Origin of the sequence: Streptomyces sp. NBC_00249, assembly GCF_026342355.1 — a bacterium.
GTDB lineage: Bacteria > Actinomycetota > Actinomycetes > Streptomycetales > Streptomycetaceae > Streptomyces.
The window spans coordinates 735,114-965,799 of the sequence record NZ_JAPEMV010000001.1 but is presented as its reverse complement, the minus strand read 5'-3'; the positions used below and the strand labels follow the sequence as shown (position 1 = coordinate 965,799).

Genomic DNA, 230,686 nt, shown 5'->3' with positions numbered 1-230,686 from the left:
GTGGTCGTCACGCGCTACAAGGTCGCCGGGCCGAGCGAGGCGTTCATCATCACCGGCCGGCGCGGCAAGAAGTCCACCGACCCGACCACGGGTCAGACCACCACCGACAACAGCGGCCAGAAGGTCGTGGTGGGCGGTGGGGTGTTCGTGGTCCCGTTCGTCCAGCAGCGGTACACGCTCGACCTCTCCAGCCGGCACATCCCGATCGCCGTGCGCGGTGCGGTCACCCTGCGCGGTATCAAGGCGAACCTCGAAGGCGTCGCGATCGTCAAGGTCGGTGGCAACGAGGACGCCATCCGCGCGGCGGCCCAGCGCTTCCTCCAACAGCAGGACGGCATCGTCGGCTTCACCCAGGAAGTGCTCTCCGGAGCCCTGCGCGCCATCGTCGGCCGGATGTCGGTGGAAGACATCATCCGCGACCGCGCGGCCTTCGCCGGCCAGGTCGCGGAAGAGGCGGAGGCCAGCCTGTCCGGGCAGGGCCTGGTCCTGGATGCCTTCCAGATCCAGGACATCACCACCGAGGGCTCTTACCTCGAAGACCTCGGCCGGCCCGAAGCGGCCCGCGCCAAGCAGGAAGCTGATATCGCCGAGGCCAACTCCCGGCGGGCCTCGGAGCAGGCACGCCTGAAGGCCGAAGAAGAGATCGCGGTCGCCCAGCGGACCCTGTACTTGCGCCAGGCCGAGATCCAGGCCGAGACCGACGCGGCCGCCGCCCAGGCCAATGCCGCCGGCCCGCTGGCCGAGGCCGACCGGCAGCAGCAGATCCTGGCAGAGCAGGAGAAGGTCGCCGAGCGCCAGGCCGCTCTGACAGACCGCCAGCTCGACACGGAGGTCCGCAAGCCCGCCGACGCCCGCCGCTACCAGGCCGAGCAGGAGGCCGAGGCCAAGCGCGTGGCCCGAGTCAAGCAGGCCGAGGCCGAGCGTCTGGCCGCCATCGCGGCTGCCCAGGGCGAGGCCGAGCGGGCCCGTCTCACGGGTGAGGGCGAGAAGCAGCGCCGCTCCGCCCTCGCTGAGGCCGAGGCCATCGAGGGCGCCAAGCGAGGCGAAGCGGAACGCGCCCGCCGCGCCGCGATCGCGGAAGCCGTCCGCCTGGAAGGCGACGCGGAGGCCGCAGCGATCTTGGCCAGGGGATCGGCCGAGGCGGAGGCGATGCAGAAGAAGGCGGAGGCCTTCGAGACGTACGGCGACGCGGCGATGATCCAGATGATGGTCGAGGCGCTCCCGCAGGTCGTGGCCAAGGCCGCCGAGCCCCTGTCCGCCATCGACAAGATGACCGTCATCTCCACCGACGGCGCGAGCAAGCTCTCCCGTACGGTCACCGACAACGTCGCCCAGGGCATGGAGCTCCTGAGCTCCACCACCGGCGTCGACCTGGCCCACCTCCTGAAGGGCCTCACCGCCCCGACGGCCTCCGCCGTACCGGAGAAGCCCGCCCCCAATGGGAAGATCGAGATCGTCGGCTGACCGCATGGTGACACCGCCGCGAGGCCCGCTGCTGAGGAGCGGGCCTCGCGGCCCAAGCCGCAGCTGCCCGAGCGGACGGTCACTGGATGCCGCACAGCCTGGACAACGCCGACGGGCGTGAACAGCTCTGGCCGGCCGGACCACGGTCACCGGCCGCACGGTCACCCTCATCGCCCTCGGCGGCGCGACCACGGCAGCGCTCGCCCTCATCCCAGGTCCGCTGCCCCTGCTGGTTGTCCTCGCGGTCTTGGCAGGAGTCGTCCGCGGTAACCTCACCCTCCTGCAGGCCACCGCCGTCACCGACCGGTGGGGCACCACCCACTACGGCCGCCTCTCCGGACTCCTCGGCGCCCCGGCCCACATCGCCGCCGCCCTCGCCCCCTGGGCCGGCGCCGCCCTGGCCGGCCCCCTCGGCGGCTACCCCCAGCTCTTCGGGATGCTCGCGGTGCTCTCCGGTGTGGCCGCGTGCCTCGCGGTGCGGGGACGGACTGGCGCGACATCAGCTCCGCAAGTCAAGAGGGCATGGCGGGCCCGAGGGTCATGTGGTGCCCCTTGGGGACCAGTTGGGGACCAGCGTCCACGTCGATGGGCGCACAGCATGTACGGATGTGCACGCTGTGCGCCTTGAGATTATGCTTTATGTCAGGATTTTTCCTCCGACCCATCGATCTGGGGGTCAAGGGGTCGCAGGTTCAAATCCTGTCGTCCCGACTCGAGAGAGTCGTGGGTCAGGGGCCGTTTTGGAGCAATCCAAAACGGCCCCTTGATCGTTTTTGGGGACCAGGGCGGTCAGTGCGGGTGATCTGGCCGGCGTCGAGGTGAGGTAGCGCTGAGTGGTGGTCAGCGAGCCGTGCCCGGCGATCTTGCGTAGGACGTGAAGCGGCACGCCGGCGTCGGCGAACCAGGTCAGTCCGGTGTGGCGCAGGTCGTGCCGTCGGAGGTGTTCGAAGCCGAGTTCCGTGACGACGGCGTCCCAGTGAGTGGCGTCGCGCAGGACCGCAGTGGAGATGCGACCGCCACGCGGTCCGAAGAAGATCCGGGCATCGGGGTCATTGCCGACGGCCAGCAGCCGCTGGGCAACCATCGGCCGTACTTCCCCGATTAGGGGCACCTTGCGGACGCGCTTGCCCTTGGTGGCCTTGTCGACGAGCCCGCCTTGGGCGGGGGTGGTCTGCCGTCGTACGGTCCAGATCCAGTTGTCGGTGTCGATGTCCCTGACGCGGACTCCGGAGACCTCACCGATGCGGGCTGCCCCTGTTGTGAAAGTGCTGGTTACAGCCACTTGTTGATGGCTGCGACCAGCACTGTCGCTTCGTAGCGGACGGCGAATTTGTCGTACCTGGTGGTGACGGCCCGGTGGCGCTTGAGCCGGTTGATCCCGCACTCGACCGCGTGCCGCTGCTTGTAGTCGTCTCTGTCGAACTTCGGCGGCCGACCGCCGCGCGAACCGTGTCCCAGCCGGTTGCGGACCCGGTCCGCCGGGACCGGGATCGTGGCCTTGATCCCACGTCTGCGCAGGCAGGCGCGGTTACTGCGGGAGTCGTAGGCCTTGTCCGCCATCGTATGCCGTCCATCAGCTGCCGCCGCTTCCACACCTGCGGCCGGCCAGGCTTGATGCCCCGCGGCAGCAAAGGCTCAAGCCTGGCCCACTGGCCGTTCGTCAGATCTCCACGTTCCACGAGACGTGATCATGAACTAACAAGATCCACTTTCGCAACAGACCCTAGCCCGAGACGATTCCGCCCCGAGGCGGAGGCGCGTGGCATCCCGTTCGGGCTGTGGGGCGGTGGTTGGCTTCCAGAACGAGTCTTGGGCGCCGTGGCGCTCCCGGAGCAGGGCGGCGCTAGGGATTATGGGATCGAAGCTGTGCCATCGGACGACAGGTACCTTTCGACTCGGGGGCCATGGAACTCCCGGACCTCGCGTACGTCATCACCCGCATCGGCGAGTCCTTCGTACACGCGGATCTGATCACCGGCGACGAACCCGACGCGACCAAACCGGCGGCTGCCGTCGCCGCACTGCTGCGCTGAACTGCCCACCGGCACCCGGGACCTGGCCGCCGGCGTTCTTCGCGCCGGAGACCGTGGCCGCCATGCAGTTCCGTCCGGACATGCGAAGCCTCCGGCCGGATGCTCCAATGGCTCTGGAGGTCTGTCCGTCGCCGTGTGTCGTGGCGAGCGCCCCTGGACCACGGGCTGTGGGTACGGCCCAGACCGCAATCCGCTCGTGAGGAGTGGTCACGACCGCATCGGCGCCCAGTTGGCGGCGAACGGCCGCACCCCCGTCCGGGCCCTGCCGGCCTCGCCGGACGCGGCAGAGTCGACGACGGCTCCCGCCGAACCGGCCGTCGCCTGAAGACTCCAGCCGGGCGAACCCGGTCCGCTACGGTCCACCCGCACCCCCTGGGAGATGAGCGAACATGCCCGGACCCCCTCGTGGCATCGCCCGCACAGCCGTGATGACGTGCAGAACCGAGACGGGACACGTCGGATGACGGCGTCGGATCCGCGCCCCGCGGGGCCTGGCGGGGGGACACAACCCGAAGAGGCGGACCGGCTGCGTGAACTGCTGCGCAGCCCCGGCTATCTGAAGGCGCTCGTGTTCTGTGCCCTCATCGGTGTTCCGGTGTCGCTGGTGGCTTTCTGGTTCCTGGTCGCACTCCACAAGCTGGAACACCTGATGTGGGGCGATCTACCTGAGGCTCTGGGGTGGGGCGCCCCGCCGTGGTGGTGGCCGCTGCCGTTGCTGCTCGTGGCCGGCGCGGCCGTCGGGCTCGTGGTCACCCACCTGCCCGGCGCCGGAGGCCACATCCCCGCCTCGGGACTGCACACGGGCGGGATCACGCCGCGGGCCCTGCCCGGCGTGATCCTCGCCGCCGTGATCAGTCTTCCCCTGGGAGCCACGCTCGGACCGGAGGCGCCGTTGATCGCCCTCGGCGGCGGCCTGGCCCTGCTCTTCAGGGATCTGGCGCGGGTGCCGGCGACGGCCAAGAGCACGGCACTCCTGGGCGCGGCAGGAGCAGCGGCTGCAGTCGCGGTGATCTTCGGAAACCCGCTCATCGCGGGGGTGATGCTCATCGAGGTGGCCGGGGTGGGCGGGCCACAGCTGTTCGCGGTCATGCTGCCCGCGCTCTTGTCGAGCGGGGTGGGCTCACTCGTGTTCACCGGCTTCGGCCGCTGGACCGGACTCAGCGCGACCAGCCTCTCGGTGAAAGTGGGTGTGCCCGCTCCGCGGCTCGATGCCGGAGACGTGGTCTGGGCGGTCCTGATGGCAGTGGCCATTGGTGTCGTCGTTCATCTGATCATGGGAGGGGGCCGGATGACCGCGCGGTTCGTCGCGAAGCGTCCCGTCGTCCGTACGGCCCTGTCTGCCCTGGCAGCAGGCGCCTGCGCCGCTGTGTACGCGCTCACCACCGGCCGGTCGCCCGCGGACGTGGCGTCTTCCGGCCAGGCGACGCTGAGCCGGATGGCCGCCGATCCGCATTCCTGGGGGGTCGGGGCCCTGATCGCCGTACTGCTCTGCACGGGAGTGGCCTACTCCTTGTGCCTGGGCAGCCTGCGAGGCGGCCCGGTGTTTCCCTCGCTGTTCCTGGGCTGCGCCGTGGGCGTGCTGCTCGCGCCCCTGCCGGGCCTGGGGGTCGTACCGGGAATGGCCGCGGGCATGGCGGCCGCGACGACCAGTGCCTTGCGGCTGCCGGTCAGCAGCATCGTGCTCGTCGTCCTGGTGCTCGGCAGCGTGGCCATGGTTCCCGTGGTGATCCTGGCGGCCGTCGTGGCTTTTGTGACGACCCAGTTGCTGCCGCCCGGATCCGCCGTTCCACCGGTGGGCAAACCCGCGGAACCGCAGACCGTGCATCCCCCTGCCGCCGGCCTGTCCGGCTCCGCCTGAGGTCGCCCCCGCACGGTGGCCGAGGTGCGCCGCGGACTGCGCGTACCGAGAGTGGAAGTACCCGGCCGGAGACGGGACCGGCCGGTGGCACCGAACGAAGGAGGCCGCATGGCGCGTCACCACGTGCGCGAACCCATGCGGGGACCGCCGCACGAGCCGGAAGCCCTCGGCACGAAGGTGCCCGCAACCGTGGTGCTCGTGACAGGCGTGGCGGGGTCGGGGAAGTCCACGGTGGCGCTGCTGCTGGCCGACCGGCTCGGCTGGGCGCACAGGGACGCCGACGACTTCCACACCCCGGCGAACCGGGCCAGGATGGCGGCCGGCGAGGCCCTGACCGACGAGGACAGACGCCCGTGGCTGGCTGCCCTCGAGGCATGGATCGACCGGCGGATCGCAGCGCGGGAACCCGCTGTCGTGGCTTGTTCCGCGCTCAAGCGCGCCTACCGGGACCAACTGGCCGGGGGACGGCCCGAAGTACGTCTGGTCCATCTGCACGGTTCACGGCAACTCATCCGCTCCCGGCTGCTGTCCAGGCACGGCCACTTCTTCCCCGCACAGCTGCTGGACAGTCAGTTCGCTGACCTCCAGGAGCCGGAGCCCGACGAGTACGCCTGTGTGGTGGACGTCGACCAGCCCCCGGAAGCCGTTGTCGCAGCCGTCGTCGCCCAGCTCTACGCCGTACCGACCGAGGAGCCGCACATGCCCCCCACAGCATCAGGAGAACAGTGGAGGCTGCGCCACGGTGCGCAGGCGGCGGTGGTGGTCGAGCTGGGCGGCGCCCTGCGCCACTACGAGGTGGGCGGGCGGCCGCTTCTCGACGGATTCGCCGCCGACGAGAGGATCACCGGCGGACGGGGGCAGCTTCTCGTGCCCTGGCCGAACCGGGTGGGCGGCGGGCGCTATCGATTCGGGGCTGAAGACCTGCAACTCCCGCTGACCGAACCGGAGAACAACAATGCGATCCACGGGCTCCTGAGGTGGGTGGCGTGGCAGCTGCTCGCCCGCAGCGAGGACGCGGTCACGGTGGGCACCGTCCTCTTCCCGCAGCCTGGATACCCTTACCAGCTGGAGGTCGCCGCCGAGTACCGGCTTGGCGGGGAGGGGCTCGAGACCACCGTCACCACCACCAACGTGGGGGGCACGGCCGCACCCTACGGCGTGGGCCAGCACCCCTATCTGACCGTGGGCACCGAATTGGTGGACATCGCGCTGCTGACCGTGCCGGCCCGCCACCGGCTCAGTACCGACGAACACGGCCTGCCGACCGGTGAGGAGCCGGTCGACGGCACGGCGTACGACTTCCGCATCGCCCGGCCCATCGGCGAGCAACGACTGGACACCGCCTACACGGGGCTCGACCGGGACCCCGCCGGCCACTGCGTGGTTCGGCTGGCGCACCCTTCGGGGCTCCGCGGCATCGACGTACGGCTCCTCGAGGGCATCCGGTACGTGCAGGTCTACACCGGGGACACGCTGTCGGAGCCCGGGCGGCGTCGGCGCGGCGTCGCCATCGAGCCGATGTCCTGTCCGGCCGACGCCTTCCGCAGTGGCACGGCGCTCACCGTCCTGGAACCGGGCGGCAGCCACGTCTTCCGGTGGGGCCTGGCCCCGTGGGGGTCCTGGTGACCCCGGACACCGGGCCGTCAACGCCGAGGCCCATGACCGATGACGCCTTTCGTGCGTTGTACGAGGAGCTGCGCGACAGGAGCCCTCGTCCCCCGGGCGACCGGCGCGGTACCCTCGGCCACCTGACGTCCGAGCGGGTGGTGGCCGCCGCCGCCGAGGTCCGCTCCGGACTCACGGTGTCCCTGGCCGCGCCCATCGAAACCCTGCCCGGCCCGGACAATCCCGACCCCGCACACCACCGGATGATCACCCCCACCGCCGGTGAGACCGGTGCCGGCGGGCTGCACTTCGCCCGCGACCGGTTCGCGATGAACGTGCACGGGGACGCGGACAGTCATCTCGACGCGCTGTGCCACGTGCTGTTCGACGGGGAGCTCTACAACGGCGTGCCGGCGAGCACCGTGACGCCCGAGGGAGCCCGTGCGCTCTCCGTCGAGGTCGTCCGGGACGGCATCGTCGGCCGTGGCGTGCTCCTGGACGTTCCGCGGCTGCGGGGCGTGCCCTGGCTGGAGCCAGGGGATCACGTGACCGCCGATGACCTGACCGCGGCGGAGGCGGCCCAAGGGGTCCGGATCCGGCCGGGGGACATGCTGTTCGTACGAGTGGGGCATCGCCTACGGCGCCGGGAGCTCGGGGCGTGGAACGCCGCGCGGGCCCGGGCCGGCCTTCATCCCACGGCCGTGCGGTTCCTGGCCGAGCGGCAGGTCTCCGTGCTGGGCGCGGACGGCAACCACGACACCGCCCCCAGCGCGGTGGCCGGGATCGGCTTTCCCGTGCACGTGCTGGCCATGCACGCCATGGGACTGCATCTGATGGACTACCTGCAGTTCGAGGACTTGACCGAGGCGTGCGCACGCACGGGCCGGTGGTCGTTCCTGTGCGTGATCGCGCCGCTCCGGCTCCCGTCGGCCACCGGCTCGCCCGTGAACCCGATCGCCGTTCTGTGACGCCCATGGGCGTGAAACCCTCCCGGTCGCCGCACACGGGAAGGGGGGATACGTTCGAAGAGGTGGGGTGGCTGCCGTGTCCCGGCAGCGCGCGGAGTCAGGGCCCGGCGAAAGGGCGGGGCCCACGAGCGCAAGGACGGTGGTCGCCGTGGGCGACTCCCCGCACTACGACGTCGTCATCATCGGTTCGGGCGCCGGCGGCGGTACGCTCGCCCACCGGCTCGCCCCGTCCGGCAAACGGGTACTCATCCTCGAACGCGGTGACTACCTCCCCCGCGAGCGGGACAACTGGGACTCCACCGCCGTGTTCGTGAAGGGCAAGTACCGTGCCCCGGAGTTCTGGCTGGACAAGCACGGCGACGAATTCCCGCCCGAGGTCAACTACTACGTCGGGGGAAACACCAAGTTCTACGGCGCCGCCCTCTTCCGGCTGCGGCCCGAGGACTTCGGGGAACTCCGCCACCACGACGGGCTGTCGCCGGCCTGGCCGATCCGGTACGAGGACCTGGAGCCCTATTACACGGAGGCCGAGCACCTCTACCTGGTCCACGGACGCCACGGCGAGGACCCGTGGGAAGGGCCGTACAGCGCGCAGTACGCCTACCCGCCGGTCGAGCACGAGCCACGGATCCAGCAGCTGAGCGACGATCTGGAGAAGCGGGGCATGCACCCGTTCCACCTGCCCATCGGCGTCAACCTGAGCCAGGACGAGAACGGGCGGGCGACCGAGTCCAGCGTCTGCATCCGCTGCGACCGCGTGGACGGCTTCCCCTGCCTGGTACGCGGCAAGTCGGACGCCCAGGTCATCTGCGTGGAGCCTGCCCTGCGGCATCCGAACGTCGAAATGATCACCAATGCCCGGGTGGTCCGGCTGGAGACCGACCCGACCGGACGTAGCGTCAGCACAGTCCTGACGCGGAGCGAGGACGGGGTCGAGGTCTCCTACTCCGCGGACATCGTGGTCGTCGCCTGCGGGGCGGTCAACTCGGCGGTTCTCCTTCTGGCCTCGGCCAACGACCGCCACCCCCGGGGGCTGGCCAACAGTTCCGGCGTGGTCGGCCGGCACTACATGCGCCACAACAACCTTGCGTTGATGGCCATTTCGAAGGAGCCCAACGACACCAGGTTCCAGAAGACCCTGGCCCTGCACGACTGGTACCTCGGTGCCGACGACTGGGACTACCCCCTGGGCGGCATCCAGATGCTCGGCAAGTCGGACTCCGACCAGATCCACGGTGAGGCGCCCCGATGGGCGGGTGCCGTGACCCCCGACATGCCCTTCGAAGTCATGGCCCACCACGCGGTCGACTTCTGGCTGTGCGGCGAAGACCTTCCCCTCCCCGACAACCGGGTCACCGTCGACGGCGACGGCACCATCCGTCTCGTGCTCGACGAGAAGAACAACATGGAGGGGCTGAAGCGCCTGCGGCACAAACTCCAGGGCATGCTCGGCCATCTGGGGATGCACGAGCACCACCTCCTGTCGCGCAGCATCTACCTCCACAAGGGCATGCCGATCGGCGCCACGGCGCACCAGGCCGGCACCGTACGATTCGGCGACGACCCGGCCGCATCCGCGCTGGACGTGAACTGCAAGGCCCATGATCTCGACAACCTGTACGTGGTCGACACGAGCTTCTTCCCGAGCATCGGCGCGGTCAACCCGTCCCTCACGGCGATCGCGAACGCCCTGCGCGTGGGGGACCACCTCGTGGAACGGCTGAGCTGACCCCGGAGCTTGCTCCGACCGGGGGGTGATGCTCGGCCGCGTGGCCCAAGAGCGCCTCGCCCGGGCTGCCGATCTCTGAAGAGGGTGCTTCCGTGGCGGTCGGACTCTGTCGGGCAGCGGTCCGGCGGACCGGATCCGGACCGGGCAGTCGAGGAGGCAGTCGATCGTGAGTTCCACCGAGGGTGTACCGCAGGGAGTGATCCCGGCTCACCTGCTCAAGGGCCAGAAAGCGCTGGTCACCGGCGCCAACAGCGGAATCGGAAAGGCAACGGCAATCGGCCTGGGCCGGGCCGGCGCCGATGTGGTCGTGAACTACGTGGCCGGCGCGGAAGAGGCCGAGAAAGTGGTCGCGGAAATCGCCTCGTTCGGCGTGCGCGCCGCCGCGTACGAGGCGGACGTGTCCCGGGAAGACCAGGTCGTGGCCATGATGGACCGGATGGTCCAGGAGTTCGGCACGATCGACATCCTGGTCGCCAACGCCGGGCTGCAGCGCGACGCCCCGTTCGAGGAGATGACGCTCGCCCAGTGGCAGAAAGTGCTGGACGTGAACCTCACGGGCCAGTTCCTCTGCGCGCGCGAAGCGACGAAGGAGTTCCTGCGGCGCGGCGTCGTCCCGGAGGTGTCCCGCGCGGCCGGAAAGATCATCTGCATGAGCTCCGTCCACCAGGTCATTCCCTGGGCGGGGCACGCGAACTACGCCTCATCCAAGGGCGGTGTGCAGATGCTGATGGCGACCCTGGCCCAGGAACTCGCGCCCAAGAAGATCCGCGTGAACGCGATCGCTCCCGGAGCCATCAAGACACCGATCAACCGGGACGCGTGGGAGACGGAACAGGCTCGGGAGGATCTGCTCCGGCTGATCCCGTACGAGCGCATCGGCGAGCCCGAGGACATCGCCTACGCCGCCGTGGCGCTCGCCTCCGACCTCATGGACTACGTCGTGGGCACCACGCTCTACGTGGACGGCGGGATGACCCTCTTCCCCGGCTTCGCCACCGGCGGCTGACCCCCCCCGGCCGACCCGTCATCCCTAGCGCCGAAGGAACGTATGCACACCACGGTCCATCTGCTGGCGGCAGACGCCCCCGCCCAACTGCTCCCGGCCAGGGAGCTCATGGCGTTCACCCTCGCCTCCCACATCATCCTGGTGCCGATGGGAGTGGCACTGCCGCTCATCACCCTCGTCATGCACTACCGAGGCCTGCGTCGGAACGACGCCACAGCACTGCTGCTGGCCCGGCGCTGGTCGGCCGTGATGGCGGTGCAGTTCGCGATCGGCGTCGTCACCGGCACTGTGCTCTCGTTCGAGTTCGGCCTGCTCTGGCCGGGGCTGATGGGCAAGTGGGGCGATGTCTTCGGCATCGGGTTCGGCGTCGAGGCCTGGGCGTTCTTCCTCGAAGCGGTGCTCATCGCCATCTACCTGTACGGCTGGCGCAGGCTGAAGCCACGCACCCACTTCCTGCTCGGGCTGCCGCTGCCGGCCACAGCGCTGCTCGGGGCCTTCGGAATCCTGGCCGCCAACTCCTGGATGAACACCCCGCAGGGGTTCTCGCTCGACGCCCAGGGCAATCCGGTCGACGTGGACGTCTGGAAGGTCATCTTCACCCCGATGTTCGGGCCCCAGTACTGGCATTTCGTGGTGGCGATGCTGGTGACGGCGGGCTACGTCGTGGCAGGTGTCTACGCCGTCGGATGGCTTCGCGGCCGTCGGGACCGCTACCACCGGCTCGGCTTCGCGGTCCCCTTCACCATCGCCGCTGCGGCCACTCCGGTGCAGCTCGTGCTGGGCGACTCGATCGCCCGGGCGGTGTTCCACAAGCAGCCCGTGAAGTTCGCGGCGATGGAGATCGTCTGGGAGACCGACAGCCACGTTCCGGAGTACCTGTTCGGCCGCCTCCACCCGGACGGATCGATCTCCGGCGGTATCAAGATCCCCCAGCTCGACTCCATCCTGGCCGGGTTCAGCCCGGACACCACGGTGACCGGGCTGACCTCCGTACCGGCGAGCGACCGGCCGAACGCCACTCAGGCCACGATCGCCCACTGGGCCTTCGACATCATGGTCGGAATCGGCACCCTGCTGGTGATCCTCGCCCTCTGGTACGGCCTGGTCTGGCTGCGCCATCGCCGGCTGCCCGCCTCGAAATGGTTCTACCGCAGCGCCGCCTGCGCCGGTGTCGGCTCCGTCGTCGCCGTCGAATGCGGCTGGATCACGACGGAAGTGAGCCGCCAGCCCTGGATCGTCTACCAGAACATGCGCGTCGCCGAGGCCGTGACATCGACCCGTTCCACCACCCTCTGGATCATGTTCGGCCTGGTGATCGTGGTGTACGTGTTCATCTTCGGGGCGTTCCTCACCGTCCTGCTGAAGATGCGCGACCGCTGGCGACTGGCCGACGAGCAGACGGACGGGCGGCCGGCCGAGGCACCGGAGGCCGTCACCCCGTACGGCCCCCGCCCTCCTGTCCCGGCCGGCGACACCCGCTCCTCGGGAGACAGCGGGCCCACTGCGTCCGGGGGTGATGGGCCGTGATCGCCGACGTCGTCGCTTTCGCGATGCTGCTCGCCGTGACCGCCTACGCCTGCGCCGGCGGAACCGACTACGGGGCCGGCTTCTGGGACCTGGCGGCCGGCGGAGCCGAGCGCGGCAAGCGCCCCAGATGGCTGATCGATCACGCCATGGCCCCCGTGTGGGAGGTCAACAACGTCTGGCTGATCTTCGCCCTCATCATCATGTGGACCGGATTTCCCGTGCTGTTCCAGACCGTGTTCACCGCGATGTGGCTTCCCCTGGCGCTGGCTGCCCTCGGGATGGTCCTGCGCGGTGCCGGATTCGCGCTGCGCAAGCCCAGCCGCCGACTGGCCCGGCGGCGCCTCTACGGTGCCGCGTTCGCCATCGCCTCCGTGCTCACCCCGTTCTTCCTGGGGGTGGCCGTCGGCGCCATCGCCACCGGCCGGGTCGCACCGGGCACCGAAGCCTCGGCGGACGCCTGGGCCACCTCGGCGTCCCTCCTGTTCGGACTCTTCACCGTCGCCGCGACCGCGCTCCTCGGCGCCGTGTTCCTGACCGCCGACGCCGCCCGCTTCGACGCACCCGACCTCGTCGGCTACTTCCGGTTCCGCGCCCTCCTCAGTCTCGTCGCGGTGGCCCTGGTGGCGGTGGGCGTGCTCCTCGTCACCCGCGGCGACGCCCCCCACGTCTGGCACGGGCTCACCCACGGCGCGGGACTGGCGCTCGCGGTCGTGTCCGCCCTGTTCTTCGCCGCCACGGCGGTGCTCGTGCTGCGGAGGGAGGCCCGCTGGGCTCGCTTCAGCGCCGTAGGCCTCGTCGCCGCGGCCGTCTTCGCCTGGGGCCTCGCCCAGCGTCCCTACCTCATCCCCACGTCCCTGACCGTGGCGGACGCCGCGGGCGATTCCCAGACGCTGACCTGGCTGTCAGTGGTCAGCCTCGTCGCCCTGCTGCTCGTCGCCCCGGCAGTCTTCCTCCTCTACTGGATGGACACCCACGGCGAGCTGGAGCCCCTCACCGAGTCCGACCTGCGCCGGACCCGCCCCGCGCAGGGTGACGGAGCCGACGGCGACTGACCTTGCGGCGCCGCCCCGTTGGCCGCAGCCGAATCGGACGCCGACGGGGCAGCCGGCCTGCGGAACCCCGTCGAGTCCCCCATCGCGCCCGTGAGGCGAGAAAGGAAACCGCCGTGAGCGAGGACGACATCCTCCTCGGCATCGCCCTGGTCGTGGCCCTGGCCGCCGCCTGCCAGATCCTCGCCGGCAAACTGCGCGTCCCCGCGCTGATCCTGCTGCTGCCGGTCGGTTTCGCCGCGGGCGCCCTGACCGACGTCGTCCATCCGGACCAGCTGATCGGGGAGGAGTTCTCCGCCCTGGTGTCCCTGTCCGTGGCGGTGATCCTCTACGACGCCGGGCTCGGCCTGGACCTGCGCAACCTCACCGGCCACCCCCGCGCGATCGTGGGCAGGCTGCTGCTTTTCGGAGTCGCCCTTACCTTCCTCGGCGTCTGTGCCGTCGCCCCGGCCCTGTTCGGCATGTCGCTCAGGGTGTCCGCGATGGTAGGCATGATCCTCGTCGTGTCGGGGCCCACGGTCGTGGGGCCCCTGCTCCAGTACGTGCGGCCGACGGACAAGGTACGGCGCCTGCTGATCTGGGAAGGGACGCTGACCGACCCGATCGGCGCCATCCTCGGGGCACTCGTCTTCCACGCCATCGCCACGACGCACCATATCGACATCGGTCGCGGGTACCAGATCGGCCAGTTCCTCATCAGCATGGCAGTCGGCCTCGTGGGCGGAGCCGTCGGGGTCGCGCTGCTGTGGCTGACCCTGCGCGTGCTCCGGCTCGGTGAGACGCTCGGGACCCTGGCGCAACTGGCCACGGTGATCGCCGTTTCGGCAGGATGCGACATAGTCCGCGACGACACCGGGCTCATCGCCGCGATCGTCACCGGTATGGCCGCGGCCAACATCCGGGGCTTCGACATGCCCGCCCGCCGGCCCTTCTTCGAGACGCTGGTCCAGCTGATCATCGGGCTGCTGTTCATCTCCATCTCGGCCAGCGTCACCCCAGCCTCCCTGGTCCCTGTGCTCGTTCCCACGCTCGTCCTGGTCGCGTTCCTCGTCCTCGTGGTGCGGCCGCTTGTGGCATTCACCGCCACCATGGGCAAGGACATGACCCTGGGGGAACGGGCCTTCGCGGGATGGATGGCCCCGCGGGGCATCGTCGCGGCCTCCACCGCGGCGGCCTTCTCCGCGGCCCTCGTCCAACTGGGGCTGCGCGGCGCTTCCAAAATCCTTCCCATCACCTTCCTCGTGATCGTCTCGACGGTGGTGCTGTACGCCCTGACGGCCGGCCCCGTGGCCCGGCGGCTCGGCGTCGCCACGCCGAACCGCACACGGCCCCTCCTGGTGGGCGGCGCTCCGTGGGTGATTGCACTGGGAAGAACCCTGCAGTCGGCGGGGCTCGACGTGCAGATGTGGGCGGGACTGGACGAGGAGCGCGAACGGATCAAGGACGCCGGAATCAAACTGGCCAGAGGGGACCTGCTGGCGACGGCCACCAACCCCAGGGCGCGGCTGGAGGGAGTCAACGCCGTCTTCCTGCTCACCGATGACGACGACTTCAACGCGCTCGCCTCGGTGCTGGTCGAGGACAACGTCGAGGGACCCGTCTACCGGGTCGGACCGCCCCACCAGAGCCACGGTGTCGTCGCGCCCTACACGGGCGGCGCAGTCCTGTTCGGCGGTTCACTCGTCAGACACGTCCTGGCGGCACGGTACGAGCAGGGCGCCCGGTTCCTGGTGCAGCCCGCGTCCGATCAGCTCCCGCCGGGACATGAAACGCTGTTCGTGGTCCGCGACGACGGCCGGCTGGCGCCGGTGGACGAGACGCAGGCCGTCATTCCGCAAGAGGGCGACCTCGTCGTTCTCCTCGGCCCCGTACCGTCCCCTCCCGACTAGTGCCGTGACCCGGTGAACCTTTCCGGTCACGGCACTAGCTGCCGCCCTGCCGCATGCGGTTCAAGGTCTCATCCAAGGTGATGGCCGCATCGATGAGCGCCAGGTGGGTGAACGCCTGCGGGAAGTTGCCGAGCTGCCGGCCCGTCAGGGCGATCTCCTCGGAGTACAGGCCCAGGTGGTTGGCGTACGTCATCATCTTCTCGAGCACGAGCCTGGCCTGATCGGCCCGCCCGGCCCGTGCCAGGGCGTCGACGTACATGAAGGTGCACAGGGAGAAGGTTCCTTCGGAGCCGCGCAGACCGTCGGGCGACGCCTCGGGGTTGTAGCGGTAGACCAGGCTGTCGCTGACCAGCTCCCGGTCCATCGCGTCCAAGGTGGACGTCCACATCGGGTCGTCCGGCGTGATGAAACCCACCGTCGGCATCCGCAGCAGCGACGAGTCGAGCACATCGCTGCCGTAGTGCTGGACGAAGGCCTTGCGGTCGGGGTCCCAGCCCTTCGCCAGGATCTGCCCGTAGATGTTGTCGCGCTCGGCGGCCCAGCGGCCGCTCTCGGCCGGCCGCCCGTGGGCGACCGCCAGCCGCAGCGCGCGGTCGAACGCGACCCAGGACATCACCCGGCCGTAGGTGAAGTGCTGGCGCCCGCCGCGGGTCTCCCACAGCCCCTCACCGGCCTGGTCCCAGTGGTCCACGAGCCAGTCCAGCAGGGTGCGCAGCGATGTCCAGCCCTGGATGTCCAGGTGGATGCCGTGCTGGTGGGCGAAGGAGATGCTGTCGAGTGCCTCGCCGTAGATGTCCAGCTGCAACTGGGTCGCCGCGCCGTTGCCTATGCGCACCGGGGCGGATCCCTGGTATCCCTCCCAGTGATCCAGGGTCTCTTCGTAGAGATCGGAGGAACCGTCCACCCGGTACATGATGTTCAGCGGTCCGGTGTCGGTGTTGCTGCCGGCCTTCTCCTTCACCCGGTCGCCCAGCCAGCCGATGAATGCCCTCGCCTCCTCCGTGAACCCCAGTCCCAGCAGCGCGTACACGGAGAAGGACGCGTCACGGATCCAGGTGAACCGGTAGTCCCAGTTCCGTTCGCCGCCCAACTGTTCCGGCAGGCCCGCCGTGGGGGCGGCCACCAGGGCGCCGCTGGGTGCGTACGTCATCAACTTCAGCGTCACGGCGGAGCGTTCCACCATCTCGCGCCATCGGCCCGTGTACCGGGACTGGTGGAGCCACGACCGCCAGAACTGCCTGGTGTCGTCGAAGAGCTCCTGGAACTCGGCGACGCGGATCTCGCGCGGCGGCCCCTGCGCGGCCGACTCCATGACCAGACCCCGCTGTTGTCCGGCCTCGAGCGCGAGCGAGACCCGCAGGTCGTGCTCGCCGGTGAGCCTGTGCACCACCCGTTCGTCCTCCGGCTCCCGCACCACGCTGAGGGTGAGTTCCAGGTCGTCCGAGGCGAACACCGCTCCGTTCGTGGTGATGTGCAGTGTGTGGGGCTTGCGGCCGTAGTCGAACCGTGGGGCTATGTCGATCTGGAACGTCATGCTGCCGCGTACGCACCGGAGCATGCGGACCAGGCAGTGGCGGTCCGTGGCTGTCGTTCCGGTCACCGGCATGAAGTCGACCACCTCGCCGGCACCGGACTCGGTCATGAATCGCGTCACGAGAATCGCGGTGTCCGGCAGGTACAACTGCTTCGTGGTGTACGTCTCGTCCGCCGGTCTGACCGTGAAATGCCCGCCCTTCTCCCAGTCGAGAAGAGCCCCGAACACGCTGGGCGAATCGAATCGCGGGCAGCAGAACCAGTCGATCGTTCCGTCCGTGGTCACCAACGCCGCGGTCTGTAGATCACCGATCAGGCCATGATTTTCGATCAGCGGATAGTCAGCCATGGGAGAACCCCTTTCGACGCCACCCAGTCAGGTTAAGCGCGGAATTCACGGCGAGCCCGGCGAGCCGGCTGCCTCTGCATCTGCCGGGAATCGCCTTTAGCATGGGAACGCACGAACTGGATGTTCAGGCCGCGTTGCACCGCCGAATCCGGAGGCTGCCCGTGCTGTCGAACCTTGCGCCGCACGCGAGCCGGCGATGATGTCCTGGGCGGCGCGCTTCCGGCTGCGGCAGTACGCCAAGGCAAGCCTGTGGATCATCCCCCTGATCGGACTCCTGCTGGGGGCGGTGCTCGCCGAGTGGGTTGCCGGTGTGCACAGGGCGGGCTGGCTGCCGGACGACTGGCAGTACTCCGCGACGACTGCGAGCACTGTGCTCAGCTCGGTCGTCGGATCCATGGTCGCGCTGCTGGGGTTCGTCGTGACGATCGGGGTACTCGTCGTCCAGCAGGCCACCGGAACGCTGTCCCCGCGCTACATGCGCCTGTGGTACCGCGACCGGCTGCAGAAGGCCGTCCTGGCCACGTTCACCGGAACGTTCGCGTACGCCTTTTCCCTGTTGCGCAAAATCGAGTCGGACACCGTCCCCGACCTGGGGGTGACCCTGTCCGGCGTGGCCGTCTCCGTCAGCCTCATGCTTCTGCTGATCTACCTCAACCGGTTCACCCACAACCTCCGGCCCGTGGCCATCGCGGACCTGGTGGGGCGCTTGGGTGAGAAGGTGCTCATCCGTGCGACGGAACGCATCCACCGCTCCTCGGCACGCGACGAGGCTTCCCTGCCGCCTGCCGGTCCGGTGACCCACATCCGGTCCGAACGGGGCGGAGCCATCCAGGCGTTCGACGCGGCGGGGTTGATCGCCACCGCCGTCCGCCACGACTGCGTCCTCGTCCTGGCCCACCAGGTCGGCGACTTCGTACCGCCCGGCACCACCCTCGTCGAGGCCCACGGCTCCGCGCGGGCGCCCGACCCACGGCGGGTGACCGGGCTCGTCGCCCTCGGAACCGAGCGCACCATCGAGCAGGATCCCGCCTTCGCCCTGCGCATCCTCGTCGACATAGCCATCCGTGCCCTCTCTCCCGCCGTGAACGACCCCACGACCGCCGTGCAGGTGCTCAACCACATCGACACGTTCCTGCACGTGGTCGGCCGGGCCCGGCTCCGCGGCCGGTACGTGCTCGCCGACGACGAGGGCCGGCCCCGGCTGGTGGTGCCGGGCCGCGACTGGGAGGATTACCTGCTGCTCGGCGTCACCGAAATCCGTGAGTACGGGGCCACGTCCCTCCAGGTGTGCAGGCGGCTCCGCGCGCTGCTGGACGACCTGCTCGAAACCCAGCCGGCCGAGCGTCTGCCGGCGGTACGCGCGGAGCTTGCCCTCCTCGAGGAATCCGTCCGGCGGGCTTTCACCGACCCCGCCCGCCGCGCCAGCGCGCAGACGGCCGACCGGCAGGGTATCGGCGGTGGGCGGCGGCCCCGGAGCGAGCCCTCCCGATGAGCCGCTCACTCCTTCGCAAGCGCACCGCTCGCCTCGCTTCGCCGGCCATGCTCGATGCCCCCGCCGCGACGTGCCTCGTCGTGGACGAAGCCGCGTGGCGGCCCGGTCGGCGCGTTCGTCCGAACAAGACCGCTCCGCGCCGCGGAATGCCCGTGGTGTCCCCGCATCCGCCGCGCCCCTTGAGAGCGTCGTCATTGAGCCGGTGAGTCGTCATGGCCATGCCCGGTTTCATCCGATCAGCGCAGGTCCGAGCCGCGGAGCAGCTCCACCAGGCCGGTATGGGGGGCAGGTTCCAGCCAGGAGGGGCGGGCGCACGCCCGGCCAGGAGCGCCCCCAGTCCTCAGCCCGAGACGGCCTCGGCCCAGCCGCGGTTGACGGTCTCTCTCGCCTTCTCCCTCTGCGCCTCCGTCGGAAACGTCGGAGCGCCCTCGACCGTCGGCAGTTTCTCCGCGGCGGCCTTGTCGAGGGTGCCGTCCTTCTCCATGGCGTCCATGAGGACGGGGCGTGCATAGGCGCCGAGCCGGACGTTCTGGCCCTCCGGGCTGAAGACGTACTCCTGCCACAGACGTGCCGCCGCGGGGTGCGGGGCGTCTTTGTTCACCCCGTTCGCGTAATACTGGGCGAAGCTGCCGTCGAAGGGGATGGCGGTCCGCCAGTCGACGTCCGCGCCCTTCTCGCGGAATTCGTCGGCGTATCCGAGGTTGAGGAAGTCCCAGTCGATGCTGATGGGGGTCTGGCCCTTGGCGATCGTGTCCGGTGAGGATTCGGCCGGGTTGAAGTTGCCGTTCTTGCTGAGCTCGGCGAAGAAGTCGATGCCGGGCTGGATGTCGTCGAAGGAACCCCCGTTCGCCAGGGCTGCCGCATACACGCCGGCGAAGGCGGAGCCGGACTTGGTGGGGTCGCCGTTGAGCGCGACCTGGCCCTTGTACTCGGGCTTGCGCAGATCGGCGAAGGTCGAGGGGCAGGTCTTGACGCGCTTGGCGTCGCAGCCGATCGAGATGTAGCCGCCGTAGTTGTTGTACCAGCGGGCCCGCGGGTCCTTCTGTTTCTCGGGGATCTCGTCGTACGGGGCGACCTCGTACGGAGCGAGCAGGCCCTGCCGGGCCGCGGACTGCGCGAACGAGCCCCCCACGTCGATCACGTCGGGGGCGCGGCCTCCGCCCCTGTGCTCCTTCAGGGCGTTGATCTCGTCCTGGCTGGTACCTTCCGGGTTCTCCACCGTGACCTTGATCCCGTACTTCTTCTCGAAGCCGTCGATCAGTGCGCCGTAGTTGGCCCAGTCCCTCGGGAGCGCGATCGTGTTGAGCGCGCCCTCCTTCTTCGCCTCTGCCGTCAGTGCGGCCATGCCGCCGGCGTCCGGGGCGGAGGTGGCCACCGAGGGTGCTCTGGGCGCGGCGGCGGGCTTGTCCGCGCAGGCGCCGAGGGGCGCCGCCGCGAGGGTCAGGCAGATGGCGAGGGAGGCTGTCCGGACACGGGGTGCGGGCACAAAGGCTCCATAACGGGCGGTCGCGTACTGATCGAGGCCAGCGTACGTTCGGCGGCCTCGGCAGCGCAGTCCCGGACCGTGGTGTCCGCCGTCTTCCCTGCGGCTGCCGTACCGGCGCGTTCTCAGAACCCCTCGTCGTCCCACCCGGCCAAGAGCGCCTCCCCGAGATCCATTGCGGGCAGTGCAGCCCCGTCGTGGAGGGCCTGCTCGCTCCAGATGATCTTGCCGCGGGCGGTGTAGCGGGTGCCCCAGCGCTCGGCGAACTGCGCGACGAGGAACAGGCCGCGGCCGCCCTCGTCGGTGTCCGCGGCCCGGCGCATGTGCGGGGAGGTGCTGGACCCGTCGGAGACCTCGCAGACCAGGCTGCGGTCGTACAGCAGCCTCACCCGGATGGGCTCGGTGCCGTAGCGGATGGCGTTGGTCATCAGCTCGCTGAGGATGAGTTCCGTGGTGAAGGCGATGTCCTCCAGGCCCCAGTCCGCCAGTCGGCGGGAGCAGGCGTTGCGCACCGGGGACACCGCCGCAGGTTCGGGGGACACGTCCCACTCGGCGATCCGCGAGGGGTCCAGTCGGCGGGTGCGGGCCACCAGCAGCGCGACGTCGTCGCTGGGCCTGGTGGGCAGCATCGCGTCGATCACCGCGGTGCAGGTTTCCTCCGGGGTACGGGCGGGCCCGGCCAGGGCGGCACGCAGCGCTGCCAGGCCCGCGTCCGGATCGCGGTCGCGGCTCTCGATCAGCCCGTCGGTGAAGAGTGCCAGCCGGGAGCCCTCGGGCAGGGTGACCGTCATGGTCTCCATGGGCAGGCCCGCGCCCAGGCCCAGTGGCGGGGAGACCGGCACCTCGGGGAAGGACACGGTTCCGTCGGGGCGGACCAGAGCGGGGCCCGGATGCCCGGCGGTGGCGGCAGCCACCTGCCCCGAGACGGGATCGTAGATGGCGCACAGGCAGGTGGCTCCGGTGATCCCCTGCCACTCCTGCTCGTCGGTGTCGATGTGCGTGACCAGCTCGTCCAGGTGGCTCAGCAGCTCGTCCGGGGGCAGGTCGAGGGTGGAGAAGTTGTACACGGCGGTGCGCAGGCGGCCCATGGTGGCGGCGGCGTGCAGACCGTGGCCGACGACGTCGCCGACCACCAGGGCCACCCGGGTGCCGGGCAGCGGGATGACATCGAACCAGTCACCGCCCACCCCCGCCTGGGCGGCCAGATAGCGGTGAGCGACCTCGACGGCGGACTGCTCCGGTACACCCCGGGGCAACAGGCTGCGCTGCAGGGTGACGGCCATGTTGTGCTCGCGGGTGTAGCGGCGGGCATTGTCGACGGACAGTGCCGCCCGGGCGGTCAGCTCCTCGGCGAAGGACACGTCCTCCTCGTCGAACGGTGGGGAGTCCTGCCCCCGCCAGTAGCCGGCCATCCCCAGCACCACACCCCGGGCCCGCAGGGGCACGACGATCAGGGAGTGGAGGCCGTGGTCCAGGATCTGCAGGGCGTTGGCCTGGTTCTGGGCCCGCCAGTGATGGGTGGCGCGCAGGTCCGCCTCCAGGACCGCATGGCCGCCGGCCAGCCCGGCGGCCATGGGACCGGTGGGAGCGAACCGGATCAGCTCGCCGACGGGGGAGAGCGGGTGGTCGCCCCGAAGGCCGACGACGGCGGTGCGGCGCATCTCGGTGTTCACTTCGGGCGGCTCCTCGCCGCGCAGCACCGGGTCCAGCAGGTCGACCGTGACCACGTCGGCGAACCGAGGGACCGCCATCTCCGCCAGTTCCTCCGCGGTGCGGTCCACGTTCAGCGTCGTTCCGACCTGCACCCCCGCGTCGTAGAGCAGCTTCAGCCGCTCGCGGGCCACCTCGGCCCTGCCGGTGAGGGCCCGCAGCTCGGTGGTGTCCCGCAGCGTGACGACGGTCCCGGCCTGCCCGTAGGGGGCGGTGGGCCGGATGTTCACCGCCAGCAGCCGATCGGCTGCCATGTGGAGCTCGTCGGTCGCGGAAAGGCCCGATGCGATCGGCTCGGCGATCCCCTCCTCCAGGCCCAGCCCCGTGACGGGGAGTCCTTCCGCGTCCGCCGGCAGGTTCAGCAGCCGCCGCGCCTCGTCGTTGGCCAGCAGCAGCCGTCCACCGCCGCCGACGATCAGTACGCCCTCTCGCACCGCGTGCAGCACCGCGTCGTGGTGCTCGTACATCCTCGTCATCTCGGCGGGTCCCAGGCCGTGGGTCCGGCGCAGCAGCCGACGGCTCACCAGAGCCGTCCCGCCCGCGGACAGGGCGAGCACCGCGGCTGCGCTGCCGAGGACGACCGGCAGCTGCCGGTTCACCATGCTCTGGACGTTCTGGACCGTGACCGGGGAGGAGACGATGGCGATGACGCGGCCGGTGGCGTCCTTGACGGGGACCACCGAGACCACGGACTGCCCCAGGGACCCCTCGAACGTCTCGGTGAAGGATGTGCCGGCCGCCGCCTTGGAGAAGGGGCCGACGACGTGCTTCCCGATCTGTCGCGGGTCACTGTGGGTGAGGGTGCGCCCATCGAGCGTGTACACGTTGATGCCGTCGACCCCGGCGATCTCCCGGGCCGCCTCGGCGCTCGGCTGTAGCACCGCGCTCGGATGGGGGCTGCGCAGGGCCGCGATGATGCCCGGAGATTCGGCGAACGTTCCGGCGGCGGCGAGCGTACGGTGCCGGGCGTCCAGCATGGCGTCGCTCCGGGCCTGCACCACGAGCGCCACCACCGCGGCGGCGACGAGAAGCACCACGACGGCCAGTTGCAGGAGGAACACTTCGCCGGCCACGCTGCGCACGCTCAGCAGGGAGGACAGACCTTGCGGCCGCCGCGCCCTTCCCTTGGGGGGCTGGGCGTGCTCCTGCTGCTCCTGGTGGTGTCCTGAGCGGGGACGCCGAGGGAGAGAGGAAGAGCTCGTGGTCGAGCCGAGCAGCCGACGCCGGAAATATCCAAGGAGGTCGCTCACTACTCCAGTTTCCAACCTCTATGGGCCGTCGGCAGCGGGGAGCGACGGTCGCCGAGCAGTAGCGATCCGGGCCGCCGTCACGCCGGTGTGGATCCCACGCCCACGTGCGGTGCGGGAAGGCGTGCTGGTTCAGCGAAATGAGGGGTGGACGAGCTCAACCACGTGCCGGCCGGCCGCCTGGCAGGTCGGGGAGACAGTTACCAGTGAGTTTCCCCGAGGCGGTAACGGCGGGGGAAGACGATCCACTCGTCGTGGAATTCGACGAGGACGGCAGTGGCCAGACGACTGACGGCGGCGGTGTTGGGGAAGACCTGGACGACGTCGGACCGTCGCTTGATCTCCCGGTTCAGCCGTTCGAGGGGATTGGTGGACTGGATCTTCTTCCAGTGCTGGTGCGGGAAGTCCGCGAAGGCGGTCAGGTCCTCCTTCGCCTCGACGAGCACGCTTTGACCTTCGGAAACTGCCCGCCGGTCTGCGACGGTGTCGAGGTGGGCCCTGACCGTTTCGGCGGTGGGCTGGGCGAAGAGGGTGCGGATGGTCGCGGCGACCATCTCCGCGGAGCCTTTGGGGATCACGGAGAAGACGTTGCGGACGAAGTGGACGCGGCAGCGCTGCCAGGAGGCTCCGATCATGACCTTCCGGATGGCTTTGACCAGGCCGCTGTGACTGTCGGAGACCACGAGGCGGACGCCGGTCAGGCCACGTTCCCGCAAGTGACGCAGGAACTGGCTCCAGAAGGCCTCGGTCTCGCTGTCGCCGACCATCACGCCGACGACTTCGCGGCCGCCGTCTTCGGTGACGTCGGCCCTTGGGGACCAGTTGGGGACCAGCGCCCACGTCGATGGGCGCACAGCATGTACGTATGTGCACGCTGTGCACCCTGAGATTGTGGTGTATGTCAGGATTTTTCCTCCGACCCATCGATCTGGGGGTCAAGGGGTCGCAGGTTCAAATCCTGTCGTCCCGACTCGAAAGAGTCGTTGTATCGAGGGGCCGTTTCGGAGCAATCCGAAACGGCCCCTCGGTCGTTCCCGGGACGGGCACGCGCGCCCCGGTGGCCGGTGCGCGCGTGGGGGCGTGGGGGCGTCAGACGATGCCCTCGGCGATCTCCGCCTGTTCCCGGCTGTTCCCGTACGCGGACGGGGTTCCGTACGAGCGGCGGGCGGTGTACCACCAGGCGCTGGCCAGGACCAGGACCACCGCCAGGGCGATCACCGCGTAGTTCATGGAGTCGATGGTGACCGGCGACTTCTGCGGCAGGCAGAACAGCACGGTGACGACGGCCACCCAGACGACGGCGGTCCACCCGATCGGCTTGCTCCAGCGGCCCAGGCTCCAGGGGCCGGGCGTGAACCGGTCGCCGGCGCGCAGGCGCAGGTAGATCGGGATGGCGTAGGCCGGGGTGATGCCGATGACGTTGATGGCGGTCACGGCCCCGTAGGCGGTGGCGGACCACAGCGAGGGCAGGGCCAGGACGCCCGCGACGACCACCGACAGCCAGACGGCCGGGACGGGCGTCTGCGTACGGCTGCTGACCTTGCGCCACAGGGCCGATCCGGGGAGCGCGTTGTCGCGGCTGAAGGCGAAGACCATGCGGCTGGCGGCGGCCACCTCGGCGTTGCCGCAGAAGAGCTGCGCGACGATGACGACGAGCAGCAGGGCGGTGGCGCCGCCGGAGCCCAGGGCGTCGAGGAAGATCTGGGCCGGGGGGACACCGGTGCTGCTGCCCTGGACGGCCGCGTAGTCCTGGATGGCGAAGGTGAGGCCCGCGAGCAGCGCGAACCCGGCGATCCAGGAGACCCAGATGGCCCGGACGATGCCCTTCGCGGCGGAGACGGAGGCGTTGGAGGTCTCCTCCGAGAGGTGCGCGGAGGCGTCGTACCCGGAGAAGGTGTACTGGGCGAGCAGCAGGCCGACGGCCGCCACGTAGAACGGGTTGGCCCAGCCGGTGTCGTTGACGAACTCGGTGAAGACGAACGACGCCGACTGGTGGTGGTCGGGGACGAAGGCCAGCGCGCCGACGATCACGGCGACGCCGCCCAGGTGCCACCACACGCTGACGGAGTTGAGCACGCTGACGAGGCGGACGCCGAAGAGGTTGAGCACGGCGTGCAGCAGCAGGATGCACAGGAAGATCAGGAAGGTCGAGCCGGGGGTCGGCACGAAACCGAACTGGAGGTTGAGGAAGGCGCCGGTGAACAGGGCTGCGCCGTAGTCGATCCCGGCGATGGCGCCGAGCAGGCCGAGCAGGTTGAGCCAGCCCGTGTACCAGCCCCAGCGGCGTCCGCCGAGCCGGTCCGCCATGTAGTAGAGCGCCCCCGAGGTGGGGTAGGCGCTGGTCACCTCGGCCAGGGCGAGACCCACGCAGAGCACGAAGAGGCCTACGCCGACCCAGCCCCACAGCATCACGGCCGGACCGCCGGTGCCCAGGCCGAAGCCGTACAGGGTCATGCAGCCGGACAGGACGGATATGACCGAGAAGCTGATGGCGAAGTTGCCGAAGCCGCCCATCCGGCGGGCGAGGACGGGCTGGTAGCCGAGCTCCCTGAGTCTTTCCTCCTCGTCCTGCCGGGGCGGTGCCTTGCTGTCCTGGCGGGCGGTCGGCGCTGTTCGGGACATGGGGAGGTACCTCCGGGGGTTCGTGGAGCGCGGGGACGGGGGTGGGGGAGCGGGGGCGGGAAGCAGGGGCGGGGCGCCGGGGCCGCGGGGGAGCGGAGGTCAGCCCCGGCCGGCCAGGCTGCGGGACCTGGCCCGCAGGAAGACCTCCAGGGCCAGTTCCTGGTCGGCGGGGTCGCGGGTGCGGTAGGCCCACGGCAGGGTGGTCCAGTACCGGTCGACGGCGTCGAAGACCTGGGCCGCCTCACCGAACCGGTTGGCCCCCCACAGGGCGTGGGCGAGGTGGTTCAGGTCGAGCGGGGACGCGCGGCGCGGGTCGGCGTACCGGAACCAGGTGTCCAGGGCGCGGCCGGCGTCGCGGACGGATTCCTCGGCGACCCAGTGGAGGTCGAGGGCCCGCTCCTGGCCGCGTTCGCGGCGGTAGCGTTCGATGCTCAGGTAGAGCGGCAGGAGGTGGACGGCGGAGCCGGGCGGCGCCGAACCGGCTGCCCAGTGCACGAAGTTGGCGGCCTCCGTGAGCGGTCCCGGCGTGCCCGCGCACACGAACTGGAGCATCCGGTGGTACGCCTCGCGGTTGTGCGGGTCGCGCTTGTCGGCCTGCGCGAGGATGCCCCAGGGGCCGGGCGGCAGCATCAGGCCGGGCGGCGGGAGCCGGTGCTCGTCCATCGAGCGGTGTTCGTCGAGGAGGGCGAGGGCGAGGAGGCAGATCCAGGGCACGGGGTCGGCCGGGCTGAGCTCGGCGGCGTCCCGGCAGGCCGTCCACGCCTCCTGCCACAGCTCGTGCGTACGGGGGTGGCGCGCACGGTGGGCGCGGACGGCGCGTTCGACGGTGACGCGGGTGTGCATGACGGACGCGGTGACGCTGTGCGGCTCCTCGGTCCGCCAGGCCTGGACGACGTCCGATCCGGCGGCGACGGCGGCGAGGACCTGGGTGCGCTGGGTCCACAGCCCCCAGTCGTCCGTGCGGTCGAGTAGCCGCGCCATCGACAGCCAGCGGCCGGTGCGCAGGTCCTGCACGGCGACGCGCAGTTCGTTGTCGTGGCCGGCGGGGTGGTAGACGGGCCGGAAGTCGCCGCCCGCCATCACCTCGTCCTGGTCGGCGGGTGGCCGGGGCGGGCGCGTCTTGCGGTGGTCGTGGTCATCGGTCCTCGTATCGCATGGCTTCGCGCCTGGTGATCGGCGATCACTATAGAGCGAGTGCGACCGTTAGGGTCGTGGATCTTTCAAATGCAACTATCAAGCCACGTACGGCATATGAATTCACGTCAGAACGACGGTCGCCCGCGCGGACGGATCTTGACGGGCGACGCGTGCTGGTGGAGGCTTCCGAGCGACCTTCACGCATGCCGACACCAGGGACGGAGTGGTGATGACGGGCCCGGTGCTCGCTGTGGACCAGGGCACCTCGGGAACCAAGGCCCTCGTCGTCTGTCCCGTACGCGGGGTCATCGGCTCCGCCTCGGCCCCCGTACGGCCCCGCTACCTGCCGGGCGGCCGCGTGGAGGTGGACCCCCGCGAGCTGCTGGACTCGGTCGTCGACGCGGGGCGCGCCGCCCTGGCCGCGGCCGGCGAACCGGTGGTGGCCGTGGGCCTGGCCAACCAGGGCGAGACCGTACTCGCCTGGGACCCGGCGACCGGTGGGCCGCTGACCGACGCGATCGTCTGGCAGGACCGCCGCGCCGAGCAACTGTGCACGGAACTCGCCCCACGGGCCGAGGAGTTGAGGCAGCGGACCGGGCTGCCGCTCGACCCGTACTTCGCCGCGCCCAAGATGGCCTGGATACGCCGCAACCTGACCCGGCGGGGAGTCGTCACCACCAGCGACGTCTGGCTGGTGCACCGGCTCACCGGCGCCTTCGTCACCGACGCGGCCACCGCCGGCCGCACCCAGCTCCTCGACCTCGACACCGTCGACTGGTCACCGCAGGCGCTCGACGCCTTCGGCCTCACCGGCGAGCGGCTGCCGGACGTCGTCGACGCCGACACCCGCGTCGGGACCACCACCGCCTTCGGGCCGCCGCTGCCGCTGACGGGGCTGCTCGTCGACCAGCAGGCTGCGCTGCTCGCCCAGCGCGTCACCGAACCCGCCTCCGCCAAGTGCACCTACGGCACCGGGGCGTTCCTCCTCGCACAGACCGGCTCGGCCCCCCGGCGCAGCACCTCCGGGCTGGTCGGCTGCGTCGCCTGGCGGCTCGGCGGGCGGACCAGCTACTGCCTGGACGGGCAGGTGTACACGGCCGCCTCCGCCGTGCGCTGGCTCACCGACCTCGGCGTGCTCTCCGGCGCCGAGGACATCGACACCGTCGGAGGGAGCGCCCCGGACGCCGGCGGCGTCACCTTCGTCCCCGCGCTCGCCGGGCTCGCCGCCCCGTGGTGGCGGGGCGACCTGCGGGGTTCGGTCACCGGCCTCGGCCTCGACACCACCGCCGGACACCTGGTGCGCGCGCTGTGCGACGGCATAGCCGCCCAGGTGGCCGAGCTCGCCGACGCGGTCGCCGCCGACCTGGGCGCACCGCTGGCCGCCCTGCGCGTCGACGGCGGACTGACCCGGTCCGCGCTGCTCATGCAGGCCCAGGCCGACCTGCTGCAGGTCCCCGTCGAGGTCTCCGCCCTGCCCGACGCCACGGCGCTGGGCGTCGCGGCGGTCGCCCGGCTCGGCCTCGACCCCTCGCTCACCGTGCACGAGGCCGTCCCGGAGTGGAAGCCGTCCGCCGTCTACGAGCCGAGGGCCGCCTCCGGGGACGCGGCGGAGCGCCGCGCACGGTTCCGCACGGCCGTGTCGGCCCTGCTGGTGCTGTGACCGTCACCACCGGCGGCCCGCTGCCCGGCGGTGCGGGCGACCCGTACGACGTGACGGTCGTCGGGGCCGGTGTGGTGGGCACGGCCATCGCCCGCGAACTGGCCCGGCTCCCGCTGCGGACCGCCCTCCTCGACGCCTCCGACGACGTCGGCAACGGCACCTCCAAGGCCAACACCGCGATCCTGCACACCGGTTTCGACGCCGTGCCCGGCTCCCTGGAGTCCCGGCTCGTCCGGCAGGGGCAACGGCTGCTCGCCGCGTACGCCGCCGACAGCGGCATCCCGGTGGAACCGCTCGGGGCGCTGCTCGTCGCCTGGAACGAGGAACAGCACGCGGCGCTCCCGGGCCTCGCCGACAAGGCCGTCCGCAACGGCTACCGCTCCGCGCGGATCCTGGAGGCCGCGGAGGTACGGGCCCGCGAGCCGCAGCTCGGGCCCGGCGTGCTCGGGGCGCTCCACGTGCCGGACGAAGCGATCGTCTGCCCCTGGACGACCACCCTCGCCTACGCGACGCAGGCCGTACGGGCCGGCGTCGACCTGCACCTCAACTGCCCGGTGCGGTCGGTGGCCCCGGGCGGGCCGGGCGCTCCGCACGTCCTGGCCACCGGCCGCGGACCGCTGCGCACCCGCCACCTGGTCAACGCGGCGGGCCTGTACGCCGACGAGATCGACCGGCTGCTCGGGCACGCGGACTTCACCGTGACGCCCCGGCGCGGCCAGCTGATCGTCTTCGACGAACTCGCGCGCGGCCTCGTACGCCACGTCCTGCTGCCGGTGCCGGACGCGCGCGGCAAGGGCGTACTGGTGACACCCACCGTGTACGGGAACGTGATGCTCGGCCCGACCGCCGAGGACCTGAACGACAAGACGGCCACCGGCTCGACCGCCGAAGGACTCGCGCTGCTGCGGGACAAGGGCCGGCGGATCCTGCCCGCGCTCCTGGACGAGGAGGTCACCGCCGTCTACGCCGGGCTGCGGGCCGCCACCGGCCAGGAGGACTACGCGATCCGCGCACATCCCGCACAGCGGTACGTGAGCGTCGGCGGGATCCGCTCCACCGGGCTGACCGCCTCCATGGCGATCGCCGCGCACGTGCTGGAGCTGCTCGCCGACGGCGGCCTGCCGACGGCCGGCGCGCGGGAGCTGGAACCGGTGCGGATGCCGAACCTCGGCGAGGCCTTCCCCCGGCCGTACCGCGACGCGGCGCTGATCGCGGCGGACCCGGAGTACGGCCGGATCGTCTGCCACTGCGAGCGCGTGACCCGCGGGGAGATCCGCGACGCGCTCGCCGGGACCGTCCCGCCCGGATCCCTGGACGGCCTGCGGCGGCGCACGCGCGCCCGGGGCGGCCGCTGCCAGGGCTTCCACTGCGGGGCCGCCGTCCGCGCACTGTTCGAGGAGGTCCGCCGGTGACGCCCGCGCACCGTACGGACGCGCTGGTCGACGTACTGGTCGTCGGCGCCGGGCCCGCCGGACTGGCCCTGGCCGCCCGGCTGGCGCGGGCGGGCGCCGGGCGGGTCGAGGTACTGGAACGCGAGCAGGACGCGGGCGGGATGCCGCGCCACCTCCACCACGGCGGCTTCGGCAGGCCGCCGCGCCCCTGGCTCCGGGGCCCCGAGTACGCGCGGCGGTCGCTGCGGGCGGCCCTCGCCGCCGGGGCCGCGGTCCGTACCGGCGTCACCGCCACCGGCTGGGCCGGCCCGCTGTCCCTGGAGACCACGAGCCCGGCCGGCCTGGAGCGGATCACGGCCCGCGCCGTGGTCCTCGCCACGGGCGCCCGCGAACGCCCCCGCAGCGCCCGGCTGGTGCCCGGCTCCCGCCCGCAGGGCGTACTGACCACCGGGGAACTGTTCCGGTCGGTCCACGGGTACGGTCTGCCCGTCGGACGGCGGGCCGTGGTGGTGGGCGCCGAGCCGGTGGCCCGCCACGCCGTGGCCACGCTCCGGAGGGCGGGCACGGAGGTGGTGGCGGTGGTCACCGAACGCCCGCGCGCCGCCGCCGTGCCCGGGGTCCCGCTGCTCACGGCTACGACGGTCGGCGAACTGCGCGGCCGGGGCCGGCTGACGGGCGTGGCCGTACGCCACCGGGACGGCCGGTCCGGGGTACTCGCCTGCGACACGGTGGTGTTCACCGGCGACTGGATCCCCGATCACGAACTGGCCCGGCGCGGCGGCGTCCCCCTGGACCCCGGCACCCGGGGCCCGCGCGTGGACGCCTCCTTCCGTACGCCGGAGCCGGGCGTCTTCGCCGTCGGCAACGCCCTCCACGGCATCGAACGCGCCGCCACCGCCGCCGGGGAGGGCGCCGCCGCGGCGGCCCCGGTCCTGGAGCACCTGGCGGGCGCCCCCTGGCCGCGGCCCGGCCCGCCCCTGGAGGTCCGCTCCCCCCTGCTGTGGGTGACGCCGAACCGGCTCACGGGCACCGCCGGGCGGCCGCTGCTGCTGCGCTCCGGGGAGCCGTCGAGCGGCCCGGTGGTGCGGGTGGTCCAGGACGGCCGGCTCCTGTGGCGGCGCCGGGTCCTGGCCCCGGTGTCCCCGTCCCGGTCGCTGCGGCTGCCGCCGGGCTGGACGGCCCGCGTCGACCCGGACGGGGGCCCGGTCGTCCTGGACATCGGCTGACGCGGACACCCGCGGCGGCGTTCCCGTCAGCCGCCGGCGACCGAGGTCCGCCGCTCCTGCATCTCCCGGATCGGGTGCTCCTGCACGTCCCGCACCAGGTCGAGGAAGCGCGGGTCGCCCACGGCCCGCAGCAGTTCGGCGCCGCCCACCGGCGCGGCGGTCCCCGCGGCCTCGTCCGAGAACACCGTGAGGGTGACGGTGCCGCCCCGGTAGGAGAACCGTACGAGGGGGCTCGGCAACTGCGGAGAGCCGCTGTTCAAGACGATCGCCGGTGTGCCGTCCGGCAGCGCGGCCTGCTGGCAGTTCGCGAAGGCCGGCATGCCCGCGCAGGTCAGGGCGGTGTCGGCGTCCGGCGGCCGTACCGACAGGGCGACCGGGAAGACCTTGCCGTCCCGGGTCTCGCCCTGGAAGCGCAGCACGGTGTGCTCGACCGGCCGGACCAGCCCGACCGAGTCCGGCAGCAGGGCGTCCAGCAGGACCGCCGCCCGCTGCTGGTACTGCTCCCGGCGCTGCTGCTCGGCGGGCGCGAGCGGCGCCCTGGACGGCTCGTCGTCGCCGGTGGGTTCGACCCGCACCGGCGTGCGGTACGGCTCGGGGACCGGTGAGGGGGTGGTCGTCGCGGCCGGGCGCACCGTGGTGGCGCCCCCGGCGCCGCGCGGCAGCATCGAGGAGCCGAACAGGGCGGCGCCCGCGACGCAGGCCACCGCGGCGGCGACCGCGAGCCGGGTGCGGGCCCTGCGGCGCCGCCCCTGGGCGACGGCCCCCGGCAGGAGGTCGTGCGGGGGCGGCAGCTGCGCCACGGCGTGGTCCATCACGTCCCTGACGAGCAGGGCGCTCCGGCGGTCTTCGTCCTGGTGGTTCTGGTGGTCCTGGCGGTCCTGGTGGTTTCCCATGGCGGTTCCTCAGCTCCCCGTGGCGTAGATGTGGGCCTCGCCCAGTTCGCTGCGCAGCCGTGCCAAGGACCGCGAGCACTGGCTCTTGACCGTGGACTCGCTGCACCGGAGGAGTTCGGCGACGGACTCGACGCTCTGGTCCTCCCAGTACCGCAGCACGACCATGGCCCTGGCCCGCGGCGGCAGCCCGGCCAGCGCCGACAGCAGGGTCACCCGCAGGTCGGCGTTCTCCGGGGCGGGCCGGGGGTCGGGGCGGGCGTGCGCCAGCAGGTCTCGCAGCCGGCGCCGCCGCTCGGCCAGGTAGGTGCGGGTCAGCACGGTCCTGGCGTAGGCGTCCAGGTGGTCGGCGGCGCTCGCCCGCCGCCAGTGCTGGAACATCTTGGCGAGGGTGGTCTGCGTCAGGTCCCGGGCCGTGTCCGCGTCCCCGCACAGCAGGTAGGCGGTGCGGTACAGCCGTGTCTGACTCGCCCGGGCAAAGCTCTCGAAGCTGTCGGGCACGTGCGCGCCCTCCGGTGCTCCGGAGCCCCGGCCGTTCTCCGGCATCTGCTCTCCTTGTCCGCGGCCCCTTGCGCGGGGCCCTGTCCTTACACCCCACTTCAGAGCGCTGCCGCGCGGAAAAGGTTGAAAGCCTCTTTCGGTGGAGGTCCGCGGCGGTGGAGGTCCCCGGCTGTGGTGGCCCGCACCGGTGGAGGCCCGCACCGTACCCCGCTCGGCGTCCGGGCTCGAACCAGCCCATACCCGGTCGACGGGTGGAAGACGGACGAACGACGGACGCATGACGAAGAGGGGCGAAACCCTACGGTCCCACTCGAACTTCGGTCTCGGAGCGGTCAGTAGGCGGCAAGTCCCCCACCCCCCGCCCTGGTTGTGGCAGAGCGGCATTGACACGGTAGGGCTGCCGCGTGTCATCGTCGAAAAAGTTGCTGTTCAGCGACGTTGTACGGGTTCGCCCCAGCTGCCGGTCACGGTGCTCGCCAGGCCGGCCGGCATCCGCTCGCGGGGCGGGCCCGGGCACAGGGGGCGATGGAGGAACGCTCGATGAAGAAACTCGTCATGCCCGCGGAGCCGCTACGGGACGGGGCGCGCGCCCGGCGCCGCCCGGCCCGGCTGCCAGGAGACCGGTAGCGGCCCCCGATCCCTCCGCACGGCGGTCCCGTGCACACGTCGGCGCCCGCGCGCCCGCCGACGTACCGACAGCCGGACCCACGGCGCAGACCACGCCGTTCCGGCCCGTCCGATCCATCGGCCGTTCGACCCGCGGCCTTGAAACAGGGAGCAGTCATGAGCGTCACGGCAGAGCCGGTGACCGAACTCCACCACCTCACCCTTGACGCCCTGCGCGACCAGGCCCAGCAGCTCGCCGAGATGGCGGGCAGACTGTTCGAGCAGGAGCGCACCACCACGGTGGCGCCGTCCGGAACCGGCGAACACCAGGCGGCGACCACCGAATCGGTCGCTGCGCACATCGTCCACCAGGCAGGGCACCGGTCGGTCATTGCCCAGTCGAGCTACTCCGCAGGACCGTACGAGTACGGCGACCTCCTGCTCAACAAACTGCACGCCCAGCTGCTCGCCCGGGGCAGCGAGGTCCGCATGATCCTCCCGAGCCGGCTGCTCGGCGACGAAGAAGCCTTCGAGCAGCTCTGCGAACTCTCCCACCTCGGCGCCGAGATCCGCCTCTCGCCGCACGAACTGCCCACCGCCACCGTCTTCGACGGCCGGCTCGCCCTGCTCGACGGCGCCGGGGGGCGCTCCCAGGGCATGGCGGTGGTCCGCGACCTGGACACCGCCAAGGCGATGGCGGTCCTGCACAACGCCGTGTGGGACGCCGCCGTGGACCTCACCGCCGTGGGCGGCGGCTGGACCGAGGGGGAGAACGCGTTACGGGTCCTGCGGACGCTCAGCCAGGGCCACACCGACGAGGTCGCGGCCCGCGACCTCGGGCTGTCCGTGCGGACCTACCGCCGGCACATCGCCTCCCTGATGAACCGCCTGGAGGCGACGTCCCGCTTCCAGGCCGGGGTGCGCGCCGCGCAGCTCGGGCTCATCGACCCCGCCGAACAATGACCCGTGCGGCAGTGATTTCCCCCTGACCCGGCAGCACCCTGCCAGAGGGGTGAAAGGCCTCCTCCGATCCCGGAACTCCGGGCGGAGGGGGCCTTTTCGCCGTCCGGCCGGGTCGTCGGTCAGCGGTGGCACGGGGTGTCATGATGCTGCCAATGCGTCCCCGGAATGGCACGTTCATGATGAGGCGCCCAACACCCCCTTCCCTCCTGCCTATTCTCGAAGAGTGAACGGAGATCGCACCGGAGGAAACCCTCCCGGTAGCGGACCAGGACGCGGAGGAAGGCAGAGATGAAACTCGACGAAAAAGCGATGGGGTTATCCGATTCCGTGGCCAAGGAGGGCCTCCCGCAAGCGGGACGGCACAACATCGTCGGTTTCTTCCCGGGACTCGGCAGCCGCGCCGCATACCAGAACCTCGGCCGTTTCCTCCTCGACAGCGGAATGCCGGAAGTCGCCGGAATCTACGAGGACGGCGCCCGGGCACTCGGATTCCCCGGCCGGCCGGAGCGGCTCCTGACGGCCCCGGAGAACATGCCGGAGGGAAAGCTCGCACAGCAGGGCTTCATCGGGGCGGCGTTCCTGGTGCACAACCTGGCCCTGCACGCCTACCTGCGGGCCACGGCGGCCCGCGCCGGCCTCCCCCTGACCTTCTCCGCCTACACCGGCGAGAGCTTCGGCGTCCTGGCCTCCGCGGTGGCCAGCGGCTCCCTCTCCGTCGCGGACGGCGTCCGCATCGCCCGGGCCTTCACCCCGCTCATGCTGGTGGCCGCCCAGGGCGAGGGATCCGCCGAGCCCCTCGCGAGGGAACTGGCCGCCTACCTCCCCGACACCGCCCGGGGCGGGGCCCTGGTGCCGGAACCCTCCCACGTGGTCGCCCTGAAGGGCGGCCCCGAGGACCTCGCCGCCCTCCTGGCGGCCGTCGGGAGCACGTATCCCACCACCGACGTGGAAGTGCACAAGCTGTACTCCCCCCGGCAGGTGAACGTCTACGTCCGGCTCGGCGCCAAAACACGGTTCGACCTGTTCATGAAGGACTTCCCGGCCATCGAGACGGAAGAGCTCAAAGCTCCGACCACGTTTCTGGCCCATTCCGAGCGGATGCTGTCCGTCCGCCGCGCACTGGCACGTTTCATCGAGGAGAACGTCATCATTTTCAAGAACCCTCACACCCCGGTGGTCTCGAACAACGACGCGGGCCTGCTCGCCGTCGGATCGGACATCAGGAACGCGGTCCTGGCGATGACCGACGAAGTCATGGCCTCCCGGACCACCGCCGAGATCCTGAAAAGCCTCGACGCCGACATGATCCTGGAACTCGGACTGGGAAAGAAGTCCCTGCAATTGCTGGCCGACAACAACGTAGAGGCGCCCTCGATGTCGTACACCGGTGAATTCACGGAGACCGACCTGCTCCTCGGCTCCGTCCAGCTGATGAACGGCCTGACGCGGGAGATGGACCGGCTCCGCGAGGAGGGCGGAACCCTGGCGCAGCAGCACTACGACACCCTCCGCAGCCTCCTGCGCATGGCGGCGAAGAGCCCCTTCTTCGAGAAGTACCTCTACCGGACCATGAGCCGCGTCATCACCCGGGAGATGCTCCAGTCCGAGCGGGACGGATCACCGGCCTTCCACCGCTTCCTGGAGGTCTTCCAGCACACCTTCAACCACCGCGACGCCGTCGACGTCGACCGGGGCGAACTGGTCCTCCAGGCACGGCTGAAGAAGCGGATCGACGGAGATCCAGACACCCTCGGCCAGGCCTACACCGAGCTCAAGGTGCTCGACGTCGAGGGCCGCGTCTCCGAGCGAGCCTCCACCGACGTCAAGCAGCCCGAGGTGGTGGTCCTCCACTTCGCCCGGCCCTCCGGCCCGGGCCAGGAGGACCTGGCCCGCGAGGCGCGCCTGCTCCTGGACACCCACGCCCCGGCGTCCGGGATCCTCGACCGGCTGCCCGGGGGCCCGCCGGGCGAGGGGACCGCGGAGAGCGGGATCGCGTACCAGTACACGCTGTTCCAGCTGCTCCGCAAGCACCGGCCCGCCGTCTTCGCCCAGAGCGACTACTTCGTCGAGGGCGCCGACCCCACGGGCTGGCTGGTCGCCCTCGCCGCCGCCGAGGCCGTCCCCCTGGCCGACGCCATGGCCCTGGCCGGCGCGTACGAACGGGCGGGCGCGGGATCGCAGGAGGCACGGGCAGCCCTGGAGCGGTTCCTGACCTCGCTGCGCAAGTCCGAGGTCCCCGTCATCTCACCCGAAGGCATCCCCCTGCAGTCCCGCAAGGACCTGGAGGCCGGCACCCGCGCCGTCTTCACCGACGACGCCCTCGACACCCCCGTCCGCCGGATCCACCTCAACGGGCACACCCAGATCCTCTCCCTCGGATCACCCCTGGACCCCGCCGGCGTGGACACCGGGCCCTACCGCAAGGACGTCATCTCCCTGCTCGTCCCGGCCGAGATCCGGGAGCGGCGCGCCCACCCCGGCCTCGACGCCTTCGAGGACCGCTCCGTCCTCAGCCTGACCCCCGAGAACGAGAAGGTGCTGCGCTACGCCCAGGGCCGCCGGCTCCTGCGCAGCACCGTCTACTCCTACATCCACGCCGGGGAGCAGATCGTCGGCTTCGGCGCCGGCGGCAGCGAGTCCATGACCATCTTCATCAAGCGGGAGGGGGACGAGGAGGTAACCGTCCGCAAGATCCTCAGCGAGGCCCTGACCACCGCCAACTGGAACCCCGAGGGCGAGGGCGTGATGCTGCCGCCCTTCGCCAAGGCCCGCAAGCAGGCGGAGTACCTCCAGGCCCTGCCCGATTCGGTACGGCGCAACTTCCCCGAGGTCGGCGAGATCCTGGAGCGCGACATCCCCGTCCCGGAGCACCTGCGCAAGGACGGCAGGGCCACCGACCGGGAGGTGATCTACGAGATGAGCTACGTGAAGGGCGAGGAGGTCAGCCGGTTCGTCGAGAAGCACTCCCCGCCGCCGGCCGTGATCGCCCGGCTGTACGAGGAGATCTTCAAGGTCCTGAACGAGGAGGTGCACTCCGTCAACCGGGTCCCCGCACCCGGTGAGACCGTGGACGTCTCCTACTTCCAGAAGATCGAGGACCGGCTCGCGCTCAGCCGCCGCACCGCCCCCGTCACCTTCGGCCCGCAGCTCCTGGACACCCCGCAGATCGTCATCAACGGCGTCTCCTACCTCAACCACACGGCGCTGCTGGAGCGCTTCCGGGAGCACCCGGAGTACCTGGAGGTCCTGGAGCCGCGGTTCCACTCCCTGGTCATGGGCGACACCAACACCGAGAACATCAAGATGGCCGACCCCGAGCCGCTGCTCCGCGCCCAGCGGCTGATCGAGGAGGGTGCGCCGCAGACGTGGATCGACGCGGCGCTGGAGGCCGTCACCGCGGAATCCCTGGGCATCAAGTTCCTCGACCCGCGTTCCATCGGATTCAAGACCGACGGCCGCGACACCCGCGACGACCCGATGTACGACAACAAGCCCTGGCACAATTCCGTCGGCCACTACGACGAGATCCACTTCGAGCGGTTCAACCTGCGGGTCCTCACGGGCGAGGACACGACTCCGCACGTCGACATCGAATTCCACGAGGGGAATCCGTACCAGAAGGCCTACCAGGTCAGGGATGTGACGGCCGCCGGCGCCGAGGTCGACACCACGGCCGCCCCGCGCGGAATGGAGGACCATTTCGCTCCCGTCATGACCGCCGCGTACGGACTGGACGACCCGGAATCCCCGTACGTCAAGGACGACCCCTACTGGCTCATCCGCTTCGTCTTCATGATGGGCAGCCACTTCACCGCGATGCCGCCCTTCCACTTCCAGGCCGAGCTGGACGGGACGCTGACGGACACCTACCAGACGCAGCGCCGCCCCGTGGCGATCTACTGCGAGGGCATCAAGTGGCTCAACTGGGCCCTGGAGATGCTGGAGGGCGACCGGGACGAGTTCCTGGGCCTCACGGTCCCGCCGCTGCCCTACGTCACCCGCGGCCACGCCCTGATCAGCCTGCGGTTCGGCGACGCCGGCCGGGGCCGGCTCCGGAGCACGGCGGCGGCGTAGGGCGGTCCCCCGGTGGAGCCCCGCGGATCGCGGGGCTCCACCGGGGGTCAGGCGGAACCCCAGTTTCAGATGCGAGTGTTCCTAGTGGTTTCAGGTCGGCGCCCCCGCGGGCGCCACGTGCGGGCCGGGCGGATCCGCCGCTCAGGGCGCGGTGCGGCCCATGGATTTCGGCGGTCAGTGTCGACCCGCAGGAAGGATCAACTCATGGCGATTGCTTCGACCTCCTTGCCCGTGGCGGGCCTGAAGGATCTGCGCAACGAATCCCGCATGATCGCGACTCCGTGGAGCCGGATGGTGCGGGGAATCGGACTCGGCCAATACCCCATTGCCTACGATCCCGCTCTCGCCGCGCAGATCCGGCAGACGTTCGGCCTTCTGGAGCAGCGGGTTTCGGCCGCCAATACCTACACCCTCTTCTCCCGGCTCCTGGCGGATCTCGTCCTGGAGGTCGAGGACCCCGGGGGAATCGGCGAGGCGGCGGTCGGGCCGGCGCTCGGCCCGATCCTCGAAGCGGTGCGGTCGGAGAAGAACCACTACTACCGCCTGATGGCCGGCTGCATCCTGATGGACGCCTTCGCGAAACTGGGCCTCGACCGGGAATTCCTCGTCAACGACGACCTGGACTTCCCGGCGGAGATCCTCGCGGTGGCGGACGAGATCCAGCCGGACCGGATCGAGGACGAGAACAGCGGCCGGCACGGCGACTACGAGCGGCTCTCGGCCTACTCCGCCGTCTTCCTGGCGCTCGGTCAGCTGGGGCTCCAGGACCGGCTGGTCTCCGGTCCGCGTGACTACGTCACCGAGGCGCTGGACCTGCTGGAGCGGATCCCCGGTCCCTTCTTCCGGGGGCGCGGCGGATCCATGCTCCTGTCGGTGGTCTCGCTGCTGGGCCACGGCGCGCTGATCTCGGGCGGCGGGCGCGACTACATCGAAGAGGTCCTCGACTACCTGGACCGCGCCGACGAGCTGAACAACCCGCCGTCCTTCCCCAGCCCGATGACGGACAGCTTCTCGAAGGTCTATCCGCTCCTGACGATGCTGAACGCGATCGCGATGTCCGGCCGCGAGGAGTACCTGACCTACGGCAAGGACCGACTGGCCGAGGCCAAGGAGCTGATGGCCGGTCTCGCCCCGGTCGAGCGGACCCACATGGGCCTCTACTACCTGGTGGCCCTGCACAACCTGGGCCGCCTGGAGGAGCAGGTGCCGGACCTGGACGCCTTCGTGGAGGGCGTGGTCGGGCAGTGGAAGGAGGTGGATCCCGGTGCGAACTTCTTCCTCAACGGGATCGCCTACCCGTACATGATCTCGACGGCCATGGTCACCGGCCGCACCGACCTGCTGACCGACGAGACCGTCGAACGCCTCGTGGACTCGTACCCGGACCTGGACCGGACCGAGGAGGACCGCGACAACCGGCCCTACCCGCTGAGCTACGTCCTCAACATGCTCGGGGAGATAGGCGTCTCGCACCGCCTCTTCGAGCCGCGCGCCCGCTACGGAGGCAGCTCCGCGATGGCCTGGTCCATCGAGCAGCTCTCCGAGGACGGCGTCGCCGAGGGCAACCGGCTCTACATGCTCGACCACGCCCTGGTCGGCTACGCGCTGCGCCTGAGGGGCGCCGGGCGGGCCGAGACCGAGCTGTTCTCGAACTTCCGCTTCCGCCTCGCGGTCCCCGAGTAGGGCCCGCCCGGCACCTGGCACGCACGCAACAGGCACGTGACAGGCGCGCTATGGCGCTTGCGCTGATAGCCCGCGCAGACAATACTTGCAGACGCCGCATAATGGCGCCTGCACCGTAATGAAAGGTTTGGACATGCCTATCGGGCTTATCGCCTTAGCACTCGGGGGCTTCGGTATCGGGCTCACCGAGTTCGGGATCGTCGGTCTGATGCCCGAGGTGGCGGCGGACTTCGGGGTCACCGAGTCGGTGGCCGGGTACCTGGTCTCGGGCTACGCGCTCAGCGTGGCGGTCGGCGCGGTCGCGCTGACCGCGGCGATCGCCCGGTTCGACCGCAAGAAGGTGCTCCTCTGGCTGATGGTGCTGTTCATCGTCGGCAACCTGCTCTCCGCCGTCGCCCCGACGTACTCCCTGCTGATGGTCGGCCGCGTCGTCGCCGCCCTGTGCCACGGAGCCTTCTTCGGTGTCGGCGCCGTCGTCGCCGCCGACATGGTCGCCCCCAACCGGCGGGCCGGAGCCATCTCGCTGATGTTCGCCGGCCTCACCGCCGCCAACGTCCTCGGCGTGCCGCTCGGCACCTTCCTCGGCCAGCAGGCCGGCTGGCGCTCGACGTTCTGGGCGATCACCGTCATCGGCGTCGTCGCGCTCATCGGCATCAAGGCCCTCGTCCCGCAGACGGCGGCCCCCTCGCAGCTCAGCCTGCGCGGCGAGTTCGGGGCCTTCCGCCGGGGCCAGGTCTGGGTCTCCATCCTGCTCAGCGTCCTGTCCTTCGGCGGCGTCGTCGGCGGCTTCACCTACATCGCCTTCACCCTCACCGAGGTCAGCGGCTTCGCCACCAGCACCGTGCCGTGGCTCCTCGTGCTCTTCGGGATCGGCACCTTCGCCGGCAACTTCATCGGCGGCAAGGCCGCCGACAAGTCGCTCAACGCCTCGCTGACCGCGATCCTGTCGGTCCTCGCCGTGGTGCTCGCGGTGTTCGCCCTGACCGCCGAGAGCCAGGTCATGACGATCATCTCGCTGCTGCTCATGGGCACGGTCGGCCTCGCCACCGCCCCCGGCCTCCAGCTGCGCACCATGAAGTACGCCCAGGACGCCCCCACCATGGCCTCCGGCGCCAACATCGCGGCGTTCAACGTCGGCAACGCGCTCGGCGCCTGGCTCGGCGGCCTCGCGATCGGCGCCGGATACGGCTTCGTCTCGCCGCTGTGGGTCGGCGCCGGAGTCACCGTCGCCGCGGTCGTGGTCGTGGTGGCCGGGTCGGTCAAGCCCCGCGCCGCAGCGCAGCCGGCCGTCGCCCCGGTGCAGGACGCCCCGGTCGAGCAGGCCCGGCCGGTCGCCCGCGAGGCGCAGGAGGCCAAGGCCGCCTGAGGCTTCTCCCCGCCGCGGGCAGGGCGCCCGGATCCGTTCCCCACGGAACGGTCCGGGCGCCCTGCCCGTGCGTGCGGGGCCTCAGGAGAGGGCGTCGAGTGCCGCGATGACCTCGGCGGTGGAGCTGACCCGGCCGATGCGCGGGAAGATCTTGCCGAAGCTGTGGGCGTGCGAGTCGGCGTCCAGGTCGGTGGTGGCGTCCTCCGCGAAGACCAGCCCGTAGCTGTGCTCCCAGGCGGTACGCGCGGTGGACTCCACGCCGATGCTCGTCGAGATGCCCGCCAGCACGATGCGGTGGATCCCGCGCCGGCGCAGCTGGAGGTCGAGCTCCGTGCCGGTGAAGGCCCCCCAGTGCCGCTTGGTGACCGTCACGTCTCCCAGGGCCGCCAGCTCGGCGGGGATGACGGAGAACGCGGCGGGCGGGGCGGTGGCCGGGCCGGGCCTGTCCACGTCGGTGGTGGGCAGGTCCCCGCCGTCGGGCGACCAGGCGACGTTGACCAGGACCACCGGCAGCCTGTGGGCGCGGAAGGCCTCCGCGAGCGCGATGCCGTTCTTCAGGATCCCGGCACTGGGGCGGGCGGTGGGCAGGGCCAGGATGCCCTGCTGGAGGTCGATCAGCACCAGCGCCGTGGCGGCGTCCAGCGACAGTGCGGCGGGGGAGACGGGGGTGGTCATGACGGGACTCCTCTGTTCGCGGCCGGGGGGAGTGCGCGGGGCGCGGGGCGGCTCAGCCCTCGGAGAGCCGTCGCGGCAGCGGGACGGAGTCGGCCGGCAGCCGCTGCTCCTCGGGCGTGAGCCGCTCCGCCGTCAGCTCGGCCATCCAGCGCTCCGCGGTGTGGCGGGTGGGGGTGGCCGGGTCCATGGGGCGAACCGTAGAGAAGGTCAGCCGGACTTGCAAAGCGGCCCGGAAGTGTCGGCCACCGCATAGAATACGAACATGAGTACGAATGACGGGGGTGCGGTGGAGACCCGGCCCGAGCCGACCCCGGCGCTCACCGGGGCCGAGTTGCTGCGCTGGTACTGGACCCTCACCGAACTGACCGCCCTGGCCGGCGCGTTGGGAGTCCCCGCCGCCGGCGGCAAGGCCGCCCTCACGGCCCGGCTCGCCGCCACCCTCGACGGCCGGCCCGCCCCGCACAGGGAACCCCCGGCCCGTCGGCGCGCCGGACGGCAGCTCACCGCGCCCGTCGACGGCCGCACCGTCATCCCCGAAGGGCAGCGGTGCAGCCAGGTCCTGCGGGAGTTCTTCGTCCGGGAGACCGGCCCCGGATTCCACTTCGACGCCTTCATGCGCGCCTACGTCGCCCAGGGCGCGGGCCGCACCCTCGCCGAAGCCGTCGCCCACTGGCACGCCACCCGCCAGGACGCCGCCCAACCCCAGGACATCGGCGCCCAGTTCGAATTCAACCGGTTCCTGCGCACCTGGCACACCCGCCACCCGGACGGCACCCGCACCGAAGCCCTGACCGCCTGGCACGAACACCGCGCCCGGCCGCGCGACTAGGGTCTGTGCCCTCAGCCCGCCGGGGCCGGCTCCGGGAGTCGGCGGGCCAACGCCCAGGCCAGCAGCGGCAGTACGGCCAGCGGCAGCAGTGCGGTACGCACCGAGAAGGCGTCGGCAGCCGCGCCGATCAGCGGGCTCGCGAGACCGCCGACGCTCACCGTCAGCCCCAGGGTCACCCCGCTGGCCGTGCCCATCCGCGTCGGCAGGTAGTCCTGCCCCAGGGTGACCTGGAGCGAGAACGGCACGTACAGCGCGGCCGCGGCCAGCGCCGCGCACCCGTACGCCAGCGGCAGCGGGAGGAACAGGATCCCCGCGACGGCGGGCCCGGACGCCGCGTAGGCCCGGCGCACGGTGGTCACCCGGCCCCAGCGCGCGGCGAGCCTGCCGCCCAGCAGGGTGCCACCCGCGCTCCCCGCGAACAGCGCGGACAGCGCCACCGCCCCGGCCGTCCCGCCCCCGCCGCGCTCGCGCACGTAGAGGGCGATGAAGGTGCTGAGGCCGATGAACACCACCGACCGGACCACGACCACCAGCGACAGCCGCAGGAACGCCCGCCGGTCCTCCGCCGCCGGGACCCCGCGCCCCGCCCCGCCGCCCGACGCGTCCGCGCCGGCCCGACGCCGGGCGGACGGCGGCCGGTTGAGGAACACGCCCAGCAGCGCCGGCAACGCCAGCAGCCACCACCCCGTCGCCCCGGACACCGACAGCGCCCCGACGACCAGCAGCGGCGCGCACGCGAAACCGATGTTGCCGCCCAGGGCGAACCAGCTCATCGCGGTGTGCCCGTCACCGAGGCTGGTGCGGACCAGCCGGGCGGCCGCCGGGTGGTAGGCGGCCACCCCGAGCCCCGACAGCGCGACGGCGGCCAGCGTGGCCGGATACCCGGCGTCGGCCCCGACGGCCGCGATCCCCAGCCCGGCGGCGGCCGTGCCCGCCGGTATCAGCCACGGCACGGACCACCGGTCGGTGAGGGCCCCGAACAGCGGCTGCACCACGGAGGACAGCAGCGAGGCCGCGAGGACCACGCCCGACGCCGCGGCGTACCCGTACGCCCGCTCGGAGACGAGGTAGGGGACGAGCGCGGCGACGGCGCCCTGGTAGACGTCCACACAGGCGTGACCGGCCGAAAAGGCCGCCGTACGCCGCCGTAGACGGCCCGGACGGCCCGGACCCGCGGGGCGGTCCGGGACGGGGGGAGGGGGTGCGTTCGTAGCATCGACTGACTTCACCGCTCGAGAATCGCCCTCGCCACGACCGTCGCGCTTCCGATAAATTGCCGGGTGATGCAGAAAAACCGCCAGCGCGACGTCCGGTACGCCCAGCGCGCCCCGACCAACGTCAACCACCTCGACACGCACATCGGCATCGACGCCCACCACCACGACGACCACCAGATCGCCTACGCGGGCTCCGGCGTCCTCTCCATCACCACCGACTCCGGCACCTGGGTCGCGCCCCCGACCCGCGCCCTGTGGATCCCGGCCGGAACGGTGCACGAACACCGCGCGTACGGGCGCACCGACCTGCACTGCGTGGGCCTGCCGACCCGCTGCAACCCGCTCTCCCTCGACGGCCCGGCCGTCATCGCCGTCGGACCGCTGCTGCGCGAGCTGATCCTCGCCTACACCCGCGACCCCGGCCCCGACAGCCCCGCACGCCGCCGGATGCTGGGGGTCCTCCTCGACCAACTGCGCGCCTCCCCGCTCCAGCCCGTGCACCTGCCGACGCCGACGGACCCCCGGCTGGCGGCCGTCTGCGCACTGCTGCACGCCGACCCGGCGGATCCGCGCGGCCTGGCCGCGCTCGCCGCCCAGGCCGGAGCGGGCGCCGGGGAACGGACCCTGAGCCGGCTGTTCCGCGCCGAACTCGGCATGACCTTCCCGCAGTGGCGGACCCAGCTCCGCCTGCACCAGGCGCTGCGCCTGCTGGCCGTGGACACCCCGGTGACGGCGGTGGCCCACCAGTGCGGCTGGTCCTCGGCGAGCGCCTTCATCGACGTCTTCCGCCGCGCCTTCGGCCATACCCCGGGCACCCACCGCCCTCGACCGGTCACGGACCCCGGTTCGGCCGCCGCCCCCCTCAACCCTGAGCTAGTGTGATCAACTGGTTTGCTGAGGTGGGGATGGGGAGCATGGACGCGATGAACACGGGCGGCGGCGCCGGCTGGGCGGCATCAGGAGCGGTGGGCCCGAACGCCTCGTACCGCAACCAGACGCTCAAGTACGAGAACGTCGAGATGAACTTCGACGAGTCGGTCGGACTCCGTGCCGTCGTACAACTCTGGTTCCAGGCGACCGCGGTGTCCTTCCTGGTCTTCCTGATCTTCGGCCTGCTGCCCGCGCTCTTCTCGGACTCCAGCAGCTTCGAATCGGACAACGGCCTCGGCTTCGCCTGGATCCTGTCCATCATCGCCTTCTGGGTCGTCCTCCTCGCCTCGCGCACCAACGAGCCGGTCTCGGAGTGGAAGACCCTGCTGGAGGACAAGTACGCCGCCTCGTCCTCCGCGTACGCGGCGATCTACAGCGCGCTCGCCCGCCGGCAGATCCCCGTGTCGGCGGTGCCGGTCCGGATCCGCAGTGACATCACGCCGGAAGTCGTCAACAACCGGCTCGTGATCAGGACCGGCCGGTACGTCGCCTACGTCACCGTCTTCGGGTACGGCACCAGCCTGTACGTGGGCTGGACGATGTGGCGCAGCCGCTCCGGCGCGGTGATCATCGGCCAGTTCCTCAAGGACCTGGTCGGCGGCATGCTGAACCGTACGGGCAACATCAACCAGATGCTCCGCACCGAGACCGCGCGCGCCATGCGCGAGGCCGTTCACTCCGCCGCCCGCGAGGGCGTGGAGGCGGCGGTCCAGGGCATCGAGGTCCCCATGGCCACCGCCTTCGGGCAGGAGCCCCCCATCCAGTCGGCCGCGTCCGCCCCCGCCCCCGGACCCCGGCCCGCCCCCGTCCCCGGCCAGGGCTTCGGAGCCGCGCCCGCGCCCGGTCCCGGTCCCGCCGCCCCGCCGATGCCGCCGGCACCCGCCGCGCCGGCGCAGCCCTACGCGCCCTCGGACCCGCGGACCGGGAGCATGCCGGCCGCGGCCCCGCAGCCCTACAGCCCGCAGGCCCCGTACTCCGCCCCGCAGGCCCCGCCCTCCCCGCCCGCACCGCCGTACACCGGGCACCAGCAGCCGACCGGGGACGGGAACTGAGCGCAGCCGGGCCGGCCGGCGTCCTCACGGTCACCGACGGAACGACCGTCTGGGCATGGACGGCCGTACGCATCGACGCCGCCGCCGACCTCACCGAGACCCAGGAGTACGCGGACCTGCCCGAAGCGGAGCGCAGGACCAAGGCGGTCGCCGCCGAGGCCGCCTGGCTCGCCGGCCAGTGGGACACCGGCCACGACGCCCGCATCGAACTGCGTTACCTCAGCGACCCCGTCGGACGCCGGATCTCCTGCGCCCTGCTCGGCAGGGTCGCGGCCCCCACGGCGGAGGCCGCGATGGCCGCCGCCCGCGTGCTCCGCGACCGGATGGCCGCGCTGCCCCGCCACGTCCACGCCACGCCGGTCGAGGACGCCGACGAGACGGCACGGCTGCTGACCCCCTTCGCGCCCGCCGCGGCGGCCGGGGTGGCGGAGATCCGCAAGCGCTACCACAGCGGACTGCCCAACCGGCCCGACGCCGGCGTCCACTACTACCTCGCGCCGCAGCCGCTCACCGCGGCCGCCCCGCCCTGGGACACCCTCTGGCAGGCCCTGGCCGCGCATCCGCACCCCGTGATGCTCACCGTCGGCCTGGAACCGTACGTCGTACCACCCGACTTCGGCCCGCTCCTGCACCGCATCGCCACCCAGTACGGACGCCTCGGCACCCCGGGGCAACTCCCCGACGGGCTCTGGTCCCCGGGCACCCAACTGGCCGCCGACGCCTTCGCGGTGGACGCCCACCGGGTCTATACGGACGCCGCCCGCCGCTACACCGACCGCGTGTTCCGCATCCGCGTCGCGCTCGCCTCGCCCGCACCCCTGCCGGACTCCCTGGCCGAGCTGGTCGGCGCCACGGTGTCCCCGCAGGAGCGGGCCCGGGAGAGCGGCGTCCTCACCGAGACCATCACCGGCCCCGCCCACACCGTGGCCTGGCCCGTCCCCGGTGAACTGCCCGCGGCCTGGCAGGGACTGACCACCCTGGAGCACGCGCGCTGGGGCGGCGACCACTGCTGGCGACTGCCCGAACCCCTCTCCCCGCAGCTGCGGCTGCTCGCGGAACTCGTCGACGCGCGCGAGGCCGGAGCGGCCTTCCGGCTGCCGCTGGCCGTCAGCGGACACATGACGGGCTTCCCCGTGCGCCGCCCCGGCATGGCGGGCGAGACCGAGTACCGCACCGACGGCCCCGCCGTCACCCTCGGACGCCAGCTCGTCCACGACACCCCGGCCGGCCCCCTCGGCGTCGGCCTCGACGACCTCACCCGGCACGCCCTCATCGTGGGCACGACCGGATCCGGCAAGACCAACACCACCCTCGCCTTCTGCGAACAGCTGTGGCGCGACCACCGCACGCCCTTCCTCGTCATCGAACCCGTCAACTCCACCCTCGACGACTACCGCTGGCTCGCCACCCGGCCCGGGTTCGAGGACCTCCTCGTCCTCACCGTCGGCGACGAGAGCACCGCACCGCTGCGCCTCAACCCCTTCGAAGTGCCGTCCGGGGTACGCGTCAGTACCCATGTCGCGGGACTCATGGCCTGCTTCGACGCCGCCTTCGGCCTCTGGGACCCCCTGCCCAGCATCTACAACCGGGCACTGCGCGCGACGTACGCCCGCAAGGGCATCGTCCCCACCGACCTCGCCGGCCCCGCCCACACCGGGAACTGGCCCACCCTGCGCGAGTTCATCGCCGAGATGCGCAAGCAGTGCGAGCAGCTCGACTACTCGGGAGAGGTACGGGACAACATCGTCGCCGCCTCCCGACTGCGCGCCGAGTCCCTGGCGGAGGGAGCCTGCGGCACCACCCTGGACGTCGCACGTTCCTACCCGGTCGAGGAACTGCTGCGCCGGCCGGTGGTCGTCGAACTCGCCGGCGTGGGCGACAACGAGAAGGAGCAGTCGCTCATCACCGCCCTGCTCCTCCAGATGATGACGGAGCACTACAAGGCGAACCGCGCGGGCGGCTCCCTCGCCCACGTCACGGTCATCGAGGAGGCGCACCGCCTGCTCGGGCAGCCCATCGCCCAGGGCGGCGACGCGAAGGAGGGCAACGCCCAGGCGCGGGCCGCCCAGGCCTTCGCCAACACCCTCGCGGAGAACCGCAAGTACGGCGAGGGCATCGTCATCGTCGAGCAGGTTCCCGGCAAGCTGGTCGAGGACGCGTACAAGAACACCAACCTCAAGGTCATGCACCGGCTGCCGTCCGCGGAGGACCGCGTACTCATCGGCGGCACGATGCGTTTCTCACCCGACCAGGAGCGCTACGCCGCGTCGTTGGAGCCCTTCCAGGCGTTCGCCCACCACGACCGGATCGACCGGCCGGCGCTGCTGAGGGTCCCCGACGTCCGGGCGCGGGCGGCGGCCGAGGCGGGCATCAGCCGGGCGCCGCTGGCCACGGACGCGGAACTCGCCACCCGCTTCCGGGACTTCGCCGCCACGACGGAGGCGGTCGACGCCGCGCTGGCCCCCTTCCCCGACTGCGAAGGCTGCCGCCACCGATGCGAGTTCCGCACCCGGGCCGCCACGGCGGTATGGCCCGAGCACGGCACGGAACTGAAGAAGCGGGTCGCCGACTACCCGAAGGCGCGGCCGGAACAGGCCGACTGGTGGCGGGACACCGCCACCTGGGTCGCCACCCTCGCCGACCAGGTCCCCCTGCCCCCGGACCCGTCCCGGGCCGCCACCGCCGAGCCGGACTACCGGGCCTGCGTCTTCGTCCACGCGGCCCGCGCCGCCTGGCAACGCAACACCCTCCCCTGGGTCCGCCTCTACCGCACCCACACCCTCCCGGGAGCCACGAGTGACTGACCGCCCCACAGAACAACCCCCGCCCCCCGGAACCCCGGACGAGGTTCAGCAGGCAATTCAGGCCAGCGCCGACGAAACCGCCGGAGGACATCACCAGAATTGAACGAGAAGGGTAGTGGCATGACCCAGTTCGAGGCTCTCCTCGGGACCGACTTCGAGGGAAACCGTACCGATGACGTCGACGACGTCATCTACGGGGGCTATGACCACTTTGAGCACCGTGATCGTGTTCCCGGGCTTGTCGCGCTGCTCGGTGACATCTCGGCGCCTGACCGCGAAAGGTATCTCGCATGCCTGGCTCTCGTGGCGTGGGGTGAGCCCGTGGGGTATCAGGCGATCCGTGAGGCAACCCGCGATCCACGGGCCGCTCCTTGGTACGACCTCGTCATGGACCGCAAGTTTTCGGTCGACAGCAGCTACGGAAAATTCTCCGAGGCTACGGCGGACAGTCGAGAACTTGCGGAGGAGAAGAATTCATCGGCTCTCCGTCTGGAAACCTTCCGGTCCCTTATTGGGGTCGCGGACCGCGAATATTTCGAAGAGAAGCTGGGGGACTATCTGGAAGAGCCGGTAGTGCGTGCTTGCCTCCCCGATATTCGTGAAGTCATCGCGCGCGGACTGGAGTCCATCGAATCCGGCGTCCGCTGTCGATTCGACCTACCGACCCAACTCGTGGACCTGGCGAACTCGATCGTCAGCGTAGACGAGGAGCTGGGTGTGGACCTGATCATGCAGATCCTCCACGCAGCACCCGCTGACCGGACCATGATCCATGCCGTCACCGGGGTCTACCGGGCGACAGGTCCGGCGGGGCGCAGTCTGGCGGAATACCTTGCCCTCACGGGAAACGAGAGGGTCCGTTCACTGCTTGCCGAAAAATCCTGATTCGTGGGCGTGCGGGCGTGCGCGGCTGTTTCATCTGTCCCATGTCGGGCAGATGCCCTGTGGAGGCCCGTGCTTGAGGGGGCGGGGGTATGGCTGTGGGAGGGGCGACCGGTGAACCGGGCCGAAGTTACGGATGTTTTTATCTTAGGGAAGGAGGGGGTTGCGGTTTATGTTGATCCCCTCAGTGGGGATTTTAGAGGCGGAGATCGCGTAAGGATTGTTCGAGAGGGAATGGAACCTGTCGAAGCGGTCATCTTCCCGCGCGATGGCAGTGTGAGTGGTGCGGGTCGAATCGGTCGTCGCCCGCATGCCCTGGTGAAGGGATTTACTTGCGCCGTCGGCGACATCATCGAAGCTGAATGATTCCGCGTCGGCCGGACGGGGATGCGCCGCTGAAGACGGGTCGCCGGCTACCCGAAGCCCAGCGATGAGCAGGTCAACTGGTGGCGGGACACCGCAGACGGGAGCGTACGTCGCGTTCCGCTAGGGAGTGAAATGCCTGACGTCAGTCACGAGTTCACCGTACGGAGAGGTCAGCTGTTTCGGCTGACCTTCGGCACCGTCGGTGGCGTGGCGGCTATTCCGGCGAAGGACGGTGAGCCTGCCCAGGCGAAGCTGTAAATCTCCTTTCCGGGCAGTGCGAGCGAGGTGAAGAGGCTGCCGCTGGGTGCCACGTTCGTTCTGGCCAGCGGCACCTGGACCATTACCGAGATCAACAACGTCGGAACCAGCCACTGGTCCGTGTTGCTCGGCCGGGTCGACTGACGGCTCGGCGGCACCCAGGGCTCGGGCCTGTCACCGGAGGGGTGGTCGGTTCGAGCCCTGTTGGTCGCGCGCCGCCATACTGGCCCCGTGGAGATCGAAAACGAGGCTGTGGTGGTCCGGCGGGTGGGGCGGGCGGGGTTGTTGACCCTGAACCGGCCGAGGGCGTTGAACGCGTTGACGCATGCGATGGTGCTGCGGATGGCGCAGGCCCTGGAGGTGTGGGTGGCCGATCCGTCCGTCGAGGTGGTGGTGGTGCGGGGTGCGGGTGAGCGGGGGTTGTGCGCGGGGGGTGACATCCGGGCCATCCATGACGACGCGAAGGCCGGCGGGGGTGCTTCAGCGGCGTTCTGGCGGGACGAGTACCTGTTGAACGCCCGGATCGCCCGGTATTCGAAGCCGTATGTGGCGTTGATGGACGGGATCGTGATGGGCGGCGGGGTCGGGGTCTCCGCGCACGGGAGCGTGCGGGTCGTCACCGAGCGGTCCCGGGTCGCGATGCCGGAGACCGGGATCGGGTTCGTTCCCGATGTCGGTGGGACGTATCTGCTGGCTCGGGCGCCGGGGGAGCTGGGGACCCACCTGGCGCTGACCGGTACGGCGGTCGGTGCGGGTGACGCCCTGCTGTGCGGGCTCGCCGACCATTACGTGCCCTCCGACCGCCTCGACGCCTTCACCGACGACCTCACCCGTGAGCCCGTGGCCGAGGTCCTGGCCCGCTACGTGCAGGACCCGCCCGCTGGTGAGCTGGCGGAGGCCCGGGCCTGGATCGACCCCTGCTATCGGGCAGGGACCGTGGAGGAGATCGTCGACCGGCTTCAGGGCACCGGGATCCCCGCCGCGAAGGAGACCGCCGAGGTACTCCTCGGCAAGTCGCCGACCGCGCTCAAGGTCACTCTCGCCGCTCTGCGCCGGGCCCGGGAACTCGGGCCGCTGGAGAGGGTTCTGGAGCAGGAGTACCGGGTTTCCTGCAACGCCTTGGCCCATCCTGATCTCGTCGAGGGCATCCGTGCCCAGGTCATCGACAAGGACCGCAACCCCGCCTGGACCCCGCCCACCCTCCCAGAGGTCCGTGACGCCGACGTGGAACGCTACTTCGCACCGCTCGGGGAGGGGCGCGAGCTCAGGCTGTGATCCGGGTCGCCAGGCCGTCCAGGACTCGCTGGAGGCCGTAGTCGAAGGTTTCCTCGCGCAGCCGTGCCGGGTCCAGGCCCTGGCGGGAGGCGGCGCGTTCCTTCGTCAGGGGGTGGTCCTCCAGGGCTTCCTGGGCGGCGGGGCGCAGGGACTCCAGCCATTCGGGCTCGCTCTTGCCGCTGCGGGCGAGGAGGGAGAGGTAGGAGGCCTCGCTGGTCGTGGCGCCGATGACGTAGGAGACGACCGCCTTGATGGCCAGGTCGGCCTCACCCGGCGGGAAGCCGGCCGTCTGGGCCAGTCCCAGCATGCGCTCCGACATGCTCATCAGGTTCGGGCCGAGGTGGGCCAGGCCGACCTGGCCGAGGACCGAAGCCATCCACGGGTGGCGCAGCACCATGTCGCGCAGGCTGTGCCCGCAGTGCGACAGGGCCGCCCGCCAGCCCTGCGGGCCGATGGCCTCGGGGAGTTCGAGTTCGCCGAAGACCTCGTCCACGACCAGCTCGATCAGTTCGTCCTTGTTGGCGACGTGCCGGTAGAGCGAGGTGGCGGCGGTGCCCATCCCGGCGCCGAGCTTGCGCATGCTCAGCGCCTCGAGGCCCTCGGCGTCGAGGAGGCGCACCGCCGCCGCTACGATCTGCTCCCGGCTCAGCGCGGGCTGTTCCTTCCGCCGGCGCGGCCGGGTCCAGACGGAGGGGACGGGCACGGGGACGGGCGTGGCGGGGGTCTGCTGCGCTTCGGAGGCCATGCCCCCACCCTAACCGCCTGCGGACAGCGTACGCGTCCTGCGTACACCCGACACGCGTTACGAGCCCACGTACTCCCGCAGATGCCGCGCCGTCAGGGTGTCCGCCTCGGCGACCAGTCGGGCCGGTGTGCCCTCGAAGACCACCTGCCCGCCGTCGTGACCGCCGCCGGGGCCGATGTCGATCAGCCAGTCGGCGTGGGCCATGACCGCCTGGTGGTGTTCGATGACGATCACCGAGTTCCCGTCGTCGACCAGCCTGTCCAGCAGGGCGAGCAGTTTGTCCACGTCGGCCAGGTGCAGCCCGGTCGTCGGCTCGTCCAGGATGTACGTCGAGGACTTCTCCGCCATGCTGATGGCCAGTTTGAGCCGCTGCCGCTCACCGCCGGAGAGAGTGTTCAGCGGCTGCCCCAGCCGTACGTAGCCCAGCCCCACGTCCGCCAGCCGGCCCAGGACCGCCCTGGCCTGGCCGGTGGTGAAGAACTCGTACGCCTCGGCCACCGGCATGTCGAGGACCTCGCTGATGTTCTTGCCGCGCAGCCGGTACGTGAGCACCTCCGGCGTGAAACGCCGGCCCTCGCACTGTTCGCAGACCGAGGCCACCCCCGCCATCATCGCCAGATCCGTGTACACCAGCCCGAGGCCGTTGCACTTGGGGCAGGCGCCCTCCGAATTGGCGCTGAACAGGGCCGCCTTGACCCCGTTGGCCTTGGCGAAGGCCGTCCGTACCGGGTTCAGCAGCCCGGTGTACGTCGCCGGGTTGGACCGGCGGGAGCCGCGGATCGGCGACTGGTCGGCGACCACCACCCCGTCGCGTCCGGCCAGGTAGCCGTGGATCAGCGAGCTCTTCCCGGAACCCGCCACACCGGTGACCACCGCCAGGACGCCCAGAGGAACATCGACGTTGACCTCCTTCAGGTTGTGCAGGTCCGCGTCCTTGACCGACAGGTGCCCGCGCGGGGTGCGCACGGTCTCCCGCAGCCGTGCCCGGTGGCCAAGGTGGCGGCCGGTGAGGGTGCCCGAGGTGCGCAGCCCGGCCACGTCCCCGGCGTAGCAGAGCCGGCCGCCGGCGGTGCCCGCGCCGGGTCCGAGGTCCACGACGTGGTCGGCGATGGCGATGACCTCCGGCTTGTGCTCCACGACCAGCACCGTGTTGCCCTTGTCGCGCAGCCGCAGCAGGAGGTCGTTCATCCGCCGGATGTCGTGCGGGTGCAGGCCGGTGGTCGGCTCGTCGAAGACGTACGTGATGTCCGTGAGGGAGGAGCCGAGGTGGCGGACCATCTTGACCCGCTGGGCCTCGCCGCCCGACAGGGTGCCGGAGGGGCGGTCCAGGCTCAGGTAGCCGAGCCCGATCTCGACGAGGGAGCGCAGCAGGTCGCGCAGGTTCGCCAGGAGCGGTGCGACGCCCGGGTCGTCGATCCGGTCCAGGAAGGAGGCCAGGTCGCTGAGCTGCATCGCGGAGCAGTCGGCGATGTTCAGCCCGTCGATCCGCGAGGACAGGGCGGCGGCGGAGAGCCGGGTGCCGTCGCAGTCCGGGCAGTCGGTGAAGACCACGGCCCGGTCCACGAAGGCCCTCATGTGGGGCTGGAGGGACTCGCGGTCCTTGGCGAGCAGGGTACGGGTGATGCGGGTGATCAGGCCCTCGTAGGTGAAGTTGTTGGAGCCGACCTTCACCTTGACCGGTTCCTTGTGCAGGAAGTCGGCCCACTCCCGCTCGGTGAAGTCCTTCAGCTTCTTGTCGCGGGCGTAGAAGCCGGAGTTGGCCATGATCTGCCAGGGCCAGGAGTCCACGGGGAAACCCGGGACGGTGATGGCGCCCTCGTCGAGGGAGAGTTCGCGGTCGACGAGCTGGTCCACGGCGACGTCCGACACCTGGCCTATGCCCTCGCAGCGCGGGCACATGCCTTCGGGCGTGTTGAAGCTGAAGGCGGAGTGGGTGCCGATGTGCGGGGCGCCGAGCCGGGCGAAGACGATGCGCAGCATGGTCGAGGCGTCGGTGGCGGTGCCCACGGTGGAGCGTGAGCCGGCGCCCATGCGTTCCTGGTCGACGACGATGGCGGCGCTGAGGTTGTGCAGCGCGTCCACGTCGGGGCGGCCCAGGCTCGGCATGAACGACTGGACGAAGGCCGTGTACGTCTCGTTGATCATGCGCTGCGATTCGGCGGCGATGGTGCCGAACACGAGCGAGGACTTGCCGGAGCCGGAGACCCCGGTGAAGACGGTGAGGCGGCGCTTGGGGATGTCGAGGGAGACGTCCGCGAGGTTGTTCTCCCGTGCGCCCCGGACCTGGATGACCTGATGGCGGTCGGCGGGACTGCCGGAGGTCGTCGGGTCGTGCTGCATGCCGGGGATCTCCCTAGTTCTCGTCGCCGGTGGCGGCGACCCAGTCGACGAGCTGGACGAGGACACCGTTGGGGTCGGCGACCTGGAACAGGCGCTCGCCCCAGGGCTCCTCGCGGAGCTCCATGGCGATGGGGGCGCCCTCGGCGCGCAGCCGCTCGTACTCGCCGGGGAGGTCGGCCACGGTGAAGACGAGGATCAGCCCGGCGGCGTGCTCGTCGCGGAACCCCTCGGGCAGGACCTCCAGGCCGCGCCGCAGGAAGACCACCTGGGGGCCGTCGGGGTGGGCGAGCGAGACGAAGCCGTCGGCGGCCATGCTCTCGGTGTAGCCGAAGTGCCTGGACAGGAAGGCGGCGGAGGCGGGTACGTCGTCGACGGTCAGGGATATGGCGGCGGCGGTGATCTGCACGGAACTCCTCGCGATGGGGGTGTCTCGGGCTTACTTTATACATTGTACTCTATACGGTGTAGCTAGTTGTTTTCGTGAGCGGGAGGAACGGACATGGCGAAGGACCGGAGCGGTGCGGGCGACCCCGTCCGCACCCTGGAGCTGCTGTGGCGCGAGCCCGGACAGGAGCCGCCGTCCCGGCGGCGCGGCCCGAAGCAGGGGCTGAGCGTGGACGCCGTGGTCGACGCCGCGACCGCACTGGCCGACGCCGAGGGACTGGCCGCGCTGACCATGCGGGCCCTCGCTCAACGGCTCGGCGTCACCCCCATGACCGTGTACACGTACGTCCCCGGCAAGGCCGAGCTGCTCGACCTGATGCTCGACCAGGCCTACGGGCGCATGGCCCGCCGGGAGCCGGTCGCGGGGGAGCCCTGGCAGGCGGGCGTCACCCGGATCGCCGACGACAACCGGGACCTGCTCGTACGCCATCCCTGGATCGCGGACCTCGCCGTCACCCGCCCCCCGCTCGGCCCCGGGGTCATCGCGAAGTACGAGCACGAACTGGCGGCCTTCGAGGGCATCGGCCTCACGGACGCCGAGATGGACGCCGCCCTGACGCACCTCCTCGGCTTCGTCCACGCCAACGCCCTGGCCGCCGCCGACGCCGCCGCGCACAACAGCCGGCTCAGCGACGACGAGTGGTGGGCGGTCAGCGCGCCCCTGCTGGAACGAGCCATGGACCCCGAGCGCTACCCGCTCGCCGGCCGGGTCGGCAGCACGGTCGGCGCCTACGACCCGCAAGCCGTCTGGTCCTTCGGCCTGCGCTGCGTCCTGGACGGCCTGGCCCGGCTCCTCGAACCCCGACAGCTCTAGGCCCCCGGAAACTCGACGGCCCCTACGACCTGATCTACGACTCCGGCTGCTTCCACCACCTGCCGCCCCACCGCCGCGTCAGCTATCTCGCCCTGCTGGAGCGCGTCCTCGCCCCCGGCGGCCACCTCGCCCTCACCTGCTTCGCCGCGGGCGCCATGGGCTCCGAACTGTCCGACGCCGATCTCTACCGGCAGGGCGGCCTCGGCGGCGGGCTCGCCTACACACCCGAGTCCCTGCGCTGGATCTTCTCCGGGCTGGAGGAGGTCGAACTGCGCCGCATGCGCGACGAACCCGCCGACTCCCCCCACTTCGGCGAGCCCTTCCTCTGGACGGCCCTCTTCCGCCGCCCGGAGCGGGCGGACGGTCAGCGGTAGCCGGTGGTGTCCGCCGGGTGGCCGGGGTCCTGGACCTCGACCATGTACCGCCAGGCGTCCGGGCGGCTGCCGTCGAGGTCCGTGAAGCCGTAGACCCGGGCCAGCTGCCCGCTGGACAGCGACTGCCCGTTCCAGCGGGACACCTCCGGGTCGGCGGCGAGCGCCGCGACCGCGCGCCCGACGTAGGACGGGGTCTCGGAGATCGCGAAGTGCGGGACCTTCTCCAGGGCGTCCCGCCAGTTCGCCTCCGTCACCCCGAAGGCGTCGAGCATCATCTCCGAGCGCAGCCAGCCCGGCGTCAGCGCCACCGCCGTCGCCCCGCGCGGCCCCAGCTCGTGCCCGAGCGCGAACGCCATGCGCAGCACCGCCGACTTCGCGATGTCGTAGAAGAAGGAGACCCGGTAGCGGCTCGCGTTGTACTCGGCCGTCCCGTCCGTCATCTCCACCACGAGACCACCCGGCGTGCGCAGCAGCAGCGGCACCGCGAAATGGCTCGTGACGGCATGGGTGTCCACCGCGAGCCGCAGCAGCCGCAACCCCTTGTCCAGGTCGTGCTCCCAGACCGTGCTCTCCCACTCGAAGAGCCGCTCCCCGCCCCAGATGTCGTTCACCAGGACGTCGAGCCGGCCCTGCTCGGCGTCGATCCGCCCGACCAGTGCCTCCACCTGCTCGGGCACCAGATGGTCGGCGACCACCGCGATGCCCCGGCCGCCGGCCGCGGTGACCAGCTCGGCCGTCTCCTCGACCGTCTCCGGCCGGGCGTACTCCGAGGGCCGCCCGGCCGTGCTGCGCCCCGACACGTAGACCGTCGCGCCCCGGGCGCCCAACTGGACCGCGATGCCCCGGCCCGCACCCCGCGTGCCACCCGCCACCAGGGCGACCCTGCCTTCGAGGTCCCGCTCTGTTTCCGGCATGCCCCCGACCCTACGCCGGGCACGGCGGCGCGGGCCGGGGGACACGGAAGGGCGGCCCGGGTCAGAACCAGTTGACGGTGAGCGGGAAGGCGGCCGTGACGGTGGTGCCCGTGGCGTCGGTCGCGGTCGCGGTGATCTGGACCGTGCCGACGCTCCACGGCTTGCCGCTGATCCGGCCGGAGCCGGCGTCCACGGTCAGGCCGAAGGGCAGGCCGGTGGCTCCGTAGCGGACCGGGGCCGTTCCGCCGGTGGCGGTGAGCTGGACGGTGCAGGACTGGTTGAACTTGCAGGTCTGCGGTCCGGGGTCGGCCAGCTTCAGCCCACCCGGAGTGGGAGTGGGAGTGGGGGTCGGGGTGGGTGTCGGCGTCGGGGTCGGGGTCGGCGTGGGTGTCGGTGTCGGTGTCGGGGTCGGCGTGGTGGAGGTGGCGAAGACCTCGGTGATCGGCTGGACGTTCGCCGCGTTGCCCGCGTGCGTGGCCGTGCCGAACAGGTCCTCGAAGGTCCGCAGCAGGTGGTGGTGGTTGAAGGCCGTCGCGTACGTGCCCGTCTTCACGTTCGCCCCGTAGAAGACCGTGGCGATCTGGTTCGAGCCCAGGTAGTTGTCCTCGTCCCAGGTCAGCACCAGGAGGCTGTTGTTGGCCTTCGCCCACTGCGCGTACGCGTCGATGTTGTTCTTCGTCCAGGTGTCGCCCGTAGCCACCGAGCAGGAGTGCATGTCGTTGCACTGGTTGGGCACCACGAAGGACAGGCTGGGCAGCGCCGCGAAGTCGTTCTTCGGGAACTGCGCCCAGGTCTTGCCGGTGTTCAGCGGCACGTTCTTGAAGGCGAACCACGGATTGTGCTTCTGCGCGTACTGGCCGTTGGTGCAGGCCGTGGACCCCTCGGCGGGCAGGTCCTCGTTGTACGTCGCGAAGGTGCGGCCGGCCGCGATGAGTTCCTGCCCGAGGTTCGGGGCCGTCATCGACTGCGGGGTGTAGCAGCCGTCGCCCGTGATGCCCTGCGTGGCGCCCGAGAAGAGGTTGAAGTAGTTCGGCTGGCTGGGATGGGTCAGCGCCTTCATGCCGGTCAGGCTGGCCCCGCCCCGCGCCAGCTGGTTCACGTACGGGGCGTTCGCGCTGCCGATGATCTCGCCGTACTGCTTGTTCTCGTACACGACCACCACCACGTGGTCGTACGAGGGCAGGGCCGCGGCCGTCGCCGCCACTGCCGAAGGCGCCGCCGAACCACTGTCGGCGGCCTGGGAGTTGGCGACGGTGAAGGCGCCGAGCAGGCCGAGCGTGCCGAGCGCGGCCGCGAGCGCGGAGCGCCGCCTCCCGCCTCTGCCGCGGGGCCTCGGTGGTGATGTGGGCATGGCTGGTTCCTCCTTGGTGAACGGCGGCCCCGGTGGGCCGCCGACGTCATTCCTCGCGCCGGGCCGCACCGGCCACGGCGATGTTCAGGAACCGCGGCACGGGCCGCCCCCGGCCGCGGAAGTCCTCCGCGACCGCGGCCCGCACCGCCGTCAGCCGGGCCGCGGGCAGCAGCACCAGCACGCCCGGCCCCGGCAGCCGCCCCGGCTGCCAGGCGTTCAGGGCCCCCGCCCGGCGGGCCCGGTCCACGGCCCGGGCCACCTCGGCCGCCAGGCCCGGGTTCCCGGACGCCGCACCGGGCCCCGGGGCGCCGCGTACGGCCATGAGCACCAGCCGCGTTCCCGACGCCGCCGGGTCGAAGGGCACGTACCGCGGCTGCCCGGGGGCCGGGGCGGGCGCCGTCCGCAGGGCCTGCCCGGGCCGGGCGAAGAGCACCGCCCGGCGCAGCGCGTCGTCCCCGTCCGGCAGCGCCCCGGCCAGCAGCCGGGCCAGCCGCGCGCGGTCCGGCTCCCGCCCCGGCCCGCCGTGCGCGTCGGCCACGGCGAGGGCCGTCGCACAGTCGGCCGGCTCCGCCGTGGCCAGCCCGGCCGCCGCCGTGAGCGAGCCCTGCACGTGCAGGTCCGTCCCGCCGGAGCCGACCCCGGCCCGCGCGAGGGCCCGCAGCAGCGCGTACGGCCGTACGGCCCACGCGGGCGCGGCCGGCGGCGGCCCCGACGGGGTGAGCGGCAGGTCGCAGCTGTCCGCCGGGTGACCCAGGGAGCTGAGCCGCACGATGCCGTCGTCGCGCGGGGCCGCCGCCGCGGCCGTGGGCCAGCCGGCCGCCGCGACCAGCCCGGGGGAGTCCAGGCGGAAGGCGTACGGGGCACTCCACACGGCGGCGGGCGGCCGGCCGTGCGCGGCCTCCAGCGCGTGCGCGACGAGACGCACCAGCGGGTCGGCGGTGGCCCGCCCCGCGAGGTCCCGGCCGCCGCCGGCCGGCGCCGGCGCGGCGCCCGTCACGGGGCGTCCTTGCGGGCCAGCACCCGGTAGGCGTTCCCGCCGTCCGTACGCCGCGCCGCGACCGTACGCAGGGCGTCGAGCACCGCCGCGCCCGCGAAGCAGGGCAGCGCCGCCACCCGTACCACCGCCGCGAAGGCCCGCGCCCGGGCCGGGGCCGGGAGCCGGGGCGCCCAGGGCCGGCCGGGATCCGGAGCCAGCCGGGCCGCCGTGAGGGCGACCGCGCCGAAGAAGTCGTTGCCCTGGTGGGCCGGCCCGTGCTCCTCCGCGAGGACGGTGAACCCCCGGTCGGCCAGCGCCTCGCGCAGGTTCGCCGCGGGCACCAGGTGCTGGTGCTGCGGCTGGAACCAGGGCAGCCACGCCGGGCCGAGCAGCCGGGCCATCCGCGACTCCGGATCGGGCACCTCGACCGTCAGGTACCCGCCCGGGGCGAGGACGGCCGCCGCCGCGTCCAGTTCGGCCAGGGGGTCCCGGGTGTGCTCCAGGTAGTGGTACATGCTGACCACCTCGTACTGGCCCGCCAGCTTCGACGCCAGCTCCGGGAACTGACCCTGGTACCCGGTCTCCACCCAGCCCCGCCGCTCGGCGTCCCGGACCCCGTCGCCCATGTCCAGCCCGTCGAAGCGGGTCAGGGGCCACACGTCGCGGGCGGCGTTGCAGAAGTGGCCGTGCCCGGTGCCGACGTCCAGCCACGAGCGCGGCTCGCCGTACGGCGACAGCATCGCGGCGCGCGCCCGGTACGAGGCACCGAGCCGGCCGAACACCGTGCCCGCGCCCTCACCGCCCCGGCCGTCGTAGAAGTCGCGGTAGTAGAACTCCAGCCCCTCCGGGCTGAGGCGCGGGTTCTGGAAGACGTGCCCGCAGTCCCCGCACCGGTCCAGGGTGAAACGGCCCGGCTTGCCCTGGAGCAGGTCGGGAACCCGCACCCGGACGGCGAGGTGGCCGGAGCCGCACCAGGGGCAGTCCGGGCGGCGCGCCTCGAAGAACCGGTCCGTCCCGGCCGCCAGATCCTCCCGGTACGCGGCGACGCGGGCCGCGTCCGGCCCGGCCCGCCGGTCGCGGGCGGCCGCCGCGGCCGTACGCACGGCGGCGGCCAGGGCCAGCCCCGGCCGGGCGGCGGTGTCCCGGACCAGACCGGCCGGGCGCAGCGGGGAGCCCGGCCCGCGCAGGGCCAGCGCCGGCTGGAGCCAGTACAGCCCCGCCGCCGCGACCCCCCACCGGCCCTGGCGCAGCGCGACCCCGGCCAGCAGGGCCAGCCCGGCGAGCTGCGCGGCGGCCAGCGGCCCGGGCGGCAGCCCGTACGCCCGCAACTCGGCGACCCTCGCCTGCCCGGCACCTCGCGACCCCGGGCCGGGGGCTGCGGCCGTCCCGCAGCTCAAGCCGGGGGCGACGGCCAGACCGGTGGCCCCGGGGGCGTACTCCTTCAACCGCCGGGTGAGCGCGATCAGTTCCCCGGGCCCGGGCCGCCCCACCCGGCCGGGGTCCGTCCAGCGGGACTCCACCCGGTCGGCTTCTGCCCAGTCGGGCTCCGCCCGCCCCGGTCCGGCCGGCTCCCGTTCTCCCCGTTCCGGGTCCCAGGGGTCCCAGGGGGGTTCGAGGCCGGCCCGTGCGAGGACGTCCTCGGCCACCAGGACCGCGAAGCCGGCGCCGCGGCCCTCGCCCAGCCGGTCCTGCCGGTAGCGGGTGGGGTCGACCAGGCGCAGCAGGCCCAGGGCCCGTTCGGCGGGCAGGTCCCCCGGCAGCAGGTCCAGCACCCGCAGGCCCTCGCGGTCGGCGTGCGCGCAGGCGGCGAGGAAGGTGGCCGCGTCGGGTTCGACGCCCCGAGCGGTGAGCAGTCGCCAGCCGGCGGCGCGCGGGACGGTGCCGGGGGCGGCCCCGGCCAGGGGCAGCACCGGGATCGCCCGCAGCCGGCGCCCGGCGCGTACGGTGCCGGCGCCGAGCGCGGCCAGCAGCAGCGCGGAGGTCCAGCGGCCCCGGGGGAGCGGGAGCGGCGTACTGGGCGTCATGACAGCTTCTCCAACCGGTCGGCCGCGGCGGCGGCCCCGCCCGCCGCGGCGAACGATGCCTGTATGCGACGGGCGGCCCGGCGGGGGCCGGGCTCGTCCAGTACGGCGGTGAGCGCGTCGCGCAGCTCCTCCGCCCGGGTCCTGCCGAACCGCACCCGTACCCCGGCCCCGGCCTCGACGACCTGCCGGGCCACGATCGGCTGGTCGTCCCGGATCGGGGCGAGGACCAGCGGCAGCCCGTAGGCGAGGGCCTCGCAGACGGTGTTGTGGCCGGCGTGGCAGACCACCGCGTCCAGGTGCGGGAGCAACTCCAGCTGCGGGACCCGCTCCTGGAGCAGGACGTGCCCCGGTACGGTCCCGACCAGCGCGGCGGGCGCGGCGAGCACCAGCTGCACCTGCCCGGCGAGCCGTTCGGCGGCGCCCAGCACGGCGGCGTAGAAGCGGCCCCCGGCCTCCTGGTTGAGGGTGCCGAGCGACACCAGGACCCGCCGCCGGTCCGGGTCGAGCCGCTGCCAGGGGAACCCGGGCGTGGCCGGGCGGGCCCCGAAGGCCGGTCCGACGAACGCGTGGTGCGGCGGGAACGCGCCCTCCCCGCCCACGAGTTCGGGGGTGGAGAAGACGAGGACGAGCCGCTCCGAGAACCGCGGGTCCCAGCCGGTCCCCTCCGCCCCGGCCCCCGTCTCCCCGGCCCCCGTCTCCCCGAATTCCGCGAGCAGGCCGCCGATCTGCTGCGCCACCCACGCGCCGACCTTCGGGAAGTCCCCGAAGGGACGGGTCAGTTCGGCCGAGGTGCTGGCGGAGGTGGCCCACGGGATGCCCAGCCGCCGGGCGGCCAGCGGCCCGGCCAGGGCCTGCTGGTCGGCGACGAGCACGTCCGGCCCGAAGTCCCGTACGGCCCGTGTCACCCCCGGCACCATCGCCCGGGCCAGCGGGACCAGGGCTTCCTCCCACAGGAACCGCAGCGCCGCGACCCCGCGCAGGTCGCGCCAGCGGTCGTGCAGCGCCGTGTACCCGCCGCCGGGGCCGCCCTCCTCGCCGGCCGGCAGGATCCGGGAGTGCGCGGGCAGCAGCCGGGCGAGCGCTGAGGGGGGCCCGGTCCAGGCCACCTCGTGCCCCCGGGCGGCCAGTTCGGCGCCGACGGCCACCGTCGGATTGACGTGCCCGGCCAGCGGCGGCACCACGAACAGCACCCTCACCGGACCAGAGCTCCCGCCCGCGGCCGCGCCGCCTCCGGGACCGGGGCCGGGGTGGCGGCCGTCGCCTCCAGATGGGCGAGCACGGTCTCCCGTAGGACGCCGCTGTTCTCCTTCAGGACGTCGTGGCCCAGACCCGGCAGGATCCGCAGGGTGCCGTGCGGGGCGTGGCGTACCAGTTCCCGTGCCCCCGGCACGAGTTCGGAGTGTTCGCCGCAGACGGCCAGGACCGGGCAGCGCAGCCGGGCGTAGTCCGCGGGGGTGAAGGTGCGGCTCCCCGCGATGTCGTCGATGAGGCTGGTGCGGTTGAGGAGTTCGTCGGCGATGGAGGTGAGGTGGGCGGCCTTGCGCAGGCGCAGGGTGAGCAGCTCGGCCGGTACCGCGCTGTCCTCCAGGCTGAGGGCGGCCGCCGACAGGGTGTCCACCATGTTCTCCACCCAGGCCCCGCCCAGCGGCGGTTCGAGCAGGGTGAGCCCGGTGACGGCGTCGGGCCGGGCCAGGGCGGCGTGCAGGGCGAGCGTGCCGCCGTAACTGTTGCCGACCAGGTGGACCGGGCGCCCGCCCAGGTCCAGGGAGTCGAGCAGGGCGAACAGGTCGCGTACGGCGCTGCGGCTGTCGTAGCCGTCGGCCGGGCGCTGCGAACGGCCGTGCCCGCGCAGGTCGTAGAGCACGGCCTCGTGGCCGGCGCGGGCGACCGGAACGGCCAGGGGGCAGTAGAAGGAGGACAGGTTGTCGACGACCAGCCCGTGCAGGAACACGACGACGGGACGGTCGGGGCCGCAGGCCCCGGCGGTGGCCGGGAGCCGCTGGACGTGGAGGCGCAGGGAGCCCGCGAGGACGAAGGCCATGACGGGCTCAGCCGGCGGAGGCGGTCGAGGTGGCCGATGCCGGGGACGCCGCCGTGGCGGCGAGGGAGGCGTGCGTGACCCGGCCGATGTGGGTGACGAGTTCACCCACCGACATCGCCAGGATGGCGTCCATGTCCTTCTCCGCGAGGAACCCCATGAGGTCCACGCGGGCGCCGTAGCGGTGGTGGAGCAGCTCGGCGAGGGCGACGAACTCGATGCTCTCCAGCGCGAGGTCCTCGTTGAAGGTCGTCCTCATCGTGACCTCCTCCGCGAGGAGTTGGTCGTCTCCGACGACCTCCACGAGCATGCCGGTGATCTCCGCGAGGATGTCAGTTGCCATGACGGGTCTCCAGAAGGGGGAAGGAAGGGGAGGATGGTGTGCCGTCGGCGGTCCACGCCACGACGTGGTCGGCCGGGGCGGTGGTGAGCAGGCTCGTACGGACCGGGTACGGGCGGCCGTCGGGGGAGTGCACCACCAGCCCGGCGGCGTCCGGGCCGTCGGCGGACACCCGCCAGTCGCGCGGCCGGCCGCCGAGCCCCTGGCCCGCCGCCTTCGCGGCGGCCTCCTTGGCGCACCACAGGGCGGTGAGCGCGGCCGGGAGTACGGTGCCCTCGCGGGCGGCCAGTTCCTCGGCGAGCCGCAGCTCGCCCGGGCCGAGGGCGACACGGATCAGGGCGTCCGGGTCGGCGGTCACCGGCTCCACGTCGATGCCGACCGCGTGGACGGGGTGGGCGAGGGCGACCGCGATGCGGTCCTTGTGGGCGATCGTCAGCCGGAAGCCCCCGGCGAGCGGGCCCCCGGGGACGGGCCGGCCCGCCGCGTCGTTGCCGACCGGCACCTCCACCGGGAACACCGGGCCCGCGCCGCCGTCCCACAGCAGTTGCCGCAGCGCGTCCTTGGCCGCGATCCGGCCGAGCAGCCAGGGTGCGCGGGCGCGCGGCGACAGCCGTTCGTACACGGCCCGTTCGGGGGCGCCCAGGTAGCGGCGCATCACCAGCTCCTGGGAGGCGGGGTCGCTCCAGCGGCGTCGGGCCAACACCCAGCCCTCGGGGCGGGGTTCACCGATACCGCACACCTCCGGGGTGAACTTCATCGGCCAGACCCGCTCGTCGGCGCCGAACCGGCGGTACGTCCACCCCTCGATCCGGGCCCACACCTCCCCGCCGGCGCGCCGCAGTTCGAGGTCGCCGCGGACGGTGACCTCCTTCACCTCCCGGATCCGGGCAGCGGCGGAGACCAGTTCCCGCGGGGCGGGCGGGTGGCCGTAGAAGCGGACGCGGTCGACGGTGGCGGGGAACACCAGCCGGTCCACGGGCAGCCGCAGCTGCATCCAGTGCCCGAACAGCTGTCCGGCGGCGTCGAGCAGGGCCCCCGGGTCGGGCAGGGCCCGCAGTACCCCGTCGATGCCGTCGGAGCCGACCGTCCGCACCTCGTGGACCCCGGCGAAACGCGGGCCGTGGAACATCCACCGGTCCCGGTAGAGCGCCTCCGCGCTGACGGGGGCCGGCTCCGGATCGCGCAGTGCGGCGGCGGCGGGCGCGGGCGCGGCCCCGTACGCCTCCCCGAGCAGCACGACCACCGAGGCGTACTCCCCGAGCCCGACCCGGACCCGGCCGGGCCCCTCGGCACGCACGGTGAACCCGACCTCGACGGGCGGCTCGACGGCCAGCCAGCGCAGGGCCCGCACGTCCTCGTACCCGACGACGACGAGCCCGGGCGCGGCGCCGCGCAGCGCCGTCTCGGCGGCCAGCTCCAGCATGGTGGTCATGGGCACGACGGGGAACCGGTCGGAGTCCTCGGCCCAGCCGTCGGGCTGCAGGTACACGCAGTGGTCCCGTACGTAGGGCAGCGCGGCCAACGAAACCCGCCGGAGCCCCGCCCCCGCGCCGCTCCCTTCGGAACCGGCCCTGGTGGCGCTTCCCGGGCTCGTTCCGGGCCCTGCTGCGGCGAGGGCCGGTCCGGCGGCGGGACCGGGCGTCGGGGCCGGCACGCTCGGCGGGTGTACGGACGACCAGGCGGCGGTGATGCTCCGGGCGGCCGCGTCGGTGTCCGCGAGGACCGTGTCCAGGGCGGACAGCAGGACCGGCCGGGCGCCGGCTGCCGGCGGCCGCGTCGGTGCCGGAGCCAGGAGACCGCCGAGGGCGGCCCGGGCCCGCACCCCCAGGCTGACCAGCGGGGAACCCAGGTCGAGGGGCACGCCGGGCCGGGCGCCGGAGCCCCGGGCGCCGTCGCGGGCGGCGACCGGCGGCCGTACGCCGTGCCCCGGGTCCGCACCGGGGGGCTGCGGTGTCGGCGGGGTGGTCAGGAGGTGCCAGTGGGGGGTGTGGCCCTCCGTCCAGAGGGCGGCGCAGGTGCGGGTCAGGGCCGCCAGGCCCGTGAGGCGGGGGGAGGAGGTGGACACCGCCAGGTGCGGGCGGTCGCGCAAGGTGTCCTCGACGAACCCCGGCAGGCTGCCGGGGCCCAGCGTCACGAAGCCGCGTACGCCCTCGTCCTCGTACAGCCGCAGGACCAGCTCGCGGAACCGGACCGGTTCCAGGAGGTGACGGACCACCAGGTCACGTACCTCCTGCGGTTCGGACGGGAACGGCGCACACGTCGTCGCCGACCAGACGGGCACGGCGCCGGCCTGCGGCGGCAGCCGGTCGAAGGCGGCCCGGACCTGCCCGAGGTACGGCTCCCACATCGGGGTGTGGAACCCCGAACGGAACGGCAGCTCCCGCCCGATGATCCCCTCGCCGCGCAACCGCGCGACCACGGTGGCCACTTGCTGCGGCTCACCGCACACCACCGACTGGTGGGGGCAGTTGTCGTGGCTGACGACCACCCGGTCCAGGCCGTGCAGCGCGGCCTCGGCCCGCGCCGCCCCGCAGCCCAGCGCCGCGTACACGAGGTCGGGGACCCGCAGGGTGCCCGGCCGCAGCGAGCCGAGGAACGCGTCGGCCGCCTCCTGCGGATACATTCCGGCGGCCACCATCGCCGCCCACTCGCCGAGGCTGTGCCCCGCCAGTACGTCGGCCCCGATGCCGAGCGCGGGCAGCGCCCGCGCGAAGAACCGGCCCGTCGCGACGGCGTCCAGCGCCCGCTCCACCAGCGACCCGCCCCCCGTCAGCCGGGGCGCCTCCAGCGCGAGCTGCCGCGCCACGTCGTCCACCACCGGAGCGAACTCCGGCTCCAGGCCCGGGAAGAGGAACGCCAGGCGGCCGCCCGGCGGGCGCGGCGCGAACCACACGTCCCCGCGCCCGCGCCAGGCCCGCCCCCGCCCCACCACCTTCGCGGCCAGCGCGAGGCGCTGCGGCGTCGGCCCGACCACTGCGACCCGGCAGGGCCCGTCGCCTCCGGAGGCCGGGGATCCGGCCGCCAGCCGGGCCGACAGCTCCGCCACGCTGTCCGCCGCCAGCAGCAGGACCTCCTCCCGCGCCCCGCCCGCCCCCGGCTCCGGCGTCGGCCCGACCGCTACGGCCGTCGCCCCCAGCGGCAGGAACCGCCGGACCGGGGCCGTGGGGCGGGCGGCCGCCGGCGCCTCCTCCAGCACCACGTGCGCGTTGATCCCGCCGAAGCCGAACGCGTTCACCCCGGCCCGGCGGGGCGCGGGCCCCCGCTCCCAGGGCCGCGCCGCCGTCACGGGCCGCATCCGGGTCCTGGCCAGGTCCGGGTGCGGCTCCTCCAGGTGCAGGGTGGGCGGCAGCACCCCCTCGTAGACGGCGAGGGCGGCCTTGATCAGCCCCGCCATCCCGGACGCCTGCATGGTGTGCCCCAGCATCGACTTCACGGAGCCGAACCCGATCCCGCCGGATCCCGCCCCTGGCGGCCCGAACACCTGGGCCAGGGTGTCCAGTTCGGCGACGTCCCCGACCGGTGTTCCCGTACCGTGCGCCTCCAGAAGCCCCAGCGCGCCCGGCTCGCGCGGATCCAGCCCCGACTCGCGCCAGGCCCGTTCGAGGGCCCGTACCTGCCCGGCGACGAGCGGGCTCATCAGGCTCGCCGCGCGGCCGTCCCCGGCGACACCCGTCCCGCGGATCACCGCGTAGATCCGGTCGCCGTCGCGTTCCGCGTCAGCCAGCCGCTTCAGCAGCACCACACCGGTGCCCTCGGACAGCAGGGTGCCGTCGGCGCGCCGGTCGAAGGGCCGGATCCGCTCGGTCGGGCTCAGCGCCCGCAGCTGCGTGAACACGCTCCACAGCGTCGCGATGTGGCAGTGGTGCACCGCCCCCGCGACCACCGCGTCGCAGCGGCCGCCCGCCAGCAGCCCCACCGCCTGGTCCACCGCCAGCAGGGAGGAGGCGCACGCGGCGTCCAGGGTGTAGGCCGGGCCGCGGAAGTCGAGCCGGTTCGCGGTCCGGGCAGCCGTGAAACTCGGCACCAGCCCGATCGAGGCGTCCGGCCGCTCCGGGCCCAGCGCCTCCTGGAACGCCGAACGCACCTCCGCGATCCGCCGCTCACCCAACTCCGGCGCCAGCTCCCGCAGGGTCTGCGCCAACTGATGGGCCGTACGCACCCGTTGGTCCAGCCGGGCGGTGGCCACCCCCATGAACCCGCCGCGCCCCAGCACCACCCCGATCCGGGAACGGTCGGCCGGCAGCCGGTCCTCACCGCCCGCGTCCGCCACCGCCTCGGCCGTCGCGTGCAGAGCCAGCATCTGGTCCGGTTCGGCACCCTCCACCGCGGCCGGCATGATCCCGAACCGGGTCGGGTCGAAGGCCGTCAGCCCGTCGACGAAGCCACCGCGCCGGCAGTAGAAACGGTCGCCCGCGGCGGGACCAGTCGCGGCGTCCGGGTCGTAGTACACCTCGGGATCCCAGCGCCCCGGCGGCACGTCACCGATCGAGTCCGTGCCGGCCAGCAGGTTGCGCCGGTAGGCGGCCAGATCGGCGGCCCCCGGGAACACCGCGCCCATGCCCACGATCGCCGCGTCCGTCGGGCGCGGTCCGCGCCGCGCGCGCCCGCGGCGCGGTCCGGGTTCACTCATCGCCGGTGCCTTCCCCTGCCATCACGACCACCTGTACGTCGTCCCCGTACGCCAGTTCGTCCAGGAAGGCGGCTGTGCCCGCCTCCGGTGCGATGAGCGGGATCCCGCGCCGCGCGTACGCCCGCTCCAGCTCGGGGGTGACCATCCCGCCCGACTCCGCCGCCCAGGGACCCCAGTCGACGGCCAGCACCCGGCCCGGGAAGGACTCCGCCCAGGCGTGCGCGAGAGTGTCGAGGGCGTCGTTGGCGGCCGCGTAGTCGCTCTGGCCGCGGTTGCCGTACACCCCGGCGACACTGCCGAACAGGGCCAGGAAGCGGGGCGCGGGCCCCGCCCCGTGCTCGGCCGCCGCCGCGGCCAGGTGCCGGGCCCCGGCCACCTTGGTGGTGAACACCTCGGCGAAGTCCGCCGGTTGCTTGTCGCGCAGCAGCCCGTCACGCAGCACGCCCGCGCCGTGCACGATGCCGTCCAGCCGGCCGTGCCGGGTCCGTACGTCGGCCACCAGGGCCCGCACGGCCCGCTCGTCGGTGACGTCCGCGCAGTGGTAGCGGACCGAGGCCGCCGCCGCGGTGAGGGCCCCCAGTGTGGCCCGCACCTCCCGCCCGGCGAGGATCCGCGAAGCGGCCGCCTCGATCTCGGCGGGGGTGCGCAGCCCGGCCCCGATCAGCGCGGCACGCAGCGCGACCCGGTCCTGGGCCTGCCCGAACTCGTCGGCCCCGGACGGAGGTTGCGGCGTACGGCCGACCAGCTCGATATGGCAGCCGGTGGCGCGGGCGAGCGCGAGCGCGGTCCGGGCGGTGATACCGCGGGCCCCGCCCGTCAACAGCACCACCGAGCCCGCGTCGAGCGGCAGTCCTCCGCCCGAGCCGGTCAGGGCGGCGGGCACCGCCTGCCGGGAGACCCGGACGCCCTCAGCGGTGTACGCAACGGAGGCGAACTCCTGCGCGGTCTCGGCCGGTTGGCAGCACAGCTCGGACAGGAGCTGCGCCGCGATCCGCTCGGGGTCTTCCTTGGGGTGGACGCCGACCGCACGGATCAGCGCCCCCGGGAACTCGAGGGCCGCGCTGCGCGCGAAGCCGTGCAGGCCGGCACCGGGGATGCCGGGCGCGGTGACCAGCAGGAGACGGCGCGTCCCGCCGGACAGGGCGCGGCGCAGCCCGGGGAACGCCTCGGGCAGCACCGGGTCGGCCTCGGCCGCCGCCCGCAGCGCGGACAGGTCGACGATCCCGTCGAAGCCGTCCCGCGCCGCGGGGAGGACCTCCGCCTCGGCCCCCAGGCCGCGCAGGGCCCCGCCGAGGGCCGGGGCGACACCCTGACCGTCCTCGACGATCCCGATCCGCAAGCCCCGCAGCACGCCCGGATCCCCGTCGGCGGGCCCCACGGGCAACGTCTCCACCCGCAGCCGCGCGAGCGGTCGCGGCGCGGCGCCCGTCACGTCCGGCCGCGCCGGCACCGTCGCCAGGTCCGGCCGCGCCGGCCCGGCCGGCACCGTGGCGACGTCCGGCTGCGCCGGCCCGGCAGGCGCGCGGGACGTCACCCAGTCCACGATCCCGCGCAGGGTCTTGATCCGGGACAGCTCCTCCACCGCGGACTCGGTGGACCCGTCCGCGCCCTGGGGGAGCCCGATCCGGTCGGCCAGCGCCCCGATGATCTCGACGCGCTTGATGGAGTCGATCGACAGGTCCGCCTCCAGGTCCAGGGCGGGGTCGAGCATGTCGAGCGGATACCCGGTCCGGGTGTGCACGATCTCCAGCACCGCGTCCATCACGGCCTCGGCGGACAGCACGGCGACACCTGCGTCGCCGGAAGCTGCGGTACCGGAGCCCGGAGCCCGGGAGGCGGCGCCGGTGAAGGCGCCCGCACCCGGATCCGAGGGCCCGCCACCCGCGCCCGCAGCCCCCGGCCCGGTGCCCGTGCCCCGGGCCGAGGCAGAGGACCACGGATCGGCGCCCGTCCGGGAGCCCTCACCCGCAGCCCAGGCGGCGGCGCCTGCGTAGGCATCCGCGCCCGCAGCCGTTCCCGGCACGGACGGGGCACCTTCCGGACCTGGCCCCCCGCCCGCCACTGCCCAGCCACTCCGGCCGGCGCCCGCCCCCAGCGCCCCGGCCCCCGTACCGTCAGGCCCGGAAGCCCAGGCGACGTCGACGGCCTGCCGGGCCCGCCCTGCGGCCCACGCCGCATCCGGCGTCCCGGCGGGGGCCGTCCAGCGGCCCAGGTAGCCGAGCAGTACGTCCCGCTGCGCCTGTACGAGTTCACGGGCGCCCCGGAGGTACTCGAGCACCACCTCCTCCCGCCCATCACCCCCCACGAGGAACGCGGGCACCCCGTCGCCACCGAACCTCGCGCCCGCACCTGTGGCGGCACCGGCTGCCGGTGGACCGCTGAAGGGGGTGCCCGGCCCGGAGGGCGCACCGCCACCGAAGCCGCCGCCTGCACCCGCGGCCGTACCGGCCGTCGGCATGCCGGCGAAGGCTGCGCCCGGGCCCGCGGCCCAACCGTCGTCGGGTGCGCCTCCGGACACGGCGCCTGCGGCGGCGGCTCCGGTTGCCGGTGGGCCGTTGAACGGTGTGTCCGGTCCGGCAGGCGTACCGCCACCCCCCGCACCGCCGAAGGCGCGGCCCGGCCCGGCATGCGCACTGCCCGCCGGCACGCTGCCGGTGCCCGCGACCGCCCCCCGGTCCGGGGTGGAAGGTGACGGCAGGGCGATCCGGCGGGGCGGGTGGAGGCCGCCCGGGAGGGGGGTGCCGTCGGCGGTGCGGACCAGGTGGCCGTCCACCAGCCAGCCCGGCCGGCGGGGCGCGCGGTCCGGGAGGCGGGAGGTACGGCCCCGGAACAGGGCCTCCGGCTCCAACGGCACGCCCGCCGCCGCCAGTTCCGCGAGCGCCGTCACCAGCCGGACGAGCCCGTGCTCGCCCGGCACGTCCAGCGGGACCACCGTGTGCGGCCGGCCGTGCAGGATCCGGCCGACCAGCCCGCTCAGCACCCGGCCCGGCCCGGCCTCCACGAAGGTACGCACCCCGGCCGCGTACATGGCCTCCACCTGCTCCACGAACCGTACGGGCTGCGCGAGCTGACGGGCCAGCAGGTCCCGTACCTCCCCCGCGTCCCCCGGGTACGGCGCGGCCGTCGTGTTCGACCAGACCGGGACGGCGGCGTCGGCCAGCGCCGTCCCGGCCAGCTCCTCGGCGAGCGCGTCGGCCGCCCCCGCCACCACCCCGCTGTGGAACGCGCAGGCGACGGGGATCGGCTCCGCCGACAGGCCCGCCTCCCGCAGCGCGGCCACCGCCGAGGCCACCGCGGCGTCCGGGCCCGAGATCACGCACTGCCGGGGCGCGTTGTGGTTGGCGACCACGCACCCGGCCCGCTCCGCGATCTCCCGTACCTCCTCCGGCGGCGCGGACACCGCCGCCATCGTCCCCGGCTCCGCCCCGGCGGCGGCCACGATCGCCGCGGCGCGGCGCGCGCTCAGCCGCAGCAGGCTCCCGGTGCCGTACACCCCGGCCGCCCACAGCGCGGTGAGCTCCCCGTACGAGTGCCCGGCGACGCAGTCCGGCCGTACCCCGACCCGGCCCAGCAGCAGGTGCGCCGCGGCCCCCGCCAGCCCCAGGGCGGGCTGGGCGACCCGGGTGTCGGTGACCGCCGCCCGCTGCGCCGCCCGCGCCCCCGCGGTGAAGGCCGCGGGCGGGAACACCGCCCGGACCACCGCCCGCGGCGCCGTGTCCAGGAGCTCCCGCAGCGCGGGGAACGCCGTGAACAACTCACCCAGCATTCCCGTACGTTGGCTGCCCTGCCCCGGGAACAGGAACGCCACCCGCCCCGGATCGGCCGCCTCGTCCCGTACGTGGACCCCCGCGCCGGGCGTGAAGGCCCGGGCCTGCTCCAGCCGGGCCGCCAGCTCGTCCAGGCCGCGGGCCACCACCGCCACCCGGACCGGGCCGCCGCCGGCGGCCGTCTCCGCCGCGAGGTCGCGCAGGGTCCACGGCCGTCCGGCGGTGTCGTTCTCCTCCAGTCGCGCCGCGAGCCGCGCCATCGCCCGGCCCGCCGCGCGCCGGTCCTCACCGCGGAAGCAGAACAGTTCGGCGGGCCACTCCTCCAGGCCGTGCCGTGGCTCCTCGGAGCCTCCGTAACCGGCCAGCACCGCGTGGTAGTTGGTGCCGCCGAAGCCGAACGCGCTCACCCCGGCGACGCGCCGCGCGGCGGGCACCGCCCACGGCCGGGCCTCGGCGTCGAAGGAGAAGGGGCTGCTCTCCTCCTCCCAGACCGGGTTCGGCGTGTCGATGTGCAGGGTCGGCGGCCGCACCCCCGCGTGCACCGCCCGGGCGGCCTTGATCAGCCCGGCCAGGCCGGCCGCGCACTTGGTGTGCCCGAGCTGCGATTTCACCGAGCCCAGTGCGCACGAGCCCGGGGCCGCTCCGGCCTCCGTGAACAGCTCGCTCAGGACGGCCAGTTCGGTGCCGTCGCCGACGGCCGTGCCCGTCCCGTGGGCCTCGACGAGTCCGACGTCGGCGGGGGAGATCCCGGCCCGCGCGTACGCCCGGTCCAGCGCCCGGCGCTGTCCTTCGGGCCGGGGCGCGGTCAGGCCGAGCGAGCGGCCGTCGCTGGCCGCGCCGACCGCCTTGACCACGGCGTACACGCGGTCGCCGGCGCGCTCCGCGTCCGCGAGCCGCTTCAGTACGAGTACGCCCACGCCCTCGCCGAGCGCGATCCCGTCGGCGGCCGCGTCGAAGGGCCGGCAGCGCCCCCCGGGCGACAGGGCGCGCACCGAGGAGAACATCAGGTAGTCGTTGATCCCGTTGTGCACGTCGGCGCCCCCGCACAGCACCATGTCACTGTCGCCGTCGCGCAGTTGACGGCAGGCCAGGTCCAGCGCGGCGAGGGAGGAGGCGCAGGCGGCGTCGACCGTGCAGTTCGCACCGCCCAGGTCGAGCCGGTTGGCGACGCGGCCGGCGATGACGTTGGCGAGGATGCCGGGGAAGGAGTCCTCGGTGAGCCGGGGCAGTTGCTCGTCCAGGGCGGCCGGGAGGGCGCCCAGGTAGGACGGGAGCAGCGCCCGCAGCCCGTACGCGCCCGCCAGCTCGGTACCGGCCTCCGCGCCGAAGACCACCGAGGTGCGGGAGCGGTCGAAGGTCCGGTCGCTGTCGTAGCCCGCGTCCGCGAGGGCCCGCGCGGAGATCTCCAGGGCCAGCAGCTGCACCGGTTCGATCCCGGCCAGCGAGGTGGGCGGGATGCCGTGCGCGAGGGCGTCGAAGGGAACGGGCGGCAGGAACCCGCCCCAGCGGGAGGGGGTGCGCTCCCCGGCGCGGGCCGGGTCGGGGTCGTAGTAGAGGTCCGGGTCCCAGCGTTCGGCCGGTACCTCGGTCACGGCGTCGGCACCGGCCAGGATCCGCGCCCAGTAGGAGGCGAGGTCGGGGGCGCCGGGGTAGGCGCAGGCCATGCCGACGACGGCGACGTCGAGCGGGTCGGCCACTTCCCCGCCGGCGCCCGCAGCCGCGTCCACAGCGGCGTCCACAGTCGGCTCCGCCCCCGCGAACTCCGCCGCCCGCCGCTCCAGCCGGTCCGCGGCCCCCGCCGTGACCTCGGTGTGCAGCTCCGCGACCGTCGTGGTGCCGGACCGCAGCGTCGCGGCCTGCCCCAGCATGAACAGCCCCTCCGCGTACTGCTGTTCCTCGGCCACCGCCTCGAGTCCGGCGTCGCCGGAACCCCGCCGCAGACCCTTGCTGGCGATCCGCAGCCGCCCCAGGTTGAGCAGCTCCAGCTCCTCCCACACGGCGCGCGGCTCGGCGCCGCTGTCCGTCAGCCGGCGCCGGGTCTCCTCGAAGGCCCGCGCGTACGGGGTGGCGGCGCAGCGGGTGGCGTGCCCGGGAGCGGTGTGCAGCAGCACCGTGTCCGAGCACTCCACGGCCGCCCGCTGGAAGCGCGGCAGCACCGCGCCCGCCGCCACAGCCTCCTGCGTGAACAGGTAGGCGGTGCCCATCAGTACGCCGATCCGGGCGCCCTTCGCGGCCAGCGGCGCGGCGGCCGCCACCGCCATCGCGGCGGACCGGCCGTCGTGGATGCCGCCCGCGAACAGCACGTCCAGTGCCTCCGGTTCGGGGCAGGACAGCAGCCGCTCGATCTGTTCCTCCCACAGCGGGAAGGAGGCGCGGGGCCCGACGTGCCCGCCGCACTCGTGGCCCTCGAACACGAACCGCCGTGCCCCCTCGGCGAGATACCGCTCCAGCAGCCCCGGCGAGGGCACGTGCAGATGGGTCCGGGTCCCGGCGGCCTCCAGCGGGGCCGCCTGCGCCGGGGTCCCGCCCGCCACGATCGCGTGGGGCGGCCGGAACTCGGCCACGGCCGCGAGCTGTTCGCGGCGCAGCTCGGGCGGGGCGAAGCCGAGCAGGCCCACGCCCCAGGGCCGTTCCCCGAGCCGTTCGGCGGTCTCCGCGAGGAGCGTGCGTACGTCCGGGCCGGCCATCACGGCGAGCGCCAGGTACGGCACCCCGCCCTCGGCGGCGACCGCTTCGGCGAAGGCCGCCTGGTCGCTGACCCGGGTCATGGGACCCTGGGCGACGGCGAGCGGCCGCCCGAGCGGCCGGTCCCGTACGGCGGCCGCGAGGTGCCCGGCCACGGCCTCCCGTACGGCCTGGAGCACCCCGCCCGTGGTCCGGTACCGGGCGGCGAGCCGGGCCGCCGAGGCCCCGTCCTGGCCGACGGGCAGCAGCTGCGTGTGCAGGTCGCGGGCGCCGAGCAGGCCCGCGACCGGCCCCTCGGGTCCCTTCGCGCCGGGCCGGGCGTACACCCGGTGGCCGTCGAGCAGCCGGGTCTCGGAGCCGTCCATCGCCCGTAGTGCCGTGACGACTTCGGCGGGCAGGTCCGGCTCCCCCTCGCGGGTCAGGGCGAGTTGGGCGTCGAGGACCACCCCGGCGGCCCCGCCCGCGACGGCCGCGGCCGCCGTGTGGAGCCCGATCCCGCCGCAGGCCCGTACGGGCACCCCCGCGCCGGGGCCGGCGAGGAGCTGCTGGAGCAGGACGAAGGTGGTGGCCCCGCCCACCCGGCCGGCTCCCTCGTGCCCCTTGGCCACCAGCGCCCCCGCCCCGGCGTCCACGGCCGCCCGGGCCTCCGCCGGGCTGGTCACCTCGGCCCACACCCGGGGCCGCCCGGCCGCCCCGGCCCAGGCGGCCACCGCCCCCGCGGTGTGCGCGGCCGGGTCCGCGAGCAGCACCGTGTCCACCTCGGCCGGCAGTTCCTGCGGCCCCACCGGGCAGCCGGCGGGGACGCGCACCCCGTACGGGCGCCCGTCCAGCCGGCGGACCAGCTCCGCGAGCCCGCGCCGGGCGGCGTCCGGATCCCGGCCGAGGTCGAGCAGCCCGAGGGCCCCGGCGCGCTCGGCGGCGGCCACGATGCCCGGGTTCGGCTCCTCGAACGGGCTGACGGCGACGACCAGTTCGCGGGTTCCGGCGGACCGGGAGGGCCGTGCGGTCACGGTCAGGGTCGCGGTCGCGGGCGGGGGCACGGGCCGGGGCAGGGGCGGGGTCACCGACGGGTCCACGGACGGGGTCACGGACAGGGTCACGGACGCTCCTCTTCCAGTGCTGTGTGACATGGCGCAGTACGGGGCGGAAGAACGGGGGAGTACGGCGGGCAGGGGGCCCGCGGTACGGGGAGAGCGGGGCGTGCGGCGGTGCGCGCACCGGCCGGGCGGACCGCCGGAGGTGACGGTCTGATTGAACAGTGATCAAACTCACTGGCGCCGCGATGCATCGTGCGGTGGCCGCCCCGCACTGTCAACAGGCATGCGGAGTACGTCAGTCAGCCCGCCCGTCCCTCCCGGTGGCCCGAAATCCGCCCACCTGCAGGCCCGCAGCACGCGCCGCCCGGGCCGTCGGCCTGCGGCGATGCCCGCCCGGACGGGCGGGGAACGGCGCCCCGGCCCGCCGGCCGGACCCGCGGGGGCGCATGCCGTACCGGCATGTCTCGTCGCCCAAGCGGTATGAACGCCGCTCCAGATGGGCACGGTTGTTCACCTGACGACCCTTACAGGAACAACCTTGTCCGGTTACCGTCCGTTCATGACCCCCACACTCGCCCAGCTCCGCTACCTCGTCGCCGTCGCCGACTGCCGGTCCATCACCGGCGCCGCCGCCTCGGTGTTCGTCGCCCAGTCCGCCCTGTCGAGGGCCGTCCAGGCCATGGAACGCGACCTCGGCGTCGAACTCCTCGCACGCCGGGGAAGGGGGGTGGACCTCACACCCGAAGGGGCCCGGGTCGTCCGGCTGGCCCGCACCGTGCTCAACGCGGTGGAGGCCATCGACGACATCGGAATCCCGCACGGCAAGGACGCCCACACCACACTGTCCGTCGTCACCACCCCCACCCTCGCCCTCGACCTGGCCACCGACCTCGTCGCGGACTTCACCGAGCGCTACCCCGGCATCGAGGTCAGACTCCAGCAGTACGACAGCCGCGAGACCCTCGTCCAGGAACTCATGCAGGCACGCGCCGAGTTGGCGCTCGTCGACCTGCCGGTCGACAAGGAGCTCTCCACCCACCACATCCAGGAGCGTGAAGTGGTGCTGATCTCACCCATCGGCTCCCGGCTGCCGCACCCGGTGCCGTTCCGCATGCTCGACGGGCTGCCGATGGTGCTGCCCACCCCGGGCACCGGACGCCGTACCGAGATGGAGGCCATGTTCAGCTGCCTCGGCGTACGCCCCGTCCCCTCCCTGGAGGTCGACGAACGCCTCGCCTGGGTGACCGGCGTGACCGACGGCCGCGGCTCCCTCATCTGGTACCGCGACGTGGTCGCCAGGGCCTTCGGCAGCCGCGCCGAGATCCGCTCCTTCACCCCGCCCCTGCTGCGCCCGGTGGGCATCGCGCACGCCCGCAGGCCGCTCAGCCGCGCCGCCCGCGCGTTCATCGCGCACGCCGGACGCAAGGCACCCGTACGCGAACCGTTGCGCTGAGCGGGGCGCCCGTACGGCCCGGCGCCGGATCCGGGGCGGGGCGGGGCGGGCGGGCGGGCGAGCGTGCGTGCGGTGCATGCCGCCCCGGCATCGAACCATGCCGGAGCGGGCCGCGGCGGGGCCTGGTGTCATCGGCCGACGCCACCTCACATGGTGCGCATGCCCCGACTCCTCACACCCCCACGGGCCGCCGCCCTCGCGACCGCGGCCCTCGCCACCGTCCTGCCCGCCCTCGCCTGGACGGTCACCGCCACCGCCTCGCCGGCCGCCACGGCCACCCCCGCGGCCCCCGCCGCCCAGGTGGGGGCCCTCGCCCCGGAGAAGAAGTGCACCCTCCCCGGCGGCCTGGCCGAACAGAGCGGCCTCGCCATGAGCCGCAGACACCCCGGCGTCTTCTACGCCGTCAACGACAGCGGCAACACCAACCAGGTCTTCGCCATCGACTGCACGACCGCCACCGGCCGGCTCGTGGCCACCTTCACCGTCTCCGGCGTCGGCAACACCGACTGGGAGGGCCTGGCGATCGGCAAGGACGCCTCGGGCGGCCCGGCCGTCCTCGTCGGCGACATCGGGGACAATTTCAGCGGCCGCGCCGAGATCACCGTGCACAGCTTCCCCGAGCCCGAACAGCTCACCAACGCCTCCGTGACCCCGGTGACCTACCGCTTCGCCTACGCCGACGGCAGGCACGACGCCGAGTCCCTGCTCGCCGACCCCCTCACGGGCCGGATCCACGTCGCCAGCAAGCTCATCGGCGCCCCCGGCCAGCTGTACCAGGCCCCGCCGGCGCCCGTGACCGGACAGGTCAACACCCTCACCGCCGTCCGGCCCGGCCCCGTCTTCGCCACCGACGGAGCCTTCTCGCCGACCGGGGCCTCCTACACCCTGCGCAGCGGCGGGCCGCTGGGCGCCAACACCGCCTCCGTGTACGACACTTCGGGCACCAAGCTCGCCGACGTCGCGCTGCCCGCCCAGTCCCAGGGCGAGACGGTGACGTACGCCGACTGCGCGAACCTGCTCGTCGGCTCGGAGAACGACACCCAGATCTGGCGGGTCCCGCTGCCCCCGGAGGCCGCCCCGGGCTGCGGCACCACCCCGACGCCCACCCCGACGCCCACCCCGACCCCGACCCCGACGCCGACGCCCACCCCGACCCCGACGCCCACCCCGACCCCCACGCCCACTCCCACCCCCGGCGGGCTGCAGTTCACCGGCCCCGGCCCCCAGACGTGCCGGATCGGCCAGTCCTGCACCGTCCAGCTCACCACCACCGGCGGCCGGGCCCCCGTCCGCTTCGCCGCCACCGGACTGCCCTTCGGCCTGACCCTCGACAACTCCTCCGGACGGATCACCGGCAAACCCTGGGGCAGCGGAACGGTACAGGTCACCGCCACCGCCACCGACTCCACCGGAGCCACCGCCGGCACCCTCTTCCCCCTGACTCTCAACTGGTTCTGAGACGGGCACGGGGCGGGCTTGTACAAGCCGCCCCCGAAGCCGCACTGTTGACCGAAATCCGTCCATCAGGTCAGGAGAGCCGGCTTGTCGTCCCACATCTCACCCGCCCCGTCCGCTCCGGACGCCCCGCACGTGATCGACCCGGCCGGCGGCTGCCCGCACGCCCTCAACGCCCGGCTGCGCGCGCGGGGCGCCGTGGCCGAGGTCGTCCTCCCGGGCGGGGTGCCCGGCGCGGTCGTGCTGGGGCACGACGCGCTCAAGGAGTTCCTCTCCCACCCCGAAGTCGGCAAGGACGCCCGCCACTTCCCGGCCCTGCACGACGGCACCATCCCCGCCGACTGGCCGCTGCGCGTCTTCGCCAACGCCCAGGGCATGCACACGGCCGACGACGCCGACCACCGGCGCCTGCGCTCCCTTGTCGGCAAGGCCTTCACCGCCCGGCAGGTGGAGCGACTGCGGCCCCGCGTCGAGGAGTTGACCGGGCAGCTCCTCGACGACCTCGACCGCGCCGCCGCCGAGTCCCCCGACGGGGTCGCCGACCTGTACGAGCACGTCGCGCTGCCGCTCCCCATGAACGTCATCTGCGAGCTGCTCGGCGTGGACCCCGAGCACCGGGGCCGGCTGCACCACCTCACCAACACGGTGATCATCGCCACGGACGTCACCCCGGCCGAGAAGACGGCCGCCCTCCAGGAACTCGTCGCCCTCATCGGCGCGATCGCCGCCGCCCGCCGCCAGGCCCCGGGGGACGACCTCACCAGCGCCCTGATAGCCGCCCGCGAGGGCGACGGCGACCGCCTCAGCGAGGTCGAACTCATCGGGACCATGCGGCTGATGCTGGTGGCGGGCCACGAGACCACCCTCAACCTCGTCGTCAACGCCGTCCGCGCGCTGTGCGCCCACCGGGACCAGCTCGCCCTCGTCCTGGAGGGGAAGGCGACCTGGTCGGACGTGGTCGACGAGACCCTGCGCTGGGACACCCCCGTCAGCTGGTTCCCCTTCCGTTACCCGACCCGCGACCTGACCGTCGAAGGCACCGTGATCCCGCAGGGCACCCCGGTGCTCGCCGGATACACCGCGGCCGGCCGCGACGAGGCCTTCCACGGCCCCGACGCCGACCGCTTCGACATCACCCGCCCCACCGCCGCCCGCCACCTCGCCTTCGGCCACGGAGCCCACTACTGCATGGGCGCCCCGCTGGCCCGCCTGGAGGCCACGATCGCGCTGGAGGGGCTCTTCACCCGCTTCCCCGGCCTCGACCTGGCGGTCCCGGACGCCGAACTCCCGTACCAGCGCAGCTTCATCAGCAACAACGTCCAGACCCTCCCCGTCCGCCTCACCCCGGACCACCCCGCCCGCTGACCCGCGGCCGCCGCCGGGCGGGCGGCTCAGCCGCCGCCCGCCGGAGCGGGTGGGGAGACCTCGGTGCTGAGCCAGCCGAGCGCGTCGGGGTACATGCCGCTCCAGGTCTGGAAGTTGTGGCCCCCGGCCGGGCGGACGAGGGTCTTGACCCGCACCCCGGTGCCCCGGGCCGCCTCCGTGAAGGCCGACAGCTGCTGCGGCGGGCTGTCCTTGTCCTGCGCCGAGGTCGCCAGGAACAGCCCGACGTCCGCCCGCTTCGCGTGGCGGACCAGCCACAGCGGGCTGTTGCGTTCCCGCAGCGCCGGATCGGGCAGCACCTCGGGGTCCCCCGTCAGCGGATCCGGGTCGAGCGCCGCACCCGCGCGGAACACCTTGGGGTACTGGAGCGGCAGCTTCGCCGCGCAGTAGGCGCCGGTCGAAATGCCCATCAGCCCCCACCCCTCGGGCTCGGGCAGCGTCCGGAAGTTCTTCGCCACCAGGGCGGGGACGTCGTCCGCGAGCCAGGTGGCGACCTTGCGCGCCGGGGTGTCGCTGCAGTCGGTGTTCACCCCGCCCGGATAGATCTCCGGGATCACCAGGACGAACGGATGCGCCGCGCCCAGCCGTACGAGCTGGTCCAGCCCGCCCGGCATGGATCCCAGGTCGAGCCAGGAGCGCGGCGTGCCCGGATAGCCGTGCAGCAGCATCAGCACCGGGAACCGGGTCCGGTCCGCGCCCGGCGCGTCGTACTCCGGCGGGGTCCACACGATCACCTGGCCCGCCAGCTTGGAGTGGCTGCCCCGGAAGTAGGTGCTCAGGGTGCCGTCCGCGGCCCGCGTGAACGTGGCGCGGCCGACGGGCGGGCCCGTCATCGACGAGGCGTCCGCCCCGTTCCCGGTGCCCAGCAGGTCGTCCCAGGAGGCGTAGAGCCCGTAGCTCCCGTTGATCCAGGTCGCGACGACGCAGATCGCCGTCAGCTGGCACAGCCCGATCATCAGCACCCGCGCCGCCCACCGCACCGGCCCGGGCCCGGGGACGCGGTTCCACAGGAGCAGCGCGAGGAGCACGGCGAGCGCCGTGACGGCGATCAGCGTGACGAGGAACGACGTACTGGTCAGCTCCACGGCGTCGGCTCCTGACGTACGGAGAGCGGGTGATGTCCTTATATCCCCTCCCCGTGCCCCGCGCCCGCCAGCCCGCGGGCCGGGCGCGGCGCGTGTCGCGGCGGAGCCGGGCCGGCCGCGTCGGTTCCGCGTCACCGCGGCCGTACGCGCACCGTGACGGTGTGCAGGCCCGTGGCGCCGTCGGGAAGGACCGGCGTACGGGTCTCGGGCTGGACCGCGCCCCGGCCGTCCGTGGCACGGGCCTGCAGGACGTGCCGGCCCGGGGGCGCCTCCCAGACCCACACCCACTGCCGCCAGGTGTCGTTCCCGTCCTCCGCGCCGAGCCGCGCCTGCTGCCACGGGCCGCCGTCCACCCGTACCTCGACCCGGGAGATCCCACGATGCTGCGCCCACGCCACCCCGGCCACCGCCACCCGGCCCGCCGCAGGCTCGGCGAGGGGGCGCGGGGTGTCGATCCGGGACTGCGTCTTCACCGGTGCCCGCGCGGCCCAGGACCGCCGCACCCAGTACGCGTCGTACGCGGAGAAGGTGGTCAGGCGCAGCTCGCGCAGCCACTTGCAGGCGGACACGTACCCGTACAGGCCCGGTACGACCATCCGGACGGGGAAACCGTGCGCGAAGGGCAGCGGTTCGCCGTTCATGCCGACGGCCAGCAGTGCCTCCCGCCCGTCCATCACCGTCTCGACGGGCGTGCCCAGCGTCATCCCGTCCACCGACCGGGCCACCAGCTGGTCGGCCGGTCCGCCCCGCGACGGCGGCCGCACCCCCGCCTCGCGCAGCAGGTCGGCGAGGCGTACGCCGAGCCAGCGGGCGTTGCCGACGTACGGGCCGCCGACCTCGTTCGAGACGCAGGCCAGGGTGACGTCGTGCTCGACCAGCGGCCGGGCGAGCAGCTCCGGCAGGGTCAGGGTGAGGGGCTGGGTGACGCCCTCGCCGTGGATGCTCAGCCGCCACGTGTCCGCGTCCACGCGCGGGACGACCAGGGCGGTGTCGACGCGGTAGAAGTCCCGGTTCGGGGTGAGGAAGCGGGCGGTGCCCGGCACCCGCAGGTCAGCGCCGACGGGCACCGGCGGCGCCGGCACGGCCGGGGGCGGCAGGACCAGGTCCGCCCGGGAGGCGGTGGCCCCGGCCGCGCCGTGGGCGCCGAGCCGCCGCCCCGCCAGGCCGGCCACCGCCGACACGGCCACGGTGGCGGCCACCAGCCGGCCGAAGCCCCGCCGGTCCATCGGCCAGGTCCCGGCCGGCCCGCCGCCGGCCGGGCGGCGCCGGTTCAGGGCCGTGACCAGCAGGTACAGCACCGCCGCCGAGACCGCCCCGCCGAGCAGCGAGGGCAGCGCGTCCGTCCAGCCGGCCTCCGGCCGGCTGAGCGCGGCCACCGCCCCGAGGACCCCCACCGACCCGGCGAGCGCGATGCCCGCGCGGGGGCGGCGTACGGCGAGCAGCCCGGCGGCGACGGCGAGCGCCGCCAGGACGGCCACGATGCCGAGGGTGAGGACCAGCTTGTCGGAGGTACCGAAGGAGCGGACGGCCCACTCCTTGACGGCGGTCGGCGTACGGTCGACCACCGCCCCGCCGACGGCGGTGAGAGGGGCCGCCTCCGGCCGTACGACGGCCGCCGCCAGCTCGGCGGCCGCCAGCCCGGCGAACGCGGCAGCCAGCCCGCTCAGGGCCGCGGCTGCCCTGCGGGGCTTCGGGTCTGCCTTCGTACGGGTCACGCGGAGCCGCCCTTCCGGAATCCCGCCCTCCCCCAAGGGTCCGCCGCCCGGCCCCCCACGGCCAGCACACCCACACCGCTGCGCGGGGCCCCTCCCCGCCCCGCCCTTCCACCGTTCCCGCCTCCATCGCCGGCGCGGCTCCAAAACCCTGGGGCTCCGCCCCGGACCCCGCGCCTCAATCGCCGGCGGGGCTGGATGTGGCCGACGCGGCCGTTCGGGTGCAGCTCCGTTGCCGGGCCGGGCCAGGCCCGCCGAGGGGGAGTGCCCGGAGGGCACTTCCAGCCCCGCCGGCGTTCGAGGCGCGGGCGCGGAGCGCCGTGTGGTGAGGTGCGCCTGGCGCGAAGGCGGGAGCGCCCACGGGGTCGGGCGTGGCCCGGCTGCCGGTTCGCGGCGGCGGGCCACGCTTCGGCCGGGGAGACGGGAGCGTTACGCCGGCCGTGGCGCCGGAAGGGGGAGGAGGAGCAGCGGCTTCGTCGTCGGGGTGGGGGAGCCGCCCGACGGTTCCACGGTGACGCCGACGGCGGTGGCTCCGCTCACCGGGCCCGTCAGGGGCGCAACGGCGCCGGGGCGGGTCGGGTCCATCAGGCCGGCCGGGCGCATGCCCCCGCCCGGGTCGGCGAGCCACAGCTGGTACACCCGCCCCGCCGGGGGCGGCGCCATGCCGGACGGGACGAACACCGCCCGGTCCAGAGCCCGGGACACCACCACCGAGCCCGTACCGCCGACGGCCAGCCGCGCGTCGGGCGCCGCGAGCAGTTCCGTCAGCGCGGCCGACCCGGCCCGCGCCTGCCGCGCGTCCTGCCGGGCGGTGTCCGCCAGCCGGTACTGCCAGGCCGCGACCCCGCCGAGCCCGACCGCCGCCGCGACGCACGCGGCCAGCGCCCACCGCAGCCGCGGCCGGCCGCCCGCGCCCGCGGAGGCGTGCCGTCGCCGACCGGCCGGTACCTCGCGGATCCGCCGCAGCACGGCCTCCCGCAGCTCCGGCGGCGGCGGGACGGACACGGCCGCGCCCAGCAGGGCCGCCGTCTCCGCGAGTTCCCGTACCTCCCGGGCACATTCCGCGCAGGTCGCCAGGTGTGCTTCGAAGGCGGCCCGCTCCGGCTCCGGCAGGGCGTCCAGGACGTAGGCCCCCGTCGCCTCGTGCACGCTCTGCGCACTCATCGTCCGCTCACCCCGAGACAGTCGCGCAGCCGCAGCATCCCGTCCCGCAGCCGCGTCTTCACGGTACCCAGCGGCACCGACAGCGCCTCGGACACCTCGCGGCAGGTCAGGCCCCGGTAGTAGGCCAGGGCCACCGACCGGCGCTGGATCTCCGTCAGCGAGCCCAGGCAGCGCCGTACCCGCTCGCGCACCCGGTCCCGCTCGTCCCGCGCCAACGCCTCCTCGCTGACCTCGTCGAACTCGGGGAGCGCCGCGTCCAGCCGCGCGGACCGCCGTTCCCGGTCGGCCGCCGCCTGCGCGGACCGCACCCGGTCCACCGCCCGCCGGTGCGCCATCGTCAGGACCCAGGTCCGTACGCCGCCCCGGTCGGCCCGGTAGCGGCCGGCGGTGCGCCACACCTCGACGAACACCTCCTGGGTCACCTCCTCGGCCTGGGCCCGGTCGCGCAGCACCGCGCACGCCGTGCCCAGCACGGCCCCGCTCACCGCCTCGTAGACGGTGACGAAGGCCGCCTCGTCGCCCTCGGCGACGCGCCCGAGCAGGACGGACAGTCCCTCCTCGGCCCGCGTCGTGTCGTCCACGGGCCGATCCTCCTTGATCCGCACCCGCTCGCACATCCCCGTGCACCTCCCGGTCCGCCCCGCCATCGGCTGACGTCAGCCATGAGTCGCCGCCGCCCCGTCGGACCGCTCCCCGCCGCCCCGGTGCTCGGCAGGCGCCGACGGCCGGCGTTTGCGCAGTTCCACCAGCCCGTCGAGCGAGGTCCCGAGCCGCTCCCAGAGGCCGCCGGTCCCGCCGTCCGGCGCCTCGGTCTGCGGCCGCTCCTGCTCGGTCTCGGACATCTCGCTGCGCTCCTGTCGGCCGCTCGGCCCCGTGGGCGTCGGAAAGGGGCGGCCGCCGAATCGTTCCGGCGTGCCGCCCCTCCGTAAGTCCGGGCCAGTCAACCCAGCGCCCCGCCTCACCGGGCTCCGCCCGCCCCGATCTCCCCCGGACGGGTAGGGCGATTCCCCCGGGAGGGTGGCACCGGCCGCGACACGCGGGCGCGGACGGGACGGGTGGTGTAGGTCAGCCGACGGGTGGTGTACGTCAGCCCGTGGCGGCCGCCGGCAGCGCGGCGGCCACCCCGGCCGCCAGCGCGTACGGGTCACCGGCAGGCCGCGCCGGATGGCGGGTGGTGCGCCGCGCCCACTCCTCCTCGAAGGCGTACCAGTCGACCGCCTTCGGGGCGGTCCCGCGTTCCAGGGCCTCCTCCAGGGTGCCGAAGTAGACCTCCCACCGCCGCGCGTACAACTCCGAGACCAGGCCGCTCCATTCGCGGTTGGCGTAGTCGTGCAGGAATCCGCCCTCGCTGGTGCTCCGCCGGCCCCACACGCTCAGGACGGAACGGGCGTCGTACTCGTAGCGGTCCTTCTCGGCCTCGTCCGCGCCCCAGGAGCGGGCCGCTTCCAGCCAGTGGCCCAGCAGGAAGTTCGGGTCGGATCCGGTGAGCGCGTCCAGCCGCTCCTCCCCGCGCTTCCACTGGCCCGTCAGTTCGCGCAGCAGGGGCAGGTCCTTGGCCTCGTAGGCCGCCTTGATCTTCGGCAGCAGCACCCGCGAGTGGTTGGCCAGGGCCTGCCGGGCGGTGTCGACCAGGTCGTACCGGTAGGCGCTGGAGCCGCGCAGTTCCGGCGCCACCCGCAGCAGGTGGTCCAGGGCCCGGCGTACCGAACCGGCCGGGTAGCGCATCGACTTGGGGCTCCAGTACGCGGCCCCGGTCGCGGTCAGGGACGGCCGGGCGGTGAACAGGCTGTCCTGGGACTCCGACCACAGCCCCGAGGAGGTGCTGTACGGCCCCTTGCGCAGCTCCTCCCAGGCGGCCGCCGCCTCCGGGTCGGACCGCCCGTACCGGCGGGCCGCGAAATCGGCGAACCAGCGCCGCTGGTCGACCGGTTCGGCCTCCCAGGCGAGGTCGGTGAACAGGTCGAAGGCGGCCGGGTTGGTCCCGGCGGCCTCCGGCAGGTAGGCGGTCCCGGTCAGCGCGCTGCCGCTCTTGGCCCGCCACGCCCCGAACCGGTCGATCCACACCGAGGTGTTGGCGCCGGTCGTGGTGTGCCCGCCGAAGTTGTAGATGCTGCCCATCGCGTACGGGGCCCCGCCCCAACGGGTCTCGCGGTCCAGGCGGTTGTACCGGTCGGACAGCCCGTCCAGGATCAGCAGCCGCGAGGTGTCCACCCCGGAGAGGAGTTCCGCCGTCGGGTCGTCCTGCCAGCCCAACACCGCCCACAGGGCGCCCGGGTGGGCTTCGTCCAGGGCGCCCTGGATCGCGGCGGCGGCGGCCTTCACGTCGACCGTGCCCGTCTGCCCGCCCTCGTGCAGCGGGCTCATCCGGTACATCGCGCTGTCCCCGAACAGCGCCCGCTGCTCGGCGTAGTAGGCGGCCGCGAGCCGCCGGAACACCGGTGAGGCCGGGTCGAGCCAGTCGGGCCGGTCGAAGCCCGCCCAGTCGCCCTGCGCGACCGTCGTCGCCCCGGGGTTGCGGGCGGCGAACCCGGGCGGCACGGTACCGAAGTAGCCCGGCAGCACCGGGGTCATGCCCAGGGAGCGCAGCTGGTCGGCGATCCGCCCGCCCAGCGCGGCGCGTTCGCGCATCAGCCGCTCGGAGACCGGCCCGCCGAAGCCGCTCAGGTTCTGCAGCAGCCACCAGCTCTGGTGACCGGGCCCGGGGATCCAGGAGCGCAGCTCCTCGGCGGAGTAGCCGAAGCCCTGGAGCGCCCGGTGGTACGGGTACTCGGCGCCCACCTGCACGAACACTTCGTTGACCCCGTGCAGGGCGAGCAGGTCGATCTGGCGCCGGTGCTCCTCGAAGGAGCGGTACGGGCCCGCGTACCCGTCGTCGGTGTCGTTGAGGGCGTACCGGTGCGGGACCAGCGCGCTGCGGGTCACGGGCCGGGGCACGGCGGGCAGGGTCGCGGGGAGCATCCCCAGGCTGTCGCCCGGCCAGCCGATGTCGACGCCCGCGACGTGCTGGAGGTACCAGCCGACCCCCGTGAGCAGGGTCGCGCCGGTGGACCCGCTGACGGTGACCGCCCCGGCCGTACCGGAGACGGTGAAGGTGTCCGCCCCGGCCCCGGGGTCGGCCACGAGCGTGAACTGCCGTGCGTGGCGCGGCAGCAGCCGCTCCAGGGAGGCCCGCGCGGCCGCCACGTCGACGACACGCGGCGGGGGCGCGGCCACCGCCCGTACGCCGCCCCGTACGCCGGCCGCCGAGCCCGGACCCGGGGCGGGCCCTGAGCCCGGCCCCGCGAGCGGACCCGAGCCCGGCGCGGCGGTCCCGGGCGCGGCGGTCCCGGGCGGGGCCGCCGCGCAGACCAGTGTCAGCAGCGCGGCGGGCAGCGCCAGCAGCGCGGGGTGCGGTGCCCGGCGGCGCCGGGGGCCGGCCGGTGGGGTCGGGATGCTCATGCGCGTGCCCCCTCAGACCGGCAGGGACCAGGCCTGGTCGGCCCGGTGGTCGCCGCAGTCGGTCAGCCGCAGCCGTTCGGCGGGGGTGTCGGTGCCCGCGGGCGCGGCGGGCGGCGCCGTCAGGCACAGTCCGCTCGCCTTCTCGACCAGGGCTCCGTCGCGGTGGTGGCTCCAGCTCTGCCCGGCCTGTCCGGCCCGGTCGGCGGTGACGCAGTGGTCCAGCTCCACCCGGCCGTCCCCGGCCGAGGCCAGGCACTTGCCCTCCAGGTGCAGCCGTCCGCCGTCGAGGAGGGTCCAGCGCTGGTCGGAGCCCGCCGTGCAGGCGGTCAGGACGACCGCCCCGACCCCGGTGGTGCTGGCCCCGTCGGCGCAGGCGGCGCCGAGGCCGTTGATCTGCCCGGTGGGCACCGCCCCGGCGCAGCCGTCGCGCGGGGTGAGCCGCCACACGGCGGTGTCGTGGGCGCCGAGCCGGCCGGTCAGCGCGTCGGAGACCTCCGTACGCCGCCCGCTCCACAGGTCCTCGGCGTCCACGGTGCAGGCGGGCAGCCCGATGTCGGCCAGCGGGACGGAGATGTCCCGGGCGGCGCCGGAGCGGTTGAGCACGGCCACGGCCCGCTCCCCGCCGGCCAGCGGGCGGGCCAGCACCTCGAAGGTGGCGTTGGAGGAGACCACGGCGCCCTGGCGGCCCAGCGGGTCCTGGTCCAGCTCGATCAGGTCGGTGTCACCGAGCGCCGCGAGCCCCTCCGGGGTCAGCCGGGAGACGTCGGAGGACAGGATGAAGGGGGCCGCCATCATCGCCCACAGTCCGACCTGGCTGCGGCTCTCGGCGGCGGTGAGGCCGGGGGAGCCGGCGATGAGGAAGTCGGGGTCGTTCCAGTTGCCGGGGCCCGCGTACCGGCCGAGCCAGCGGTTGTAGCCGTAGTTGCCCATGACCGAGCTCCAGCGGGAGGTGGCGGGCGCCGTGGGCTTGTAGACCTTGATGTCCTTGCCCTCGCGCCACAACTGGCCGGTCTCGCCGACCCAGTCGAGGACCTTGTGCCAGTCGGCGCCGCCCCACTCGCCCTGCTGGAAGTAGGCCGGCGCGGAGGCGGAGAGCACCATCGGCCGGCCGCTGTTGCGCAGTGCGCGGGCGACGGAGTTGTAGGCGTCCCGGTAGGCCTCCTCCTTCGTCTTCCCGGGCGGCACCCACAGGTTGCAGCCGTCCATCTTGACGTAGTCCACCTTCCAGGAGGCGAACTGCCGGGCGTCGCGGGCGTAGTGGTCCGGGCCGCCGCCCTCGGGGGAGCCGCTGCCGGGGTAGCGCTCGCAGGTGAGGGAGCCGGCGTCCTCGTAGATGCCGAACTTCAGCCCCTTGGCGTGCAGGTACTCGCCGAGCCAGGCCATGCCGTGCGGGAACTTTTCGCTGTCGACGACCAGATCGCCCCGCGCGTCCCGCTCCTTGCGCATCCAGCAGTCGTCGACGGTCACCGTGTCGTACCCCTTGGCGGCGAGGCCGCTGGAGACGAGGGCGTCGGCGTTGGCGACCACCTTGGCCTCGTCGATGTCGCACATGTAGTGCGCCCAGTTGTTCCAGCCCATGGGAGGGGTGAGCGCGAGGGGGGTGTCCCAGGTGGCCGTCGGCTCGGCCGCGGCCGGGGCGGGACAGAGTGCGAGGGCCAGCAGGGCGGCCGCGGTGAGGCAGGGGATCGACGCACGCGGGCGAGGCGGCACGGGGTCTCCTAGACGTGGGGGGCGAGGAGGGGTGAGGCGTGCGCTCAGTGCAGCGGTGCGACTACCCGCTGTCAACATAAGTCGATAGTTATGGCTCAATGACCAGCAATATGGCCGTAGTCGATGTCACACCAAAGAGGAGATACGCCGTATGTGACGGTGGCTGATACGCTGTATCTCATGCCGAGAAGATCACCCGCCCTGGACCGGGCGACTCCCGGGGCCATCGCCCTCGCCGCCCTGCGGATCATCGACGAGGAAGGCCCCGCGAGCCTGAGCTTCCGCGCCCTCGCCGACCGCCTCGACGTCTCCCACGCCACCGTCCAGCGCCGCTGCACCGACCTCGCCGGCCTGCTGGACCTGTGCACCGAACACCTCGCCGCCCAGCTACCCGACATCCCCGCCGGCACCGACTGGGCCGAGGCGACGGAGCTGCGGTTCAGCGCGTTCTACCGGCTGCTCACCGCCCACCCCGGACTGCTCGTCCTGCGCGGCGGCCGCCCCTGGCTCGGCCGCGAGCTGCTGGCCCGCCTCGCCGAGCCCGCGCTCGCCGACAGCGTCGCCGCCGGGATGACCCCCGTCGAGGCCATGACCGTCTACCGGCGGATGTACCTCCTCACCCTGGGCTGCGCCGCCTTCGTCGACCACCGCGACCCCGCCGGGGCCACCGCCGCCTCCCGCGCCGCGCTCGCCGCGCTGGACCCGGAGGCGTTCCCGGTGCTCGCCGGCGCCGGGGCCGACCTGCTGCCCCCGCTGACCGACCACGAGGTGTACTACGGCGCCCTGCGCCAGCTCATCCGGGCCGCCCGGCCCACCGCCTGACCCGCCGCCAGGCCCGCCGCCCCACCCCACGAAAGGCAGTCCGCCCATGGAACAGCAGCTCGACTACGCCGCCGTCCGCGCCGCCGCCGCCCGTACCGCCGGGGCGATCAGGCCCGCAGCCGTCGTCCCCGCCGCCGAAGGCGTCTGGTACGCCCTGGAGTACCTCCAGCACACCGGCTCCTTCAAGGCGCGCGGAGCCCACAACTTCCTCGCCGCCCACCGTCAGGCCGGCTCCCTCCCCGACAGCGGGATCACCATCGCCTCCGGCGGCAACGCGGGCCTTGCCTGCGCCTGGGCGGCCCGGGCGCAGGGCGTGCGCGCCACCGTCTTCCTGCCCGCCACCGCGCCCCGCGTCAAGGTGGAGCGGCTGCGCGGCTACGGGGTCGACGTACGGCTCGTCGGCGACCGCTACGCCGAAGCCCTCGCCGCCTGCCAGGAGTTCGCGGCCACCAGCGGCGCCCTCCGCAGCCACGCCTACGACCACCCGCTCATCGCGGCAGGCGCCGGAACCCTCCTCGACGAGATCCGGGCCGGCCTGCCCGGCCTGGACACCGTCGTCGTCGCGGTCGGCGGCGGCGGACTGTTCGCGGGCGTGGCCACCGCCGCGCACGAACACGGCGTACGGGTGGTCGCGGCCGAACCGGAGCACTGCCGCGCCCTGAACGCCGCCCTCGAAGCCGGCCACCCCGTCGACGTCCCCGTGGCTTCCGTGGCCGCCGACTCCCTCGGTGCCACCCGGGTCTCCGCCGACGCGCTGGCCGCCGCGCGGCGCGGCGACGTCGAGTCCGTACTCGTCCCCGACGAGGCGATCACCGCCGCGCGGCGCGCACTCTGGGAGGAACACCGCATCGTGGTCGAGGCCGGCGCCGCCACCGCCCTGGCCGCCCTGCGCACCGCACCGCGCCCACTGGGGGAACGGGTCGCCGTCGTCCTCTGCGGCGCGAACACCGACCCCGGCGACCTCTAGTGCTGTGACCAGGCCCGTTGCCGCAACCACCCCACCCGTGGTACCGCAGGTGGGGTAACGCGGCATCGCCGACGGTGGAGCCGTGGCCGGCCGTGATGCGGAGGAGGGTCCTGTGCCTGTCGGTTACCTGTGGACCGTGGGGGTCGTCGCCGTGGGCACCCTGTGCGCCCTCGCCCCTGTGCGCCGCCCACGACCGCTCGCGGAGCTGAGCTTCCGCCTGGGCCTGGTGGTCGGCGAGCTGCCGTTCCTCGCCCTGGCCTGGCTCGCGCTCTGGACGGCGGTGGCCTTCACCCAGGGGGACGTCGACGCGCCCGCCGGCCGGGCGGCCGTCGCACTGGCCGCGCTCACCGCGGCGGGGCTCGTGCTCGTGATCCGGCGCGGACTGCGCGGCCGGGCGGTGATCGACGACGCCCTGGCCGAGGGCCTCGGCGCCGACTGGCGTGCCGCGACCGCCCCCGGCGTGACGCCCGGAGGGAAGGGCCGGCTCGCCCGTACCCTCCTGTGGCCGTTCCCCCACCGCCCCCGCGACGTCGTCCGGGTCGCGGACCTTCCCTACGGCCCCGCCGGCCGACGCCAGCGGCTCGACGTCTACCACCACCGCGCACGGCCTTCGGGCGCCCCCGTCCTGATCCACCTGCACGGCGGCGGCTACCGCGGGGGCCGCAAGAACAGCCAGTCCCTGCCGCTGCTGCACCGCTTCGCGCGCCGCGGCTGGGTCTGCGTCAGCGCCGACTACCGCCTCCGGCCGGAGGTCCGCCACCCCGAGCACCTGATCGACGCCAAGCGAGTCATCGCCTGGGTCCGCGAACACGGGCACGCGTACGGGGCCGACCCCGCGACCCTGTTCGTGGCGGGCAGCTCGGCCGGCGCCCACCTGGCCGCGCTCGCCGCCCTCACACCGGGCGCCCCGGCCCTCCAGCCCGGCTTCGAGACCGCCGACACCTCCGTCACCGCGGTCATCGCACTGAACGGCTACTACGGCCCCTACTTCGGCCAGGGCCCGGAGTCCTCGCCGTCGGCGCACATCACCGCGGACGCGCCGCCCTTCCTCCTGGTCCACGGGGACCGGGACACCGTCGTCCCCGTCACCGCCGCCCGCCGCTTCGCCGCCGACCTGCGGGACGCCTCCGTCGCCACCGTGGTGTACGCCGAACTCCCCGGCGCCCAGCACGCCTTCGACCTCTTCCACTCGCCGCGCTTCGAAGCGGTCGTGGACGGCGCCGAGGCCTTCGCGCACTGGGTGATCGCTAGTCCGGGACCCCGTCGCGTACGACGACCACCGTGCTGGCGGCGTACTGGACGACCTGCTGGCTCACCGAGCCCAGCAGCGCCCCCTTGATGCCGCCGTACCCGCGCGTGCCGACCACCGTCAGCTCCGCCTCCTGGGAGGCCTCCACCAGCACCTGCCCGGGCGAGCCCTGTTCGACGCGCCGGAACACCGGCACGCCCGGCGAGGTGCCCACGGCCTCCGCGACGGTGTCGGACAGCTTCCGCCGCGCCGCCGTCTCGGCGGTGACGAGCTCCTCCTCCCCGCCCGTGCCCACCGCGAAGGGATTGGTGTTCCACTCCCAGCTCATGACGGCGTGCACCCGCCCCCCGGTGGCCTTCGCCTGCGCGACGGCCCAGCGCAGCGCTTCCTTCGAATGGTTCGAACCGTCCACGCCGACGACGATCAGAGGCTCGACAAGCTCACTCACGGTGGGTTCCTCCCGTTTCATCCGGATCGTCCTTCCCTCCCTGTATACACGGCACGGGGGGCCCGACCACGAACGACGATCGTTGCGGCGACCGGAGACTTTCGAGGACAGCCCCCGCACCCCGCCCCCTGCCAAGGTCGGACACGTCAGCAGGAACCGCACGGTGCACGGAGGAGCAGGGTCATGGCTCAGCGCAAGGGATGTCTCATCGGCTGCGGAGTGGCGCTCGTCCTCGGTGTCGGAGCGCTCGTGGCCCTGCTCTTCGGCGTCGGAAAGCTCGTCGACGTGGCCGACAAGACCCTGCTCGACCCGAAGGTCTACGAGGCGGTGCGCGTCGGCGACGCGGAGAGCGAGGTCCGCGCGAAGCTCCCCTCGGGCGACAGCTTCGCCAAGAGCATTCTCAAGGACGGCGGCCCGGCCGAGCCCGCCGGCAGCACCTGCGCCTGGTACCTCTCCACCGCCGAGGGCACCGACAACGACGTGCTGCGCCTGTGCTTCAAGGACGGCAAGCTCGTCGACAAGGCCGAGTACCGGCTGAAGTAGGCCGGTGGGCGGGCCGGTCCGCCCGGAGGCGGACCGGCCCCGGTCTCACCGCCGGCCGGCGGGCCCGTCCAGCTGGTCCGCCGAGAGCGCCAGGCCCTCGGCGGCGACGGCGCAGCGGGCCGCCAGTTCCTCCACGCGGGCGCGGAAGGCGTCGGCCTGCGGGCCCTTCCAGTCCAGGCCCGCGGACGCCCCGCGCAGCCGCTCCGCGCGTTCGCGCAGCACGGCGGCCCGGCCGCGCAGACCGTCCGCCGGACCCTGCCGGTACGGACCGGTGGCGGGGTGGACGCTCACGACCGCTCCTTCCACGGGGCGAAGGCGTTGGTCACCCCGGCCAGCGCGGGCGCCAGTTCGGGGTGGTGGCGCAGCAGCACCGTCACCATCGAGTTCCGGTCGATCCAGCGCATGCCCTCGGCGGTGTAGATCTCCGGCCGGTAGTCGTTGGTGAAGAACCGGTCGCTCTTGATGCGGCGGCTGGCCATCAGGACGAAGATCCGGAAGAGCGTGTCGCTGAACCCGAAGCCCGCCGGGCGGGGTTCGGCGAGGTTCCCGACCAGCGTGTCGACCCGGTCGAGCCGGCCGTCGTAGAGCTCCCGCAGGAGCGGGGTGTCCCCCGGGTGGCCGCCGGTCAGCTCCTCGAAGGAGGTCACCGGGCGCTTGCGCAGCATCTGCCGGTAGGCGTTGTAGCGGGGGATGCCGCGCTCGCGGTCGCGCAGGATGTCCACGGTCCCGAGGTCGATGTGCTCGCCGGAGAGCCGCGCCAGGTTGCGCAGCGCGTCGGGGTGGTTGTGCAGGACCAGCGCTCCGGGGTTCGCGATGCCGAAGGTGTACAGCAGGTCGCTCGTACCGTAGGCCTCGACGGCCTTACGCGTGGTGGCGCCCTGCATGTCGTCGAAGCCGATCGCCTCGCGGGGAGCCCCGTGCCGGTGGTCGAGGACCGTGATCTCGTCGGGGATCAGCGGGTGCAGCCGGTACGCCGAGACGAACTCCTCCGTCATCGAGAAGGGCGCGGCGTGGTGCTCGGTCCGCGAGCCGCGGGACCCGCTGAGGGCCTCGCCGCCGATCCGGCCGAACGTCCGCGTCACCCAACGGGGCAGCAGACCCGACCAGTTGGCCCGCATCGCCTGGTGCACGACCGGGTGGTCGAGGATCCCGGGGGTCCACTCCACCGTGTGGATCTTCGCCATGAGCGCGGTGTTGACCAGCCGCGCCGTGTGGAAGAGCCGCTCGTCGTCCCAGGTGGGGTGGTGCGAACGGATCAGGTCGCAGATCGCGTTGTGCTCCTTGGCGAAGAGCGTGTGCAGCAGCGACAGACCGGCCCAGTAGTCACTGTTCATGCCCGTCGCGTCGAGGCACTCCTTGCCCGGCCGCGGATCGGCCGGCAGCCGGCCGTCCTCCAGGATCAGGTGCCCGCGCTCCCCGGTGCGCAGGGACCGGCAACGGGCCTCGTCGGAACCGTAGATCTGCGAGCCGTCCCACCAGTGGCTGACGGTGTTCTCGTACGTCGGCGGGGAACCGGGAGTGGTGTGCGCGACCGGGTCGGGGCGGGTGCGGTTCACCCGCATCGGGCACTGCGGCCAGTCGTCGTCCGCCGCGAGCGGCACCGTGAAGGGCTCGGCGTCCTCGTTGTCCCCGTGGTTGGCCCAGCCGTGGTTCTGGAACTGGATCCAGGCGGCGGCCAGCAGGTTCAGGGTCGGCGCCGGAGTGAAACCGCGCCGGGCCAGCAGCTGCCGGCTGACCTCTCGGGGACTCGGCGCCATCAGGGCCTCGTCGTCCTCCGGATAGGCCAGGGGCAGCGGCGAGTTGCGGTCCAGCCGGGTGCCGACCCGGCCCATGTCCACGTCGTACGGGTCGTAGCCGGAGCCGTCGTACGAACGGTACGGGGCCAGCTGCGGAGTGGGGCGCCGGTCACGCTCGCCGCCCGCGCCGAAAGTGTCGTGGAGGTTCTCGCGCCGCAGGTCCTCGCGGATCACCGCGAGGTTCAACAGGCCGATAGGCCCCGGCAGTTCGTACCATTCGCGGCTGCGGTTGAGCCGGGCGAACGCCGCGGACTCCAGCCGCTCCAGCAGGCCGGGAGGCCCCTCGGGCCGGGCCGTCCGGGTCCGCCGCGCGGCCTCGGGCAGCGCCTCGCCCTCCGGCACCGCGGGGCGCGGGACGGTCGGCGGGATGTCGGTCGTCCTGGCGGCTTCGGCCGTACCGGGGGTGTCGGTGGTACCGGTGGTGTCGGTCATACGGGGTCCTCAGCGGTCGTGGAGGGTGAAGAGGTGCGTGCCGGTGACCCGGCCTCGGAAGGCGGAGAGTTCGGAGTCGACGTGCGCCCGCGCGTGGGGCACGTCGTGCTGGAGGTTGTGCGCGTACCGCTCGGCGGCGTGGCACAGCGGGAAGGCGTGGGTGTCGTCCGTCCACGTGAACTCGGTGAACTCGGCGGGCAGCGCGTACGGAGACACCGCCGAACGGCCCTCCAGGCTGGGCACGATGTCGTGCTCGTTGACGAGCGACAGCACCTTGGTGCGCGGATCGGCGGCCCGCTTCGTGTCGATGGGCGAACCGATCGCGACCACGTGCGTCACCCGGTACAGGGCGTTGAAGTCGCGGCTCGCCGCCAGGTTCATCGCGGTGATCCCGCCCTGGCTGTGCCCTACGAGGGCCAGCTCGGCGCCCGAAGGAACCAGCTGGCGCAGGGCCCCGCTCACGGCCCGCGTGTACGCCGTGTCGGTGCCGCCGACGGCGTTCAGCGCGCCCACCAGGTCCTGCGGGCTCTCCTCGTTGAACCCGCGCGCCATCCCCGCCAGTTGGACGACGAAACGGTGCGCCCCGTCCGGCCCCGCCACCCGCTGCACCAGCAGCAGGCCGCGGGTGCCGATACGGCCGATGTTGCGGACGTAGCCGACGATGCTCCCCGAACCGTCGAGGCCCTGGAGCAGCTCCGGCGACGGCGTGTGCGGCTCGGCCCGGCCGCGCCCCCGGTCCAGGAAGGACCAGACCGCGCCGCTGATCCCCAGGAAGTACTCCGAGGTCAGCTCCCGGCCCGACGAGATCTGCCAGCCCGCGTTGTCGTTGAAGGGGTTCTCGTCCGTCAGCGCGTTCCAGGCCATGATGTCGGCGAAGCACGGCGCGAGCAGGGCGAGGGCGTACTCGGCGCCCTTCTCCGTCAGCAGCCCCTTGAACACCCGGGCCGCCTCGGCCTGGCGGTCCTCGTCGAGGGCGGCCAGCACCCGGGACGTGGTGGGGTTGGCCAGGAGCTCGGGATGGCGGACCGACGCGGCCCTGATCCGCGCCTTCAGACCGAGCACGGCGAGACTGACGGCAAGACTCTCCCGGCTGGTGAGGACCCCCGCCAGCCAGACGGCCCCGGCCAGCGGGCTCGGGCCGTGCGGAGCCCAGCCGAAGCCCCGGGCATCCATCAGGGTCCTCAGCAGGGTGCGCCGGGCGAGCCGCGAAGCGCGCGGCCCGGCCACCGCGAGCGGTAACCCCGGACCGAGGGCGATCCCCGAGGCGTACCGCGAGGCCTCACGCACGGCGTCGGCGGCCTCGGCGAGTTCGCGGCACAGGTGGTGCAGGGAAGTGACGTCCGGTTCGGACACGAAGACGCTCCTCTTCTTCTGGGGGAGGCTTCGCCTCCGGGGCGCTGGATGCCGTGCTCTCAGCCCGTCCGTGCTCGAAAACCGCTCGTTCCTCGCGGTTTCCTCCGCGCGCACGGGCTGAGAGCACGGCGCGCCCCTTCGGCTCAGCCACCCCGTGCGGGCTGCGAGCAGAGGGGGAGGGGGGCACCGCTCACCTCGGGCCTGGCGGTGAGCGGTGCCCCTGTTCGTGTCACTCGCTCTTGGGAGCTTCGGGGCCTTCGGGGGCTTCGGGCCGCAGGCGGGTGAGGCGGAGCCGGATGCCGGCGGTGTCGACGATTCCGGGCAGGGGGCGGCCCGTGTCGAGGGACGGGTGGGCGTCGGTGAGGCGGTGGTCGCGCAGCAGCTCGGCGCAGACCAGCGAGGTCAGCAGCAGCGCGATGTCCTCCCCGGGACAGCGGGCGCCGCCGTGGCTGAACGGCGCCGTGCTGGTGTCGGCCGTCGCGCCCGGGACCAGCCAGCGGCCCGGGTTGAAGAGGTGCCCGCCCGGGACCACGTCGGGGTCGCGCTGGTGGAAGCCGATCGGGACGAGCACGTCCGTACCGGGCGGGTAGCGCACCCCGGCCCATACGGTGTCCGTACGGGTGACGCGTACGAGGTCCGGGACGATCGGGTACAGCCGCACCGACTCCGTCACGCACGCCCGCAGCCTGGGCAGTTCCGGCGCCGCGTCCGCCAGCTCGGCGTGGACGGCGTCCTGCTCGGCCGTGTGCAGGGCCAGGAGCAGCAGCGTACGGGCGATGACCGGTGCGGACAGGTCGATGCCGAGCAGCCAGTGGTGGGTCTGGCCCAGCGGGTCGGTGCCCTCCGGGGAGGGCACCGCGAGCGCGCGGGCGGCCAGGGTGTGGGCGGGGGCGTCGGCCGCGTACCGGGCGATCCGCGCCGAGGCCTTCGCGTAGAGCGCCTTGTTGGCCTCCGGCCGGCTCCTGCCCATCCAGTTGCCCTGGCCGCGCAGGGTGATGAGCCAGTCCGTCAGCTCCTCGTCGTCGGCGGCCCGGTCGCCGAGGACCACCCGCCGGGAGATCCGGGTCATGGCCCGCCAGAGCGAGGGGAAGTCGACGGCGCCGGCGCCGGTGAGGGCGCGGCACTCCTCCTCGACGACCGTCCGGAACTCCCCGCAGGAGGGGTGTACGGGCCGGCCCGCGGCGAGGGCCTCGTCGTTGACCCGGCGCCGGTCCTCGCGCACCTTCCCGTGCGAGCAGATGACCCCCGTCGGCTCGAACACGGCCAGGCCGGCGTACTTGTCGTCCGCGTCCATCGCGAGGGTGTCGACGGGCTCCTCGAAGAACCGCCGGATGTCCGCCGGGTCGAACAGGACGAGCATCTCCCCGGAGAGGGCCCGTACGAGGACGGGGGCGCCGCCGTGGCGGGCCTTCATCGCGCGCAGGGTGGCGTTCGACCAGCCCGGCTGGTTCAGCCGGGAGTACAGCGCGACCACCCCGAACCGGGGATTGGCCACCCCCCGGACGAACACCGGCAGGGTGTGCGTCGCGACGAAGCGGAGGGTCTCGGCCAGGCCCGCGCGGACCGGGGGACGGGCGGGGGCCTCCTCCGGGCGGCCGTCCTGCCGGGTGTCCACGGACTGGGTCATACCGTCACGACCTTGCCGGGGTTCAGCAGGTTCTTCGGGTCGAAGAGCCGCTTGAGGCCGCGCTGCAGCTCCAGCGAGACCGGGCCGAGCTCGCGCTCCAGCCACTCCCGCTTCAGGGTGCCGATGCCGTGCTCCCCGGTGGTGGTGCCGCCGAGGGCGAGGCCGGCCTCCATGATGTCGTCGTAGGCGGTGCGGGCGCGGGCCGACTCGTCCGGGTCGGACGCGTCGAAGACGACCGTCGGGTGCAGGTTGCCGTCGCCGGCGTGGCCGAGGGTGAAGATCTTCAGCCGGTGCCGGTCGGCGATCTCCTCGATCATGCCGATCAGCGTGGGGAGTTCGGAGCGGGGCACCGCCACGTCCTCGATGAAGGCGGTGAGCCCGCTGCCGCCGCGCGCGGCCATGTACGCGGCCAGGGCCGGGCTGACCAGGCGGCGGGCCTCGATGATCTCCCGGGCCTCCTCGTCGGTGGCGGAGGTGCTCACGTGGTCGGAGCCGGCCTCCTTGCAGAGCAGCTCCATCGCGGTGAGCTCCGCGGCGGGGTGGGCGCTGTCGCTCTCGACGATCAGGGTGGCGGCGCTGCCGGGCCGCAGCAGCGGGTGGCCGAGGTCCACGATGGCCTGCGTGGTGGCCCGGTCGAGGAGTTCGAGCGCGGACGGGGTGTGCCCGGCGGCGGTGATCGCGGCCACGGCGTTCCCGGCGGCCGTCAGGCTGGGGAACTGGGCGAGCAGGGACAGGGCGGGGGGCCGGGCCGGCCGCAGCGCGAGGGTGGCCCCGACGACCACCGCCAAGGTGCCCTCCGAGCCGACGATCAGGCGCGTCAGGTCGTACCCGGCGACGCCCTTCGCGGTGTCCCGGCCGGTGCGCATGCGCCGCCCGTCGGGAAGGACGAGGTCCAGGCCGAGGACGTAGTCGGCCGTGACCCCGTATTTGACGCAGCAGATGCCGCCCGCGCCCGTGGCGATGTTCCCGCCGATGGTGCAGCGCTCCCAGGAGGCCGGGTCCGGCGGGTACGTCAGCCCGTGCTCGGCCACCGCCTCGGCCAGCCGGCGCGTGGTGACCCCGGGCTCGCAGCGCACCAGACGGTTCGCGGGGTCGACGGACAGGATCCGGTCCATCCGCGCCGTGGACAGGACGACGCAGCCGTCGACGGCGTTGGCGGCGCCGGCGAGTCCGGTACGGGCGCCCTGCGGGACGACGGGAACGTCCAGCTCGTAGGCGGTCCGCATGATGAGCTCGACCTGCTCGGCGGTACGCGGCTCGGCGACGACCGCCGGGGTCCCGCACTCGGAGAACGGGGCGGAGTCCCGGGAGTGCGCGGCGAGGGACTCGGGGTCGGTGAGCAGGATCTCCGCGGGGAGGGCGGAGCGGAGCCGGTCGAGCAGGAGGAGGGGGGTGTCGGTGACGAGGGAGGACATGCCGGCCTTCCGGGACGGTGCGGTCGTACGGGGGCGGGGGGTGGGTGGCGCGCCCTACAGGGAGGGGAGCTCGGTGGTGATCGGGACGTCGATGAGGACGGGGCCGTCCTGCTGGAGCGCCGACTCCCGGACCAGCTTGGTGAGTTCACCGGCGCCGGTCGCCTGGTGGGCGCGTACGCCGTAACCCGTGGCGATCGAGGCGATGTCGAGGCCCGGGATGTCGAGGCCGGGCGCGCCCTGCGCGTGCTCCACCTGGGCGAACCACTGGAGGATGGCGTAGCGCTGGTTGCTCAGGACGACGAAGGTCACGGGGATCTTGTAGGCGGCCGCCGTCCACAGGGCCTGCACGGCGTAGTGGGTGGAGCCGTCGCCGATCACACAGACCACCGGGCGGTCCGGGGCGCCGAGCTGGGCACCCACGGCCGCCGAGAGGCCGAAGCCGAGGCCGCCGCCCGCCGTGAAGAGGAAGGAGCCGGGCGTGCTGATCCGCGTCGCGTCGTGGAACTGCCCCAGGTTGGAGGGGGATTCGTTGACCCAGAGGGTGTTCTCGGGGGCGCCCTGCGCGATCGCCGTCATCGCGGCGAGCGGGGTCAGTGTCCCGTCGACCGTCTCGACGGACTCGGCCCGCTGCGTGCGGGGCGCGCGGGACACCTCGCGCGCGGGCAGCTCGGCCAGCAACGCCCGTACGGTCAGGGCGAGGTCGGCGACCAGCGCGTCCCCGACGGGGGCGCGGGCGGCCTCCTCCGCGTCGCGGGTCAGGTGCACCAGCTCGGCGCCCTCGGGCAGGTAGGCGCCGGGCATGTAGGGGTAGTAGCAGAAGACGGGGGCGCCGATCACCAGGACCAGGTCGTGCCCTTCGAGACAGCCGGCCAACGGCGAGATCGCCGGGGGCAGCGTCCCCCGGTACTGCGGATGCGACTTGGGGAAGGCCGCCCGGCCCTCGGTGGGCGCGGACCAGACGGGCAGGCCGGTGCGCTCGGCCAGCTCGACGACCGCGTCCCAGGCGCCGGCCGCGTCCACGTCGTTGCCGACGACGAGGACCGCGCTGCGGGCGTCCGCGAGCCGGCCCGCCAGCGCGCGCACCACCTCGGGGGAGGGCGCGGCGGCGTGCGTCACGGTGCGGGCGGCCGTGCGCTGCGCCGCGCGGTCCTCGTCCTCGTCGAGCACCACGTCGAAGTCGTCCATGGGCAGGGACACGAACACCGGTCCGCACGGCGGGGTTTCGGCGATCTGCGCGGCCCGGGCGAGGGCGGGCCCTACGTCCGCCGGACGCGGCGGCTCGTACGCCCACTTCACGGCGGGCTGCGGCAGGAGCGTGGACTGCGGGTTCGCCAGCAGGGCCTCCATGGTGAGCATGGCCCGGACCTGCTGGCCCGCCGTGACCACCATCGGGGTGCGGTTGGCGCGGGCACTCAGGATGGCGCCCATCGCGTTCCCGGTGCCCGGCCCGGTGTGCAGGTTGACGAGGGCGGTGGTGCCGGAGGCCATGGCGAACCCGTCGGCCATGCCGACGACCACGGCCTCCTGGAGCCCCAGCACGTAGCGGAAATCATCCGGGAACTGCTTGAGCATGGGCAGTTCGGTGGAGCCGGGGTTCCCGAAGATCGTGGTCATTCCACGGGCTCGCAGCACATCCAGAACGGACTCTCGGACCGTACGCATGGGGGTTCCTTCGCGGAGCAGGCGGAAACGGTGGGTGATCAATCCATCACATTGCGTTGATCCAGGCAAAATCCATGATCCGTTCGGGTCGGTGACCGGTGAAGCCCTGCCGTCCGCCCGCTCCGCGTGTTATCGCCTCAGCGGGCGGCCCGCAGGATGTCCTGGCTGGCCTTCTCCGCGAGCACCAGGGTGGGCGCCATGATGAACAGGCCGGGGATGCGGGGGAACGCGGAGGCGTCGACCACCCGGAGGTTGGACGTCCCGTGCACCCGCAGCTGACCGTCCAGGACCGATCCGCTGCGGCCGGCCGGACCGATCGCGGCGGTGCAGGAGGCGTGGTGGCCCCAGGCCTCCTTCCTGATCCAGGCCTCCAGCTGCGCGTCGGTGCTCACCCGGGGGCCGGGGGTCTCCTCCCGTACCGAGTCGAGGAAGCCGGCCTTGGCGTTCATGCTGCGGATCGAGCGGACCGCCTCGATCATGGCGGCCACGTCGGCGTCCCCGGCCCTCCCGTCGTCCATCTTGCGGAAGTTGACCGACGGCTGCCGGGTCGGGTCGGCCGAGGCGAGCCGGACGGTCCCGGCGCGGTCGGCGGCGTAGCCCTTGAGGACGAGCCAGGAGAAGTGCCTCTTGTCGCGCACCGCCAGCTCGTCGAACTTGGGTACGTAGCCGGTGAAGTTGCCCGGCGCGCAGAAGACGAACAGCTCCGGGTGGGCCGAACCCTTCGAGGCGCGTCGCTTGATGCCGGTGACCACGCCGTTCGCCCCGTAGGGCGTGGAGGAGGGCATCGGCGAGGTCTTCCACTCCGCCAGGCAGGGGTCGCCCTGATCCTTGAAGGTGCAGGGCGCGATGGCGGTGAAGTCGCGGTTCAGGGAGGACACCACGGAGACCTCGTAGCGGTCCTGGAGGTTGGCGCCGACGCCGGGCAGGTCGAGCAGCGGGGTGATGCCGTGCTCCGCCAGGTGCTCGCGGGGGCCGATGCCCGACAGCATCAGCAGCTGGGGCGTGTTGAAGGCGCCGCCCGCGACGATCACCTCCCGCGTCACCCGTACGGTGCGCCGCAGTCCGTCCCGCTCCGCCTCGGACCGGGGGACGGCGCCGGGGGAGGCCTGGTAGAGGTGGCGGCCGGACAGGTACTCGACGGCCGTCGCCCGCAGCGCGCCCTGCCGCTCCTCGAACACGATCCGCTCGGCGAGCGCGTCCGTGGCGACGGACAGGTTCGCGGCGTACCGGGACCGCACGTCCAGGAGCCGTTCGCGCACCGCGTGGCGGCGGCCCGCGCGGACCGTCATCGGCGTGTTGAAGGCACCCTGGGAGCTGCGGTCCACATTGGCCTTGGAGTTGACGTCGGTGTCGAGGGCGGCGGCGACGGCACCGGAGGGCAGCGCCTCGGCCTTGGCGGCGAGGGACAGCTTGTCCAGGAACGCGTCGCGCAGGGCCAGCAGCAGGCTGGACTCCTCGACGGGCTGCCAGGACAGCACCTTCTTCCAGTGGGTGTCCCACATCACCTGCGGGTCCCAGCCGGGGTCCCCCGTCAGGTCGCGGATGTACGCCCAGTCCGTGTGCTCCGGGTACATCAGGATGGTCGCGTTGTGCGCGCTGCAGCCGCCGAGGGTGGCGGCCCGGGGGTAGAGGATGCCCTTCCCGTCGACCCACTGGCTGCCGTGCGCGGCGTCGTCGGTGTAGTGGCGCACCCACATGTCCCAGCTGATCTCGGGGTCGCAGGCGGCCTTCAGGTGCAGGGCGGGGACGTCGTAGTACGTCTCGTTGCCGTGGGCGGGCCCGGCTTCGAGGACCAGCACCGAGTGCCCGGCCTCGGCCAGGTTGGCGGCGACGCTGCCGCCGCCGGGACCCGAGCCGATCACTACGTACTCGACCTCGTCAGGGGTGTCCCGCACCCGCCGTGCGGCGGGCGCGGCGGGCGCCGCCGTGAGGGGCGGCGCGGCGGCGCCGGTGAGCGCCGCCGCCGCGACGGCCGCCGTGGAGGCGAGGACGGTACGGCGCGCGGGCGACGAGGGGCCAGGGGAGGGGGAGTCGTGATCCATACGCACGTCCTAGGGATCCCCCTACCGGACGTACGCGCGCCACGCCGCCCGCAACCCGTACGGGGCGCCAGGTTCATCCCTGGGAGTGGGACCGCCCCCCGACGACCTGCGCGTCGCGCATCCAGTGGCCGCGCGTGCTCCACCCCAGCAGCCGGCGGGCGCGCCCGCCCAGGGCCGTACCGTCCGGGCCGAAGGAACCGCCCGCCGCCACCAGGCGCAGCCCGTTGACGGCCGGGGCCAGCCGGTTACGGACGTACGCCGGCCGACCCGCGGCCTCCGCGTCGATCCGGGCCAGTACGGCCGCCCGCTCGTCCGCGTCGCACAGCGAGAGGTGGAACAGCATCTGCCGCCACGCGTACGCCGTGTCCTTGATGGTGGACAGCATGGGATCGCCCTCCATCCGGGCCGCGAGACGGCACACGGTGTCGAAGCAGTCCCGGGCCAGTGCCGCCCAGCCCCCGGGCGGGGTGATCCCCGCCCGGGCCACCAGGGTGGCCAGGTTGTGGGTGGTCAGGATCTGCGCCTGCTCGATCACCGTGCCGTTCGCCGCCGTCGACCAGCTCAGCCCGCTGTCGCCGGCCCGCTCGGCGCACAGCCGCGCGAACTCCTGCGCACCGCCCGCCGTCCGGCCGCGCAGCGCCGTGTCGGCGGCCTGCGCGACCGCGATCCGGCGCAGCCCCGCGTAGTCGATGCCGTAGTAGCGCTCGTACAGGCTCCCTTCGAGGAGGTCGGCGGCGATCCGCGCGGCCACGAGGAACTTCGGGCTGAAGGTCCCCATGAAGATGTCGGCGGCCAGCTCCTCCACGAACGGCGTGCCCAGCTCGGCCTGCCGGCCCAGCTGCCCCAGCTCCCGCACCAGCGGATTGGGCAGCAGCGTCGCGGGGAAGGCCGACACGGCCAGCTCCCCGAGCCGGCGCAGGGCCTCCTCGGCCTGCTCGTGGGCGCCCGCCCCGTCGGCCCGGTGCGCGGACACCGCCCGCACCCAGGGGAGTTCCTCGATCCGCACCTGGTGCTGGAGGTTCAGCAGCAGCAGGGAGCGGCGGCCCCGGAACGCCCGGTACGCGGCCGCCATCAGGGTCCGCAGCGGTCCGTCGGCGTACTGCTCGGCGGTGACGACGGCGACCAGCTGCGGAACGAGTTGGGCGAGCACCTCCGCGGAGGGCACCACGCCGCGCTCCACCAGCACCTCCAGCGGGGCGCTGAGGGCGGCGCGGACGGGCGCGCCGACCGCGGGCGGTACGGCCGCGCCCACGGGCAGGCCGGTCTCCCGGGCCTCCTGAGGGCTCACCGGGGCCAGCGGCCGGTCCACGTCCGGCGTTCCGCTGCCCTGGTCGAGGCGGGAGAGCCGGCGCAGGACCAGCGCGGCCAGCGCGTGGTGCGAGGGCAGCGCCGCCTGCGCGGCCTGTGTCCGCCGCAGCCGGAGGTGCCCGGGGCTGCCGGGCAGGCCGCGCTTGGCGACCATGGAGGTGACGGCCACCTCCAGCAGCCCGGCGAGCCGGGGCGTCAGGGCGCGCCCCGCGAGCTCCTCCTCCAGGGCCCGCCGCAGGATCGCGGCGTTCGACTTCGGGTCCAGGTGCTTGGTACAGCGGGTGTGCTCCGCCGCCAGCGTCCCGTAGCGCGCCAGCAGGGCGGCGCCGTCCGCCTGCCAGTGCGGGCCGGGCGCGGCGGGGCGGGCCTCCAGCCGGTGCGCGAGGAGTTCGTCCTCGAAGGGGCGCCAGACGGTGAGGGCCTCGCGCTGGGTCTCCACGGCGGCGTTCGGCCGGCGCCGGGCGAGCGCGGCGCCCGCCTCGCCGACGGTCCGGCGGTGCACGGCGCCCACCGGGGCCGGGGGCCGCTCGGCGGGACGCGGCAGGAAACGCAGCCGGTCCGCGAACGGCCGGAGCACGGTGACGAGTTCCGCCGCGGCGTCGAAGTCCCCGGCGCGCACCAGCCAGGCCACGGTCGCCAGCGCGGCCTCCTCCGGCACCCGGACCTCGTAGCACCCGCTGTCGAGCAGGGTCCACAGCCGCGCCAGACCGTCCTCGGTGAGGAAGTGCGCGAAGAGGTCCGCCCGGGTCGCCGGTACGCCGGCCAGCCGGGCGGCCTCCTGCTCGTACGGCAGCAGCGGTCCGCCCGCGGTGGCGGTGCCGGTGGCGAAGCCCCCGGTGACCACTTCCGGGGTCACCCAGGCGGGCAGCGAGGCCACGGGGGTGCGGGATCCGACGTCCAGGGAACCGGAGGTGATGCCGGCGAGGACCTGGCGCCACCGGTCGGCCCGGGAGCGGGCGCGCTCGCGGGTGGCGGGGTCCTCGTGGAGCGTCGAGGTCCGCAGGGCCCGGGCCAGCCTGCCCGCCGCGTAGGACGGGGAGACGGACACGGGGACGGCCGCGGAGGACGGGTTCGGGAGCTGCTTGTCAGCGTGTGCGTTCATGGCCGACGTGGCAGGTCCTGCCCCTGCGCCCCCCGGGAAGCAAGCCCGGTGCTCTGCTGCTGAGCTACACGTCGTGGTCGGTCCCGAAGCTAGCGGGCCGGCCGCCGCCCCCGCAAAGCATTTTGTGCGGCGCGAGCGATAAACCGCATTAGTACACGCCTTGTTGAACCGGCGATAAGAAGTCAAACCCTCATTCACGCATTGTCTTCGTTGCCGAAATGATACGTGGCGCGGAGGGTCCGGAACTAAAGCGCATCAGTCCAGGTCAATGCCCTGTTGACTGAACGCCGTTGAGCACTCTCGCCGTGATCCTGTCTCGAATCGGTGCGTATGTACCGTCGGCCAGCGGGAGCGGGGTCCCGTTGACGGCGCCGAGATGTGCGGACAGCGTGGCAGGGCGCTCCGGCAGCGAGGCCGGAACTCCCCTTGAAGGCGGCGAAGATGACCCGTTCCCACCTGACGCGCACGCGCACCGCACTCACCACCCTGGCCTTCGGCACCGCGCTCCTGTCCCTCGCCGCGTGCGGGGTCGGCGGCGGCGCCGGCGAGACGAAGGAGGCGCGGAGAACCGGCGAGGTGGCGGGCGCCATCACCTTCCGCACCCTCCAGCTGAAACCGAAGTACACGGCCTACGTCCAGGGCGTCATCGACTCCTTCGAGGCCAAATACCCCGAGGTGAAGGTGACATGGGAGGACGTCCCCGGGGACGGCTACAACGAGAAGCTCGTCGCCGACGCCCAGGCCGGCGCCCTCCCCGACGTCGTCAACCTCTCCACCGACTCCTTCCAGCTGCTCGGCGACCGCGGCATGCTCGCCGACGTCGCCGCCCTCGACGGGGACGTCGCCAAGGACTACGTCCCCGGAGCCTGGGAGCAGTTCAAGCTGCCGGGCAAGGGCGACGGTGTCTTCGCCTACCCCTGGTACGTGACCCCCGAAGTCCTCACCTACAACAAGGACCTCTTCCTCCAGGCCGGCCTGGACCCGGACAGGCCCCCGACCAGCATCGAGCAGTTCTTCGACTACGCCGAGCAGATCGCCGCCCGCTCCGGCGGCCGCTTCTCCGCCTTCATGGCCGACCCCAAGGGCCGCCTCCCCGGCGACTGGCAGAAGATGGGCGTCCCGATCCTCGACGCGCAGGGGCGCCGCTTCACCTTCGACACCGACCGGGCCGTCGCCTGGGTCGAGCGGATGAAGGACCTGTACGCCAAGGGCGCCATGCCCAAGGAATCCCTCCTGAAGGCCGACGACATCAACCAGCTCTACGGGAGCGGCAAGCTCGTCTTCGGCCCCGGCTCCCCGGGCTTCGTCCGGGACATCAAGCAGAACGCCCCCCAGGTCTACGACAGGACGCGCGTCGCCGGCGCCGTCACCGGCCGGCTCGGCCACATCGGGATCTACGCCCAGTCCCTCGGCATCAGGAAGGACACCAAGCACGTCGACGCGGCGGCCGAGTTCGCCAAATGGGTCACCAACGGCCCCAACCAGGTGGAGTTCTCCAAGAAGGCCACCATCTACCCGTCCAACGCCCAGGGCCTGGCCGACCCGCACTTCGCCGACCGCGGCGACGGCAAGGACGCCGAGACGCTGGCCCGCGCCATCGGCGCCGAGCAGCTGAAGACCGCCGCCCTCGACGCCAACACCCCCGTCCAGTGGACCAACCAGGTCGGCGACGCCGTGGTCCGCGAGGTGCAGAAGGCCATCCAGGGGGAGCAGGACGCGCGGACCGCGGTCCGCAAGGCCCAGGAGGAGGCCAACAAGCTCCTCGCCGCCGGGTCCGCGAAGTGACCGTGGGCGTGGACCGCCGGCCCGGCAACCCCCCACGGGCCGCGCGACAGGCGCCCGGGCGGTCCGCGAAGCGGGCGCGGGCGGCCATGGAGGCCGACACCGGACTGCACCACCGCACCTGGTGGACGCCCTACCTCTTCCTCGCCCCCGGCCTGGTCATGGTGGCGCTGTTCAGCCTCTGGCCGTTCGTCAACACCGTCATCCTCTCCCTCACCGACGCGAAGATCCTCAAGGGCGGCGGCTTCGTCGGCCTCGACAACTACACCCGCGCCTTCGCCGACCCCGACTTCTGGGTCGCCACCGGCAACAGCGTGCTCTACCTGGTGGTCGTCGTCCCCTGCCTGGTCCTGCTCCCGCTGGCCCTCGCCGTCCTCGTCCAGACGAAGATCCCCGGCATCGGCTTCTTCCGCTCCGCCTTCTACACCCCGGTGATCGCCTCGGCGGTGGTCGTCGGCCTGATCTGGCAGTGGGTGCTGCGCAGCGACGGACTCGTCAACACCGTGTTCCAGAGGATCGGCATCGTCTCCGGGCCGGTCCCGTTCCTGACCGACTCCACCATGCTGCTCGTCTCCGCGATGATCGTGACCGTGTGGAAGGGCCTCGGCTACTACATGGTCTTCTACCTGGCGGCCCTCGGGAACGTCCCCGCCTCCCTCTACGAGGCGGCCGCGATCGACGGCGCCGGGGCCGTACGCCGCTTCTTCAGCATCACCGTCCCGCAGGTGAAACCGATGATGCTGCTGGTGGCCACGCTGTCCGCCATCTCGGCCCTGCGCGTGTTCACCGAGATCTACATCCTCGGCGGCGAGAGCGGCGGCCCCGGCGGCGGCGCCCGCACCCTGCCCTTCCTGATCCGGCAGGTCGGCCTGGGCTTCGCGGGCGAGACCGGCTACGCCGCTGCCGTCTCCATCCTGCTGTTCCTCCTGACGCTGGTCTTCAGCCTCCTGGGGCGCCGCCTGTCGAAGGGGGACGACCAGTGAGCGCCGGGGCCGCCGCGCGCACCGGGTCCGGCCGCGGGCGCCGCCGGCTCGCCCTCGCAGCCCGGTACGCCACGCTCTGCCTGATGCTCGTCGTCATGCTCGGGCCGATCGTCTGGCAGTTCCTCACCTCGATCCGCGGCCGCACCGAGAACGTGTACGACGGCGTCCTGCCGTCGCGGCCCACCCTCGACAACTACGTCCGCGTCGCCGAGTCCTTCCCGCTGCTCCAGTACGCCGGCAACACCCTGACGGTGGCGGCCCTCGCGGTCACCTCGAACGCGCTGTTCGCCGCGATGGGCGGCTACGCCCTCTCCCGGGCCGGCTGGAAGGGCCGCAGGACCGTCTTCACCGTGCTCGTGGCGACCCTCATGTTCCCCTTCGAGTCGGTGATGATCTCGATGTTCCTCACCGTCCGCGAGATGGGCCTCGTCGACACCCTCGTCGGCGTGTGGCTGCCCGGGGCGGTCTCCGTGCTCAACATCATGATCATGCGGGCCTCCTTCCTCGCCGTACCCAAGGAGGTGGAGGAGGCCGCCGTCCTGGACGGCGCGAACGAGTGGACCCGCTTCACCCGGGTCTTCCTCCCCGCCGCCAGGGGCGCCCTGGCCGTCGTCTGCCTGACCAGCTTCATGGGCGCCTGGGACGACTTCCTCTGGCCCCTGCTCGTCCTGACCGACAGCGACCACTACACCCTCCAGCTCGGCCTGAAGACCCTGGCCGGTGCCACGACCACCAGCGACCAGCGGATCATCGCGGCCGGAGCGATGGCCGCGCTCGTCCCGATGATGCTCCTCTTCTTCGCCCTCCAGCGTTTCTTCTTCAAGGGCGTGGGCGAAGGCGCAGTGAAGACCTGAGAACCACACCTCCTCCTCCCTGGAGCCGCCGCAATGCACGACGACCGCAGCGTCACCGAACACCGCCTCCGCCGGGTCCTCGCGGAGCGCGTCAGGCCCGCCGTCCACACCCGCCCGGTCCCGCTCACCGTCGAGCGCTGGGAGGCCCCGGGGGAGCCCGTCCCCGTCGCCGAGGGGCTGGCCGCCCCGTACGGGCCCTGCGCGATCGGCGACACCTGGGGCCCGGCCTGGGGCACCACCTGGTTCAAGGTCACCGGGACCGTTCCCGCGCAGTGGGCGGGCCGGACCGTGGAGGCCGTCCTCGACCTCGGCTTCGACCGGATGATGCCCGGCTTCCAGTGCGAGGGCCTGGTGCACCGCGCCGACGGCAGCGAGGTCAAGGCCCTCAACCCGTACAACGACTGGGTGCGGGTGGCCGACCGGGCGGCGGGCGGCGAGCGGATCGAGTGGTACGTCGAGGCCGCCTCCAACCCGGTCCTGGTCGAGCACACCCCCACCTACGAGGGTGACGTCCGCACGAGCGGCGACCAGCCCCTGTACCGGCTCGCCCGGATGGACCTCACCGTCTTCGAGACCGAGGTGTGGGAACTCGTACAGGACCTGGAGGTCCTCCACGAGCTCATGCCGCAGCTCGCGGAGAGCGACGCCCGGCGCTACGAGATCCTGCGCGCCGTGGACTGCGCCCTGGACGAGCTCGACCTCGCCGACGTCCCCGGCACGGCGGCCGCCGCCCGCGCGCGCCTCACCGGGGTGCTCGCCGCCCCCGCGAACGCCTCCGCGCACCGGATCAGCGCCGTCGGCCACGCCCACATCGACTCGGCCTGGCTGTGGCCGCTGCGCGAGACGGTCCGCAAGGTGTCCCGGACCACCTCCAACATGGTCGCGCTGATGGACGCGCACCCCGAGTTCGTCTTCGCCATGTCGCAGGCCCAGCAGCTCGACTGGATCAAGACCCACCGGCCCGAGCTCTTCGAGCGGATCAAGAAGAAGATCGCGGACGGGCAGTTCGTGCCGGTCGGCGGCATGTGGGTGGAGTCGGACACCAACATGGTCGGCGGCGAGGCCATGGCCCGCCAGTTCCTCTACGGCAAGAAGTTCTTCCTGGACGAGTTCGGCATCGAGACCCACAACGTCTGGCTGCCCGACTCCTTCGGGTACACGGCGGCGATGCCGCAGATCGTCAAGCTCTCCGGATCCAAGTGGTTCCTGACGCAGAAGATCTGCTGGTCCCAGGTCAACAAGTTCCCCCACCACACCTTCTGGTGGGAGGGCATCGACGGCACCCGCGTCTTCACGCACTTCCCGCCCGTCGACACCTACAACAGCGACCTGGGCGGCGCCCAGCTCGCGCACGCCGCCCGCAACTACCAGGAGAAGGGCCGGGGTTCACGCTCCCTGGTGCCCTTCGGCTGGGGCGACGGCGGTGGCGGCCCCACCCGCGAGATGCTCGCCCGGGCCCGCCGCCAGCGCGACCTCGAAGGCTCCCCGCGCGTGGAGGTCGAGCGGCCCGACGCCTTCTTCGAGAAGGCCCGCGCCGAGTACGAGGACGCCCCCGTCTGGGCCGGCGAGCTCTACCTCGAACTGCACCGCGGCACCTACACCTCCCAGGCCAGGACCAAGCAGGGCAACCGGCGCAGCGAGTCCCTGCTGCGGGAGGCCGAGCTGTGGGCGGCCACCGCCGCCGTGCGCGTCCCGGGCTTCGCCTACCCGTACGAGGACCTGGAGCGCATCTGGAAGACCGTCCTGCTCCACCAGTTCCACGACATCCTCCCCGGCTCCTCCATCGCCTGGGTGCACCGCGAGGCGCGCGAGACCTACGGGAAGGTCCGCGAGGAGCTGCGCGCCCTCACCCTCGCGGCGCAGACCGCCCTGGCCGGACCGGGCGAGGAGGAACTCGTCTTCAACTGCGCCCCGCACACCCGGCGCGGCATCCCGGCCGGCGGTGCGGGCCGCCCGGCCGGGTCCGGACAGCCGGTCACGGTCGAGGAGCGGCACGGCGGCGGGCACGTCCTCGCCAACGGCCGCCTGCTGGTGGAGATCGACGGCCGCGGCCTGGTCGTCTCCGCCTACGACCTGGAGGGCCGCCGGGAGGCCGTCGCCCCGGGCGGCGCCGCCAACCTGCTCCAGATCCACCCGGACCACCCGAACATGTGGGACGCGTGGGACATCGACGCCTTCTACCGCAACCGGGTCACCGACCTTCTCGCCCTGGACTCCCTGGAGGTCACCGGCAGCGGCCCGGCGGCGGCCACGGTGACCGTGACCCGTTCCTTCGGCTCGTCCACCGTCTCCCAGCGCCTCACCCTCAGGACGGGCGCCAAGGCGCTGGACATCGTCACGGAGGTGGACTGGCACGAGAGCGAGAAGTTCCTCAAGGCCGCCTTCCCGCTGGACGTGAAGGCCGAACGGACCGCCTCCGAAACCCAGTTCGGGCACGTCCACCGGGCCACGCACACTAACACCTCCTGGGAGGCCGCCAAGTTCGAGATCTGTGCCCACCGCTGGATCCACGCCGAGGAGCCCGGCTGGGGCGTGGCGCTGCTCAACGACTCCACGTACGGGCACGACGTCACCCGCGAGGTCCGGCCCGACGGCGGGCAGACCACCACGGTCCGGCTGTCCCTGCTGCGGGCCCCGCGCTACCCGGACCCGGAGACCGACCAGGGCCGGCACACCCTCGGCTACTCCCTCGCCCCGGGCGCGACGATCGGCGACGCGGTGCGCGAGGGCCACGCGCTCAACCTCCCGGAGCGGGTGGTGCGGGGCTCGGCCCCGGTGGCCCCGCTGCTGGCGGTCGACGAGGACGCGGTGGTGGTCGAGGCGGTCAAGCTGGCCGAGGACCGCGGCGGCGACGTGATCGTCCGCCTCTACGAGTCCCGGGGCGGCCGGGCCACGGCCACCCTGACACCCGGGTTCGCGATCACGGCGGCGACGGAGTGCGACCTCCTGGAACGCCCCCTGGACGGCACGGCGCTCGCCGCCCCCGCCCCGGACGGCACCGTCGCCCTGACCCTGCGCCCCTTCCAGATCCTCACGATCCGCCTCCACCGGGCCTGAGGCGCGCGCGGGAAGGCCGTGAACTGCGCCACAGGCGGGAGGCGGCCGGCCCCGTGGCCCGGGGATTCCCGGGCCACGGGGCCCCTCGACCGGTTATGCACTTAGTTGCAAAACCACCCGGGGGTCGCTAGAACAGGTTCATCACCCCGTGCGAGGAGGCACCCCAGATGAACCCGCAGAGCTCCGAGAGCCGGTACCCCCACCTGCTGAGCCCCCTGGACCTCGGGTTCACCACCTTGCCCAACCGCGTGATCATGGGTTCGATGCACACCGGCCTCGAGGAGCACGAGCGCGGCTTCGAACGTCTCGCGGCCTTCTACGCCGAGCGCGCCCGCGGCGGCGCCGGCCTGATCGTCACCGGCGGCATCGCCCCCAACGACGCCGGGCGCCCCTTCGAGGGCGGCTCCCGCCTCACCACCGAGGAGGAGGCCGCCGAGCACCGGGTGATCACCGAGGCCGTGCACGCCGAGGGCGGGAAGATCGCGATGCAGATCCTCCACTTCGGCCGCTACGCCTACCACAAGGACCTGGTCGCCCCGACCGCCCTGCAGGCCCCCATCAGCCCCTTCGTCCCGAACGAGCTCAGCGACGTCCAGGTCGAGCGGACCATCGAGGACTTCGTCCGCGCCGCCCGCCTCGCCAAGCTCGCCGGCTACGACGGCGTCGAGATCATGGGCTCCGAGGGCTACCTGATCAACGAGTTCATCGCCGCCGCGACCAACCGCCGCACCGACCGCTGGGGCGGCGCGTACGAGAACCGCGTGCGCTTCCCGCTGGAGATCGTCCGCCGCACCCGCGAGGCCGTCGGCGAGGACTTCATCCTGATCTACCGGCTCTCCATGCTCGACCTGATCCCCGGCGGCTCCACCCTCGACGAGGTCGTCCACCTCGCCAAGGAGATCGAGGCGGCCGGCGCGACCATCATCAACACCGGCATCGGCTGGCACGAGGCCCGCATCCCCACGATCGCCACCTCCGTCCCGCGCGGCGCCTACACCTGGGTCACCAAGCGGCTGATGGGCGCGGTCTCCGTCCCCCTCGTCACCAGCAACCGCATCAACACCCCCGAGATCGCCGAGGAACTCCTCGCCGACGGCCGCGCCGACCTGGTCTCGCTGGCCCGCCCCTTCCTCGCCGACGCCGACTTCGTCGCCAAGGCCGCCGCCGGCCGCCCCGAGACCATCAACACCTGCATCGGCTGCAACCAGGCCTGCCTCGACCACACCTTCAGCGGCAAGATCACCAGCTGCCTGGTCAACCCGCGCGCCTGCCACGAGACCGAACTCGTCCTGTCCCCGACGAAGCTGAAGAAGCGCGTCGCCGTCGTCGGCGCCGGCCCGGCCGGCCTGGCCTGCGCCGTCTCCGCCGCCGGACGCGGCCACGCCGTCACCCTCTTCGAGGCCTCCGGCCACATCGGCGGCCAGCTCGACGTCGCCCGCCGCATCCCCGGCAAGGAGGAGTTCGAGGAGACCATCCGCTACTTCGGCAACCAGCTGGCGGAGAGCGGCGTCGAGGTCCGCCTCCACACCCGCGCCGACGTCGAGACCCTCACCGGCTACGACGAGGTCGTCGTCGCCACCGGCGTCACCCCCCGCACCCCCGCCATCGAGGGCGTGGACGGGGACAACGTCGTCAGCTACCTCGACGTCCTGCGCGACGGGGTCCACGTCGGCGAGCGCGTCGCCGTCGTCGGCGCCGGCGGCATCGGCTTCGACGTCGCCGAGTTCCTCACCGACAGCGGCGAGGGCGCCTCCCAGGACCCCGCCGTCTACTTCCGCCACTGGGGCGTCGACACCGAGTACGCCGGCCCCGGCGGCCTCACCGCCCCCGAGCGCCCCGCCCCGCCGCGCCAGGTGCACCTGCTCCAGCGCAAGACCACCAAGGTCGGCGGCGGCCTCGGCACCACCACGGGCTGGATCCACCGCGCGGAGCTCAAGCACCGCGGCGTCGTCTCCGTCGCCGGCGCCACGTACGAGCGCATCGACGCCGAGGGCCTGCACATCACCGTCGACGGCGAGCCGCGCCTCGTGCCCGCCGACACCGTCGTCCTGTGCACGGGCCAGGAGCCGCGCCGTGACCTCTACGAGGCGCTGCGCGCCGCCGGCGTGGCCGCCCACCTGATCGGCGGCGCCGACGTGGCCGCCGAACTCGACGCCAAGCGCGCGATCAAGCAGGGCACGGAACTCGCCGCGAGCCTCTGACCTCCCCCGGAAGCACAGGAGTTGTGGCGGCCCGTCCCGGGCCGCCACAATCGGCGGGTGACGCTGACACCGGCAGACGCCGACCGGATCCTCAAGGACAACTTCGCCCCCTGGGTGCTCGCCCTCGGCCTGACCGTCGAGGAGACGGGCGAACGCCACGCCGTACTGCGCCTGCCCTGGTCCGACACCCTCGCCCGGGACGGCGGGGGCCTCAGCGGCCAGGCCCTGATGGCCGCCGCCGACACCGCCACCGTGATCGCGATCAGTGCCGCGCTCGGGGCGTACGGCCCGATGACCACCGTCCAGCAGTCGACCAGCTTCCAGCGCCCGGTGACCGGCGCCGACGTACTGATCGACGTGCGCCTCACCAAACTCGGCCGCCGCATGGCCTTCGCGGACATCACCATGACCCCCGAAGGCGCCGCGGAACCGGCGGCGAAGGCCTCCACCGTGTACGCCCTCCTGGGCTGACCGGGCAGGTGCCGCCCGCGAGGACGCGGGCGGCACCTGTGGACCGGGGAGCGGGGACGGGTCAGAACCGCCCGGGCGTCGAAGGCAGCGGCAGCGGGGCCGTTCCCTCCTGCTGGCGCTCGGCGAGGCCCGGAGCGGTCCGGCAGGAGATGTCCCGCGCGGGCAGCCGGCCGGTGGTCAGGTACGCGTTCACGGGCGCGCTCGCACAGGAGTTGGGGTCGGCCAGGTACACGCCGTGGCCCTCACCGCCCAGCGCCAGCACCGACCGCGAGCCCTTCAGCGCACGGTGCAGGCCCTGGCCGCTGACGAGCGGGGTCTGCGAGTCCCACTCGTTCTGCACGGTCAGGACGTCAGCCCGGGTCTTCATCGGCGTGGCCGCCTCGGCCGGCCGCTGCCAGAAGGCGCAGGGCTTGATGTTGGACGCGAAGTCCCCGTACAGCGGGTACGCCGCCTTGTCGCGGACCGCGTCCCGCCGGTACTGCTCGGGATCCCGCGGCCAGGCGTCGGTGTCCCCGCAGGCCACGGACCAGAAGACGGCGATCCCGTTGTCGGGCGCGGGCGCGGGCGCGGGGGAGGTCTTCCCCTGGACCGGCTTCGCCGTCCCGGTGAACTGCCGCAGGTCCGGCACCTTCAGGCCCTGCGGCGGCGGGGTCCCCTCCGCCGCGGCCTTCAGCGCGGCGACCGCGGGGGCCGCCTGCTGCGGGTAGAAGAACAGCGCGCGGGACGCCCGGAGGTCGTCCCCCGTCAGCTTCTGGCCCTGGAAGTCGATCGGCTCGCGGTCCGCCCGCGCCACCAACCCCCAGAAGACCGAGGAGACGGCCTCGGGCGTGGCCCCCAGGTGGTATTCGCCGTCGTGCTCCGCCGTCCAGCGCGTGAAGCGGGCGAACGCCGGTTCGGCCTCCGTCGCCCACACCTGGATCATGCCGCGCCAGATCCGCTGCGGGTCCACGCCGCTGTCCAGCACGAAGCGGTCGGTCCGGCCCGGGAACATCTGCGAGTACACCGCGCCCAGGTACGTCCCGTACGAGTAGCCCAGGTAGGAGACCTTCCGCTCGCCGAGCGCCGCACGGATCGCGTCCATGTCGCGGGCGGTGTTGCGGGTGGTGATGTACGGGAGCACCGAACCGGCCTTCTCCCGGCACTTGTCGGCGACGGTACGCGCCCACGCGACGTCCCCGGGGAAGGTCTCGGGGCGGTAGGCGCGGTCGAATTTCTGCTCGGCGTCGTTCAGTCCGCAGCTGATGGGGCTGCTGGCCCCCACGCCGCGCGGGTCGAAGCCGATCAGGTCGTAGCGCTCCTTGACCTCCTTCGGCATCGCCTCGTCCATCATCAGCGGCAGGTCGAGGCCCGACCCGCCGGGACCGCCCGGGTTCAGCAGCATGATCCCGTGCCGTTTGGCGGGGTTCTGGCTCTTGATGCGGGATATGGCGAGGTCGAGGGTCTTCCCCCGGGGGTGCTGGTAGTCGAGCGGCACCTTGAGGGTCGCGCACTCGTACGAGGCCGGCTGGTCCGGGCTGCACCGGTGCCAGGCGGGCTTCTGGGGCGAGTAGTCCGAGACGGGGGCGGCAGCCGCCTGGGTCGCGGACAGCAGGGGGAGGGAGGTGGCGAGGAGGCCGCCTGCGGCGAGCAGGGGAGCGAGACTTCGAACGCGCACGAAGAGCCGGTCCTTTCCGAGAGGGGCGATTCCCTGCCCACCCTGGAGCAAACGGCGTGCGGGCGAATCATCCCTCAGGGCGGCTCTCGTGCTCCTCACGAACGAGTCGATTTCCGGACAACTGACCGACGCGCCGGGGGTGTTGACTCCCGACGCGTCGGACCGTCAGCCGTGCGTGAAGTGCGGCGGGCGCTTGTCCGCGAACGCGGACATGCCCTCCTCCTGGTCGGCGGTCGCGAACACCGCGTGGAACAGACGGCGTTCGAAGCGGACGCCTTCCGCGAGGGTGGTCTCGAAGGAGCGGTTCACGGCCTCCTTGGCCATCATCGCCACGGGCAGGGACATGCCGGCCACGGTCTCGGCCACGGACAGGGCCTCGGCGAGGAGTTCGCCGGCCGGGACGATCCGGGAGACGAGCCCGGCCCGTTCGGCCTCCACCGCGTCCATGGTCCGACCCGTCAGGCAGAGTTCCATCGCCTTGGCCTTGCCGACGGCGCGGGTGAGGCGCTGGGAGCCGCCGATGCCGGGGATCACCCCGAGCTTGATCTCGGGCTGCCCGAAGACGGCCGTGTCGGCGGCGAGCAGGATGTCGCACAGCATCGCCAGCTCGCAGCCGCCGCCGAGGGCGTAGCCGCGGACGGCGGCGATCGTGGGCGTACGAAGCTGCCCGAGGCGGTCCCACGCGGTGAACCAGTCGGAGAGGTACATGTCCATGTAGGTCTGCGGGCGCATCTCCTTGATGTCGGCGCCCGCCGCGAAGGCCCTGGCCGATCCGGTCAGGACGATGCAGCCGACGCCCGGGTCCCGGTCCAGTTCCTCGGTGGCCGCGACGACCTCGGTCATCACCTGGAGGTTCAGGGCGTTCAGGGCCTCGGGCCGGTTCAGGGTGAGCAGGGCCACCCGGCCCTTGCGCTCGACCAGGACGGTCTCGTAGGTCATGCTTCGCTTCCGTTCTGCGGTCGGAGGGTGTGGACGATCGCGGAGAAGTCCAGGCCGGCGCCCTCTCCCGCGGCGAACGCGGCGTACATCTCGGCCGCCTTCAGGCCGAGCGGCGCGTCCACGTTCCCGGCGCGCAGGGCGTTCGCGGCCAGACCGAGGTCCTTGGCCATCAGGGGCGCCGCGAAGCCCGGCAGGTAGTCCCGGTTGGCGGGACTGGCCGGAACCGGCCCGGGGACGGGGCAGTTGACGGTCAGCGCCCAGCACTGGCCGGAGGCGGTCGACGCCACGTCGTAGAGGGCCTGATGGTCCAGGCCCAGGCTCTCGGCCAGCACGAAGGCCTCGCTGACACCGATCATCGAGATGCCGAGGATCAGGTTGTTGCAGATCTTCGCGGCCTGGCCGGCGCCCGCGGCCCCGCAGTGCACGGCCTTCTTCCCCATGGCGGCGAGGAGCGGCCCGGCGGCGGCGAACTCCTCCTCCCCGCCGCCCGCCATGAAGGTGAGGGTCGCGGCCCGCGCACCCGTCACCCCGCCGGAGACCGGCGCGTCCAGGGCCCGGTGCCCGGCCGCGCGGACCGCCGCGTGGGCCGCCCGCGCGTCGGCCACGTCGATGGTGGAGCAGTCGACGAACAGGCTGCCGGGGCGGGCGGCGGCGAGCAGCCCCCGCTCCTCGTAGAGGGCGAGCACGTGGCGGCCCGTCGGCAGCATCGTGATCACCGTGTCCGAGGCGGACACCGCGGCGGCCGCCGACCCGGCCGGCTCCACCCCCGCGTCGGCGGCGGCGGAGAGGAGCTCGGGCACGAGGTCGAAGCCCAGCACGCGGTGGCCCGCCGCGACGAGGTTCGCGGCCATCGGGCCGCCCATGTGGCCGAGCCCGACGAAGGCGACGGTACGGTTCACCAGGGCACCTCCTGGGGGGAGTCGGTGGTGGCGAGTCTCAGCTCACGGCCCTCACCGAGGGGCGCGAAGTAGCGCTCCACATCGGAGTCACGAACCTCCGTGAGGGTGGGCGGGTTCCAGGCGGGGTCGCGGTCCTTGTCGATCACCTGGGCGCGGATGCCCTCGACGAGGTCGGGGTGGGCCAGGGCGTTGCAGGAGACCCGGTACTCCTGTTCCAGGACGCGCTCCAGGGGGCCGAGTTCACGGGCGCGGCGCAGGGCGGCGAGGGTGACCTTCAGCGCGGTCGGCGACTTGGCGAGGAGGATGCCGGCGGTCTCCTTGGCGGCGGGGATGCCGGTGGCGTGGAGCCGGTCGATGATCTCCTCGACGGTTCCGGCCCGGTAGCAGGGGTCGATCCACTCCCGGGCGGCGGCCAGTTCACCCGGGGGCGGGGGTGCGACGTGGCGGGCCAGGGCCTCGGTGACGGGCTCGCGGGTGAGGTCGTCGGTGAAGGCGTCGAGGCGGTCGGAGGGCACGTAATGGTCGGCGAGCCCGCACAGCAGGGCGTCACCCGCCCCGATCGCGGTACCGGTCAGCGCCAGGTGGGTGCCCAGCTCCCCGGGGGCGAGGGCCAGCAGGTAGGTCCCGCCGACGTCGGGGACGAACCCGATCCCGGTCTCCGGCATCGCGATCCGGGACCGTTCGGTGACGACCCGGACGTTGCCGTGTGCAGACACACCGACCCCGCCGCCCATCACGATCCCGTCCATCAACGCCACGTACGGCTTCGGACAGGCCGCGATACGGGCGTTGAGCAGGTACTCGTCGCGCCAGAACCCGGCCGACAGACCCGTCCCGGCCTTCGCGTCGTCGTGGATGGCCCGGATGTCACCGCCCGCGCACAGCCCCCGCTCACCCGCGCCCCGTACCACCACCACCTCGACGGACGGATCCGTCTCCCAGGCGTCCAGGGCCTGCGCCATCCGCAGCACCATCGCGTGCGTCAACGCGTTCAACGCCCTCGGCCGGTTCAGGGTCAGCAACCCCGCCCGCCCCAACCGCCCGACCACCACGGCCTCGTCGGTGCTCATCGCAGGGCCTCCGTCAGTCCTCGGGCGACGATGATGCGCATGACCTCGTTGGTTCCTTCCAGGATCTGGTGCACCCGCAGGTCGCGGACGATCTTCTCGATGCCGTACTCGCTGAGGTAGCCGTAGCCGCCGTGCAGTTGGAGGGCGCGGTCGGCGACCGTGTAGCCGGTGTCGGTGGCGAACCGTTTGGCCATCGCGCACAGCCCGGGGGCGGCCGGATCGCCCCGGTCGAGGGCCTCCGCGGCCTGCCGCACCAGGGCGCGGGCGGCCGCCAGCTCGGTCGCCATGTCGGCCAGCCGGAACTGGAGCGCCTGCGCGTCGAGCAGCCGGCCGCCGAAGGCCTCCCGGTCGGCGAGGTGGGTCAGGCTGCGGTCGAGGGCGCTGCGGGCGCCGCCCAGGGAGCAGGCGGCGATGCCGAGGCGGCCGCCGTTGAGGCCGCTCATGGCGATGCGGAAACCCTCGCCCTCCGCGCCGAGCCGCCGGTCGGCGGGGAGGCGTACGCCGTCGAGGACGACTTGGCGGGTGGGCTGCGCGTTCCAGCCCATCTTGCGTTCGTCGGCGCCGAACGAGAGCCCGGCGTCCGCGCGTTCCACGACGAACGCGGAGATCCCGCGCGGCCCCGGGCCGCCCGTGCGGGCCATGACGATGTAGACCTCGGAGGCCCCGGCGCCGGAGATGAACTGCTTGACGCCGGTCAGGACGTAGTGGTCGCCGTCTCGTTCGGCACGGGTGCGCAGGGCGGCGGCGTCGGAGCCGGCCCCCGGCTCGGTGAGGCAGTAACTGCCCAGGGAGCGGGCCGTGCAGAGCGAGGGGAGCCAGCGGGCGCGCTGGGCCGGATCGCCGTAGCGGTCGATCATCCAGGCGACCATGTTGTGGATGGAGAGGTACCCGGCGATCGACGGGCAGCCGGTGGCGAGCGCCTCGAAGACGAGGATCCCGTCGGCGCGGGAGAGCGCGGAGCCCCCGTACTCCTCGCTCACGTACACGCCCGCGAGGCCGAGCCGGCCGCCGCGGCGCAGTACGTCGACGGGGAAGTGCTTGTCGCGGTCCCAGTCGACGGCGTACGGGGCCAGGTGCTCCTGGGCGAAGTCGAGGGTGACCTCGGCGAGGGCGAGCTGTTCCTCGGTGAGGGTGGCGGTCATGGCGCTCATCCCATCGTCGGGATGGTGAAGCTCGCGCCCTCCCGGAGCCCCGAGGGCCAGCGCGAGGTGACGGTCTTCGTACGGGTGTGGAAGCGGATGGAGTCGGGGCCGTGCTGGTTGAGGTCGCCGAAGCCGGACCGCTTCCAGCCGCCGAAGGTGTGGTAGGCGACCGGTACCGGGATGGGTACGTTGATCCCGACCATGCCGGTGTTGACGCGGCGGCTGAAGTCGCGGGCAGTGTCCCCGTCGCGGGTGAAGAGGGCCACGCCGTTGCCGTAGACGTGCTCGCTGGGCAGCCGCAGGGCCTCCTCGTAGTCGGCGGCCCGTACGACGCACAGCACCGGGCCGAAGATCTCCTCGCGGTAGATCCGCATCTGCGGACTCACCCGGTCGAAGAGGGAGGCTCCGGCGAAGAAGCCGTTCTCGTGGCCGGGCAGGCTGAACCCGCGCCCGTCGACGACGAGTTCGGCGCCCTCGTTCACGCCGATGTCCACGTAGCGGCGGACCCGGTCGAGGGCGTCCCGGCTGACGAGCGGCCCGAAGTCGGCCTCCGGGTCGTCCGAGCGTCCGATGCGCAGGGCGGCGATGCGCTCCTTCAGCTTGCCGACGAGCGCGTCGGCGGTCTCCTCGCCGACCGGAACGGCCACCGAGATCGCCATGCACCGCTCGCCCGCCGAGCCGTAGCCGGCCCCGATCAGGGCGTCGACGGCCTGGTCGAGGTCCGCGTCCGGCATCACGACCATGTGGTTCTTCGCGCCGCCGAAGCACTGGGCGCGCTTGCCGTGGGCGGCGGCGGTCGCGTAGATGTGCGCGGCGACGGGTGTGGAGCCGACGAAGCCGAGCGCCTGGACGCGGGGGTCCTCCAGCAGGGTGTCGACGGCCTCCTTCCCGCCGTTGACCACGTTCAGGACGCCGGGCGGCAGGCCCGCCTCCAGGAAGAGTTCGGCGAGCCGCAGCGGCAGGGACGGGTCGCGTTCGGAGGGCTTGAGGACGAAGGCGTTCCCGCAGGCGAGGGCGGGGGCGGCCTGCCAGAGCGGGATCATCGCCGGGAAGTTGAAGGGGGTGATGCCCGCGACGACGCCCAGCGGGGCGCGCAGGGAGTGCACGTCGATGCCGGTGCCGGCGTTGTCGGTGAACTCCCCCTTCAGCAGGTGCGGGATCCCGGCCGCGAACTCGACCACTTCCAGGCCGCGTTGGAGGTCACCGTGCGCATCGGCGACGGTCTTGCCGTGCTCGGACGACAACAGGCGGGCGAGGGAGTCGCGTTCGCCCTCGACGAGCTGGAGGAAGCGGAGCAGGACGCGGGCGCGCCGCTGCGGGTTCCAGGCGGCCCACTCCCGCTGCGCCTCCTCGGCGTTCGCGATCGCCGCCTCGGTGTCCGCGCGTGAGGCGAGCGGCACGCGGGCCTGGACGGAGCCGGTGTTGGGGTCGTAGACGTCGGCGTAGAGGCCGGAGCCGCCGGTGGTGTGTTTTCCACCGATGAAATGGGTGAGTTCGCGGACCATGGGGAGCCTGCTCTCGTCAGGTGGGATCCGGGGATGGCACGGCAGGCCCGCGCCGCGCACCGGGGCCGGTGCGGGGCGCGGGAACAATGCCGTGGGACGGGCGGGGCGCGGCGCGGGAGGGCGCGCGTACCTGCCTAGAAGCGCGCGAAGAGTCGCGTGCGCTCTGCCGGATCACCTGGGTCGTCAAGACGTACCGGTGCCATGCGTGTCTGCTCCATCCTCGTGGACAACAACACAGAACATTCCGCAGCCGGTATCTGACTTCCAGGGAGAGCTTTCCCCTGGTCACAGTGGCGGGACCGTGCCGGATTCACACCGGCTTCCCTGCACCGCGGGCCTTCGCCCACGAACATATAGTTGGACGTCCTAGTAAGTCCACCCCGCCGCTCGAAGCCCCCTACAGGGCCGGCCCGGCTCCTCAGTGCGACATGCCGCCGTGGGGGGAGTGCGGGGTGGTGGTCTCCAGGGCGCCGCCGAGGCGGGCGCGCAGCGCGGTCAGCGACTCGGGGGTCGGGGCGGTGACCACCCAGCGGTTCCCGACCAGGTACGTGCCCCCGTACGCGCGGGTCTCGGCCAGCCAGGAGCGCAGGCCGCTCCCGTCGGCGAAGGTGGTCACGCGGTAGGCGCCCTGGCCGGTCTCGCATCCGCCCTGGCGCAGTTCGTCGGCCTCCAGACTCACCTGGGCGGTGCAGCCGATGGCGCTCGCGATCTCCTCGACCGTGGCGGGGCGGGTCCGGCCCGCCGGGTCGTCGGAGCGGGCGCAGCCGCCGGCCGACAGCGCGCCGCACAGGGCGGCGACGAGCAGGAGCGTCCGGCGGGTCCGGCGGCCGTTCGACGGCATGGCGACCTCACTCTCACGGGCTGAACGGGCTGAACGGGGTGCGGGCGTGGTGCCCGGCGCGGAGGATCCCGGGCACCACGTCGATCGGCGCGGGCGGCCTAGGCGGCCTTCGCCTTCTTGCCCTTGTCGGTCACGGCGAACCAGAGGCCCTGCTTGTTGTGCCCGCTGATGTCACCCGGTTCCTTGTCGCCGGTGAAGGTGTAGACGGGCCAGCAGTCGATCGTCAATTGCTCGCTGCCGTCCGGCCGCTTCACCGAGCCCACCAATTCCGCCGGTATTCCCGACACCTCGGCCTTGTCGACCGGCTTGGCGGGCTTCCAGGTGTCGACGCAGGAATCGACGCAGCCGATTTTCATCGGCCAGGCACTGTCCTTGTCGAAACGGTAGAGAGTGCGTCCCTCGCCGTCCGCGACGATGTTTCCGAGCTGGGCATTCGCATTCACGGAGAGCGCCCCCTTCTTCGGCGGAACGGCGGGAACGGCGGGAGCCGCCGGGTCGGCGCCCGCGCCGCCGGGCTTGGCGGGGGCCGCCGGCTTGCCGTCGGGGCCCAGTACGTGCCAGGTCCCGCCGACGCCCTCACCGAGGGTGTCCCCGGGCTTGGTGTCCTTCGCGTACCGGTATACGGGCCAGCCCCCGAGCGTCAGCTGCTTGGTGCCGTCGGCCCGCGCCACCGAACCGAGGAGGCCCGCGTCGATGCCCGCGCCGGCCGAGGCGTCGTCCGCCGCCACCGCGGGCCAGGCCTTGGCGCAGTCCCCCTCGCAGTTGGACTTCGGGGGCTTGGCCGTGTCCTTGTCGAAGCGGTAGAGCGTGATGCCCTGGCCGTCGGTGACCGTGGAGCCCAGGTTCGGGAGTTCCTGCACCTTCAGCTGCCCGGCCGCCGCCCCCGCCCCGGCCGCGGCGGCGCCCGTGTCGCCGCCGTACCCCGCGTCGGCCCCGGACCCGTAGCCGGACCCCGAGCCGGAACCGGATCCGTAGAGGGAGCCGAGCTGCTTGCTGTCGCCCACCGGCTGTACCGCGTCCGACTTTCCCGAAGGATTGTCGGACAGGCCGCATCCCGCGGTCAGGAGCAGTACCGCGACCGCCGACCCGGCGAATATCCCACGACGCATTTCCTGCACGATCTCTCCTTCAGGTCAGGTCCCGTGCTTTTCTCGTACTCACTCATTGATACGGGGCCGGGCGCCGCGGCTGTTCACATCCCCGGGAATTTGTCAGATCGCGACAGGAATGAACTCGGGGCCGGGTCGCAGCCGTTCACCGCAGCCGTTCACCGGCCCGGCGCCCCCTCCTCATTCCTGGATGCGCAGGGCGAGCGCCGGGCAGCGCCGCACCGCGCGCAGTGCCTTCGGCCGCAGCCGCCCCGGCACCGGCATGGAGGCCTGGGCCGGGTAGCCGTCCGCGTCGAGCCGTACGACGTCCGGCAGGATGTCCACGCACAGCCCGTGGCCCTTGCACAGGGTCCAGTCCACGACCAGCCGCTCCGGTACCTCGTCCTGCGGCAGCGGCAGCGCCCCCAGCACGCGCCGGCCGCACCCGCTCCCGAGGGCGTGGTCGCGGAACTCGTCGGGGAACGCGGTGAGGGCCGAGGCCACGAAGTGCGAGGTGCCGTCGGGATGACTGCAGGCCCCCCGGCCCCGCACCCCCTTCATCCGCGCCTCCACCGCTTCGAGGGCGCCCGCGCCCCCGCCGCGGACGGCGTCCTCCAGTACGTCGGCCAGCGCGGGCAGCCCCCGTACGCAGGGCCCGCACTGGCCCGCTGACTCCTTCGCCATCCAGCGCGTCACCCGGGCCACCTCCCCGGCCGGACAGGTGTCCTCGGGCAGCGGCAGCACGGCCCCCGCCCCCAGGACCGCGCCGAAGGAGGCCAGCGACTGCCGGGACACGTCCGCCGCGCGGGCCGCCCCGGGGCTGAGCCACCGGCCGTGGTAGCCGCCGACCAGCACCCCCTGGCCGGGACGGGTGCCGCACAGCTCCAGGACGTACGGGAGCGCGGCCCCGGTCGGCGTCTCGACCACCGTGGAGCCGGCCACGGTCAGCAGGACGGTGCCCGGCTCGGTCGGCAGGCCGGTGCTGCGGTACTCGGCCTCGCCGAGGCGCGCCGCGACGGCGAGCTGTGCGTAGGTCTCGGTGTTCGACAGCAGGGTGGGCACGCCGCCCAGGCCCCGTTCGCTGGTGCGCACCTTCTTCCCGGACGGCAGCGCCGGGCCGCCGTTCAGCCCGGCCGTCAGGGCGGTCCCCTCCCCGGTCACGAACCGCTCGGGCAGTCGCACCACGCGCACCTGACGGCCGCCCGGGCCGCGTTCGGCGACCGCGTCGCGCACGGACTGCTCCACATCGGCCCGGGTGACGGCGACCACGACGTCCTCGGCGGCGATCGCGGCGGCCGCCAACAGTGCGCCGTCGAGCACCAGATGCGGTGCGTGCAGCAGCAGGGCGGTGTCCTTGAGGCAACTGGGCTCGCCCTCGCTGCCGTTGACGACGACGGCGGTCTGCCCGTCCCGCCCCCGGGCCGACTGGGTGACGGCGCGCAGTTTGCGGACGAAGGGGAAACCCGCCCCGCCCCGGCCCCGCAGGTCGATGTCGGAGGCGAGCGCGACGAGTTCGTCGGGGCGGTAGCGGGGGAGCGGGCCGTGCGCCGTCAGGTGCCCGAGGCGGTCCAGCCGCGGTGCCTGGTCCAGCCCGGCCAGCAGCCGGGGGGCGCCCACACAGCCGAGGCCGGGGCGCGGGTCGCCGCTCACGCCCGCCCCTTACGGGCGACGAGCCGCCGCGTGGGTTCCTCCAGGACCGGCCCGGCGCCGCCCGGGTCCGGCTCGCCGTAGCGGCGCGGCGCGGACCGCCGGCCGCCGTCGAGGGCCGCAGCCCGCGCCGGACGCGGCCCCGCGGCGGCGAGCACCTCCACCAGCGGGGCGTCGCCGACGGAGTACGTCCGCACCTGGGGCTGCCGCGGGGCGGGGGCCGCCGGCCGGGCGGGCGCGCCCGCGCCGGCCCTGCGGGACCTGATGCGCAGCGCCAGCACGCCGGCGACCCCGGCCAGGCACAGGGCGTAGGCCGCGGTCACCCAGGCGTCGGCCGGACGGCCGGCCTTCAGCCCGTGCACGAGCGAGGCGCCCCACGCCGGGTACGCCCCGATGTGCAGGGCCCGCCACCACAGCGAGCGGCTCTTGGTCGCGAAGACACTACGCACGGCCCCGGAGACGGCGACGGACACGAAGAGATATCCGGCCAGTGTGCCGAGGCCGATGACCACCGGCCGGTCCGCGTCCGCGAACGGCACCGCGGCGGCGGCCGCGGAGGTCTGCCGCAGCGCGACCTTCACCCAGATGTGCAGGGCGAGGAAGGCCAGGCCCGCCACGGCCAGACCGCGGTGCGCGGCCTGCGCGAGCAGGCGGTGTCCCGAGCCCAGTACCACCCGGTCGGTGGCGGCCAGGCCCCACAGGACGGTGGCCGTGAGGCTGACGAGGGAGAGCACGCCCGCCCCGTAGTCGAGGAACTCCCACACCCGGGTCAGGGCGCCCGCCCGGGCGGCCACGAGGAGGGAGACGAGGGCCGCGGCGGCGGCGCAGACCACGCTCGGGCGGAGCCTGCCGTCGGCGGGCAGCAGCGAGGGCCGCCGGACGGCCCGTTTCCCGGCGGCCGGGGCCGCCGCCGCCGCGTGACGACTCCTGCTTCGGGCTCTGTGCGAGCGGGGCATGTGCGGCTGGGTCAGGGGCATCCAGTTCTCCTGTGCACCCGGGCTCCGAGCACTCCACCTGGCGCTCGGCACCCGGGGGTTGTCGTCGGTGGTGGCCGTCGGCGCTGTGGAATTCCCGCGCCGGGCCGAGAAGGAGGGGCTCGGGGCCGGAGTGCAGCAGCATCGTGGAGGCACACGGCATCTCCACGGAATTTATCGAAACGTGATAATTTCTCGCGCCCCGTCTCCGGCACATCGAACAACGCCGGAAGATTCCCCTCCAGTGGGGGTTGTGACAGGCCACCGCGCCGTCCGCCGACTACGCGTCACCGACGGCAAAAACAAGGCAAAACCGCGGGACCGAAAGTGGCCGAATCCCTCCAGAAGGGGGTGCGGTGGCTGCAACTCTCTTGGCACACAAGGTTGTTCGCGAGACAGGCAACCTCGGTGGGGCCCGTCCCGCCTCCGGCGGACAGGCCTTACCCCGGCAAGAACGAGGCAACGATGTGCGAACTTCTGAACCGCATCTGGTCCCGCCCCCGAGGCGAGTGGACCCGCGTCCTGCGCAGGGAACTCCCCGGGATGGCGGCCGAGATAGTGGAGGAACTTCTGCATGGAATTCCGGAATTTTCCGCCCTTATCGATGACAACGATGCCATCGGCGACGAGTTGCTCAGACAGAGGGTGGAAGCGGCACTGCTGACCGTCCTCGGCTACCAGGAGGACACCCAGGAAGAAGGGGAGGGAGAAGGGGAGGAGGACCGGCACGACGGCCGCCAGGAGGACGTCGAGGGCGACCGCCACCGGGAGGTGCGCGAGGAGGTCCGCGAGAGCGCGCTCGGGTCCGTCCACGGCGGCGGGCCCGTCCCCGCCGCCGTCCGGGCGGAAGGCAAGATGCTCGCGGCCGTCCCCCAGCAGGGCGGACGGGAGGCGGCGGCGGCCCGCGCCGGCGGGCATCCGGAGCGTCCGCCGGCACCCGCCCCGACCGACCGGGCCCGCCAGGACCTCTTCCAGGCCCTCACCGACGACCGGGTCGCGTCCGAGAGCTCCCTCACCGAGCTCGCGGAAACCGCCGGCTGGCCCCTGCCCGCCTCCGTACGGGCCGTCGCCCTGGCCACCCCCGGCGAGACGCAGCAACTGGCCGCCGTACTGGAGGACGCCCTCCCCGGGATGTTCGGCGGCCGCCCCTGCCTGCTGCTGCCGAGCCACGACCCGGACGGCCGGGCCGCGCTCGAACTCCCGCTGCGCGGCCGGGCCGCGGCCGTCGGCCACGCGGTACCCCTGCGGGACGCCGCGTCCTCGCTGCGCTGGGCGCTGCGCCTGCTCGCCCTGACCCCCTCGCGCGGAAGCCTGGACGCCCGGGCCGTGTTCGTCGACGACCACCTCTCCACCCTCCTGCTGCTCCAGGACGAACCCCTCGCCCACGCACTGGCCGCCCGCTGGCTGCGTCCCCTGGCGGATCTCACCCCCCGCCAGAGCGAGCGGCTGGAGGTGACCCTGCTCGCCTGGCTGGAGGGCGGCGGAGCCCCGGAGGCGGCCAAGGCCCTCAGCGTCCATCCGCAGACCGTGCGGTACCGGATGCGGCAGCTGGAGAAGCTCTTCGGGCCCGGACTGCGCGACCCGCGCACCCGGTTCGAGCTGGAGATGGCCCTGCGCAGCCGCCGCCTGATGGCCCAGGTACGACGCCAGCACTCGCGGGCGGGCCGCCGCGGCGGACGCGTGGTCACCGCCGACTTCACCCCGCTGGTCGTCGGAAGGATGGCCCGCGTCAACGGCCTGTGAGCCCTGAGCCCTGAGCCCTGATCCCTGACCCTGATCCCTGACCCTGATCCCTGACCGCGCGGCAGCGGCCCGGCACCCGTCACGACGGGCGCCGGGCCGCTGTCGTGCGCAGGACCCGTACGGCGCGGGGGACCCCGTACGCGTACGGCACCACGCGCGGGCGCGACGCCGGCCCGAAGTCCGCCGAGCGGGCTTCGGGCCGGCACCTTTCCCGGGACGGGCACGGTGGATGGGGAGGGGGAGTGCCCGGCCCCGGGAGCAGGGGGAGCGGGGGCTGGGGGTCAGCGGCAGGTGCGCCCGCCGTTGATGCAGTCCACCGCCTTCCTCATCAGGCCGTTCGACATGACGTTGATGAAGTCGCCGTGGTCGGTGACGGGCTTGTGCAGCTGCTCGGGGAAGCTGTCCACCGCGAAGCGCGCGCCGGGCGCGACCCCGTAGGTGATCCGCTGCACCAGCTGCGGGACGGCGGTGAAGCCCTTCTTGCAGCGGCCGTTGCCGTCGGGGAAGGCCATGTGCGTGCGGTGGTTGGCGCTGTCGGTGTTGCGCCCGTCCCAGCAGCTCTGGAAGGTGAAGGTGCGCACCACGTCGCTGCCCTTCGGGCACACCGGGTACTTGTCCTTGAGCTGGCGGTCCTCGAAACCGGTGCAGCTCCAGGAGGCGTTGGCGTTGGCCGTGCCGTTGGCGAAGGCCTTGGCGTCACCCGTGATGATCCGCAGGAACCGGGGCATGGCCTTGACCTGGCCCACGGGACTCCCCTTGAAGGTGGTCGTGACCGTCTTCGGCCGCAGGATCGTGCCCACGTTGGCGTCCTGCCCGCCGCCGGGGGCCTTCGCGTCCCGCTCCGCCTTGCCGTCGCGCAGCCGCAGCACCGGCCAGTAGTAGGTGGACTGGTCGCCGTTGCCGCAGGTGGTGCCGGAGGCCGCGAGGCTGTCGTTGGTGGAGAAGGCGTCCGTGGACTTGTTGCCGACGTAGTCGTGCATGTGGTGCGCCCCGTTGGAGACACCGGGCGCGACGATGACGTTGTCGGGGTTGAAGTGGCCGTTCTCGTTGCGGCCGCACTCGGAGCTGAACGAGCCGTTGGTCGCGCCGCGTTGCGGCGCGGGGGTACGGACGTTCGGCTTGACCTTGCCGATCGCGACGAAGTCGCTCCGGGCCGGCCCGCCCTTCTGCCCGAGGCTGCGGGCCGCGGCCGGATCGGCCGCCGTGTCCTCCTCCGAGGGCGCCTCCTTCATCGCGCATCCGCTCAGGCCGTCCAGCCCCTGCCGGCCCCCGCCGGAGCGGACTATCGCGTCGGACACCCGGCCGATGGTCGAGCCGCGCTGCTGGCGGAGCTCGCCCAGGAGGGACTCCTTGGAGGTGCCGCCGGACAGCCGCCGGTAGGCGTCGGCGACCTGGACGTCCAGCTCGGCGAGGTTCCGGTCGACCTCGGCCCTGGCCTGCTCGGGGACGGAGGTCAGCTTGTCGCCCACGTCCGGGCAGTCGATCGTGGCCGTCGCCCGGCCCGTGCGCGAGGCGTCCTGCCCGGCGGACGCGTTGCCCGCGATCACGGCGACCGCACCGGCGCCGAGCAGCAGCGCGGAGGTCACCGCCACGAGTTTCTTCGACAACCTCGGTCGCCTGTGGTCCTGTTGACTCATCAGATCACGTCACTTCACTTCGTCGGTCGGACATCGGAGGGGGCCGGGGCCCCCTGGTGGTGGGACGGCGCGGCGGAGGCGTCCGAGAGCGTGTCGAAATCGACCAGCCCGCTCTCCTCCAGGACCGAGATGTGGTCCAGGACGGTCGCGTTGGCCGAGGTCGCCAGGGCGCGCACCATGGAGTTGCGGGTCTGCGCCCGGATCTGCGCCAGCAGCGCGAAGACCTTGCCGTGCGCGCGGCGCAGCAGCTGGATGAACAGCCGCTCGTACTCGTTCGCGGGCGCCCGGCTCAACTGCGCCAGCCAGTCCTGCTGTTGGGCGGACGGCTGGTTGGGCAGGTCCATGCCGAGCGCCTGTCCCACCTGGAGGACCTGGCGGTCCAGTTCGGTGTGGCCCTCGACCAGGTGCTCCCCGGCGGTGCGCACCGAGGCGCGCGTCCCGCGCTGCTGGGCCTGCCGTCCGGCGGGCAGCTCCCACAGCCCGGCGAGCCGTACCTTGCGGACGAAGTCCCGGTCCGCGGCGGTCAACGGCCCGTACGCCGTGCTCATGACCCCGCCGCCGTCGTCATCGGCGGCCGGCAGCTTGCCGGCCGGGGCCGCGTTCGCGGCGGAGGCCCGGTCGCCGAACTTGGACACGGGGATCAGCAGCGCGATCAGCGTGACGGCGAGCGCGGTGATGACCAGCCCGCTTCCGATCGTGTATCTGGTGGCCACCGACAAGCCGCTGACGGTTCGTCGCCGGAATGACAGCACAGTGCCTCCTTGCTCCAGGGGCGAACAGGAGCCGCGGGGCCCGCGGGTCCACGGGTCCACGGGCCGGGTGCGGACGTGAACAGCCGTGGGTACGTGGGTGAGCGGCTCCCCGGGCACACCGGGACACCGGGTCCCGGACCGCGGGGACCGCGAGCGCCGCCCGTACCGAGCGGTGCGCACCCGCACTCCTGAGGTGCCACGGGACGCTAGTGCCACACGGGGTACCGCTGCCGCAGGACCATCACCATCGGATAAACATCCGGGCAAGCTCCCGGAAGGCTGGTATCTTGCCGCGTCCCCGACCGCCGACAGAACGGGAACCCGCCTCGATGAACCATCCGAACGGCCCCGGTGCGGCGGCGCCCGGAGCAGGAGGCACGGGCAGGCTCCTCGCGGTCAGCGACCTGCACGTGGGCATGGCCGAGAACCGGCCGATCGTCGAGTCGCTGCGCCCGTCCGGGGACCAGGACTGGCTCATCGTCGCCGGAGACGTCGCCGAACGGCTCGACGACGTGGAATGGGCGCTCGGACTGCTCGCCGAACGCTTCGCCCACGTGGTGTGGACCCCCGGCAACCACGAACTGTGGACCCCGGCCAAGGACCCCGTACAACTGCGGGGACGGGCGAGGTACGAGCGCCTCGTCGAGAGCTGCCGGCGCCTGGGCGTGAGCACACCGGAGGACCCCTTCCGCGTGTGGCGGGGCCCGGGAGGACCGGTCGCCGTGGCGCCGCTGTTCCTCCTCTACGACTACACCTTCCGGGTCGAGGGGACGGCGACCAAGGAGGAGTCCCTCGCCCGCGCCCGGGAGGCGGGCATCGTCTGCACCGACGAGTACATGCTCCACCCGGACCCGTACCCCTCCCGGGAGGACTGGTGCCGGGCCCGGGTCGCCGAGGCCGAACGCCGGCTCGCCGCCCACGACCGGTCCGTCCCGCTGGTGCTCGTCGGCCACTGGCCGCTCGTGCGCGAGCCCACGTCGGTGCTGTGGCACCCGCAGTTCGCCCAGTGGTGCGGGACCGAACTCACCGCCGACTGGCACCGCCGCTTCAACGTCGCGGCCGTCGTCTACGGCCACCTCCACGTCCCCCGCACCACCTGGTACGACGGGGTGCGCTTCGAGGAGGTCTCGATCGGCTACCCCAGGGAATGGCGCAGGCGCGGCCACCCCCGCGGGCTCCTGCGCGAGATCCTCCCGTACGCGACCCGCCCGCGAGCGGCGGACGCCCTGTCCGGGGAAGCCGCCGGGAGATGAGCGGTCCTCCGCGGAGGCGGCCCGGGCGGAGGTGACCGGCTCCGGCCGCCGCGCCCCCGAACGCCCCACGTCAACCCGGGGTCGGAGGGCTCACCCCCGGTTCTCTCGGGGGGCCGTGTACGGGCGCGGGCCGGTGGGGACAGGGGTGTACCGGAATTCCCCCCGGGGTGCGCGGGGTGACGTGGGCGCCGCGGTGGCCGGATTCGGTGCCACCATGCCTGCGCACCCGGCGGACACGGACGAGAGGCGGGCAAGTGACCCCTCAGGTGGTCGACGAAGCGGCGCGGCACCTTCCCGAGCGGCGGAAACCGGAGCCCCCCGCACAGAACACCCCGGCCGCCCCCGCCGAGCCCGGACGGACCGACGCCGAGCTGCTGATCGCGGCCTCGGTCCTGCTGGCCGACGCGGCGCTCACCGCCCGCCAGGCCGGCGCGGAACTCACCGGCGCGCTCGGCAGCTGGCGCTTCGGGCTGGAAGCCCTGCGCCGCCCCGTCTGGGCGCTGGGTACGGCGGTGTCCTGCGCCAAGGCCCTCACCAGTCCCTCCGGCCTGGGCTTCGGCGCCAACGGCGGCCTGATCGGCGAACTGGCCAGGACTGCCGGGAACATGACGTACCGCCGGCCCGCCAAGGTGGCCATGGCCGTGGACGCCTTCGCCCTGCGGATCAGCGCGGCGGCCTCCGCGCACCCCAACCTGGACACCCCGGCGGCCCGCCGCCTGACGGACGCGATGGTGGCCGGGAAGCGGCTCGAAGCGCTCCGCGCCCTGCGCGGCCTGGTCGAACTGCTCGGCATCACCCGCGCCCTCACCACCCTCAGCCCCGTCATGATGGAACTCCTCGCGCTGCTCGGCCTGCTCGACGAGAACCCGGTCAACGACGCCTTCTCCTGGGTGACCCTCGCCGGGGGAGTGCCCACCACCGACCCCTTCCTCGGACTGCCGGGTTCCCTGGTCAGGTTCCTCAACCCCGGCCCCGGCCGAGCCGAGCGGACCGCACCGGACTCCATCCTCGCCAAGGTCCTGACCACCTCCGCCAACGACATCGTCAGCTACGTCAACGACATCGGCGCCCTCGGCAACCACGGCCTGGCCCTGCTGCGCCGCGTCCACTGCGCCGACGGCGCCGTCCGGCACGTGCTCCTGCTGCCCGGAACCAGCTTCGTCCTGCTCAGCAACAGCACCCCCCAGGACCTCGTCGGCGTCTTCGACGGCTTCCTGCACACCGACACCACCTATACCCGCGCCGCCCGCGACCTCCTGCTGCGGGCGGGCGTACCGGTCGGGTCCGACCTCATGATCGTCGGGCACAGCCTGGGCGGGATCACCGCGATGAACCTGGCCTCGGACCCGGAGTTCTCCGCGACGTACCGCCTCACCCACGTGATCGCCGTCGGCTCGCCGGTCGACGCCAAGCGGCCCGCCGACCACACCACCCGGGTGATCAGCCTGGTCAACAAGCACGACGTCATCCCGACGCTCGACGGACGCGGACCGGCGTCCCCCCACGACGTCCCCGACAGCTGGGTCGAACTGTCCTGGCTGGACGATTCGTACGACTACCCGCTGTCCCACGCCCCCCAGGCGTACTCCGACAGCCTGCGCGGCGCCATGGCCCACCACCGGGAACGGGTCAACGGCCTGATCCGGGCCTACGACGGCGAGATCGCCGGCAACCAGCCGTACATGCTGCGCGACAAGTGACCGCGAGGGAGACCGACCGATGACCGACGACGACCGCCCCGGCCCGGGGGCCGGACCGGGCAGCAGCGCCGCACGGGGCCCCGCCGCGGCCTGGCCCCTGGAGAACGCCCTGTTCAGCGCCACCCTGCTCGCCCAGCGGCTGCCCTGGACCGACGCGCCCGCCCGCGCGCTGGGCCTGGACGCGCTCACCCGCGAGGGCCTGACCCGCCGGCTGCTCGCGCACCTCGCCCGCAGCCGCTCCGGACGGCCCGTCCAACTGCGCACCCCCTTCGGCTCCTTCCTCGTCCCGCTCACCACCGACGACGCCGAAGCCCTGCTCGCCCGCGCCGAGCAGGCGGGCGCCCTGGCCCCCGCGAGCGGCCTCGACGCCGGGGGCCGGCGCTACGGACTCTCCCCGCACGCCGCCCCCGACACGGCCCTGGCACGCGAGGCGGCTCCGCCCGCCGGGGAGCTGCGCCCCCTGCTCGCCGAGGACGTCGACCGGGTCACCGCGGCCCGGCGCGGCGACGGCACCCTCGACGGGCAGGACTGGCGTGCCGGAATGCTGCGCCTGGCCCGCCGCGTGGTCGTCGGAGCCGACGCCGCCGAGGACACCCTGCTCAGCGAGGTGCTCGCGGCGGCGACCGGGGCCGTGGACAGCCGCGCGTACGAGGCCAGGGCCGCGGCCCTCGCCCGGCGGCTGGCGCCGTACCTGGCCGGTCCGGACCCGGAGTCCCTGGCCGGACGGCTCTGCGCGCGCGGCCTGACGGCGGCCGACGCCCGCACGGTGCCCGTCGTCGCGCACGCGCTCGCCCTGGTGTCCGAGGCCGCCTCCACGACCGCGCTCCAGGCCCTGGCCCTGCTGGCCGCCCGGGCCGCCGCCTCCCCGGACCGGGCCGTCGCCCTGGCCCTGCGGCGCTACCCGCCCGTGGCCGCCGCCGCGCACCCGGTGCGGGCACCCTTCACCTGGCGGGACCTGACCGTGGACCCCGGCACCGAGATCCTGTGCGCGCCCGCTCTGCTGCCGCACCCGCCGGGCGAGGACGGCCCCGGCTCCTGGCCGGCGGCGCTGTGCACCGTCCCCGGCGGCTGCGCGTGGACGCCGTTCGCGGCCCTCGTCGCGGAGCAGGCCGTACGCGCGGTCGTGGCGGAGGCCCGCCCGGTGCTGATCTCCCCCCGGCTCGAACCCGCCCGGCTGCCGGACACCCTCGCGCCGCACGGGCTGCTCGTGGCCCTGACGGACCCCGAAGGGCGGCCGACCGACGCACGGGTGACGGTCGGTCTGCCGGCGGCGCTGCCCGTCGCCGCGCCCGGCTACGCCCCCGCCTCCTACGGGGCCCTGGCACGGGCCAGCGCCGACCGGCTGGAACGGCACGCGGAAAGCCTCGCCGCCTGCGCCGGGAACACCGGCTGGAACGGGGACGAGGCGGGCGAACGGTTCCGCATGGTGCTCCTGGGCCACGCGGACCGGTGCGCGAAGGCCGCGTCCGAGGTCCGGGCCGCCGCGCAGCGGCTGTCGGGCTGACCCGCGCGGCGCCCCCGCCTACCAGAAGGCCGTCTCCCGGCGGCCGGTCTCCCGGTCCAGCATCTCCTGCACCGCCCGCTGGACCTCGGCGCACAGACCGCGCGCCGCCGCCGACCGCTCGGCGATGGACGTCGGCCGCACCGGCGCCGGGATCGGCTCGCCGATGGTGACGAGCCACTTCGAGGGCAGCGGGAAGCCCGGGGTGAGCGGGAAGTAGGGCAGGTCGAAGAGGCGTGCGAGGGCCGGGACCTCCCCGAGCTTGGGGCACGCCTCCTCCGCGCCCACCACGGCCACCGGGATCACGGGCGCGCCCGCGCGGACCGCGGTCACCGCGAAACCGGGGCTGAAAGGCCGAAGCCGGTAGCGTTCGTGGAAAGGCTTTTCCAGCCCTGAAGTCCCCTCGGGAAAGACTCCTACGAGTCCCCCCGCGTTCAGGTGTTCCAGTCCGAGGGTCGGCTCGATCGGATAGGCGCCGTTCTTCTGCGCGTACGGACCGAGCACCGGTACGCGGAAAGTGAACGGCGCGGCCGGAATGCGCAGGGGCCGGCCCAGGGAACGCGCGAAGACCTTGTGGAGCACGAAGGCGTCCAGTCCCCACGCCCCGGAGTGGTTCGCCGCGAGCATCGCCGCGCCCTCGGCCGGAACGTTCTCCAGCCCCAGTACGTCCAGGCGGAAGTAGTCGTCGACGAGCCAGTCGAGGGTGCGGTCGAAGGCGGTCTCGGCCGCCGCGCCCAGGAGCTTCCCCAGCTGCCGGAATTCGGCCGCCGCCGTCTCCAGGACATCGTTCATGCTTTCGGACACGAAGAGTGCTCGCTCTCGGTTATCGAGGCCGGTTTCACGCGAATGTGGTGGCGTGCTGCTCATTTTCCGTGCGGAAATCCTCGCGGCTCCACGCCGGGGGAGTGCGCCGAAGTCGTCGCCCTCCGCCGGAGCGGGCGGAGCCGGTCCACGGGCGGCGGCCCGCCCGGGCGCTCGTACACCCGTCCCGGGGGTGAGCGGGCGGCCGGGCCGTCCCCGATACCGCCTCTTCCCGGCCAGGCGCAAGAGTTCACGCAATGTTTCGACGAGGAAATCCTTGATGCCGCACTAGACTGGCGGGTTGTTTGGCGCTGGTCCGGAACAACCTGGGCAAACCCGGGCTCCGCCGGCGACCCGGACGTTACCGGGAACGAGACACGAGGGCCGATGTCAGCCACACCTGAGCGCGGGGAACGCATCCTGCTCGACGACGCCCGGACCCGCGAGGACTCCGGCAAGTCCGCCCTGTTCTCCGCCGGGCCCGCGGCCCCCGCCCGCACCCTCGTCGACGTCTTCGAGGCCTCCGTACGCGCCCACCCCGACGAACTCGCCCTGGACGACGGCACCGGCCGGCTGACCTACCGGGCGCTGGCCGTCGAGGTCGAACGCCGCCGCCGGGCCCTGGAGGCCGCCGGCGTCGGGCTCGGCGACCGGGTCGGCATCCGGGTGCCGTCCGGTACCAACGAGCTGTACACCGCAGTCCTCGCCGTCCTCGCCGCCGGCGCCGCCTACGTGCCCGTCGACGCCGAGGACCCCGACGAGCGGGCCGAGCTGGTCTTCGGCGAGGCCGGGGTGCGCGCGGTGCTCGGCGCCGGACACTCCGTCGAGGTCACCGGCCCCGCCGGGGCCCCGGCCGCCGCCGCGCGGCCCGGACCCGAGCACGACGCCTGGATCATCTTCACCTCCGGCTCCACCGGCAAGCCCAAGGGCGTCGCCGTCACCCACCGCAGCGCCGCCGCCTTCGTCGACGCCGAAGCCGCGCTCTTCCTCGCCGAGGAGCCCATCGGCCCCGGCGACCGGGTCATGGCCGGGCTCTCCGTCGCCTTCGACGCCTCCTGCGAGGAGATGTGGCTGGCCTGGCGCTACGGCGCCTGCCTGGTGCCCGTACCCCGCTCCCAGGTCCGCAGCGGCGCCGACCTCGGCCCCTGGCTGGTGGAGCAGGAGATCACCGTCGTCTCCACCGTGCCGACCCTGGCCGCGCTGTGGGAGCCCGAAGCGCTCAACGAGGTCCGGCTGCTGATCTTCGGCGGCGAGGCCTGCCCGCCCGAACTGACCCAGCGCCTGGTCACCGAGGGCCGCGAGGTCTGGAACACCTACGGCCCCACCGAGGCCACCGTCGTGGCCTGCGCCTCGCTCCTGACAGGCGAGGAACCGATCCGGATCGGGCTCCCCCTGAACGGCTGGGAACTGGCCGTGGTCGACGAGTCCGGCGAGCCGGTCCCGATGGGCGGCAGCGGCCAGCTCGTCATCGGCGGCGTCGGCCTGGCCCGCTACCTCGACCCCGAGAAGGACGCCGAGAAGTACGCCCCCCTCGACTCCCTCGGCTGGCAGCGCGCCTACCGCAGCGGCGACCTCGTCCGCGCCGAACCGGAAGGGCTCGTCTTCCTCGGCCGCGGCGACGAGCAGATCAAGCTCGGCGGACGCCGCATCGAGCTCGGCGAGGTCGACTCCGCGCTCCAGGCCCTGCCCGGCGTCGCCGGCGCGGCCGCCGCCGTCCGCACCGCCCGCAGCGGCAACCAGCTGCTCGTCGGCTACCTCGTCACCCAGGACGGCTGGGACCACGCGGCGGCCGTGACCCGGCTGCGCGCCGAGCTGCCCGCCGCCCTCGTCCCGCTGCTCGCCCCGGTCGAGGAACTGCCGACCCGCACCTCCGGCAAGGTGGACCGCGACGCCCTGCCCTGGCCGCTGCCCGAACTGGAGACCACCGGCCCCGCCGAACAGCTGTACGGGACCGAGGCCTGGCTCGCCGAGCAGTGGAGCGAGACCCTCGGCGTGGCCGTCACCGGCGCCGCCGACGACTTCTTCGCGATCGGCGGCAGCAGCCTCGCCGCCGCCCAGCTCACCACCCGGCTGCGCACCCGCTACCCGAGCGCGGCCGTCCTCGACATCTACCAGCAGCCCACCCTGCGCAAGCTCGCCCGGCACCTGGAGAAATCCGCCCAGGGCGACGGCACGGCCCGGACCGTCGCACCCGTACCGCTGCGCTCCCAGGCGATCCAGTCCCTCCTGCTGCTCCCGCTGTTCACCCTCGTCGGCCTGCGCTGGACGGTGGCGCTGCTGGCCCTGGGCAACGCCGCCCACTGGTTCGGCGCCTACCCGTGGGCGCCGACCGCCTCCTGGTGGCTCGTTGCCGCCGGCGCGGCCCTCCTCTTCAGCCCGCCCGGCCGCCTCGCGCTCGCCGCCGGCGGCGCCCGCCTGCTGCTGCGCGGCGTGAAGCCCGGGCGCTACCCGCGCGGCGGCAGCGTGCACCTGCGCCTGTGGACGGCCGAGCGGCTCGCCGAGTACACCGGCGCGACCTCCCTCACCGGCTCCTGGCTGGAACGCTACGGCCGCGCCCTGGGCGCCAAGATCGGCCCCGAGGTCGACCTGCACTCCCTGCCCCCGGTCACCGGCATGCTCAAACTCGGCCGCGGCTGCGCCGTGGAGTCCGAGGTGGACCTCTCCGGGCACTGGCTGGACGGCGACCGGCTGGAGATCGGCCCCGTCAAGGTCGGCGCGGGCGCCGTGGTCGGCACCCGCAGCATGCTCTTCCCCGGCGCCCGCGTCGGCAAGCGGGCCGAGGTGGCCCCCGGCTCCGCCGTGGCCGGACAGATCCCGACCGGCCAGCGCTGGGCCGGAGCGCCCGCCGTCAAACTCGGCAAGGCCAAGCGGAACTGGCCCAAGGAACGCCCGCCGCGCTCCGTCCACTGGCGGGCCGCCTACGGGGCGACCGGCTTCTGCCTGACCGCCCTGCCCGTGCTCGCCACCGTGCCCGCCCTGCTCGTGGCGAGCCTGTTCGTCCCCACCACGGCTGGACTCGGCGAAGCCCTGCGCGGAGTGCTGCTCGCCGTCGTACCCGGCGCGCTCGCCTTCGGCTTCACGTACGCGCTGCTCCTGCTGGTCTGCGTACGCCTGCTCAGCCTCGGCCTGCGCACCGGGGTCCATCCGACGCACAGCCGCGTCGGATGGCAGGCCTGGACCGTCACCCAGCTGATGGACCTGGCCCGCGAAACGCTCTTCCCGCTGTACGCGGGGCTGATCACCCCGGTGTGGCTGCGCCTGCTCGGCATGAAGATCGGCCGCGGCGCCGAGGTGTCCACCGTGCTCGCACTGCCCAGCCTCACCACCGTCGGCGAAGGCGCCTTCCTCGCCGACGACACCCTGACCGCCCCCTACGAACTGGGCGGCGGCTGGGTGCGCGTCGGACACTCCGAGATCGGCCGCCGGGCCTTCCTCGGCAACTCCGGAATGACCGCCCCCGGCCGCTCCGTCCCCGACGACGGACTCGTCGGCGTCCTGTCCGCCACCCCGAAGAAGGCCAAGAAGGGCAGCTCCTACCTGGGCCTGCCGCCGGTCCGGCTGCCGCGCTCGGCCGCCGGCGCCGACCAGAGCCGGACCTACGACCCGCCCGCGCGCCTGCTGTGGGCCCGCGGCCTGGTGGAACTGTGCCGCCTCGTCCCCGTCTTCTGCTCGGCCGCCCTGGCCGTACTGACCGTGGCGGCGCTCTGCGCGCTGGCGGACCCCCGCGCCCTCGGCGTCTGGGGGGCCGCCCTGCTGTCCGGCGCGGTCCTGCTCGCCGCCGGAGCGGCCGCCGGTCTGGTCTCGGTGGCCGCGAAATGGCTGCTGGTGGGCCGGCACCGGACGGGCGAGCACCCGCTGTGGAGCGGCTTCGTGTGGCGCAACGAACTGGCCGACACCTTCGTCGAAGTACTGGCCGTGCCGTGGCTGGCCGGATCCGTACCCGGTACGCCGCTGCTCGCCCTGTGGCTGCGCGCGCTCGGCGCCCGGATCGGCCGGGGCGTGTGGTGCGAGAGCTACTGGCTGCCCGAGACGGACCTGGTGGAGCTGGGCGACGCGGTCAGCGTGAACCGGGGATGCGTGTTGCAGACACACCTCTTCCACGACCGGATCTTGAGGACGGATACTGTGATCCTCCGCGAGGGCGCCACCCTGGGCCCGGGCGGCATCGTCCTGCCCGGGAGCACGGTCGGGGCCCGCAGCACCCTGGGCCCCGCCTCCCTCGTGATGGCCGGGGAGTCCGTCCCCGCCGACACCCGCTGGCTGGGCAACCCGATCGAGGCGTGGCGGTCCTGACCGGCGGTCCGCGCGGCGACGGCAGCGGCACCGGCAGGACCAGCGGCATCAGCGGCACCAGCACGTCGTACGAGCACAGCGCAGGGAGCGGAAGCGGCATGAGCGGCCAGCAGACAGCGGCATCGGACCCGTACTTCCCGGCCAACGGCGATCCCCGTTACCGCGTGCACCGGTACGAACTCGCTCTGGAATACCGTCCCGGCCCCAACCGCCTCGCCGGGACGGCCCGGCTCAGCGCCATCGCCGGGCGGGCCCCGCTCACCGAGTTCCACCTCAACCTGGCCGAGTTCAAAATAGGCCGCGTCACGGTCAACGGCCGGGCACCCCACTACACCCACCGCGGCGGCAAGCTCCGGCTCCGCCCGGCCAAGCCGCTGCCCGCCGGCGCCGCCTTCACCGTGGAGGTCCACTGGGCGGGCAACCCCAAGCCCGTGAACAGCCCCTGGGGCGGCCTCGGCTGGGAGGAGCTGACCGACGGCGCCCTGGTGGCCAGCCAGCCCGTCGGCGCCCCCTCCTGGTACCCCTGCAACGACCGGCCCGCCGACAAGGCCTCGTACCACATCTCGGTCAACACGCCCTCCCCCTACACGGTGGTGGCCGGCGGCCGCCTCCTCACCCGCACGACCAGGGCCAGCACCACCACCTGGGTCTACGAGCAGTCCGCGCCCACCTCCAGCTACCTGGTCGGCCTGTCCATCGGCATGTACCAGACGGTCCTGCTCGGCGACCCCGGGCTCGGCGGCGTCCCGCAGAGCGCCCACGTACCGGCGCACCTGCTGCCGAGGTTCTCCCGCGACTTCGCCCGCCAGCCCGCCATGATGCAGCTGTTCGAGGAACTCTTCGGGCCCTACCCCTTCGGCGAGTACACGGTCGTCGTCGCCGACGAGGAACTCGACGTCCCCGTGGAGGCCCAGGGCCTGTCCACCTTCGGCGCCAACCACGTGGACGGGGTCCGCGGCTCGGAACGCCTCGTCGCGCACGAACTCGCCCACCAGTGGTTCGGCAACAGCGTGACCATCGCCGACTGGCGGCACATCTGGCTGAACGAGGGCTTCGCCAAGTACGCCGAATGGCTCTGGTCGGAGCGCTCCGGCGGCCGCCCCGCCCACGAGCTGGCCGCCGCCGCCCACCGCGTGCTGTCCACGCAGCCGCAGGACCTGAAGCTGGCCGACCCGGGCCGCAAGCTGATGTTCGACGACCGCCTCTACCAGCGCGGCGGCCTGGCCGTCCACGCCGTCCGCTGCGCCCTGGGCGACGGCCCCTTCTTCCGGATGCTGCGCGACTGGGCCGTGGTGTACCGGCACGGCGTGGTGACCACCGCCGCCTTCGCCGCCCACGTGGCCCGCTACGCCACCGACCCCCTGGACGACCTCCTCACGGCCTGGCTCCACACCCCCGCCCTGCCGCCGATGCCCGCGCCCGCCTCCCCGCCGGACGCCGCGAACCCCGACACGGCCCCCCGAGGCCGCCTCTGGCGGCGCTGACCGGCCGCATGGCGATCACCCGAGGGGGACGGGAGAATGAGACCAGGAGCAGTCGTGGGCGCACTGCGCGGGCTGCATCCGTACGAGCCGGCCGAGGCCCCCGCGGCCTGAGGGGCGGCATCCCGTGGTGCTTGATCTGCTTCTCATCGGCTTGGCCGTCACGCTCTTCCCCCTGCCGATCATGGCGTTCGTGCTGGTCGTATCCGCACCCCGAGGGGTGCGGAAGGGGCTGGCGTTCATCCTCGCCTGGCTCGCATGCCTCGTCGCCGTGATCGCCGCCGTTCTGCTCCTGACCGGCGGGCAGCCGCCGCCACCTCGCTCCCCGCCCTCCATCGCGGCACTCGCGGCCACGCTGGCCATCGGTGTGGGACTCGTCCTCTACAGCGAGCACAGGCGCCGCCGGAGCCGCCGCGACGCCCCCGCGCCCTCCGCGAACGAGCCGACGGCTTCGGGGACCTCGCTGGAGTCCCGCATGGACCAGGCCACCGGCTGGTCCGCGGCCGCACTCGCCGTACTCCTCCAGCCGTGGGGAATGGTCGCAGCCGCGGCCGCCACCGTCGTGCAGGCCGACCTCTCCCACGCCGAGTCCTCGCTGGCGCTCTTCGCCTTCTGTCTCCTGGCCACCTCGACCCTGCTGGCCATGGAGCTGTACATGGTGTTCTCACCCGAGAAGGCCCAGCTCGCGCTGACGAACCTGCGCGCATGGCTGGAACGCCACAAGGACCCGGCGATCGTCGTCGCCTGCCTCGTCCTCGGACTGTGGCTGGTCGGCAGGAGCCTCTACCAGCTCACCGCCTGAGATCGAGTGCGGACAGTACGGCGCCGACCAGGTCGATGCGCGGTCGCGTGTCAGCCGGTGCGTCGGCGGCGCGGCGGGCCAGCACCAGGATGCCGAGCACCATCACGACCTCACCGGCGAAGACCCAGCGCCAGGAGAAGTACGTCGTGGCGACGCCTCCGATGAGCGAGCCGCAGCCGTAGATCACGCAGCCGGTCAGGAGTGCCCGTCCGGGATGTCATGGGCGCAAGGGTCCTACCGGCTCCGGCGCGCCGCCCGCGACCCGCCGCCGATGTCCGCCGGTTGGCTGCGGTCGACCCCGTCGGCGCCGGGCGGCCTTCGCCGCCCGCCCGGCGGCGGGCCGCCGGGTCAGCCGGAGGTGTCGGGCGGTGTGCCCGCGGCGCGGCGGAACTCCTCGTTGAGGCGCTGGGCCTCTTCGAGCTGGTCCTCGAGGATGACGATGCGGCAGGCGGCCTCGACCTGCATGCCCTCGTCGACGAGCTCCCGGGCGCGGGCGGCGATGCGCAGCTGGTAGCGGGAGTAGCGGCGGTGGCCGCCCTCCGAGCGGAGCGGGGTGATCAGGCGGGCCTCGCCGATGGCGCGGAGGAAGCCGGGGGTGGTGCCGAGCAGTTCCGCGGCCCTGCCCATCGTGTAGGCGGGGTAGTCATCGTCGTCCAGTCGGCCGCCGAGCGAGTCGTCCGCTGTCATCTGCACCTCTTCTTGGGAACGCGTCGAGGGGCCCTCGTGCCGTACGGCACCAGGGCCCCGGAGGAGATTCAACACCATCTGCCGGTCCTCGCGGACGCCGCGCACGGCGAAGGCCCCGACCGGCGTGTGCCGGTCGGGGCCTTCGGTGTCGTTGCGCCCCTCAGACGGAGACGGGGCTGCCGAGCATCGCGGACGCCTGCTGGAGCGGGCTCAGGGGAGCCGGAGGAGCCTCGGGCAGGCCGCGCACGGTGAAGCCGAGCTGGACCATGGCCCGGACGACCTCGCCGGCGCTGAAGTCCCGGCGGTCCTGACGGGTGATGACCTGGCCCACCTGCATGACGGGGTAGACGCGACGGCCGATGATCACCGATTCACCCACGACGGTTTCGGGCTTGACGCCCTTCATCGATTCCAGCACGCCGACCTTGGTGAGGTCGAACGGGAACCGGGCGATGACGCAGCGCATGATGCCTCACTCAGGGGAGGAAGGAGGGACGTACGGAAGGAAGGGCAGGTCTGTGCGGGACTCTAGGCCGCGGCGTCGAACGTGCCCTGGCGCCGGCCGTCGCGCTGCGAGGCCTGCGAGGGGCGGCCGCGCCGGCCGCGTGAGGCGGCGCTGCGCTTGGGGCGCTCGCTCACCGGCGCCTTGATGACGACGGGGATGCCGGACGGGGTCCGGGCGCCGGTGATGCGCTGCAGCTCGGCCTCACCGGAGCGGACCTGAGTGGTCTGCGGGGTGATGCCGGCGGTGGCCATGAGACGGCTCATGTCGCGCCGCTGGTTGGGGGTGACGAGGGTGACGACGCTGCCGGACTCACCCGCGCGGGCGGTGCGTCCGCCGCGGTGGAGGTAGTCCTTGTGGTCGGTGGGCGGATCCACGTTGACCACGAGGTCCAGGTTGTCGACGTGGATGCCGCGGGCGGCGACGTTGGTGGCCACCAGCACGGTCACGTGCCCGGTCTTGAACTGGGCCAGGGTGCGGGTGCGCTGGGGCTGGGACTTGCCGCCGTGCAGGGCCGCGGCCCGTACGCCGCTGTTGAGGAGGTCCTGGGTCAGCCGGTCTACGGCGTGCTTGGTGTCCAGGAACATGATCACGCGGCCGTCGCGGGCGGCGATCTCCGTGGTCGTGGCGTGCTTGTCGGCGCCCTGCACGTGCAGCACGTGGTGTTCCATCGTGGTCACCGCGCCGGCCGAGGGGTCGACGGAGTGGACGACGGGGTCGTTCAGGTAGCGGCGTACGAGCAGGTCGACGTTGCGGTCGAGGGTCGCGGAGAACAGCATCCGCTGGCCGCCCGGGCGCACCTGGTCGAGCAGGGCGGTGACCTGCGGCATGAAGCCCATGTCGGCCATCTGGTCGGCCTCGTCGAGGACGGTGATGTCCACCTGGTCGAGCCGGCAGTCACCGCGCTCGATGAGGTCCGCGAGGCGTCCGGGGGTCGCGACGACCACCTCGGCGCCACCGCGGAGCGCGCCGGCCTGCTTGCCGATCGACATGCCGCCGACGACCGTGGCCAGCCGCAGCTTCACGGAGCGGGCGTAGGGGGTGAGGGCGTCCGTGACCTGCTGCGCGAGCTCGCGGGTGGGGACGAGTACCAGGGCCAGCGGCTGGCGGGGCTCCGCCCGCCGTCCGGCGGTACGGGCGAGCAGCGCGAGGCCGAAGGCGAGGGTCTTGCCGGAGCCGGTGCGCCCGCGGCCGAGCGCGTCGCGGCCCGCGAGGGTGTTCGGCAGGGTCGCGCCCTGGATCGGGAACGGCACGCTCACGCCCTCCGAGACGAGCGCGGCGAGCAGCGGGGCGGGCATGTCGAGCTCGGCGAACGCCTCCACGGCGGGCAGCGCCGGGGTGATCGTCCGGGGGAGGGCGAACTCGCCCTGCACGGCGGCGGGCCGACGGCCGTAGCCGCCGGAGCGTCCCTGGCCGCCCGAACGGGACTGGCCGCCGGAGCGGGACTGTCCGCCCGAACGGCTGGGGGCCGCCGAGCCGAACCGGCTTCCGCCGGTGCGGGAGGAAGAGGCGGAGGAGCGATTGTTCGTGCGTGTACGGTTCATGCGGAACCTTCCTCGAATGCGGCGCATATCAAGGAATTCCCGCAGCGTCGAGCGCACGGAGAATTGCGAGAATGGGCCGGATGGAACGCGAAAGCGAAACTGGCCGGCGAAAATACATGCGGGCTCAGGCGCTGGGAACGGGGGCGCGGTGCGAAAGCGGGTGTCCCGGGGTGAGGATCCTCGTGCGGAGTGCCGCGGAATCCTCGGATCGTCCCACAGGTGAACTCACTGCGGGGAAAACGCGCAGCTGGGGCCCGCACCCCGAGGGATGCGGGCCCCAGCTGCGAAGTGCGCGTCAGCGTCAGGCGGGAACGATGTTCTCGGCCGTCGGGCCCTTCTGGCCCTGCGCGATGTCGAAGCTGACCTTCTGGCCTTCCTGCAGCTCGCGGAAGCCCTGGGCGGCGATGTTCGAGTAGTGGGCGAACACGTCAGCGCCGCCACCGTCCTGCTCGATGAAGCCGAAACCCTTTTCCGCGTTGAACCACTTCACGGTACCAGTAGCCATGTCAAATCTCCTTTGGGGCAGTACAACGAGATCCGCAACGTGCGGACCTCGTGTCGCCGCAATGATTGCCCCGCCGGCCAAGAAGAACCGGAAATACACAAACGCTCACAGTGGACGCGAAGTCCGACTGGGTGCTTGAAATTTTTGGGAACCACAACTGCAACTGAGATCGACAGTAGCACGGCACACCGGCCCGGTCCGCAAATATCGGCGCCCTCTTTGAACCGGTGAAAAACCCTCAGCGCGCGGTCCGCCAAATTCTCATCTCGCGAGCGCAGATATTGACCCGCCCGCGGCGCAGCCTCCCCCGCGGGCATCGACCCGCGACGGGGTGGTCCACAGGAAACGCCCTAGGCGCGGTGGGTGTCGTCTGTCTGGAGGGCGGTGCGGACACCGGTGATGACCACGGCGATCAGGCAGAGGGCGATGACGGTCTCGGCCCACAGGAAGGCGAACCAGTCCAGCACGCAGCCGATCGGGGGCGTGCCGGGAGCGGTGTTGCGGAACGCCGACAGGGCGAAGAGGGTGGCGGCCATCCACGCGAGGGCGGGCCAGACCAGGCCCTGTCGGCGTGTCGTCAGGTACCAGGCCCCCAGGAGTACGGACGCCGCCAGTGCCCACATCACGATCATCATGAAGGCGGCGAAGGTGAGCAGGCTGCCCGATCGGGTCACCTTCACCCCCACGACCGCCTCTTGCCGGGGGGTCGTGGGTGTCGCGGAGACCGAGAAGAGCGTGTCGTTGTTGGAGAACAGCAGCCGCACCGGCACCTCCTTGCCACCCAGCAGGGCCCAGAACCCCATGTCGGTCTCGTAGGAGTCGAACGGGTAGTCGCTGATCGATCCGTCGGTGACCGCGACCTGCAGGTCCTTGGTCGTGATCCGCTCGTGCGCCGTGAACGTCAGGTCACCGAGGGTCGCCTGGGAGGTCTGGAGGCTGAGATCGGCCACCGGGGCGGTCCCGTCCTCCTCGCCGAGGGTTCCGCGCGGGGTGACCCGGACCCGGAGGACCAGCTCTCTGGCCGCGGCGTCGACGCGTTGGACGGTGGCTTCCACGTCCACCCGGTCGCGAGCCGTGGATCCGACCGTGTGGACCGTGTCGATCACCTCCCGCTCGGTGAACTGCAGCCACGACCCCACGGACACCGCCACCAGGATCAGGACCGCGATGGGAAGCAGGACGGGCAGCAGCGACGCCCCGGAGCGGCGTCGGCGGGGTGGGGCCGGGGGTGGGGCCATGGTGACTCCGGCGGGATGGGGGAGGGGGCTCGTCCGGCCGGGGCAGCGGCCGCGGTGCGATCCTCCTCGACCGGGCCGGGGATCCACCGCACCCGGGCGAGCGTGTCGCCGCGGGCCGCACCCCCCGATTCCTCGGAGTGCGCGCCCTCGGGCCGCCCGGTAGCGTGATGGCGTGTGTTCCGCCCACACCGCCGTGGCATCGCCCGGGGGGCAGCCGTCGATCGGCAGAGGAACGGGATCACATGGCACAGCAGAGCTTCCACATCGGTGTGCCGGTCGCAGGGGTCGCGCTGGCCCTCCTGGCAGCCTTCGGCCAGACGCCGGCGGGTGCCGCACCACCGCCCACCGATTCCACCGGTGTCACCGGGCCGGGCACGGCCGCCGCGTCGCGGTTCGTGCCGGGTCCCTGCCCCGAGCCACCTGAACCGATCGAAGCGCTGGCCACCGCCCGGTGCGGTGTCCTGGAAGTCCCCGAGAACCGTTCCCGCCCCGGCGGCCGGACCATCAGCCTGGCCGTGGCGGTCATCCCGCCCGTTTCGGCGAAGCCCGCCCCGGACCCCGTGGTGTTCATGGCGGGCGGCCCCGGTGGCGAGACGTTCGACGACATCCCGTTCCTGGTCTCCTCCGGCCTGAACCGGGATCGCGAACTGATCGTCATGGCCCAGCGCGGCAATCTCTACGACAAGCCCAACCTCGCCTGCCCGGAGCTGGACCACTTCTACGCCCGGTCCGTGGGGCTCCCCTCCTACGCACCGCAGACGGAAAAGCTCATGCTCGACGCGGTGAAGCAGTGCCGGGACCGCCTGACAGCCGACGGGACCGACCTGAGCGCCTACAACAGCACCGAGAACGCCGCCGACTTCGCCGACCTGCGCACCGCACTGGGCATCAAGCAGTGGAACGTCTACGGCCACTCCTACGGCAGCAACCTGGCCCTGACCTACCTGCGCCTGCACCCCCGGGGCATCCGTTCGGTGGCGCTCGACTCGGCCGCCCCCGCACAGTACGTGTCCCTGCCGTTCGCCTGGGCCAACGCCCGGGAGGGCCTCGACAACCTCTACAAGGCCTGTGCGGCCGAGCCCCGCTGCAAGAGCCGGTACCCGGACCTCGAGCGCACCCTGAACGAGCAGGTGCAGAAGCTCGAGGCACAGCCACTGACGCTCGACGTCCGGCCGCCGCAGGGCGGAGACCCGGTGAAGGTCGTCCTCGACGGCGGCGCGCTGGTGAACTTGCTGGTCGCCAAGGCGATCCCGTTCGCCGACGTCCCGGCGGCGATCGACGAACTCGGCCGCGGAAACCCCGAGCGCTTCGCCAAGGCCCGGGCCGCCGGTTCGGTCCAGGTGGACGGCCAGACCGCACACGGTCTGACCCAGTCGGTGCTGTGCAGCGAATGGCTACCGGGCCACTCGACGTCCGACGTGCTGGAAGCGGGCCGCGAAGCGTTCCCCGAATGGCCCCGGTCGGCCCAGGCGCAGGCGCCTCAACTGCCCTTCCAGGACCCGATGTGCCGGATCTGGAACGTCCCGGACCGCACCGCCGCCGTGCGGGTGCCCACCGTCAGCTCGGTGCCGGTCCTCTTCATCAACGGGACGTTCGACATGAAGACCGGGGCCAGCTGGGCGCCCAAGACGGCCCGCACACTGTCCCGTTCGACCACCGTGCAGGTGCCCGGGATCGGGCACTGGGTGGTCCCGCAATCGTCCTGCGCCCAGAAGGTGCTGGCGTCCTTCCTCAGCGACCCGACCGCGCTCGACACCGGCTGCGTGGCGGGGCTCAGGTGGGAACCGTTCACGATCACCCCGAAGTGACGGGGAGGAATGATGGCACGGTCACACGTAGGACGCTTGCGCACCGGGTCGGCCGCAGCGGCGACCGGGATGCTGCTCACCGGTCTGTTCGCGGCGCCGGTGAGCGCGCAGGAGGAGACGCCTTCAGGAGCGACCGGCACGGTCGCCCGCACCGTGGGCGACGCCAGCTTCCGGCCGGGCCCCTGCCCGAAGACGGCGGATCCGGTCGCCGAACTCGAAGGAGCCCGCTGCGGAACGCTCACCGTGCCGGAGAACCGCACGAAGCCGGACGGCCGAAAGATCACCCTCGGCGTCGCGATCGTGGCGGCCGAGGCGGCCGAACCGAAGCCCGACCCGATCGTGTGGCTCGCCGGCGGACCCGGCGACGACGCGGTCGGGGAGGCGAAGATGGCGATCGGCGGCGGCCTGAACCGCGACCGTGACGTGATCCTCATGTCCCAGCGCGGCACGTACTCGGCCGACCCGGCACTCACCTGCCGCAACGTCGACGAGTTCAACGCGCGCGCGACCGGCCTCGTCTACGACGCGCCGTCCACCGAGCGCGAGCACGTCGCGGCCACGAAGGCCTGCCGCGACAAACTGGCGGCGAGCGGGGCCGACCTCGCCGCCTACAACGACATCGAGAGCGCCGCGGACTACGCGGACCTGCGCACCACGCTGGGCCTCAAGGAGTGGAACGTGTTCGGCATCTCCTACGGCACCCAGCTGGCGCTCGTCTACATGCGCCTGCACCCCGAGGGGATCCGGTCGGTCGGCATCGACGGCATCCTGCCGCCGTCCACCGGAGGGTCGGCCGTGACGTGGAGCGCCGCCAAGCAGGGCTTCGACGGCGTGTTCAAGGCCTGCGCGGAGCAGCCCGCCTGCAACCGCCGCTATCCGAACCTGGCGGCCACCTTCGAACGGCTCGTCCGTGAACTGGAAGCCAAACCGGTCACCACCACCGTCACGCTCCCCGACAGCCAGAAGAAGGTGAAGGTCGTCCTGGACGGCGGAGCGCTGGTGAACTGGATGACCGCCGCCACCCACGTGGCCCCCCAGGTACCGCGTGCCCTCGACGAACTGGCCAACGGCAAGCCCCAGCGGATCGCCGGGCAGTGGGCGGGCGGCAAGTACAGCCCCCAGGCCATCGGCCGGCTGTCCCACGGGCTCGTCTACGGCGTCTTCTGCAGCGAGTGGACCCCGTACGAGACCCAGGCCGAAGCACTGCGCGCAGGCCAGAAGACCTACCCGTCGTTCCCCGAATCGGTACAGGCCCAGGCCCCGCTGCTCACCTTCCTCCGTCCGGACTGCGATGTCTGGAACGTCCCCGCGCTGCCGCCCTCCATCCGCGACGTCACGCAGAGCGACATCCCCACCCTCGCCATCTCGGGCGGGTTCGACGCCCAGACCGCAGCGGCCAACGGTCCGTACGTGGCCCGCACCCTGCCCCGTGCCACCGTCGTCACCGTCCCCTACGTGGCCCACGTGGTCTTCGCCACGTCGAAGTGCGCGCAGTCCATCACCGTCTCCTTCTTCGACACCCCTACGGCCCCGAACACCGACTGCCTCAAGGACCTCAAGCCCCCGACATTCGAGATCGCCCCCTGAACCGGCCCCGTTCCGGGCGAAGGAAAGAAGGTGGTGACGGTGCACCGGATGGCGTTGTTGTGCACCGCCGGGGGCGCCATGGGTGTGGTGGTACTGGCCGGTGTCGCGAACCCGCAGGCATACGCGACGGGCGACGACCGCGAGAAGCGCTCCGCCGTGGTCCTCCAGGAATTGGTGCCTTCCCCCGACGGTCCGGGCTGTGCGGCAGCGGTCGGCAGACGCGGCACCGTCGTCTGGGAGGCGGGGAGGGGGAAGGCCGATCTGGCAACCGGGCGCGCCATTACACCGGAGACGGTCTTCGACATCGCGTCCAACTCCAAACAATTCACCGCAGATGCCGTTCTCCTGCTGGCCGGGCGGCATCGCCTCGCCCTGGACGACCCCCTGTCCGAGTTCCTCGACAACCCGCCCGCCTGGACCCGGAGCGTCACACTGGCCGACCTGATGCGCCAGACCAGCGGCATTCCCGACTATCAGGACCTGCTGCACGCCAAGGGCGTCGAGCTGACGGATCCGGCCGGCCAGCAGGACGCGATCGCGGCCGTCCTCGCCTCCCGGCCGGAGCATCCGCCGGGCCGGCGTTTCGCCTACTCCAACTCCAACTACGTCCTCCTGGCCCATGTCGTCGAAAGAGTCAGCGGCAAACCGTTCCCGACCTTCGTCCAACAGGAGTTCTTCACCCCGCTGCACCTGCGCATGACCGTTTCCCCGGCGGCGGACGTACCCGGCAAGGCGAAGTCGTACGACGAGAAGGCCGGCGCTTTCACCCTCAACTCCTCCCCCTGGAAGCAGTACGGAGACGGAGCCGTCCAGACCACCCCCGGCGAACTCGTCCGCTGGGCCGACAATTACCGCACCGGGCGCATCGGTGGAACGGAACTGCTCACCGGGGTCACGGAGGGAGCGGTGAGCACGGGCGACACCCTGAGTGCGCGCGGGGTCGAGGAAGGCCGGTACGGGGCCGGAATGGTCCTCCTCCCCGACAAGGGCCTGGTGCACCGCGGCGACTGGGAGGGATTCCACAGCAGCTTCAAGGTGAGCCCGGACCGCGACACCGCCGTCGCCGTCGTGTGCAACGTGGAGCCCCCCGACAGTCTGCCCGCGGCAGATCGCCTGCTGAAGATCTGGAGCAAATGACGCGACGGTGGGTTTGGTGATGGCTCGTACCGTGAGTGGGGCGCCGATGTCGCGAAGCTGCGGTGCGGTGGGGAAACAACGGCACTCAATCCCCCGAACATGTGTACGCCGACACGTGGCCCCGAGGTGTGGCCCTGATGGGTGAATCCGGGTACCTGGCCGCTCCCGGATTCCGGTAGGCCGTTGGGTTATGCGGATAGCCGGATGATCGCTCTTCGGTCGTCTCCGACCGTGAAGGGCTGCGCCGTGAGGTCGCCCGTCTGGAGCGCACGCACCGCCGTCTGGCAGGGACCGACGAGCAGGGCAGGCCGTTCACGGCGTTGGACCCGGCGGTGCGGGTGTGGGTGCTGGTCACCTTGTACGAGTGCATGACGGCGATGCGGGAGCTGTCCGGACGCCCGCTGGCCCCGTATGAACTGGATCAGATGTACGGAGAATTCCGTGCGGTGTGTTCCGAGTTCGGCCTGTCCGATGACCTGCTCCCGGCCACGGCCGCGGACGTGCCCGCGTACGTGGACCGCACGATCCGCGAGCGCCTCGAATACAGCGAACCCGTGCGCTACCTGCTCTTCGACATGCTCCGTGAAGCACCCGCACCCCGCCGCCTCGGCCGCCTGAAGCCGGCCTGGCCGCTTGTGCGTACGGTGGCCGCCCACGTGATCGGTGCGCTGACCATCGCGGACCTGCCGCAAGCCTTCCGCGAGCGCTTCGGTTTGCCCCGCACCCGCCGCGCGGCCCTGCTGTCCTTCATCCTGCACCGCGGTATGCGCGTGCTGATGAACGTGCTGCCCGAGCACCGCCGCTACCGCACCCCAGTGGCCGGCATCCCCTCGACTCCGCAGCCTCCCACCGCCTCCACCGACCGTCCTTCCCTGCCGGAGGCAAGCCCCGTCCGGCTTCCCGCACCACGCCGCCGCAAGGGTGCCGATTCCCGCCCGGCGCGTCTGCGGACCTTCTTCCGCCAGGTCCTGGACCAGACCGGCGACGGCCGCATCGGCTCGGCCGATCTGCAGGCCATGGCGCACAACGTGTGCTGGCCGCTCGAACTCGCCCCTGAACGCGAAGCTCCCGTCTACGCCGCCTTCGAGACCTGGTGGCAGCAGCTACGGACCGGCATGGACGCTGACGAGGACGGACAGGTGACCTGCGAGGAGTTCGTCACCGCCATGCTCACCGGGATCGACGCCGGGCCGGCCTATCTCGAGCAGGGGCTGCATGTCGCGGTGCGGGCGATCTTCCACGCTGCGGACACCGACGGCAGCGGACACCTGTGCGCCGATGATTACCGCACGGTCTTCGGCGGCTCCCGGGTCCACCCCGCCGAACTCAACCACGGCTTCCGCCAGCTCGACCACGACGGAGACGGCCGCATCACCGAAGACGAATTCGTCCAGGCCTTCACCGACTACTTCACCGCCCGCACCGACAACACGGCCGGCAGCCAACTCCTCGGGCGCCCATAGCAGCCGCCGCCCATCAGCGGCCGGCCCAGGTACTTCACCCGCATCGCCGGCCGAGTCCGTATCCCGCCCGATCAGAGTCCGTGCTGGTCGAGCATTGCCATGAGCTTTCGCTTGCGCTTCTGGTCGGCGCGCAGCGCGGCCAGGTAGGTGGTGAACTCGGCCTCAGTGCCGAGCGCGCGGTGGCAGGCGCGGGTGCTGAGCAGCAGTTCGGTCATGCGCTCGTACGTGCCGTCTCCGGTCTGCTTGCGCAATGGCTCGATCCAACGCAGGTAAACGGTCAGGGCGTCGGCCGGCCTCTGGTCGCGGATCCGGTCGGCAAGGGCCAGCCACTGCGGCTGGTCGGCGTACCCGTCGGCGGCGGCCTGCCAGGCGGTGTCGAGGTCGCCGTCGTCCATGAGCGCGTCGACCAGCACGGAACCGCCGTACCAGCGCCCGGTCTTGGGCGTGCCGACTGCCCGCAGCACCTCCCGTGCACCCGTGCGCTCGGGTTCCTTCCAGGTTCCCGCCGTGCGGGCCGCCGTACGCAGGTCCTGGTACGCGGCCAGCGTGGGGCGGGCCCGCAGCAGGTCCCGGCGGAGCGTGACCACGTCCGCGAGGCGGCCGGTCCGCGCGTAGCGTTCGCAGACGAAGGCGACCAGTTCGCCGTCCGGGCCGCACTCCGGCGCGGCCTCCCGCAGGCCGCGTTCGGCCCATTCCAGTGCCTCGGGCGGGCGGCCCGCCGCCTCGAGTTCCTTCGCGATCACAAGATGGGTGTGGCCGTTCGGGGCGAGGTCCGCCGCGTGGACGGTGACGCGCGCGTCCACGCTGCCTCCGTCGGCCTTGAGGAGGCGTTCCATCAGGTACTTCTCCGCCCACCCCTTGGGGTTGGCCCGCCAGGCGGCGACCACCAGTTCCCGGGCGCGGTGGAGGCCCGGCTCACCTAGCACCTTGTGGTAGTCGAACAGGTCGATGTCGGTGGCGTCGTTCAGGCCGTCGAGGAGGTGGGTCACCAGCCAGTCGGCCGTCCGGACCGGGTCCGGACGGGCGGCGAGGCAGGCCGCCAGATGGCCTTCGGCCAGTCCGGCCGCCACGTCCCCGATCAGGCCGTCCGAGTCGTCGATCTCGCCGTACGTCCGGCCCAGGGCGGAGAGGGCCTCCCGGGCCACATCCACCGCGTCCGCCGCCCGGCCGCTCGCCGTCAGCGCGCGCAACGCGGTCACTGCCTCGGCGGCCTGCTGTCCGTAGGCGTGGGCGTCGGCGTACTCGACGTAGCCGTGCCGGGCGAAGGGCCGGGTGTCGAGCAGGCTCAGGATCTGTTCGCGGACGATGCCGGTGTCCTCCCCGGCGGTGGCCGCGCGCAGTTCCAGGCGGCGGCGCAGATCGCGGTCGTCGGCGAGGTGTTCCCTCACCAGGGCAAGCAGGTCCTCTCGGGTGCGGGACTCCAGCCAGGTGTCCAGCAGCCGGGTGCGCGAGGCGGCGGCCGACCGCTGCTGCGGCACGGACCGGGCCTGCCCCAGAAGGGCCAGGCCCACCGCCACGCAGTGCTTGCAGAAGTTGCCCTCCTGCCCGTACGGGCAGTCGCACCAGCCGGTGACCCCGCCGTCCCCGTCCTCGGTCAGTTCGACCTGGTAACAGTCGGTGCCGTCCACGGCCGCGGTGATCGCCGTCTCGCCGATCTCCAGCCGGGACACGGCCGATACGTAGCCGAGCCCCCGCTCGTAGGACCGGGACCCGGCCAGCCTGCGGAGGTCTTCGTCGGTGAAACCCAGTGCCTGTGCCACGCGGTTCATTGAACCGGAAGAGCACCGCCGCGGTGCCGGGTTCACCGGGGTGTGAGCCTGATGGAGCGTCGGAATAGTCGGCAACGGGTCAGCATGAGTCCTGACGGACCTGGGGACAGCTGACCGAATATGCGAATCGTTGTAGGCTCCGGAGACCGCCCTTGACCTGCGTGGAGCAGGCAGGGGGCAGACATTTCGGGAGCTTTTTCATGTTTCGTACCATGTTCAAGTCCAACACCTGACATCTGGGCGTTTCTGCAGGTCAGCGGCGCGCCGGTGGGTCTCTGGTCAGCAAACGGTCAGCATCGGCCCCTTGGCTTGCTCGCGGCGGCACACCATCCGGCGGTCTCGCCTGTTGCTGGTGCAGGGGGCTTGTCGGCGAGCCGCGACGGCCTCTGCCGCGTGTAGCCCGACGTTGTTGAGGTCGTCGTGAGCGACGCGCAGCGGGGTGAGCGCGGTGTCATCCCCGGTTTGCGGCCCGGGAAGGCCGCGGTTCGCCTGGACACCGCCGCTGCCGGGGCCTTGCGTCTGTGCGGCCGCGGCGTGCGTCGTCCACTACGACGTTCTCGCAGGCCGTTCGAGTTGCAGAACGCGCACCGGGGGATTGCTGCATGCGGCTGAATATGGCTGCGCGCAGTTTAAGCGTCTCGCCTTCCGGCGGGTGTGAGCGTGATAGGAGTCGGACGCACACCCCGCCGGAATCTCCAGTGGGGGCATCGGAGGCGAGGCAATTTCATGGGTTCTCAAATCATCGAGGAATTCACCGAGGCGCACCTGAAGGGGCTGCTCCAGTCACATTTTCAGATCGATCCGATGAAATTGGACGGTTCCGTCAGGTTTTCTGAATTGGAGTTGGATTCGATTGCGGTCATGGAATTGGTTGTGGTGATCGAAGAGCAGACCGGGGTCGATGTGCAGGAACACCTCTTGGAACACATGACCTTGGACACCACAGTCGCCCAGGCGGTCGAAGCCGTGGCCCAGGCCTTGCGCAGCACCGGAGCCTCCCAGACGAGCGGCGGGTGAGCCGTCACGCGGTGGCTGTGACCGGTCTGGGAATGGTCACACCCGCAGGCGTCGGCGTCAGCGCCACCTGGGACCGCCTGTGCGGCGGTTCCCCCACGGGCACCCACGATCCGTTGCTGGACGGGCTGCCGGTGAGCATCTCCTGCCAGGTCGCTGATGCCGACCTGGCGGCTGCCCTGGATCCCGGCGTGGCATGGCGTACCGACCGGTTCATCCGGTTCGCTCACGCAGCGGCCAGGGAAGCCGTCGTCGACGCCGGGCTCGACCCCGCACTGTGGGACGGCAGCCGCGTAGCAGTGGTGATCGGTACGGGAGGCACGAGCCACGACACGACCTTGAAGGTCTGCGAGACCATGGAGAAGGGTCGGCTTCTGTCGCTGATGCCCACCACCCTGCCCCGCAGCTTGCCGAACATGGCCGCCGGCGAGGTCGGGACCATGCTCGGGGCGCTGGGTCCCACCCTGGGCATCACCACCGCCTGTGCCTCTGGCGCCAGCGCCATCGGCATCGCGAGCATGCTGATCCGGTCTGGTGCGTGCGACATCGCCGTGGCCGGTGGGGCCGACTCCGGCCGCAACCGGTTGGCGTCGGCACTCTTCTGGAGAATGGGCGCGCTGTCCACCCGCGTCCACGACCCGGCCGGCGCGTCCCGTCCCTTCGACGCCGAACGGGACGGCTTCCTCCTGTCCGAGGGCGCCGGAATCCTCGTACTCGAGCGGGCCGAGCACGCCCGAGCCCGACGGGCACGGGAGTATGCCCGACTCACCGGTTACGGCCTGTCGGGCGATGCCCACAACCCGACGAACCCCCATCCGCAGGGCGACGGCGCGGTGCGGGCCATCACTGATGCCCTGGCCGGCGCCGACCTCGCAGCCGACGACGTGGGACACGTCAACGCCCACGCCAGTGCCACACAGCTGAACGACCGAGCGGAAGCCACGGCGCTGCGCCGGGTCTTCGTCACCCCGCCACCTGTCACCGCGGCCAAGAGCGTCCTGGGGCATTTGCTCGGAGCCGCCGGGGCTGTGGAAGCCGTCTGCTCGGTGCTTTCCCTGCACCACCAGCTCATTCCGCCCACCGCCAACCTCGACCGGATGGATCCGGAGATCGACCTCGACGTCGTCACCAAAGTGCCACGCCCCGCCCGGCTGGATGCGGTCCTCTCCAACTCCTTCGGTTTCGGTGGCCAGAACGCGGCACTCGTCTTCCAGCGCCCCTGACATCGCCTGATCACCCGGGGCACGACGAGCGGATCGAGCACCGGAATCCGCCGCCGACCGCCCGCCTCCGGGTCGAAAGTCTGTGATGACCCTTCCCCTCGATCTCCTGACAGAGCTGGAACCGACCGTGGCCAGGCTCCTGGACCGCCACGTAGCGGCTGCACCGGTGTGGTTCCCCCACGCCTACATCCCCTGGAGTCGGGCCGCTGACTTCGACGGTCCGCTGAACGGCACACCCTGGCGCGCCGACCAGTCCGAACTCCCACAGGCCGTGGCCGACGCGCTGATGGTCAACCTGCTGACCGAGGACAACCTGCCGAGCTATCACTTCGAGATCGCCACCCAGTTCGGCCGCCACGGCGCCTGGGGCGCCTGGGTGCACCGCTGGACGGCCGAGGAGGACCGCCACGCTCACGCGCTGCGCGGCTACCTCCACGCCCGCCGGGCCGTCGACCCCGTGGCCTTGGAGCGCCAGCGCATGCAACACGTCTCCATCGGCTACACCAGCGACCACGCTTCCCTGCTGCACGGCCTGGCGTACGTGACCGTCCAGGAACTGGCCACCCGAGAAGCGCACCGGAACACCGGACTGGCCTGTGCCGATCCGGTGGCCCGCCAGCTGACCGCGCGGATCGCCGCCGACGAGAACCTCCACATGATCTTCTACCGCGACCTGTACACCGCCGCGGTGGAACTGGAACCCGACAGCGCCCTCTCGGCCCTCGCCGACGTCATCTGCTCCTTCGACATGCCTGGCAGCACAATCCCGGGCTTCCAACAGCGCGCCCTGCGGATCGCCGCATCCGGCATCTACAACCTCGACGTCCACCGCCGCCATGTGCTGCAGCCGCTGCTGCGCTCCCTGGGCGTCATGACCCGCTCGGGCCTCGGCCCCGTGGGGGAGCAGGCTCGTGACCGCATCGGCCGCCAGCTCGACGAGCTGCGGACGAGAGCCGAACGCTCCCAGCGGCTGTTCGACCGCATGAGGGAAACCGCTCCCGGTGCATTCGTCCCCAGCCCCCACCCTCCCCTTTCGTATGAAGAGAGGCCCGGCCCGTGACCACCCGGACCGACCAGCGTTATCGCGCAGGCGCCACCGCCGCCGACATCCAGGCCCACTACGACGTCGGCAAGGACTTCTATGCCCTCTGGCTCGATCCGGACCTGACGTACTCCTGCGCCCTGTGGGAGGGCATCACCGGTCCGCCCGGAGACGCGGACCTGCTGATGCGGGCACAGCACGCCAAGCTCCGCTACCACCTCGGCCAAGCCGGCCTCACGGCGGGAAGCCGGCTGCTGGACATCGGCTGCGGCTGGGGCAGCCTGCTGCGCATGGCCACCGAAGAAACCGGGGTCCGACAGGCGGTCGGCCTTACCCTCAGCGCCGACCAGTACGCACATGTGCGCTCACTCGGGCTGAACGGAGCGGACGTCAGAGTCGAGGACTGGCGGGACCACGAGGCGGACGGCCCGTACGACGGCATCGTCTCGATCGGTGCGTTCGAGCACTTCACCGATCAGAGCATGTCCCGCGACGAACGCATCGGGACCTACCGCGCCTTCTTCGGGCGGTGCGCCGGATGGCTGCCGCCCCTCGGCCGGCTCAGCCTCCAGACCATCGTGCTCACCGACGACACGAACCACGACGAGTCGGTACCCGACTTCTTCGCACGCGAGATCTTCCCCGGATCCGCGCTGCCACGGCTCTCCGAGATCGCCGCCGCATGTGAGCCGTACTTCGCGATCACCCGACTCCGCGAGGACGGCGCCGACTACGCGCGCACGCTGCGAGGCTGGTCCACCCGGCTCTTTCAGGCCCGGGAACAGGCTCAACTGCTTGTCGGCCCCGACGCCTACATGCGGTACCGCACCTACCTGCGGGCCAGCGAGATCGTCTTCATGCGCCAGGCTTCCGCGCTGTACCGCATCACGCTACGTCGCTGGCCCGCACGTCGAGGTCCGGCCGGGACATCAGCGCGCCAGATTCTCCCCGAGTGACAGGAGGAACTCGCGCCGGTGCCGATTGACGTTCTCGAGGGAGAGCAGAAGGTAGAGGCTGGCTTCGTCGTGCTGCGAGTCGTATGCGAACTCGCTGCACACCCATGCTCCGGCGAGCAGGTACCCGCGGAACTTGGGAGGAATTCCAAGGCCCGGGCTGCGCTCGATCGCCGCGGGATTCCAGGGGGTGTGGGGGCGTACGTGGTAGCGGTCAGGAGCGAAATGCCCGCCGGCCAGCACGTGGTCCCAACAGGCCGCGGCCTGGGCCCCTCCGTCGAAAAGGGGAAGGGTCAACCGTCCTGACACCCAGGCATGGCGACGGCGGGTCATGTATCGCATCATCCCTGCCCACAGCATGGTGATCACGGGACCGGCGCGGTGGTCGGGGTGCACGCACGCGCGGGTGAGTTCGACGAGCGCCGGCCGCAGTGCCTGATGCGGACCCAGGTCGAACACGGCCTCGGCGGTCAGTCCGCCGATCTGCCTCGCACCTTCTGGAGGCAAGAGGCGGTGCGTACCGACCAATTCGCCGGTGTCCGTGCGACGGACGACAATGTGGTCGCAGTGCCGGTCGAATCCGTCCGTCTCACGACCCTCCTCGGCATCGTATCTGGACTTGAGTTCCTGATTGAAAATCAGGTAGCGCAGTTGCTGGGCTTCGTGAATCGTGTCCTCGTCACGCGTGACGGAGACCGTGTAGCGTCCTTCTTCGGGGGTCGAGCCGCCAAGCACGGCGGGAATACTCATATTTTCCTCGCGCAGGTTTTCGGTATACAGGGCTTTGCCGATATTTAGAGGCGCCCTGTTTACCACAGGCGTCCGGGGGTGGGGTATAAAGTTGCGCCCATGGTCGCGGCAAAGTGGATTCCGAGGCGCCCGTGGCGGTTTCTCGTAGTCGTCACTGTTCTGGTATTGGCCTTGATCCCGGCGGCGATCGGCTGTTTCAGCCGGTTGACTCCGTCGGGGTTCACCGCCACGGGGACCGAGTCCGAGCGGGCCGAGCGAGTGATCGACGAGCAGTTCGACGAACCGTCCGCCGACCTGATTTTCCTGGTATCAGGCCGGACCTCGATGCAATACGGGGAGGCGGCTGTCCAAGGCCGGGCTCTTGCCCGTTCCACGGCCGATGAGCCGGGGGTGGCCCGGGTATGGAGCTATTGGGACACGGCAAGCCCCGCTCTGCTGTCCGGTGACGAGCGGAGCGCACTGATCGGAGTCGAGCTGACCGGAACGGGGGCGGAGGCCGTCAAGACGGCCCAGCGGATCGTGCCGGGCTTGGCGGGAGATCACGGGATTGTCTCCGTGGCTGCGGCCGGACCCGCGTGGAGCAGTGCGGAGGCAGTCCGGCTGAGCCGAGAAGACCTGCGCACCGCCGAGCTGGCTGCGGCACCCCTTGTACTGGTCATCCTGATGGTGGCCCTGCGTTCGGTCGCTTCGGCGCTGCTGCCGATGGTGATCGGTGCCGTCTCCGTCCTGGCAACGCTGGCCTTTCTGGGCGGGCTTGCACTGATCATGCCCGTCTCGGTGTTCGCCGTGAACGTCACGGTGGCCCTCGGGTTCGGCCTGTCGGTGGACTACGGACTTCTGATCACGATGCGCTGCCGGGAGGAGATGACACGCGGGGCAGAGCTGGGAGAAGCCCTCGCCCGCGCGGTCCGCTCGGACGGGCGCGCCGTGCTGTTCTCCGCCGCAACGGTGATCGCCTGCCTGGCGACGCTGCTGGTCTTCCCCGTGCCGTTCCTGCGCTCCTTGGCAGTGGGCGGTATCGCAGTGGTGGCCTTCGCCGCACTGACTGCGGTCCTTCTCTATCCGGTACTGCTGCGCTTCTGCCTGCCGCCCGCGCTTCGGGCCGACCGCTGGCTGCTCGCCGGGGTGCGAAGAAGGCTGCCGCTCGCGCGACGGAAGCGCGTCGCTACGCCCGGGCACAGCAGGACGTGGGCATGGCTGGGAACCGTCGCCACGAAACGTCCTGTGCTGCTCGGAGCCTTTGCGGCCGTACTTCTGCTGAGTTGCGCGGCTCCCTTGGGGAAGGCCGAGTTCGGTGTGGCCGACGAACGTGTCCTGCCGGCCTCCACGCTGGTGCGGCAGAACGGTGAACGGGTGCGCACCGACTTTCCGCAGGCTGCCGAGCCCCAAGTGCCCGTACTGCTGGACGTCGCCGAGGTCCGGGCCGCGGGTGTGGCCGCGGGCGTGGACCATTACGCCCGCCGCTTGTCCTCGATCACCGGTGTCGCCGGGGTGGACACGACCACCGGCTCCTACCGGAGCGGTGCCCGTATCGTCCCGCCGACCCTGGCATCATCCCGCTTCGCGGCCGACGGCGTGGTGCTGGTGAACGTACGCCTGCCGGCGGGTGCGCACGCACCGGCGTCCGAGCGGCTCGTGGAGCGGATCCGAGCCCTGCCCGCCTTCGCGCCGCGGCTGGTCGGCGGGACTGCCGCGCGGACGGCGGATACGAAGACCGCCCTGTCCCGACGGGCACCTCTGGCCGCGGCCCTGGCCGGTGGCAGCGCCCTGCTCGTGGTCCTGTGTTTCACTGGCGGTCTCTTCGTTTCCGTCAAAACGCTCGCCCTTGCCGTTCTCAGCCTGAGCGCCGGCATCGGCTGCCTGGTCCCCCTCTTCCAGGAGGGACGCCTGAATACGGGTGGCTTCACCGTCACCGGGCAGCTCGAGATCAGCATGCTTTTGCTGATGGCCTGCCTCGCCCTCGGGCTGTCCGTGGACTACGAGGTCTTTCTGCTGGCGCGCATCAAGGACCACTACAGGGAAACCGGAGACAGCCAGACTTCGATCGTCCACGGCATGGCCTGTACGGGGAGACTCATCAGCGCCTCCACCCTGGTCGTGGTCACGACGATGAGCGCACTGGCCATGTCCCGCATCACATCGCTGAAACTCCTGGGCACCGGGCTGGCCCTCACCGTTCTGCTGGACGCCACATTGGTCCGAGCCCTGCTGGTGCCGGCGGCCATGCAACTTGCCGGCCGGGCGAACTGGTGGCTGCCTGGCTGGGTCCACCACATCTCCCACCGGCTCGGTCGCAAGGGCGTGCCCGGTCTCAAGGGGGTGACGGAGGAGTACGTCCGCTGACGTTCCGGCCCCGTGCTGTAGGTGGCCGAACCGGGCGTGCCGACGCGAGCGTGCGGGAACACCACGACACGTTGGGCCGTGCCGACCCGTGTGCCGGGGGGTGCCGGTGCGGACGCGGGACGGAGGTACGCCGACAGGCCCGCCTCTAAGGACGTCGGCGGCTCAGTAGCGCCAGTACGAGTACGAGCGTGCAGGCCAGCAGCAGGGACCCGCAGCGCAAGGCCAGGTGCAGGCCGCCGACGAAGGAGTCCTCGGCCCAGGCGGTGAGGTAGTCGGCGCCCGCATCCCGACCGGGTCCGGTGTCCGGCCCGGGCACCGGACCGCCATTGACGACGGCCCGTGCCAGCTCCTCCAGGCCGCCCTCGCCGCCTGACCACCACACCAAAGGTGTCCGTCAAAGCGGAACAAGCTCAGACCACAGGCCAGGGCGCCTAGCCATCCAACAACGTTGCAACACCCCCGCACCAACGAACGCCACCACGATTCGGCTCCGAACACCCCCGGAAATCGAGGAACCCACGCGCTTCGGTCTTCCAGCCGTTTCCCTTCGGTGTCGGCCCACTCTGTGTTGATGCCGAGGCGCAACTCGAGCTCCCCGGAGGGCTCGAACCGGTGCGCCGGCGTCACCCGCTGCCAGCCATACGTCCGCCGGCCCGGCTGCTGGGGCACGTACCGGACCTGCCTCTGCCGCTCACGGAGCTGATCTCGTAGGTGATGCCATGGACGGTGAGCGGCGGCCGCGGCTGCTTGCGCTTCTTGGAGACCTTGATCTCGCCATGGAGGGCGAAGGCGCGCTCGGCGAACAGCCGGAGCAGGGACAGAACCCGGGGGAGTGCCTCTTCCGAAACTTCGAAGGCGCTGTGGTCCGTCTCGACCGCCGCGATCACGTCGTCGATGTCGGTCGAACGGGAGCGTGAGCGGCCGCTGTTGGTCCGCGTGGATCAGGAACCCGGAATGTCGAACAAGGGCGGCTGTGAGGCAGGCGGGGAGTAGGAGTTCACCTTCGGTCTCTTCTTAGTGCTGCGGTTGCGGGCGCGTGTCGCCCGTGCACGGGGCGTCTCCTCGCTGGTTTCGAACCCCAGCACGACGCTGTAGCCCTCCCGGGCACGCTGCAGCCCGAAGTCCCGCAACTGCTCGACGCTGGTTCCCACAGTTCCGACCAAGCCGTGCTTCACCAAATCCGCGAACTCCGAGCCGACGAGGTAGCGGCCCACCCTCTCGTAGCTGAAGATGCGCCCACCCCTACTTCCGAGCGTGCAGTCGTCGTTGAGGAGAACGCGGGCGTACGAGACGGGAATGTACATGCCGTGGGCCAGCTCGGAGGTAGGCGCTGTTGACTCCCGCCAGTGAGCGAACTTCAGGAAGCACGAGTCCTGCGAGAGGCGCCACTCGTGGGAGCGTGCAGGCTTCGAGCTGAGCTTTGCAACCTGGTCCAAGCGGTCCATTTGGTCCAGGAGTTGCTTGTTCACCCGGTATTCCTTGGCACGGGAGCTCAGCCGTTTGTACTGGACGAGCACGAAGCTGTGGCTGGGGTGGTGGTAGTAGATCATGTCCGTGCCCAGTCGGCTCTCGACCGGAGTGGCATTGACGTTGACGACCTCGAGGCGGCGTCCGGTGGTGTCTTCCAGCACGTGAATGTCACATCGCACGTCACTGAGGCGTCGCCAGTCGTCGAAGAGCGGAGCCTCGCTGCCCAGGCCGGCTCGTACGTCGTGGTCGATGAGGCTGTTCTCCACAGGGTCTGGGATGAGGCCCGCGAGGTACGGCGCGTCCCGTGAGGCGGGGCGTCCCCAGGCTGACAGCGCGGAGTGAGGGAAATCGGTTACCCGAGTGAGGGACTGGGCCGCGTCTCTCTGTTCCTGCCACGCGCGGTCCGCCGCGTCGTCGACTTCGAAGCGGATCGGGTTGAGATTGGCGAGCAGCCACTCGATGTACGGGGTCAACTCGGGGTGACTCCTCAGGAGCGCTTCCCGGAGAGCCTGCCAGGTCGTCATGCCGCAGTGTCCCGCGCTTCCGGAGAGGGCCTGCTCCAGGTGGGATCGATGCGTCGAGGAAAGGGAGGCCAAAATCCCGTCGGGACCGTCCAGAGGCACCGGCTGCGGACATCTGCGCATGGGCTCGATGGTGATGCTGCTGTCGACCGGTCCCACGGTGTTGAAGCGCTGAACCGATCCGAGCCAGGTGATGAAGCGGCCGCGTTCGGAGAACTCCCTGCGGCTGTTGTTCGTGGGAGAAGCCCGGTTGTCGCACACCAGAAACGCTAACCGGGTACCGGTGTCTGACGTGTCGAGCCCTGTGGGTAACCCTTTCGTAAAGCGTTCCGTGATGGGCCAGTCGGATTCGTTCTCGGACATCTGGGCCGAGGTGAGGGTCACTATGTACGTCACGAGCGGACTCTATCGACGCCACCGTGACTGCAAGCGCCCGCCGGCCCGGCAGGCGCTGCGCGGGCGCGCGGGGCTGAGCCGGGTCCAGTTCGGGGCGGGGACGACTGAGCCAGTACCGTCTGCGGCGAGCGAAGGACTGGTGGAACTGCGTCATGACAGTACGGCAACTGGCCCGGATGCAGAGGGTGCGGCCTGGCTTGCGGCGACCGGTTACTTGATCACGGTGGGCAAGTCTGAGGTGCTCTCTGGGGAAGCAAGTCGGCCTGAGCCCTCTCAATCTGAGTGACGCACCGTCAGGTAGGTCAGCATCGGTCGCACCAAAATCCGAAGCGGCTGTCCGATGCGATGCCTGATCGGCAGTGCCGCAACAGCCCGGTGCCCACGCAAGCGCAGGCCAGGAGCCTTCTCGTCAGAGACAGTCGATTTTCCTTAGGATCTCCGATCCGACACCTCCCGGTGTAGATTGCAGAACGCCCTTGACCTGCAGAAAGCCGGCAGGGAGCCGTCTTCTAGGAGTTCAAAATGCTTCGCACCATGTTCAAGTCCAAGATCCACCGGGCCACCGTCACCCAGGCCGACCTGCACTACGTCGGCTCCGTCACCATCGACGCCGACCTCCTCGACGCCGCTGATCTGCTGCCCGGTGAGCTCGTCCACATCGTGGACATCACCAACGGGGCGCGGCTCGAGACGTACGTCATCGAGGGGGAGCGGGGCTCCGGAGTCATCGGGATCAACGGCGCCGCCGCGCACCTCGTGCACCCCGGCGACCTGGTCATCCTGATCAGCTACGCCCAGGTCGAGGACGCCGAGGCGCGGGCGCTGAAGCCGCGCGTCGTCCACGTGGACGCGGACAACCGGATCATCGAGCTGGGGGCGGACCCGTCCGCCCCGGTGCCGGGTACGGAGCAGGAGCGCAGCCCCCACGCGGTGGCGCTCTAGTCCTGTGGCCGGTCCGGAAGGTCCGGCCGATTCAGTCGTTCTAGTCGTTCTAGTCGTTCCAAGGGGAGACGGTATGGCGATCGAGCTGGTGGACGAGCGGAAGGCCGGGCGGCTGCTGGCCGTCGAGGACGGAGCGGTGGTCGGTTCCATCGCCTACTTCGTCCTCACCGCCGCGCCCCACGCCCTCGTCGCGGTCCACACCGTGGTCGAGCCGGGACACGAGGGCCGCGGTATCGCCGGGGACCTGGTGAAGACCTTCTACGGGATCGCCGCCGCCGAGGGCGTGCCGGTCGTCCCGCTCTGCCCGTACGCGGCCGCCTGGGCGCTCAAGCACCCCGACCAGGCGCCCGCGGCCCCGACGGAGGCGGCCCTGGCGGCCGAGGCGCAGCTGGCCGCGGACCCCGACCTGTGGTGACGGCGCTGACCCTGCTCCACACGTCCCCCGCGCACGTGCCGGTCTTCGAGGCGCTGCGGGACGCGCACCACCCGGGGGCCGTGCTGCGGCACCTGGTGGCCCCCGAACTCCTGGACCGGGCCCGGGACCGGGGCCCGGAATCCGTGGCGGCGGAGCTGCTCGCGCTGCTCGCCGACGCCGACGGGCCGGTCCTGGTCACCTGCTCCACGATCGGCGCCGTCGCCGAGTCCCTGGCCCCCGCGCTGGGGGTACCCGTCGTCCGTGTGGACCGGCCCATGGCGGCCGAGGCCGTGCGCAGGGGCGCGCGGATCGTCGTCCTCGCCACCGTGGAGTCGACGTTCGGGCCGACCCGGGCACTGATCGCCGAGGAGGCCGGGACACGCGCGGTGTCCGTCCGTACGCGGCTGGTCGCCGGAGCCTGGGAGCTGTTCGAGGCCGGCGACACCCCCGGCTACCTCGCAGCCGTGGCCCGGGCGGCCGACGCCGTCACCGACGCGGACGCCGTGGTCCTGGCGCAGGCCTCCATGGCCGGCGCCGCACCCCTCGTACGGACCACCGTGCCCGTCCTGTCCAGCCCCCGCCCGGGCCTGGACGCCGGGCTGCGCCTCACCGGCCGCCCGGCGGGCTGACCCGCGCCCCGGGCGGCCGACGGCCGCCCGGGGCGCGGGGCGTATCCCGCCGGATCGGGGGAAGCTGGGAGGTATGGTGCGAAACCCAGAGCAGACGCAGCCCCCCGTGCCCGAGCCGGACCCGGTGCCCGCGCCGTTCCCACCGCTGCCGGAGCCCGGGCCGGTCCCGCGGCCGGTGCCGCCCGTGCCCGCGCCCTTCCCCGAGCCCGACCCGGTACCCCCGCCGCCCGGGCCCGCGCCCGTACCGCAGCCCGGGCCGCTGAGCTGAGCCGAGGGGCCGCCGCGCGCGTCAGTCCGTACGGACCTCGGAGCGGTCGCCGCTCCAGAGGGTGTGGAACGAGCCCTCGCGGTCGGTGCGGCGGTAGGTGTGCGCCCCGAAGAAGTCGCGCTGGCCCTGGGTGAGGGCGGCGGGCAGCCGCTCCGCGCGCAGGGCGTCGTAGTACGCCAGCGAGGCCGCGAAGGCCGGGACCGGGATGCCGCCCCGTACCGCCGCCACCAGGACCTCGCGCCAGTCGTTCTGCGCCGCGCCGGTCTCCCGCGCGAAGTGCTCGTCCGCCAGCAGGCTCGGCAGGCCGGGCCGGGCGTCGTAGGCCGCGCGGATCCGGTCCAGGAAGGCCGCCCGGATGATGCAGCCGCCGCGCCACAGCGAGGCCACCGCGCCCAGGTCCACGTTCCAGCCGTACTCGGTGCTGCCGGCCTGGATCTGGTGGAAGCCCTGCGTGTACGAGACGATCTTCGAGGCGTACAGGGCCTGCTCCACCTGCGCGGCGAAGGCGTCCGCGGCCTCGCCGGAGAGCGGGGCGGCGGCCGGGCCGGCCAGCTCGCGGGCGGCGCCGCGCAGTTCGCCGTGGCCCGAGACCGCGCGGGCGAACACGGCCTCCGCGATGCCCGAGACGGGCACGCCCAGGTCCAGGGCGATCTGCACGGTCCAGCGGCCGGTGCCCTTCTGCTCGGCGGCGTCGGCGACGACGTCCACGAACGGGCGGCCGGTGGTGGCGTCCGTGTGCGCGAGCACCTCGGCGGTGATCTCCATCAGGTAGGAGTCGAGGCGGCCGCCGTTCCAGGCGCGGAAGGTCTCGGCGATCTTCGCGGGGGAGTAGCCGGCCACCTCGCGCAGCAGGTGGTAGGCCTCGGCGATGAGCTGCATGTCGGCGTACTCGATGCCGTTGTGCACCATCTTGACGAAGTGTCCGGCGCCGTCGGGGCCCACGTGCGACACGCACGGGGTGCCGTCGGCGGCCTTGGCCGAGATCTTCTCCAGCAGCGGACCGAGGGAGGCGTAGGACTCGGCCGGACCGCCCGGCATGATGCTCGGGCCGAGCAGCGCGCCCTCCTCGCCGCCCGAGATGCCCGCGCCCACGAAGTGGAGCCCCTGCTCGCGCAGTTCGCGCTCACGGCGGCGGGTGTCCTCGAAGTGCGCGTTGCCGCCGTCGATGATGACGTCGCCCGGCTCCAGCAGCGGGGCGAACTCGCGGATCACGGCGTCGGTCGGCTCCCCGGCCTTCACCATGACGATCAGCCGGCGCGGGCGCTCCAGCGCCTCCACGAACTCCTGCGCGGACTCGGCCGCGACGAAGGAACCCTCGTGGCCGAACTCCTCCACCAGGGCCTTGGTCTTGGCGGCGGTGCGGTTGTGGACGGCGACGGTGAAGCCGTTGCGGGCGAAGTTCCGGGCCAGGTTGCTGCCCATCACCGCGAGTCCGGTGACACCGATCTGGGCGGTGCTGCTGCTCATGCGTGCGCTCCTGCGTGCCTCGATGTGCGGGGAGTGCCGACGCTACATCGGCACGGATCACAACGGCTCCGATGATCTCGACGAGGCCTCAACTTCTCCTGGAGGACGGCTGGTTGTGGCCCTTGTCAGCGATTCCGGGCGGCGTTAGGTTGTGCGGTTCCTGATGTCTTCGAGGGGGCTCCCCATGGGTGTACGGGGCCGGCACCGCCGGTACCAGCCGAGCAGCATCAACCGGGCCTCGCTCGCCGTCACCGCCGGTGGCGCGGGGCTCGCCCTGCCCCTGATAGGAGCGGGGGCCGCACAGGCGGCCTCCGTGGACACCTGGAACGACGTCGCGGCCTGCGAGTCGACCGGGAACTGGCACGTCAACACCGGCAACGGCTACTACGGCGGACTCCAGTTCAGCCAGAGCACCTGGCGGGACTTCGGCGGCACCGCCTATGCCGCCCGCGCCGACCTGGCCACCAAGGACCAGCAGATCGCCGTCGCCGAGAAGGTGCTCAAGGGGCAGGGCCCGAAGGCGTGGCCCGCCTGCGGGCCGAAGGCCGGACTGAGCCGCAGCGGCCCCGCCCCGGCCGTCGACGCGAAGACGCCCACCAAGGCGTCGGCGAAGCCGGCGTCCACGGCGTCCACGAAGCCGGCCCCGACCCCGACCGCCTCCGCGACGCCCTTCGTGAAGCCCTCGGCGACGCCGCAGCCCCAGGCGCCCAAGGACGAGATCCGGCCGACCAAGGCCACCACCCCGGTACCGGTCACCGCGCCCCGCCCGACCGGTACGTCCGTCCTGCCCAACCCGTACGTGGTCGCCCCCGGGGACTCGCTGTCGGCGATCGCCACCGACCAGCGGGTGGAGGGCGGCTGGCAGGCCCTCTACGAGACCAACCGGTCCACCGTCGGGGCCAACCCCAACCTGATCCTCCCCGGCCAGCGGCTCACCCTGCGGATCACCACCGCCCCGGTGGCCCCGCCCGCGCAGAACCCGGAGAAGCCGCCGCGCACGGCCGAGCCGGTCAAGCCGGTGGAACCGGCAGCGCCGAAGCCGGAGCAGACGAAGCCGGAGCAGGCCACGCCCGCCCCGGCCAAACCCGCCCCGACCACGCCCGCCCCGAAGCCGGACCAGCCCAAGCCCGAACAGACGAAGCCGACCCAGAAGCCGAAGCCCGAGACCGGCAAGACGCCCGAGCAGACGAAGCCGAAGCCGAAGCCCGAGCAGGCCTCATCGACGGACCAGAAGCCCGCCTCGGGAGGGTTCACCTCCCCGGTCGACGCCGCCCTCGGCACCGCCTACCGCGTCGCGGGATCCTCCTGGTCCAGCGGCTACCACACGGGCGTCGACTTCCCGGTGCCGACCGGCACCAGCATCAAGGCCGTCGGCCCCGGCACCGTCGAGTCGGCCGGCTGGGCGGGGGCGTACGGCTACCAGGTCGTCATCAAGCATGCCGACGGCCGCTACTCCCAGTACGCCCACCTCTCCGCGCTCGGGGTCAAGGCCGGGCAGCAGGTCTCCGGCGGCCAGCGGATCGGCCGCTCCGGCTCGACCGGCAACAGCAGCGGCCCCCACCTGCACTTCGAGATGCGTTCGAGCCCCGGCTACGGCTCCGACATCGACCCCCTGAAGTACCTCCGGGGCAAGGGCGTCGGCATCTGACCCCCGCACGTGCGGCGGCACGGTCGTGAGCAGGATCAGGCCGGCCGCCGCCAGTACGGCACTCGCGAGCGCCGCCAGGGTGCCCGCGGTGCCGTACCGGAAGCCCTCGTCGAACAGGGAGATCCCCACCGCCGCCGCGACCACCGGGTTGACCACGGTCACCGTGGCCAGCGGCGCGGTCAGCCCGGCGCCCCGGTAGGCCGCCTGGGAGAGGAGGAGACCGCCGCCCGCCAGGACGGCGATCGCCGCCAGGTCGGGCGCGAGCGTGCCCAGCGCCCCCGGGTCGAAGCTCTCCGCCACCGCCTTGGTGAACACCGAGGCCATCCCGAAGACCGTCCCGGCGGCCGCCGCCAGCAGCACACTGCGCAGCACCACCCGGTGGACCTGGTGCGCCGCGAGGAACAGCACCGCGACCCCGGCCGCCGTCACCGTCAGCAGCAGGCTCCGCTCGCCGCCCTCCAGGGCCTGGCGTCCCCCACCGTCCCCGCCGGTCAGCGCGAGCAGCCCGGCCAGGCCCACGGTGGCCATCAGCGCACCGCGCCAGGCCTCCGCGCCCGCCCGGCGGCGTACGAGGACGGCCGCCATGGGCAGCGCGAACACGATGGTCAGCGCCCCCAGCGGCTGGACCAGGCTGAGCGGCCCGTACGCCAGCGCGAGCACGTGCAGCAGGGCCCCCAGGCCGTTGAGCCCGACCGCCGCCCACCACCCCGCCCGGCGCAGCGGGGCCCAGGCGCGGTCGGGGGAGCTCGCCGCGACGTGTTCCTGGACGATCGCGCCGCCCGCGTACGCGACGGCGGACACCAGACAGAGCAGAACCGACAGGGCTAGGGCACTCATGAAATCCACCATGCCCCACCCCGGCGGGCTATTCATCCGTCCGGAGTCTCCTTGATCGGTCCCCGAGTAGTCCTCGTGGCATACACCAGCGGGAGCACACGCTTTTCGGCCGACAGTCGAATTCCGGCCACCCCGTTCGCCGCCCCGCCCACCGCCTCACCGGCCCCCCGTGGCCGTGTCACGGAGCGTACGGAGCGTCACGAACCCATCCAGACCGTGACACCTCGCTCGCGGTGGGTGAGGCGCACGGGAACGGGTTTGGTCCCGGGCGTGTCGGCTCCGTACAGTGGCCGTTTTGGGGAGTTCCGCAGCAGGCGGACGCGGACCATTGAACGAGGAACGGCAGCGGCCATGACGGTGACCGAAGACAGCCAGGAAAACGGGTACGCCTACGGGCCCGGCATCGACCCCGAGCGCCTCGCCCTCTGTCTCAGCGTGATCGACGAGCTCGACAAGCTCGACGTCGACCACCCGGACGCCATCACCGTACGCCGTGCCACCGCCGGCCTCTACCGCACGGTCAAGCAGCGCCGCCGCCAGGAGCGCCGCGCCGCCAAGACCGCCAACGACAAGGCCGTCACCGAGGCGACCGCGACCGGCTCCGCCGAGCGCATCGACGACGAGACCGAGGGCATCCTGCCCTCCTCGGTCACCGAGGCCGGCCGGATCGCCGGAATACTGCAGCGCCCGCGCTCCTGCTACATCTGCAAGACGCGGTACGTCGAGGTCGACTACTTCTACCACCAGCTCTGCCAGGAGTGCGCCGCCCAGAACCGGGCCAAGCGCGAGGCCCGCGCCGACCTCACCGGCAAGCGCGCGCTGCTCACCGGCGGCCGGGCCAAGATCGGTATGTACATCGCGCTGCGGCTGCTGCGCGACGGTGCCCACACCACGGTCACCACCCGCTTCCCCAAGGACGCCATCCGCCGCTTCAAGGCGATGGAGGACTCGGCGGACTGGATGCACCGCCTGGAGGTCGTCGGCCTCGACCTGCGGGACCCGGGCCAGGCCGTGGCGCTCGCCGACCAGGTGGCCGAGGCCGGTCCGCTGGACATCCTCGTCAACAACGCGACGCAGACGGTGCGCCGCCTGCCCAGCGCGTACGCGGCGCTGGTCGAGGGGGAGAGCGCCCCGCTCCCCGCCGGCGAGCTCCCCGCCCACCACGTCATCGGCGCCTTCAACTCCGGTGCGGTCGACGGCCTGGCGGCGCTTCCCGTCGGCGTGAGCGGGCTCGAGGCGCAGAAGGTCGCCGACCTCGCCCTGGTCGCGGGCAACGCCAGCCTCGAACGGCACCTCGACGGCACCGCCATCGACGCCGGCGGCCTGCTCCCGGACGTCGTCGAGAGCAACACCTGGGTGCAGACCATCGACCAGATCTCCCCGGTGGAGCTGCTCGAAACCCAGCTGTGCAACTACACGTCGCCGTTCATCCTGATCAGCAAGCTCCGGCCGGCCATGGCCGAGGCCGCCCGGCGGGCGGCCAGCGGGCGTGCGTACGTCGTCAACGTCTCGGCGATGGAAGGCGTCTTCAGCCGCGGCTACAAGGGCGCGGGGCACCCGAACACCAATGCCGCCAAGGCGGCGATGAACATGGTGACGCGGACCAGCGGCCAGGAGATGTTCCAGACCGACCGCATCCTGATGACCTCGATCGACACCGGCTGGATCACCGACGAGCGCCCGCACTTCGACAAGCTGCGCCTCGCCGAGGAGGGCTTCCACGCCCCCCTCGACCTGGTCGACGGCGCCGCCCGCGTCTACGACCCGATCGTGCGCGGCGAGGCCGGCGAGGACCTGTTCGGCGTCTTCCTGAAGGACTACGCCCCCGCCAACTGGTAGGGACCCCCTCCGCGGAGGTCTTCCCTCCGTGGATGTCAGCCCCCGGGGCCGGTCACCCGTTCGGCCGGATCCCGGGGTGCGGGTCGTAGGCTCCGGCCGCGACCAGTTCCAGTACCGGACGCCAGTCCTCCACGATCCCGGCGTCCAGGCCCGTGACCCCGCCCGCTTCGGCGGCGCGGTGCAGGGCCTCCGCGTGCGGGTCGCCGTCCGGCCCGTCCGGGCGGAGCAGCCGCGCGACCCGGTCGCCCAGCAGCGGCCGGACCGCCTCGGCGGCGCGATCGCCGTCGGCGGGCAGTCCGTCCAGGCCGTGAATCAGCCCGGCCACCTGCAGTTCCTTGTCGAACGGGTGCGAGCGGCGCAGCAGCGCCGCCGTCTGGAGCCCGGCCCCTTCGTGCGCGTGCAGCAGCTCCATCAGCTCGTCGACACTGCCGACCGTGGGCACTCCTGGCCTCGCCACCGCCACTCCCTCCGTCGTCCGCGCTCACGCGCCGCCGCCGCGAGCAGTCGTCCCGAGCAGACAGTCCGGTTGGACACACCGGCGTACGACTTCCTGAACTCGCGGCGAAAACAAGCGGTCCAGCGTGGATTTTACCGTTCCATCGAGCGGGGTCCCGCTCATATGTGTACCCTGATGCCCAAGGAGGCCCCACCCGGGCCCCGCTCCACCATGGCGCCACCGCGTCCGGAAAACCTTCTATTTCCCTATCCGGCGCGCGGACGAGCCCGCCGGGTTACGCGACACAAGGGAGTGCGCGGTGACTGAAATGACGAAGCCCGAACAGACCATGGAGCGAAAGGGTCCGAGGGCGAACACGCGGTCCGACGAGCTCGGCAGCCTTGAGGTGTGGGCCCGTTCCGCGCCGATCCGGCTGGCCGGCTACGAGGACGACCTCGCGGAGCCCCACATCCTGCCCGGCATCGACTGACACCCACGGGCCCACCCCTCCGGGCCCGGCCTGCGCCCCCGCGCCGAACGGCGACGGGGGCGTGGTGTGCGTACGGTGCGGTGCCGTTCCCCTTCCTCTCCCCTCCGGCTCGCGGCTCCCGGTTCCCGTCCGGCGTACGCCCTGAGCGTCATCGCTGTGGGCGATCACCGCTTCCCCCTCCCGCCTGCGCCGGGCAGGGTCGAAGCATGAGACTGCTGATGCTGGGTGGGACCGAATTCGTCGGACGCGCGATCACCGAAGACGCCCTGGAGCGGGGCTGGGAGGTGACCGTCTTCCACCGGGGGCACCACGCGCCCCCGCCCGGGACCTCCGCCCTCCACGGGGACCGCACCGCCCCCGGCGGCCTGGCCGCCCTCGCCGAGGGGGAGTGGGACCTGGTCGTCGACACCTGGGGCGGCGCCCCGACCGCCGTGCGCGACAGCGCCCGCCTGCTGGCCGGACGGGCCGGCGGGTACGTGTACATCTCCAGCCGATCGGTGTACACCTACCCCGCGCCCGCCGGCCTCGCCGAGGACGGCCCGCTGGTGGACGGCTCGCCCGACGCCGATTCCACCGCCTACGCCGAGGACAAGCGGGGCGGCGAGCTCGCGGCGCTGGACGCCTTCGGCGACCGGGCCCTGCTGGTGCGCGCCGGACTGATCCTCGGCCCGTACGAGAACGTCGGCCGGCTGCCCTGGTGGCTGAACCGGACCGCCCGCGGCGGCCCCTTCGTGGCGCCCGGCTCCAGCGACCTGCCGCTCCAGTACATCGACGTGCGCGACCTCGCGCACTGGACCCTGGACGCCGCCGAGGCCGGGCGCGGCGGCGCGTACAACCTGGCGTCCCCGGCCGGCCACGCCACGATGGGCAGCTTCCTGGAGGCCTGCGTCGCGGCGACCGGAGCCGTGGCCGAGCCCCGCTGGATTCCCGCGGCGGCCATCGAGGAGGCCGGGATCGAGCCCTGGACCGAGCTTCCCGTCTGGATCCCGGAGGGCGAGATGACCGACTACATGTTCGGCGCCGACGTCACGAAGGCCCTGGAGGCAGGCCTGAGGTGCCGGCCCGTGCAGGAGACCGTCGCCGACACCTGGACCTGGCTCCAGTCACTCGGCGGCGTGGCCCCCCACCGGCCCGACCGGCCGGAGAAGGGCATCTCCGCGGAGCGGGAGGCGGCGCTACTCGGGCTCTGAACGGCGGGCCTGCGCGAGGTGGGTCGGCGGCATGTACTCGCGCAGCAGCCTCCGGTGCCACCAGGCGCCCGTCGCGCGGAGCTCCCGCCAGGTGGTGAACCGGTAGCGGTACAGCCGGGCCCGTACGAACTGCGGCGGGGCGTCCGGGAAGGGGTTGTGGCGCAGCAGCCGCAGCGTGTCCCGGTCGCCCGACAGCAGCCGCTCCACGAACGGCCCGAACCAGTCCCGGGCGTAGCCGGGGGAGAGCGCCGCGAACCACATCAGCCAGTCCAGGCGCAGGTGGTACGGGGCGAACTGGCGCGGGATCCGCCGGAGTTCCCCCGGCTTCCCCTTGAAGCCGTACTCCTTCCAGTCGCCGTCCTCCCGGGGCCGCCGGTCGGCGGTGCCCTCGACCACCACCTCGTCGCGGATCCGGCCGACCGTGCCGAAGGCCCCGTAGGTGTTCACCAGGTGCAGCGAGTCGAAGGACCGGTTCATCACCTGGCGCCGGGACACCATGTTGGTCACCGGATGCCGGCTGAGCACCAGCACGAGCGCCGTCACGGCGCACACCGCCGCCACGTACCAGACCGGCGCTCCGCGCGAGGCGGCGGCGGGCGGCGGCCCCGCGATCCCGGTGAAGTCGACGGCGGACAGGGCGAGCGTGATCGTCAGCCAGTTCAGCCAGGCGAAGTTCCCCGAGAGCACCAGCCACAGCTGGGTGGCCACCATGATCCCGGCGGCGTACGAGGCCACCGGCTGCGGGGTGAACAGCAGAACGGGCACCAGCAGTTGGGTCACGTGGTTCGCGGCGCACTCCACCCGGTGCAGGGGTCGGGGCAGGTGGTGGAAGAACCAGCTCAGCGGCCCCGGCATCGGCTGCGTCTCGTGGTGGAAGTACAGGCACGTCAGCTTGCGCCAGCACGCGTCGCCGCGCATCTTGATCAGCCCGGCGCCGAACTCCACCCGGAACAGCACCCACCGCAGCAGCCACAGCACCAGCACGGGCGGCCCCACGCGGGCGTTGCCGAGGAACACGGCCAGGAAACCGACCTCCAGCAGCAGCGACTCCCAGCCGAAGGAGTACCAGGTCTGGCCCACGTTGACGATGGAGAGGTACAGCAGCCACAGCACCGCCCACATGCCCATCGCCGCGCCCAGCGGCACCGCGTCCCCGGCCCCGGCGGCGAGGGCCGCCGCGAGGGCCGCCCCGGCCCAGGCGCAGCCGGCGAAGAGCCGGTCGGAGTAGCGCAGTTGGAACAGGCTCGGGGCGCGGCGGAAGGGCACGTACCGCACGTAGCGCGGGACGGGCAGCATGCCGTGGGCCCCGATCAGGGCCCGGAACTGCAGGGCGGCCCCGACGAAGGCGAAGACGTACACGCCGGCCAGGGCCCGCTGGAAGACCAGCCGGCCCAGCCAGTATCCGGGCGCCGTGAACCAGTCCATCCCCTCCAGTATCAGGCGGCGGCGGCCAGCGCGCGCAGGCGCCGGCCCAGCAGCCGGGCGTAGCCGCGCTGGAGGACGGGGACGAGCGGCCCCGCGAGGCGCGTGTACCAGGCGGCGGGGCGGCTGAAGGCGGTGACCTCGAACCACACCGTGCCGTCCTCGGCGAGTTCCACCAGGAAGGACTCCTCCCCGCTCTCGGGGTGCCCGCTCAGCGTGCCGTAGGCGAACCCGGCCCGGTCCGGCCCGTCCGGGGTCCAGATCACCTCGCACGGTACGCAGATCCGCAGCCGGCCGATCCCGAGCCCGATCTCCACCCGCGCCCCGGGCAGGGCATCCCCGTCCGCGCGCACGGTCGCCCCGGTCGCCCGGTGCATCCGGAAGGAGGACACCGCCGCCCCGGCCGCCTCGAAGGCCTCCCGGCCGTGGCCGATCCGGGTCCGGTGGTGCAGGTGGTGGTACCCGGCGGGCAGCGGGCGCTGCCGGGTCGCGCCGCGCTCGGCGTAGCTGAGGCTCGGCCGGCCGGTGCTGATGAGGCGGGTCATGGCGGGTCTCCGTTCGGGGGCCGGAAAGGGGGAGGCGGAGGGGAGTCGGTGGTTCAGCGGAGTACGGGGCGGGCGGCGGCTGGGGCCGGGGCGGGCCGGCCGGGCTCCCCGGTCAGGCGGCGCCAGGCCAGCAGCGAGCACAGGGCGAAGCCGAGCGCGTTGCCCAGGCCGTGGGTCGCGGCCATCCAGGTCAGGGTGGGGTGGACGATCCCGGTGGCCTCGCCGGCCGCCCACCACAGGGCGAGCAGCATGGTGGCCACCAGGACCGCGGCCGAGGTCGCGAGCAGCGCCCCGGTGGTCCGGTCGCGGGCGGCGGGCCGCAGGTCCCGCCAGGTGGTCAGCGCCACCGCCCACATCCCGGCGGTCAGCACCACCGCGCCCAGCAGTTCGGCCCAGTCGTCCACGAAGTAGCCCAGCAGGACGAGCAGGGTTCCCGCCGGGACGCTGTACGCCGCCCAGCGCGCGCCGGGCCGCCCCGGCGCCGCGCGGCACACCAGGCCGGCGACCAGGGCGGCCGTGAACCCGGCGAAGTGGAAGTGCGGGACGGTCAGGGCCAGGATGTCCAGCTCGAAGCCGAAGAGCCGGTATCCGGCCCGCTCGGCGACCAGGGCGGTCCCGGCGACCGAGGGCGCCGCGAGCGCGGTGAGAACCGCCACCTCGGGCGGCGCGAGCCGGGGGAGGCTCCCCGGCGAGGTCCGGGGGGCTCCGCGCAGCCGGGCCGCGGCCCGGGCCGCCAGGGCCAGCGTGGCCAGGGCGTAGAGTGCGGCGAGCGCGGTGGCGGTGGTTCCGCGCGGGAGCCACAGGCAGAGCGCCCCGGGGAGCGCGGCCAGGGGCCACAGCCGGGCGGTGCGGCGCAGCCCGGCCGGGTCGACGAGGCGCAGGCCCACGGGGACGACGTAGAGCATCCCCAGGGTGACGATCAGGTTCACGAGCACCGTCACGGTCCCACTCCTTTGAACGTGTTCAAGTCGTGGCCCGACCCTACGGGGTTCCTTGAACATGTTCAATACGCGAGTCCGCCCCCTCCGCGCCGCTCCACTTGCGGTGCCGTGGGACATGCGTCAGACAAGAGGGGAGCAACCGGGGCGAAAAGGGAGAGCAGTGTGAACGACGTGAACGACGTGCCCGCACAGACACCCCGTCAGACGTCGCGCCGTCACGTGCCGACCTGCGCGGCCCTCTTCGCCGTGGTCGGCCTCCTCGCCTCCGGGTGCACCGGCTCCGGCCCCGAACAGACCAAGGGCGCCGCCGCCGAGAGCCAGGAGCTCCACCTCCAGCCCGTCGGAGCCCCCGGCCCCGCCCCCTTCACCGCCTCCACCGCCACCGCCGAATCGGCCCCCGTACAGCCGCCGCTGCCCAACCGCAGCGGCCGCGGCATCCGCACCGTCGCGGCCGCCACCCCCGGCCTGTACGGGGGCACCAGCCGGCTCGGCAGCTGCGACGTGGAACGGCAGGTCAACTTCCTCACCACCGACGACGCCAAGTCCCGCGCCTTCGCCGAGGCCTCGGGCGTCGCCCCGGAGAAGGTCCCCGAGTTCCTGCGCGGGCTCACCCCGGTGGTCCTGCGCGCCGACACCCGCGTCACCGACCACGGCTTCCGCGACGGCCGGGCCGACGCCCACCAGGCCGTCCTCCAGGCGGGCTCGGCCGTCCTCGTCGACGCCCACGGCATGCCCAGGGTCCGCTGCGCCTGCGGCAATCCGCTGGGCTCGCCGCGCGCCGCCAAGGGCAAAGCGGTCCTCAAGGGCGACCAGTGGAACGGCTACCAGCCCAACCAGGTCATCGTCATCGAGCCGACCGCCCGGGCCCTGAGCAACCTCCTCATCGTCAACATCGCGGACAACACCTGGATCGAGCGCAGGGCCGGCGACGACGGCGCGCAGGACCGGCCCCCCAGGGTGGCGCCCCGCTTCGACCCCGCCGACGGCATCCCGGACGGCCCCGTGACCCCGGAGGCCCCGTCCGACCCCTGCGTCACCACGGACCCCAACAGCCTGGCCCGCACCACCCCGCCGGCCTCCCCGGCGCCGCCCGCCGGACCCCCGGCGGACCTGCCGCCCGAGGTTCCCTCGGACCTGCCGAACGGCGTACCGCCCGAGGCGGCCCCGGACCCCCTCGCCGGCCCGGCGTCGGACCTGATCCCGGACCTGCCGCTCGACGGCCCGGCGGGACCCGCGCCCGAGGCGCCGACGGACCTGACCATGGACGTGCCCATGGACCTGCCCATGGGCGTGCCGACGGACGTGCCCACGGACCTGCCCGCGGACCTGCCGACCGGCCTGCCGGCGGACCCGTCCGGCGACGCGCCGTCGGGTGTCCCGGCGCCCGCCGGCGGCCCGGCGGGAGTTCCGTACGACCTGCCCTCCGGCGTCCCCGCACCCGCGCCCGCCGCCCCGGCCCCCGGCACGGACGCCCCGTGCCCGCAGGACGGCGGCGGTGCCACCGAGACCGCCCCGGGCACACCCTCCGCCCCGCAGAACCCGCCCCGCCGGCCCCGCTCCGACCGTCCCTCCGAGGCCCCGACGGACCTCCCGCCGGGCACTTCGCCGGACACGCTCTCCGACCTGCCCCCGCTGGACCCCGCCGACCCCGGCTCGCCGCTCACCCCCGACGACGCGCCCCTGGACCCCTCGGCGCCCGTGGACCCGTACGGCTTCCCGGACCAGCAGCAGCCCACCGACGCGGGCCAGTACCTGGAGAGCGCCTGACCCGCCGCTGTGTCATGGTGGACCGGTGCCGAGCACCGTATCGCTGCCGGAGGACTGGCCCGCACACCCGGACCTGTCCCTGTCGCTGAACCGGATGGGCAGTTTCGACTGGGACCTGGTCACCGGGCTCATGCACCTGGACGCGGCGGGCCTCGAGGTCTTCGACACGGCCCCCGGCGAGTACGACGGACGGCCCGAGTCGCTCTCCGCGCGCGTCCCGCCCGCCGAGGCCGCCCGGCTCGACGCCCTCGTCTCCAGCGCCCTCAAGAGCGCGGTCGACAGCTACGGCGCCTACTTCCGCATCCGCTGCCGCGACGGCACCCTCCGCTGGACCCACACCCAGGGCCGCGTCATGCGCGGCCCGGACGGGCGCCCGTACCGCATCATCGGCATCGTCCGCGACGCCACGGAAGAGCTCAGCCACTCGGCGGAACGCCTCGGCCTCGACGAGGAACGGCGCCGCCAGACCTCCGTCGTCGAGAGCACCACCGCCGCCCTCGCGCACGCCCGCACCGTCAAGGACGTCATCGACGCCCTCGGCGACGCCCACGGCCTGGAGCGGCTCGGCTCCATGGGCATGGTCATGGGCCTCGTCGAGGCGGGCCGCATCCACCTCGTGGCCGAAGGCCCCGTCGGCAGTTTCGTTCCCGGCACCCGCTACACCCGCGTCGACGAGCAGTACCCCATGAGCGAGGTCGTCCGCTCCCTCCAGCCCCGCTTCCTCGACTCCGCCGACGAGTTCGCCAGCGACTTCCCCGGACTCTGGGCGAAGATCTCGTACATGCGGATCTCGGCCGCCGCCTACCTGCCGCTGATCGCGCAGGCCCGCCCGATCGGCGCCATCGGCCTGCTCTACCAGGACAAGGACGGCTTCACCCAGGAGGAACGCAACCTCCTGGTCGCCCTCGGCAGCAGCATCGCGCAGAGCCTCCAGCGGGCGATGCTGCTGGAGCAGGAGCACGACCTCGCCGAGGGACTCCAGCAGGCCATGCTGCCGCGCCGGATCCCCGACGTCCCCGGCGCACGGATCGCCGTCCGCTACCGGTCCGCCCGCATGGGCCAGGACATCGGCGGCGACTGGTACGACGTCATCCCCCTGCCCGGCGGCCGCGTCGGAGCCGTCATCGGCGACGTCCAGGGCCACGACACGCACGCGGCGGCCGTGATGGGGCAGCTGCGGATCGTGCTCCGCGCCTACGCCGCCGAGGGGCACGCCCCGGCCACGGTCATGGCCCGCGCCTCGGTCTTCCTGCACGAACTGGACACCGACCGCTTCGCGACCTGCACGTACGTCGAGGCCGACCTCTCCACCGGCGTCCTCCAGCTGGTCCGCGCCGGACACCTCGACCCGCTGCTGCGCACCCGCGACGGGGACTGCCGGCGGCTCCCCACGGAGGGCGGGATGCCGCTGGGCCTGTCCGCGGAGTTCGGCCGGCTGGAGTACCCGGTGACGACGCTCGAACTGGACCCGGGGGAAACGATCCTGCTGTGCACCGACGGACTGGTCGAACAGCCCGGCGCCGACCTCGACGACGGCGTGCGCCTGCTCACCGAGCTGGTCCGCAGCGGCCCGGCCGACCTCCAGCTGCTCGCCGACCGGCTGTGCGAGGTCGTCGACGACCGGGGCGGCGACGACGACATGGCGCTGCTCCTGCTGCGCCGCCAGGGCGAGGACTCCCCGCAGGGCGGCGGTCGGCTCCAGCAGCACGTGGCCCCCGGGGACCCCGAGGCGCTCGTCGCCGCCCGCCACATGATCGGCGCGGCGGTCCGGGCGTGGGGTGCGCGCAGCCGGTCCGACGAGATCGAACTCGTCGCCGACGAGCTCATCGTGAACGCCCTGATGCACACCGACGGCCCGGCGATCGTCACCCTGCGCGTCCTGGCGGGCCCGGAGCGGCGGCTGCGCGTCGAGGTCGAGGACCGCTCCAGCGCCCTCCCGCGCCGCCGCGAGGCCGGGGAATCGGGGGTGTCGGGGCGGGGCCTGATGCTGGTGGACCGGCTGGCGGACGTGTGGGGAGTGGAGTCCAGGGGGAGCGGGAAGTGCGTGTGGTGCGAGTTCACCATGGCGTAGGCCGTCTCTTTCGGATCTTGCCCGCGCCCCCGCCCTCCCCGGCTCGCGTTCCGGGGTGCGCGGCGCCACCCTGGGAGGATGCCCGAGCTGCCGGAGGTCGAGGCCCTGAGGGAGTTCCTCGACGAGCACCTCGCCGGGCGGGTGGTCGAACGCGTCCTCCCGCTCGCCGTCAGCGTGCTGAAGACCTACGACCCTCCCCTCACCGCCCTCGAAGGCGGCCGGGCCGGGCCCGTAGTCCGGTACGGCAAGTTCCTCGCCCTGGGTGTCGGCGGACTCCACCTCGTCACGCACCTGGCCCGGGCCGGCTGGCTGCGCTGGCAGGAGAGCTTCCCCGCACAGCCGCCGCGCCCCGGGAAGGGACCGCTCGCGCTGCGCCTCGTCCTGGAGGGCGGGGGAGGCTTCGACCTCACCGAGGCCGGTACGCAAAAGCGCCTCGCCGTGTACGTGGTGCGCGACCCCCAGGAGGTCCCGGGCATCGCCCGCCTCGGCCCCGACCCGCTGGCCGGGGACTTCGACCGGGAGGCCTTCGCCGCACTGCTCGCCGGGGAGCGCCGGCAGATCAAGGGCGTACTGCGCGACCAGAGCGTGCTGGCCGGCATCGGCAACGCCTACAGCGACGAGATCCTCCACCAGGCGAAGGTCTCCCCCTTCACACTGGCCGCCTCCTTCGACGAGGACCAGGTCACGCACCTGTACACGGCCGTACGGGAAACCCTGCGCACCGCCGTCGAACGGGCCCACGGCCTGGCCGCCGGACAGCTCAAGGCGGAGAAGCGCAGCGGGATGCGGGTACACGGCCGGGCCGGCGAGCCGTGCCCGGTGTGCGGGGACACCGTGCGCTCGGTGTCCTTCGCCGACTCCTCGCTCCAGTACTGCCCCACCTGCCAGACCGGCGGCAAACCGCTCGCGGACCGCAGGCTCTCCCGTCTCCTCAAGTAGCGGCGCGCTGCGTAGACTCCGCAGCACCATGGCCGAGGAGCAGCAGCCGCCGCAGCCCCGGCGGGAGATCGTCACGGGGGTCCCCCGGGGGACCCGCCGCCGGGCGCCCGCGCACACCCCGGCCCGCTCGGAGATCTCCGAGCAGACCACCCTCGGCGAGACCTACGTACGGGCCCTGATGCGGACGCAGCTGCGTGCCGGGCTGGGCGCGCTGGCGCTGCTCGCCCTGCTCCTGGGGCTGCTCCCGCTGGCGTTCCTGCTGCCCCGCCCGGCCGCGGGCCCGCTGGTCTGGGTGGCCCTGGGGCTGGTGGTGTACCCGGTGATGTGGCTGGTCGCCCGCTGGTACGTGACCCGGGCGGAGCGCAACGAGGCCGATTTCACGGGCCTGGTGACGGACCCGGCCGACCCGCCGGGCCCGCCCGCGTCCGGGGACGGCCGCGCCTAGTGCTGTGACCGGAAAGGTTCACCGTGTCACGGCGCCCGGCACGGCACCTCGCGGCGTTGTCGGGCCACCCGAGTACGTCCAGTACGAGCGGCGGCCCTCCGCCTTGCGAGGTACCGCACCGGACACCGCGACCCGGCAAACCTTTCCGGCCACAGCACTAGGCTCCGAAAGGCGGCCTAGAACAGGTGCATCGCCAGGTGCCCCAGGGGCAGGCCGAGCTGCCAGGCCGGGGTCCAGACGCGGGCGTTCTCGTCCAGGCCCGGCGGGGTGTCCGCGTGGCCGTGGCGGCCCGGGTCGAGGTTGGTGGCGAAGAGCTCGGTGTGGTCCAGCCAGCGCCAGGCCGCCCGCGCCAGTTCGAGGTCCGGGTCCTCACCGCGGCCCCGTTCCCTGGCCTCCTCGCCGAGCGCGAGGAACCGGGTGTGGACCCAGTCGCGCCAGGGGTGCCCGTACGCCGTCAGCGACAGCCACTCGTCGAGCTGCGAGACCACCCGGATCCCGGAGAGCTCGCCCGCCGCGTCCGAGAGGTAGATCGTCAGCGCGAGCGTGTCCCGCCCGGCACGGAACTCCAGCGTGCTGACCGGGATCAGCCGGCCCGTGCGCAGCAGCTCGTCCGCGATGTACTCCGCGTAGAGCCATGCCATGGGCACGGCCAGTCCGCCGTCACTGGTGCCGTTCATACCCTCGGGCTGCACCGTTCCACCTTCTCCCGCGTGTCGAGCTTCCCGTCGTCACCCCCGAGCCTTCACCGACCGGCTCGCGGAGCGGGGGATGTTTACTCAACTTGAACGGTCCGCTGCCGATATCGATGCGCTCTGTGTCCGATTCGTGCGCCTGGAGGACGTTCCTTGAGTGCTTCTCCAGCGTTCGTACAGGACGCGGGGGCCCGGCCGGGCCGGATCAGGCGCCGAGTCCGTACCCCTGGAGGCCCTTCCGCAGGGCGCGCAGGGCGTAGTACGTACGGGACTTGACCGTTCCGGCCGGAATGCCGAGCTCTGCCGCGGCCTCGGCGACCGAGCGGTCCTGGAAGTAGACCTGCATCAGCACCTCCCGGTGCTCCTGCCCGAGACTGCCGACGGCCCGCCGGACGTCGATCGCGGTGACCGAGCCCGCCACCGCGTCCACGGGCGCCGGGGCCTGTTCCAGGCCCTCCGGGTCGACCTCCATGGGGCGTGACAGCCGGGCCCGGCGGGCGTCGATCGCCAGGCGCCGGGCGACGGTGAAGAGCCAGGGCCGCATGGACTCGTGGGCGCTCGCCAGTACCTCCGGGTGCTGCCATACCCGTACGAGGGTCTCCTGCACCAGGTCCTCCGCGCGCTGTGCGTCGCCGGCCGTGAGTCCGACCAGGAAGCCGAACAGGGCCCGCCCGTGGTCGCGCTGGAGTTCGGCCAGCGCCTCGGGTTCCGTGCGCTGGAGTGTGGGGGAGAGCGGCACGAGTGGCTCCTTCCGGGGTCCGCTGGGGGTGTGCTGGGGGTCTGCTGTCCGCCGGTGTGCGCTGGGGGGCTCGGGGTCCCTCGGGGGCCGGCTCACTCACCCTCACCTGCGCGGAGCCGCCCCGGGAACCGTCCGGCGCCGCCGTTGCGCCCAAGCACCCGGGTCGTCCGGTGGGCGGCCGCGCCCGGCGACGAACGGTCGAACGGCACGGCGAACGGCCGTGGGCCGTCGGGGTGAGGGGGCCCTGTGCGGACGGCGCCGTTCCTTGACTTGGGACGCCTACTCCTATGGATTTCGGGTAATCCGACAGCCATATGAATGGGAGCTGGGATAGATGACCAAGCGCATCCGGCACGCCCTCACCCTGCTGTCGGCCGCCCTGCTGTCCACGACGGCCGCCGCCTGCTCCGCCCAGGGCGACGCGGCGCCGGCCCGGCTCGGCTCCAGTGCGGCCGGAGCCCCCGCCGGCACCCCCGGCGCCTCGACGCCCGCAGCCCCCGCCGGCAAGGGCTTCACCCTGGTGGCCAGCGGAGACGTCCTGCCGCACACCTCGGTCATCAAACGGGCCGCGGCGGACGCCGACGGCGACGGCCACGACTTCCGGCCCATGTTCTCCAAGGTCAAACCGCTGGTCTCGGCGGCCGACCTCGCCCTGTGCCACATGGAGACCATCTACGGGGAGGACGGCGGCCCCTTCAGCGGCTACCCCGCCTTCGTCTCCCCGCCCAGCGTCGCCGACGCACTCAAGGACGCCGGGTACGACGGCTGCTCCACCGCCTCGAACCACACCCTGGACGACGGAGCCGAGGGCATCGCACGCACCCTCGCCCGCTTCGACAAGGTCGGCCTGGGCCACGCGGGCTCCGCGCGGACCGCGGCGGAGGCCGCGCGGACCACGCTGTACACGGCGGGCTCCGCGAAGGTCGCGCACCTCGCCTACACCTACGACACCAACGGCTACCCGATGCCCGACGGACAGCCCTGGGCCGTCAACCTGACGAAGCAGGACAAGATCGTCGCCGACGCGCGGGCGGCCCGGAAGGCCGGCGCCGACGTGGTGCTCGTCAGCCTGCACTGGGGTACCGAGTGGCAGACCGAACCCGACGACACGCAGCTGGAGCTGGGCCGCGCCCTGACGGCCTCGCAGAGCGGCGGCCGACCGGACGTGGACATGATCTTGGGAACGCACGCACACATCCCGCAGGCCTACGAGAAGGTCAACGGCACCTGGATCGTCTACGGGATGGGCGACCAGGTCGCGGGGGAGATGTTCAACTACTCCGGCGCACGGGACATGCGCGGCAACTACGGCTCCGTCGGCCGCTTCACCTTCGCCCCGCCCGCCGCCCCGGGCCAGCGCTGGCAGGTGACGAAGGCCGAGTTCGTCCCGCAGATGATGGACCTCGACGCGGGCAAGGTCGTCAACCTCCCCGCGGCCCTCGCCGAGGACCCCGGCGACAGCGAGTACGAGACCGCCCTGGAAGCCGTCTCCGAAGCCGTCCTCAGCCGCGGCGCGGCCAAGGACGGCCTGACGCAGGGCCGCTAGGGCCTGTTTGACGACAGGCCCTGGAGGACCACCGTCGTTACGGCACCACCGTGACCGGCCATCGCCCCGCCTTCACCAGGCGGACCGCGACCGAGCCCACGATGCGGTGTCCCGCCTGCTCGGAGGCGCCGACGACCACCGCGTCCGCGGTGAGTTCCTCGGCGGCGCTGACGAGACCGGCGTACGGGTCCCCGCGGAAGGTGTGGAACTGCCAGCGCACCTCGAAGATGCCCTTGAGGCGCTCCGCGGAGGCCCGGACCTCCGCGACGATGCCCTCGGCGATCTCCCCCGTGGTGTCGCCGACCGGTACGCCGAGCGAGGCTCCGGCCGCCATGACCGGCTGGACGTAGACGAGGGCCAGCAGGGCGTTCTGCCGTCGCGCGAGCCCCGCCGCGTAGGCCGCGGCCCGGAGCGAGGACTCGGATCCGTCAACGCCGGCGAGGATCACCTTCGGGCCGTCCGTGCCGCGCTCGAATCCCGTGTTCACGTGCTCTGTCACCCGGCCGAGGCTATCGGGTTCGCCGCGCGGACCGGCGTCGCCCTCCCTACAGTGCCAAGCATGAGTGTCACCGTGGAGGAGACCCGGGGGACCCGGAACCGCTTCCTGAACCGGGTCCCGGACGGCTTCGGCGCGTTCTTCGGATCGCTCGGGCTGCTGTGCGCGCTGCTGGCGCTCTCCCCGACGCTGCGGGGGCTCCTGCGGCCGGTGACGCGCTTCCTCGACGCGTTCGTGGTGCCGGTCAGCGAGAACCTGGCGTACGCGGTCTTCCTCTTCCTGCTCGCGGCGGCGCTCGGAACCCGCAAGAAGATCGCCTGGTGGATCGTCGTCACCTATCTGGCCCTGCTGATCCTGGTCGATCTGCTGATCATCGCCGACGGGGACTTCTGGATCGGCGGCCCGTCGATGGTCCTGGCGGTGGCCGCGCTCGGCCTGCTGGTCGCGGCCCGCAAGGAGTTCTACGCGGCGTCCCGGACCGGGGCGGTGTGGCGGGCCATGCTGGTGCTGGGCCTCGGGCTGCTCGCCGCGGTGCTCCTCGGCTGGGCCCTGGTGGCGCTGTTCCCGGGAACCCTCCCCAAGGGGCAGTGGCTGGACTGGGCGGCCAAACAGGTCTTCGGCGGCCTCTTCTCGGCCCGGCAGTTCGACGGCCACCCGCCGCGCCCCCTGTACTTCCTGCTGGGCCTCTTCGGCGCGCTGGCCCTGCTGAACGCCGCGGCCACCCTGTTCCGCTCGCAGCGGCTCACGGCCGCCCTGCACGGGGACGAGGAACCGCGCATCCGCGCCCTGCTGGGGGCGTACGGACGTAACGACTCCCTGGGATACTTCGCGACCCGCCGGGACAAGGCCGTGGTCTTCGCCCCGAACGGGAAGGCCGCCGTCACCTACCGGGTGGAGGCCGGCGTCTGCCTGGCCAGCGGCGACCCCGTCGGTGACCCCGCGGCCTGGACCCCGGCGGTCGACGCCTGGCTCGGCGTGGCCCGCCGCTACGGCTGGCAGCCGGCCGTCATGGGCGCCTCCGAGGACGGGGCGACCGCGTACGCCCGCTCCGGGCTGAGCGCCCTCCAGCTCGGCGACGAAGCCATCCTGCACGTCGCCCACTTCGACCTCGACGGCCGCGACATGCGCGTGACCCGGCAGGCCGTCAACCGGGTCCGGCGCACCGGTGCCACCACGGTGATCCGCCGCCACTCCGCCCTATCCGAGGACGAGATGCAGCTGATCGTCGACCGGGCCGACACATGGCGGGACACCGAGACGGAACGCGGCTTCTCCATGGCCCTGGACCGGCTCGGCGACCGCTCCGACGGGGACTGCCTGCTGGTGGAGGCCCAGGACGCCGACGGCGAACTGATCGCCCTGCTGTCCTTCGTGCCCTGGGGGAAGGACGGCATCTCCCTAGACCTGATGCGCCGCGACCGCTCCGCCCCCAACGGGGTCATGGAGTTCATGGTGGCGCAGCTGTGCGCCGCCGCCCCCGGCCTGGGCGTACGCCGGATCTCCCTCAACTTCGCCGTGTTCCGTTCGGCCTTCGAGGAGGGCGGCCGGATCGGAGCGGGACCGGTGCTCAAGCTGTGGCGCAAGCTGCTGCTGTTCTTCTCCCGCTGGTGGCAGCTGGAAGCCCTGTACCGCTCCAACGTCAAGTACGGCCCGCAGTGGTACCCGCGGTTCCTCTGCTACCAGGACGCCGGCTCGCTCGCCCGGGTCAGCCTCGCCTCCGGCATCGCCGAGGGCTTCGTCTCCGTACCCCGCCTGCGCACCCTCTGGGGCAACGGCCACCCCAAGGGCCTCACCGCCCCCGCCAACACCGCCGGGCTGCCCTCCATCGACTCCCTGGGCCTGGACCTCGTCGGCGAGGACGGGGAGCGCGCGGCCACCGCCGAGCGGCTGCCCGAACAGGTCCGGGTCCGGCACGCCAAGATGGAACGCATCCGGGCGGCCGGCACCGACCCCTACCCGGTCGGGATCCGGCAGCGCACCCACACCGTCGCCCAGCTGAAGGCCGAGCACCCCGGCCACCCGCCCGGCGCCCGGACCGGCGAGGAGGTCACCCTCGCCGGTCGGGTGATGGTCGTGCGCGACCTCGGCGGAGTGGTCTTCGCCGTCCTGCGCGACTGGACGGGCGACACCCAGCTGATGTTCACCCGGGACGAGTCGGGAGCCGGGGCGCTGGACTCCTTCACCTCCCAGGTCGACTTCGGCGACCACGTGGTGGTGAGCGGCCAGGTCGGCAGCAGCCGCGCCGGCGAACTGTCCGTCCTGGCCACCTCCTGGCAGCTCACCGGCAAGTGCCTGCGCCCACTGCCCGACAAGCGCAAGGGCCTCGCCGACCCGGAGGCCCGGGTCCGGCGCCGCTACCTCGACCTGGTCGCCAGCCCCGACGCGCGGGACGTCGTACGGGCCCGCTCCAGCGCCGTGCAGGCCCTGCGGCAGGGGCTGCTGGAGCGGGGCTACCTGGAGGTCGAGACCCCGATGCTCCAGCAGATCCACGGCGGCGCCAACGCCCGGCCCTTCCGCACCCACATCAACGCCTACGACCTCGACCTCTACCTGCGCATCGCCCCCGAGCTGTACCTCAAGCGGCTGTGCGTCGGCGGGATGGAGAAGGTCTTCGAGATGGGCCGCACCTTCCGCAACGAGGGCGTCTCCTACAAGCACAACCCCGAGTTCACGATGCTGGAGGCCTACCAGGCCTTCGCCGACTACGACGTGATGCTCGACCTCACCCGCGAACTCATCCAGGGCGCCGCCACCGCGGCCTTCGGCTCACCGATCGCCCACAAGGCCGGAGCGGACGGCAAGCTCGTCGTCCACGACATCTCCGGTCCCTGGCCCGTCAAGACCATGTACGGGGCGATCAGCGATGCGCTCGGCGAGGAGGTCGACGCCGACACGGAGGAACACCTGCTGCGCCGGCTCTGCGACCGGGCGGGCGTACCGCACGGGCCGGAGGACACCCGGGGCGACGTGGTCCTGGAGATGTACGAGCGGCTGGTGGAGGAGCGGACGAAACTCCCCACCTTCTACAAGGACTTCCCCACCGACGTCTCCCCGCTCACCCGCCAGCACCGCGAGGACCCCAGGCTCGCCGAGCGCTGGGACCTGGTGGCCTTCGGCACCGAACTGGGCACGGCCTACTCCGAGCTGACCGACCCCGTCGAACAGCGCCGCCGGCTGACCGCCCAGTCCCTGCTGGCGGCGGGCGGCGACCCGGAGGCGATGGAACTCGACAACGACTTCCTGGACGCCCTGGAGTACGCGATGCCGCCGACCGGGGGCCTCGGCATCGGCGTCGACCGGCTGGTCATGTTCCTCACGGGACTGACGATCCGCGAGACGCTGCCGTTCCCGCTGGTACGCCGCCACTGACCCGGGCGGTGGCTGGACCGAGCGGGTGAGGGGCGCGGGGCGCGTCCGCGCCTCTCGACATCTTCGCCGATGTCGTTGATACGTAGTAATAATGACAAATGACGAGCAGACAGTAGGGCGACGCGTGCTCCTGCGTACCGCCGTCTTCCTCGGAATCGCCGCCGCCTCCGGACTCCTCACCGGGGGCGAGGCCGGCACGCCCGTACCCGGATCCGCGAACCCGCCCGGACCCGCCCCGGCGGGCGGGCCCGGGCCAGTGGGCGCCGCCGGAGCCCCCGGGATGCACCCCGAAGGCCCCCCGGACAAGTCCTACCGCCTGCGGCCGATGACCGCCGAGGCCCCCGCCCGGCCCCCCGCCGCCAAACCAGCCGTCCGCACCCGGCCCATCCTGGAACTGCCGGCCGACGCGGCGAACGCCGACGGCGGCGGCGCGATGGTGCTCACCTTCGACGACGGACCCGACCCCCGCTACACCCCGGCCATCCTGGACACCCTCGCCCGGTACGGGGTGCGCGGCATGTTCTTCGTCTGCGGGGAGATGGCCACCGAACACCGCGACCTGCTGCGCCGGATGACCTCCGAGGGACACGTCATCGGCAACCACACCTGGACCCACCCGCTGATCCCGAAGCTGGGCCGGCCCGCGCTCGAAGCGGAGATCGGGCGCACGAGCGAGGTCGTGCAACAGGCCGTCGGGGAACCCCCGCTGTGGTTCCGGGCCCCCTACGGGGCGTGGAACCGGGCCGCCTTCGAGATCGGGGCCGACCTGGGCATGGAACCGCTCGCCTGGACCGTGGACACCCTCGACTGGAAGGAACCCGGGACCACCACCATCGTCTCCCGGGTCATGGCGGGCGCCGGGCCGGGCGTGATCGTGCTGAACCACGACGCGGGCGGCAACAGGTCACAGAGCGTCCAGGCGCTCAGCACGTACCTGCCCCAACTCCTCGCACGCGGCTACCGCATGACCCTCCCGGCCCTCCCGCCCCGCTGAACACCCCGCACCCCGGCCCCGTTCCCCCGCCCGCCGGACCGGGGGGAACCTCCCCGAAGGCACACTGAACCCCTGGACCGGGCGCGGCGGGCGCGCGGCGAGCGGTACGGGGGAGTGTGTCGGTGGATCTCGGAGCGGTGATCATCGCGGTGACGGGCGTCGCGGGAACACTCGGAGGGTCGCTGCTCACCCAGCGGGTCTCCGAACGCGCGCGGCGGCGGGAGCTGGACCTCGTCCGCGACCACGAGGAGACCCGGGAGATCCGCGCGCTGCGCCGCACCTGCTACGCGGAACTCAACCGGGACGCCCGGCAGTTCACCACCGCCCTCAACCGTCACCTGCACGTCATGCGGGAACGGGGCGTCGAGGACGCCGACCGGGAGAAGCTCGACGAGGCTAAGAACGCCCACCGCGACCGCTACTCCGAGGCGCAGATGATCGCGCCGGAGAGCGTCCTCGAACGGGCGAGCGCCGTCAACCGGGCCCTGAACGCGGTCTACGCCCAGGTCAAGCGCCTCGAACGGGGGGCTCCCGAGCCGGGCGAGGACATGGAGGGGGCCGCGCGGGCCCAGTTCGAGGTCTGGGAGCCGCTGCGCGTCATGAGGCACGCCATGCGCGACGACCTGGGGGTGCCGCGCGAGGCGTGAGGGGGTGGAGGGGGTGGGGGAAACGGTTCCTCAGCGGGCCTCCACCATCCGGGCGAAGACGACCACGTTGCCGTCGTAGCCCTTGGCCTTCGAGTAGCCGCCGCCGCAGGTGATCACGCGGAGTTCCGGGTGTCCGGTGTCGCCGTACACCCGGGCCCCGGGGAAGGCGTGCTTCGAGAACACCTCCACGCCGTACACCTCGAACACCGCCGTCCGCCCGTCGTAGCGCTCCACCTCGATGCGGTTGCCCGGCTTGACCGAACCCAGACCGTAGAAGACCGCCGGGCCCTGCGCGTTGTCCACGTGGCCCACGATCACCGCCGATCCCCGCTGGCCCGGCGAGATGCCGTTGAGGTACCAGCCGGCCAGGTTCCGGTCCTGCGGCGGCGGGGCGTCGATCCAGCCCTGCGCGTCCAGTCCGACCGTCATCACCGGCGCGTCCACGTTGATCGTCGGAATCCGGATGCGCTGGACCGACGAGTGTTCCAGCACCTCCATGTCCGGCGGCGGCGTCGGCGCGTCGGCCGGCAGCTGGTCCGCGCGCACGGCGACCGCCGCCGCGGCGGTGGGCTGCGGCGGACCCTCATCGGCATTCGCCCCGTTCCGCATCATGGCGAGGCCGGTGAGCATGACCATCGCGAGCACGCCCCAGGGGGAGCGTCGTCTCGGTGGCTGCTCACTCTCGTCCTCGGTCATGGCTCTCCCTTCCCGACGCGGGGGTCCCGACCCGCGTTCCAGTCCCTCCCCGGTACGCCCTTCTTCACGCACGCTAAGGCCGCACGGGCGGGACGGCGATCGGGGAAGGGCGAACGGGTGGTGCGTCCGGAAGGGGTGCGCCCATCCAGGTAATCGTCACATAAATGCCTGACGGCTCGTGACCTGCGGATCCGTCAGATGATCGGCCCGCGCTTCGGCGTGTCGCTCAACCGGGCGGCCCAAAGGCGGAAATGCGCTGGTTGCGAGGCACCCGGAGGGTTCGTGATGGGAGGCGTTCTCGTCGATCTGCCCGGGCCACCGCTCCGGGGCGCTTCCCGCTGGAGGTTCCACCATGCGTGCTTTCCGCGCTCTCACCGTGACCGCGGCCGCCTGTGCCGCGATCGGGCTCAGTGCCTCGTTCGCCACCGCGAACCCCCCGCAGGGCGGCGGGAACGGGCCCAGCAATGTCACCGTCAACCCGTACTCCGTCCACCAGGGCGCCTCGATGCAGGTCAGCGCGGCAGGCTGCGGCCACGGCGGCACCGTCTGGTCGCACGGCAACTTTCCGCAGACCAACCTGTCGGCCGGCTCCATCGGCTTCGCGACCGTCCGGATCTTCAACCACGCCTCGCCCGGACACCACACCCTGTCGGTCAAGTGCCACGACAACAGCCTGGTCGCCACCCACCGCTTCACGATCCTGGCGGGCAACGGCGCACAGGGCGGCATCGGCGGCTCCTTCGGCCCGTCCACCGCCGAGACGGCCATCGGCGCGGGGCTGATCGGCGCCGCGGCGCTGGGCGCGGGCGTGCACGTGATGCGCCGCCGCCGACCGGTCGGCAGCCGGGCCTGAACCGGCGCCGTCACACGGCTTCCCTCCTGCCGGGCCCGGCCTGCCGCCGGTCGCCCCGGGTCCCGACCGGGACCCGGGGCGACCGGCGGTTGCCGGGGCCGCGCCCGCCGGGGCCCTCGGCGGCCGGGGCGGCGGGGGCGGCGGGGGCGGCGGGGCGTGCGCGGTCAGTGGCCGCGGGTGGAGCCGCGTCGGCGCAGGGCGTACGCCGTGACGCCGACGGCGGCGAGGAAGAGCCCCGCGCCCGCGCCGAGTTCCAGGGGATCCATGCCGGCCACGCTGCCCCCGAGCCCGCCGCGCACCCCGAGGGTGGCGCCGCGCGAGACGCCGGTGACGGCGCCGGTGGTGGCCCGGGGCGTGGCGGGGGCGGTGGTGCGGGGCGCGGCGGGGGCGGTCGTGCGGGTGACGGCGGGTGCGGGGGCCGTGGCGCGCGGGGTCCGGGGGCCGGAGGTGGAGCTGGTGCTGGGCCTGGTCGTACCGCCGGCGATGGTGAGGTCGGCCGAGCCGGTCTCCCCGTCGCACGTGAAGGAGACGGAGTACTGGGCCCCGCGCCGGGCGTCCCGGTCCACGGTGACCCGTACGGTCTGGCCGCGCGCGATGCTCACGGTGTCGAAGACCCCGGAGGAGGCGGTGGCGTAGGCGGCGTCGCAGCCCGTCACGGAGAGGACCGTCTGCCCGCCGGGGGCGACCGTCGAAGGGGTGATGGCGAAGCCGAAGGAGGTGATGGGCGCCGCCTCGGCCGCGAGGGCGGCGGGCGCGCCGAGTGCGCCGAACGCGAGAGCGGCGCCCGTGGCGCCGGCGCTCAGCAGGGCGATGGCGGAGCTGCGTATCGCACCCATGGTCGGTCTCCGGATCCCCGAGGGGCAGTCGCGCAGCGTTTCCGCACGTGGGGGGTCGTGCACCTCGATGCCCGCCACGCTAGGCGCGGCCAGGGGGGCCCGCGATCAGGAACGGGCGAATGGGGCAACGCGGTACGCCGAACCGGGGACGGGCGCGCCGTCCCCGGTCCGCCGGGTGCCCGCCGGTCGCGGGCGGTGTCTCAGTCCTCCAGCCCCAGGTGCGGGAACTGGGCGAAGAAGGGCTCGGCGGTGGCCGCGATGCCCCGCCCGAAGGGGGCGTCGAAGTCCCAGATGAGGAACAGCAGGAAGGCGATCAGCGCGCTGAACAGGCCGGCCAGCAGCATTTCGCGGAACGAGCGGCGGATCTGCAGGGTGAAGATCAGCCCGACCGTCACCAGGGCCCCCGCGATCAGGCCGAACCACACCACGCCCGGCATCGTCGCCCCGGCGCTCTGGCCGCGCGCGTTGCGCGAGTCGTCGACGACGCCGACCTGGTCGACCAGCGGCTGGTAGGCCTGCCCCTCGTGGTCGGTCTGCGGCTCGTAGTCCGTCACGTCCCGGCGGATACGTTCCAGCAGCTCCCCGCTGCGGTCCGTGAGGTTCCCGTGCTCGGCCATCTCCTTCCATTCGGTGTCGACCACGTAGGTCACGTACGCGTCGACATCGCTGCGGATCTTCTTGCGGACCTCGGCCGGGTAGACCTCGGAGCGGACGCTGATCTCGTGCAGGGCCTGGGCCTCCTGGCGCACGTACTCCTGGGCGGCCCCGCGGCCCTCCCAGACGCCCGCGATCGCCAGGCCCAGCACGATCGCGTAGATCACCCCGATCATCATCGTCATGTACTCGATGACGTCCGGGGTTTCGTTCGGATCGTCGTCCTCGCCGATCCTGCGGTGGTTGAAGAAGGCGATGGACAGCACCACGGCGCAGGCCGCTGCCATCGCGAGGGACAGGACGAGCCATTCCGACAAGATGACTCCCAATCGATGAACGGTGGTACGACGGGGGCTAGCGCGGGCGCAGCGCGACGATCGCGAGCACCGCGGGCGCCGCGGTCATGAGGGTGAAGGTCACGGGCGAGATGTGGCGCTCGGCCGGCTTGCGGCTGGGCGCGTGGTACGAGGGACGGGCCACCGGCTTCAGCTTCGGCGCGGGCGGTGGCGGCGGGGTGGGCGTGGGAGTGGGCTCCGCTTCAGGGGCGGGCCTCGGCGGGGGCGGCGCGGGCGCCTTGTGCACCCGGGGCGGCGCGGGGGCCGGTTCGGGCGGCTTCGGCACGGGCCTGGGGGGCTCGGGCCTCGGCGGCGGCGCGGGGGCCGGCGGGGGAGGGGGCGGTGGGGTGGGCTTCGGCGGCGGGGTCGGCTTGGGGGGCGGCGGCGTAGGGGGTGGCGGGGTGGGTGTGGGCGTGGGCTTGGGCGGGCACGGCGGGGGCGGCGGCGTAGGGCAGTGGTGGCCGTGGCCGTGACCCCCTCCGTGGCCGTTGCCGTGGCCCTTGCCTTGTCCGTTGTCTTGTCCACCGCCGTTGCCGTTGCCGTGATGTCCGCCACCTCGGCCGGCCCCGCCCGTACGGTCGCCGGCCGCCGCGAACACCTCGACGGCGGCTGAGCCGTCTGCGGCGCCGATCGTCGCGTAGGCGCAGCTATCGGCCACGGCCGGCGTGGCGGACAGCGTCGCCCACAGCAGGACCGGGACCGCCAGGAGGCGCCTGGCACAGGGTCTGTTCACCCGGGGAGCATGGGCTCGCGCGCGCTCGCGCGCGTGAGGCCCGGGGCCACTTCGCCTGAACGGGTGGAGTTCGGAGCGTAGGGGTTTGAGCCACCTTCTGATCGACCATGATTGAACGCCGGTCAATTCTCAAAAGGTATTTGTCGGTTTCTGTGTCACCAGCGCCCGGACCTGCACGTGCCTTTGGTGTGTGACCAAGAACGGACCGCCAATTTCCGCTTTTGCTCGCCCTGTTGGGAAATGATCAGTACATTCGGCTCGGACAGGAGTCCGACCCCCGTCCCACCCCCTGGACGGGCCACGGCACCACTACGGCTTGGAGAACCCGATGGAGCGCCCCGCCTGGGCCCCGCCAGGCATCGACATATCGGTGCCGAGCGTGTCCCGCATCTACGATTACTACCTGGGCGGCTCCCACAATTTCGAGGTCGACCGCCAGGCCGCCCGCCGGGCCATGGAATTCATGCCGGGGCTCCCCAAGATCATGCAGGCCAACCGGGCATTCATGCGCCGGGCCGTCCGGCACGCCGTCTCCGAGGGCGTCACGCAGTTCCTCGACATCGGCTCCGGCATCCCCACCTTCGGCAACGTCCACGAGATCGCCCACGCCGCGAGCCCCGAGGCACGCGTCGTCTACGTCGACCACGACCCGGTCGCCGTCGCGCACAGCCGGGCCGTCCTGGACGGGGACGACCGCACCGGCGTCGTCGCCGCCGACCTGCGCAAGCCCGAGGACGTCCTGGGCTCCCCGGAGGTGTCCCGGCTGATCGACCTGGAGCGCCCCGTCGCCCTGCTGCTGGTCGCCGTGCTGCACTTCCTGGAGGACACGGACGAGCCGTACGAGGCCGTCGCGCGGCTGCGCGACGAGCTGGCCCCCGGCAGCCTGCTGATCCTCACCCACGCCTCGTACGAGGGGATCCCCCTCACCGAGGAGGTCGCCAGCGGCATGGTCGGCGTCTACCGGGACATCCGCAACCCGCTCGTCATGCGCACCGGCGAGCAGATCCGCGGCTTCTTCGACGGGTTCGAGCTGCTGGAGCCGGGTCTCGTCTCGATGCCGGACTGGCGCCCGGACCGCAGCGGTCCGCTCGCCGACGGGGAGGCGCCGGAGGACCCGTACGCCTTCTCGGGCTTCGCAGGCGTGGGACGCAAGGCGTGAGAGTCCCCGTTCCCGCGCCCGCCCCCCCGCCGCCGCCCGCCGTCCCGGACCGGGCGCACCGTCCGGACGCCGGCGAGGCGACGCCCCCGCGGGACTCCGCCCGCCCGCGGCCGGACACCGTCCCCGTACCGCAGCAGGCGGCCCAGCCGGGACCGCAGCCCGCCCCGCGGCCGGAGGACCGGCCCGAACCGCAGCCGGGGCGGGGGCCGCTGCGCGAGCTGCGCAGCGGACTGGACGACCGGATCGGGCGCTTCGCCACCATCTGGGGGCGGGCCATCTTCCCCGTCACGGCCACCTCGCTGACCCGGCCCGAGTTCGAACAGCACCTGGTCCCGCTCACCCGGACCCTCACCGAGGCCCTCCACGCCCAGCCCTTCGACGCCTCCGTCGCCCAGCGCGTCGGCGCCGAACTCGTCGCCGTGCACTGCACCGACCCCGAGGCGCTCGCCGGCACCCTCGGCGTGGTCGAGTCCTACCTCGTGCTGTACTGCGGCCCCGACGGGGCCGGTACGGAGGGCCGGGAGGAGTACCGCTCCCGCTGCGCCCGGCTCCAGCACGGCATCGCGGCCGGGTTCGCCCGCGCGCTGCGCGAGCGGACCCTCAAGGAGCAGGAGGCCATCGCCCGCTCCGCGCTCACCGCCCGCAGCGACGCCCAGCAGGCCCTGCACGCCAGCGAGGAACGCTTCCGGGCGGTCTTCGAGGGAGCGGCCGTCGGGATCGGCATCGCCGACCTCGAGGGCAACGTGCTGGAGGTCAACGACACCCTCCTGCAGATGTTCGGCGGCCTGGAAGGGCACATGCGGGGCCGCAACGTCAGCGAGTGGGGCCACCCCGACGACACCCCGCACGTCTGGCGGATGTACGGGGAACTGGTGCGCGGGGAGCGCGAGCACTACCGGGTGGAGAAGCCGTACTACCGGCACGACGGGACCGTGCTCTGGACCAACCTGACGGTGTCGCTGCTGCGCGACGCCGACGGCGCCCCGCAGTACCAGCTGGCCCTGATGGAGGACACCACCGAGCGGCGGCTGCTGAACCTGCGCCTGCGCTACGAGGCCACCCACGACGCGCTGACCGGACTGCCCAACCGCACGCTGTTCTTCGAACGCCTGGAGAAGGCCCTGAGCGGCAGGGCGGGCAGCCGCTTCGGGCTGTGCTACCTCGACCTCGACGGGTTCAAGGCCGTCAACGACAGCCTCGGCCACTCGGCGGGCGACCGCCTGCTGGTGGAGGTCGCCGACCGGCTGCAGAGCTGTGCGACCGGACCGGGCGAGGTCGTCGCGCGCCTGGGCGGCGACGAGTTCGTGGCCCTCATCACCGGTGCCGCCGCCGACTCGGAGGAGAAGGTGGCCGACCTCGCGGTCCGCATCCTCTCCGCCCTGTCCACGCCGATCCGGCTGGAGGGCCGGGAGCTGACGGTGCGGGGCAGCATCGGCATCGTCGAGGGCCGGGCGGGCGAACGCACCCCGGCGGAGGTGCTGCGCAGCGCCGACATCACCATGTACCGGGCCAAGGCGGCGGGCGGCAACCGCTTCGAGTTCGCCGACGAGGAGGCCGACGCCCGCGCCATCACCCGGCACGGCTTGACCAACGCCCTGCCCGCGGCGCTGGAACGCGGCGAGTTCTTCATCGAGTACCAGCCGCTGGTCCACATGCACGACGGCAGCGTGCGCGGCGCGGAGGCGCTGGTGCGCTGGTCGCACCCGCAGTACGGGGTGCTCGGCCCGGACCGCTTCATCCCGCTCGCCGAGCGCACCGGGCTGATCGTGCCGCTCGGGCGCTGGGTCCTGGAGGAGTCCGTCCGCCAGGCCCGCACCTGGCAGCGCGAGCACGGCGGTACGGCCCTGCGGGTCAACGTCAACCTCTCGCCGACGCAGCTCCACCACCCCGGGCTGGTCGCCGACACCCTGCGGGTGCTGGAGTCCTCCGGGCTGGCCCCGGGCGCCCTGTGCCTGGAGGTCACCGAATCCGCCCTGATCGGGGCCGACGACGAACTCCTCGAACCGCTGCGCCGTCTCGCCGCCCTGGGCGTGGACATCGCCCTCGACGACTTCGGCACCGGCTACTCGAACCTGGCCAACCTGCGCCGCCTGCCGGTCAGCGTCCTGAAGCTGGACCGCTCCTTCACCCGGGGGATGCAGCAGGAGCCGGCCGACCCGGTCGACGTCAAGATCGTGGAGGGCATCGTCGCCCTGGCCCACAGTCTCGAACTGGCCGTGACGGTCGAGGGTGTGGAGACCGGCGCTCAGGCCGCCCAGCTCCGGGCCCTCGGCTGCGACACCGCCCAGGGCTGGTACTACGCCCGCCCCGGCGCCCCGGACCGGATCCACACCCTGTCCCTGTCGGACGCCGTCCCCACCCCCTGACGGCCACCGCTCCCGCCGCCCGCCCCGCCCCCGTCCGCCCCGCCCCGCCCTGCGGGCCGGCCGTCCGGGGCGGGCCGGTCGGCGGGAGGGTCCGGCGGTCAGCCCAGGCCCGCCTCCACCCCGTTGCCCGGCTCGCGGACAGCTGCCAGGACCTGATCCATCCGCCGGGAGGTGTCGGCCAGCAGCTCGGCTGCCACCGGCAGGCGCTCCGCCTCGTACGCGTCGAGTACGTCCTCCCCGGCGGGTCCGGAGAGGGCGGCGGCCAGCGTCCGGCCGAGGGCCGCCGCGTCCTGGATGCCGGTGTTCATGCCCAGCCCGCCGGCGATGGGGTGGACGTGTGCCGCGTCCCCGGCGAGGAAGGTCCGGCCCTCGCGTATCCGGGTGGCCATGCGGACGTTGACCCGCCAGGCCGAGAGCCACGTCGGCTCCGCCAGCCGGATCCCCGGCACGCGGGCATGGCGGTCGAACAGCCGCTGGAAGCTCTCCAGTGAGGGCGGCAGAGGCTCGCCCCGCTCATCCAGTTCCCGCGAGGCCTGCAGCTGGAAGGTCTCGGTTCCCGGTATCGGACAGAGCAGCATGACGCCGCCGTCCGACGTGAACCACTGGTGCCAGAACTCTCGGCTCAGCCCGGCCGCCGTCACGTCCCCGAGCACCATCAGCTCGGCCTCCTCGGTACTCCCCTCGAAGGGGATCCCGAGGAGTTTGCGGGTGGTGCTGCGGCCGCCGTCGCATCCGGCGAGGTAGGCGGCTCGGATCGGCCGTCCGTCCGCCGGCTCCACGGTCACCCCGGCCGCGTCCTCGGTGATTCCGGCGATCCGGGCTCCGTACTCGACGTGTACGCCCAGTTCGGCGAGCCGGTCGCGCAATACCTCCTCGACCTGCCACTGGCCGACGAAGAGGGCCTCGTCGTACGCGGTGTCGTTGACGTGTGCGCCGTCGAAGTACTTGCGGAAGACCAGGCCTTCAGTGCCGATGTCCGTCATCCGCTCGGCCACCCCGAGCTGTCCGAAGACGTCGAGACTGCTCGGGTGGAGGGTCTTGCCGCGGGATTCGCGGTGCGGCGCGGGGCGGCGCTCGAGGACGCGTACGCCGACGCCGCGGCGGGCGAGGTCACAGGCCAGGGTCAGTCCGGTGGGGCCGGAGCCCGCGATCAGTACGTCGGTCATCGGATGTCCTCTCGTCGTCGATGACTCAAGGAGAACGCACCACGAGAGAAAAAGCAACCCGGTCACGAAATTAACTCGGTCATGATTCTGTGCTACGCTGTGCGGTATGGAGAACACGACGGGTCTGCGCGAGAGCAAGAAACTGCGTACGCGTCGCCAGCTGGCGGCCACGGCGCTGGAACTCTTCCTGGAGAACGGCTTCGACGCCGTGTCGGTCGCCGATGTGGCCGCCGCGGCACAGGTGTCCAAACCGACCCTGTTCCGGTACTTCCCGAGCAAGGAGGACCTGGTCCTCGACCGGTTCGCCGACCATCAGGACGAGGCCGCGCGCATCGTCCGCGACCGCGATCCCGGCCGGAGCCCGGTCCGGGCGGTCCACGAACACTTCCTGGCGGCCCTCGCCGAGCGCGATCCGATCACCGGGCTCTGCGACCACCCGAACGTGCTCGCCTTCGAGGGGCTGCTGTACTCCACCGCGAGCCTGGAGTCCCGCCTCGCGCACTACGCGGCGCGTGAGGTGGAGCTGCTCGCCGGGACCCTGGAGGCCGAGTCGGTCGCGCCCCTCACCGCCCGGCTGGCGGCCCTCCACCTGGTGACGGTGCGCCACGAGCTGGGCCGGGAGAACTATCTCCGGATCGCCGCCGGACAGAGCGCCGACGAGGCCTACGGGGCGGCGGTCGCCGACGCCGACCTCGCATTCGGCATGCTGGCCGAGGGGCTCGACCGGAGCTTGCCCATACCCTCGGCCTGAGACCGGAGGCAGCGGTCCGGCCGCAACCGGACGGACCCGCCCCTCAGCCCACGAGCATCCGCTTCAGCTCGCGCGCCGCGCGCGGCGGCGCCACGTCGGTACGGTGCGCCAGCGCGATCGTGCGGCGCAGCGGGGAGCCGGCCAGACGGCTGGCGCGCAGCCCCGGGCCGCCGTGGTCGACCACCATCGCCGGGACCACCGCGATGCCCAGCCCCGCCCGCACGAAGCCCAGTACCGCGTCCATCTCCCCGCCCTCCACCGTGAACGAGGGCTCGAAACCCGCCGCGCGGCAGGCGGTCACCGTCAGGTCCCGCAGGTCGTAGCCGTGGCGGAACATGACCATCGGCTCGTCCCGCAGATCGGCGATGGAGAGCTCCCCGCCGCCCGCCGGCGGAGGCAGATCGGCGGACGAGACCACCACCAGGTCCTCGGTCAGCAGCTCCACCGTGGTCAGCGCCGGAGCCGAGGGCGGCAGCGGCAGGGCGATCAGGGCCAGGTCCAGGACCCCGCGCGCGAGTTCCCGTACGAGGTCCAGCGAACCGCTCTCCTCGATCAGCAGCTCGATCCCCGGGTGCGCCGTGTGGAAGGCGCGCAGCACGCCCGGCAGCAGCCCCGTGCACACGCTCGGGGTGGCCCCCAGCCGCACTCGCCCGCGCCGCAGCTGGGCCAGCTCCTGCACCTCCAGCCGCGCCGTGTCCGCGTCCGCCAGGATCCGCCGGGCCAGCGGCAACAGGGCCTCGCCCGCGTCGGTGAGCGTGATGTTCCCGCGCACCCGGCTGAACAGTTCGGCCCCCAGCTCCCGTTCGAGGGCCTTGATCTGCTGCGACAGCGACGGCTGCGCCACGTGCTCGCGCTCGGCGGCGCGAGTGAAGTGCCGGGTCTCGGCGACGGCCACGAAGTAGACGAGCTGCTGGAACTGCATTCCGCCACGCTAACGCCTCGCGATAGGCAATGCCTATCGCGATCAGCTTTACGATGTCTTGGACCTTTCGGGACCTTCGTCCTTACGGTCGATGTCATGGCTCTGGCAACGCGGACGGATCGACGGCCGTCCACCTCGCGCACGCTCTGGGACTCCACCGTCGGTAAGAAGTCAGTGATGGCCGTATCAGGCCTGATCATGCTCGGCTACCTGGTCGTGCACATGCTCGGAAACCTCAAGATCTTCTTCGGGGCGGACGAGTTCAACGGCTACGCCCACTGGCTGCGCACCCTCGGCTCCCCCTTCCTCCACCACGAGTGGGCGCTGTGGATCGTCCGCGTGGTGCTCCTCGCCGCGGTCGTCGCGCACGCCGTATCGGCGTACCAGCTCAGCCGCCGGGGCCGGACCGCCCGCCCGGTGAAGTACGCCCACAAGCGCCGCCGCGCGAGCTACGCCACCCGCACCATGCGCTGGGGCGGCATCATCCTCGGCCTCTTCATCGTGTGGCACCTGCTCGACCTCACCACGCTCACCGTCAACGAGCGCGCCTGGACAGGCCACCCCTACGAGAACGTCCTCGCCACCTTCTCCACCTGGTACGGGAACACCATCTACATCGTCGCGATGGCCGCCCTCGGCCTGCACGTCCGGCACGGCTTCTGGAGCGCGGCCCAGACCCTCGGCGCCGGCAACGCCCGGCGCGAGCGGACGCTGAAGTTCCTCGCCAACGCCCTGGCCCTCGTCCTCTTCGCGGGCTTCGTCTCCGTCCCCGTGGCCGTCATGACCGGAGTGGTGAACTGACCATGAACGACACCCTCGTGAACGACTACACCCACTACACCACCGGCGAGCCGATCGCCGACACCAAGGCGCCGCCGGGCCCGATCGCCGAGCGCTGGGACCGCCGCCGCTTCGAGGCCAAGCTCGTCAACCCGGCCAACCGGCGCAAGCACCGGATCATCGTCGTCGGCACCGGCCTGGCGGGCGGCGCGGCCGGCGCGACCCTCGCCGAGCAGGGCTACCACGTCGTCCAGTTCTGCTTCTCCGACTCCCCGCGCCGCGCCCACTCCATCGCCGCGCAGGGCGGCATCAACGCCGCGAAGAACTACCGCAACGACGGCGACTCCGTCCACCGCCTCTTCTACGACACCGTCAAGGGCGGCGACTTCCGCGCCCGCGAGTCCAACGTCCACCGCCTCGCCCAGATCTCCGTCGAGATCATCGACCAGTGCGTGGCCCAGGGCGTCCCCTTCGCCCGCGAGTACGGCGGCCTCCTCGACACCCGCTCCTTCGGCGGCGTCCAGGTCTCCCGCACCTTCTACGCCCGCGGCCAGACCGGGCAGCAGCTGCTGCTCGGCGCCTACCAGGCGCTGTCCCGGCAGATCGCCGCCGGCAACGTCGAGATGCACGCCCGCACCGAGATGCTCGACCTGATCACGGTCGACGGCGTGGCCCGCGGCATCGTCGCCCGCGACCTGGTCACGGGCGAGATCTCCACCCACTACGCGGACGCGGTGGTCCTGGCGAGCGGCGGCTACGGCAACGTCTTCTACCTCTCCACCAACGCCATGAACTCCAACGCGACCGCCGTCTGGCGGGCGCACCGGCGCGGCGCGTACTTCGCCAACCCCTGCTTCACCCAGATCCACCCCACCTGCATCCCGCGCACCGGCGACCACCAGTCCAAGCTCACCCTGATGAGCGAGTCCCTGCGCAACGACGGCCGCATCTGGGTCCCCAAGGCCAAGGGCGACACCCGCCCCGCCGACCGGATCCCCGAGGAGGAGCGCGACTACTACCTGGAGCGGATCTACCCCTCCTTCGGCAACCTCGTGCCCCGCGACATCGCCTCCCGCGCCGCGAAGAACGTCTGCGACGAGGGCCGCGGCGTCGGCCCCGGCGGCCAGGGCGTCTACCTGGACTTCGCCGACGCCATCCGCCGCATGGGCAAGGACAAGGTCGCCGAGAAGTACGGCAACCTCTTCGAGATGTACGAGCGGATCACCGCCGAGAACCCGTACGAGGTCCCCATGCGGATCTACCCGGCCGTCCACTACACGATGGGCGGCCTGTGGGTGGACTACGACCTCCAGACCACCGTCCCCGGCCTGTTCGCGGTCGGCGAGGCCAACTTCTCCGACCACGGGGCCAACCGCCTCGGCGCCTCCGCGCTGATGCAGGGCCTCGGAGACGGCTACTTCGTCCTCCCCTCCACCATCAACGACTACCTCGCCCGCCACCCGCACCACGAGGAGGTCGACGACAGTCACCCCGAGGCCGCCGCGGCCGTCCGCGAGACCCGCGACTGCCTCGCCAAGCTGCTCGCCGTCGACGGCGACCGCACCCCCGACTCCTTCCACCGCGAGATCGGCGAACTCATGTGGGAGTACTGCGGGATGGCCCGCACCGAGGAAGGGCTCCGCAAGGCGCTCGCCCGCATCCCCGAGATCCGCGAGGAGTTCTGGCGGCACGTCAAGGTCCCCGGCAGCGGCGAGGAGTTCAACCAGTCGCTGGAGAAGGCCAACCGCATCGTCGACTACCTGGAGCTCGCCGAGCTGATGTGCCTCGACGCCCTCCACCGCGCCGAGTCCTGCGGCGGCCACTTCCGCGAGGAGTCCCAGACCCCCGACGGCGAAGCCGCCCGCCGCGACGAGGAGTTCGGCTACGCGGCCGCCTGGGAGTACCAGGGCACCGGAGCCGCACCCGTCCTGCACAAGGAAGACCTCGTCTTCGAGTACGTCCACCCCACCCAGCGGAGCTACGCATGAAGCTCACCCTGCGCGTCTGGCGCCAGCAGAACGCCGACGCCCCCGGCGCCATGGCCTCCTACGAGGTCGACGGCATCTCGAAGGACATGTCCTTCCTGGAGATGCTCGACACCCTCAACGAGGACCTCATCCTGCGCGGCGAGGACCCGGTCGCCTTCGACCACGACTGCCGCGAGGGCATCTGCGGCGCGTGCAGCCTCGTCATCAACGGCGACGCCCACGGCCCCGAGCGCACCACCACCTGCCAGCTCCACATGCGCTCCTTCGCCGACGGCGACACCATCGACGTCGAACCGTGGCGGGCCTCGGCCTTCCCCGTGGTCAAGGACCTGGTCGTGGACCGCACCGCCTTCGACCGGATCATCCAGGCCGGCGGCTACATCACCGCGCCGACCGGAGCCGCCCCCGAGGCGCACGCCACCGCCGTGCCCAAGCCCGACGCCGACTACGCCTTCGAGCACGCCGAGTGCATCGGCTGCGGGGCGTGCGTGGCGGCCTGCCCCAACGGCTCGGCGATGCTGTTCACCTCCGCCAAGGTCAACCACCTCAACGTGCTGCCGCAGGGATCGCCCGAGCGGGAGACGCGCGTGCTGGACATGGTGGCCCAGATGGACGGCGAGGGCTTCGGAGGCTGCACCCTGACCGGCGAATGCGCCACGGCCTGCCCGAAGGGCATCCCACTGCCCTCGATAGCCGCGATGAACAAGGAGTGGCTGCGGGCGGTCCGCAAGCGCTGAGCTGCCCGCCACTTTCGCTCCCGCAGCCACCGTACGGGCGCCCCGGCCCGCCGCCTGGGCCGATCGGCTGACCCGATCCGCCGACCGGGCGCTCGTACGGGCCGTACGCCGCGCCGTGCGGCGGCCGCGTCCGGAGCGTGGGGTTCAGTGGACCCCATGCCCCACGCCCCCGCAGGGACCGGACCGCGCCGCCGCACCGTGCTGGCCGCCGCCCTCGCCCCGCTGGCGGTGGCCGGCTGTGCGACGGAGGAACCCGCCGGTCCGGCCCCCGGACCGCAGCCGCCCGCCAAGGACGCCCTCGTGATGGTGATCCGGCACGCGGAGAAGCCCTACGCCGGGGACACCGGCGAGGACGACGAGGGCAACGACGACCCGGGCTCCCTCGCCGGGCGCGGGCGCCGCCGCGCGGAGGAGCTGGCCCGTCTCTTCGGACCGTCCGCCGGTGCCCGGCTGCCCCGGCCCGCCGCGCTCTTCGCGACCGGCGGACCCCCGAGCACCCCCGCCCGCTCCCGGCAGACCCTGGCGCCCCTGGCCACCGCCCTGCGGATGCCCGTACGAGGTGAATTCGCCCTCGGCACGGAAACCGCCCTGGCCAGCGCCGCCCTGGCCGGCCCGATGCCCGCACTCATCTGCTGGGAGCACACCGGGATCCCCCGACTGGTCCACGCCCTCGGCGCCCACCACGTCCTCGGCCTCCCGGCAGCCTGGCCCGACCGCCACGACCTCGTCTGGACCTTCACCCGCACCCGCGGCACCTGGACCTTCCGCGAACTCCCGCAGCACCTCCTGCCCGGCGACGCGTAGGCCCTCTAGACGAGGCCCAGGGCGCGCGCCAGGTAGGGGGCCGTGCGGCTCTCGGGGGAGGCGCAGACCTCCGAGGGCGGGCCCGCGGCCACGATGCGGCCGCCGGCCGTGCCGCCGCCCGGGCCCAGGTCCAGGACCCAGTCCGCGCTCGCCACCACCTCCATGTCGTGCTCCACGACCACCACCGAATGCCCCGCGTCCACCAGACCGTGCAACTGGCGCAGCAGCACCCGCACATCGGCCGGGTGCAGCCCGGTCGTCGGCTCGTCCAGCAGGTACAGGGTGTGGTCGCGGCGCAGCCGCTGGAGTTCCGTCGCCAGTTTGATGCGCTGCGCCTCGCCGCCCGACAGTTCCGTCGCGGGCTGACCCAGCCTCAGGTACCCCAGCCCGATCTCCTCCAGCGCCCGCAGGCTGCGCGCCGCAGCCGGTACCTCCGCGAAGAACGACGACGCGGCCTCGACCGTGAGGTCGAGGACCTCCGCGATGGTCAGCCCGCCGTGGCGGACCTCCAGGGTCTCGGCGTTGTACCGGGCGCCCGCGCACTGCGGGCACGGGGCGTACGTACTCGGCAGGAAGAGCAGCTCCACGGAGACGAAGCCCTCGCCCTGGCAGGTCTCGCAGCGGCCGCCCTGCACGTTGAAGGAGAACCGGCCCGCCTTCCAGCCCCGCGCCCGCGCCTGCGGCTCCGCCGTGAACAGTTTGCGGACGACGTCGAACAGCCCCGTGTACGTGGCCAGGTTGGAGCGCGGCGTGCGCCCGATCGGCTTCTGGTCCACCTCCACCAGCCGCCGTACCGGGAAGTCCGGCGAGGCCAGCCGCTCGCCGACCTCCTCCGCCAGCACCTGGCCCACCAGCGTCGACTTCCCCGACCCGGACACCCCGGTGACCGCCGTGAACACCCCGAGCGGGAACTCGGCGCTCACGTCGCGGAGGTTGTGCCGGTCGACGCCCGTCAGGCGTACGGTCCCGGTCGGGGTGCGGACCGTACGGGCCGCCGCCGGGGCCGGGTCCGCGAACAGGTGCCGGGCCGTCGCCGACTCCGCGACCCCCGCCAGTTCCCGCGGCGGCCCGCTGTACAGCACCCGGCCGCCGTGCTCCCCGGCCAGCGGTCCGACGTCCACCAGCCAGTCGGCGCGCCGCACCACGTCCAGATGGTGCTCCACCACGAACACCGTGTTCCCCGACGCCTTGAGCCGCTCCAGTACGCCGAGCAGCGCCTGCGTGTCGGCCGGATGCAGCCCCGCCGACGGCTCGTCCAGCACGTACACCACCCCGAACAGCCCCGACCGCAGCTGTGTGGCCAGCCGCAGCCGCTGGAGCTCCCCGGCCGACAGGGTCGGCGCGGTCCGGTCCAGGCTCAGGTAGCCGAGGCCCAGTTCGGTGACGGGCGCGATCCGCCCCCGCAGGTCCTCGACGAGGACCCGCGCGGCCTCCCCGGCCGCGGGGGCGGCGGTGAGGAGCCCGTCCAGCTCGGTCAGCGCCAGCGCCGCCAGCTCGGCGATCGTGCGGCCCGCGAACGTCACCGCGAGGGCCTCGGGCCGCAGCCGCCGGCCCTCGCAGAGCGGGCACGGGGCATCGGTGAGGAACTTCTCGGCGCGCGCCCGCAGGGTGGCGCTCTTGGTGTCGGAGAAGGTTCGCATCACATAGCGGTGGGCGCTCATGTACGTGCCCTGGTAGGGGCGTTGGATCCGGTCGGCCTCGCGCACCGGGTGCACGGTGACCACCGGCTGCTCCTCGGTGAACAGGATCCACTCACGGTCCCCGGGCGGCAGCTCCCGCCAGGGCCGGTCCACGTCGTGGCCGAGCACCTCCAGGACGTCCCGCAGGTTCTTGCCCTGCCAGGCTCCGGGCCAGGCGGCGATCGCACCTTGACGGATCGACAGGTCCGGGTCGGGTACGAGGAGTTCCTCGCTGGTGCGGTGGACGCGGCCGAGCCCGTGGCAGGAAGGGCAGGCGCCGGCGGCGGTGTTGGGGGAGAAGGCGTCGGAGTCCAGGCGCGGGGCGCCGGGCGGGTAGCTGCCGGCGCGCGAGAACAGCATCCGCAGGGAGTTGGAGAGGAGGGTGACCGTACCGACCGAAGAACGGGACCCGGGGGAGGAGCGGCGCTGCTCCAGGGAGACGGCCGGGGGCAGCCCGGTCACCGAGTCCACCTTCGGGGCGCCGATCTGGTGGATCAGCCGCCGGGCGTACGGGGCCACGGACTCGAAGTACCGGCGCTGGGCCTCGGCGTAGAGCGTGCCGAAGGCCAGCGAGCTCTTCCCGGAGCCGGACACCCCGGTGAAGACGGTCAGCGTGCCGCGCGGGATGTCCACGTCGACCCCGCGCAGATTGTGCTCCCGGGCGCCCCTGACCCGTACCCAGGGGTCGGGGGCGTCCGGCGGGAGGGTGGGCGGCAGATCGGTGGACTGGTGCATTCGCCCCAGTTTAGGGCCCTGACGGAGGGGCGGCGGGCCCCTGCGGGAGCTCCGAGAGCCCCGCGACCCGGGCCAGCCGGGTGAAGGTGTCCAGCAGGGCCGTCCGGTCGTACGTGGAGGTGGTGACCAGCAGCTCGTCGGCGCCGGTGGCCTCCTCGACCCGGGCCAGCTCCGCCGCCACCTGCTCCTCGGTCCCGGCGATGTGCCCGGCGAGGGCGCTCCCGTACCGCTCCCGCTCCTTCGGGGTCATCTCCAGGGCCTCGACCTCCTCGGCCGGGCGCAGGGGAGGGAAGCTGCCCCGGCTCTGGGAGTACGCGAGGGACCAGGCCTCCGGGACCAGGATCCGCCGCGCGGCCTCCTCGGTCGCGGCGACCGTCACCGTCCCGGAGACCACCACGTACGGTTCCAGACCCCAGGCGGAGGGCCTGAACTCCTTGCGGTACGTCTCGACGACCTCGGCGACCTTCGCGCGCGTCCGCAGGTCACCCACCACCATGGGCAGCCCGGCACGGGCCGCGATCCGCGCACCCTCGCCCGTGGCCAGGACGAACGGCGGGATCCGCAGCCCCTCGGCGGGGCGGGCGTGCACCTCGGGGTGTACCGACTGGGTGCCGTCGATCCAGCCCAGCAGCTCGGTCAGCTGCTCCTCGAAGCGGTCGGCGTCCTCGGTGTCGCGGCCCAGGGCGCGGCGGATGCCGTTGGTGAAGCCGACGGAGCGGCCGAGCCCCATGTCGATCCGGCCGGGGAACAGCGCCTCCAGCACCCCGAACTGCTCGGCGACGACCAGCGGCTGGTGGTTGGGCAGCATCACCCCGCCCGTGCCCACCCGGATCCGCCGGGTGGCGCCGGCCACGGCGGCGGCCAGCACGGTGGGGGCGGAACCCGCCACCCCGGGCACGCTGTGGTGCTCCGACACCCAGAAGCGGTGGTAGCCGAGGTCCTCGGCGGCGCGGGCCAGCTCCACGGTGTCGCGCAGGGCTTGCGGGGCCGTGTGCCCCTCGCGGGTGCGGGACCGGTCGAGTATCGAGATTCTTCGGATCACACCCGTCTCAACGCATGACGGCGGTGAGGATTCCCGGCCCACGGCCCGGTCGGGGCCCGCCCGACCGTGACACGAGCCGTCCTCCGCCGGCCCTCCACCGGTGTGCGGACCCGGCCCGCCCGGTCCGGGCGGGGGGTGCGGTCGTAGGCTGCGGCCATGACCGAGAGCGCATCCGCACGCCGTCCGCTGGCCGTCTTCGACATCGACAACACCCTGGCCGACACGGGCCACCGGCAGCACTTCCTGGAGGGCCGCCCCCGCGACTGGGAGGGCTTCTTCGGCGCCGCGCCCGCCGATCCGCCGCTCGCGCGCGGTGTGGCGCTGGCGGTGGAGAGCGCGGCCGACTGCGAGGTGGTGTACCTGACGGGCCGCCCGGAGCGCTGCCGGGCCGACACCGCCGACTGGCTGACCCGGCACGGGCTGCCCGAGGGGCGGGTCTGGATGCGCGGCGACCAGGACCGGCGTCCGGCCCGGCTGACCAAGCTGGACGTGCTCAAGCGGATCGCCCGGGGCCGCGAGGTGCGGATGCTCGTCGACGACGACGAACTCGTCTGCCAGGCCGCGCGCGCCGCCGGCTTCAGGGTGGTCCTGGCGGACTGGGCGGCGGACGCCCCGGAGCTCAAGGACGCCCAGGAGGGCGAGGGCCGCACCTGAGCGGCCGCTCCCGGCTGCCCGCCGCCCGGCAGTCCGCCCGGCCGCCCGTTGAGGGGGAGTCCCCGCGTCATTCCTCGCCGTCGAGGCGGAAGCCCACCTTCAGGCCGACCTGGTAGTGCGCGACCTGCCCGTTCTCGATGTGCCCGCGCACCTGCGTGACCTCGAACCAGTCCAGGTTGCGCAAGGTCTGGCCCGCGCGCGTGATGCCGTTGCGGATGGCCTGATCGATGCCCTCGTGGGAGGTGCCGACGATCTCGGTCACCCGGTAGGTGTGGTTGGACATGGGGTCTCCCGCCAGTCGTCGCTGTTGCCTTGTTCCAAGGTGCCCCAGTAAGAGTCGGTCCGCGAACTTTGCGTGAACAATCCCGGGTGAAAGGGCCTTGACCCGCCCATTGGTCTATGCCAATTTCAAGCCATCTGAGATCCATCCCCAGAAGGTGACCCTCGTGAAGATGCGCTTCCTCGCCGTGTGCACGGCCCTCGCGGCTGCGACCGCCCTGACCGGTTGCGGGCAGCTGGCCGGTTCCGGCGGCGGTTCCGAGAAGGTCACCCTCTGGCTGATGAAGGGCAGCGCCTCCGACGACTTCATCGCGAAGTTCACCGCCGATTTCGAGAAGCAGCACCCCGGCGTCGACCTCGACGTGAAGATCCAGGAGTGGAAGGGCATCGGCGACAAGGTCAACGCCGTCCTCGCCGGGACCGGCAAGGACGGCGCCGACGTCATCGAGGTCGGCAACACCCAGGTCGCCCAGTACGTGGAGACCGGCGGCCTCTCCGAGCTCACCCTCGAAGGCCTGCGCGAATGGGGCAGCAAGGACTGGCTGCGAGGCCTCTCCGACCCCGGCAGCGTCAACGGCGCCCAGTACGGAGTCCCCTGGTACGCGGCCAACCGGGTGGTGATCTACAACAAGGACCTCTTCGCGAACGCCGGGATCAAGACCGAGCCCAGGACCCGCCAGGAGTGGATCTCCGCCACCCAGAAGCTCGACAAGGGCGACCAGCAGGGCATCTACCTCCCCGGCCAGAACTGGTACGTCCTCGCCGGCTTCGTCTGGGACGAGGGCGGCGAGCTCGCCGTCGAGACCAGCGGCCAGTGGGTCGGCGCCCTCGACGACGAGAAGGCGCTCGCCGGGATGGAGTTCTACAAGCAGCTCCAGGCGCTCGGCGACGGCCCCAAGGACGCCGACGAGGAGACGCCCCCGCAGTCCGGGGTCTTCGCGCGCGGCCAGGTCGCCCAGATCATCGCCACGCCCGGCCAGGTCGCCGAGATCGAGGCGGCCAACCCGGCGCTCAAGGGCAAGCTCGGCTACTTCCCGATCCCCGGCAAGGCCGCCGACAAGCCCGGCGCCGTCCTCACCGGCGGCTCCGACCTGATCATCCCGGAGAAGACGAAGAACCGCCGCCAGGCCGTGGCCGTGATCACCGCCCTGGTCAGCGAGAAGTGGCAGACCGAACTCGCCCGCACGATGAGCTACGTCCCCAACAAGACCACCCTCGCGCACGTGGTCGAGGGCAACGACGGCGCCACCGCGATGGCCCTCGGCGCAGCCCAAGGGCGGGCCACCCCCAAGTCCGCGCGCTGGGCCGAGGTCGAGGCCAAGAACCCGATCAAGCCCTTCATGACCGCCGTGCTCGGCGGCCAGGACCCCCGCCAGGCCGCGAAGGCCGCATCGGACACGGTGAGCAAGGTCCTCAGCTCGGACCGTTGACCCGGACGGGTCACGGACGCGCTGAGCGCTGAGTTCAGCCGCCGCACATCCAGGTGCCGCTGAGCGGTCATGTCGAATCCAGCCGGTCACGGAAGAAGTAAAGGAGCCGGGCCCGCCACCTGCGGCCCGGCTCCCCGTGCCCGGATCAGGAGCAGCCATGACCATCGCCCCCCTGTCCCCGTCCCCCCTCGCACCCCCCGCCCCCTCCGCCGCCCCGGCCCCTTCCGTCACCCCCGCCACCAGCCCGGGCGGCACCCCCCGCTACGCCGTCCGGCTGGCCCGCGACGAGGACGAGGTCCGCGCCGCCCAGCGCCTGCGCCACCAGGTCTTCGCCGGAGAGCTCGGCGCCCGCCTCGACGGCCCCGAGCCGGGCCTCGACTCGGACGCCTTCGACGCCTACTGCGACCACCTGCTGGTCCTCGACGAGGAGAGCGGCCAGGTCGTCGGCACCTACCGGCTGCTGCCCCCCGAGCGCGCCGCCGTCGCCGGACGCCTCTACTCCGAGGGCGAGTTCGACCTCTCCGCCCTGGCCCCGATCCGCCCCGACCTGGTCGAGGTCGGCCGCTCCTGCGTGCACCCCGACCACCGCAACGGCGCCGTCATCGCCCTGATCTGGGCCGGCCTCGCCCGCTACATGGACCGCTCCGGCCACAACTGGCTCGCCGGGTGCTGCTCGATACCGCTCGCCGACGGCGGGGTGCTGGCCGCCGCCACCCGCGAGACCGTCCTGGCCCGCAACCTCGCCCCGCAGGAGTACCGCGTCACCCCGCACCAGCCCTGGAACCCCGAGGGCATCACCGTCCCCGGCCGGATGGAGCTGCCCCCGCTGCTGCGCGGCTACCTGCGCCTGGGCGCATGGGTGTGCGGGGAGCCGGCCCTCGACGCCGAGTTCGGCTGCGCCGACCTGTACGTGCTGCTCTCCCTGCGCCGGACCAATCCGCGCTACCTGAACCACTTCCTCTCGCTCACCCCGGGCGCATGAGCGTCTGGCTGCCCACCGCGCCCTGTACCCCCGAGGCCTGCGCCGGCCACCCGGGCAGGGCCGCGAGCGTCCCGCGCGCCGTGCTCAGGCTGGCGACCGCCCTCGCCCTGATGGTGCTCGCCGTCGCGGCCGCCGCACCGGTACGGCTGCTCCCCGTACGCCCCCGGCACGCCCTGGTCCGGGGGTGGGCGGTGGCGCTCGTCGGGGCCCTGGGGGTACGGGTCACCGTGTACGGCGCCCCCGGCCCGGACGGGGGCCGGCTGATCGTCGCGAACCACATCTCCTGGCTGGACATCCCGCTCGTCGCCGCCGCCCTGCCCTGCAGGATGCTGGCCAAGAGCGAGGTCGGCGCCTGGCCGGTGCTCGGCCGGCTCGCCGCCCAGGCGGGGACCCTGTTCATCGAACGCGACCGGATCCGGGCCCTGCCCCGCACGGTCGAGGCCCTCACCGGGGCGCTGCGGGCCGGGGACCGGGTCACCGTCTTCCCCGAGGGCTCCACCTGGTGCGGCCGCGCCCAGGGGGTCTTCCGGCGGGCCGCGTTCCAGTCGGCGCTGGACGCGCGGGTACCCGTACAGCCCGTACGGATCGCCTACCGGCTCGCGGACGGGGAGCTCGCGGGGGCGCCCGCCTTCGTCGGGGACGACCCGCTGACGGCCTCGCTGTGGCGGATCGCCCGCTCGCGCGGGGTGCGGGCCGAGGTGTGGCTGCTGCCCAGGATCCCGCCCGGCCGCCACCCCGACCGGCGGGAGCTGGCCGCCGCCGCGCGCGAGGCCGTACTCGGCGGGGCGGAGCGCGTGGCGCCGCTGCCGGGCGTACCCGTACAGCAGCGGCGCCACGCCGTCGGCTCACCCGGTCAGGAGGAGACCCCGTCCGCCACCGACAGGGAGAGTGCGAAGCGGCCCTCGGAGTCCGTCCACCACTGGGTCAACTCCAGCCCGGCATCGGCCAGTTCCTTCCGGACGCCCTCCTGACGGAACTTCGCCGACACCTCCGTGAGGATCTCCTCGCCCGCCTCGAACGGCACCACCAGATCCAGCGCCCGGATCTTGACCGTCACCGCGGACACGGCGCGCAGCCGCATCTCGATCCACTCGTGCTCCCGGTTCCACACCGCCACGTGGGCGAAGTCGGCGGTGTGGAAGTCCGCGCCCAGCTCCCGGTCGATCACCGAGAGCACGTTCTTGTTGAACTCCGCCGTCACCCCCCGGGCGTCGTCGTACGCCGCCACCAGCTCGGCCTCGTCCTTCACCAGGTCCGTCCCCATCAGCAGCGCGTCCCCGGGCGACAGCATCGCCCGTACGGACGCCAGGAACGCGGCGCGCTCCGGCGGCAGCAGGTTGCCGATCGTGCCGCCCAGGAACACCACCAGCCGCGGCCCCCGGGTCCCGGGCAGGTGCAGCGGCTTCGTGAAGTCGGCCAGCAGGGCGTGCACCCCCAGCCCCGGGTGCGCCGCCAGCAGCGCCTGGCCGGCCCCCGTCAGCGCGCTCTCGCTGACGTCCACCGGGACGTACGTCTCCAGCGCCGGCATGGCCTCGATCAGGTGCCGGGTCTTCTCCGAGGAGCCGGAACCCAGCTCCACCAGGGTGCGCGCGCCGCTGGCCGACGCGATCTCCTGGGCCCGCGCCAGCAGGATCTCCCGCTCGGCGCGCGTCGGGTAGTACTCGGGCAACCGGGTGATCTCCTCGAAGAGTTCACTGCCCCGGGCGTCGTAGAACCACTTGGGCGGCAGCTCCTTGGGGAAGCGGGTCAGCCCGCTCAGGACGTCCGCGCGCAGCGCCGACTCGGCGGCGTGCTCGTCGAGGGTCCGGGTCAACTGGAAGTCGCTCACGGGGAGATCTCCTTGAGGGGGGTCAGGGCGACCCGCGTGCGGGTGGCGGTCAGCAGGGTCCGGTCGGGGACCTCGCACCAGAGGGGGTCGTCGTCGTGCGGCTCCGAGGCCACGACCACCCGGCCAGCGCCGGGGTCGGACAGGTACCACAGCGAATCGCCCCAGGCCGTGGCGGCGATGGCGGCGCCGTCCGTCAGCAGCAGGTTCAGCCGGGAGCCCGGCGAGGCGGTGGCCGCCTCCCGGACCGTCTCGGCCAGGGCCGTGCCCAGGTCGTCGCCCTGGTGCAGCCGGTGCAGGGCCAGCGCCCACAGCAGCGCCGAGTCGGTGCGCGCGGCCAGCTGGAGCAGGTCCAGGGCGGGCAGCCCGGCGGCGAGCGCCGCCATCGAGTCGGGCCAGTCCCGCAGGGCGCCGTTGTGGCTGAACAGCCAGGGACCCGAGGCGAACGGAGCCGCGGCCGCCTCCCCGTCGGAGCCCGCGAAGGTGGCGTCGCGTACGGCGGCCAGTACGGCCCCGCTGCGCACCACGCGGGCCAGGTCCGCGAAGGCGGGGTCCCCCCACAGGGGCCGGTCCCGCCGGTAGCGGGCCGGGACCGGGTCGCCGTCGGCGTACCAGCCCACGCCGAAGCCGTCCGCGTTGACCGTGCCGTGGCGCTGGCGGCGCGGCTGCCAGGACTGGTGTACGAGGGAGTGCTCCGGCTCGCTCAGCAGCCGTCCCAGGGGCACGGGCGGGCCCAGGTAGGCGAGGTGGCGGCACATCAGAGGCTCCTCGCGGTGCGGAAGCCGGAGAAGATCTGCCGCCGCACCGGCAGGTCCCAGTTGCGGAACGTGCCCCGGCAGGCCACCGGGTCCACCGCGAAGGAGCCGCCGCGCAGCACCTTGTGCTCGGGCCCGAAGAACACCTGCGAGTACTCCTCGTACGGGAAGGCGCGGAAGCCCGGGTACGGCAGGAAGTCCGAGGAGGTCCACTCCCAGACGTCGCCGATCAGCTGGCGCACCCCGAGCGGGGAGGCTCCGGCCGGGTAGCCGCCCGCCGGGGACGGGCGCAGGTGGCGCTGGCCCAGGTTGGCGTGCGCCGGGGTCGGGTCGGCGTCGCCCCAGGGGTAGCGGCGGGAGCGGCCGGTGGCCGGGTCGTGGCGGGCGGCCTTCTCCCACTCCGCCTCGGTGGGCAGCCTGCGTCCGGCCCAGCGGGCGTAGGCGTCGGCCTCGTACCAGCTGACGTGCAGAACCGATTCTTCGCCGGGTACCGGCTCGATCACCCCGAACCGGCGGCGCAGCCACTGCCTGGCCTCGCGGTGCCAGAACAGCGGGGCCTCGATCCCGTGCGTACGGATCTGCTCCCAGCCCTCGGCCGCCCACCAGCGGGGGTCGTGGTAGCCGCCGTCCGCCATGAAGGCCTGGTAGGCGGCGTTCGTCACCGGAGCCGTGTCGATCCAGAAGGCGGCGAGGTCCCGGACGTGGGCGGGCCGTTCGTTGTCCAGCGCCCAGGGCTCGGTGGAGGTGCCCATCGTGAACGGACCCGCCGGGACCAGGACTTCGGCCGCCTCCGGCGGCGGACCCTGCGCGGGGCCCGGGTCCGGGGCGGTCAGGACCGGCCCGCCGTGGCGCAGCTGATGGGTGATCAGCATCGTTTCGTCGTGCTGCTGTTCGTGCTGGGCGATCATGCCGAATACATAGCCCTGGTCGAGCAGCGCCGTACCCTCCAGCGGAGTGCGCTCCAGCAGGTCGAAGACGCGCCCGCGGACCTCGGCCGTGTACCGGCGGGCCGCCTCCGGGCCCAGCAGGGGCAGCTTCGGCCGCTCGGCACGCGGGTGCTCGAAGGCGTCGTAGAGCGGATCGATCTCCGGGTGCATCGACGGGCGGCCGGCCACACGGCGCAGCAGCCAGAGCTCCTCCATGTTCCCGATGTGCGCCAGGTCCCAGACGAGCGGGGACATCAGGGGCGAGTGCTGCGCGGTGAGGTCCCGGTCGCTCACGGGATCGGTCAGCGCGGCGGTGCGGGCGCGGGCGGCCGTCAGCGCGGCGACGGCCCGCTCGCGCAGCCGCTCGGGGTCGGTCCCGGGGTGGGTCTGGGGGTGGGTCTCGGTGGTCACGCGTGCTGCCCCTTCCCGACGGACTGCCGTCCGAGCTCGTGTTCCGCGGTGTCGTCGGCCGGACATCGGCCGCGCCGTACGTAGCGCTCGGCGAAGTCGCCGACCGCGTCCAGGACGGGCGGGCTCGCCCCGAGCCGGGGCAGCGCCTCGGCGGCCGCCGCGAAACACGCGAGGGCGGCGCCGCGCAGGTCCGGATCGGCCAGCCCGGCGCGCGCGGCGGACCTCCACAGCGGGTTGCGGGGGGCGGGCCGGGCGCCGTGGGCGTCCGCGAGGGCCTTCACCGCCCGGTAGGCGGTCTCGGCGGCCTCCGGGTCGTCGAACAGCGCGTGCACCACGGCCGCCGGGACCATCCAGCCGTCCTCGCCCGGCTGCGCGTCGATCATGCGCAGTTCCAGGTGGCCGCGCGGTCGGACCGGCGGGAAGAGGGTGGTGAGGTGGTAGTCCAGGTCGGCGGCGGTCGGGGCGCGGCCGACGACCGCGGCGCCGGTGCGCAGCCAGTCGCGGAAGGTGAGCCCGCGCGGCACCGCCCAGGGCCCGTCGCCGTCGGACCGTACGCACATCACTTCGGTGTCCAGCGCGTGCCGGGTCCACGCCGCGCGGGGTTCGGCCTCCAGCGGCGGTGCCAGCGCCCGCCGGGCGTCGATGTCGTCCCAGATGCCCTGCCGCGCACACCGCCAGCCCCGGTACGGGCCCTCGTGCGCGGGGGAATTGGCGAAGACGGCCACCAGTACCGCGCCCAGCAGGTGCGCCATCCGCCAGCGGCGGCCGTGGCCGAGCGGGCCCGGCTCCTCCTGGCCCGCGTCCACGCAGACCTGCACGGAGGCGGAGGAACGCATCATGGCGCGGCCGGCCGGGCCGGTGCGGTCGAAGTAGGTCTCCATCGCCCCGTAGCGGGGACTGTCCAGCAGCCGGCGCAAGGGCCGGCGCGGATCCAGGCCCAGGCCCCGCAGGACGAGGCCCTGGCCGAGCAGGGCGCCCCTGACGGCGGTGAGATCGGCCTGGAGGCCGTCCACGCACCCGGTCAGGGAGGCGGCGGGGGCGGAGCTGAGCTCCAGCTGGCCCCCCGGTTCGACGGTGAGGCGGGAGTGCAGCGACAGGGCGCGGGCCGCCTCGTGGGCGGCGGACAGCCGCTCGGGCGGCAGCGGCAGCCAGGGCCGCTCGGCGTCCAGCACCAGCCACTCCAGCTCGGCGCCGACCAGCCGGGGCGGGCCGGTCTTGAAACAGATGCCGTGGACCAGGTCCTCGGCGGCCGCTTCGCTCAGCGGGGTCCGTTCGCGGTTGTCGGTGAGTGGAGCGGGTGAGTCCTCGGGCATGACCGGGTCCTCGTCTCCTGTTGTCGGCCGTGATGTCACCCGTGCCTACCCGTCCTCGGCGCACAAATTCCTTTGCCGCCCCCGGCGGCTGCGCCGGAGGATTGCCGTGTGAGCAGCAGATTGCGTGAAATCGCGCGGGACAACGCGCTGATCCTGGCGGCCGGGGAGTACCGGACGCGTTCGGGACGGCGGATCCCGCTCGCCGCCGACCTGGCGGAAGCCAAGGCCGGAACCAGAATATATGGGCCGAACCGGGTCATTCCAGACGAGCAGCCGCTCGGTGGGGGCGGTCCGACGGCCGTCGAGGTCACGGGGGAGAGCAGCACGGTCGCGGCCCGTCGCCTCGTCGGAGAGTCGGCGCCGGGTGCCCGGACCGCCGTCCTGAACTTCGCCTCGGCCCGCAATCCCGGGGGCGGCTACGTCCGCGGGGCCAAGGCCCAGGAGGAAGCGCTGTGCCGCGCCTCCGCCCTCTACGAAACCCTCCTGGAGGCCCCCGAGTACTACGAGGTCCACCGCGCGGGCCGGAGCACCTTCTACACCGACCGGGTGATTCACTCGCCCGGGGTGCCCGTCTTCCGCGACGACCGGGGCGACCTCCTCGAGACCCCCTTCCGGGCCGGATTCCTCACCTCCCCGGCCCCGAACGCCGGGACCGTCCGCCGCCAGGAGCCCGAACGCGCCCACGAAATCCCCGCCGCCCTGACCCGGCGGGCCGAACGGGTCCTGGAGGTGGCCGCGCTGCACGGATACCGGGGGCTGGTCCTGGGGGCCTGGGGGTGCGGGGTCTTCCGGAACGACCCGGCCCAGGTCGCCGAAGCCTTCCGGACCCACCTCACGGGCCGCTTCGCGGGCGTCTTCGACCGCGTGGTCTTCGCCGTCCTCGACCGCGACCCGGGCCCCCGCGAAGCCTTCGAACGCGCCTTCCCGGCGTAGCCGGCCGCTACGGACCCACGCGGCCCGGTGTCGCCGGGGGGCCCGCGTACCGCCCTGCGGGCCCGGCCGGGCGGTACTCGCCCCGTGGATTCGATCTACCGCAGTGCGGCCGGCCGCGAACTCGTCCGGGGTGCATCGCCCGGCTCGACGGCTGGCCGGTCCCGCACGAGCGGCGGACCCGGCTGACACTCACCCCCCGGCGTGCTGGCGGCCTCCGCCGCCTGGTTCCTGAGGCCCGCCCCCGCGCACAGCGCCCGGCTGCTGCGCACCATGCTCGAGTCCGGCCGCCCGCCCCGCGAGGAACGCGTGACCAGGATGACCCTCGTCGCCCGCCACGCCCGCTCCAGCGGCGCGCCGGGCCCTAAGGCCTGTCGTCAGACTCCCGCCGCCCTCCGGGCGACGACGCGAGTTTGACGACAGGCCCTAGCCCGGGCGGGCTACTGCCAGCCGTAGCGCTCCCGGAGGCGGTCGACGACCAGCTGGAAGCGGCCGCGGTCGAGCGCGCACGCCTCGCGCCGCATGCCCGACTCGTGGACCCGCAGCACCCGGTCCAGGTCCACCCAGGACTCCCGGCCCGCCGCGTCCCACGGGCCGGACCCGATCGCCACCCACTCCCGGTCGGCGTCGTGCCGCTTGCTGGACAACTGGACGGCGAGCAGCATGCTCCCGCCCGCCTCCCGCGCGACCACCAGCACCGGCCGGTCCTTGCCCCGGCCGTCGTTCTCTTCAAAGGGGACCCAGGTCCAGACGATCTCGCCGGGGTCGGGATCCCCGTCCTTGTCGGGCGCGTACTCGGTGCGCACCGGCCCGATGGCGTGCGGATCGGCCTCGGTGGTGGCGGTACCACCGTCCCGGCCGGGCTGCTCGACGTGACTGTTGCCGTGATGCGAAAGTGCCGTCATTCGGGCGAGGGTAGTGGCTGACGGGCACCCCGCGCCGGATCACCGGCCCCGGCCGGCCGGAGGAAGGAGGGCCGCGCACCTCACACCGAGCCGCCGCCGGCGCCCGGCGCCCCCGGCGGCCAGTGCGCCGCCCAGTCCTGCGCCGACTCCAGCTGTGCGGCCAGGGACAGCAGCCGGGGTTCCGAGTGGGCGGGGCCCAGCAGTTGGGCGCCCAGCGGCAGACCCTCGGGAGTGAAGCCCGCGGGGACGTTGACGCCCGGCCAGCCGAGGACGTTCCACGTCCAGGCGTACGGGCAGGCCGCTATCATCGCCCGGTCCGTGGCCATCGCCCCCAGGCCCGACAGGGCACCGATCCGCAGCGGCGGGGTGGCCGTCGTCGGCGTCAGCACCACGTCGAAGCGGTCGAAGATCTCCCCGACCCGGCGCCGCAACGCCGCCTCGGCCCGGCGGGAGACCCGCAGCGCCGCCCCGCCCAGCAGCCGGCCCGCGCGCACCGTCTCGTGCGTCCGGGGGTCGAGCAGCGACGGGTCCGGGACCCGCCCGGCCAACTCCCGTACGCCCGCGGTCGCACGGGGTGCGAAGGTCAGGCCGATGGCCCCGTAGCGCGGGTCCTCCGGGACCACCTCGTGGCCCAGCCCCTCCAGCCGCCCGGCCAGCTCCTCCACCGCCGAACGGACCACGGGGTCAAGCGACTTGGGGGTGCCGGTGAAGGCCGTCCGGTACGAGAGCGCGATCCGCAGCCGGCCCGGGTCGCGCCGTACGGCCTCGACCGCCGAGATCCGGGCCGGACGGTGCACGTCACCCGGGTCCGGGCCGCTCGCCGCGTCCAGCAGGAGGGCCGCGTCGGCGACCGTACGGGCCAGGACGCCGTTGACCGTCAGGCCGTGGAAGGCCTCGGGCTCCGGCCAGGTGGAGATGCGGCCGCGCTGGGGCTTGACCCCGACCAGATGGGTCCAGGCCGCGGGGATCCGCACCGAGCCCGCCCCGTCCGAGCCGAGCGCCGCCGGCACCAGTCCCGCGGCGACGGCGGCCGCCGAGCCGCCGGAGGAACCGCCGGGCGTGTGGGCCGGGTTCCAGGGGTTGCGGGTCTCGCCGAAGGCATGCCCCTCGGTGACGGGCCACTGGCCCAGTTCCGGGGTCTGGGTCTTGCCCACGATCACCGCGCCCGCCGCACGCAGCCGGCGTACGGCCTCGCCGTCGGCGGCCTTCGGCGGGAAGGCGCCCGCGCAGCCGAAGGCGGTCGGCTCCCCGGCCACGTCCATGTCGTCCTTGACGGCGAGCGGTACGCCCAGCAGCGGCAGCCGCTCACCGGAAGCGAGCCGCCGGTCCGCCGCGTCCGCCTCGGCCAGCGCGGCCTCGGCGCGGACGATCCGGAAGGCGTTGAGCGAGGGCTGCGAGGCCGCGATCCGCTCCAGGGAACGTTCCGTCAACTCTCGCGCCCCGACCCGTCCTTCGGCGAGGGCGGCGGCCATCTCCCGCAACCCGGACAACTCCCGCGCGGCGGACGGCGCCAACGCCCCCGACGAACCCAGCGCATTCGAAGAACCGGACACCGGACCTCCCCCTTACCCATCGGTAGCTCCGACGGTAAGGGGGAAGGGTCGCGGGTGACTAGATCCGGCGCCGTCCCGCTGCTCCGGGTCAGATCCAGCCCTCCAGGGAGGCCATGAACCCGTCGAAGTCGTCCCGGTGGATGGTGTGTCCGGCCCCGGCGACCGAACGCACCTCGAAGCCGCGCTCCCGCAGCAGCGCCGCCCGCTCCGGGGAGATCAGGAGGCTGGGGTCGGCGAGCTGCACCAGCGACGGCACCACGGGCGCGGCGGGCAGCAGGTCCTGGCCGAAGAGCGGGGCGAGGCCCAGTGCGGTGGCCTCGTCCCAGAGGGCCAGCGTCGCCAGCTCGATGTCCACGTCCACCTCCTCCCAGCGCGGGTTCATCGCCCGCACCTGCTCCTTGCCCGCGCTCTTGAACTGGGCGAACATCTCGGGCCCGAAGCCCTCCACGGAACTGGCCAGGTGCCAGGCCGGGTCGGAGAAGACGGCCCGCGCGGGCTTCAGCCGGTCCACCGCGAGCGACAGGGTCAACCCGCCGAGCGAGTGCCCGACGGCCAGCTCGGCACCGGCCGGCAGCGTCTCGACCAGGTCGTCGGCGTACAGCGCCGGGCTGTACTCGCCGCGCCCGCTGGCGCCGTGGCCGCGCAGGTCCACGGCGAGCACCCGGTAGCCGCGGTCGGCCAGGGCCGGTCCGACCCGGCGCCAGGTGCGGTGGTCGGCCATGATGCCGTGGACCAGGAGGGCGAGGCGGTCGCCCTCGCCCCAGGTCTGCGTGTTCAACTGCACGGTGATGCCTTTCTGTTAAGAGGTCAAAACGGTAGACGCAGCAGGGTCAGCGGACCCCACGGATCGGGCGCACCGCCAGCGCGCCCGCCACGGCCAGCGCGGCGGCGACCACGAACAGTGCGGTGTAGCCGCCGCTCACGGACACCACGACCGAGGCGATGAAGGGCGCCACGATCTGCGGTCCGGCGTTCGCGATGTTCAGTACGCCCATGTCGCGGGCGGCGTCCTCGGCGGCGGGCAGGACCATCGTGACGAGCGCGGTGTCGACGGCCATGTAGCAGCCGAAGGCGAGCCCGTTGACCACGGAGAAGGCCAGCATCGCCGTCCAGCTCGCCGAGACGGCGGGGATGACGAGCGCGATCGCCGACAGTAGCGCGGAGGCGCCGACGAACAGCTTGCGCCGGTCGAACCGGTCGGAGAGGTAGCCGCCCAGGACGGTGGAGACGACCATCGCCACGCTCGTCAGCGGCATCAGCACCGCGACCGCCGACTCCGGCTTCATCCCGTCCGGCAGCTCGGTGTGGTCCTGGAGGATGTACAGCTGGTAGCCGCTCACCGCGAAGTACCCGAGGACGAGCAGGGCCCGCCCGATGAAGGCCCAGCGGAAGTCGTGGTCCCTCAAGGCGCCGCCGAAGGCCGCCAGTTGGACCTTGAAGGGCAGCGGCTGGCGGGCCGGCAGGCGCGGCTCGCGGGTGCAGGCGGTGAACAGCACCGCGGCGCCGGCCGTGATCGCGCCGAAGACGAGGTAGCCGGTGCGGAAGTCCTCCGAGAAGGCGGCGCCGGTCAGCGCGCCGAGGATCGAGCCGAACGGCAGGCCGAGGCCGACGGCGGCCGAGGCCCTGCCGCGGGCGGTCACCGGCACCCGGTCGGGGACCACGGAGGTCAGGGCGGCCTGGTAGACGTTCATGACGGCCTGGCCCAGACACCAGGCGATGGTGATCAGCAGGATCGTGTCGGCGAGGCCGAGCAGGAGCATCGCCGGCACCGCGGCGAGCCCGCCGCCGAGGATCCACGGATTGCGCCGTCCGCTGCGGTCGGACAGGGCGCCGGCGACCGGGTTGAAGACCGTCGCGAAGATCGCGGAGACCCCCGCGATCAGGCCGAAGTTGGCGACCTTGTGCGCCGGGTCCACCTGCTCGACCTGGAGCGCGAGCAGGATTCCGGCGACCCCGACGTAGAGGGCGTACATGGCGCTGTTGCCGACGAGCAGCAGGGGGAGCAGACCACGGGCGGGAGCGGGGGAGGTGGTCGTGCCGGGGGCGGCGGCGGCTTTGCCGGTGCCGGGGGAGGAAAGGGCCACGGTGCCCTCCTGGGCAGCGATTTCGGGTGGGTGGCGGGCACGCGGGACACGCGGGAGCCACCTGGCGGCGAGGGGGGTGACACGTGTCAATGAATCGTGTAACCACTGTGTAGCATTCGTTTCCGGCCATCCGCTAGCCCCCGGTCGCACCCGGTCTGGAAAGATGCCACGGCAATGTCTCACTCATCGAAATCGCCGACCCCGCCCACCCCTCCGGCGTCCGCACCCGTCCCGACCAGCGCCGACGTGGCCCGCCTGGCGGGCGTCTCGCGCGCGACGGTCTCGTACGTCCTGAACAACGCCGAGGCCGTACGCATCAGCGAACCCACGCGCCGCAAGGTGCGCGAGGCCGCCGAGGAACTGGGCTACGTCCCGCACGCCGCCGCCCGCAGCCTGCGCGCCGGGCACACCCGGATCGTGCTCCTGCCCACCTCCCACGTCCCGGTCGGCCCGCTCTACAGCAACTTCCTCAACGAACTCCAGTGGGCCCTGCGCCGCCTCGACTACACGGTCGTCCAGTACGGCAGCCTCGGCCTCAGCGGGGACGAGGCCGCCCGCGCCTGGGCGGAGCTGCGGCCCGTCGCGGTGATCTCGCTGGGGGAGATCACCCTGTCCCCGCACAACGTCGCCACCCTCAAGCGGGCCGGCGCGCGGGCGGTGATAACGCTGGGGCCGGTCGGCGTACCGGGCGCGCACGCGCTGGTGATGGACCAGACGGAGGTCGGCGCCCGGGCCGCCGCGCACCTCGTCGCCCGGGGCCGGCGCCGGATCGGCGTCGTCGTACCCCGGGAAGAGGGCCTGGACCTGTTCTCGGCCCCCCGCCTGGAGGGAGCCCGCTCCGCAGCAGGAGCCGAGGTCGAGGCCCTGCCCATGGCCTACACGGAGGAGTCGGCCACTGCCCTGGCCGCGCGGTGGCCCTCGCTGGGCCTGGACGCGGTCTTCGCCTACAACGACGAGTACGCGATGCTGCTGATGCGGGCCCTCCAGGATGCCGGGCTGCGGATCCCGGAGGACGTGGCCGTCATCGGCGCCGACGACCTCCTCATCGGCCGGCTGCTGCGGCCGCGGCTGAGCACGGTGCGGATCGAGATGCCGAGCGGGGACCGTCTGGCTGCGCTGGTGGACCGGGCCGTGCGGGAACCCTCGGAGGTCACCCACCGCCACGACCTCCTGACGGCGACGGCCGTCCCCCGGGAGTCGACCTGAGCCTCCCTGCGGGGCAGTCCCCGACCCGCCCTTCCACCGTTCCCTGTGGCTCCGCCCCAGACCCCGCGCCTCAAACGCCGGCGAGGCTGGATGGGGCGGCGTAGCCCTTCGTCCGCGGCTCCGTTCCCGGGGACCAGCCCCCGGACCCCCGCTCCTCAAACGCCGGAGGGGCTGGATGAGGCGGCGTAGCCGTTCGCGTGCGGGTACGTTGCCGGGGGCCAGCCCCCGGACCCCCGCGCCTCAAACGCCGGCGGGGCTGGATTTTGCCGGCGTAGCCGGGAAAGGGACCTGGACCGGGTCGGAGACGTGAGGGGTCGGGGACGGGGTGGGGTGTCGTCCGGGATGTAAAACGTGATTTGTTGGCGCGCGGTACCGCCACACCGACGGAGCTTCGGATCGGGCGCCATAAATCATGCCTATCCCGGACGGCACCCCACCCCGTCCCCGACCCCGGCCACCCCCGACCCCCGCCCGGCCAGGGCCCAGGCCCCCGTTGACAGAGGGTGACGCCGAGGCGGAGACTGCGGGCGCGCGCCCCACCGGACGCGTCCGGCGGCGTGTCGCCGTGCCCACACCGGCACCGGCGCGGCGCCGCCCGTACGGATCCGCCCAGGAGAGCCGCCATGAGCATCCGCACCGTCCGCGACGTGTACGTCGTCGACGCCGTCCGCACCCCGATCGGCAAGTTCGGCGGGGCCTTCGCGGGGGTCCGGCCGGACGACCTCGCCGCCCACGTGGTGCGCGCCCTGGTGGACCGTACGCCCGCCCTCGATCCGGCCCGGATCGACGATGTCGTCTTCGGTGACGCCAACGGCGCGGGCGAGGACAACCGCGACGTGGCCCGCATGGCGGTGCTGCTGGCCGGACTCCCCGTCAGCGTCCCCGGTGTGACCGTCAACCGCCTCTGCGGATCCGGCCTCGAAGCGGTCATCCAGGCGGCCCGCGCCATCGCCCTCGGTGACGCCTCCGTCGCCATCGCCGGCGGCGTCGAGTCGATGACCCGCGCCCCCTGGGTGATGCAGAAGCCCGAGCGTGCCTTCCCCGCCGCGCACCAGCAGATGTGGTCCACCACCCTCGGCTGGCGGATGACCAACCCCCGCATGCCCGCCGAGTGGACCGGCTCGCTCGGCGAGGGAGCCGAGCTCGTCGCCGACAAGCACGGCATCACCCGCGAGGCCCAGGACGCCTTCGCCCTGGAGAGCCACCGCAAGGCCGCCGCCGCATGGGCCTCGGGCCTGTACGACGACGAGGTCGTCCCGTACGCCGGTGTGGACCTGGTACGGGACGAGTGCATCCGGGAGGGCTCCACCCCCGAGTCCCTGGCCCGCCTCAAGCCCGCCTTCCGCACCGACGGCACGGGCACGGTCACGGCCGCCAACGCCTCCCCGCTCAACGACGGGGCCGCCGCCCTGCTGCTCACCGACGAGGCGGGCCTCGCGGAGACCGGCCGCGAGCCGCTGGCCCGCATCAGCGCCTCCGCCGTCACCGGCATCGAGCCGCAGCTCTTCGGCCTCGGCCCGGTCGACGCCGTGCAGCGGGCCCTGACCAAGGCCGGCCGGAGCCTGTCCGACCTGGCGGCCTTCGAGCTCAACGAGGCCTTCGCCGCCCAGGCGTTGGGCTGTCTCGCAGCCTGGCCCGAGCTGGACCCGGCGGTGGTCAACCCGCGCGGCGGCGCCATCGCCATCGGCCACCCCCTCGGCGCCTCGGGCGCCCGGCTGGCCGGCTCGGTGGCCCACCAGCTGGCGGCGGCGGGCTCCGGCACCGGCATGGCGGCGCTGTGCATCGGCGTGGGCCAGGGCATCGCCCTGGTCCTGGAGCGCTGAGTACTCGCGGCCGGCCCCGACGGTCCACCACCGAACTCCACCACACCCAGGCCCAGTCGATCATTTCAGGTCACCCCACCCCGTCAACTGCCCAATAACTGAACAGAAGTGGTGCCGACGGCATGGCACGATGGCGCGTGCTGCCGCCCCCCGCCCCGCCGATCCCCATCCGGAGGCCCCGCGCCATGCCGCTCCTCGACCCGACGCTCTGGCAGGACGGACCCACCCTCACCGGCGGCACGGCCCCGGTCGTCGAACCCGCCACCGGCCGTACCCTCGCCACCCTCGACCTCGCCTCGCCCGCCGACGTCGCGGAGGCCGCGGTACGGGCCCAGGCGGCGCAGCGCGACTGGGCGCACGCCACCCACCTGGAGCGGGCGGCCGTGCTGCGCCGCGCCGGCGACCTGTTCTCCGCCCATGCCGATGAGCTGCGCGAGTGGCTGGTCCGGGAGTCGGGTTCCATCCCCGGCAAGGCCGACTTCGAGCTGCACGTCGCCGCCCAGGAGTGCTACGAGGCCGCGGCCCTGGCCTCCCGTCCGGCCGGGCAGGTGCTGGCGAGCGAGGCGCCCCGGCTGTCCTTCACCCGCCGTGTCCCGGCCGGCGTGGTCGGGGTCGTCGCGCCCTTCAACGCCCCGCTGATCCTGTCCATCCGCTCCGTCGCGCCCGCGCTCGCCCTCGGCAACGCCGTACTGCTCAAGCCGGACCACCGCACGGCCGTCTGCGGGGGCCTCGCGCTGGCCGCCGTGTTCGCCGCCGCCGGGCTGCCGGCCGGGCTGCTGCACGTCCTGCCCGGCGGGGCGGGGACCGGGGCGGCCGTGGTCACCGACCCGCGCGTGCGGGTGGTGTCCTTCACCGGCTCCACCGCCGCCGGCCGGACCGTCGGCGAGCTGGCGGGCCGTCACCTCAAGCGCGCCCACCTGGAGCTGGGCGGGAACTCCGCCCTCGTCGTCCTCGCCGACGCCGATGTCGAGGCCGCCGTCGCCCAGGCCTCCTGGGGCTCCTTCTTCCACCAGGGCCAGATCTGCATGACCGCCGGACGCCACCTCGTGCACGCCTCCCTCTACGACGAGTACGTGGAGCGGCTCGCGGCGCGCGCCGAGGCCCTCGCCGTCGGGGACCCCCACCGCGAGCGGGTGCACCTGGGCCCGCTGCTCGACCGCGGCCAGCTGGAGCGGGTCCACGGGCTGGTGGAGGCCAGTGTCGAGCAGGGCGCGAAGCTCGTCGCCGGCGGCACCCACCAGGGCCTCTTCTACCGGCCGACCGTGCTCGCGGGCGTGGCCGACGACACCCCCGCCTACGCGGAGGAGGTCTTCGGCCCGGTGGCCCCCGTACGCTCCTTCACCACGGAGGACGAGGCGGTGGAGCTGGCCTCGGCGGGCCCGTACGGGCTGTCGCTGGGCATCGTCACCCGCGACGCGGCGCACGGCCTGGAGCTGGCCGGGCGCATCCCGACCGGCATCGCGCACGTCAACGACCAGACGGTGAACGACGAGGCGGTGGCCCCGTTCGGCGGGGTCGGCGTCTCCGGAACGGGTGCCCGCTTCGGCGGTGAGGCGAACCTCGACGCCTTCACCGAGCTGCGCTGGACCACGCTCCGCACCACCGCCCCCGGCCACCCCTTCTGACCCCGCCGTCCCGCCCCGCCGTTCCGCCCCGGACCCCGTCCGGGCCGGGAGGAATTCGCCGGGCCGCCCGGTCGTTCAAGCAGGACAAGCAGCAATCAGGAGGTCTGGACACCGTGGCTACAGTCGAGCTCACCAAGGAGAACTTCGACCGGACGGTCAGCGAGAACCCGTTCGTGCTGATCGACTTCTGGGCGGGCTGGTGCCGGCCCTGCCTGCAGTTCGCCCCCGTCTACGAGAAGGCCGCCGAGGCCAACCCCGACCTGGTCTTCGCCAAGGTGGACACCGAGGCCCAGCAGGAGCTGGCCGCGGCCTTCCAGATCACCTCGATCCCGACGCTCATGATCGTCCGGGATCAGGTGGCCGTTTTCGCGCAGCCCGGAGCCCTGCCGGAGGCCGCGCTGACCGACCTCATCGGTCGGGCCCGCGCCCTCGACATGGACGAGATCCGGGCGAAGATCGCCGCCGACCAGAAGTCCGCCGGACAGCAGTCCGGCACGGCGGAAGCGGCGGAGGGGTCCACCGGCACGCCGGAGGCCTGAGATTGCGGGACACCGCCCCGGGCCTGCGGTGACACTGGACCGCATGACTGAAGCGGTGGAGTACGACGTCGTGGTGCTCGGCGGGGGCCCGGCCGGCGAGAACATCGTCGACCGGACCCGCGCCGCCGGGCTCAGCACGGCCCTGGTGGAGAGCGAGCTCGTCGGCGGGGAGTGCTCGTACTGGGCCTGCATCCCCAGCAAGGCGCTGCTGCGCCCGGCGCTCGCCCGGGCCGACGCGCGCCGGGTGCCCGGGCTGGCGGGTTCCGTCGCGGGACCGCTCGACGCGGAGGCGGTGTTCGCGCACCGCGACTACTGGACGGGCGACTGGAAGGACGAGGGCCAGATCGACTGGCTCGATTCCATCGACGCGCACGTCTACCGGGGCCACGGGCGCCTCTACGGGATCCGCAAGGTCGCCGTGACCAGCCCGGAGGGCGAGCACCACGTGCTCTCCGCCCGGCATGCCGTGGTCGTCGCCACCGGCACCCGGGCGGTGGTCCCGGACCTGCCGGGGATCGCCGGTGCCCGGCCCTGGACCAGCCGCGAGGCCACTTCGGCCCGGCAGGCGCCCGGCCGGCTGCTGGTCGTCGGCGGTTCGGTCGTGGCCGCCGAGATGGCCACCGCCTGGCAGGCGCTGGGCTCGCAGGTCACCGTCCTCGTACGGGGCTCCGGGCTGCTGCCGCGCATGGAGCCCTTCGCGGGGGAGCTGGTCGCCGCGTCGCTGTGCGAGGCGGGCGCGGTCGTCCGTACCGGTGTGGCGGTCGAGGCCGTCGTACGGGACGGGCCGACCGGGCCGGTGACGGTGGTGCTGGAGGGCGGCGAGGCCCTGGAGGGCGACGAGCTGCTGATGGCGACGGGCCGGGCCCCGCGGACCGAGGACATCGGGCTGGACACGGTGGGCCTGACCCCCGGCGACTGGATCGGCGTGGACGAGAGCTGCCGGGTGACCGGCTACGACTGGCTGTACGCCGTCGGGGACGTCAACCACCGCGCGCTGCTGACCCACCAGGGCAAGTACCAGGCCCGTATCGCCGGCGCGGCCATCGCGGCCCGCGCGAAGGGCGACTCCCCGGACACGGCCCGCTGGGGCGCGCACGCGGCGACCGCCGACACCGCGGCCCTGCCGCAGGCCGTGTTCACCGACCCGGAGGCCGCCGCTGTAGGCCTGACCCTGGCGGAGGCGGAGCGCTCCGGCCGCCGGGTGCGCGCCGTCGACCACGACCTCGGGAAGGTCTCGGGCGCGGGCTTGTACGCGGACGGGTACCGGGGGCGTGCCCGGATGGTGGTCGATCTGGACCGGGAGGTGCTGCTGGGGGCCACCTTCGTCGGCCCGGGCGCGGCGGAGCTGCTGCACGCGGCCACGATCGCGGTGGCCGGCGAGGTGCCGATCGACCGGCTGTGGCACGCGGTTCCGGCCTTC

General features: G+C 73.0%; 177 protein-coding genes, 1 tRNA gene, 6 pseudogenes and 1 riboswitch (2 of these 185 only partly in view). Of the genes and pseudogenes, 91 read left to right on the top strand and 93 right to left on the bottom strand.

Features of this window, described 5'->3' with window-relative positions:
• Both OOK31_RS04225 and OOK31_RS04220 read left to right on the top strand, forming a co-directional pair.
• On the top strand, positions 1-1,464 hold the 3' portion of the coding sequence (locus OOK31_RS04225; RefSeq protein WP_267010958.1) for a flotillin family protein. It extends 60 nt beyond the left edge of the window; the window shows 1,464 of its 1,524 coding nt (coding positions 61-1,524); its start codon lies off the left edge, out of view; the stop codon is at positions 1,462-1,464.
• 127 nt (positions 1,465-1,591) lie between these two features.
• Positions 1,592-2,092 (top strand): annotated as a pseudogene (locus tag OOK31_RS04220) (MFS transporter); the annotation flags it as partial.
• A 192-nt stretch (positions 2,093-2,284) separates the two neighbouring features.
• On the opposite strand, the pseudogene OOK31_RS04215 reads toward OOK31_RS04220, so the two are convergent.
• A pseudogene (locus OOK31_RS04215) lies at positions 2,285-2,848 on the bottom strand (tyrosine-type recombinase/integrase); the annotation flags it as partial.
• Positions 2,737-3,024: a transposase gene (locus tag OOK31_RS04210; protein WP_267010956.1), complete on the bottom strand. Its 288-nt coding sequence runs from the start codon at positions 3,022-3,024 to the stop codon at positions 2,737-2,739. The pseudogene OOK31_RS04215 and the gene OOK31_RS04210, both read right to left, overlap by 112 nt.
• A gap of 344 nt (positions 3,025-3,368) precedes the next feature.
• On the opposite strand from OOK31_RS04210, the gene OOK31_RS04205 reads away from it, so the two are divergent.
• The 10 genes from OOK31_RS04205 to OOK31_RS04160 all read left to right on the top strand — a co-directional run bounded on the left by OOK31_RS04205 (position 3,369) and on the right by OOK31_RS04160 (position 15,128).
• Positions 3,369-3,497, top strand: a complete 129-nt coding sequence (locus OOK31_RS04205) for a QsdR family transcriptional regulator (protein ID WP_267010955.1) — start codon at positions 3,369-3,371, stop codon at positions 3,495-3,497.
• A 196-nt stretch (positions 3,498-3,693) separates the two neighbouring features.
• Positions 3,694-3,822, top strand: a complete 129-nt coding sequence (locus OOK31_RS04200) for a hypothetical protein (RefSeq protein ID WP_267010954.1) — start codon at positions 3,694-3,696, stop codon at positions 3,820-3,822.
• A gap of 135 nt (positions 3,823-3,957) precedes the next feature.
• Positions 3,958-5,355 carry a chloride channel protein gene (locus OOK31_RS04195; RefSeq protein WP_267010953.1) on the top strand — a complete coding sequence of 466 codons (1,398 nt, stop codon included), beginning with the start codon at positions 3,958-3,960 and terminating at the stop codon, positions 5,353-5,355.
• Positions 5,356-5,463: 108 nt separating this feature from the next.
• Positions 5,464-6,981, top strand: a complete 1,518-nt coding sequence (locus tag OOK31_RS04190; RefSeq protein WP_267010952.1) for a gluconokinase, GntK/IdnK-type — start codon at positions 5,464-5,466, stop codon at positions 6,979-6,981.
• A gap of 32 nt (positions 6,982-7,013) precedes the next feature.
• Positions 7,014-7,928 (top strand): cyclase family protein, encoded by a 915-nt coding sequence (locus OOK31_RS04185; protein WP_267010951.1) that lies wholly within the window; start codon positions 7,014-7,016, stop codon positions 7,926-7,928.
• A 148-nt stretch (positions 7,929-8,076) separates the two neighbouring features.
• Positions 8,077-9,657: a GMC oxidoreductase gene (locus OOK31_RS04180; RefSeq protein ID WP_267010950.1), complete on the top strand. Its 1,581-nt coding sequence runs from the start codon at positions 8,077-8,079 to the stop codon at positions 9,655-9,657.
• Between the two features lie 166 nt (positions 9,658-9,823).
• Positions 9,824-10,663 (top strand): SDR family oxidoreductase, encoded by an 840-nt coding sequence (locus OOK31_RS04175; protein WP_267010949.1) that lies wholly within the window; start codon positions 9,824-9,826, stop codon positions 10,661-10,663.
• A gap of 42 nt (positions 10,664-10,705) precedes the next feature.
• A complete protein-coding gene (locus OOK31_RS04170) occupies positions 10,706-12,190 on the top strand; it encodes a cytochrome ubiquinol oxidase subunit I (protein ID WP_267010948.1) in 1,485 nt (494 codons plus the stop codon).
• Positions 12,187-13,242, top strand: coding sequence for a cytochrome d ubiquinol oxidase subunit II (locus tag OOK31_RS04165; protein ID WP_267010947.1), 1,056 nt, complete (start codon positions 12,187-12,189; stop codon positions 13,240-13,242). The genes OOK31_RS04170 and OOK31_RS04165 overlap by 4 nt, the downstream gene beginning before the upstream one ends.
• 113 nt (positions 13,243-13,355) lie before the next feature.
• The gene (locus OOK31_RS04160; protein ID WP_267010946.1) at positions 13,356-15,128 is read left to right on the top strand and encodes a sodium:proton antiporter; all 1,773 of its coding nucleotides are present in this window, start codon (positions 13,356-13,358) and stop codon (positions 15,126-15,128) included.
• Positions 15,129-15,162: 34 nt separating this feature from the next.
• Here the strand turns inward: OOK31_RS04160 and OOK31_RS04155 are convergent, their stop codons facing one another.
• On the bottom strand, positions 15,163-17,010 hold the full coding sequence (locus tag OOK31_RS04155; RefSeq protein WP_267010945.1) for a glycoside hydrolase family 15 protein: 1,848 nt from the start codon (positions 17,008-17,010) through the stop codon (positions 15,163-15,165).
• Between the two features lie 199 nt (positions 17,011-17,209).
• On the opposite strand from OOK31_RS04155, the gene OOK31_RS04150 reads away from it, so the two are divergent.
• Positions 17,210-18,502, top strand: a complete 1,293-nt coding sequence (locus OOK31_RS04150; RefSeq protein WP_267010944.1) for a DUF2254 domain-containing protein — start codon at positions 17,210-17,212, stop codon at positions 18,500-18,502.
• Between the two features lie 340 nt (positions 18,503-18,842).
• On the opposite strand, the gene OOK31_RS04145 is transcribed toward OOK31_RS04150, so the two are convergent.
• The 5 genes and pseudogenes from OOK31_RS04145 to OOK31_RS04125 form a co-directional block, all read right to left on the bottom strand.
• Positions 18,843-19,988, bottom strand: a complete 1,146-nt coding sequence (locus OOK31_RS04145; protein ID WP_267010943.1) for an ABC transporter substrate-binding protein — start codon at positions 19,986-19,988, stop codon at positions 18,843-18,845.
• Between the two features lie 122 nt (positions 19,989-20,110).
• A complete protein-coding gene (locus OOK31_RS04140) occupies positions 20,111-22,777 on the bottom strand; it encodes a SpoIIE family protein phosphatase (RefSeq protein ID WP_267010942.1) in 2,667 nt (888 codons plus the stop codon).
• Positions 22,778-23,142: 365 nt separating this feature from the next.
• A pseudogene (locus OOK31_RS04135) lies at positions 23,143-23,736 on the bottom strand (transposase); the annotation flags it as partial.
• 295 nt (positions 23,737-24,031) lie between these two features.
• Complete coding sequence (locus OOK31_RS04130) at positions 24,032-25,564, bottom strand: amino acid permease (RefSeq protein WP_267010941.1); 1,533 nt, start codon at positions 25,562-25,564, stop codon at positions 24,032-24,034.
• A gap of 99 nt (positions 25,565-25,663) precedes the next feature.
• Complete coding sequence (locus tag OOK31_RS04125) at positions 25,664-26,644, bottom strand: hypothetical protein (protein ID WP_267010940.1); 981 nt, start codon at positions 26,642-26,644, stop codon at positions 25,664-25,666.
• Between the two features lie 286 nt (positions 26,645-26,930).
• Here OOK31_RS04125 and OOK31_RS04120 point away from each other — a divergent pair, with 286 nt between their 5' ends.
• The 3 genes from OOK31_RS04120 to OOK31_RS04110 are packed head-to-tail and all read left to right on the top strand — an operon-like array spanning position 26,931 to position 30,978.
• Positions 26,931-28,361 carry an FGGY family carbohydrate kinase gene (locus OOK31_RS04120; protein WP_267010939.1) on the top strand — a complete coding sequence of 477 codons (1,431 nt, stop codon included), beginning with the start codon at positions 26,931-26,933 and terminating at the stop codon, positions 28,359-28,361.
• Positions 28,358-29,773, top strand: a complete 1,416-nt coding sequence (locus OOK31_RS04115; protein ID WP_267010938.1) for an FAD-dependent oxidoreductase — start codon at positions 28,358-28,360, stop codon at positions 29,771-29,773. The genes OOK31_RS04120 and OOK31_RS04115 overlap by 4 nt, the downstream gene beginning before the upstream one ends.
• Complete coding sequence (locus tag OOK31_RS04110) at positions 29,770-30,978, top strand: NAD(P)/FAD-dependent oxidoreductase (protein WP_267010937.1); 1,209 nt, start codon at positions 29,770-29,772, stop codon at positions 30,976-30,978. The genes OOK31_RS04115 and OOK31_RS04110 overlap by 4 nt, the downstream gene beginning before the upstream one ends.
• Positions 30,979-31,004: 26 nt before the next feature.
• Here OOK31_RS04110 and OOK31_RS04105 read toward each other — a convergent pair whose 3' ends face one another.
• The gene (locus OOK31_RS04105) at positions 31,005-31,871 is read right to left on the bottom strand and encodes a hypothetical protein (protein WP_267010936.1); all 867 of its coding nucleotides are present in this window, start codon (positions 31,869-31,871) and stop codon (positions 31,005-31,007) included.
• 9 nt (positions 31,872-31,880) lie between these two features.
• Positions 31,881-32,414 carry a SigE family RNA polymerase sigma factor gene (locus OOK31_RS04100; RefSeq protein WP_267010935.1) on the bottom strand — a complete coding sequence of 178 codons (534 nt, stop codon included), beginning with the start codon at positions 32,412-32,414 and terminating at the stop codon, positions 31,881-31,883.
• Positions 32,415-33,152: 738 nt separating this feature from the next.
• Here OOK31_RS04100 and OOK31_RS04095 point away from each other — a divergent pair.
• The 4 genes from OOK31_RS04095 to OOK31_RS04080 all read left to right on the top strand — a co-directional run bounded on the left by OOK31_RS04095 (position 33,153) and on the right by OOK31_RS04080 (position 41,061).
• Positions 33,153-33,938, top strand: coding sequence for a helix-turn-helix transcriptional regulator (locus OOK31_RS04095; RefSeq protein ID WP_267010934.1), 786 nt, complete (start codon positions 33,153-33,155; stop codon positions 33,936-33,938).
• Between the two features lie 309 nt (positions 33,939-34,247).
• On the top strand, positions 34,248-38,012 hold the full coding sequence (locus OOK31_RS04090; RefSeq protein ID WP_267010933.1) for an ACP S-malonyltransferase: 3,765 nt from the start codon (positions 34,248-34,250) through the stop codon (positions 38,010-38,012).
• 204 nt (positions 38,013-38,216) lie between these two features.
• Positions 38,217-39,695 carry a hypothetical protein gene (locus OOK31_RS04085; RefSeq protein ID WP_267010932.1) on the top strand — a complete coding sequence of 493 codons (1,479 nt, stop codon included), beginning with the start codon at positions 38,217-38,219 and terminating at the stop codon, positions 39,693-39,695.
• 133 nt (positions 39,696-39,828) lie between these two features.
• Positions 39,829-41,061 carry an MFS transporter gene (locus OOK31_RS04080; protein ID WP_267010931.1) on the top strand — a complete coding sequence of 411 codons (1,233 nt, stop codon included), beginning with the start codon at positions 39,829-39,831 and terminating at the stop codon, positions 41,059-41,061.
• A gap of 81 nt (positions 41,062-41,142) precedes the next feature.
• Here the strand turns inward: OOK31_RS04080 and OOK31_RS04075 are convergent, their stop codons facing one another.
• On the bottom strand, positions 41,143-41,736 hold the full coding sequence (locus tag OOK31_RS04075; RefSeq protein ID WP_267010930.1) for a hydrolase: 594 nt from the start codon (positions 41,734-41,736) through the stop codon (positions 41,143-41,145).
• Positions 41,737-41,788: 52 nt separating this feature from the next.
• A complete protein-coding gene (locus OOK31_RS04070) occupies positions 41,789-41,923 on the bottom strand; it encodes a hypothetical protein (RefSeq protein ID WP_267010929.1) in 135 nt (44 codons plus the stop codon).
• Positions 41,924-41,998: 75 nt separating this feature from the next.
• Between OOK31_RS04070 and OOK31_RS04065 the strand changes: the two genes are divergently transcribed.
• Positions 41,999-42,565, top strand: coding sequence for a DUF6434 domain-containing protein (locus OOK31_RS04065; protein ID WP_267010928.1), 567 nt, complete (start codon positions 41,999-42,001; stop codon positions 42,563-42,565).
• Between the two features lie 11 nt (positions 42,566-42,576).
• Here the strand turns inward: OOK31_RS04065 and OOK31_RS04060 are convergent, their stop codons facing one another.
• Positions 42,577-43,674, bottom strand: a complete 1,098-nt coding sequence (locus tag OOK31_RS04060; protein ID WP_267010927.1) for an MFS transporter — start codon at positions 43,672-43,674, stop codon at positions 42,577-42,579.
• Positions 43,675-43,848: 174 nt separating this feature from the next.
• On the opposite strand from OOK31_RS04060, the gene OOK31_RS04055 reads away from it, so the two are divergent.
• The 6 genes from OOK31_RS04055 to OOK31_RS04030 all read left to right on the top strand — a co-directional run bounded on the left by OOK31_RS04055 (position 43,849) and on the right by OOK31_RS04030 (position 51,349).
• Entirely contained in the window at positions 43,849-44,664 is an 816-nt protein-coding gene (locus OOK31_RS04055; RefSeq protein ID WP_267010926.1) for a helix-turn-helix transcriptional regulator, read from the top strand.
• 32 nt (positions 44,665-44,696) lie between these two features.
• A complete protein-coding gene (locus tag OOK31_RS04050) occupies positions 44,697-45,764 on the top strand; it encodes a hypothetical protein (protein WP_267010925.1) in 1,068 nt (355 codons plus the stop codon).
• Positions 45,765-46,057: 293 nt separating this feature from the next.
• On the top strand, positions 46,058-48,568 hold the full coding sequence (locus OOK31_RS04045) for an ATP-binding protein (RefSeq protein ID WP_267010924.1): 2,511 nt from the start codon (positions 46,058-46,060) through the stop codon (positions 48,566-48,568).
• A 120-nt stretch (positions 48,569-48,688) separates the two neighbouring features.
• The gene (locus tag OOK31_RS04040) at positions 48,689-49,453 is read left to right on the top strand and encodes a hypothetical protein (RefSeq protein WP_267010923.1); all 765 of its coding nucleotides are present in this window, start codon (positions 48,689-48,691) and stop codon (positions 49,451-49,453) included.
• A 111-nt stretch (positions 49,454-49,564) separates the two neighbouring features.
• Entirely contained in the window at positions 49,565-49,816 is a 252-nt protein-coding gene (locus tag OOK31_RS04035; RefSeq protein WP_267010922.1) for a hypothetical protein, read from the top strand.
• Positions 49,817-50,311: 495 nt separating this feature from the next.
• The gene (locus OOK31_RS04030) at positions 50,312-51,349 is read left to right on the top strand and encodes an enoyl-CoA hydratase/isomerase family protein (RefSeq protein WP_267011828.1); all 1,038 of its coding nucleotides are present in this window, start codon (positions 50,312-50,314) and stop codon (positions 51,347-51,349) included.
• Here the strand turns inward: OOK31_RS04030 and OOK31_RS04025 are convergent.
• The 3 genes from OOK31_RS04025 to OOK31_RS04015 are packed head-to-tail and all read right to left on the bottom strand — an operon-like array spanning position 51,339 to position 54,840.
• Entirely contained in the window at positions 51,339-52,094 is a 756-nt protein-coding gene (locus OOK31_RS04025; RefSeq protein WP_267010921.1) for a TetR/AcrR family transcriptional regulator, read from the bottom strand. The genes OOK31_RS04030 and OOK31_RS04025 overlap by 11 nt on opposite strands.
• 57 nt (positions 52,095-52,151) lie before the next feature.
• Positions 52,152-54,434 (bottom strand): excinuclease ABC subunit UvrA, encoded by a 2,283-nt coding sequence (locus OOK31_RS04020; RefSeq protein WP_267010920.1) that lies wholly within the window; start codon positions 54,432-54,434, stop codon positions 52,152-52,154.
• Positions 54,435-54,447: 13 nt separating this feature from the next.
• A complete protein-coding gene (locus OOK31_RS04015; protein ID WP_267010919.1) occupies positions 54,448-54,840 on the bottom strand; it encodes a VOC family protein in 393 nt (130 codons plus the stop codon).
• 93 nt (positions 54,841-54,933) lie between these two features.
• On the opposite strand from OOK31_RS04015, the gene OOK31_RS04010 reads away from it, so the two are divergent.
• The gene (locus OOK31_RS04010; protein WP_267010918.1) at positions 54,934-55,692 is read left to right on the top strand and encodes a TetR/AcrR family transcriptional regulator; all 759 of its coding nucleotides are present in this window, start codon (positions 54,934-54,936) and stop codon (positions 55,690-55,692) included.
• 17 nt (positions 55,693-55,709) lie between these two features.
• Positions 55,710-56,066, top strand: a pseudogene (locus tag OOK31_RS04005) (class I SAM-dependent methyltransferase); the annotation flags it as partial.
• Here OOK31_RS04005 and OOK31_RS04000 read toward each other — a convergent pair.
• The 9 genes from OOK31_RS04000 to OOK31_RS03955 all read right to left on the bottom strand — a co-directional run bounded on the left by OOK31_RS04000 (position 56,057) and on the right by OOK31_RS03955 (position 75,801).
• The gene (locus OOK31_RS04000; protein WP_267010917.1) at positions 56,057-56,980 is read right to left on the bottom strand and encodes an SDR family oxidoreductase; all 924 of its coding nucleotides are present in this window, start codon (positions 56,978-56,980) and stop codon (positions 56,057-56,059) included. The pseudogene OOK31_RS04005 and the gene OOK31_RS04000 sit on opposite strands and share 10 nt — an antisense overlap.
• A gap of 61 nt (positions 56,981-57,041) precedes the next feature.
• Entirely contained in the window at positions 57,042-58,331 is a 1,290-nt protein-coding gene (locus OOK31_RS03990) for an alkaline phosphatase family protein (RefSeq protein WP_323188177.1), read from the bottom strand.
• A gap of 46 nt (positions 58,332-58,377) precedes the next feature.
• On the bottom strand, positions 58,378-59,328 hold the full coding sequence (locus OOK31_RS03985) for a galactokinase (protein ID WP_267010916.1): 951 nt from the start codon (positions 59,326-59,328) through the stop codon (positions 58,378-58,380).
• The gene (locus OOK31_RS03980) at positions 59,325-61,331 is read right to left on the bottom strand and encodes a class I SAM-dependent methyltransferase (protein WP_267010915.1); all 2,007 of its coding nucleotides are present in this window, start codon (positions 61,329-61,331) and stop codon (positions 59,325-59,327) included. The genes OOK31_RS03985 and OOK31_RS03980 overlap by 4 nt, the downstream gene beginning before the upstream one ends.
• Positions 61,328-62,521, bottom strand: a complete 1,194-nt coding sequence (locus OOK31_RS03975; protein WP_267011826.1) for a glycosyltransferase — start codon at positions 62,519-62,521, stop codon at positions 61,328-61,330. Before OOK31_RS03975 ends, OOK31_RS03980 begins: the two co-directional genes overlap by 4 nt.
• Before the next feature lie 2 nt (positions 62,522-62,523).
• Complete coding sequence (locus OOK31_RS03970) at positions 62,524-63,372, bottom strand: alpha/beta fold hydrolase (RefSeq protein ID WP_267010914.1); 849 nt, start codon at positions 63,370-63,372, stop codon at positions 62,524-62,526.
• A 7-nt stretch (positions 63,373-63,379) separates the two neighbouring features.
• Positions 63,380-63,712: an acyl carrier protein gene (locus tag OOK31_RS03965; RefSeq protein ID WP_267010913.1), complete on the bottom strand. Its 333-nt coding sequence runs from the start codon at positions 63,710-63,712 to the stop codon at positions 63,380-63,382.
• A complete protein-coding gene (locus tag OOK31_RS03960) occupies positions 63,702-68,339 on the bottom strand; it encodes a type I polyketide synthase (protein ID WP_267010912.1) in 4,638 nt (1,545 codons plus the stop codon). Before OOK31_RS03960 ends, OOK31_RS03965 begins: the two co-directional genes overlap by 11 nt.
• A complete protein-coding gene (locus OOK31_RS03955; RefSeq protein ID WP_323188195.1) occupies positions 68,332-75,801 on the bottom strand; it encodes an SDR family NAD(P)-dependent oxidoreductase in 7,470 nt (2,489 codons plus the stop codon). The genes OOK31_RS03960 and OOK31_RS03955 overlap by 8 nt, the downstream gene beginning before the upstream one ends.
• A 586-nt stretch (positions 75,802-76,387) precedes the next feature.
• Here OOK31_RS03955 and OOK31_RS03950 point away from each other — a divergent pair.
• From OOK31_RS03950 to OOK31_RS03940, 3 genes are all read left to right on the top strand, one after another.
• Positions 76,388-77,281 (top strand): LysR family transcriptional regulator, encoded by an 894-nt coding sequence (locus OOK31_RS03950; RefSeq protein WP_267010911.1) that lies wholly within the window; start codon positions 76,388-76,390, stop codon positions 77,279-77,281.
• Positions 77,282-77,440: 159 nt separating this feature from the next.
• Positions 77,441-78,739, top strand: coding sequence for an Ig domain-containing protein (locus OOK31_RS03945; protein ID WP_267010910.1), 1,299 nt, complete (start codon positions 77,441-77,443; stop codon positions 78,737-78,739).
• An 84-nt stretch (positions 78,740-78,823) separates the two neighbouring features.
• Positions 78,824-80,101 carry a cytochrome P450 gene (locus OOK31_RS03940; protein ID WP_267010909.1) on the top strand — a complete coding sequence of 426 codons (1,278 nt, stop codon included), beginning with the start codon at positions 78,824-78,826 and terminating at the stop codon, positions 80,099-80,101.
• Positions 80,102-80,127: 26 nt separating this feature from the next.
• Here OOK31_RS03940 and OOK31_RS03935 read toward each other — a convergent pair whose 3' ends face one another.
• The 7 genes from OOK31_RS03935 to OOK31_RS03905 all read right to left on the bottom strand — a co-directional run bounded on the left by OOK31_RS03935 (position 80,128) and on the right by OOK31_RS03905 (position 89,228).
• Positions 80,128-81,204 carry an esterase family protein gene (locus OOK31_RS03935; RefSeq protein WP_267010908.1) on the bottom strand — a complete coding sequence of 359 codons (1,077 nt, stop codon included), beginning with the start codon at positions 81,202-81,204 and terminating at the stop codon, positions 80,128-80,130.
• A 131-nt stretch (positions 81,205-81,335) separates the two neighbouring features.
• A complete protein-coding gene (locus tag OOK31_RS03930) occupies positions 81,336-82,919 on the bottom strand; it encodes a molybdopterin-dependent oxidoreductase (protein ID WP_267010907.1) in 1,584 nt (527 codons plus the stop codon).
• Positions 82,920-83,345: 426 nt separating this feature from the next.
• Positions 83,346-84,080, bottom strand: coding sequence for an anti-sigma factor (locus OOK31_RS03925; protein ID WP_267010906.1), 735 nt, complete (start codon positions 84,078-84,080; stop codon positions 83,346-83,348).
• Complete coding sequence (sigK, locus tag OOK31_RS03920; RefSeq protein WP_267010905.1) at positions 84,077-84,661, bottom strand: ECF RNA polymerase sigma factor SigK; 585 nt, start codon at positions 84,659-84,661, stop codon at positions 84,077-84,079. Before sigK ends, OOK31_RS03925 begins: the two co-directional genes overlap by 4 nt.
• 75 nt (positions 84,662-84,736) lie before the next feature.
• Positions 84,737-84,922: a hypothetical protein gene (locus tag OOK31_RS03915; RefSeq protein WP_267010904.1), complete on the bottom strand. Its 186-nt coding sequence runs from the start codon at positions 84,920-84,922 to the stop codon at positions 84,737-84,739.
• 244 nt (positions 84,923-85,166) lie between these two features.
• Complete coding sequence (locus OOK31_RS03910; RefSeq protein ID WP_267010903.1) at positions 85,167-87,518, bottom strand: alpha-N-acetylglucosaminidase; 2,352 nt, start codon at positions 87,516-87,518, stop codon at positions 85,167-85,169.
• A gap of 12 nt (positions 87,519-87,530) precedes the next feature.
• Complete coding sequence (locus OOK31_RS03905; RefSeq protein ID WP_267010902.1) at positions 87,531-89,228, bottom strand: ricin-type beta-trefoil lectin domain protein; 1,698 nt, start codon at positions 89,226-89,228, stop codon at positions 87,531-87,533.
• A gap of 180 nt (positions 89,229-89,408) precedes the next feature.
• On the opposite strand from OOK31_RS03905, the gene OOK31_RS03900 reads away from it, so the two are divergent.
• The 3 genes from OOK31_RS03900 to OOK31_RS03890 all read left to right on the top strand — a co-directional run bounded on the left by OOK31_RS03900 (position 89,409) and on the right by OOK31_RS03890 (position 92,356).
• Positions 89,409-90,050, top strand: coding sequence for a TetR/AcrR family transcriptional regulator (locus OOK31_RS03900; RefSeq protein ID WP_267010901.1), 642 nt, complete (start codon positions 89,409-89,411; stop codon positions 90,048-90,050).
• A 46-nt stretch (positions 90,051-90,096) separates the two neighbouring features.
• Positions 90,097-91,017, top strand: coding sequence for a serine/threonine dehydratase (locus OOK31_RS03895; protein WP_267010900.1), 921 nt, complete (start codon positions 90,097-90,099; stop codon positions 91,015-91,017).
• 112 nt (positions 91,018-91,129) lie between these two features.
• Positions 91,130-92,356, top strand: a complete 1,227-nt coding sequence (locus OOK31_RS03890) for an alpha/beta hydrolase (RefSeq protein ID WP_267010899.1) — start codon at positions 91,130-91,132, stop codon at positions 92,354-92,356.
• Here the strand turns inward: OOK31_RS03890 and OOK31_RS03885 are convergent.
• Positions 92,265-92,714: a universal stress protein gene (locus OOK31_RS03885; RefSeq protein WP_267010898.1), complete on the bottom strand. Its 450-nt coding sequence runs from the start codon at positions 92,712-92,714 to the stop codon at positions 92,265-92,267. The two genes, OOK31_RS03890 and OOK31_RS03885, sit on opposite strands and share 92 nt — an antisense overlap.
• 183 nt (positions 92,715-92,897) lie before the next feature.
• Between OOK31_RS03885 and OOK31_RS03880 the strand changes: the two genes are divergently transcribed.
• Positions 92,898-93,257 (top strand): hypothetical protein, encoded by a 360-nt coding sequence (locus OOK31_RS03880; protein WP_267010897.1) that lies wholly within the window; start codon positions 92,898-92,900, stop codon positions 93,255-93,257.
• A 45-nt stretch (positions 93,258-93,302) separates the two neighbouring features.
• On the opposite strand, the gene OOK31_RS03875 is transcribed toward OOK31_RS03880, so the two are convergent.
• The 9 genes from OOK31_RS03875 to OOK31_RS03835 form a co-directional block, all read right to left on the bottom strand.
• Positions 93,303-93,548 carry a hypothetical protein gene (locus OOK31_RS03875; protein WP_267010896.1) on the bottom strand — a complete coding sequence of 82 codons (246 nt, stop codon included), beginning with the start codon at positions 93,546-93,548 and terminating at the stop codon, positions 93,303-93,305.
• Positions 93,545-95,485 (bottom strand): peroxidase family protein, encoded by a 1,941-nt coding sequence (locus OOK31_RS03870; RefSeq protein WP_267010895.1) that lies wholly within the window; start codon positions 95,483-95,485, stop codon positions 93,545-93,547. Before OOK31_RS03870 ends, OOK31_RS03875 begins: the two co-directional genes overlap by 4 nt.
• Before the next feature lie 9 nt (positions 95,486-95,494).
• Positions 95,495-96,838, bottom strand: coding sequence for a hypothetical protein (locus OOK31_RS03865; protein WP_267010894.1), 1,344 nt, complete (start codon positions 96,836-96,838; stop codon positions 95,495-95,497).
• Between the two features lie 229 nt (positions 96,839-97,067).
• Positions 97,068-98,465 (bottom strand): cytochrome P450, encoded by a 1,398-nt coding sequence (locus tag OOK31_RS03860; protein ID WP_267010893.1) that lies wholly within the window; start codon positions 98,463-98,465, stop codon positions 97,068-97,070.
• Positions 98,462-99,880, bottom strand: coding sequence for an FAD-binding oxidoreductase (locus OOK31_RS03855; protein WP_267010892.1), 1,419 nt, complete (start codon positions 99,878-99,880; stop codon positions 98,462-98,464). Before OOK31_RS03855 ends, OOK31_RS03860 begins: the two co-directional genes overlap by 4 nt.
• A 54-nt stretch (positions 99,881-99,934) precedes the next feature.
• Positions 99,935-101,542: a benzoylformate decarboxylase gene (gene mdlC, locus OOK31_RS03850; RefSeq protein ID WP_267010891.1), complete on the bottom strand. Its 1,608-nt coding sequence runs from the start codon at positions 101,540-101,542 to the stop codon at positions 99,935-99,937.
• A gap of 137 nt (positions 101,543-101,679) precedes the next feature.
• Entirely contained in the window at positions 101,680-103,584 is a 1,905-nt protein-coding gene (locus OOK31_RS03845) for a GMC family oxidoreductase (RefSeq protein ID WP_267010890.1), read from the bottom strand.
• A 73-nt stretch (positions 103,585-103,657) separates the two neighbouring features.
• A complete protein-coding gene (locus tag OOK31_RS03840) occupies positions 103,658-105,994 on the bottom strand; it encodes a hypothetical protein (RefSeq protein ID WP_267010889.1) in 2,337 nt (778 codons plus the stop codon).
• A tRNA-Ala gene (locus OOK31_RS03835) sits at positions 105,994-106,068 on the bottom strand. Before OOK31_RS03835 ends, OOK31_RS03840 begins: the two co-directional genes overlap by 1 nt.
• Before the next feature lie 367 nt (positions 106,069-106,435).
• On the opposite strand from OOK31_RS03835, the gene OOK31_RS03830 reads away from it, so the two are divergent.
• The 6 genes from OOK31_RS03830 (at position 106,436) to OOK31_RS03805 (ending at position 115,342) form a co-directional block, all read left to right on the top strand.
• Complete coding sequence (locus tag OOK31_RS03830) at positions 106,436-107,779, top strand: sugar ABC transporter substrate-binding protein (protein WP_267010888.1); 1,344 nt, start codon at positions 106,436-106,438, stop codon at positions 107,777-107,779.
• 86 nt (positions 107,780-107,865) lie between these two features.
• Positions 107,866-108,759: a carbohydrate ABC transporter permease gene (locus OOK31_RS03825; protein WP_267010887.1), complete on the top strand. Its 894-nt coding sequence runs from the start codon at positions 107,866-107,868 to the stop codon at positions 108,757-108,759.
• Positions 108,756-109,613, top strand: a complete 858-nt coding sequence (locus tag OOK31_RS03820; protein WP_267010886.1) for a carbohydrate ABC transporter permease — start codon at positions 108,756-108,758, stop codon at positions 109,611-109,613. Before OOK31_RS03825 ends, OOK31_RS03820 begins: the two co-directional genes overlap by 4 nt.
• A 33-nt stretch (positions 109,614-109,646) precedes the next feature.
• Positions 109,647-112,670, top strand: coding sequence for a glycoside hydrolase family 38 C-terminal domain-containing protein (locus OOK31_RS03815; protein ID WP_267010885.1), 3,024 nt, complete (start codon positions 109,647-109,649; stop codon positions 112,668-112,670).
• Positions 112,671-112,837: 167 nt separating this feature from the next.
• Positions 112,838-114,871, top strand: a complete 2,034-nt coding sequence (locus tag OOK31_RS03810) for an NADPH-dependent 2,4-dienoyl-CoA reductase (protein ID WP_267010884.1) — start codon at positions 112,838-112,840, stop codon at positions 114,869-114,871.
• A 57-nt stretch (positions 114,872-114,928) separates the two neighbouring features.
• Positions 114,929-115,342 (top strand): PaaI family thioesterase, encoded by a 414-nt coding sequence (locus OOK31_RS03805; protein WP_267010883.1) that lies wholly within the window; start codon positions 114,929-114,931, stop codon positions 115,340-115,342.
• A 61-nt stretch (positions 115,343-115,403) separates the two neighbouring features.
• Here OOK31_RS03805 and OOK31_RS03800 read toward each other — a convergent pair whose 3' ends face one another.
• The 10 genes from OOK31_RS03800 to OOK31_RS03755 form a co-directional block, all read right to left on the bottom strand.
• Positions 115,404-116,996: an alpha/beta hydrolase gene (locus tag OOK31_RS03800; protein ID WP_267010882.1), complete on the bottom strand. Its 1,593-nt coding sequence runs from the start codon at positions 116,994-116,996 to the stop codon at positions 115,404-115,406.
• A gap of 165 nt (positions 116,997-117,161) precedes the next feature.
• The gene (locus OOK31_RS03795) at positions 117,162-117,935 is read right to left on the bottom strand and encodes an enoyl-CoA hydratase (RefSeq protein WP_267010881.1); all 774 of its coding nucleotides are present in this window, start codon (positions 117,933-117,935) and stop codon (positions 117,162-117,164) included.
• Positions 117,932-118,834: a 3-hydroxyisobutyrate dehydrogenase gene (mmsB, locus tag OOK31_RS03790; protein ID WP_267010880.1), complete on the bottom strand. Its 903-nt coding sequence runs from the start codon at positions 118,832-118,834 to the stop codon at positions 117,932-117,934. Before mmsB ends, OOK31_RS03795 begins: the two co-directional genes overlap by 4 nt.
• Positions 118,831-119,904, bottom strand: a complete 1,074-nt coding sequence (locus OOK31_RS03785; protein WP_267010879.1) for an enoyl-CoA hydratase/isomerase family protein — start codon at positions 119,902-119,904, stop codon at positions 118,831-118,833. The genes mmsB and OOK31_RS03785 overlap by 4 nt, the downstream gene beginning before the upstream one ends.
• A complete protein-coding gene (locus OOK31_RS03780; protein WP_267011824.1) occupies positions 119,901-121,046 on the bottom strand; it encodes an acyl-CoA dehydrogenase family protein in 1,146 nt (381 codons plus the stop codon). Before OOK31_RS03780 ends, OOK31_RS03785 begins: the two co-directional genes overlap by 4 nt.
• A 5-nt stretch (positions 121,047-121,051) precedes the next feature.
• Positions 121,052-122,551, bottom strand: a complete 1,500-nt coding sequence (locus OOK31_RS03775; RefSeq protein ID WP_267010878.1) for a CoA-acylating methylmalonate-semialdehyde dehydrogenase — start codon at positions 122,549-122,551, stop codon at positions 121,052-121,054.
• Between the two features lie 230 nt (positions 122,552-122,781).
• Positions 122,782-122,900, bottom strand: a riboswitch (cobalamin riboswitch).
• A gap of 69 nt (positions 122,901-122,969) precedes the next feature.
• On the bottom strand, positions 122,970-123,392 hold the full coding sequence (locus OOK31_RS03770) for a hypothetical protein (protein ID WP_267010877.1): 423 nt from the start codon (positions 123,390-123,392) through the stop codon (positions 122,970-122,972).
• Between the two features lie 98 nt (positions 123,393-123,490).
• Positions 123,491-124,501: an SCO0930 family lipoprotein gene (locus tag OOK31_RS03765; RefSeq protein WP_267010876.1), complete on the bottom strand. Its 1,011-nt coding sequence runs from the start codon at positions 124,499-124,501 to the stop codon at positions 123,491-123,493.
• A 180-nt stretch (positions 124,502-124,681) separates the two neighbouring features.
• Positions 124,682-126,130: an NADH-quinone oxidoreductase subunit NuoF family protein gene (locus OOK31_RS03760; RefSeq protein WP_267010875.1), complete on the bottom strand. Its 1,449-nt coding sequence runs from the start codon at positions 126,128-126,130 to the stop codon at positions 124,682-124,684.
• Positions 126,127-127,104 carry a hypothetical protein gene (locus tag OOK31_RS03755; RefSeq protein ID WP_267010874.1) on the bottom strand — a complete coding sequence of 326 codons (978 nt, stop codon included), beginning with the start codon at positions 127,102-127,104 and terminating at the stop codon, positions 126,127-126,129. The genes OOK31_RS03760 and OOK31_RS03755 overlap by 4 nt, the downstream gene beginning before the upstream one ends.
• Positions 127,105-127,566: 462 nt before the next feature.
• On the opposite strand from OOK31_RS03755, the gene OOK31_RS03750 reads away from it, so the two are divergent.
• A complete protein-coding gene (locus OOK31_RS03750; protein WP_267010873.1) occupies positions 127,567-128,844 on the top strand; it encodes a CdaR family transcriptional regulator in 1,278 nt (425 codons plus the stop codon).
• 281 nt (positions 128,845-129,125) lie between these two features.
• On the opposite strand, the gene OOK31_RS03745 is transcribed toward OOK31_RS03750, so the two are convergent.
• A complete protein-coding gene (locus OOK31_RS03745; protein WP_267010872.1) occupies positions 129,126-130,481 on the bottom strand; it encodes a DUF1996 domain-containing protein in 1,356 nt (451 codons plus the stop codon).
• Positions 130,482-130,495: 14 nt separating this feature from the next.
• Positions 130,496-131,194, bottom strand: a complete 699-nt coding sequence (locus tag OOK31_RS03740) for a DUF4142 domain-containing protein (protein ID WP_267010871.1) — start codon at positions 131,192-131,194, stop codon at positions 130,496-130,498.
• Positions 131,195-131,562: 368 nt separating this feature from the next.
• Between OOK31_RS03740 and OOK31_RS03735 the strand changes: the two genes are divergently transcribed.
• The 3 genes from OOK31_RS03735 (at position 131,563) to OOK31_RS03725 (ending at position 135,690) form a co-directional block, all read left to right on the top strand.
• On the top strand, positions 131,563-132,486 hold the full coding sequence (locus OOK31_RS03735) for a metallophosphoesterase (protein ID WP_267010870.1): 924 nt from the start codon (positions 131,563-131,565) through the stop codon (positions 132,484-132,486).
• Between the two features lie 254 nt (positions 132,487-132,740).
• Positions 132,741-134,186, top strand: a complete 1,446-nt coding sequence (locus tag OOK31_RS03730; RefSeq protein WP_267010869.1) for a hypothetical protein — start codon at positions 132,741-132,743, stop codon at positions 134,184-134,186.
• Positions 134,187-134,205: 19 nt separating this feature from the next.
• Positions 134,206-135,690, top strand: coding sequence for a hypothetical protein (locus tag OOK31_RS03725; RefSeq protein WP_267010868.1), 1,485 nt, complete (start codon positions 134,206-134,208; stop codon positions 135,688-135,690).
• Between the two features lie 18 nt (positions 135,691-135,708).
• Here OOK31_RS03725 and OOK31_RS03720 read toward each other — a convergent pair whose 3' ends face one another.
• Positions 135,709-136,491 carry a lysophospholipid acyltransferase family protein gene (locus OOK31_RS03720; RefSeq protein WP_267010867.1) on the bottom strand — a complete coding sequence of 261 codons (783 nt, stop codon included), beginning with the start codon at positions 136,489-136,491 and terminating at the stop codon, positions 135,709-135,711.
• Between the two features lie 384 nt (positions 136,492-136,875).
• Between OOK31_RS03720 and OOK31_RS03715 the strand changes: the two genes are divergently transcribed.
• The 3 genes from OOK31_RS03715 (at position 136,876) to OOK31_RS03705 (ending at position 143,064) form a co-directional block, all read left to right on the top strand.
• Positions 136,876-140,781, top strand: a complete 3,906-nt coding sequence (locus OOK31_RS03715; RefSeq protein WP_267010866.1) for a Pls/PosA family non-ribosomal peptide synthetase — start codon at positions 136,876-136,878, stop codon at positions 140,779-140,781.
• A 98-nt stretch (positions 140,782-140,879) separates the two neighbouring features.
• The gene (locus tag OOK31_RS03710; RefSeq protein ID WP_267011823.1) at positions 140,880-142,265 is read left to right on the top strand and encodes a M1 family metallopeptidase; all 1,386 of its coding nucleotides are present in this window, start codon (positions 140,880-140,882) and stop codon (positions 142,263-142,265) included.
• 124 nt (positions 142,266-142,389) lie between these two features.
• Positions 142,390-143,064, top strand: a complete 675-nt coding sequence (locus OOK31_RS03705; RefSeq protein WP_267010865.1) for a GAP family protein — start codon at positions 142,390-142,392, stop codon at positions 143,062-143,064.
• Between the two features lie 4 nt (positions 143,065-143,068).
• Here OOK31_RS03705 and OOK31_RS03700 read toward each other — a convergent pair.
• The 6 genes and pseudogenes from OOK31_RS03700 to OOK31_RS03675 all read right to left on the bottom strand — a co-directional run.
• Positions 143,069-143,236, bottom strand: a pseudogene (locus OOK31_RS03700) (MFS transporter); the annotation flags it as partial.
• A 176-nt stretch (positions 143,237-143,412) separates the two neighbouring features.
• Positions 143,413-143,751 (bottom strand): MerR family transcriptional regulator, encoded by a 339-nt coding sequence (locus OOK31_RS03695; RefSeq protein ID WP_267010864.1) that lies wholly within the window; start codon positions 143,749-143,751, stop codon positions 143,413-143,415.
• A 160-nt stretch (positions 143,752-143,911) separates the two neighbouring features.
• Positions 143,912-144,217 (bottom strand): SCO5918 family protein, encoded by a 306-nt coding sequence (locus OOK31_RS03690; RefSeq protein ID WP_267010863.1) that lies wholly within the window; start codon positions 144,215-144,217, stop codon positions 143,912-143,914.
• Between the two features lie 62 nt (positions 144,218-144,279).
• The gene (locus OOK31_RS03685) at positions 144,280-145,797 is read right to left on the bottom strand and encodes a DEAD/DEAH box helicase (protein WP_267010862.1); all 1,518 of its coding nucleotides are present in this window, start codon (positions 145,795-145,797) and stop codon (positions 144,280-144,282) included.
• A gap of 301 nt (positions 145,798-146,098) precedes the next feature.
• Complete coding sequence (locus OOK31_RS03680) at positions 146,099-146,302, bottom strand: cold-shock protein (RefSeq protein WP_030224351.1); 204 nt, start codon at positions 146,300-146,302, stop codon at positions 146,099-146,101.
• 350 nt (positions 146,303-146,652) lie between these two features.
• Positions 146,653-147,540, bottom strand: a complete 888-nt coding sequence (locus OOK31_RS03675) for a DUF4436 family protein (RefSeq protein WP_267010861.1) — start codon at positions 147,538-147,540, stop codon at positions 146,653-146,655.
• Between the two features lie 242 nt (positions 147,541-147,782).
• Between OOK31_RS03675 and OOK31_RS03670 the strand changes: the two genes are divergently transcribed.
• The 4 genes from OOK31_RS03670 (at position 147,783) to OOK31_RS03655 (ending at position 153,535) form a co-directional block, all read left to right on the top strand.
• Positions 147,783-149,348, top strand: coding sequence for an alpha/beta fold hydrolase (locus OOK31_RS03670; RefSeq protein WP_267010860.1), 1,566 nt, complete (start codon positions 147,783-147,785; stop codon positions 149,346-149,348).
• A 36-nt stretch (positions 149,349-149,384) separates the two neighbouring features.
• The gene (locus tag OOK31_RS03665) at positions 149,385-150,935 is read left to right on the top strand and encodes an alpha/beta fold hydrolase (protein ID WP_267010859.1); all 1,551 of its coding nucleotides are present in this window, start codon (positions 149,385-149,387) and stop codon (positions 150,933-150,935) included.
• A gap of 30 nt (positions 150,936-150,965) precedes the next feature.
• Complete coding sequence (locus tag OOK31_RS03660; protein WP_267010858.1) at positions 150,966-152,072, top strand: serine hydrolase; 1,107 nt, start codon at positions 150,966-150,968, stop codon at positions 152,070-152,072.
• Positions 152,073-152,311: 239 nt separating this feature from the next.
• On the top strand, positions 152,312-153,535 hold the full coding sequence (locus OOK31_RS03655) for an oxygenase MpaB family protein (protein WP_267011822.1): 1,224 nt from the start codon (positions 152,312-152,314) through the stop codon (positions 153,533-153,535).
• A 71-nt stretch (positions 153,536-153,606) separates the two neighbouring features.
• On the opposite strand, the gene OOK31_RS03650 is transcribed toward OOK31_RS03655, so the two are convergent.
• A complete protein-coding gene (locus OOK31_RS03650) occupies positions 153,607-155,295 on the bottom strand; it encodes an SWIM zinc finger family protein (RefSeq protein ID WP_353962689.1) in 1,689 nt (562 codons plus the stop codon).
• A gap of 735 nt (positions 155,296-156,030) precedes the next feature.
• Here OOK31_RS03650 and OOK31_RS03645 point away from each other — a divergent pair.
• The 4 genes from OOK31_RS03645 to OOK31_RS03630 all read left to right on the top strand — a co-directional run bounded on the left by OOK31_RS03645 (position 156,031) and on the right by OOK31_RS03630 (position 159,539).
• Positions 156,031-156,321: an acyl carrier protein gene (locus tag OOK31_RS03645; RefSeq protein ID WP_267010856.1), complete on the top strand. Its 291-nt coding sequence runs from the start codon at positions 156,031-156,033 to the stop codon at positions 156,319-156,321.
• Positions 156,318-157,541: a beta-ketoacyl synthase gene (locus OOK31_RS03640; RefSeq protein WP_267010855.1), complete on the top strand. Its 1,224-nt coding sequence runs from the start codon at positions 156,318-156,320 to the stop codon at positions 157,539-157,541. Before OOK31_RS03645 ends, OOK31_RS03640 begins: the two co-directional genes overlap by 4 nt.
• Positions 157,542-157,626: 85 nt before the next feature.
• A complete protein-coding gene (locus OOK31_RS03635; protein WP_267010854.1) occupies positions 157,627-158,601 on the top strand; it encodes an acyl-ACP desaturase in 975 nt (324 codons plus the stop codon).
• Positions 158,598-159,539: a class I SAM-dependent methyltransferase gene (locus OOK31_RS03630; RefSeq protein ID WP_267010853.1), complete on the top strand. Its 942-nt coding sequence runs from the start codon at positions 158,598-158,600 to the stop codon at positions 159,537-159,539. The genes OOK31_RS03635 and OOK31_RS03630 overlap by 4 nt, the downstream gene beginning before the upstream one ends.
• Here OOK31_RS03630 and OOK31_RS03625 read toward each other — a convergent pair.
• Positions 159,513-160,286, bottom strand: coding sequence for a GNAT family N-acetyltransferase (locus OOK31_RS03625; RefSeq protein WP_267010852.1), 774 nt, complete (start codon positions 160,284-160,286; stop codon positions 159,513-159,515). The two genes, OOK31_RS03630 and OOK31_RS03625, sit on opposite strands and share 27 nt — an antisense overlap.
• A gap of 99 nt (positions 160,287-160,385) precedes the next feature.
• On the opposite strand from OOK31_RS03625, the gene OOK31_RS03620 reads away from it, so the two are divergent.
• Positions 160,386-162,629: an MMPL family transporter gene (locus OOK31_RS03620; RefSeq protein WP_267010851.1), complete on the top strand. Its 2,244-nt coding sequence runs from the start codon at positions 160,386-160,388 to the stop codon at positions 162,627-162,629.
• A gap of 145 nt (positions 162,630-162,774) precedes the next feature.
• On the opposite strand, the gene OOK31_RS03615 is transcribed toward OOK31_RS03620, so the two are convergent.
• The 3 genes from OOK31_RS03615 to OOK31_RS03605 form a co-directional block, all read right to left on the bottom strand.
• On the bottom strand, positions 162,775-163,011 hold the full coding sequence (locus OOK31_RS03615) for a hypothetical protein (protein WP_267010850.1): 237 nt from the start codon (positions 163,009-163,011) through the stop codon (positions 162,775-162,777).
• A gap of 241 nt (positions 163,012-163,252) precedes the next feature.
• Entirely contained in the window at positions 163,253-163,516 is a 264-nt protein-coding gene (locus tag OOK31_RS03610; protein ID WP_267010849.1) for a hypothetical protein, read from the bottom strand.
• Positions 163,517-163,570: 54 nt separating this feature from the next.
• Positions 163,571-165,016, bottom strand: coding sequence for a hypothetical protein (locus tag OOK31_RS03605; protein ID WP_267010848.1), 1,446 nt, complete (start codon positions 165,014-165,016; stop codon positions 163,571-163,573).
• 522 nt (positions 165,017-165,538) lie between these two features.
• Between OOK31_RS03605 and panD the strand changes: the two genes are divergently transcribed.
• The 3 genes from panD (at position 165,539) to OOK31_RS03590 (ending at position 167,002) form a co-directional block, all read left to right on the top strand.
• Positions 165,539-165,958 carry an aspartate 1-decarboxylase gene (panD, locus tag OOK31_RS03600; RefSeq protein ID WP_267010847.1) on the top strand — a complete coding sequence of 140 codons (420 nt, stop codon included), beginning with the start codon at positions 165,539-165,541 and terminating at the stop codon, positions 165,956-165,958.
• 73 nt (positions 165,959-166,031) lie between these two features.
• A complete protein-coding gene (locus OOK31_RS03595; RefSeq protein WP_267010846.1) occupies positions 166,032-166,373 on the top strand; it encodes a GNAT family N-acetyltransferase in 342 nt (113 codons plus the stop codon).
• Positions 166,370-167,002 carry an aspartate/glutamate racemase family protein gene (locus tag OOK31_RS03590; RefSeq protein ID WP_267010845.1) on the top strand — a complete coding sequence of 211 codons (633 nt, stop codon included), beginning with the start codon at positions 166,370-166,372 and terminating at the stop codon, positions 167,000-167,002. The genes OOK31_RS03595 and OOK31_RS03590 overlap by 4 nt, the downstream gene beginning before the upstream one ends.
• A gap of 289 nt (positions 167,003-167,291) precedes the next feature.
• Here OOK31_RS03590 and gndA read toward each other — a convergent pair whose 3' ends face one another.
• On the bottom strand, positions 167,292-168,737 hold the full coding sequence (gene gndA / locus OOK31_RS03585; RefSeq protein ID WP_267010844.1) for an NADP-dependent phosphogluconate dehydrogenase: 1,446 nt from the start codon (positions 168,735-168,737) through the stop codon (positions 167,292-167,294).
• A gap of 184 nt (positions 168,738-168,921) precedes the next feature.
• Between gndA and OOK31_RS03580 the strand changes: the two genes are divergently transcribed.
• Positions 168,922-170,385, top strand: coding sequence for a transglycosylase family protein (locus OOK31_RS03580; protein ID WP_267010843.1), 1,464 nt, complete (start codon positions 168,922-168,924; stop codon positions 170,383-170,385).
• Between the two features lie 21 nt (positions 170,386-170,406).
• On the opposite strand, the pseudogene OOK31_RS03575 reads toward OOK31_RS03580, so the two are convergent.
• Positions 170,407-171,222: pseudogene (locus tag OOK31_RS03575) on the bottom strand (DMT family transporter); the annotation flags it as partial.
• A gap of 351 nt (positions 171,223-171,573) precedes the next feature.
• Here OOK31_RS03575 and OOK31_RS03570 point away from each other — a divergent pair.
• A complete protein-coding gene (locus OOK31_RS03570) occupies positions 171,574-173,061 on the top strand; it encodes an SDR family NAD(P)-dependent oxidoreductase (RefSeq protein ID WP_267010842.1) in 1,488 nt (495 codons plus the stop codon).
• A 52-nt stretch (positions 173,062-173,113) separates the two neighbouring features.
• Here the strand turns inward: OOK31_RS03570 and OOK31_RS03565 are convergent, their stop codons facing one another.
• Positions 173,114-173,518 (bottom strand): hypothetical protein, encoded by a 405-nt coding sequence (locus tag OOK31_RS03565; protein WP_323188176.1) that lies wholly within the window; start codon positions 173,516-173,518, stop codon positions 173,114-173,116.
• Between the two features lie 298 nt (positions 173,519-173,816).
• Between OOK31_RS03565 and OOK31_RS03560 the strand changes: the two genes are divergently transcribed.
• Positions 173,817-173,987: a hypothetical protein gene (locus OOK31_RS03560; protein ID WP_267011877.1), complete on the top strand. Its 171-nt coding sequence runs from the start codon at positions 173,817-173,819 to the stop codon at positions 173,985-173,987.
• 206 nt (positions 173,988-174,193) lie between these two features.
• On the top strand, positions 174,194-175,177 hold the full coding sequence (locus tag OOK31_RS03555; protein ID WP_267010841.1) for an NAD-dependent epimerase/dehydratase family protein: 984 nt from the start codon (positions 174,194-174,196) through the stop codon (positions 175,175-175,177).
• On the opposite strand, the gene OOK31_RS03550 is transcribed toward OOK31_RS03555, so the two are convergent.
• The 3 genes from OOK31_RS03550 to OOK31_RS03540 are packed head-to-tail and all read right to left on the bottom strand — an operon-like array spanning position 175,163 to position 178,085.
• Positions 175,163-176,602, bottom strand: a complete 1,440-nt coding sequence (locus tag OOK31_RS03550) for a lipase maturation factor family protein (RefSeq protein ID WP_267010840.1) — start codon at positions 176,600-176,602, stop codon at positions 175,163-175,165. The genes OOK31_RS03555 and OOK31_RS03550 overlap by 15 nt on opposite strands.
• A gap of 11 nt (positions 176,603-176,613) precedes the next feature.
• Positions 176,614-177,144 carry a DUF1990 family protein gene (locus OOK31_RS03545; RefSeq protein WP_267010839.1) on the bottom strand — a complete coding sequence of 177 codons (531 nt, stop codon included), beginning with the start codon at positions 177,142-177,144 and terminating at the stop codon, positions 176,614-176,616.
• Positions 177,145-177,197: 53 nt separating this feature from the next.
• On the bottom strand, positions 177,198-178,085 hold the full coding sequence (locus OOK31_RS03540) for a YndJ family protein (protein ID WP_267010838.1): 888 nt from the start codon (positions 178,083-178,085) through the stop codon (positions 177,198-177,200).
• 162 nt (positions 178,086-178,247) lie between these two features.
• On the opposite strand from OOK31_RS03540, the gene OOK31_RS03535 reads away from it, so the two are divergent.
• The 4 genes from OOK31_RS03535 to OOK31_RS03520 all read left to right on the top strand — a co-directional run bounded on the left by OOK31_RS03535 (position 178,248) and on the right by OOK31_RS03520 (position 183,307).
• Complete coding sequence (locus OOK31_RS03535) at positions 178,248-179,852, top strand: DUF6777 domain-containing protein (RefSeq protein WP_267010837.1); 1,605 nt, start codon at positions 178,248-178,250, stop codon at positions 179,850-179,852.
• A gap of 94 nt (positions 179,853-179,946) precedes the next feature.
• Positions 179,947-181,923 (top strand): SpoIIE family protein phosphatase, encoded by a 1,977-nt coding sequence (locus OOK31_RS03530; protein ID WP_267011820.1) that lies wholly within the window; start codon positions 179,947-179,949, stop codon positions 181,921-181,923.
• Between the two features lie 78 nt (positions 181,924-182,001).
• A complete protein-coding gene (locus OOK31_RS03525) occupies positions 182,002-182,862 on the top strand; it encodes an Fpg/Nei family DNA glycosylase (protein WP_267010836.1) in 861 nt (286 codons plus the stop codon).
• A gap of 28 nt (positions 182,863-182,890) precedes the next feature.
• Positions 182,891-183,307: a hypothetical protein gene (locus OOK31_RS03520; protein ID WP_267010835.1), complete on the top strand. Its 417-nt coding sequence runs from the start codon at positions 182,891-182,893 to the stop codon at positions 183,305-183,307.
• A 176-nt stretch (positions 183,308-183,483) separates the two neighbouring features.
• Here the strand turns inward: OOK31_RS03520 and OOK31_RS03515 are convergent, their stop codons facing one another.
• Entirely contained in the window at positions 183,484-183,984 is a 501-nt protein-coding gene (locus OOK31_RS03515; protein ID WP_267010834.1) for a hypothetical protein, read from the bottom strand.
• A gap of 220 nt (positions 183,985-184,204) precedes the next feature.
• On the bottom strand, positions 184,205-184,738 hold the full coding sequence (locus OOK31_RS03510) for a sigma-70 family RNA polymerase sigma factor (RefSeq protein WP_267010833.1): 534 nt from the start codon (positions 184,736-184,738) through the stop codon (positions 184,205-184,207).
• A 334-nt stretch (positions 184,739-185,072) separates the two neighbouring features.
• Here OOK31_RS03510 and OOK31_RS03505 point away from each other — a divergent pair, with 334 nt between their 5' ends.
• Positions 185,073-186,284, top strand: a complete 1,212-nt coding sequence (locus OOK31_RS03505) for a CapA family protein (protein ID WP_267010832.1) — start codon at positions 185,073-185,075, stop codon at positions 186,282-186,284.
• A gap of 37 nt (positions 186,285-186,321) precedes the next feature.
• Here the strand turns inward: OOK31_RS03505 and OOK31_RS03500 are convergent, their stop codons facing one another.
• Positions 186,322-186,783 (bottom strand): universal stress protein, encoded by a 462-nt coding sequence (locus OOK31_RS03500; RefSeq protein ID WP_267010831.1) that lies wholly within the window; start codon positions 186,781-186,783, stop codon positions 186,322-186,324.
• Between the two features lie 60 nt (positions 186,784-186,843).
• Here OOK31_RS03500 and lysX point away from each other — a divergent pair, with 60 nt between their 5' ends.
• The 3 genes from lysX to OOK31_RS03485 all read left to right on the top strand — a co-directional run bounded on the left by lysX (position 186,844) and on the right by OOK31_RS03485 (position 191,790).
• A complete protein-coding gene (gene lysX, locus OOK31_RS03495) occupies positions 186,844-190,149 on the top strand; it encodes a bifunctional lysylphosphatidylglycerol synthetase/lysine--tRNA ligase LysX (RefSeq protein ID WP_267010830.1) in 3,306 nt (1,101 codons plus the stop codon).
• A gap of 91 nt (positions 190,150-190,240) precedes the next feature.
• Positions 190,241-191,143 carry a polysaccharide deacetylase family protein gene (locus tag OOK31_RS03490; protein WP_267010829.1) on the top strand — a complete coding sequence of 301 codons (903 nt, stop codon included), beginning with the start codon at positions 190,241-190,243 and terminating at the stop codon, positions 191,141-191,143.
• 122 nt (positions 191,144-191,265) lie between these two features.
• Positions 191,266-191,790 carry a hypothetical protein gene (locus OOK31_RS03485; RefSeq protein WP_267010828.1) on the top strand — a complete coding sequence of 175 codons (525 nt, stop codon included), beginning with the start codon at positions 191,266-191,268 and terminating at the stop codon, positions 191,788-191,790.
• 30 nt (positions 191,791-191,820) lie between these two features.
• Here OOK31_RS03485 and OOK31_RS03480 read toward each other — a convergent pair whose 3' ends face one another.
• Positions 191,821-192,486 carry a class F sortase gene (locus OOK31_RS03480; protein WP_267010827.1) on the bottom strand — a complete coding sequence of 222 codons (666 nt, stop codon included), beginning with the start codon at positions 192,484-192,486 and terminating at the stop codon, positions 191,821-191,823.
• Between the two features lie 352 nt (positions 192,487-192,838).
• Between OOK31_RS03480 and OOK31_RS03475 the strand changes: the two genes are divergently transcribed.
• Positions 192,839-193,339 carry a hypothetical protein gene (locus OOK31_RS03475; protein WP_267010826.1) on the top strand — a complete coding sequence of 167 codons (501 nt, stop codon included), beginning with the start codon at positions 192,839-192,841 and terminating at the stop codon, positions 193,337-193,339.
• Between the two features lie 164 nt (positions 193,340-193,503).
• On the opposite strand, the gene OOK31_RS03470 is transcribed toward OOK31_RS03475, so the two are convergent.
• From OOK31_RS03470 to OOK31_RS03455, 4 genes are all read right to left on the bottom strand, one after another.
• Entirely contained in the window at positions 193,504-194,175 is a 672-nt protein-coding gene (locus tag OOK31_RS03470) for a hypothetical protein (protein ID WP_267010825.1), read from the bottom strand.
• 200 nt (positions 194,176-194,375) lie between these two features.
• Positions 194,376-195,146: a DUF4239 domain-containing protein gene (locus OOK31_RS03465; protein ID WP_267010824.1), complete on the bottom strand. Its 771-nt coding sequence runs from the start codon at positions 195,144-195,146 to the stop codon at positions 194,376-194,378.
• Between the two features lie 37 nt (positions 195,147-195,183).
• Positions 195,184-195,309 (bottom strand): hypothetical protein, encoded by a 126-nt coding sequence (locus tag OOK31_RS03460; protein ID WP_267010823.1) that lies wholly within the window; start codon positions 195,307-195,309, stop codon positions 195,184-195,186.
• A gap of 58 nt (positions 195,310-195,367) precedes the next feature.
• Positions 195,368-195,595 carry a hypothetical protein gene (locus OOK31_RS03455; protein ID WP_267010822.1) on the bottom strand — a complete coding sequence of 76 codons (228 nt, stop codon included), beginning with the start codon at positions 195,593-195,595 and terminating at the stop codon, positions 195,368-195,370.
• A 630-nt stretch (positions 195,596-196,225) separates the two neighbouring features.
• Between OOK31_RS03455 and OOK31_RS03450 the strand changes: the two genes are divergently transcribed.
• Entirely contained in the window at positions 196,226-197,056 is an 831-nt protein-coding gene (locus OOK31_RS03450) for an SAM-dependent methyltransferase (RefSeq protein ID WP_267010821.1), read from the top strand.
• Positions 197,057-197,265: 209 nt separating this feature from the next.
• Positions 197,266-199,422, top strand: a complete 2,157-nt coding sequence (locus tag OOK31_RS03445; RefSeq protein WP_267011819.1) for a bifunctional diguanylate cyclase/phosphodiesterase — start codon at positions 197,266-197,268, stop codon at positions 199,420-199,422.
• Positions 199,423-199,520: 98 nt separating this feature from the next.
• On the opposite strand, the gene OOK31_RS03440 is transcribed toward OOK31_RS03445, so the two are convergent.
• The gene (locus OOK31_RS03440) at positions 199,521-200,588 is read right to left on the bottom strand and encodes an FAD-dependent monooxygenase (protein WP_267010820.1); all 1,068 of its coding nucleotides are present in this window, start codon (positions 200,586-200,588) and stop codon (positions 199,521-199,523) included.
• 106 nt (positions 200,589-200,694) lie between these two features.
• Here OOK31_RS03440 and OOK31_RS03435 point away from each other — a divergent pair, with 106 nt between their 5' ends.
• Positions 200,695-201,339 (top strand): TetR/AcrR family transcriptional regulator, encoded by a 645-nt coding sequence (locus tag OOK31_RS03435; RefSeq protein WP_267010819.1) that lies wholly within the window; start codon positions 200,695-200,697, stop codon positions 201,337-201,339.
• A 43-nt stretch (positions 201,340-201,382) separates the two neighbouring features.
• Here the strand turns inward: OOK31_RS03435 and OOK31_RS03430 are convergent, their stop codons facing one another.
• On the bottom strand, positions 201,383-202,261 hold the full coding sequence (locus OOK31_RS03430) for a LysR family transcriptional regulator (protein ID WP_267010818.1): 879 nt from the start codon (positions 202,259-202,261) through the stop codon (positions 201,383-201,385).
• A 96-nt stretch (positions 202,262-202,357) separates the two neighbouring features.
• On the opposite strand from OOK31_RS03430, the gene OOK31_RS03425 reads away from it, so the two are divergent.
• The 4 genes from OOK31_RS03425 (at position 202,358) to OOK31_RS03410 (ending at position 206,570) form a co-directional block, all read left to right on the top strand.
• Positions 202,358-203,062 (top strand): succinate dehydrogenase cytochrome b subunit, encoded by a 705-nt coding sequence (locus tag OOK31_RS03425; protein ID WP_267010817.1) that lies wholly within the window; start codon positions 202,358-202,360, stop codon positions 203,060-203,062.
• 2 nt (positions 203,063-203,064) lie between these two features.
• Positions 203,065-205,029 (top strand): fumarate reductase/succinate dehydrogenase flavoprotein subunit, encoded by a 1,965-nt coding sequence (locus OOK31_RS03420; protein ID WP_267010816.1) that lies wholly within the window; start codon positions 203,065-203,067, stop codon positions 205,027-205,029.
• Positions 205,026-205,766: a succinate dehydrogenase/fumarate reductase iron-sulfur subunit gene (locus OOK31_RS03415; protein WP_267010815.1), complete on the top strand. Its 741-nt coding sequence runs from the start codon at positions 205,026-205,028 to the stop codon at positions 205,764-205,766. The genes OOK31_RS03420 and OOK31_RS03415 overlap by 4 nt, the downstream gene beginning before the upstream one ends.
• 156 nt (positions 205,767-205,922) lie before the next feature.
• Entirely contained in the window at positions 205,923-206,570 is a 648-nt protein-coding gene (locus OOK31_RS03410; protein ID WP_267010814.1) for a hypothetical protein, read from the top strand.
• Positions 206,571-206,575: 5 nt separating this feature from the next.
• Here the strand turns inward: OOK31_RS03410 and OOK31_RS03405 are convergent, their stop codons facing one another.
• The gene (locus tag OOK31_RS03405; protein ID WP_267010813.1) at positions 206,576-208,984 is read right to left on the bottom strand and encodes an excinuclease ABC subunit UvrA; all 2,409 of its coding nucleotides are present in this window, start codon (positions 208,982-208,984) and stop codon (positions 206,576-206,578) included.
• Positions 208,985-208,994: 10 nt separating this feature from the next.
• On the bottom strand, positions 208,995-210,026 hold the full coding sequence (locus OOK31_RS03400) for an LLM class flavin-dependent oxidoreductase (RefSeq protein ID WP_267010812.1): 1,032 nt from the start codon (positions 210,024-210,026) through the stop codon (positions 208,995-208,997).
• Between the two features lie 156 nt (positions 210,027-210,182).
• Between OOK31_RS03400 and OOK31_RS03395 the strand changes: the two genes are divergently transcribed.
• A complete protein-coding gene (locus OOK31_RS03395; RefSeq protein ID WP_267010811.1) occupies positions 210,183-210,680 on the top strand; it encodes a hypothetical protein in 498 nt (165 codons plus the stop codon).
• Positions 210,681-210,747: 67 nt separating this feature from the next.
• Here OOK31_RS03395 and OOK31_RS03390 read toward each other — a convergent pair whose 3' ends face one another.
• A complete protein-coding gene (locus OOK31_RS03390; protein WP_267010810.1) occupies positions 210,748-210,963 on the bottom strand; it encodes a dodecin in 216 nt (71 codons plus the stop codon).
• 169 nt (positions 210,964-211,132) lie between these two features.
• Here OOK31_RS03390 and OOK31_RS03385 point away from each other — a divergent pair, with 169 nt between their 5' ends.
• From OOK31_RS03385 to OOK31_RS03375, 3 genes are all read left to right on the top strand, one after another.
• On the top strand, positions 211,133-212,389 hold the full coding sequence (locus OOK31_RS03385) for an extracellular solute-binding protein (protein WP_267011818.1): 1,257 nt from the start codon (positions 211,133-211,135) through the stop codon (positions 212,387-212,389).
• Between the two features lie 157 nt (positions 212,390-212,546).
• Positions 212,547-213,371, top strand: coding sequence for a GNAT family N-acetyltransferase (locus OOK31_RS03380; protein ID WP_267010809.1), 825 nt, complete (start codon positions 212,547-212,549; stop codon positions 213,369-213,371).
• Entirely contained in the window at positions 213,368-214,342 is a 975-nt protein-coding gene (locus tag OOK31_RS03375; RefSeq protein ID WP_267010808.1) for a 1-acyl-sn-glycerol-3-phosphate acyltransferase, read from the top strand. The genes OOK31_RS03380 and OOK31_RS03375 overlap by 4 nt, the downstream gene beginning before the upstream one ends.
• Here the strand turns inward: OOK31_RS03375 and egtD are convergent.
• From egtD to egtA, 4 genes are read right to left on the bottom strand one after another with little or no spacing between them, the layout of a single operon-like run.
• Positions 214,225-215,199, bottom strand: coding sequence for an L-histidine N(alpha)-methyltransferase (gene egtD, locus OOK31_RS03370; protein WP_267010807.1), 975 nt, complete (start codon positions 215,197-215,199; stop codon positions 214,225-214,227). The two genes, OOK31_RS03375 and egtD, sit on opposite strands and share 118 nt — an antisense overlap.
• On the bottom strand, positions 215,196-215,954 hold the full coding sequence (gene egtC / locus OOK31_RS03365; RefSeq protein ID WP_267010806.1) for an ergothioneine biosynthesis protein EgtC: 759 nt from the start codon (positions 215,952-215,954) through the stop codon (positions 215,196-215,198). Before egtC ends, egtD begins: the two co-directional genes overlap by 4 nt.
• Positions 215,954-217,288, bottom strand: coding sequence for an ergothioneine biosynthesis protein EgtB (gene egtB, locus OOK31_RS03360; RefSeq protein WP_267010805.1), 1,335 nt, complete (start codon positions 217,286-217,288; stop codon positions 215,954-215,956). The genes egtC and egtB overlap by 1 nt, the downstream gene beginning before the upstream one ends.
• Positions 217,285-218,601, bottom strand: a complete 1,317-nt coding sequence (egtA, locus tag OOK31_RS03355) for an ergothioneine biosynthesis glutamate--cysteine ligase EgtA (RefSeq protein WP_267010804.1) — start codon at positions 218,599-218,601, stop codon at positions 217,285-217,287. The genes egtB and egtA overlap by 4 nt, the downstream gene beginning before the upstream one ends.
• A 108-nt stretch (positions 218,602-218,709) precedes the next feature.
• On the opposite strand from egtA, the gene OOK31_RS03350 reads away from it, so the two are divergent.
• Positions 218,710-219,534, top strand: a complete 825-nt coding sequence (locus OOK31_RS03350; protein ID WP_267010803.1) for a TIGR02452 family protein — start codon at positions 218,710-218,712, stop codon at positions 219,532-219,534.
• A 437-nt stretch (positions 219,535-219,971) separates the two neighbouring features.
• On the opposite strand, the gene OOK31_RS03345 is transcribed toward OOK31_RS03350, so the two are convergent.
• The 4 genes from OOK31_RS03345 to OOK31_RS03330 all read right to left on the bottom strand — a co-directional run bounded on the left by OOK31_RS03345 (position 219,972) and on the right by OOK31_RS03330 (position 224,073).
• Positions 219,972-220,436, bottom strand: coding sequence for a type II toxin-antitoxin system PemK/MazF family toxin (locus OOK31_RS03345; RefSeq protein ID WP_267010802.1), 465 nt, complete (start codon positions 220,434-220,436; stop codon positions 219,972-219,974).
• Positions 220,437-220,516: 80 nt separating this feature from the next.
• Complete coding sequence (locus OOK31_RS03340) at positions 220,517-221,950, bottom strand: amidase (protein WP_267011817.1); 1,434 nt, start codon at positions 221,948-221,950, stop codon at positions 220,517-220,519.
• A 127-nt stretch (positions 221,951-222,077) separates the two neighbouring features.
• Entirely contained in the window at positions 222,078-222,773 is a 696-nt protein-coding gene (locus OOK31_RS03335) for an alpha/beta fold hydrolase (RefSeq protein ID WP_267010801.1), read from the bottom strand.
• Positions 222,774-222,819: 46 nt separating this feature from the next.
• Complete coding sequence (locus tag OOK31_RS03330) at positions 222,820-224,073, bottom strand: MFS transporter (RefSeq protein ID WP_267010800.1); 1,254 nt, start codon at positions 224,071-224,073, stop codon at positions 222,820-222,822.
• A gap of 174 nt (positions 224,074-224,247) precedes the next feature.
• Between OOK31_RS03330 and OOK31_RS03325 the strand changes: the two genes are divergently transcribed.
• The 5 genes from OOK31_RS03325 to OOK31_RS03305 form a co-directional block, all read left to right on the top strand.
• Complete coding sequence (locus tag OOK31_RS03325) at positions 224,248-225,279, top strand: LacI family DNA-binding transcriptional regulator (RefSeq protein WP_267010799.1); 1,032 nt, start codon at positions 224,248-224,250, stop codon at positions 225,277-225,279.
• 623 nt (positions 225,280-225,902) lie between these two features.
• Positions 225,903-227,102, top strand: coding sequence for a thiolase family protein (locus tag OOK31_RS03320; RefSeq protein WP_267010798.1), 1,200 nt, complete (start codon positions 225,903-225,905; stop codon positions 227,100-227,102).
• 185 nt (positions 227,103-227,287) lie between these two features.
• Positions 227,288-228,727: an aldehyde dehydrogenase family protein gene (locus OOK31_RS03315; protein ID WP_267011816.1), complete on the top strand. Its 1,440-nt coding sequence runs from the start codon at positions 227,288-227,290 to the stop codon at positions 228,725-228,727.
• Between the two features lie 113 nt (positions 228,728-228,840).
• Positions 228,841-229,266 (top strand): co-chaperone YbbN, encoded by a 426-nt coding sequence (locus OOK31_RS03310; protein ID WP_267010797.1) that lies wholly within the window; start codon positions 228,841-228,843, stop codon positions 229,264-229,266.
• Between the two features lie 43 nt (positions 229,267-229,309).
• On the top strand, positions 229,310-230,686 hold the 5' portion of the coding sequence (locus OOK31_RS03305) for an NAD(P)/FAD-dependent oxidoreductase (RefSeq protein ID WP_267010796.1). The gene runs 51 nt beyond the window's last position; only the first 1,377 of its 1,428 coding nucleotides appear in the window; it begins with the start codon at positions 229,310-229,312; its stop codon lies beyond the right edge, outside the window.

Excerpts from the sequence above, each read along its gene's own strand:
- OOK31_RS03470 (WP_267010825.1), bottom strand. The coding sequence starts at position 194,175 with ATGGGTGCGATACGCAGCTCCGCCATCGCCCTGCTGAGCGCCGGCGCC.
- OOK31_RS03450 (WP_267010821.1), top strand. The coding sequence starts at position 196,226 with ATGGAGCGCCCCGCCTGGGCCCCGCCAGGCATCGACATATCGGTGCCG.
- OOK31_RS04020 (WP_267010920.1), bottom strand. The coding sequence starts at position 54,434 with ATGCAGCACGACCCGACGACCTCCGGCAGTCCCGCCGACCGCCATCAG.
- OOK31_RS03625 (WP_267010852.1), bottom strand. The coding sequence starts at position 160,286 with ATGAGTATTCCCGCCGTGCTTGGCGGCTCGACCCCCGAAGAAGGACGC.
- OOK31_RS03315 (WP_267011816.1), top strand. The coding sequence starts at position 227,288 with ATGCCGCTCCTCGACCCGACGCTCTGGCAGGACGGACCCACCCTCACC.
- OOK31_RS03680 (WP_030224351.1), bottom strand. The coding sequence starts at position 146,302 with ATGGCTACTGGTACCGTGAAGTGGTTCAACGCGGAAAAGGGTTTCGGC.
- OOK31_RS03645 (WP_267010856.1), top strand. The coding sequence starts at position 156,031 with ATGGGTTCTCAAATCATCGAGGAATTCACCGAGGCGCACCTGAAGGGG.
- OOK31_RS03410 (WP_267010814.1), top strand. The coding sequence starts at position 205,923 with ATGCCCCACGCCCCCGCAGGGACCGGACCGCGCCGCCGCACCGTGCTG.
- OOK31_RS03750 (WP_267010873.1), top strand. The coding sequence starts at position 127,567 with ATGTGCGAACTTCTGAACCGCATCTGGTCCCGCCCCCGAGGCGAGTGG.
- OOK31_RS03390 (WP_267010810.1), bottom strand. The coding sequence starts at position 210,963 with ATGTCCAACCACACCTACCGGGTGACCGAGATCGTCGGCACCTCCCAC.
- OOK31_RS03735 (WP_267010870.1), top strand. The coding sequence starts at position 131,563 with ATGAACCATCCGAACGGCCCCGGTGCGGCGGCGCCCGGAGCAGGAGGC.
- OOK31_RS03895 (WP_267010900.1), top strand. The coding sequence starts at position 90,097 with ATGGAACAGCAGCTCGACTACGCCGCCGTCCGCGCCGCCGCCGCCCGT.
- OOK31_RS03380 (WP_267010809.1), top strand. The coding sequence starts at position 212,547 with ATGACCATCGCCCCCCTGTCCCCGTCCCCCCTCGCACCCCCCGCCCCC.
- OOK31_RS03635 (WP_267010854.1), top strand. The coding sequence starts at position 157,627 with ATGACCCTTCCCCTCGATCTCCTGACAGAGCTGGAACCGACCGTGGCC.
- OOK31_RS04050 (WP_267010925.1), top strand. The coding sequence starts at position 44,697 with ATGGACGCGATGAACACGGGCGGCGGCGCCGGCTGGGCGGCATCAGGA.
- OOK31_RS03505 (WP_267010832.1), top strand. The coding sequence starts at position 185,073 with ATGACCAAGCGCATCCGGCACGCCCTCACCCTGCTGTCGGCCGCCCTG.
- OOK31_RS03620 (WP_267010851.1), top strand. The coding sequence starts at position 160,386 with ATGGTCGCGGCAAAGTGGATTCCGAGGCGCCCGTGGCGGTTTCTCGTA.
- OOK31_RS03375 (WP_267010808.1), top strand. The coding sequence starts at position 213,368 with ATGAGCGTCTGGCTGCCCACCGCGCCCTGTACCCCCGAGGCCTGCGCC.
- OOK31_RS03715 (WP_267010866.1), top strand. The coding sequence starts at position 136,876 with ATGTCAGCCACACCTGAGCGCGGGGAACGCATCCTGCTCGACGACGCC.
- OOK31_RS04010 (WP_267010918.1), top strand. The coding sequence starts at position 54,934 with ATGGCGAAGGACCGGAGCGGTGCGGGCGACCCCGTCCGCACCCTGGAG.
- OOK31_RS03785 (WP_267010879.1), bottom strand. The coding sequence starts at position 119,904 with ATGAGCACCGACGAGGCCGTGGTGGTCGGGCGGTTGGGGCGGGCGGGG.
- OOK31_RS04155 (WP_267010945.1), bottom strand. The coding sequence starts at position 17,010 with ATGGCTGACTATCCGCTGATCGAAAATCATGGCCTGATCGGTGATCTA.
- lysX (WP_267010830.1), top strand. The coding sequence starts at position 186,844 with ATGAGTGTCACCGTGGAGGAGACCCGGGGGACCCGGAACCGCTTCCTG.
- OOK31_RS03415 (WP_267010815.1), top strand. The coding sequence starts at position 205,026 with ATGAAGCTCACCCTGCGCGTCTGGCGCCAGCAGAACGCCGACGCCCCC.
- OOK31_RS04025 (WP_267010921.1), bottom strand. The coding sequence starts at position 52,094 with ATGGCCTCCGAAGCGCAGCAGACCCCCGCCACGCCCGTCCCCGTGCCC.
- OOK31_RS04210 (WP_267010956.1), bottom strand. The coding sequence starts at position 3,024 with ATGGCGGACAAGGCCTACGACTCCCGCAGTAACCGCGCCTGCCTGCGC.
- OOK31_RS03670 (WP_267010860.1), top strand. The coding sequence starts at position 147,783 with ATGGCACAGCAGAGCTTCCACATCGGTGTGCCGGTCGCAGGGGTCGCG.
- OOK31_RS03595 (WP_267010846.1), top strand. The coding sequence starts at position 166,032 with ATGGCGATCGAGCTGGTGGACGAGCGGAAGGCCGGGCGGCTGCTGGCC.
- OOK31_RS03570 (WP_267010842.1), top strand. The coding sequence starts at position 171,574 with ATGACGGTGACCGAAGACAGCCAGGAAAACGGGTACGCCTACGGGCCC.
- egtA (WP_267010804.1), bottom strand. The coding sequence starts at position 218,601 with ATGCCCGAGGACTCACCCGCTCCACTCACCGACAACCGCGAACGGACC.
- OOK31_RS03550 (WP_267010840.1), bottom strand. The coding sequence starts at position 176,602 with ATGGACTGGTTCACGGCGCCCGGATACTGGCTGGGCCGGCTGGTCTTC.
- egtC (WP_267010806.1), bottom strand. The coding sequence starts at position 215,954 with ATGTGCCGCCACCTCGCCTACCTGGGCCCGCCCGTGCCCCTGGGACGG.
- OOK31_RS04095 (WP_267010934.1), top strand. The coding sequence starts at position 33,153 with ATGAGCGTCACGGCAGAGCCGGTGACCGAACTCCACCACCTCACCCTT.
- OOK31_RS03675 (WP_267010861.1), bottom strand. The coding sequence starts at position 147,540 with ATGGCCCCACCCCCGGCCCCACCCCGCCGACGCCGCTCCGGGGCGTCG.
- OOK31_RS03545 (WP_267010839.1), bottom strand. The coding sequence starts at position 177,144 with ATGACCCGCCTCATCAGCACCGGCCGGCCGAGCCTCAGCTACGCCGAG.
- OOK31_RS03520 (WP_267010835.1), top strand. The coding sequence starts at position 182,891 with ATGGCCGAGGAGCAGCAGCCGCCGCAGCCCCGGCGGGAGATCGTCACG.
- panD (WP_267010847.1), top strand. The coding sequence starts at position 165,539 with ATGCTTCGCACCATGTTCAAGTCCAAGATCCACCGGGCCACCGTCACC.
- OOK31_RS03795 (WP_267010881.1), bottom strand. The coding sequence starts at position 117,935 with ATGACCTACGAGACCGTCCTGGTCGAGCGCAAGGGCCGGGTGGCCCTG.
- OOK31_RS04105 (WP_267010936.1), bottom strand. The coding sequence starts at position 31,871 with ATGGGAAACCACCAGGACCGCCAGGACCACCAGAACCACCAGGACGAA.
- OOK31_RS03755 (WP_267010874.1), bottom strand. The coding sequence starts at position 127,104 with ATGCCCCTGACCCAGCCGCACATGCCCCGCTCGCACAGAGCCCGAAGC.
- OOK31_RS03325 (WP_267010799.1), top strand. The coding sequence starts at position 224,248 with ATGTCTCACTCATCGAAATCGCCGACCCCGCCCACCCCTCCGGCGTCC.
- OOK31_RS03825 (WP_267010887.1), top strand. The coding sequence starts at position 107,866 with ATGGAGGCCGACACCGGACTGCACCACCGCACCTGGTGGACGCCCTAC.
- OOK31_RS03815 (WP_267010885.1), top strand. The coding sequence starts at position 109,647 with ATGCACGACGACCGCAGCGTCACCGAACACCGCCTCCGCCGGGTCCTC.
- OOK31_RS03345 (WP_267010802.1), bottom strand. The coding sequence starts at position 220,436 with ATGACGGCACTTTCGCATCACGGCAACAGTCACGTCGAGCAGCCCGGC.
- OOK31_RS04100 (WP_267010935.1), bottom strand. The coding sequence starts at position 32,414 with ATGCCGGAGAACGGCCGGGGCTCCGGAGCACCGGAGGGCGCGCACGTG.
- OOK31_RS03385 (WP_267011818.1), top strand. The coding sequence starts at position 211,133 with ATGCGCTTCCTCGCCGTGTGCACGGCCCTCGCGGCTGCGACCGCCCTG.
- OOK31_RS04000 (WP_267010917.1), bottom strand. The coding sequence starts at position 56,980 with ATGCCGGAAACAGAGCGGGACCTCGAAGGCAGGGTCGCCCTGGTGGCG.
- OOK31_RS03435 (WP_267010819.1), top strand. The coding sequence starts at position 200,695 with ATGGAGAACACGACGGGTCTGCGCGAGAGCAAGAAACTGCGTACGCGT.
- OOK31_RS03845 (WP_267010890.1), bottom strand. The coding sequence starts at position 103,584 with ATGGATCACGACTCCCCCTCCCCTGGCCCCTCGTCGCCCGCGCGCCGT.
- OOK31_RS03980 (WP_267010915.1), bottom strand. The coding sequence starts at position 61,331 with ATGACGCCCAGTACGCCGCTCCCGCTCCCCCGGGGCCGCTGGACCTCC.
- OOK31_RS03965 (WP_267010913.1), bottom strand. The coding sequence starts at position 63,712 with ATGGCAACTGACATCCTCGCGGAGATCACCGGCATGCTCGTGGAGGTC.
- OOK31_RS03900 (WP_267010901.1), top strand. The coding sequence starts at position 89,409 with ATGCCGAGAAGATCACCCGCCCTGGACCGGGCGACTCCCGGGGCCATC.
- OOK31_RS03440 (WP_267010820.1), bottom strand. The coding sequence starts at position 200,588 with ATGACCGACGTACTGATCGCGGGCTCCGGCCCCACCGGACTGACCCTG.
- gndA (WP_267010844.1), bottom strand. The coding sequence starts at position 168,737 with ATGAGCAGCAGCACCGCCCAGATCGGTGTCACCGGACTCGCGGTGATG.
- OOK31_RS03745 (WP_267010872.1), bottom strand. The coding sequence starts at position 130,481 with ATGAGTCAACAGGACCACAGGCGACCGAGGTTGTCGAAGAAACTCGTG.
- OOK31_RS03725 (WP_267010868.1), top strand. The coding sequence starts at position 134,206 with ATGACCGACGACGACCGCCCCGGCCCGGGGGCCGGACCGGGCAGCAGC.
- OOK31_RS03925 (WP_267010906.1), bottom strand. The coding sequence starts at position 84,080 with ATGAGTGCGCAGAGCGTGCACGAGGCGACGGGGGCCTACGTCCTGGAC.
- OOK31_RS04065 (WP_267010928.1), top strand. The coding sequence starts at position 41,999 with ATGAGTACGAATGACGGGGGTGCGGTGGAGACCCGGCCCGAGCCGACC.
- OOK31_RS03480 (WP_267010827.1), bottom strand. The coding sequence starts at position 192,486 with ATGACCGAGGACGAGAGTGAGCAGCCACCGAGACGACGCTCCCCCTGG.
- OOK31_RS04090 (WP_267010933.1), top strand. The coding sequence starts at position 34,248 with ATGGGGTTATCCGATTCCGTGGCCAAGGAGGGCCTCCCGCAAGCGGGA.
- OOK31_RS04040 (WP_267010923.1), top strand. The coding sequence starts at position 48,689 with ATGACCCAGTTCGAGGCTCTCCTCGGGACCGACTTCGAGGGAAACCGT.
- OOK31_RS03530 (WP_267011820.1), top strand. The coding sequence starts at position 179,947 with ATGGGCAGTTTCGACTGGGACCTGGTCACCGGGCTCATGCACCTGGAC.
- OOK31_RS03870 (WP_267010895.1), bottom strand. The coding sequence starts at position 95,485 with ATGACCGACACCACCGGTACCACCGACACCCCCGGTACGGCCGAAGCC.
- OOK31_RS03855 (WP_267010892.1), bottom strand. The coding sequence starts at position 99,880 with ATGTCCTCCCTCGTCACCGACACCCCCCTCCTCCTGCTCGACCGGCTC.
- OOK31_RS03950 (WP_267010911.1), top strand. The coding sequence starts at position 76,388 with ATGACCCCCACACTCGCCCAGCTCCGCTACCTCGTCGCCGTCGCCGAC.
- OOK31_RS03910 (WP_267010903.1), bottom strand. The coding sequence starts at position 87,518 with ATGAGCATCCCGACCCCACCGGCCGGCCCCCGGCGCCGCCGGGCACCG.
- OOK31_RS03830 (WP_267010888.1), top strand. The coding sequence starts at position 106,436 with ATGACCCGTTCCCACCTGACGCGCACGCGCACCGCACTCACCACCCTG.
- OOK31_RS03770 (WP_267010877.1), bottom strand. The coding sequence starts at position 123,392 with ATGCCGTCGAACGGCCGCCGGACCCGCCGGACGCTCCTGCTCGTCGCC.
- OOK31_RS04130 (WP_267010941.1), bottom strand. The coding sequence starts at position 25,564 with ATGTCCCGAACAGCGCCGACCGCCCGCCAGGACAGCAAGGCACCGCCC.
- OOK31_RS04120 (WP_267010939.1), top strand. The coding sequence starts at position 26,931 with ATGACGGGCCCGGTGCTCGCTGTGGACCAGGGCACCTCGGGAACCAAG.
- OOK31_RS04150 (WP_267010944.1), top strand. The coding sequence starts at position 17,210 with ATGTCCTGGGCGGCGCGCTTCCGGCTGCGGCAGTACGCCAAGGCAAGC.
- OOK31_RS03405 (WP_267010813.1), bottom strand. The coding sequence starts at position 208,984 with ATGCACCAGTCCACCGATCTGCCGCCCACCCTCCCGCCGGACGCCCCC.
- OOK31_RS03425 (WP_267010817.1), top strand. The coding sequence starts at position 202,358 with ATGGCTCTGGCAACGCGGACGGATCGACGGCCGTCCACCTCGCGCACG.
- OOK31_RS03860 (WP_267010893.1), bottom strand. The coding sequence starts at position 98,465 with ATGACCCAGTCCGTGGACACCCGGCAGGACGGCCGCCCGGAGGAGGCC.
- OOK31_RS03780 (WP_267011824.1), bottom strand. The coding sequence starts at position 121,046 with ATGACCGCCACCCTCACCGAGGAACAGCTCGCCCTCGCCGAGGTCACC.
- OOK31_RS03395 (WP_267010811.1), top strand. The coding sequence starts at position 210,183 with ATGACCGAGAGCGCATCCGCACGCCGTCCGCTGGCCGTCTTCGACATC.
- OOK31_RS04070 (WP_267010929.1), bottom strand. The coding sequence starts at position 41,923 with ATGGACCCGGCCACCCCCACCCGCCACACCGCGGAGCGCTGGATGGCC.
- OOK31_RS03320 (WP_267010798.1), top strand. The coding sequence starts at position 225,903 with ATGAGCATCCGCACCGTCCGCGACGTGTACGTCGTCGACGCCGTCCGC.
- OOK31_RS03420 (WP_267010816.1), top strand. The coding sequence starts at position 203,065 with ATGAACGACACCCTCGTGAACGACTACACCCACTACACCACCGGCGAG.
- OOK31_RS03810 (WP_267010884.1), top strand. The coding sequence starts at position 112,838 with ATGAACCCGCAGAGCTCCGAGAGCCGGTACCCCCACCTGCTGAGCCCC.
- OOK31_RS03710 (WP_267011823.1), top strand. The coding sequence starts at position 140,880 with ATGAGCGGCCAGCAGACAGCGGCATCGGACCCGTACTTCCCGGCCAAC.
- OOK31_RS04125 (WP_267010940.1), bottom strand. The coding sequence starts at position 26,644 with ATGGCGGGCGGCGACTTCCGGCCCGTCTACCACCCCGCCGGCCACGAC.
- OOK31_RS03490 (WP_267010829.1), top strand. The coding sequence starts at position 190,241 with ATGACAAATGACGAGCAGACAGTAGGGCGACGCGTGCTCCTGCGTACC.
- OOK31_RS04080 (WP_267010931.1), top strand. The coding sequence starts at position 39,829 with ATGCCTATCGGGCTTATCGCCTTAGCACTCGGGGGCTTCGGTATCGGG.
- OOK31_RS04055 (WP_267010926.1), top strand. The coding sequence starts at position 43,849 with ATGCAGAAAAACCGCCAGCGCGACGTCCGGTACGCCCAGCGCGCCCCG.
- OOK31_RS04185 (WP_267010951.1), top strand. The coding sequence starts at position 7,014 with ATGACCGATGACGCCTTTCGTGCGTTGTACGAGGAGCTGCGCGACAGG.
- OOK31_RS04085 (WP_267010932.1), top strand. The coding sequence starts at position 38,217 with ATGGCGATTGCTTCGACCTCCTTGCCCGTGGCGGGCCTGAAGGATCTG.
- OOK31_RS03580 (WP_267010843.1), top strand. The coding sequence starts at position 168,922 with ATGGGTGTACGGGGCCGGCACCGCCGGTACCAGCCGAGCAGCATCAAC.
- OOK31_RS03945 (WP_267010910.1), top strand. The coding sequence starts at position 77,441 with ATGCCCCGACTCCTCACACCCCCACGGGCCGCCGCCCTCGCGACCGCG.
- OOK31_RS03555 (WP_267010841.1), top strand. The coding sequence starts at position 174,194 with ATGAGACTGCTGATGCTGGGTGGGACCGAATTCGTCGGACGCGCGATC.
- OOK31_RS04190 (WP_267010952.1), top strand. The coding sequence starts at position 5,464 with ATGGCGCGTCACCACGTGCGCGAACCCATGCGGGGACCGCCGCACGAG.
- OOK31_RS03475 (WP_267010826.1), top strand. The coding sequence starts at position 192,839 with ATGCGTGCTTTCCGCGCTCTCACCGTGACCGCGGCCGCCTGTGCCGCG.
- OOK31_RS03990 (WP_323188177.1), bottom strand. The coding sequence starts at position 58,331 with ATGCCCACATCACCACCGAGGCCCCGCGGCAGAGGCGGGAGGCGGCGC.
- OOK31_RS04195 (WP_267010953.1), top strand. The coding sequence starts at position 3,958 with ATGACGGCGTCGGATCCGCGCCCCGCGGGGCCTGGCGGGGGGACACAA.
- OOK31_RS03775 (WP_267010878.1), bottom strand. The coding sequence starts at position 122,551 with ATGGTCCGCGAACTCACCCATTTCATCGGTGGAAAACACACCACCGGC.
- OOK31_RS03695 (WP_267010864.1), bottom strand. The coding sequence starts at position 143,751 with ATGACAGCGGACGACTCGCTCGGCGGCCGACTGGACGACGATGACTAC.
- OOK31_RS03880 (WP_267010897.1), top strand. The coding sequence starts at position 92,898 with ATGGCTCAGCGCAAGGGATGTCTCATCGGCTGCGGAGTGGCGCTCGTC.
- OOK31_RS03690 (WP_267010863.1), bottom strand. The coding sequence starts at position 144,217 with ATGCGCTGCGTCATCGCCCGGTTCCCGTTCGACCTCACCAAGGTCGGC.
- OOK31_RS03970 (WP_267010914.1), bottom strand. The coding sequence starts at position 63,372 with ATGGCCTTCGTCCTCGCGGGCTCCCTGCGCCTCCACGTCCAGCGGCTC.
- OOK31_RS04205 (WP_267010955.1), top strand. The coding sequence starts at position 3,369 with ATGGAACTCCCGGACCTCGCGTACGTCATCACCCGCATCGGCGAGTCC.
- OOK31_RS04170 (WP_267010948.1), top strand. The coding sequence starts at position 10,706 with ATGCACACCACGGTCCATCTGCTGGCGGCAGACGCCCCCGCCCAACTG.
- OOK31_RS04045 (WP_267010924.1), top strand. The coding sequence starts at position 46,058 with ATGGCCGCCGCCCGCGTGCTCCGCGACCGGATGGCCGCGCTGCCCCGC.
- OOK31_RS03765 (WP_267010876.1), bottom strand. The coding sequence starts at position 124,501 with ATGCGTCGTGGGATATTCGCCGGGTCGGCGGTCGCGGTACTGCTCCTG.
- OOK31_RS04075 (WP_267010930.1), bottom strand. The coding sequence starts at position 41,736 with ATGACCACCCCCGTCTCCCCCGCCGCACTGTCGCTGGACGCCGCCACG.
- OOK31_RS03525 (WP_267010836.1), top strand. The coding sequence starts at position 182,002 with ATGCCCGAGCTGCCGGAGGTCGAGGCCCTGAGGGAGTTCCTCGACGAG.
- OOK31_RS03960 (WP_267010912.1), bottom strand. The coding sequence starts at position 68,339 with ATGAGTGAACCCGGACCGCGCCGCGGGCGCGCGCGGCGCGGACCGCGC.
- OOK31_RS03685 (WP_267010862.1), bottom strand. The coding sequence starts at position 145,797 with ATGAACCGTACACGCACGAACAATCGCTCCTCCGCCTCTTCCTCCCGC.
- OOK31_RS03430 (WP_267010818.1), bottom strand. The coding sequence starts at position 202,261 with ATGCAGTTCCAGCAGCTCGTCTACTTCGTGGCCGTCGCCGAGACCCGG.
- mdlC (WP_267010891.1), bottom strand. The coding sequence starts at position 101,542 with ATGCGTACGGTCCGAGAGTCCGTTCTGGATGTGCTGCGAGCCCGTGGA.
- OOK31_RS03915 (WP_267010904.1), bottom strand. The coding sequence starts at position 84,922 with ATGTCCGAGACCGAGCAGGAGCGGCCGCAGACCGAGGCGCCGGACGGC.
- OOK31_RS03840 (WP_267010889.1), bottom strand. The coding sequence starts at position 105,994 with ATGAACGCACACGCTGACAAGCAGCTCCCGAACCCGTCCTCCGCGGCC.
- OOK31_RS03515 (WP_267010834.1), bottom strand. The coding sequence starts at position 183,984 with ATGAACGGCACCAGTGACGGCGGACTGGCCGTGCCCATGGCATGGCTC.